Here is a 219,807-nt window from a genome sequence, read left to right on the forward strand (position 1 = left end):
CGCGCTCGTCCTCGGCGCAATAGACCTTGTGGTCCGGGCGGTTCGTGCTGCGCTGATCGATCCAGTCATTGGCGATGATCCCGGTGCGCGCCGGGCGGGCGCCGGTCAGGATCGTCGAATGGCCGGGGCAGGTCTCGGTCGCGGCGTGGCTTTGATAGCCCGAGGGAAACACCGCGCCCTGCATCATCCGCACGAACCCGCCGGTGAAGCGCGCGCGATATTCGGCGAACAGGTCGGCGGAGAATTGATCGACCGAGATCGCGACGATCAGCTTGGGGAGCGTCGCCGGATAGGTCGGCGGCACCGGCACGTCGGTCGGCGCCGGGGCGGGCGCGGCGCTCTGCGCCAGGGCGGGGGCGGCGGTGCCGAGCAGCAGCGCGGCGAGGGTCAGGAAACGCATCGGTGAACTCCGCGGACGGTGCATCCGTCTCCAAACTCCGCTACCGGGCGTACATGACACCGGCAAGAACGCTGTGGCGACTCATCGTCATCCTTTCAGCCTTCCTAGCGGCGCTGCCCGCCATGGCGCAGGTGCCGGGGCAGCGGCATGTCCAGATGCGGATCGTCGCCGAAAGCGACACGCCGGCGGTCGGATCGCGGGTCACGCTGGCGCTGGTGTCGGTCCCCGATGCGGGATGGCATGGATACTGGAAGAATCCGGGCGCGGTCGGAACCCAGCCGCGACTCGACTGGACGCTGCCGGCAGGCGCGCGGGTCGCCCCGCTGCGCTACCCCGTGCCCGAACGGCTGACCGTCGCCGGGATCATCAACTATGTCTATGAACGCCCCTGGACGATCCTGACCGACCTCGAGCTGCCCGCCGGGCTGGCGAAGGGGAGCATGGTGCCGGTGCGCCTCGCCATCGATTATCTGGTCTGCACCCGCGAAATCTGCGTGCCCGAAAAGGCCGAGCTGTCGACGATGCTAACCATCGGCGACGGGGCGGTCGGTGCCGAACGCCGTGCCGAGTTCGACGGATGGCGGCGTGCACTACCCCGGCCGCTGGGGTCGCCGGCGGTGTTCCAGGCAGGCGAACCGCTGCGGCTGCGCGTGCCGTTCCCGGCATCGCAGGCGATCGGCGACGCTTATTTCTTTCCCGAAACCGAAAATGCGATCGATTACGATGCGCCGCAGCTCATCCGGCGCGATGGCGACGCGCTGGTGATCGAAACGAAAGGGGCGGGCAAGCCGGCGGTGATCGAGGGCGTGCTGGCAACCGGCCCGGGGCAGGGTTTCGCCATTCGCGCGACCCCCGGCACGGTCGCAGCGGCGGCCGAACCGGCGCCGGTTCGCGCCGCGCTGACCGCCTTTGCCGGGGCGCTGCTGGGCGGGCTGCTGCTCAACATCATGCCGTGCGTCTTTCCGATCCTGAGCCTGAAGGCGCTGAGCCTCGCGCGGTCGGGCGAGTCGGCGGCGCATGCCCGGGCGGAGGGCGTGGCCTATACCGCCGGGGCGATCGTAACCTGCATGGCGCTGGGCGGCATCCTGCTGGCGATCCGCGCGGCGGGTGTCGCAGCGGGGTGGGCGTTCCAGCTGACCGATCCGCGCGTCGTATTGCTGCTGCTGGTCCTGACCGGCGGGATTGCGCTGAACCTGGCTGGGCTGTTCGAGCTGCCGACGCCGCAGGTCGGCAACCGCAGCGGGCGGGGCGGGGCGTTCGCTACCGGCGCACTGGCGGCGTTCGTCGCGACGCCGTGCACCGGGCCGTTCATGGGCGCGGCGCTAGGATCGGCGCTGGTCCTGCCACCGGTTGCGGCGATGGCGGTATTCGCCGGGCTGGGCCTCGGCCTCGCGCTGCCGTTCCTGTTGCTGGGGTTCGTGCCGGCGCTGCGCCGTCGCCTGCCCAAGCCCGGCGCGTGGATGGATGTGTTTCGTAAAGGCCTGTCGGTGCCGATGTTCCTGACCGCGCTGGCGCTGGCGTGGATCTTGGGGCGGCAGGCCGGGGTCGACGGCATGGCGCTGGGGCTGGGGGCGCTGCTGCTCGCCGGGCTGGGCCTGTGGTGGACCGGGCGGCGGCAGCTGCGCGGGCGCGAACGGGCATGGTGGCCGGGGATCGCCGCGCTGGTGCTGGCGGTGGCGAGCGCCGCGCTGGTGCAGCGCGCACCGCCCGCCGGGGCCGCGTCGACCGGCATCGCCGGGGCCGAGCCGTTCAGCGAGGCACGGCTGGCGGCGCTCCGGGCAGAGGGCAAGCCGGTCTTCGCGTACTTCACCGCCGACTGGTGCCTGACCTGCAAGGTCAACGAACGTGCCGCGATCGAGACGCAGGCGGTCGCCGATGCCTTTGCCAAGGGCGGGGTCAAGGTGCTGGTGGGCGACTGGACCGATGGCGACCCCGTGCTCGGCCGCTTCATCGAAGGGCATAACCGCGCCGGGGTGCCGCTCTATCTGTGGTATGCGCCGGGCCAGAACGACGCGCGCGTGCTGCCGCAGGTGCTGACGCCGGCAACCCTGACCGAATTGGTACGATAGCGCGCATACCCGCTTGCCAGCCCCGATTTCGCAGCGCAGCATACGGAGCATTATCCGTCAGGCGGCGTTGGGGATTGAATGGGGCAGGCGTTCGACGAAATTTGGGGACATGGCGGGCCGGATCAACCGCGTACCGACCTGGCGGCACTGGCACGATGGATGCGCGAGGTGCCACCCCATGAGCTGAAACGCCGCCTGCAATCCGCCGAAGCGACCTTTCGCCAGCTGGGCATCACCTTCGCCGTCTATGGCGACAGCGAGGCGGCGGAGCGGATCATCCCATTCGATATCGTGCCGCGCGTGTTCATGGCCGATGAATGGGCCCGTCTGTCGCAGGGGCTGATCCAGCGGACGCAGGCGATCAACGCCTTTCTCGACGACATCTATGGCGAGCGCCGCATCCTGAAGGCCGGGGTGCTGCCGCCCGACCTGATCTTCTGCAACAGCCAGTTCCGCCCGGAAATCGCCGGCATCCGCCCGCCGCACGGTGTCTGGGCGCATATCTGCGGCATCGATCTCGTCCGCACCGGCCCGGACGAATTTTACGTGCTGGAGGACAATGCCCGCACGCCGTCGGGTGTGTCGTACATGCTGGAAAATCGCGAAGCAATGATCCGGCTGTGCCCAGAACTGTTTCGCAAGTTCCGCGTGGCGGCGGTCGACAGCTATCCCGACAAGCTGCTGGAGACGATGCGATCGGTCGCCCCGCCGGGGGCGGGTGCACACCCGACCTGCGTCGTGCTGACGCCGGGGCATTTCAATTCCGCCTATTACGAGCACAGCTTCCTTGCCGATTCGATGGGCGTCGAACTGGTCGAGCCGGCCGACCTGCTGGTCGATGACGATGTGGTATGGATGCAGACCATTGCCGGGCGGGTGCGGGTCGATGTCATCTATCGCCGGATCGACGACGACTTCATCGATCCGGTCGTGTTCCGGCCCGAATCGCTGTTGGGTGTGCCGGGCCTGATCGGCGCGTATCGCGCGGGCAATGTCGCGTTGGTCAACGCGCCGGGCAACGGCATCGCCGACGACAAGGCGATCTACAGCTACATGCCCGAAATCGTGCGATTCTACGCCGAGAGCGAACCGCTGCTCCCCAATGTCGAGACGTGGCGCTGTCGCGAGCCCGAGGCGCTGAAATACGTCCTCGACCATCTGGACGAAGTGGTGGTGAAGCTGGTCGACGGATCGGGCGGCTATGGGATGCTGGTCGGCCCGACCGCTTCGAAGGCCGAGATCGAGGAATTCCGCCGCGCGCTGATCGCTGAGCCGCAGCGTTATATCGCGCAGCCGACGCTCGCGCTGTCGACCGTGCCGACGCTGACCGAGGCGGGTCTTGCCCCGCGCCATGTCGATTTCCGCCCGTTCGTGCTGACCGGTGCGGAAACGGTGCAGGTGGTGCCCGGCGGTCTGACCCGCGTCGCGCTGAAGGAAGGATCGCTGGTCGTCAATTCCAGCCAGGGCGGCGGGACGAAGGACAGTTTCGTGCTGCTCGACGACGGCCCGGTCCAGTCGCAATCGCTGGGCGGCATGAGCCAATCCCAGGGAGGGCGCTGACATGGCGATGCTGTCGCGCACCGCCGCTTCGCTCTATTGGCTGGGTCGCTATGTCGAACGTGCCGACTTCCTTGCGCGGCTGGTCGAGGCGACCGTCCGGCTGGACGCGCTGTCGTCGCGGCCGGCGGGCGACGCTGCCTGGGCCAGCGCGCTGGCGGTCAGCTATACCGAGGACAGCTTCGCCGCCACGGGCCAGAGCGTCTCGCAGGGGTCGGTCGCACGCTTCCTGACCTGCGACCGCAGCCATGCCGGGTCGATCCTGTGGTGTCTCGACGCTGCGCGCAACAATGCGAAGGCGGTGCGCACCGCACTGACCCGCGACGCCTGGACCGCCATCAACCGCGCATGGATCGTTTTCAACGCCCCGCGCGGCGAGGAGGGCGAGGATATCCTCAACCTTGTCGAAGCGATCAAGGCCGAGGCGCGCGGGTTCGAAGGCGCGGTGCAGCGCATGATGAAGAACGAGGCGACGTGGCTGATCCTGCTCGGCGCCGCGATCGAGCGGGCCGACAACACCGCGCGGCTGATCGACGTCAAATATCACCTGCTGCTACCCGAGGGCGAGCGGATCGGTGGCGCGATCGACCGCGACCAGTGGACGACGATCCTGCAGACCGTATCAGCGGTCACCGCCTATCGCTGGCTCTATAGCGAGGGATTGAAGCCCGCCAACGTCATCGAACTGCTGCTGTCACGCGGAGAGGTGCCGCGCAGCCTGGCGGCATGTGTCGATGAATCGGTCGAGATGCTGAACCTGCTGGGCAAGCGCACCGGTTTTCAGGGCGAGGCGGATCGCATGGCGCGTGCCCGGCTGGCGCGGATGCAGAAGACGCGCGCACACGAGGTGATCGTCAGCGGGCTGCACGAATATCTTACCGCCTTCATTCGGGAGAATGCGATGCTCGACGCCGCCATCGCCCGCCAGTTCCGCTTCATCTGATGCGGCTGTCGGTCCATCACGAAACGCGCTACCGCTTCACCAAGCCGCAGGCGCGCATTGTTCAGCTGTTGCGGCTGTTTCCCGGCGACACCAGCCACCAGACGGTGGTGAACTGGCGCATCGATGTCGATTGCGATGCGCGGTTGCGCGACGGGTATGACGGTTATGGCAACATCACCCGCATGCTCTATGCCGAGGGGCCGGTCGACGCGCTGGTGCTGACCGTTTCGGGTGAGGCGTTGCTGACCGAGGATGACGGCCCGATCGAGGGGACGGACGAGCCGTTCCCGCCCGAGCTGTTCCGCCGCGTGACGCCGCTGACCCGTGCCGATGCGGTGATCGAGGGGCTGGGGCAGGGCGATGATCTCGACGCCATGACCGCACTGGCCACCGCGATCCACGCGCGCTGGCCGCTTGACCGTCGGCCGACGCCGACGATCCGTCCGGCGATCGAGGCGGCGGGCGACCAGCGGCTGGGCCCGCGCGACCTGGCACAGATATTCCTAGCGGGGGCACGGGCACGTGGCGTGCCAGCGCGCTATGTATCGGGCTACAGCCTGTCCGGTGACGACGAACGCCGTACTGCCGCGCCCCATGCCTGGGTCGAGGCGCATGTCGCGGGCGGATGGTATGCATTCGATCCGGCGACCGGCGGGCGGTCGGGGCTGGACCATATCCGGGTCGCGGTCGCGCTGGACGCGGCGGGTGCGGCGCCGATCGCCGGGGTCCGGATGGGCGCGGGCGACGAGGAACTGGACGTCGATGTCCGGGTAGGCAGCGAGGTGGAATAATCCTCCCCGCTTGCGGGGAGGGGGACCAGCCGCAGGCTGGTGGAGGGGCCTGTCCTTCTCCGCGACCGCTGTGCTTGGGGCGGCCCCCTCCACCACCGCTTTGCGGCGGTCCCCCTCCCCGTGCCGGGGAGGAGCTTTACGCTTCCTGCCCGCGATAGTTCTTCAGCTCGTCGCCGACGATCTGCACGACGTGCAGCACGTTGGTCGACCCCGGCGTCCCGAACGGCACGCCGGCGCAGACGACCACACGGTCGCCGGCCGCGGCCATGTTGTGGCGCAGCACCATGCGCTTGGCCTTCGCCACCATCTCCTCGAACGATTCGACGTCGCGGGTGTGGACGGCATGGACGCCCCACAGCAGGCCCAGGCGACGCGCGGTGTCGATCTGCGGCGTCAGCACCATGATCGGCACCGGGGGCCGCTCGCGCGCGATGCGGCGGGCGGTCGATCCGGACTTGGTGAAGCACAGGATCGCCTTCGCATCGACCGTGGTGGCGATGTTCTTGGCGGCCTCGGCCAGCGCGTCGGCCGTGGTGGGGTCGGGACGCAGCACGGTGAAGTGCACGCGGTCGCCATGCGCCGGGTCGCGTTCGACGGCATGCGAGATGTCGTTCATCATCGTGACCGATTCGACCGGCCAGCTGCCCGCCGCGCTTTCCGCCGACAGCATGATCGCATCGGCCCCGTCATAGACGGCGGTCGCGACGTCCGACACTTCGGCGCGGGTCGGCGAGGGCGAGGTGATCATCGATTCGAGCATCTGCGTTGCGACGACCACCGGACGGCCGAGGCGACGGGCGGTTTCGACGATGCGCTTCTGCAGCGGCGGCACCGACTGCGGCGGCAGCTCGACGCCCAGGTCGCCGCGCGCGACCATCACGCCGTCGCACTGCTCGACGATTTCCTCCAGCCGGGCGACGGCCGACGGCTTCTCGATCTTGGCGAGCAGCGCCGCCCGGCCCTGGATCAGCTTGCGTGCCTCGGCCAGATCCTCGGGCCGCTGCACGAACGACAGCGCGATCCAGTCGACGCCCTGTTCGACCGCGAAGTGCAGATCCGAAATGTCCTTCGGCGTCAGCGCGGCCATCGGCAGCACGACGTCGGGAACGTTCAGCCCCTTCGAATTCGACAGCGCGCCGCCGACCACGACCTCGGTCACGATCCGGTCGTCGTCATGGTCGAGCACGCGCAGCACTAGCTTGCCGTCGTCGAGCAGCAGGCGGGCATCGCGGGCGATCGCCGCGAAAATCTCCGGGTGCGGCAGTTCGACGCGGGTCGTGTCGCCCGGCTCGTTCGACCGGTCGAGCGTGAAGCGCTGTCCGGCTTCGAGCATCACGCGCCCCTCGGCAAAGCGACCGACGCGCAGCTTCGGCCCCTGAAGATCAGCGAGGATCGTCGTCGGGCGGCCATACTGCTGTTCGAGCGCGCGAATCGCCTCGATCACCGCGACCTTGGATTGCTGGTCGCCATGGCTCATGTTGACGCGGAACGCATCGGCGCCCGCTTCGAACAGCTTCGCGATCATTTCGTACGTATTGCTCGCAGGGCCGAGCGTGGCGAGGACGCGAACCTTGCGCGAACGGGGGCTGATGGCCTTGGTCATGATAGTCTCCGGGCGTTGCGCGCCTGCCTCTAAGCCTTATTCGAAAACGATCAACCTTTAGGACCACGCCCATGACGACAATCGATTCGATCAGCGAAGCGGCACAGGCCGCCGCGTTCCGCCGGCTGCTCCGCCACCTGCAGCATCGCACCGATGCGCAGAATGTCGACCTGATGGGGCTGGCCGGCTTCTGCCGCAATTGCCTCGGCGACTGGCTGGGCGAGGCGGCGGGGCTGTCGAAGGAGGAAGGGCGCGAGGCGGTGTACGGCATGCCCTATGCGCAGTGGAAGGCGGAGCACCAGCTGCCCGCGGCTCCCGAACAGATTGCGCGGATGGAGGAGAGCGTCGCCCGCAACCGTGCTGATACCGCCGGGAACGGCGCCGCGACCGACCCCCGCTGATCGGTTGAGGCGCGCGCGCGGATCGGCTAGGCGCGCCGGTTCACGAATTCTTGACCATCGTTGAGGGACCCCCATGACCGACAATGTTTCGGCGGAACAGCTCCGCCTGCTCATCGAGCGTATCGAGCGCCTGGAAGAAGAGAAGAAGGGCATCAGCGACGACATCAAGGACGTCTATGCCGAAGCCAAGTCGACCGGGTTCGACGTGAAGACCATGCGCAAGATCATCAGCCTGCGCCGCATGGAAAAGCATCACCGCGACGAAGCCGACATGCTGCTCGAAACCTACAAGCAGGCGCTCGGCATCTAATCACCGGAGGTAAAGGGGGCAGGGACATGGCCAGCGTCTTCCACATCGCGACCCGTCTGCTGAAAGGGCATGGCGACCCGCAGGGCGAGGAGGAAGCCCATGTCCTGTCCGCGATCGAACGCGGCACCCCCGTCACCCGCGATGCCGCCGACGAATCGGACGCGCGGTCGACCTATGGCGACCGGCTGGCCGATCGGGTGGCGGCAGTCGGCGGGTCGTGGGGGTTCATCATCGCCTTCACGGCGGTATTGCTCGGCTGGATGCTGCTCAATTCCGACGTGCTGTCGCATTTCGGGCTGGCGTTCGATCCCTACCCCTACATCTTTCTCAACCTGATGCTGTCGACGCTGGCCGCGATCCAGGCGCCGGTCATCATGATGAGCCAGAACCGGCAGTCGGAAAAGGATCGGCTGGCCGCGCGGCTGGACTATGAAACCAATTTGCGCGCAGAGATCGACATCCTCGCGCTGCACGCCAAGCTGGACAGCGACGTGATCGACCGGCTGGCGTCGCTGGAGGCGAAGATCGACGCGCTGGCGCAACGTGCGCCGTCCGCTTAAGAGCGGGCAGTAACCTGAAGAGGCACCGATGGCAGGCCATAGCAAATTCAAGAACATCATGCACCGCAAGGGTGCGCAGGATAAGAAGCGGTCGGGCATGTTTTCGAAGCTCAGCCGCGAAATCACCGTCGCGGCAAAGATGGGCCTGCCCGACCCCGACATGAACCCGCGCCTGCGCGCGGCGATCAACGCCGCCAAGGCGCAGTCGATGCCCAAGGACAATATCCAGCGCGCGGTCGACAAGGCGTCGAAGGGCGACATGGAGAATTACGAGGAAATCCGCTACGAAGGCTTTGGGCCTGCGGGGGTTTCGCTCATCATCGAGGCGCTGTCCGACAATCGCAACCGCACCGCGACCAACGTGCGTACCGCCGTGTCGAAGAATGGCGGGAACCTCGGCACTGCCGGATCGGTCAGCCACGGGTTCGACCGCGTCGGCCTCATCAATTATCCCGCCAAGGCCGGTGACGCCGAAAAGGTGTTCGAGGCGGCGCTGGAAGCCGGCGCCGAGGACGTGACGTCGAGTGAGGACGGCCACGAAATCTGGACCGCGCAGGGCGATCTGCACGAAGTGGCCAAGGCGCTGGAGCCGGTGCTGGGCGAGGCCGAGGGTGCCAAGCTGGCGTGGCGGCCGCAGACGATGGTGTCGGTCGGCGAAGACGACGCCGCGACGCTGTTCAAGCTGCTCGACGCGCTGGACGACGACGACGACGTCCAGACCGTCTGGGGCAATTACGAAGTGTCCGACGAGGTGATGGAGAAACTGGGTTGACGATTTTGATCCTCCCCGCCTGCGGGGAGGGGGACCGCCGCGTAGCGGTGGTTGAGGGGGAGTGCCCCGCAGCGCAGCGCTTGCGGATGCCCCCCTCCACCAGCCTGCGGCTGGTCCCCCTCCCCGTGCGGGGGAGGAGCGTTTCGTGCTGATCCTCGGCCTCGATCCTGGCCTTGGCACAACCGGCTGGGGCATGATCCGGGCCGACGGCAACCGCCTCAGCCATGTCGCCAACGGCCAGATCCGCACCGACCCGTCGATGCAGCTCCCCCGCCGCCTCGCCCTGCTGTTCGGCGCGCTGGGCGAGGTGATCCGCACCGAACGCCCCGATGGCGCGGCGGTCGAGGAGGTGCTGGGCAACAGCAATGCGCAATCGACGCTGAAGCTGGGGCAGGCGCGCGGCGTCGTGCTGCTCTCCGCCTCGACCGCAGGGCTGGCGATCGGCGAATATCACCCGAGCATCGTCAAGAAGGCGGTGGTCGGCACCGGCGGCGCGGACAAGAAGCAGATTCAGGCGATGGTCGGCCATCTGCTGCCTGGTGTGAAGCTGTCCGGGCCGGACGCGGCCGACGCGCTGGCGGTTGCGATCACCCATGCACATCACCTTGCCAGCGCGCACGCGCGGGCACGGCGTTCGACGGGGATTGGAGCTTGACGCCTGCCCCGATCATCTCCCTGCGTGCGCGGGGATGCGGCCTATCGAGAGAAGTTGATCATGATCGCCCATCTTAAAGGCACGCTGTCCGTCTCCGGCATCGACCATGCGGTCATCGACGTGAACGGCGTCGGCTATCTGGTCGGCGCGTCGTCGCGCACCTTGCAGGCGCTGGGGCCGGTCGGCGGCAGCGTCACCATCCATACCGAGATGCTGGTCGCCGAGGATTTCATCCGCCTCGTCGGCTTCGCCAGTGCGGACGAGCGCGACTGGTTCCGCCTGCTGACCGGGGTGCAGGGGGTGGGCGCACGCGTTGCGCTCGGCATCCTGTCCACCCTGTCGCCCGAAGAAGTCCGCACCGCGATCGCGCGCGGGGACAAGGCGAGCATCGCCCGCGCGAACGGCGTCGGCCCGAAACTGGCGCAGCGCATCGCGATGGAATTGAAGGACAAGGTGGGCGGCATCGCCATCGGCCCTGGCGCGGTGGCACCGGCGGCGGGGGGCGATGGCGTGGAGGGCGATGCGGTATCGGCGCTCCTCAACCTCGGCTTCAAGCCGGCCGAAGCGGCGACGGCGGTCGGCAAGGCGGCGGAAGAACTGGGGGCGGGCGCCAGCCTCGACGCACTGGTCCGGCTGGCGCTGCGCAAGGCGTCGCGCTGACCGTGATCGCGTTGCTGCTGGCCGCCGCCATGCCGGGGCAGGCGGTGGCGCCACCGCCCCGCGACGACGAATGGCTGATCCTGCAGACCGCCGCCGATCCGCTGGCGCTGGTTGGCGTGGCGGCAGCCAGGCGGGCGCCGGGCGCACGGGTCATCGCGACCGAGGAATGCGATGGCATGCGTCCGGGGCTGTTCATCCTGGTCGTGAAGCCCGGCCGGGCACCTCGTTCTCCGGGGAGCTATGTCCGGCGCTGTATCGCGCAACCCTATAGCGCGACGGGGCGCGGCATCGCATCGGTCGACCCGAGCTTCGCGGCGATGCGGGCGCGGCCGGTCAATATCGATGGCGGCGATATCGTCAGCTTCATCCGTTCGAACCTGCTGGTCCGGCCCTATTTCCTCGATCTGCCGAACGATCCGCGCGAAGGGCTGCGCGTGGCGGTCGAGGATATGGCCGATGGTCGCCGTCGCCCGATCGAGCGCGACTGCACCGCCCCCGAAGTGACGCGCGGCGTCGATCATATCGCGATCGCCTGCGCCGTCGAGCAGATCGCCGGTCAACCGGTCTATCGCACCGTGATCTACCGCGCCCGCGACCTTTCGCGCGTCCGGGACATCCCGCGCTGTCGCGACCCGCAATTCTTTCAGGTCGACCTGCTGCGTTGCTGGACCCAGACGGTCTCACCGGCGGGTAAGGTGGTGCTGACACCGCGCTATGTCAGGTTTTGAGGGCGGATCGTGCGACGCACCTCGACCGCCCGCATGCGAACAGCTAGGGAACGCGGGTGACCGACGACCGTATGACCACCCCGCTTCGCCGCCCCGAGGATGTCGACGCCGCGCTGCGTCCCAAGGCGCTCGACGAATTTGTCGGGCAACAGGCGGCGCGTGAGAATTTGCGGGTGTTCATCGACGCCGCGCGGGGGCGGGGCGATGTGCTCGACCATGTGCTGTTTTTCGGACCTCCCGGCCTCGGCAAGACCACCTTGGCGCAGATCGTCGCGCGCGAGATGGGCGTGGGGTTCCGCGCCACCTCCGGCCCGGTCATTGCCAAGTCGGGCGACCTCGCCGCGCTGCTGACCAATCTGGAGGACGGCGACGTCCTGTTCATCGACGAAATCCATCGCCTGAATCCGGCGGTCGAGGAAGTGCTGTACCCGGCGATGGAGGACCGCGCGCTCGACCTGATGATCGGGGAGGGGCCGTCGGCGCGCAGCGTGCGGATCGACCTGCCGCGCTTCACGCTGGTCGGGGCGACCACGCGGCAAGGGTTGCTGACCACACCGCTTCGCGACCGGTTCGGCATTCCGATTCGCCTGCAATTCTACACGGTCGATGAACTTACCCGCGTCGTGACCCGCGCCGCCGGGTTGCTGGGCCTGGGCATCGCCACCGACGGCGCAACCGAAGTCGCCCGCCGTGCGCGTGGTACGCCGCGTATCGCCGGACGACTGCTGCGCCGCGTGCGCGACTTCGCGAACGTCGCGGGTGTGGAGATCGTCGATGCCCGCACCGCCGATGCCGCGCTCAGCCGGCTGGAGGTCGATGCCAAGGGGCTGGACGCGATGGATCGCCGCTATCTGACGATGATCGCCGACGTCTATCGCGGCGGCCCGGTGGGCGTAGAGACGCTGGCGGCCGGCCTCAGCGAACCGCGCGACACGATCGAGGAAGTGATCGAGCCGTATCTGATCCAGATCGGCATGATCGCCCGCACCGCGCGCGGCCGCTGTCTGAACGCCGGCGGGTGGAAGCATCTGGGGTTCGAACCGCCCGCGGGCGTGCAGGATGGGTTGTTCGATTGATGGAACGAAACGGCAAGCAGCGCGGCAATCTGCTGGCATCGGCGGCGATCGGCGCGCGACAGGCGGGGCGGGTGGCCGCGCCCGTCGCGCCACTGGTGATCGAGGCGGTGTTCGCCGCCGACGCCAGCTGCTCGGTCACCATCGGCAGCGCGACGTTCGTCTTGCCCGACGCCGCGCCGGCGTTCGTCGCGGCGCTCGGCACCTTGCCCGACCCCGGCCGGCCGCTGACGCTCGCCGTTCGGGGCGGGGCGGCGGCACGCCATGTCGGCGCGATCGTCCGCCTGATCGGATCGGCCGGGTTCGACAATGTGACCGTGCTGCGCAACGACGACGCGTAGCCATAACGCGGGGTTAAGCCGGTCACCCCTTTCCCCCGCCGCCGCCAATGGTTAAAGCCATGGCCATGACCGACCCCGACCAGCCGGCCGGCGGCCGCTTCGTCGGCGGCACGCATCGCTTTCCGTTGCGGATCTATTTCGAGGACACCGACCTGTCGGGTGTCGTCTACCACGCCAATTACCTGCGTTTTTTCGAACGCGCGCGTAGCGACATGCTGATGGTCGCCGGCATCGACCAGCGCGCCGCGCATGAAGCGGGCGAGGGGGCCTATGCCGTGCGGTCGATGCAGCTCGACTGGCGCGCGCCCGCCCGGCTGAATGATGCGCTGGTCGTGGTCAGCACCGTCGAGCGCGTCCGGGCGGCGGCGGTCGACATTCAGCAATCAGTCATCCGCGACGATCTTCTACTGGCGTCGGCACGGGTGGAGGTCGCGTTCGTGGCCCCCGGCGGGCGGCCGCGTCGCCAACCGGCGGCGTGGATCGAAACCTTCGCCGCGCTGGTCGCAACCGAAAAAGGGGCATGATGGACGTTTTCGTGAACACCGACGCCGCGACCATGTCGCCGGTCGCGCTCTTCCTTCAGGCCGACTGGGTGGTGAAGGCGGTGATGCTGGGCCTGCTGGCCGCCAGCGTCTGGACCTGGGCGATCATCGTCGGCTTCCTGGTGCGCGCCCGCAAGGTTCGCCGCGACATCGACCGGTTCGAGGTGGAGTTCGAACAGGCCGAAGATATCGACGCCTTCCATCGGTTGCAGGGATCGCGCGACACCGTCATCGCCCGTGTTTTCTCGTCGGGCGTGCGAGAATGGCGCCGGTCGACCGCGTCGAAGCAGATCGACCGCGACGGCACCCGCGAACGCCTCGCCACCGCGATGGCGTCGAGCGTCGCGGATGAGAGCGAGACGCTGGCCGACCGGCTGAACATCCTGGCGACCGTTGGGTCGGTCGCGCCGTTCGTCGGCCTGTTCGGCACGGTATGGGGCATCATGCGCTCGTTCACGTCGATCGCGTCGGAACAGAATACGTCGCTGGCCGTGGTTGCGCCGGGTATTGCCGAAGCACTGTTCGCGACCGCCATCGGCCTGTTCGCCGCGATCCCGGCGGTCATCGCCTATAACCGTTTCAGCCACCGCGTGAACCGGATCGAGGCGCGGCTGAACCGTTTCGCCGATGCGTTCCACGCCACGCTGTCGCGCCAGCTCGAAGGCGTCTGAGCCATGGGCATCAACCTGCCGTCGGCAAAGGGAAAAGGGCGCCGCGCGCCGATGGCGGAGATCAACGTCACGCCGCTGGTCGACGTGATGCTGGTGCTGCTCATCATCTTCATGGTGACCGCCCCGCTGATGACCGCCGGCGTGCCGGTGAACCTGCCCGACAGCCGTGCGAAGGCGGTCGAACAGACGCAGCAGCCGGTCACGCTGTCGATGGATGCCGAAGGGCGGACGTTCATCGACGACCTGGAAGTGTCGTCCGACAACCTGCCCGGCGAACTGGAAAAGATCGCGGCGGCGGGTGCCGGGGCGACCGAGCCACGGCAGGTGATGCTGCGCGCCGACCGCAGCCTCGATTACGGCCGGGTCAATGCCGTGCTGGGCGAACTGAACCGCGCCGGCCTCAATCGCGTGTCGCTGATCAGCGTGGCGCAGTAAGGCATGCAGAAGGCGGAGAAGATCGGGCTTGGCGTAGCGGTCGCGGGACATGTCGTCCTGTTCGGCCTGCTGTCGGTCGGGTTTCTCGCCACGCCGAACCCCAAGAAGCTGATCACCCAGCCGATGGATGTCAGCTTCGCCGAAGAGGTCGCAGCCGAACAGAGCGCGCCCGAACAGGCCGATGCACCGGCGATCAGCCAGGCCCCGGAAACCGGCACGCCCGAGGAAGCCGCGCCCAGCGAACCGGTGAGCGAGCCGGAGCCTGCGCCGGAACCCGCACCCGCGCCGCCGGCCCCCGCGCCCAAGCCGCAGCCGGCACCGCGACCGGAGCCAAAGCCTGCGCCGAAGCCCGCCCCGGCACCCAAGCCCGTGCCGAAACCGGTGCCCAAGCCTGCCCCGAAACCGGCGCCCGCACCCGAGCCCAAGCCCGCCCCGGCGCGGCAACCCGCACGACCCGCGCCTGCGCGGCCGACGGCGGTCGCCAAGGCACCGCCCAAGGCTGCTCCGGCCAAGCCCGCCGCCGCGCCTGCGAAACAGGCGGCGAAGCCTGCTGCGACACGCGGGCAGGGGGACAATGCCCAGGCGACGGCACAGCGTCCGCGGGGTGGTCGGCTGGGCAATGATTTCCTTAAGGGCATTGCCGACACGCCGGCACCGGGCAAGGCCCCGGCCCCACGCGGCACGGCGGTCAGCGCGCAGTCGGTCGCGGGCCTCGCCAGCGCGATCCAGCGGCAGGTGCAACCCTGTGCGAACAAGATTCCGGACCCCGGCCCCGGCGCCAACCAGATCCGCTCGCGTATCCGGTTGCAGATGCGTTCGGACGGGACCTTCGCCGCAAAGCCCGAACTGCGCGGCCAGACCGGAATCGACGACGAAAACCGTCGCTACGCGCAGCGCGTGTCCGAACTGGCTATCGCGGCGCTGACGCAGTGTGCGCCATACGAACTGCCCGCCGACCTGTATGAAGGCGGGTGGAAAGACATCATCATCAACTACAAGCTGCCCGGCTGACCGGAGGGATGTATGCGTAAACTGACGATGGCACTGGGCGCGGTACTCGCCAGCCTGCTCGCGGCCCCGGCGGCGTTCGCGCAGGTCGAGGTCGATATCGAAGGTGGCATTTCCGAACCGCTGCCGATCGCGGTGCCGGTGATGCCGACGCCGCAGGTCGCCTCGACGCCCGCCGGATCGACCGATGCGCTGGGGCGGCAGCTGGCGGAGATCGTCGCCACCGACCTGCGCAATTCGGGGCTGTTCAAGCCTGCCGGCCCCGATGGCCTGCCGCCGGTCGCGATGGCGCAGGTGCAGGCGCCCGACTATGCCGTGTGGAGCAACGCGCAGGCGCTGGTGCAGGGCTATGTCCGCGCCGAGGCGAACGGGACGCTGACCATCGGCTGCTATCTGTACGACACGTTCGGCCGTACCGAATTGACGCGGCAGGGATTCAACGTCGCCCCGGCCGAATGGCGTCGCGCTGCACATAAATGCGCCGATGCGGTCTATACCCGGCTGTCGGGCGAAAGCGCCTATTTCGACAGCCGCATCGTCTATGTCAGTGAGACCGGGCCGAAGGGCAACCGGATCAAGCGGCTGGCGATCATGGACCAGGACGGGGCCAACCACCGTTTCCTGACCAACGGCCAGTCGATCGTGCTGACCCCGCGTTTCGCGCCGAACCAGCAGTCGATCGTCTATATGAGCTATGCCAATGAACGGCCGGCGATCTACGTCCTTGACCTCGACAGCGGGCGGCAGCGGCTGCTGGTGCAGAATGCGTCGCTGACCTTCGCACCGCGCTTCTCGCCCGATGGCCGCTATGTGCTGTTTTCGATGGCGCAGGCGGGCAATACCGACATCTATCGCGTGCCGGCCAGCGGCGGCAGCCCGCAGCGGCTGACCAACGCGCCCGGCATCGACACCGGCGGCAGCTATTCGCCCGACGGGTCGAAGATCGTGTTCGAAAGCGACCGGTCAGGATCGCAGCAACTCTATGTGATGAACGCCGACGGGTCGAACCAGCAGCGGATCAGCTTTGGCGGCGGACGCTATGCGACCCCGGTATGGAGCCCGCGCGGCGACCTGATCGCCTTTACCCGGCAGGGTGGGGGCAGCTTCCGCATCGGCATCATGTCGCCCAGCGGCAGCGGTGAGAAGCTGTTGTCCGATGCATGGGGCGACGAAGGGCCCAGTTGGTCGCCCAACGGCCGCGTCCTGACCTTCTTCCGCAGTGCGCAGGGGTCGGGGAAGACGCAGATCTGGTCGGTCGACCTGACGGGTTCGAACATCCGGCGCATCCCGACTGCGCTCGACGGATCGGACCCGAGCTGGGGGCCTTTGCGCCCCTGACCTTTCACCAACGGGGGCCATTTCCGCTACAGGGGCATTGTAGCGGAAGGCACAACGACCAAGGGAGGTTTATCATGACCAAGATTTCCGCGACGCTGTTTGTCGCCATCGGCCTGCTGGCGACTGCCGGCTGTGCCAAGAAGCGTCCGGCGGTGTTGCCGCCGGCACCGGGCCAGACGGTCGACCCGAACGCCGGCACCGGTGGCACGGGCGGGACCGGCACGGGCACCAACGGCGTCGTGCCGGGTTCGCGCGCGGACTTCCAGCAGTCGGTTGCCAGCGACACGATCAACTTCGGTCTCGACCAATATGATATCGATGCCACCGCGCGGCAAATTCTCGACAGCCAGGCGCAGTGGCTGACGCGCTATCCCAATGTCCGCGTGACGATCGAGGGACATGCCGACGAACGCGGCACGCGCGAATACAACCTCGCGCTGGGCGATCGTCGCGCGAACGCAGCCAGCAGCTACCTGGCAACGCGCGGGATTTCGCCGTCGCGGATCACGACGATCAGCTATGGCAAGGAACGTCCGCTGGCGCTGGGCTCCGACGAAGCGGCCTGGGCACAGAACCGGCGCGCGGTGACCGTCGTTCTCCAGTAAGGTCGTGATGCCTGCCCGGTCGCCACCTGCGGCCGGGCGGGGATCAACTGGCCAGCCGCAGGGTGCCTCGCCCGGCGGACTTGGCGAAATACAGCGCTTCGTCGGCGCGGCTATAGACGCTGGAAATCGTGTCGCCCGGTCGAACGTCGGTCAGCCCGGCGGAAAAATCGATCCGGAATGCGGTGTCCTCCGAAAACATCGCCTGTTCGCCGACGCGCTCCCGCAGTCGCTGGACTGCCCGCTCGGCCTTGGTGATCCTGGTGTCGGGGAACAGGATCAGGAACTCCTCGCCGCCGATGCGGCCGAACCCGTCGCAGGTGCGCAGGTGCGCGCGGACGAGGCGGGCGAACTCCCGCAGCACGCGATCCCCACCGACATGGCCGAATCGGTCGTTGACCCGCTTGAAATGGTCCAGATCGACCAGCACCGCCACCGTGCTGTGCGGCGGTTCCGCATGGCGTCGCTCGATGCGGTCGCCCAGCAGCGCCATGATATGCCCGCGATTGGAAATGCCGGTCAGCGGATCGGTCGACGCCGTCTTGACCGCGATGTCGCGCTCCTGCCGCAACACGCGATCCGATTGCCGCATATGGGTGATGTCGAGCGCGATGAACAGGATATGCCCATCGGGCATCGTCTGTTCGACGATGTGCAGCCAGCTGCCGTCGTGCATGTCGGTTTCGATCGACAGCATCGGCACCTTGCCCCGCCGCGACAGGGACGAGGACAGCCACGCCTCGAAATCATCGTGCGATACGATCGGCCCGCGCCGATGGGCATGGTTGCGTCGCATCAGCTCGATCCAGTCGGGCGTCTCGTCGGGATCGAGGAAGAAGGCCCGGCGATAGGCCGGATTGGCAAAGAGGATGCGGCCCGCCGGATCGTACAGCGCAACCATTGCCGCAGCATGGTCGAACGTCTCGATCAGTTGGATATGGGCGGGCTGCATGGTGCTTTCGGCAAGGGACAGGAACGGCGCTTGGGGCCTACCGATCCGTTATGCCGTAATGCATGATATATTGATTAAAGGGGGCCGCGACCGCGACGGTCGCAGCCCCCTTTGCCGTAGCGGATCAGGCTTCGGCCGACGCCTTCGCCTTGCCGCCCTTGCGCGGCTTCTTGGGCGCGGCAGGCGTGATTTCGAAGGTCAGCGCGCCGTCCTTCAACGCGACATTGACCTCGCCGCCATGGACCAGCTTGCCGAACAACAGTTCCTCGGCAAGCGGCTGCTTGATCTTGTCCTGGATCAGGCGGCCCATCGGCCGTGCGCCATACAGCTTGTCATAGCCCTTTTCAGTGAGCCACGTCCGCGCCGGCTCGTCCAGCCGGATATGGACGCCGCGATCGGCCAGCTGCAGTTCGAGCTGGAGGATGAATTTGTCCACCACCCGCGCCACGACCTCGGTCGGCAGATAGCCGAACGGTACGATCGCATCGAGCCGGTTGCGGAATTCAGGCGTGAAGAGCTTGCGCACCGCTTCTTCCTGCACGTCCTCGCGGTCGATCTGGCCGAAACCGATCGATTCCTTGGCCATGTCCGACGCGCCCGCATTGGTCGTCATGATGAGGATGACGTTGCGGAAATCGACGGTCTTGCCGTGGTGGTCGGTCAGCTTGCCGTTGTCCATCACCTGCAACAGGATGTTGAACAGGTCGGGATGCGCCTTCTCGATCTCGTCGAGCAGCAGCACGCAGTGCGGCTGCTGGTCGATCGCATCGGTCAGCAACCCACCCTGATCATAGCCGACATAGCCGGGAGGGGCCCCGATCAGCCGGCTGACCGAATGGCGCTCCATATATTCGGACATGTCGAACCGCTGGAGCGGTATGCCCATGATTTCCGCCAGCTGGCGCGCAACCTCGGTCTTGCCGACACCGGTGGGGCCGGTGAAGAGGTAGTTGCCGATCGGCTTGTCAGGATCGCGCAGGCCCGCGCGGCTGAGCTTGATCGCCGAGGACAGCGCCTTGATGGCGTCGTCCTGCCCGAACACCACCCGCTTCAGGTCGAGTTCGAGATTGGCGAGCGCACGCGTATCGTCGGTCGAAACCGTCTTCGGCGGGATGCGCGCCATCGTCGCGATGACCTGTTCAATCTCCTTGGCGGTGATCGTCTTCTTGCGCTTCGGCGCAGGCACCAGCATCTGCATTGCGCCGACTTCGTCGATCACGTCGATCGCCTTGTCCGGCAGCTTGCGGTCATTGATGTAGCGCGCCGACAATTCCACCGCCGACTTGATCGAATCGGGGGTGTACTTGACCTTGTGATGCTCCTCGAACGCGGAGCGCAGGCCGGTGAGGATCTTGATCGTATCCTCGACCGAAGGCTCGTTCACGTCGATCTTTTGGAACCGGCGCAGCAGCGCGCGATCCTTTTCGAAGTGGTTGCGGAACTCCTTGTAGGTCGTCGAGCCGATGCAGCGAATCTGGCCGCCCGACAGCGCGGGCTTCAGCAGGTTCGACGCATCCATCGCCCCGCCGCTGGTCGCACCCGCGCCGATGACGGTGTGGATTTCGTCGATGAACAGCACCGCGTGCGGCAACTTTTCGAGCTCGGTTACGACCTGCTTCAGCCGTTCCTCGAAATCGCCGCGATAGCGGGTGCCGGCGAGCAGCGCGCCCATGTCGAGCGAATAGATGACCGCGGGCAGCAGCACTTCGGGCACGTCGCCCTCGACGATCTTGCGCGCCAGCCCTTCCGCGATCGCGGTCTTGCCGACGCCGGGATCACCGACATACAGCGGGTTGTTCTTCGAACGGCGGCACAGGATCTGCACCGTGCGGTCGACCTCGGCCGAACGCCCGATCAGGGGATCGACCTTTCCGGTCTTCGCCTTTTCGTTCAGGTCGACGCAGAATTGCTTCAGCGCGCTCTCGTTCTTGCCCTTGTCGGCCGTTTTCGGGGTTTCCTTTTCATCGGCCCCCTTGGGCGCCGGGGTTTCGGTCGCGGTCGATCCGCCCTTGCCGACGCCATGGCTGATGAAGCTGACGGCATCGAGGCGGCTCATGTCCTGCTGCTGCAGGAAATAGACGGCGTAGGTCTCGCGCTCGCTGAACATCGCGACCAGCACGTTGGCGCCGTTCACTTCGTCGCGGCCCGACGACTGCACGTGCAGGATCGCGCGCTGCACGACCCGCTGGAAGCTGCTGGTCGGCGACGGATCGGTCGCGGCGTCCAGCTTGAACGTGTCGAGTTCGGTGTCGAGATAATGGGCGACGGTCGCGCGCAGTTCGTCGAGGTCGACGCCGCAGCCGGTCATCACCTTTGCCGCGTCGACGTCATCGGTCAGCGCGAACAGCAGATGTTCGAGGGTCGCATATTCGTGCCGGCGCGAGGATGCGGCCTCGAGCGCCTTGTGCAGCGTGGATTCCAGTGCGGATGCGAAGGATGGCATTATTTCACTCCGGTCGGCCGGCGAAAACGCGCCGGCCCTGCGTCCCGATCGCTCGGGTCTCCACCAATGTCGGTATGCCGCCGCCCGGCATCAAGCGGGGCGGAACATCTCATGACCGGAACAGCGCGTCGGCGCTGGCGCGGTGGTTGTTCGCCCGGTCGATCCGCGCGCGGCACCGGGCGATCTCGCCCTCCAGCGCGGCGATACGCCTGGTCAGTTCATCGACCGACAGCGGGTCCAGATCCTCGGCGAGCAACATGGGCAACAGGTTGCCACGAAGATGGTTAACATTTTCGTCGGGTTCCATGGCCAGCAGCGTTGACCCTGCCGCTGGCGATGTCAATAACGCCGGACACAGGGGGAAGAGCTTATGGACGTACCAGCGGCGATGCGTGCGATCGATCCGACGGAGCCGGGTGGCCCGGAGGTGCTGGTCGTGGTCGAACGCCCGACTCCGCGCCCCGCGCAGGGCGAGGTGCTGATCCGTGTCGCGGCGGCAGGAGTAAATCGCCCGGACGTGCTACAGCGCACCGGCGGCTATGCTCCGCCGCCCGGCGCACCGAGCATTCCCGGCCTGGAAGTTGCCGGCCATGTCGTCGCGGTCGGCGACGACGCCGATAGCCACCTGATCGGCCAGCCGGTGTGTGCGCTGCTCGCGGGCGGTGGCTATGCCGACTATGTTGCGGTGTCGGCCGGACAATGCCTGCCGATCCCCGATGGCCTGTCGATGGTCGAGGCGGCGGCGCTGCCCGAAACGCTCTTCACCGTGTGGACCAACCTGTTCGAGCGCGGCTATGCGGCAGAGGGCGACAGCGTGCTGGTCCATGGCGGCACCAGCGGCATCGGCACGATGGCGATCCTCCTCGGCAAGCTCTTTGGCATCGAGGTCATTGTCACCGTTGGCAGCGATGCGAAGGCACAGGCCGCGCGCGATCTGGGCGCGGCGCATGCGATCAATTACCGGACCGAGGACTTCGTCCAGCGGGTGGCAGAGATCACCGGCGGCAAGGGCGTCAGCGTCGTGCTCGACATGGTGGGTGGCGACTATGTGCCACGCAACCTGAAATGCCTGGGCGAGGATGGTCGCCATGTCTCGATCGCGGTGCAGGGCGGGGCGTGCGCTACGGTGCCGCTGTGGGACATCATGCGCCGCCGCCTGACGCTGACCGGATCGACGCTGCGTCCGCGCGATGCGGCGTTCAAGGAAATGGTCGCCGACGAATTGTCGCGTACCGTCTGGCCACATGTCGCATCGGGCAAGCTGCGCCCGGTGATGGACCGGACCTTTCCACTGGAACAGGCCGCCGACGCGCATCGTCGGATGGAGGCCGGGGATCATGTCGGCAAGATCGTCCTGACCCTGGAATAAAGGGGATAAGAGGGCAGGCACCCCGGCGCTTGCCCTTTGCGGCGACCTGTCCTAAGCCCGTATCCAGTGTGGCCGCCCGGTTTGGGCGGCCCTTTCTATTTCGGAGACCCGTCGTGGCCCAGCCGCTGATGCCGCACGCGACCGCTTCCTGGCTGGTCGACAATACCGCCTTGTCCTTTCCGCAGATCGCCGACTTCTGTGGCCTGCACGTGCTAGAGGTGCAGGCGATCGCCGACGACACCGCCGCGACCAAGCTGACCGGCCGCGATCCGGTGCGCGCGCACGAACTGACGATGGAAGAGATCGAGAAGGGGCAGAAGAACCCCGACTACCGCCTGGTGATGATGAAGGGCCCGGAACAGGTCCGCCGGACCAAGGGGCCGCGCTACACCCCGGTCAGCAAGCGGCAGGACAAGCCGGACGGCATCGCCTGGATCATCCGCAACCACCCGGAAATCAGCGACGGCGCGATCGGCAAGTTGATCGGCACCACCCGCACGACCATCGCCGCGATCCGCGACCGCACGCACTGGAACATCGGCAACATCACGCCGAAGGACCCGGTGACGCTGGGCCTGTGTTCGCAGCGCGAGCTGGACGCGCTGGTCGGCAAGGCGGCGAAGGCCGCCGGCATCGAGGCGCCGGCCGACACCCGTCTGGAAGGCGACCGTGAGGCGCTGATCGAGCAGCTGCGCAACGAACGCACCCAGGCGGCGCGCGACGCCGAACTGGCCGAGCGCGGCGAGACCGCCGAACCGTTGAGCTTCTTCGACCCGTTCAAGCGCTGATCCACCCCACCCGGTGACGCATTGCCGGCCCGGCCATCCTCGGATGGTCGGGTCGTTTGCGTATCGGCGGCAATGGCTTAGGCTGCGCGTTCCCGAAGCGGAGTGCCAAGCCGATGTCCGAAGACCTGACCGCCCGCGCGATCGCGCTGTACGACGCCTTCACCCACGAACATCACGACCGCCGTACGTTCATGGCGCAGATGGTGGCGCTCGCCGGATCGGCCGCCGCTGCCGAAGTGCTGATCGCCGGCATCGCGGCATCCCCCGCCGCCGCGCAGCAGGTGGCGGCGAACGACCCGCGGCTCGACGTGGCAAAGGCGAGCGGCACCGAAGCCGGCCATCCCGCCAGCGCCTATTTCGCGGCACCCAAGGGCGGGCGCGCCTTGCCGCTGGTACTGGTCATCCACGAAAATCGCGGGCTGAACGCACATATCGAGGATGTCGCGCGGCGAATCGCCCTTGCCGGGTTCCGCGTGATCGCCCCCGACCTGCTCGCCCCCCAGGGCGGGACGCCGGCCGACGAGGACAAGGCGCGCGCGATGATCGGCACGATCGACTACGACGCCGCGCTGGCACAGGCGAAGGCTTATCTGGCCAAGGCACGCGGCGAGCGCAAAGGGCTGCGCACCGGCGTCGTCGGGTTCTGCTGGGGCGGGGCGTTCGTCAATCGGCTGGCGGTGGCCGACCCGCTGCTGACCGCCGGGGTCAGCTATTACGGCCCGGCACCCGATCCGACCGAGGCGGCCAAGGTCCGCGCTGCGCTGCTGCTGCAACTCGCGGGCAAGGACGCGCGGGTGAATGCGACCGCGCTGCCATGGGGCGAGGCGCTGCGCAAGGCGGGCAAGCGGGCGACCACCCATGTCTATCCGAACGTCGATCATGCCTTCAACAACGACACGTCGGCGGCGCGCTATGATGCGGCGGCAGCGAAGCTGGCATGGGACCGCACCATCGCGTTTCTGCGTCACGAACTTGACGCGAAATAGGAGGATGTTCCACCTTCGTTCCTAACGAATCGCAGGGGGAGAAACACGATGGCTGGACTGACGCTCTACACCAACCCGATGTCGCGCGGGCGGATCGCCCGATGGATGTTGGAGGAGGTCGGCGCGGACTATGCGGTCGAGGTGCTGGGCTATGGCGGCACGATGAAGGCCGACGCCTATCTCGCGATCAACCCGATGGGGAAGGTGCCGGCGATCGTCCATGATGGGCGGGTCGTGACCGAATGCGCCGCGATCTGCGCCTATCTGGCCGACGCCTTCCCCGATGCGGGACTGGCCCCGACGGATGCCGAGCGCGCGGATTACTACCGCTGGATGTTCTTTGCTGCCGGGCCGCTGGAGCAGGCGATCACCAACCGCTCGCTGGGCGTGGTGCCAAGCGACGATCAGCAGCGGATGGTCGGCTATGGCGATTACGATCGCGTGGTCACGGTGCTGGAGGCGGCGGTTGCGGCGCATCCCTATATCGCGGGCGATCGCTTCACGGCGGCCGACGTCTATGTCGGGTCGCACGTCATGTGGGGTACGCAGTTCGGGACGTTGCCCAAGCTGGACGCGTTCACGGCGTATCTTGGACGACTGCTCGAACGGCCGGCCTATGCCCGCGCCAGCGAACTGGACGACGCGGCGGTGGCAGAGATGCAGGCGGCGGGGTGAGGTAGCCGACCATTCCGTTCGTGCCGAGTGGTCGCTGAGCTTGTCGAAGCGGCTACTCAGGACGAACGGATGGGGCGAACCTCAACGCCGCACATTGATCAGCCAGACCTTCGGCTGACCGGTCGGCTGCGGTTTCCCGTCCAGACGCCGCGCGCGCAGGATGCGGACGGGATCGAGGATCATCTGGCCCTTCATCGCGTCCGATCCGCCGCCGGTCGGCTTGGCGAGGATGCGCTTGACCACGTCCATGCCGCCGACGACCCGCCCGAACGCGGCATAGCCGGCAAAGTCGCCCTTCGCATCCATGCTGGGCATCGCGCCGACCAGCAGGACGAAATTGCCGCCCGCCGAATTGGCCTCTGGCCGCCTGGCCATCGAGATCGCACCGTCGACATGTTTGACCCCGGTGCGGTCGGTGCGTTCATGGGGGAAGGGGGGCAGGATGCGGCGGGCATCGGTGCGGATGCCGCCCTGCACGAACCCCAGCTTCGGATCGGCCTTGCGCCGCGCCGACCGATAGAAATCGGTATCGTCGAACCGGCCATCATCGACATAGGCGAGGAAGTTCTTCGACGTCGCCGGCGCGCGCTTCACATCCAGCGCGACGATGATCGATCCGACGTTGGTGTCGATTTTCACCCGGACATAGCCGGGCGTGGCGCGGGTGGCGGATTGGGCGGACGCCGGCGCGGCAAAGGCCAGCAGGAACAGGGCAAGCAGGATACGCATCATCGCCCCCTAACGCCCGAAGCCGCCGGGCGGAAGCGCGTCAGTCCGCCTGCATCGCGGCATATTCGGCCAGCAGCGATCCGAACGCCTCAGCCGGCGGAAAGCCGGGATAGCGGTGCCGCGCCGGAGTCGTCGCCCATGGCAGCGCTTCGTCGGTGCAGGTGTCGATGAACGGCGCGAAGCCCTCCGGTCGGTCGAGTGCGCCGACGCGGACATTGGTGAAGCCGGGATCGGGTTCGATCCGGGTGAACAGCCAGCTTTTGCAATGGTCGCAATGATGATGCCGGACCTGTTCGCCGTGCAGTCCGCCGATCACGGTCGCGCCGGTGACGTGCAGCGCGGCGCCCGGCACCGCGACGCTCAACGAAAAGGCGCTGCCCGACATCTGCCGGCATCCGTGACAATGGCACGCCATGGTCATCATCGGCGCGGCATCGATCCGCAGCCGCACCCGCCCGCAACGGCAGCCGCCTTCTATCGGCAGGGCAGGGGGCATCGCATCACTCCGTTGGCGCGAAAGATCGTCGCGGTATAAACCGCGCAGAGAGGGCGACAACAGGGGTGGGCGAACGATGATGATGGCGCGGGCGATCCTGTGGCCGACCTTTGCACTGGTCGCGCTGATCTTCCTGGTCGGCATCACGCTGTTGCAGGCGCGGATCGGGCATATGCGGCGGCAGCGTCCGCGCGCGGCGGACCTGGCCGACGGCGATGCGACTCGCGCCTATTTCCGCCCGGTCGAACGGCCCGCCGCCAATCTGGCGAATCTGTTCGAGATGCCGGTGCTGTATTTTGCGCTGGTGCCGCTGCTGCTGGTCACCGGCCTCGCCACGCTGGCGCAGGTGGCGCTCGCCTGGGCCTATGTCGCCGTTCGTGCGGGGCACAGCATCGCGCACATCACCGGCCGGGTACGGCCGCGCTTCGTCCTGTTCCTCGTGTCGAACGGGGTGCTGGGCGCGATGTGGGTGGGATTTGCGATCGATATCGGCTTTTCGGCACGTTGACGCACCGGAACGGCGAGCGTTACGCGACGTTGGAGTCGCATCCTTTCGGAGATTTGCCATGGTCCGTTTCGCCGCCGCCTTGCCCGTCCTTGCCCTGCTGGGTGCCTGTGGTGGGCAGGAGATCGTGACGACCAACGACGCGAACGTCGTGTCGAACGACGCCTATGCCAACGCGGCCTTCCGCAACGATGGCGAGGTCGGCAACGAGATGATCGCGATCAACCCGATGGAGACCGAGGCTAATTCGGTGACGACCGCGGGCGATGCGATGATGGGCAATACGCCCGACGGGATGAACGCGACCATGGGCAACGCCGCCAACTGATCGCGCCTGCGTGGGCCTGCGGAGGTCCGCCGCGTGCCATTGACCGATCGGGGGCGCATCGGTATAGGCCGCGCGTCCCACTGGGTCGGCGTCCTAGCCGTCGTCGGCCTGCATGTGGGTTCAAAGAGCTGAACATTGCTGGAGACATCGGCCCCGAGGGTTTGCGCCCACGTGGCCTTTGCGCATTTCTGACAGGAACGGCTCCGGCAAAGTAACCGCAAGATAAGGTGAAGGGCTTCATGCCGACGATCAACCAGCTGGTCCGCAAGGGCCGCGAACCGCAGAAGGCCAAGTCGAAGGTCCCTGCGATGGACCAGAACCCGCAGAAGCGCGGTGTCTGCACCCGCGTCTACACGACGACTCCGAAGAAGCCGAACTCGGCACTGCGCAAGGTGGCCAAGGTTCGCCTGACCAACCAGCGCGAAGTCATCAGCTACATTCCGGGTGAAGGCCACAACCTTCAGGAGCACTCGGTCGTGCTGATCCGCGGCGGTCGTGTGCGCGATCTTCCCGGCGTTCGCTACCACGTCCTGCGCGGCGTGCTCGATACGCAGGGTGTCAAGGATCGCCGCCAGTCGCGTTCGAAGTACGGCGCCAAGCGTCCGAAGTGATCCTGTGCCGCGCTGATCGCCAGCGCGGCCTGAGGTCCATCTACCCCCAGTAAGCCCCCGACGGGTTCGGGAACCGGCTGAAGATTGAAGGAATATCTGATGGCTCGTCGTCGTCGTCCCGAAAAGCGGGAAATCCTGCCTGATCCCGTATACGGGGATGAGGTTCTGACCAAGTTCATGAATTCGGTGATGCTGGACGGCAAGAAGTCCGTCGCCGAAGGCATCGTGTATTCGGCATTCGAAACCGTCGAGAGCCGCGCGAAGCGCGACCCGCTGGGCGTGTTCCACGATGCGCTGAACAACGTGAAGCCGAACATCGAAGTGCGTTCGCGCCGCGTCGGTGGTGCGACGTACCAGGTTCCGGTCGAAGTCCGCTTCGAACGCGCCCAGGCACTCGCCATCCGTTGGCTGATCGCCTCGGCCCGCAACCGCAGCGAGAACACCATGTCGGCCCGCCTGTCGGGTGAGCTGATGGACGCTGCCAACAACCGCGGCAACGCCGTCAAGAAGCGCGAAGACACGCACCGCATGGCGGAAGCGAACCGCGCCTTCTCGCACTACCGCTGGTAAGCTCAGGCGGTGGCTTTTCACCGCTGAACTAACCGCCTATATCGTGGGGAGCGGGCGTCATGCCTCGCTCCCCACATTGCTAAGGAAGCACGATCATGGCCCGCAGCCATCCGCTCGAACGGTATCGTAACATCGGCATCATGGCGCACATCGACGCCGGCAAAACGACCACCACCGAGCGTATTCTTTACTACACCGGCAAGTCCTACAAGATCGGCGAAGTGCACGAAGGCACCGCCACCATGGACTGGATGGAGCAGGAGCAGGAACGCGGCATCACCATCACCTCGGCGGCAACCACCTGCAAGTGGCGCGCTGAAGAGGGCAAGGGTGAAGAGCACCTGATCAACATCATCGACACCCCCGGCCACGTCGACTTCACGATCGAAGTCGAACGTTCGCTGCGCGTGCTCGACGGTGCGGTCGCCTGTTTCGACGGCGTTGCCGGCGTGGAGCCGCAGTCGGAAACCGTGTGGCGTCAGGCCGACAAGTACGGCGTGCCGCGCATGTGCTTCGTCAACAAGCTCGACCGCACCGGCGCCGACTTCTATTTCTGCGTCGACTCGATCATCGAACGCCTCGGTGCGCGTCCGGCGGTCCTATATCTCCCGATCGGTATCGAAGGTGGCTTCAAGGGCCTGGTCGACCTGGTCGAGAACCGCGCGATCATCTGGCTCGAAGAGTCGCTGGGCGCGAAGTTCGAATATCAGGACATTCCGGAAGACATGAAGGAAAAGGCTGCGAAGTATCGCAGCGACCTGATCGAAATGGCCGTCGAGCAGGACGACGACCTGATGGAAGCCTATCTCGAAGGCAATGAACCGTCGGTCGCCGATCTGAAGAAGCTGATCCGCAAGGGCACGCTTGGCATGCAGTTCGTGCCGATCGTCTGCGGTTCGGCGTTCAAGAACAAGGGCGTGCAGCCGCTGCTCGACGCCGTGGTCGACTATCTGCCGTCGCCGCTGGACATTCCGGACGTGCAGGGCGTGAAGCTCGACGGCGAGACCCCGGATTCGCGTCCGGCCGCCGACGATGCGCCGATGTCGCTGCTGGCGTTCAAGATCATGAACGATCCGTTCGTCGGCTCGCTCACCTTCGCCCGCATCTATTCGGGTACGCTGACCAAGGGCGGCTACCTGAACTCGGTGAAGGACAAGAAGGAAAAGATCGGCCGTATGCTTCTCATGCACGCGAACTCGCGTGAGGACATCGACGAGGCGCGCGCCGGTGACATCGTCGCCATCGCGGGTCTGAAGGAAACGACGACCGGCGACACGCTGTGCGACGCTTCGAACCCGATCATCCTCGAGCGCATGGAGTTCCCGGAACCCGTCATCGAGCTGTCAGTGGAACCGAAGACCAAGGCCGACCAGGAAAAGATGGGCATCGCGCTCAACCGCCTGGCTGCCGAGGATCCCTCGTTCCGCGTGTCGACCGATCACGAATCGGGCCAGACGATCATCAAGGGCATGGGTGAACTTCACCTCGAAATCCTCGTCGATCGCATGAAGCGCGAGTTCAAGGTGGAAGCGAACGTCGGTGCGCCGCAGGTGGCGTATCGCGAATATCTCGCCAAGCCGGTCGAGCTGACCTACACCCACAAGAAGCAGTCGGGTGGTTCGGGCCAGTTCGGCGAAGTGAAGGTGAAGGTCATCCCGGGCGAGCGTGGCACCGGCTACCAGTTCTTCGACGAGATCAAGGGCGGCAACATCCCGCGCGAATATATCCCGTCGGTGGAAAAGGGCATGCGCGAGACGGCACAGACCGGTTCGCTGATCGGCTTCCCGATCATCGACTTCGAAGTGCACCTGATCGACGGCAAGTACCACGATGTCGACTCGTCGGCGCTGGCGTTCGAAATCTGCGCCCGTGGCGCGATGCGCGAAGCGGCCCAGAAGGCCGGCATCAAGCTGCTCGAGCCGATCATGAAGGTCGAGGTCGTGACCCCGGAAGACTATCTGGGCGATGTCATCGGCGACATGAACAGCCGTCGTGGCCAGATCCAGGGCACCGACAGCCGCGGCAACGCGCAGACCGTCGAAGCGATGGTCCCGCTGGCCAACATGTTCGGCTATGTGAACCAGCTCCGCTCGTTCACGCAGGGCCGCGCGCAATACTCGATGCAGTTCTCGCACTATGACGAAGTGCCGCAGAACGTTGCCGACGAAGTGAAGGCTAAGATGGCCTGAGGCGCACGGGGCTAAGCCAGCTTAGCCCCGAGACGCCGAAAGGCCGGCCGGCGGGGCGGTCGCACGACCGTCCCGTCCGACGACGAATTTACTTCGTCGTCCTGTCCCCGGTTCGGGGGCTGGCATTACGAAACAACACCCGCTAAAGGGCCGCGTTCGCGTGGCCCCGGCGGCACCGAATTCGAATCAGAAGGTAGGAAAATGGCTAAGGCAAAATTCGAGCGGAACAAGCCGCACCTCAACATCGGCACCATCGGTCACGTCGACCACGGCAAGACCTCGCTGACCGCCGCGATCACCAAGGTGCTGGCGGACACGATGGGCGGCGTCGCCGTCGACTTCGCCAACATCGACAAGGCTCCGGAAGAGCGCGAGCGCGGCATCACCATCTCGACCGCGCACGTCGAGTATGAGACCGCCGCCCGCCACTATGCGCACGTCGACTGCCCGGGTCACGCCGACTATGTGAAGAACATGATCACTGGCGCCGCGCAGATGGACGGCGCGATCCTGGTCGTGTCGGCCACCGACGGCCCGATGCCGCAGACCAAGGAGCACATCCTGCTCGCCAAGCAGGTCGGCGTTCCCACCATGGTCGTCTTCCTGAACAAGGTCGATCTGGTCGACGACGAGGAAATCCTCGAACTCGTCGAAATGGAAATCCGCGAAGAACTGTCGAAGCGTGAATTCGACGGCGACAACATTCCGATCATCCGCGGCTCGGCCACCTGCGCCCTGTCGGGTTCGGACCAGAAGCTGGGCCAGGAAGCCATCCTGGAACTGATGAAGGCCGTCGACGAGTCGATCCCGCAGCCGGAGCGTCCGCTGGACAAGCCGTTCATGATGCCGATCGAAGACGTGTTCTCGATCTCGGGTCGTGGTACGGTTGTGACCGGCCGCGTCGAAACCGGCATCGTGAAGGTCGGCGAAGAAGTCGAAATCGTCGGCATCCACGAGTCGGTCCGCAAGACCGTCGTGACCGGCGTCGAAATGTTCCGCAAGCTGCTCGACCAGGGCCAGGCCGGCGACAACATCGGCGCGTTGATCCGCGGCGTCGCCCGTGACGAAGTGGAGCGTGGTCAGGTTCTGGCGAAGCCGGGCTCGATCACCCCGCACACCGACTTCCAGTCGTCGGTGTACGTGCTGTCGAAGGACGAAGGTGGCCGTCACACGCCGTTCTTTGCCAACTATCGTCCGCAGTTCTACTTCCGCACCACGGACGTCACCGGCACGATCGAGCTGCCGGAAGGCACTGAAATGGTCATGCCGGGCGACGAAGTTGCCCTCGGCGTGAAGCTGATCGCACCGATCGCCATGGACGTCGGCCAGCGTTTCACCATCCGTGAAGGCGGTCGTACCGTCGGCGCAGGGGTTGTCAGCGGCATCGACAAGTAATATAGCGACTCGAACAGGTGGCGGTCCCCGGAGACGGGGGCCGCCATTTGCTATTTTATGAGGGCACCTCGCTTGTAGCTGGGGTTTCCACTAAGCCATTCGTTGTTAATCAAGAGCCGTTCCGACGGCCCGCTCTTTCGCATCGGTAGGACCATGGACAACAATATCCGCATTCGCCTGAAGGCGTTCGACCATCGCGTGCTCGACCAGGCGGCCGGCGACATCGCCGACACCGCGCGTCGCACCGGCGCCCTGATCCGTGGACCGATCCCGCTGCCCACGCACATCGACAAGTTCACGGTCAACCGCGGCCCGCACATCGACAAGAAGTCGCGCGAGCAGTTCGAGACCCGCACCTACAAGCGTCTGCTCGACATCGTGCAGCCGACCCCCCAGACCGTGGACGCGCTGATGAAGCTCGACCTCGCGGCAGGGGTGGACGTAGAGATCAAGCTGGCGTAATAGCCGCTTGCCGCGACGTAGGGTGATTCCGCCCTGCGTCGCGCTTTCGCTTCCCGTTGGGTCCCTTGGGGCCACACGGTAGAGGCCGGGAAAGCAACCAAAGGGATACCGAACGGCACAACGCTTCCGGGCAAGTGCTGTTGTCCGCGTCCCCGCTATCGTCGATGCAACCCTTCGGTGGGGAATATCGGCGATGTCTGGCCCTGGCGGGGGCGTGCAGATCGCAAGGGCTGGGGCTTCGGAGGCGGGTGACCGCGCACCGGAGCCTTTTTCGTTAGGCAAGCTCGTCGTCAAGACGAGCCTCTGTTGGAGGAGTTGGTCATGCGTACTGGTGTGATCGCGAAGAAAATGGGTATGACCCGGTTGTTCCAGGACGACGGGCGCCACGTGCCCGTCACCGTCCTGCAGCTGGAAGACGTGCAGGTCGTCGCCCGTCGTGAAATGGACCGTGACGGTTATGTCGCGGTGCAGCTCGGCGCCGGCGTTGCCAAGGCGAAGAATGTCGCCAAGCCGCAGCGCGGCCATTTCGGCAAGGCCGAAGTGACCCCGAAGGCGCGCGTGGTCGAGTTCCGCGTTGCGGACGATGCGCTGCTGGATGTCGGTGCCACCATCGGTGCCGACCACTATGTCGCCGGACAGCTGGTCGACGTTTCGGGCCGTACGCAGGGCAAGGGCTTTGCGGGCGCCATGAAGCGCTGGAACTTCGGCGGTCTGCGCGCCACGCACGGCGTGTCGGTGTCGCACCGTTCGCACGGTTCGACCGGTCAGCGTCAGGATCCGGGCAAGGTCTTCAAGAACAAGAAGATGGCCGGCCACATGGGCGACCGTAACCGCACGCAGCAGAACCTGCAGGTCGTGTCGACCGACGTCGAGCGTGGGCTGATCTTCATCAAGGGTTCGGTTCCCGGTCACAAGGGCAGCTGGCTGACGGTCAAGGACGCGGTGAAGGTCGCGCGCCATGCCGACGCGCCGTATCCCGCAGGGCTGAAGAGCGCCAACAGCAACGACGCGGCCGCACCGGCAGCGACCGACGGCCAGGAGGGCTGATCATGAAGGTCAAGGTACAGACCCTCGATGCCGTCGAAAGCGGCGATATCGAGCTGAACGACGAGGTGTTCGGCCTCGATCCGCGTGCGGACATCCTGCACCGGGTCGTGACCTGGCAGCTCGAGAAGCGTCGCGGCACCGCCCGCGGCACCCGCGAGCGCGCCGATGTCGCGCGTTCGGGCAAGAAGCTGGGTCGCCAGAAGGGCGGCGGTGTGGCTCGTCACGGCGATCGCCGCGCTCCGGTGTTCATCGGCGGTGGTAAGGCGCACGGCGCCCGCGTCCGCGACTTCAACCCGGGCCTGAACAAGAAGGTTCGCGCTCTGGGCCTGAAGATGGCGCTGTCGAGCCATGCCAAGGCGGGTTCGCTGGTGGTTCTGGACGGCCTGACCGTCGAGAACGGCAAGACCCAGGTCCTGCTCGGCAACCTCGCGAAGCTGGGCTTCGGCAAGACCTCGCTGGTCATCGACGGCGACGCGGTGGAAAACACCTTCGCGCTGGCAGCGCGCAACCTCCGTCAGGTCAATGTCCTGCCGGCCGGTGGCGCCAACGTCTATGACATCCTGAAGCACGACACGCTGGTCCTGACCCGCGCGGCGATCGAAAAGCTGGAGGCCCGCTTCAATGGCTAAGCAGCAGCAGTCGGCTATCGACATCCGTCACTACGACGTGGTGCTTAGCCCCCACATCACCGAAAAGGCGACGATGCTCTCCGAGCATAACGCCGTCGTCTTCAAGGTCGCGAACAAGGCGTCGAAGCCGGAGATCAAGGCAGCGGTCGAAGCGCTGTTCAACGTCACCGTCACCGGCGTCAACACGATCGTGACCAAGGGCAAGACCAAGAAGTGGAAGGGCGCGCCCTACACTCGCTCGGACTTCAAGAAGGCGATCGTGACGCTGGCCGAAGGCCAGTCGATCGACATTACCGAGGGGGCCAAGTAACATGGCACTCAAGCAATATAATCCGACCACGCCGTCGCAGCGTGGCCTGGTCCTGATAGACCGTTCGGCGCTGTACAAGGGCCGTCCGGTCAAGGCGCTGACCGAAGGCAAGACCAAGACCGGCGGTCGCAACAACAAGGGCCATGTGACCTCGCGCGGCATCGCCGGCGGTCACAAGCAGCGCTACCGCATCATCGACTTCAAGCGTCGCCTGTGGGACGTCGAAGGCACCGTGGACCGGATCGAATATGATCCCAACCGCACCGCCTTCATCGCGCTCATCAACTATGGTGCGGACGAAGCGGGCAAGGACCGCGTCGCTTACATCATCGCGCCGCAGCGTCTGAACGTCGGCGACAAGGTGATCGCGGGCAAGAAGACCGACGTGAAGCCGGGCAACGCGATGGAACTGGGCCAGGTGCCGGTCGGCACGATCGTCCACAACATCGAGATGAAGCCGGGCAAGGGCGGTCAGATCGCTCGTTCGGCCGGCACGTACGTGCAGGTCGTCGGCCGCGACAAGGGCATGGTCATCGTCCGCCTGAACTCGGGTGAGCAGCGCTACATCCACGCCGCCTGCATGGCGACGATCGGTGCGGTGTCGAACCCCGACAACCAGAACCAGAATCTGGGCAAGGCCGGTCGCAACCGCTGGAAGGGCATTCGCCCGCTGACGCGCGGCGTCGCCAAGAACCCGGTCGACCACCCGCACGGCGGTGGTGAAGGCCGGACCTCGGGCGGTCGTCACCCGGTCACCCCGTGGGGCAAGCCGACCAAGGGCGCGCGCACGCGGCACAACAAGGCGACGGACAAGATGATTATCCGTAGCCGTCACGCGAAGAAGAAGGGCTAAGCGATGGCTCGTTCCGTATGGAAGGGTCCGTTCGTGGACCTCAATCTGCTGAAGAAGGCAGAAGTGGCGCAGGACGCCGGCACCCGTGCCGGCCCGATCAAGACCTGGTCGCGCCGTTCGACCATTCTCCCGCAGTTCGTCGGCCTGACGTTCAACGTCTATAACGGCCGCAAGTTCGTGCCGGTTTCGGTCAACGAAGACATGGTGGGCATGAAGCTCGGCGAGTTCGCTCCGACGCGCTTCTTCCCCGGCCACGCCGCCGACAAGAAGGGCAAGCGCTGATGAGCAAGCAGGCAGCACCCCGTCGCGTTGGTGACAAGGAAGCCCTGGCAGTCGCGACTCAGGTCCGCGGCTCGGCCCAGAAGCTGAACCTCGTCGCCGCGCTCATCCGCAACCGCTCGGCGAGCGATGCGATGAACATCCTCGCCTTCTCGAAGAAGGCGATGGCGGTCGATGTCCGCAAGTGCCTCGCTTCGGCGATCGCGAATGCGGAAAACAACCACAACCTCGACGTCGACGCACTCGTCGTCAAGGAAGCCTCGGTCGGCAAGTCGATCACGATGAAGCGTTTCGCGACCCGTGGTCGCGGCAAGTCGACGCGCATCCTGAAGCCGTTCAGCCGCGTGCGCATCGTCGTGTCCGAGGTGGAGGAAGCGTAATGGGTCACAAGTCCAATCCCATCGGTCTGCGTCTGCAGATCAACCGCACCTGGGACAGCCGTTGGTATGCCGAAGGCGCCGACTATGGCCGTCTCCTGCTGGAGGATCTGAAGATCCGCCAGTACATCATGAAGACGCTGCCGCAGGCCGCGATCTCCAAGGTGGTCATCGAGCGTCCGGCCAAGCTGTGCCGCATCTCGATCTTCGCGGCCCGTCCGGGCGTGATCATCGGCAAGAAGGGCACCGACATCGAAAAGCTTCGCAAGAAGCTGGGTACGATGACGGGCTCGGACGTGTCGCTGAACATCGTCGAAATCCGCAAGCCGGAAATCGACGCGAAGCTCGTCGCGCAGGGCATTGCCGATCAGCTCGAGCGTCGTATCGCCTTCCGCCGCGCCATGAAGCGTGCGGTGCAGTCGGCGATGCGCCTGGGTGCCGATGGCATCCGCGTCGCTTGCGGCGGTCGTCTGGGCGGTGCGGAAATCGCCCGTTCGGAAGGCTATCGCGAAGGTCGCGTTCCGCTGCACACGCTGCGTGCCAACCTCGACTATGCCGAGGCCGAAGCACACACCGCGTACGGCGTCTGCGGCGTCAAGGTCTGGATCTTCAAGGGTGAGATCCTCGGCCATGACCCGATGGCGCAGGACCGGCTGATGATGGAGGCTCAGACCTCCGGCGTGCGCCCCGCGCGCGACGATCACCGCCGCTAAGGATAATTTGAGATGCTGCAACCAAAGCGCACCAAGTTCCGCAAGGCCTTCAAGGGCCGCATCCATGGCGATGCCAAGGGCGGTACGTCGCTGAACTTCGGGTCGTATGGCCTGAAGGCGATGGAGCCGGAGCGGATCACCGCCCGCCAGATCGAGGCGGCTCGCCGCGCGATCACGCGTCACATCAAGCGCCAGGGCCGCTTGTGGATCCGGATTTTCCCGGATCTGCCGGTGTCGTCGAAGCCTGCCGAAGTCCGCATGGGCTCGGGCAAGGGTTCGCCCGAATTCTGGGTCGCCCGCGTCAAGCCGGGTCGCATCCTGTTCGAACTGGACGGCGTGCCCGGTCCGCTCGCCGCGGAGGCGTTCGAACGCGCCGCGATGAAGCTGCCGATCGCGGTCAAGGTCGTTGCCCGTCTGGGCGACACCTCGCACCTGGAGGGTTGATTATGACGAAGGCAACCGATCTTCGCGGCAAGAACGACGACCAGCTGGTCGAGGAACTGACCAGCCTGAAGCGTGAGGCGTTCAACCTCCGTTTCCAGGCGGCGACCAGCCAGCTGGAAAAGCCGACCCGCGTGAAGGAAGTCCGTCGCGACATCGCGCGGATCAAGACGCTGCAGGGCGAGCGTTCGCGCTCGTCCGACAAGTAAGGACGAGAGACATGCCGAAGCGCGTGCTGACCGGGATGATCGTCTCGGACAAGACCGACAAGACGGTGGTGGTCAAGGTAGAGCGGAAGGTCAAGCACCCCCTCTACGGCAAGATCATCCGCCGTTCGAAGAAGTACCATGCCCATGACGAGGGCAATGAGTATCGCGAAGGCGAGACCGTGCGCATCGAAGAGACCGCGCCGATCTCGAAGCTGAAGACCTGGAAGGTGATCGAGCGGGTCAACACCCACGCGACGCCGGCAGAGGTCGCAGCCGAGGCGTAAGCCTTTGCAGGGGCGGGGGTGAAGACCTCCGCCCCACATGCAATTCCGGGGTTAGACCCGGATATGACGAACATTTGCGGAGAGGCGCTTGCCTTTTCGCCATGGGGCGGTTAATGGGCCGCTCCCCCCGGCGCGGTATGTCCGCAGCCGGGGGTTCATTTTTAGCAGGCGGGGTCCGGTCGGAATCGGCCCCATAGGGTAAGGAATCGCATCCATGATTCAGATGCAATCCAATCTCGACGTCGCTGACAACAGCGGCGCGAAGCGGGTGCAGTGCATCAAGGTGCTTGGCGGGTCCAAGCGCCGCGTGGCGGGCGTCGGCGACGTCATCGTCGTCAGCATCAAGGAAGCCGCCCCGCGCGGCCGCGTGAAGAAGGGTGACGTGCACCGCGCCGTCATCGTTCGCACCGCCAAGGACATCCGTCGTAGCGACGGTTCGGTGATCCGCTTCGACGGCAATGCCGCCGTGCTGGTCAACAAGAACGAGGAGCCGATCGGCACCCGTATCTTTGGCCCGGTGGTCCGCGAGCTGCGCTCGAAGGGCTTCATGAAGATCATCTCGCTCGCGCCTGAGGTGCTGTAATGGCTGCTGCCAAGATCAAGAAGGGCGACACCGTGATCGTCCTGTCGGGCAAGGACAAGGGCAAGACCGGCCAGGTCACCCAGTCGATGCCGAAGGACGGCAAGGTCGTCGTCGCCGGCGTGAACATCGCCGTGCGCCACAAGAAGCCGAACCAGGCCGACCCGCAGGGTGGTCTGGTGCGCTCGGAAGCGCCGATGCACGTCAGCAAGGTCGCGCACGTCGTCGACGGCAAGCCGACCCGGGTTCGTTTCGAACTCCGCGACGGCAAGAAGGTTCGGGTCGCCGTGAAGGGCGGGGAGGTCATCAATGGCTGATGCATATAAGCCGCGCATGAAGGCGATCTATGACGATCGCATCGTGAAGGCGATGACCGACAAGTTCGGTTACAAGAACGTGATGGAAATCCCGCGTCTCGACAAGATCGTCCTGAACATGGGCGTTGGCGAAGCGACGCAGGACAAGAAGAAGGTCGAGCAGGCCAGTTCTGAAATGGAGCTGATCGCCGGCCAGAAGCCTGTCGTCACGAAGGCGAAGAAGTCGATCGCGCAGTTCAAGCTGCGTGAAGGCATGGCGATTGGCTGCAAGGTCACGCTGCGCCGCGAGCGGATGTACGAATTCCTCGACCGCTTCATCACCATCGCGCTTCCCCGCGTCCGCGACTTTCGTGGCCTGAACCCGAAGTCGTTCGACGGCCGTGGCAACTATGCCTGCGGCATCAAGGAACAGATCGTGTTCCCCGAAATCAACTATGACCGCATCGACAAGGTGCGCGGCATGGATGTGATCGTGACCACCACCGCCAAGACCGACGAAGAGGCTCGCGAGCTTCTCCGTCTCTTCGGTTTCCCCTTCCCGCAGGAAGAGGGCGCCGAGGAACAGAAGGCGGCGTAATCCGGTCCGCCCCCGGCAACGGGGGCGGCCGTTCGCTTTAACGAAGAGAGCTTAAGTCCATGGCGAAACTGAGTTCCGTGAACAAGAACGAGCGCCGTCGCGCACTCGTCAAGAAGTTCGCGCCCAAATATGCGAAGCTGAAGGCGATCGCAGCCGATACGTCGCTCGACGAGACCGAGCGTCTGATCGCGCGGCTGAAGATGGCCGAGATTCCCCGCAACGGGAATCCGACCCGCATCCGCAACCGTTGCGAGCTGACGGGTCGTCCCCGCGGCTATTATCGCAAGTTCCGTCTCGCCCGCGTCATGCTGCGTGAACTGGCCAACAAGGGCCTGATCCCCGGCGTCACGAAGTCGAGCTGGTAAGGAACACAGCAATGGCATTGACCGATCCCCTGGGTGACATGCTCACCCGCATCCGCAACGGCCAGCGCGCGCGCAAGGACAGTGTCCTGACGCCTGCCAGCAAGTTGCGGGCCCGTGTCCTCGACGTGTTGCAGCGCGAGGGCTATATCCGTGGCTACAGCGAAGAGCAGATGGGCCCCGCGGCCGGCATCCGCATCGAGCTGAAGTATTTCGAAGGCCAGCCGGCGATCAAGCACGTCGCGCGCGTCTCGAAGCCCGGTCGCCGCGTCTATTCGGGTTCGCAGGAACTGCCGAAGGTGCGCAACGGCCTGGGCATCACCATCGTCTCGACGCCGCGTGGCGTTCTGTCCGACGCCGAAGCGCGCGAACAGAATGTCGGTGGCGAAGTCCTTGCGGAGGTCTTCTGATGAGCCGCATCGGTAAGAAGGCAGTCCCGGTTCCGGCCGGCGTGACCGCCAACATCGCTGGGCGCGAGCTGAGCGTTAAGGGCCCCAAGGGCACGCTGACGCTGCCGCTGGCGGACGACATCGCCTATGCCGTCGAAGGCGACACCATTTCGGTGCAGCCGGCGAACGATACCAAGCGCGCTCGCGCGTTCTGGGGCATGCAGCGCACCCTCGTGCAGAACCTGATCACCGGCGTGACCACCGGCTTCACCAAGAAGCTGCTGATCACCGGCGTCGGCTATCGCGCCGCAGCGCAGGGCAAGAACCTGAAGCTGCAGCTCGGCTACAGCCACGACGTCAACATCGACGTGCCGGAAGGCATCGAGATCAAGACGCCCGATCAGACCACGATCGAAATCAGCGGGATCGACAAGCAGAAGGTCGGTCAGATCGCTGCCGAGATCCGTCGTTGGCGTAAGCCCGAGCCGTACAAGGGCAAGGGCATCAAGTACGACGGCGAGTTCATCTTCCGCAAGGAAGGGAAGAAGAAGTAATGACCAAGGGTCTCTCCCTCTTCGAGAAGCGCCGTCGGCGCAATCGCACCGCGCTCAAGGCGCGTTCGGGCGGCCGTGCGCGGCTGTCGATCCATCGTTCGGGCAAGCACATCTATGCCCAGGTCATCGACGACGCAGCGGGTCGCACCGTTGCCTCGGCGTCGACGCTGGAAAAGGACGTGCGCGGCACCTCGGGCGCGAACATCGATGCGGCTACCGCAGTCGGTACCCGCGTTGCGGAAGCGGCGAAGGCCGCCGGCGTGACGCAGGTCGTGTTCGACCGTGGCGGCTTCCTGTTCCACGGCCGCGTCAAGGCGCTGGCCGAGGCCGCCCGCGAAGCCGGATTGGAGTTCTAAGACATGGCTGACGAAAACAATCAGGCCGAAACCCCCGCCGCCGACGTGTCGGCAGCGCCGGGTGGCGAGCAGCCGCAGGGCCGTGGTCCGCGTGGCGGCCGTGGTCGCGGCGGTCCGGGTGGTCCCGGCGGCGGTGGTCGTGGTGGCCGTGACGGCAACCGTGGCGGACGTCGCGACGACCGTCGTGGCGGCCAGGACGATGGTGGTGAGGAGCTGATCGAAAAGCTCGTCCACATCAACCGCGTCTCGAAGACCGTGAAGGGCGGCAAGCGCTTCGGTTTCGCAGCGCTCGTCGTCGTCGGCGACGGCAAGGGCCGCGTCGGTTTCGGGCATGGCAAGGCGCGCGAAGTGCCGGAAGCCATCTCGAAGGCGACGGCCGCTGCCAAGAAGGCGATGGTCCGCGTTCCGCTCAAGGACGGTCGCACGCTGCACCATGACGGCAACGGCCACTTCGGTGCCGGTCGTGTGACGGTACGGTCGGCTCCGGCCGGTACCGGCATCATCGCGGGTGGCCCGATGCGCGCCATCTTCGAATCGCTGGGCGTGGCCGACGTCGTGACCAAGTCGGTCGGCACGTCGAACCCGTACAACATGATCCGTGCGACCTTCGAGGCGCTGAACGACCAGTCGTCGCCGAAGTCGGTGGCGCAGCGTCGCGGCAAGAAGATCGCCGACCTGCTGGGTCGTGGTGGATCGCAGACCGCCGAGGCTGATGCCGCGGCGATCGTGGAGTAACGAGCGATGGCAACCGTGAAGATCACCCAGACCGGGTCGCCGATCCGCCGGACCAAGGATCAGCGCGCAACGCTGATCGGTCTCGGCCTCAACAAGATGCACAAGACCGTGGAACTGGCCGACACCCCCGAGGTGCGTGGCATGATCCGCAAGGTGCAGCACATGGTGTCGGTCGAAGGCTGAGGCCTTTTACCTTTACCGGTGACAAATGCGGGGAAGGGGGCTAAGCGGCCCCCTTCCTCATTTCTATCAGCGCGAACATAGCGAAAGCGAGTGCAACACATGAAACTCAACGAAATCCGCGACAACGCAGGCGCCCGCAAGAGCAAGATGCGCGTCGGACGCGGCATCGGCTCGGGCAAGGGCAAGACCGCCGGTCGTGGCCAGAAGGGCCAGAAGAGCCGTGAAGGCGTGTCGATCGCCGGCTTCGAAGGCGGTCAGATGCCGCTGCACATGCGGATCCCGAAGCGCGGCTTCAACAACATCTTCGCCAAGGACTACGCCGAAGTGAACCTCGGTGCGATCCAGAAGGCGGTCGACGCCGGCAAGATCGAAGCCGGTGCGGCGCTCGATCACGCCGCGCTGAAGGCGGCGAACCTGGCCCGTGGTGGCAAGGACGGCGTGCGTCTGCTCGGCAAGGGCGAACTGAACGTGAAGCTGGCCTTCACCGTCGCCGGCGCGTCGAAGTCGGCGATCGAAGCGGTCGAGAAGGCTGGCGGTTCGGTCAACGTGATCGAAGTCGTGCCTGCGCACGAAAAGGCCGCTGCCAAGAAGGGCAAGACGCTCGCTGCCAAGAAGGCTGCGCACGCGTAATCCCGCGGACTGCCGTTCTTCCTGAGTAGCCGCTGAGCGAAGTCGAAGCGGCGTATCGAGGGATCGCCCGTTGTGGCGTACCTCGATACGGGCCTTCGACTTCGCGCAGTCCCTACTCGGCAGGAACGGGCGGAGCGACAAGCTGTCGCTCCCCCTTAGACATCCCGGCTGCAACCCCTATATGGTCGCCCGGGGGGTGGGCTGATGGCCCGCCAGCATCATTCGGGACATATCCATGGCAGCCGCCTCAGACGGTCTTGCGACCAATCTCAATCTGTCGAAATTCGGTCAGGCGACCGAACTCAAGAAGCGCCTGTGGTTTACGCTCGGGGCACTGATCGTGTTCCGCATGCTGAGCTATGTGCCGCTGCCGGGCATCGACCCGACGCAGCTCGGCCTGCTCGCGAATCAGACGCAGGGCGGCGTTCTCGACTTCTTCAATACCTTTTCGGGCGGTGCGCTGACGCGCATGTCGGTCGTCGCGCTGGGCGTCATGCCCTACATCACCGCATCGATCGTCGTGCAGCTCGCCACTTCGCTCAGCCCGCAGCTCGCCGCCATCAAGAAGGAAGGCGAGTCGGGCCGCAAGAAGCTCAACCAGTATACCCGCTACGGCACGGTCCTGCTGACCGCGATCCAGGGCTATACCATCGCCGTCGGGCTGGAGGCGTTCGGCGCCTCGGCCGGCGCGCAGGCGGTGATCGAGCCGGGCATGACCTTCCGCGTCGCGGCGGTCATCTCGCTGATCGGCGGCACGATGTTCCTGATGTGGCTGGGTGAGCAGATCACGAGCCGCGGCATCGGCAACGGCATCTCGCTCATCATCATGGCCGGGATCGTCGCGCACCTGCCGACGACGCTGGTCCAGCTGTTCGAGGGCAGCCGTTCGGGCACGATGAACCCGATCACCCTGATCGGCATCATCGTCGCCGTCGCTGGCCTGGTCCTGTTCATCTGCTTCATGGAGCGCGCGCAGCGCCGCATCCTGATCCAGTATCCCAAGCGCCAGACGGCGCGCGGGGTGCAGGCGGATCGCAGCCACCTGCCGCTGAAGATCAACACCGCGGGCGTCATCCCGCCGATCTTCGCATCGTCGCTGCTGCTGATGCCGGTCACCATCACCCAGTTCGCCGGCAAGGCGACCGCCGGGGACAGCCGCTGGGGCGACTTCATCCTGTCGCTCAACCAGTATCTAGCGCACGGGCAGCCGCTGTACATGCTGCTGTACGGCGCGGGCATCGTCTTCTTCTCGTTCTTCTACACCGCGATCGTCTTCAATCCCGAAGAGACCGCCGACAACCTGAAGCGTTATGGCGGGTTTATCCCCGGCATCCGTCCGGGCAAGAATACCGAGAATTATTTCGACTATGTGCTGACCCGGATCACGGTCATCGGTGCAGCCTATCTGGTCATCATCTGCCTGCTGCCCGAATATCTGGTATCGGCACTGTCGATTCCCTTCTATCTCGGCGGCACCAGCCTGCTCATCGTGGTCAACGTCACGATGGACACGGTGACGCAGATCCAGTCGCACCTGCTGGCACACCAGTATGGCGACCTCATCAAGAAGGCCAAGCTGAAGGGCGGACGCCTGCGCGGCTGAGCGTAACAGGACTAAGGGGGCAGCTATGGACATCATCCTTCTCGGACCGCCGGGGGCGGGCAAGGGAACCCAGGCCGCGCGGCTCGAATCGGCGCGCGGCATGGTACAGCTGTCGACCGGCGACATGCTGCGTGCGGCGGTCAAGGCTGGCAGCCCGGTGGGCGTACAGGCCAAGGCCGTGATGGACGCCGGTGAGCTGGTGTCCGACGCGATCGTGTCGGCGCTGATCGGCGAGCGGCTCGACCAGCTGGGCGACCAGGGCGCGATCTTCGACGGCTATCCGCGCACGGCGGCACAGGCCGACGCGCTCGACCTGCTGCTCGAACATCGCGGGCGGCAACTGACCCATGTGATCGAGCTGGTGGTGGACGAAGATGCGCTGGTCGAGCGCATCGTCGGCCGCTTCACCTGCGCCAATTGCGGCGCTGGCTATCACGACACGTTCAAGCAACCCGCCGCCGCCGGCGTCTGCGATGCGTGCGGCGCGACCGAGTTCAAGCGTCGCCCTGACGATAACGAGGAAACCGTGCGCACGCGCATGGTGGAATATCGCGCGAAAACTGCGCCGATCCTGCCGCTCTACGAAGCGCGCGGCCTTGTGCACCGTGTTGACGGCATGGCCGACATGGATCAGGTGACCGCGCAGGTCGCGGCGATCCTCGACAAGTGACGAGAGGGCGGGCTTCGGTCCGCCCTTTTCCATTACCCTATGTGCGATCGTCGCTTCGGGCTTGCGCCGGGGTGACGACGAGGTTGCGGGAGAGGGCATCGCGCCCTTGCGCAGTGAGCGCCTGCCGCTCACGCCCCATCCCGAATTTGGTTCCGTCCACCGGTTGACAGGGTGGGAATCGATCCGTATCAGCGATTCACCCCGACATACCGGTTCCGGCGGCGCTTTCGCGCGTTCGCCGCGATCGTGCGTGACGGGTTGCAACGCTACGAGATGAGGGGCCGCTGCCATGCGGCGCCTCGTGGAGCTGGGAGAATTTAGTTCATGGCACGTATCGCGGGTGTTAATATCCCGACCAACAAGCGCGTCGTCATCGCGCTGCAGTACATCCACGGCATCGGCCCGGCAAAGGCCAAGCAGCTGACCGAGCAGCTGGGCATCGCCGCCGAGCGTCGCGTTCAGGACCTGAGCGACCAGGAAGTCCTGCAGATCCGCGAAGCGATCGACGCCAGCCACACCGTGGAAGGTGACCTGCGTCGCCAGACCGCGATGAACATCAAGCGTCTGATGGATCTCGCCTGCTATCGTGGCCTGCGTCACCGCAAGGGCCTGCCGGTTCGTGGCCAGCGCACGCACACCAATGCGCGCACCCGCAAGGGCAAGGCGAAGCCGATCGCGGGCAAGAAGAAGTAAAAATCAGTCCGCTGGACTGATTTCCCTTCTTCTCCGCCGGGGGCAGGTTCGAGGCTGATCGCCTCCCGGCCTCCGCATCACGCTATACAGGTCAGGATTTCCAACAATGGCACGTGAACCGCAGCGCCTTCGCCGTCGCGAGCGCAAGAACATCACCGCCGGCGTCGCGCATGTGAACGCCAGCTTCAACAACACCATGATCACCATCACCGATGCGCAGGGCAATGCGATCAGCTGGTCGTCGGCTGGCATGATGGGCTTCAAGGGCTCGCGCAAGTCGACCCCGTACGCCGCGCAGGTCGCTGCCGAGGACGCCGGCCGCAAGGCCGCCGACCACGGCGTGCGCACGCTCGAAGTCGAAGTGAAGGGTCCGGGTTCGGGCCGTGAATCGGCGCTGCGCGCGCTGCAGGCTGTCGGTTTCCAGATCACGTCGATCCGCGACGTGACCTCGATCCCGCACAACGGCGTGCGCCCGTCGAAGCGTCGCCGCGTCTGATCCGTGCCTGCCGCCCCGCCGGGTTCGTCCGGCGGGGCTGTTCTTTCATGGCGCGGACCCGTCCTTTCCGCGCCGCCAAGCTAGGGGAAGCCCGTGTCCGTCAACGCTAAGAACTGGCAGGAACTCAAGAAGCCGAGCGGCCTCGAGAAGAAGCCGGGCGGCGATCCCAAGCGCCGTTCGACCTTCGTGGCCGAGCCGCTGGAGCGTGGGTTCGGCCTGACGCTCGGCAACGCGCTGCGTCGCGTGCTGCTGTCGTCGCTGCAGGGCGCCGCCGTTACCTCGATCAAGATCGAGAACGTCCTTCACGAATTTTCCAGCCTTGCCGGCGTCCGTGAGGACGTAACCGACATGGTGCTGAACGTGAAGCAGATCGCGCTGAAGATGCAGGGCGAAGGCCCGAAGCGTCTGCAGCTGTCGGTTACCGGCCCGGCCGAAGTGAAGGCCGGCGACATTGCCGTCACCGGCGACATCGAAGTCATGAATCCGGAACTGGTGCTGTGCCATCTCGACGATGGTGCGACGCTGAACATGGAACTGACCGCGGACGTCGGTAAGGGCTATGTGCCTGCCGCCGGCAACCGTCCGGCCGATGCGCCGATCGGCCTGATCCCGGTCGACGCGCTGTATTCGCCGGTGCGCCAGGTCAGCTACAAGGTCGAGAACACCCGCGTCGGGCAGGAACTCGATTACGACAAGCTGACGCTGACCATCGAAACCGACGGCACCGTTACCCCTGAAGACGCACTGGCCTATGCCGGTCGCATCCTGCAGGACCAGCTGGCGCTGTTCGTCCACTTTGACGATTCGACGCTGCCCCGCGCTGCCGCCACCGGCACGCAGGTCGCAGCACCGCAGAGCGAAGGTCAGGGCGATACCGCGCAGATCAATCGTTACCTGCTCAAGAAGGTCGACGAGCTGGAACTGTCGGTCCGTTCGGCCAACTGCCTGAAGAACGACAACATCATCTATATCGGCGATCTGGTCCAGAAGACCGAAGCCGAGATGCTGCGCACCCCGAATTTCGGCCGCAAGTCGCTGAATGAAATCAAGGAAGTGCTGTCGTCGATGGGTCTTCGCCTCGGCATGGACATCCCCGGATGGCCGCCCGAGAACATCGAAGAGATGGCGAAGAAGCTCGAGCAGGAAATTATGGGATAATTTCGCACCGGGCCAAGCGAGCTTGGCCCGGAGACGAAATGATCCCGGCCGGCGGGCCGGCTTTCAGCCGACCCGACCGACGACGCGGGCTTCGCCCGTGTCGGGTTTGGCAAACCAACACGCGGCAAGTGTGAACTTAGTGAACTTTGCCGCGAACAGGCGCACCGGTGGCAGCCTCTAAACCGCCACCAGCTCTGGGGATTCCGTGACACGGCCCCTTAACGAACGAAGGAAATACCATGCGTCATCGCGTCGGCGGCCGTAAGCTGCAGCGTACCTCGGCACACCGCATTGCGCTGTTCCGCAACATGTCGGCCGCGCTCATCAAGCATGAGCAGATCACGACGACCGTCGCCAAGGCGAAGGAACTGCGTCCCTACATCGAAAAGCTCATCACGCTGGCGAAGAAGGGCGGCCTGTCGAACCGTCGTCTCGCGCACGCCCGTCTGCTCGACGACGTGCAGCTGGTGAAGCTGTTCGACGTGCTGGCGACCCGCTATGCCGATCGCAACGGCGGCTATACCCGCATCATCAAGGCCGGCATCCGCGCGTCGGACGCCTCGCCGATGGCGATCATCGAATTCGTCGACCGCGACGTGTCGGCGAAGGGCCAGGATTCGGGCCCGGTGATCAGCGAAGAGGATTTCGACGAAGCCGCCTGATCGGCGTTTCGCTCGAGAGACACAGGGAGGGGCGGTCGTACTTCGGTACGGCCGCCCTTTTCCGTTGGTGAAGGTTACAGTGTCTCCACGGGGTTGCGCGGGCGAGCGGCTCGCGTATCGTGCTGGTAACGCCGGATACCGTCCGGCAAGCCCCGTGGAGCAACAATGTACCGCCATGCCCTTGCCGCGACCCTGTGCCTGATGACCAGCACGACCGCCCTAGCCCAGACCATCGCCTATCCCCAGACCCGCACCGTCAATCAGGTTGACGAACAGTTCGGGGTGAAAGTCGCCGATCCGTATCGCTGGCTGGAGAACGACGTCCGCAACGATCCCGAAGTCGCCGCCTGGGTCGCATCGGAGAACAAGGTCACCGACGCCTATCTGGCGACGCTGCCCGGCCGCGACATCTTCAAGCGCCGACTGACCGCGCTGTTCGATTATGAGCGTGTCGGCGTGCCCAACCGCGAAGGTGGCCGCTATTTCTATAGCCGCAATTCGGGGCTGCAGAACCAGTCGGTGCTATACGTCCGCGACAGCCTGAACGGGCAAGGGCGGGTGCTGATCGACCCCAATGGCTGGTCGAAGGACGGCGCGACGGCGCTCGCGGAATGGGCCCCGTCGAAGGACGGCAAGCGGCTGCTCTATTCGATCCAGGACGGCGGCAGCGACTGGCGCAAGCTGCGCGTGCTCGACGTCGATAGCGGCAAGGTGCTCGACGACCAGATCGACTGGGTGAAATACGGCCTGTCGGCGTCGTGGGTGAAGGACGGTTCGGGCTTCTATTATGCGCGCTTCCCGACCCCGGAAAAGGGGCAGGAGTTCCAGAGCCAGAACCTGAACGCCAAGGTTTATTTCCACGAGCTCGGTACGCCACAGAGCGCCGACCGGCTGATCTACGAACGGCCGGACCAGCCGCGGTTCACCTTCTATCCGGGCATCACCGACGACGGGCGCTGGCTGGTCATTTCGACCAGTGGTCCGGGCGATCATACCGAGATCGCGGTGCTCGACCTGACCAAGCCGAACGACAAGCCCCGGACGATCGTCAACACCGACAATGTCGACTGGAACACGGTGGGGTCGAAGGACAACACGCTGTACCTGACCACCACGCAGGGCGCACCACGCTTGCGCATCGTGACGCTCGACATGGCCGCCGCCAATCCGCAGCCAAAGGAACTGGTGGCGGAGTACAAGGCGGTGCTGAACGGTGCGTCGCTGGTCGGCGGCCGGATCATGGCCGCGTACCTCGTCGATGCGAAGACCGAGGTGAAGCGCTTCACCCTCGACGGCAAGCCCGATGGCGCGATCGAGCTGCCGGGCATCGGCACGGTCGGCGGGGTCGGTGGGGAGCTGGACAATAATGAAGGCTTCTTCTCCTTCTCCAGCTTTGCCACACCGACCACCATCTACCGCTACGACGTCGCCACGCGGCAGGTAACGTCGTGGGCCAGCCCCAAGGTCGCGTTCGACCCGGCGCAATATGATGTCCGCCAGCGTTTCTACACGTCGAAGGACGGGACGAAGGTCCCGATGTTCATCGTCAAGCGCAAGGACGTGACCAAGCCCGCGCCGACGCTTCTATATGCCTATGGCGGCTTCAACGTCCCGATCCTGCCCGGCTTCTCGCCCGGCCGCATCGCATGGCTCGAACAGGGCGGCGTGCTGGCAGTCGCGAATATCCGCGGCGGGAGCGAATATGGCAAGGAATGGCATGACGGCGGCAAGCTGCTGAACAAGCAGAACGTCTTCGACGACTTCATTGCCGCGGGCGAGGACCTGATCGCGCAAGGGGTGACCGGCAAGGGCCAGCTGGCGATCCAGGGCGGGTCGAACGGCGGCCTGCTGGTCGGTGCGGTCGTCAACCAGCGGCCCGACCTGTTCGCCGCTGCGTTGCCGGCGGTGGGTGTGATGGACATGCTGCGCTTCGACCGGTTCACCGCCGGGCGCTACTGGGTCGATGATTACGGGGTGCCGGCGAAGGAAGCGGACTTCCGCAACTTGTTGACCTATTCGCCCTATCACAATGTGAAGGCCGGGGTGACCTATCCGGCGATCCTGGCGACCACCGCCGACACCGACGACCGCGTCGTGCCGGGGCATACGTTCAAGTATACCGCGATGCTCCAGTCGAAGGACATCGGGCCGAAGCCGCATCTGGTCCGTATTGAAACGCGTGCCGGGCACGGTTCGGGCAAGCCAACCGACAAGGTGATCGAGGAAACCGCTGACCTGTGGGCGTTCATCGCCAAATGGACCGGGCTGGCGGTGAAGCCAATCAACTGACAAATGACGCCGCGCGGGGCTGGCACCCGCGCGGCGCTCTGCTATCGGGGGGCATGAACGAGACCCCCGATTCCATCCTGATCGTCGACTTTGGCAGCCAGGTGACGCAGCTGATCGCGCGTCGCGTGCGCGAGGCCGGAGTCTATTCCGAAATCGCCCCGTTCCAGAAGGCCCAAGAGGCGTTCGAGCGGATGCGTCCCAAGGGCGTGATCCTGTCGGGCGGCCCCGCGTCGGTGTGCGACGAGGGGTCCCCCCGCGCACCGCAGGCCATCTTTGATTCCGGCGTCCCCGTGTTCGGCATCTGCTACGGCCAGCAGGTGATGACCGCGCAGCTGGGCGGCAAGGTCGACAAGGGCAATTCGGGCGAGTTCGGCGAGGCCTATATCGAGGTCGGCGACGATTGCGCGATGTTCGACGGGCTGTGGGAAAAGACCGAGCGGCACCAGGTGTGGATGAGCCATGGCGACAAGGTGACCGCGCTCGCCCCCGGTTTCCGCGCGGTCGCGACCAGCCCCGGCGCCCCCTATGCCATCGTCGCTGATGACGAGCGCCGCTATTATGGCGCGCAGTTCCATCCGGAGGTCGTGCATACTCCTGACGGCGGCAAGCTGATCGCAAACTTCGCACGCCATGTCTGCGGCCTGGCCGGCGACTGGACGATGGCTGAGTTCCGCGATGCCAAGATCGCCGAGATTCGTGCACAGGTGGGTGACGGCAAGGTCATTTGCGGCCTGTCGGGCGGGGTCGATTCGTCGGTCGCCGCGCTGCTGATCCACGAAGCGATCGGTGACCAGCTAACCTGCGTGTTCGTCGATGGCGGCATCCTGCGCGCGGGCGAAGCCGAACAGGTCGTCAGCCTGTTCCGCGGCCATTACAATATCCCGCTGGTCCATGTCGACGCGCAGGACCTGTTCATGGACGGGCTGGCCGGGGTCACCGATCCCGAAGCCAAGCGCAAGTTCATCGGCAAGACCTTCATCGACGTGTTCGAGGCGGAAGCGAAGAAGATCGGCGGCGCGCAGTTCCTGGCGCAGGGCACGCTGTATCCGGACGTGATCGAAAGCGTCAGCTTCACCGGCGGCCCGTCGGTGACGATCAAGAGCCACCACAATGTCGGCGGCCTGCCGGAGCGCATGAACATGGCGCTGGTCGAGCCGCTGCGCGAACTGTTTAAGGACGAGGTGCGCGCGCTGGGTCGCGAACTGGGTCTGCCGGACGTGTTCGTCGGCCGCCATCCGTTCCCCGGACCTGGCCTTGCCATCCGCATTCCGGGCGAAGTGACCCGCGAACGCTGCGACATCCTGCGCAAGGCGGACGCGATCTATCTCGAGGAAATTCGCAACGCCGGTCTGTACGACACGATCTGGCAGGCATTCGCGGTGCTGTTGCCGGTACGCAGCGTCGGGGTGATGGGCGACGGGCGGACCTACGACAATGTGCTGGCACTGCGGGCGGTCACGTCAACCGACGGCATGACCGCACAGGCGTTCCAGTTCCCCGGCGACTTCCTGCCGCGCGTGGCGACCCGGATCATCAACGAGGTGAAGGGCATCAACCGCGTCACCTATGATTACACGAGCAAGCCGCCGGGCACGATCGAGTGGGAATGAAGCGGGGACGATCGTCCCCGCTTCATTCGCCCCGCGCAGGCGGGGTGGTGATCGAACCACCACATGATCCGTCACCCCGGACTTGATCCGGGGTGACGTGGGGGGGGCGGGGGCAGCCCTATCGCGGCAACCGGATCGTTGCGTTCAGCCCGCCGCCGTCGCGGTTTACCAGCGTGATCTCACCGCCTGCATCGCGCACGATTGCGCGGGCGAGCGCCAGGCCCAGTCCGATCCCACCGGTGCCCCGGTTGCGCGAGGTTTCCAGCCGGGTAAACGGATCGAACACCGCCTCCACCCGATCAACGGGAATGCCCGGCCCATGGTCGGCGACGACGATCGCCACCGACCGGGCAGTCGTCTCCACCCGCACCTCGGCCGCACCGGCATATTTGATCGCGTTTTCGATCAGGTTGCGCACAGCGCGCCGCATCAGATTGGGGCGCAGGTGCAGCGGCACGCGCGCCGCCTCGACGAAATCGACATCATGGCCAAGGTCGCGAAAGTCGTCGACCACCGCGTCGACCAGCGCCGCCACATCGACGTCGGTTGCCGCCTCGCTCGGTCGACCGAGCCGCGCCAGCGACAGGATATCGTCCAGCGTCGCGTTCATCTCGTCGATCGTCTCGACCATTCGCGCGCGGTCGGTATCGTCCTCGACCGATTCGACACGGACGCGCAGCGCGGCGAGCGGGGTGCGCAGGTCATGGCCGATCGCGCCCAGCATCCGGTCCTTTTCATCGACCATCGCATTCACCCGCTGGCCGAGGTCGGTGAAGGCGGAGATCAGCAGCCGCACGTCCTGCGGCCCCGACGGTTCGATCGCGGGCAGGGGCCGGGCGGGATGAAAGGCGCGCGCCGCCCCGGCGAGCAGGCGCAGCGGCTTGGCGATGCGGCGTCCGATCCACAGCACCGGCAGCAGCACGATGACATAGAGGATGAAGGTCTGCGCCAGCAGCTGCCACAGCAGCCCGCGCTCGGCCATCGGCCAAGGGGTGTGCGATACCAGCCAGCCTTGCCCAGGCAGTTCGACCGACGCGTCGAGCACCGCGCCCATCCGCCGCAGTCGTTCCGCCCGGCGGCCGTTGATGCCGCGCGCGGCAATCTCATCCTCGTCGATCGGGCGGATATGCGCGGCGATGGTGCCGACGCGAATACCCGCTTCGGCAAAGCCCGACCGGATCGCCTCCTCGACATCGCGTTCGGGATTGCCGCGCAGTACCGGTGCGCGATCGGTAACGAGGCGCACTCCGCGCATCCGGTCACGGGGCGTCGCGACCGGCTGTCCGGGGCGCGGGGCGATGCGGCGTTCGGCGGCGTCGATCAGGCGGGTGACGGCGGGCAGGGTGATTTCGGCGAAGCGGAATGCCCGTCGCTCCCGCAGCAGCAACCCGAAGTTCAGCGCCTGCGCAACGAACAGCGCGACCGCGACCAGCAGCGCGATCTGCCCCGGCAGGCTGGTCGGCCACAACCGCTTCACAGGCGCGTCACCTCGGTCGCCAGCGTATAGCCGCCGCCCCAGACGGTCTTGATGATCTCCGGATTGCGGACGTCGTTCTCGATCTTCTTGCGCAAGCGGCTGACCTGATTGTCGATCGCGCGGTCAAACGCCGCCGCTTCGCGCCCCTGGGTCAGGTCGAGCAGCTGGTCGCGGGTCAGCACCTGGCGCGGGCGGGTGACCAGCGCGTGGAGCAAATTATATTCGCCGGTCGACAGCGGGACCGATACGCCTTCGCGGTCGACCAGCGCGCGCTCGCCGGTCTTCAGCACCCATCCGGCAAAGGCGAACGATCCGGCCTCCGGCGCGTGTTGCCGCACCGAACCGCCCGCCGTCCGCCGCAGTACCACCTTGACCCGCGCCGCCAGTTCGCGCGGGGAGAAAGGCTTCACGACATAATCGTCGGCGCCCATTTCCAGCCCGACGATGCGGTCGGTCTCCTCGGTACGCGCGGTCAGCAGGATGACCGGCGTCTCGCTCGTCTCGCGGATATGACGGCACAGCGACAGCCCGTCCTCGCCCGGCATCATGATGTCGAGGATCGCGAGATCGATCGCATAGGCGTTCAACCGCGCGCGCGCACCCTCCGCATCGCCCGCCTGGGTGACGCGAAAGCCCTGTTTGGTCAGGTATTGGGCAAGCGGTTCGCGGATCGATCGTTCGTCGTCGACCAGCAGCAAATGGGGAATATCGGCCATGTCGGACATGCTACGCGGCCCCTCCAGACAAGGAAATACCGGGCGACGTGGTGGTAACGTCGCCCGGCAAAGGATTATTCGGCCGGTTCGCCGCCGCGCCGCGCCATGCGCTGGTCACGCCACTGCTTGCGTTCGGCGGCATCGACCCGGCCGTCATGATTTGCGTCCTGCCGATCGAACATGCGGGTGGCGACCGCGCGAAACTCTTCGCGGGTGACCACGCCGTCCTTGTCGGCATCGGCGCGCTCCAGCATCCGTCCGCCGCCATGATGGCCGCGCCCCGGCATCGGCGTCTGGCCATCGGCGGTGCCGCGCGGCCGTTCGGGCTGGGCGGCGCGTTCTGCGGCGCTGATCCTGCCGTCGCGATCGGTGTCGAGCGCGTCGAAGCGGCGGTCGGCACGCGCCAGCGCCTCTTCACGGGTCAGTACGCCATCGGCCATCGGCCGGGGCGGCTGCGGCGCGGTCTGCGCGGTGACGATGGTGGGGAGGGCAATACCGGCGAGCGACGCGGCGACGATCAACGAACGCATGGGGCAACCTTTCGACAAAGGGGGCGCACCCCCGGTGGAGAATGCGCCCCTTGTCGTCGCCAATTGTCGCCAGCCTTTGTCGGCGATCCACTGCTTTGTCGCAGTGTGTCGCAACCGTCAGTTCTTGGCCGGCGTCCCGAACAGGTTCTGGCGCTGTTCGTCGGTCATCGGTTTGCTGCCGTCGTTCACCGCCTTGCCCTTCGCATAGGCGGTGACGGTTGCCGGGCGGGCGGCGATGGCGTCGAACCAGCGCTTGAGGTTGGGGAAGTCTTCCAGCTTCTGCCCTTGCGCTTCGTGCGGCACGATCCACGGATAGGCCGCCATGTCGGCGATCGAATAGTCGCCGGCGATGAAGTCGCGGTCGGCGAGGCGCTTGTCGAGCACACCGTACAGCCGCGCGGTCTCGCGGACGTACCGCTCCTGCGCGTACGGGATTTTCTCGGGGGCATAGATGTTGAAGTGATGGTTCTGCCCGGCCATCGGGCCAAGGCCGCCCATCTGCCACATCAGCCACTGGATCGCGTCATAGCGGCCCACGGCGTCGGCGGGCAGGAACCGCCCGGTCTTTTCGGCCAGATACACCAGGATCGCGCCCGATTCGAAGATCGACAGCGGCGCGCCGCCGCCCAGCGGTTCGTGATCGACGATCGCCGGCATCCGGTTGTTTGGGGCGATGGCGAGGAATTCGGGGCGGAACTGTTCGCCCTTGCCGATATCCACCGGGTGGATGGTGTAGGGCAGGCCCGCTTCTTCGAGGAACAGCGTGATCTTGTGGCCATTGGGCGTGGGCCAGTAATGCAGGTCGATCATGGAATCGCTCCGATGCTTCAGGACCTGCGCCACATGGGGAGCGCCTGCCCGCCGGCCAAGGCGTCAGCGGGCGAACAGGGCCAGCGGCACCGCATCGGCCATGGCGCGATACCCGTCCATCGACGGATGGAGATGGTCGCCGGAGTCATAGGCGGGCAGCAGCTGGTCGGGCCGGGCAGGGTCGCGCACTACTGCATCGAAATCGATCACCGCGTCGAAATGGCCGGGGGTGCGGATCCACGCGTTGATCGCTTGTCGCGCGGCTTCGGCGGCGGCATCGGGGTGGTAATAATCGTTGCCGGCGAAGGGGGTGATCGTGCCGCCGATCACGGTCAGCTGCAACGCCCGCGCGCGTGCGACGATCTGGCGGTATCCCGCGATCATCTGCTGCACCTGCGCCTGGCGCTCCGCGACGCTGGCCACTCGTTCGCGGCCCAGCCGGCCGAGATCGTTGACCCCTTCGAACAGGATGACATAGCGCGCGCCCGGCTGGCTCGCGACGTCGCTGTCGAAGCGGGCGAGTGCGTTGGGGCCGCTGCATTCCGCCAGCAGGCAGTTGCCGCCGATGCCGTGGTTTAGCACCGCGACCTCTTTCGTGCGCGGCGTGGCGGACAGGCGGCGGGCGAGGCCATCGGTCCAGCGCAGGTTACGCCCCTCGGTTACACCATAGCCATCGGTGATCGAATCGCCGAGCGCGACGATGGCGCGGGCGGCAGGCGGGGCAGCAACCTCGACCGCCGCGATCTGGAACCAGCGTTCGACCGGGGCCGCATCCGCCAGCGCGGCGTCCGCCAGTCGGTCGCCCGCCACGATCCAGCTGCGGGTGCGCGCGCCGGGGTGGCCGGTCTGCTGTGCCGGCGGGTTGGCGAAGCGGGTGGTGATTGCCAGATCGGACAGGGGTTCGGCAACAAATTGCACCGGATCGGACCAGAAATCCGCGCCGGCCGGGACGTCCACGTCGGCGCGGCCGCCAAAGGTCAGGGGCCGGTCGCTCGCCGGCAGGATCGCGGGCGCGGCGGGACCGGCGGCGAGCGCGATGTGGGCACCGGCGATACGCAGTGGCGTTGTGCCGAACCGGTTAGTGAAGCGCACCCTGAGCGCGCTGCCGCCCAGCGTCAGTCGGACGATCTGGCGCACCGTGGCGACCCCGCCCCCCGTGACCGGCAGGGATTGCGCGGTGGTCGTGGGGATGGGGGAGGTCGTCCAGCTTGCGACCCAGCGTGGGGGCTGGGCCACCGGCCTGGCCGATACGGCAGGCGCGGCGACGACGAGCGACAATAGGGCTGCCGCGATCCCAAGTCCGTGCAAGCTACTTCCCCCCAACATCACGAACAGGCTATCGCGCATGTGATAGGGTCACAAGTGTATAACATTGTTTTTCTTGGCGGTTCCAACTGTATCACCCGAAACCGATCCGCTACTGATCCATTTCAATACCTAATATGGGGCATCGGTGTGTGTAGCCGATCATTAGGAATCAGGACGACAAGCGGGCAACAGGGAGAACCACTATGCCAGGTCAGGGTGGCGACGTGATCATGCGGAATGAATCCGACCAGCCGACCGTGTCGTCGGCGGACTTCGCGCGACGGTTCGGTCAGCTACGCCAGATGCAGGACGACGAGGCGATCTTCGTCACGCATCACGGTCGTGCCACCCATGTCCTGACGACGGTGCGCCACTATACCGCGCTGAAGGATGGCAGCGCCGAAGGTCGCAACGATCCGGTCGCGGCCCCGCCCAGCCTGCAGGACTTTGCCAACTGCCTGACCATCGGCGTGGTCATGATCGATTACGACATGCGCGTGCTTGCCGCCAATCATGTCGCCCATGCGCAGCTCGACCGGCAGGAGGGCGAGCTGGTCGGGCAGCGCATCTTTGAAACGATCCCGGCATTGCGGGGGTCGCTGGTCGAAACCTATGCCCGGCGCGCCGTTGCCAGCCGGGAACCCAGTTCGGCGGAAATTCCGTCGCTGTTCCGCCGCGACAACTGGATCCGGGTCGATATCCACCCCTTTGTCAGCCACATCACGATCCTGGTCCACGATATCACCGAGGACATGAAACGGCATCGACTGGCCGATGCGCGCCAGTCGCTGCGCGAGGCGATCGCGGTGCATGACGGGATCGGCTATGTCTGCCTGAACACGCGCGGGCATATCGAACGGGTGGAGCCGACCTTTTGCGAGATGGTCCGCCTGTCCGACGAACGGCTGCACCATGTCGCGATGGCCGATCTGGTGCCGGTCGCGCACCGCGTGGCGTTTCGCGAGGCGTTGGACCAGGTGCTGAGCGGCGAGGGTGCGCGCACGATCGACAGCGCGCTGTTGTCGAACGACGGCGCGGCGGTGTCGGTGCGGGTCACGATCGCCGAACTGCGCGGCATTTACGGCAATGAAGGCGCGATCGTCCTGCTGACCCGGCGGTAGCGGGCGATCCGTGCGGTGGTCAGCCGACCAGGACCGGCGTGCCGCACCGCACGCCGTCGACCCGCACGTCCGCCTGCCCGACATGCACCCCGGCCAGCGCACTCACCTGTCCCACCACCAGGTCCAGCGCCGGCGCGACTGCACTCAGCGTATTGCCAAGCGTGCTGGTGAGCAGCCCGCCCGACAGCCCGATGCCGAGCACATTGGCGCGAATGTCGACGTTGCGCAGCAGGCTGCTGGCGACGCCAGCAGCGATGTCGTTGGTCGACACCGACTTCATGACATTGCCGTTGATCTCCGCTGCCGAGAAACCGACGCGTTGCGCCTGTACGCCGCCCAGCTGCACATCGGCCTGACCGGTCAGCGACGCCAGCGGCAGGGTGACGAGGCGGGCAGGGCGCAGCGTCATCGGTTGCTGGAAATAGGGGAGCGCGGCGGGATCGAGGTCGGCGATCGCCGCGCGTCCGACCGATGGCGTGACATCCAGCGCGACGGTGGCGTTGGCGGGCCCGCCGCGACAGCCGATCTGCGCCAGCCGCGCCTCCGCAGAGGCCAGTTCGACATAGATCGGTACGCGCACCGAACCGAGGCTCAGCGGCGCATTGAGCAGCTGGATATCGATCCATAGCCGCGTTTGCGCGCTGCGCACGACGGTCTGCCCCGCTTCGCCGACCGACAGCCACGGGCTGCTGGCCGGGCGCTCGCCGATCTGCAGCCACAATCGCGTCTGGCCGATGCCGGGAATCCCCAGGTCGACATTGCTTTGTACCTGTCGCGTGCCGCTGGAAATCTGCAGGGCCTCGCGCAGGAACGCATAGGCATCGGTATTTAACGGGCGCAGCGGATCGGCGACGGCGCGACTGCCGAGCGGGCCGAGGTCGATGATCGTGTCCAGCCGCACGTTGCGGTTGGGCAGTTTCGCCGCGACCGATCGCAGGATCTGGGCCGCGGCGCTGCTGGTGGTCGACCCCGCCATCGCCGTCACCAGTTGCGGCAGGGCGATATCGGTTGCCAGCACCTCGTCGAAACTCGCCACCTGTATCCCGGCGCTGGTCCGCAGCAGCTCGGCGGTCTTGAGCAGGTCGACCTGTGCCGATACCAGCGCGTTGTAATCCATCACCGACAGCGACAATTCGCTGCCCGCCAGCTGCGACAGCAGCGCGCCGGGCAACCCGCCCTGCACTGATGCCAGCCGGGTACCGATCGAAAATCCCGCAAGGTCGATCCGCGCCGCCGTGGCGCGGGCGCCGATCGTCACCGCGCGATTGCCGAACACCTGCGCAAAGACCGGCTGGACCCGGCTTTCCAGCGAAACCTGCGCCGCATTGCCCGGCGCACCGTTGGCGAGGAACCGCGCGTCGACCGCCAGTCGCGGATCGCGGGTGAAGCGACCGGGCGTCATCGTCACCAGTCGCGTCGCATTGTCCGGCGACAGCGCCACCGCCGCCTGCGCCCGCGCGGCCGCATTGTCGAGGTCGGCCGCCGCCGCCAGCGCCGCGGCATCGGCCGCCCCCTGCAACCGTCGTTTTTCCAGAAAGAGCGTGGCGGTATCGATCCCCAGTACCGCCGTGCCCGCCAGCATCGTCAGCCCGCCGGCCAGGATCATCGCGACATTGCCGTCGCGCGCCCGCGCCAGCCGCCGGATCATGTGCCCCCGCATCGCGTCAGAACCCCGCCAGCACGACGCTGGCCTGTCGCCGGATCGTCGTCGTCGCGGCGGGCACGATCGGCAGTTTCAGCAACGGATTGGCCGATCCGTCATAGGCGACCTTGACCGTCAGTTGCCGCCCGTCGTCATCGACCTTCAGCGTGATTTCCTCGCCGCGGATGCCATAGCTGCGCGACAGGGTCTGCAACGCCGCCTGGGTGGCGAGCGAGGCGCGTTCGGATGCGGTGATGCCGGCCAGCGCGGCACGAGCCCCTTCGTTAGCGCTTTCCTGCACGACATGCGCCATCGCCAGCCAGCTGCCGCCGCTGACGATACCGAACAGGAAGATGGTGAGGATCGGCAGCGCCAGCGCCAGTTCGATCACCGCCGTGCCGCGCCGATCCCGCATCAGATGCCGCCACCACCGCCCGATACGCAATTTGCGCAACGCTTGTCCGGGAGCGGCGCTGCGCACGACGCGGCGATGCGGCGGCGTCCTTACGATGGCGGCGTCCCTGGTACCCGATACGCTGGCGAAGGTGGTGGGGATCATACTGCGCTCCTTCCAACGCGAGGATAGCGCGACGCGGATGACCCGTCGGTTGCGGATAAATAATTGCAATATATCGCATTTTACGGGATAAAAACGGCGAACCGACGACAGTATACGATTGTGTAGGGCGGCTGGTGTTCGCCCTGTCGATGCGGCCCGTCATGGTGACGCGGCATCATGGCGCGCGGCGGGGGCAGGCGTCTTGCCGAGGTTCGCGCGAGGCGTTACCCGCTGTCACCATCGGCCCGCGACAGGCGGGTCGTCCCAGATGTGAACGGGTATCGATACGTGACTGCTGCCAATCGAGCGACGGAATCCAGGCTGTGGTGGCTGGGGGACCGGATGGCGGTGCTGGTCCTCGGCCTGATCGCCGGGTTCATCGTCGGATTGTCCTTTGCCGGCGGCGGGCGGATCGCGTTGCCCGAAGCGCCGACGCCGGGCGCCGCACCCGCAGTGCCGGGGACGCCCGGTACCGCCCCGACCGGCAGCGACACGGCATTGCCGACGCCCGCTGCACCGACGCCTGCTGCACCGACAGTCGCCGCGCGGACGGTCGACGGGCCGATCGACCCGCAGGTCATCGCCCGCATGAAGCGCGACGGCGTGCTGCGGGTGGGCGTGTTCGGCGACAGCTTCGGCAACGGCATCTGGGACGCGCTGTATCGCCAATTGCCCCAGGATGACGGGTTCGAGGTGCTGAAGTTCGCCAAGGAGGCGACCGGCTTTACCCGCTACCGCGTCCTCGACCTCGAACAGCGCGCTCGCGAACAGCTGAAGGCACAGCCGATCGACGCGGCGGTCATCAGCTTCGGTGCGAACGACGCGCAGGCGGTGTTCGCCGACGGCCATCTCCATCCGTTGATGAGCGACGGCTGGAAACAGGTGATCGGCGACCGGATCGACGCCTTCGTCGCGACGATCCGGTCGACGGGGGCGATCGTCTACTGGGTCGGCCTGCCGGTGATGCGCGATCCCAAGATGGATGCCGAGATGCAGGCGATGGATGCCTTCTATGCCGATCATATGCGTCGGCTGGGCGTGCCGTTCCTCGATTCCCGTCCGCTGACGCTGGATGCCGAGGGCAAGTACAACGCCTATCTGCCCGACCTGAAGACCGGCAAGCCGATGCTGATGCGCACCGGCGACGGGCTGCACATGATCGGCGTCGGCTATCAGCGGCTGACCAACAGCGTCGCCACCGACCTGCGCCGCTATGCCGAACGTGCCCGGCGCGAGGCGGGGCGCCCGCTGCCGACGCCGGCCCCGACTCCTGCCGGGGCCGCACGCTGATGTCCGCGCTGTTCGCCCTCGCGCTGGCACAGGCCGCGACCGCCCAGTCGTGCATCGGCGGGCTGTGCGATGCCGAACGGCTGCGCCCGTTTCTGGAAAAGCTGTCGACCGCGCGCGGCGCGCCCGAGCCTGTCCGCATCTTGCAGATCGGCGACAGCCATACCGCCGGCGACCAGATCACTGGGAGCTGGCGCACCGCGTTGCAGGCACGCTATGGCCGCGCCGGACGCGGCGCGCTGCCGCCGGGGCGGCCCTATGCCGGCTATCTGACCCGCGACATCACCGCCGGCCAGTCGATGGGGTGGAGCGTCAACGGCATTTTCGGTGCGGCCTATTCGTCCAGCAGCAATATCCGGCTGGGGCTGAGCGGCTACAGCCTGACCAGCGAACAGCCGGGCGCGACCCTGACGCTCAGCGCCGATAGCGGGCGGACCTTCGACCGGTTGACCGTCTGCGCGCTGAGCGGGCCGGGGCAGGGCAGCCTGCAGCTGAGTTTGGGTGCGGCGGTGGTTTCGTGGTCGCTGGCCGGGGCGGAAGCCGGCAGCCGGTGCCGCACGCTGGACGGGAATGGCGAGGCGACGATCGCGTCGGCGACGGTGATCGGCGGCCCGGTCACGATCACGTCGTGGAGCACCGAACGCCAGTCGGGCGGTGGGGTGATCCTGTCCAACCTGGGCACGGTCGGCGCGCAGTTCATGCATTTCGGCCGTACCGACGACCGCGTGGTCGCGACGGAACTGGCGGCGTATCGCCCCGACCTGATCGTCGTCGCCTATGGCACGAACGAAGCGTTCCGGCCGGGCTTTTCGGCGAGCGTCTACGAAGCGTCGCTGCGATCCGACCTGACGCGGCTGCGCCGCCTGGCGCCCGGCGTGCCGATGCTGCTGGTCGTCGCGCCCGACTCTGCGACCAAGCTGCCGGCGCTGCAAACCGGCGAAAGCGGCACCAGCAGCCCGTGCGCCGGTAGCGGCGAATGGCGGCCCACCGCCGCGCTGTCATCGGTGCAGGCGATCCAGCGGCGACAGGCCAAGGCGTTCGGCATCGCCTATTGGGACTGGGGTCAGCGCATGGGTGGCCGCTGCGTCGCCGATGGCTGGACACAGGGGACCAGCCCGCTGATGCGCGGCGATCACGTCCATTTCACCAGCCGCGGCGGCGCGGAGATCGCGCGGTTGCTGCAGGCCGATCTGGACGCGGCGATGACCCGGATCGTCGGCACGGCCCCATCGGTCGATCCGGCCACTGCCTATCCGACGACGGCGCGCTAAATGCTGTTCCCTACGCTCAGCTTCGGGCTGTTCTTCCTTGTCGTCTATGGCCTCGTCTGGTCGCTCGGGGCGTCGAACGAGTGGCGCAAGATCGCGCTGCTGCTCGCCAGCTGGTTCTTCTATGGCGCGTGGGACGCGCGGTTCGTCGCGCTGCTGTTCGTTTCCGCCTTCGTCAACTGGGCGCTGGCACAGGGGATCGTGCGCAGCGACAACGACCGCACCGGCCGCGCGCTGGTGACGGTCGGCGTCGTTGCCAATCTGGGGGTGCTCGGCTATTTCAAATATGCGGGCTTCTTCCTCGAACAGTTGACCGCCTTGCTGACCCCGCTTGGCTTCGGGCGCGACCTGCCGCTGTTGCAGGTGGTGCTGCCGGTCGGCGTGTCGTTCTTCACATTCCAGGCGATCTCCTATCTGGTCGACGTGCATCGGCGGCGGATTCCGGCGGCGAACCTGCTCGACCTGACGCTGCTGATGTCGTTCTTCCCGCATCTGGTCGCAGGACCCATCGTGCGCGGCGCGGACCTGTTGCCGCAGTTCCGCCGCGTGCCGACGATCGATCGCGGGACGGTCGCCGCCGCGCTCCTGCTGATCCTGTGGGGGCTGTTCAAGAAGGCGGTGATCGCGTCGCAGCTGGCCGGGGCGCTGGTCGATCCGGCGTTCTTCGATCCGGCGAGCCGTTCGAGCTTCGACCTGCTGATCGGCGCGTACGGTTATGCGGTGCAGATCTACTGCGATTTCTCCGCCTATTCCGACATGGCGATCGGGCTGGCGGCGCTGCTCGGCTACACCTTCCCGCGCAATTTCGACCAGCCGTACCGCGCCGCCTCGCTCCAGGATTTCTGGCGGCGCTGGCATATCAGCCTGTCGAGCTGGCTGCGCGACTATCTCTATATTCCGCTGGGCGGCAGTCGGAAGGGGCCGGTGCGCACCTACATCAACCTGTTCCTGACGATGTTGCTGGGCGGGTTGTGGCATGGTGCCAGCTGGGCGTTCGTGATCTGGGGTGCGCTGCACGGCGGGTGGCTCGCGATCGAGCGGTTCTGGGCGCGGCACCGTCCCGCCGGCCTGCCGATGGCACCGCGCTGGGCCGGTGTCCTGCTGACCTTCCACATCGTCGTGCTCGGCTGGATCTTCTTTCGCGCGCAGGGCGAGGGGGAGGCGTTCGCCTATCTGGGGCAGATGTTCGCCGGGGACTGGCGCAACACGCTGGTCACGCCGCTGTCGCTGGTGCTGGTCGTCATCGGCCTTGCCATCCACGCGATGCCGGCGGGCATCCTCCAGCGGCTGGCGGCGCGGGTGCGCCATCATGCCGCGCCGATCATCGGCCTGTCGCTGGGCGTGCTGATCCTGATCGTCGACGCGATGCGGCCCGAGGGGGTCGCGCCGTTCATCTATTACCAGTTCTGATGGGAGGCCCCGCGTGACCACTGGCGCCGAACAGGGCGAAATCGTCGAGGTCGGATCGCCGGTGCAGGTCGCATCCGATCCGATCGACGGCGTGCGGCCATGGGCATGGATGACGACGATCATCGCCACCGCGACGCTGTTCCTGGGCCTGTTCAACGCCCATGCGATTGCGGCGTGGTTCGACGAACTGCCGCCGTCGCCCTACACCGAGCCGTTGCGCGCGCCGATCGCGGCATGGGCGGCAACGACCGCCCGGCTGGGGCTGGATACGCCGCGTGCCGCTGTCCGCAGCCGCTGGGAAAAGGCCCAGGCGGCGCGGTTCGGGAGCGAGCAGCCGGGCGAGGACGGCGCGCAATAGACCGGGTGCCCCAGGCGGGGTGTTCTCGACTGCCGCTTCTCGACAAGCTCGAAGCCGCTCGAACCGAACGGAAAGGCACAAGCCAGAAACGGCAACGCCCGCGCGAGCATGGCTCAGCGCGGGCGTTGCGGGGTTCCTGCCGGGGCAGGAGCGGTTCTCAGCGGTAGAAAGTGTGGTCGGCGATCTGCGCGACGCGGGTGCGCTTCGGGAACGATGCGCCGGCCGAGTGGAAGAACAGCGCGCCCGGAGCAACGTCTTCGTCCTTGCCGGCCAGCGTGCGCTTGGCGATGTCGACGGCGGTGTTCCAGCGGCCATTGTTGCGCGGGGGATCATAGGCATCGACGTTGAAGAACTGGCCACGCTGCTTGACGACGCCGCAGGCACTGCTGGCGAAGCGGCCGCTCTTCATGCGGGCGCGGATGACCTGGGCGACGGCCTGCTGGCCCTTGTGCGGCTGGTTGCCGGCTTCGTGCACCACGACCTTGGCGACGCATTCGACTTCGGACTTGTCGAGATTGGCGACGTCCGCATCGGCGGTTTCGGTCGGGGCTGCCTCGACAGCAGCGGTTTCGGCGGGGAGCGGCTGCACCACCGGGGTCGGCGATGCGAAGGTAACGGGAGCGGGGGCGATCGGTGCCGGTTGCTGTACGACCGGGAGTTCGGGATCCGTGTTCATCGCGACATGTGCGCTCGCTACGCCACTTGCCGCCGTCAGGCTCCACAACACCAATACGGACCAACGCTTATTCATTCCAACGCATCTTTTGTGCGCAAGGGTGCCCGCCATCGGCCGCAGAAACGCGGACAAAAGGAAGCGGCCGTCGGGAACCCCCACGTCTCACCGTCCAACTTCCGCTTCTTGGTAGAGGGCGGATCGCCGGACCGGCTGAAAACTGGACGTCCCTTCGCGCCGGCGCGGCAAACTGTCAACGCGACCGCCGTTCATCGGCGACGAACCGTTGGTTCCATCCGATCAATCCACGGCCGAAACGACAAATCAAGCGACCGTAAACGCGCAGAAACCATGTTCCTGTCGCGGCATTGTCGCGAATCGTCTTTAGAATCGGCCGGTCGCTGCCCGTTCAGACTATTGCGGCTGTTCGGCGCGTTCTTCCGAAAAACTGTCGAGCAACCATCGGCGAAATTCGACCATTGCCCGCCCCGGCGGCCGGGATTTCAGCCGCGTCAGCCAATAGCCGTCGGTCGCCGTCTGCGTGGCGAAGGGCTGTACGATCCGTCCGCTGTCCAGTTCGCGGCGAAACATTGCCGGCGGGGCGAGTGCGACCCCTTCGCCCAGCATCGCCGCCTGCACCATCACCAGCGATGAATCGAACAACGGCCCGTGCAGCGCGCCGACCTCCAGCCCGGCCGCCGCGAACCATGCCGGCCAGTCCTGCGCGCGATAGGAGCGTAGCAGCGTGGTGCGCAGCAGGTCGGCCGGGTGGCGCAGGCTCTGCGCGACGGCGGGCGAACAGAGCGGCGTCAGCGGCGCGGGGCAGACCGCATCCGCCGCCACGCCGTGCCACGCGCCGTCGCCGAAGCGGATTGCCCCGTCCAGCCCCTCGGCGACCAGATCGACCTGGTTGTTGTTGGTCAGCAGGCGCAGGTCGATCCCCGGACAGGCGGCGCGAAACGCCGGCAGCCGTTCGAGCAGCGCACCGACCGCAAAGGTGCCGACCGCGCTGACCGTCAGCACCTCGCGCACGATGCCGCTGTCGAACCGGTCGAACAGCCGGTCGATCGCCCCGAACGATTCGACTAGCGTCGGCGCCAGCGCCATGCCTTCGTCGGTCAGCAGCAACCCGCGATTGGACCGGCGGAACAGCGTGACGCCGAGGCGCGACTCCAGCGCCTTGATCTGGTGACTGACCGCCGCCTGCGTCACGCACAGTTCGTCGGCGGCGCGGGTGAAGGACAGGTGGCGTGCCGATGCCTCGAACGCGCGCAGGGCATTGAGGGGGACCGGTGCGCGCGCCATCGAGACTGAGATTTCCTAAGGATCGAACCGAGATATGATCCTTTGTCCCCCAGCCCTATTTCGGTCAATTGCCCTGCCGATAGTAATCGCGCGAGGGGATGGCCGGCATGGGATATCGCACATTTTTCCGGGGATGGCTGACGCTGGGTGCGGTGCTGGCAAGCGGGACGGCGTTGGCGGCCGATCCACCCGAATGGACGACGCCGACCGAACCGTTCCGCATTGCCGACAATCTCTATTATGTCGGGACAAAGGGGCTGGCAGCCTATCTGATCGTGTCGCGCGACGGGGCGATCCTGATCGATGGGCCGATGGATCGCAATGTCGCGTCGATCGAACGCAATATCCGGCGGGTCGGCGTGCCGCTCGACCGGGTGCGTGTGATCGTCAGCAACCATGCCCATGACGATCATGTCGGCGGCATCGCCCGGATCAAGCGCGACACCGGCGCGCGTTTCCTCGCCAGCGCGGGGGATCGATGGGCGCTGGAGCACGGGACCAGCCGGGGCGATACCAACTATGGCGTGCGCGGCTATCCGGCGGTCAAGGTCGATGGCGTGATCCGCGATGGGGAGGTCGTCCGGCTGGGCGATATCGCACTGACCGCGCATCTGACGCCCGGCCATACGCCCGGCTGCACCAGCTGGTCGATGGTCGCGCGCGATGCGGGCAAGCTGCGCCGGGTGTTCTTTCCGTGCAGCATCACCGTGGCGGGCAACCGGCTGGTCGGCAATCGCGGTTATCCGGGGATCGTCGCCGATTTCCGCCGAACCTTCGCCAAGCTGGCGACGATGCGCGCCGATATCGTGCTGCCGGGCCATCCGGAGGCGGCCGACGTGATCGAACGCGGTGCGCGCCGCCGGGCGGGGCAGGCGGACGCGTTTGTCGATCCCCGGCTGCTCCCCCGGATGGTCGCGGAAAAACGGGCAGCGTTCGAGGCGGAACTGCGCGCCGCGCAGCGCGGCACGCGTTAGAATCAGGCGTCGGGCGGCCCGTCACCCGGCGAATGCAGCATGTCGCCATAGATGCCGGTATCCGAACCGGGAATGGCGATCACGTCCAGCCATCGGCGGTAAAAGGCTTCCGGCCCGACGCCGCCGATGATCGCATAGCCATATTCCATGGCGCGCATGTCGTTCAGCGTCGCGAACAGCAACCCTTCGCCCACGCCCAGCCCGCGTGCGGCGGGATAGACGCCGGTCGGGCCGAAAAAGCCGCGCATGCTGCAATCGTAGCAGGCAAAGCCGAGGATCGCCGTCTCCTGCACCGCGATCCACAAGGTCGTGACCGGACGGGTAAAGGCGCGGGCGGCCTCGCTCTCCCACGCATCGCCGAACCGTGCCTTGACCCATGACAGGACGAGGTGCCGTTCGGCCGCCATCGCCCGCCGGATCGCAATGCCGCGGTCGGCCAGTGCCGGGCGAGGGGCGATGGCGGGCAGGTCGTACAGGCGGACGAGCAGGTCGGTCATGACGGCACCTTCCATGCTGCCGGCGCGACAGGCAAGGGTCGGGGCGATCGCAAAGCCGGTATCCGCTGCGAACCGATCGCGATAGGGTGGGGGCCATGATGCCGCGCCCACCCGTTTCCGTTCGCCTTCGCCTGACGCGATGGGGCTGGGTCGTGCTCGGCTGGTCGTTCGTGCTGCTCGGCTTTATCGGCGCGCTGTTGCCGGTGATGCCGACGACGATCTTCCTGATCCTGGCGGCGGGCTGCTTCGCACGCGGATCGCCCCGGCTGGAGCGCTGGCTGCTCGATCATCCGCGGTTCGGGCCGACGCTGACGGCGTGGCGGCGCGATCGCGCGATCGGGCGGCGGGCAAAGGCGATGGCATGCGGCGGGATCGCGACCGGCTATGCGCTGTTCCTGTTCGGTGCGCGGCCGGGCGTCGCGCTGGCGCTGGCGGTCGCGGCGTTGATGGCCGGTTGTGCCGCTTATATCGTGACCCGGCCCGCCCCGACCGGCTGAGCGATTTCGGTCACGAGCAACGGCGCGGTGAGGGTGGTCAGGCTGATTTCCAGCTCGGCATTGCGGAACGGCTTCGTCAGGCGCGGAATGTCGGCGTCTACCCCGTCTTCGTCGGCATAGCCCGACACGATCAGCACCGGCAGCGCCGGATGGCTGAGGCGCAGCCGACGGGCGAGGTCGGCACCGCTCATGCCGGGCATCAGGTGGTCGGTAATCAGCACGTCGGGCGCCAGCCCCTCGTCGATCAGCCGCAGCGCCTCCTCGGCCGATGCCGCCTCCACCACATGGTAGCTGAGGTCGGCCAGCATGTGCGCGGTGCTCATCCGCACTAGATCCTCGTCATCGATCAGCAGCGCGGTGCCGAGCCGGGCGGGGAAGGGGTGGCTGTCGGCCAGGCGTTCCTCGTCGCATGGCGCGATCGTGCTGACCGGCAGCCATAGGCAGATCGTGGTGCCGATGCCGGGGGTGCTGTCGATGGTCAGCCCGCCACCCAGCTGCGCGGTCAGGCCATGGACCATCGACAGGCCCAGGCCGGTGCCCTTGCCCACGCCCTTGGTCGAAAAAAACGGTTCGATCGCGCGGCGCAGCGTGTCCTGATCCATGCCGCAGCCGGTGTCGCCGACGCGCAGCCGGATATAATGGCCGCGCGCCAAGCCGGCGATCTCACCCGAACGCACATTCTGCCGGGCGGCGGCGATGGTCAGCGTGCCACCGTCGGGCATCGCGTCGCGGGCATTCACCGCCAGGTTCAGCAGCGCCATTTCCAGCTGGTTCAGATCGGCATGCGCCGGGGGCAGGTCGTCCAGCGCGACGCGGACGGCGATGGTCGGGCCGAGGGTGGATGCGATCAGCCCGGTCATGCTGTCGATGACCTTCGCCACGTCGACGCCGGTCGGCTGCAGCGGTTGGCGCCGGGCAAAGGCCAGCAGCCGCTGCACCAGCATCTTGGCGCGTTCGGCGGATTGTAGCGCCCCTTCGATCAGGCGGCGTTCGCGATCGGTGCCGACGCCCTTGCGCACCAGCATGTCGAGCGAGCCGATGATCGGGGTCAGCAGATTGTTGAAATCATGCGCGACGCCGCCGGTCAGGCTGCCCATCGCCTCCATCTTCTGACTCTGGCGGAGAGCATCGCGGGCGATCTCCAGATCGGCCTCGCGCTCCTTCGCTTCGGTCAGGTCGCGGCCGACCGCGACGAAGTTCAATCCGTCGGCTTCGGGAGCGACGGTCCATTCGATATGCTTCCACCCGCCGGTGCGCGTCGCGATCCGGTTTTCGAACCGGGTCGGGCGACGGGTCGCAGCCATCTGTGCGATCGCGGCCGAGGTGTGCGGTTCGTCGTCGGGATGCATGAAATTGACATAGCCGCGCGAGAGCAGTTCCCCCTCGCTCCAGCCCAACACCCGCGTCCATGCCGGGCTGGCCGCCGAGATCATTCCGTCATAGCCGGCGCGGGCCAGCATATCCTGCGACAGGTTCCACAGCCGGTCGCGCTCGGCCGACCGGATCGCGACCTGTTCCTCCAGCGTATCGTTAAGCTGGCGCAGTTCCTCTTCGGCGCGGGCGCGTTCGACGGCAGTCTTGACCCGTTCCCCGACCTCCTGGACCAGGCTTTGCTCGGCGGCGGTCCAGGCGCGGGGCGTGGCGGACTGCACTGCCAGCACGCCGACCCATTCGGTTTCGTCGAACAATAGCACGTCGATGAACGCCCCGACCCGGCGCTGGGCGAGGCCGGCGCGCGTCGTGTCGCTCAGCGGGCTGGCCGGTACATCGGGCATGACGATTGGTGCGCCCGAGCGATAGGCGTCGAGCAACCCCGGCCCGAACTGTGCCAGCGAATGCGCGCCGGTGAGTGAATGCACGCCATCGCAATAATCATGGTCGACCCGCATCCGCAGGTCGCTGCTGATCTCGGCATAGAATGCGCGGTTGACGTTCAGCCACTGGCCCAGCCGATCGGCGGCCAGCTGCATGATTTCGCTGCGCGTGCCGAGCGGGCGCAGTGCGTCGGCCAGCGACAGCAGGAACTGCGTCCGGCGGGCATGGGCGACGCGATCGGTCGTTTCTGCCAGGATGCAGATGACGCCCGCCGGTTCGCCGTCTTCGTCGAGGACCGGCGAATAGTCGAGGTCCATCCACGCCCGCTCCGGACAGCCGTTGCGGTACAGCGTCACTTCCTGATCCTGGTAGCGCAGCGTGCCGCCCGCCAGTCCGACCCGCATCACATGGTCGTTGAAATCGGCGGCCTCCGGCCACCCTTCGCGGACGTTCGATCCCAGCAGCTGCGGATGCCGCCCGCGGGCAAAGGCCGAATAGGCATCGTTGTAGAGCATCACCCCGTCGACGCCCCACAGCATCACCATCGGCACCGGCGAGCGCAGCATCAGCGCGGTGGCGGTCTTCAGGCTTTGCGGCCAGCCGGTGATCGGACCCAGCGGCGTCGCGGCCCAGTCGAGCGCCGCGATCAGCGCCGCACATTCCCCGCCGCCTGCCAGAAAGGCGAAATGGCGCGGATGCGGCGTGGTTTCGACGATGCGTAGGTCCGGCATGGGAAGGGAAATATCCTGCAATAACGCCGACCCGGAAAGACCGGCCGCGCCGGAATTGCCATAGACGTTGGGTGGCATGATAACGCAAACGTCCTTTTGAGCAAACTGCCAAGAATAGATAACGCGGGAAGACCGCTTGCGGGCGCGCGTATCTTTTCGGGACCGATCGTTCCTGCGCGCCTGCGGCTTTTGGGGAACAGTTTTGCCGGTCGCCCGGCGACTGCTTCGCGATCTGTCCTGCTGAGGTACAACGGCAGTCTTGCACGGCGGATGCGGGTCCCAACTTATCGGGGCGGGCGGCTTGTGATTCTGCCGATTTTGCGCGTAATCGGGTCGTTGATTTAGAGATCGGAATTTGCGTGCCGTCGGACCTGCCCAAAGCGATTGTCGAATATTTTGAGCAGTCGCGTGTCGCGCTTGCCCTGGCAGCGGCAGAGGGCGACAACCATCTGGTGTTGGTGAACCCGCCGTTCAGCCGCCTGACCGGGTTCGAGCCCGAGGATGTCGTCGGCCGGAATTGCCGGATGTTGCAACGCGATGCGGTCAATGCCGAACCGCGCGCGCGGCTGCGCGAGTTCTTGTCCCGGCCGAACCAGCCCAATGTGCGCACGCCGATCGTGAATTTCCGCAAGGACGGCAGCCCGTTCGTCAACCTGCTCTACATGTCGCGGCTGAACTCGATCGATGGGCGGACCCGCTATATCTTCGCATCGCAGTTCGACGTCAGCCGGTCGCAGCCCGAAATGCTGGCCGATTATAACGCACAGCTTGCCGCCACGCTCGGCCGGCTGGTCCCCATCGCCGACGATGCGGGGATCGTGGTCGAGGGCACCTTGATGACCATTGCCAACAGCGCGGCGATCGTGGCGCAGGCAAAGATGATGCTCGCCGATCTCGAGGGCACCCCCGATGCATGATGTCGTCTCGACCAAGGCGGAGGCCATGCCGGCGTCGCCCGCCAGCGTTCCGGTGGTCGGCATCGGGGCGTCGGCCGGGGGGCTGGAGGCGCTGCGCGAAATGCTTGCGCCCGCCAAGCGGCCGACCGGCCTAGCCTTCGTCGTGGTCCAGCATCTCGACCCGAACCACGAAAGCATGCTGGCGCAGCTGCTCGACCGCAATACTACGCTCGCCGTGCTGCAAAGCTCGGGTGGCGAGCGGATCGAGGCCGATACCGTCTATATCATCCCGCCCGGTCGCGGCCTTGCCATTCGCGACGGCGTGCTGGAGCTGACCGATTTTCAGCAGCCGCGCGGGCTCCGCCGGCCGATCGACGATTTTTTCCTGTCGCTGGCTGGCGACCAGCAGGCGAATGCCGCCTGCGTCATCCTGTCGGGGACCGGCGCCGACGGCACCACCGGCCTGCGCGCGATCAAGGAAAATGGCGGCGTCTGCGTCGTGCAGCAGCCCGAAAGCGCGCGCTATGACGGCATGCCGCTGTCGGCGGTCGGCACCGGCATGATCGATTTCGTGAAGCCGCCGGGCGAAATCCTCCATTGCCTTCAGGCCTTCTTTGGCCGGCGCGGTTCCGACCCGATCGAGCCGGAGGCGAATGTCGTCGCCGATCATGTCGATGAAATGTGCCGCGTGCTGCGCACCGCCATCGGCCATGATTTTTCGGGCTACAAGCGCTCGACATTGGTCCGCCGGGTCGAACGGCGGATGCATGTGCTGGGCATCGATACCGGGCGTGCCTATCTGGCGCGCATCCGCAGCGACGCGGGCGAGTGCGAGGCGCTGTTCCGCGACCTGCTCATCAACGTCACGCGCTTCTTCCGCGATGCCGATGCGTTCGAAGCACTGCGGACGCGGGTGGTCGAGCCGTTGATGGCGGATCGCCCGGCGGACGAGGATATCCGCGTATGGGTGCCCGGCTGTTCGAGCGGGGAGGAAGCCTATACCATCGCGATGCTGTTCGCCGAGGCGGCGCGCAAATCGGGGTCACCGCTGGCGGTGCAGATTTTCGCAACCGATATCGACGAACAGATGCTGGGGATCGCGCGCGAGGGCAGTTATCCCGCCGCGGCGATGGCCGACGTGCCGGCGCACTTACGCGAACGCTATACCGTGCCCCATGCCGAGCGGTTCACCATCGCCGCCCCAATCCGCGACATGATCCGCTTTTCCAGCCACAGCCTGGTCAAGGACCCGCCCTTTTCGCGGCTCGACCTGGTATCGTGCCGCAACCTGCTGATCTATTTCGACGACCGGTTGCAGCAGGCGGTGTTGCCGCTGTTCCATTACGCGCTGCGCCCCGGCGGTTTCCTGTTCCTCGGCACATCGGAAAGCGTCGGGCGGTTCGAGCATCTGTTCCTGTCCGTCGACCAGCAGGCCCGCCTGTTCGAACGCGGCCCCGGCGCACCCAGCTATCCGATCGACCTGCCCGGCAGTCAGCGTCAGCCGCTGGCCCGGCGCGAGCGGGATGCGCGCGGCGACACGGCGGCGCTGGGCAGCGAGGCGCTGGCGACCCGGCGCGTCGTCGAACGCTATGCCCCGCCCAGCCTGATCGTCGACCAGGATGGCGGTATCATCTCCGCTTATGGCAAGCTCAGCCGCTATTTCGAATTTCCGGTGACGCGTACCGGCGGCAGCAGCGCGGTGAACCTCGCCCGGCCGGGTCTGCGCAACGTCGTCGGGCCGTTGCTGCGACAGGCGCGCGACGAGCGCCGCCGGGTGATCGCGCGTGATGTCGCGGTCGAAACCGACTACGGCACCCAGCCGGTCGAGGTGATCTGCGACCCGCTGGGCGACGGCACCTTGCTGTTCGTGTTCCGCGATACCGGCCCGTTCGTGCCATCCGATCCCGGCGAACTGCAGGACCTCGAACCCAGCGACGACCATCTGGAATCGCTGGAGGACGAGCTGCGCCTGACCCGCCACCGGCTGCGCTCGGCGATCGAGGAGCTGGAGACGGCGAATGAGGAGCTGAAGAGCTCCAACGAAGAAATGATGTCGATGAACGAGGAGCTTCAATCGACCAACGAGGAACTGTCGACGGTCAATGACGAGCTGAAGAGCAAGGTCGACCAGCTGACCGTCGCCAATTCCGACCTGCGCAATTTCTATGAATCGACCGAACTGGCGGTCGTGGTGCTCGATGCCGACCTGAAGGTGCGCAGCTACACCGACGCCGCGACCCGCATCTTTCCACTGAAGGCCACCGATCGCGGTCGCCCGCTGACCGATGTCGCCAACCGGCTGGAGGACGCGGCGCATCTGGCGGATGCACGCGCCGTCGCGGGCGGGGCATCGCCGGTGCAGCGCCGGGTGCGGACCAGCGATGGCGAGCATGTCTTTTCGCTCCGGGTACTGCCCTATCGCACCCAGACCGGCGAGGTCGACGGCGCGACGCTGGTGCTGACCGAGATTACCGACGCGCTGGCGCTGGAGCGGCAACTGGCGGCGGAGCGCGAACGGCTCGACCTGGCGATCAAGGCGGCGGGAATCGGGGTCTGGGAATATTGCCCGGAAAATGGCGAGCTGGTGCTCGACCCGGCCGAACGGCAGCTGTTCGAGGTGGCGTCGGACGCGACGCCCCGGATCGAGGACCTGCTCGGCCGGATCGACGCCGACGATCTGCCAAAGGTCGAGGCGGCGCTGCGTCGCGTGATCGAACGCAGCGGCGATTATGAGTCGACGTTCCGCGTGTGCCGCAGCGACGGGCAGACGCGCTGGGTAAAGGGCTTTGGCCGGGTCGTCGGGGGCAGCGCGCCGCAGCGCCTGGTCGGCGTGTCGATCGACGTGACGCCCGAATATGCACTGGCCGAAACGCGCGAGTTGATGCTGCGCGAGATGAACCACCGGGTGAAGAACCTGTTCGCGGTGATCGCCGGGATGATTACCATGGCGGCGCGGTCGCACGACGACCTGCGCACCTTTGCCGACGATATCCGCCGCCGGATCGCCGCGCTCGGATCGGCGCATTCGCTGGCGTCGCCCGCCGGACAGCCCCATGCGGTCGGGCTGGACGATATCGTCGCCACCACGCTGGCTCCCTATCGCGACCACGCACGGATCGAAATCGATGGTCCGGTCGTTGCACTGGACAGAAGCTGTCTGTCGCCTTTGGCGCTCATTCTCCACGAATGGGCAACCAATTCGATCAAATATGGTGCGCTGGGCAGCGATGGGGAACGGGGCCTGCGGGTATGCTGGCAGGTCGGGGAAGACGGGATCGTGCTGACATGGACCGAGGATGCGAAGGATACGGGCGATCTGTTGCTGGGCAAGCGTGGGTTCGGATCGGTGCTGGTCGAAACCAGCGTTCGGCAGTTGCGCGGGACGATGACCGCCGGAATGGCGGACGGGCAGTTGCGGATGGAAGTGCGGCTTCCGGCTGGCGTGTTGCTGCGTGACTGATCCCGTATTGCTCGTCGAGGACGAGCTGTTCATCGCGCTGGACGTGCAGGCCACCATCGAGGCGGCGGGCTTCGCGGTCGAGGGACCGTGCATGACGCTGGTCGAGGCGCAGGAGGCGGTCGAGCGTCACAACGCGGCCTTTGCCGCCGCCGTGCTGGACGTGCGGTTGGCCGATGGGACGGTGTTCCCGGCGGCCGACCGGCTGCACGCTGCCGGGGTCCCGCTGATCTTTCATTCGGGGCACGCCGACGATGCCGACCTGCGGCAACGCTATCCCCGCGCGATGGTGTGTCCCAAGCCGAGCGCTCCCGAAGCGCTGTCGGAGGCGATCCGCCGCTGCGCAGCGCTGAACGGCGGGTAAGCGGCGGGTTAACCCTCCGCGCGCACCAGCTTGATATCGCGGTCGGCGGCACAGCCATGCACATCCTCGCGGCGTAGCGCGGTCGCCATCAGCTCGGGAAATTGGTCGGGGGTGCAGGCGAAGACGGGGATGCCCAGCGCCGCCACCTGCGCGGCGAGGTGTGGGTCATAGGACGGGCGACCGGTGTCGGTCAGTGCCAGTAGCACGATGACATTGACTCCCGACACCGCCAGCCGCGCCAGCCGGTCGACCAGCGCCCGCGCATCGCCGCCTTCGTACAGGTCGGTGATGAGTATCAGATGCGCCTTGCCCGGCCGCTCGATCCGATCCTCGCAATAGGCGACGGCCTGATCGATATCGGTGCCGCCGCCCAGCTGGATACCGAACAGCACCTCGACCGGATCGGTGAGTTCTTCGGTCAGGTCAACGATCGCGGTGTCGAAACAGACCAGCTTGGTCGCGACGACCGGCAGCGAGGCCATGACCGCGGCGAAGATCGAGGCATAGACCACCGAACTGGCCATCGATCCCGACTGGTCGACGCACAGGATCACCTCGTCCAGATCGACGATCCGCCGTTGCTGGCGCAGGAAGCCGATCAGGCGTTCGGGGACGATGGTGCGGTGCGCGTGCTGGTAGTGGGCGAGGTTCGCGCGGATCGTGCGCGGCCAGTCGATATCGGCGAAACGCGGGCGATGGGTCCGCCGCGCGCGGTCGAGCGCGCCCCGGATCGCGTCCGCCGTGCGAGCCTCCAGCCGTGCCATCAGCTCGGCGACAACCCTGGTGATGACGGCGCGCGCGGTGTCCTTCGTCTTTTCGGGCATGACCCCGCGCAGCGCGACCAGATCGGCGACGAGGTTCACGTCCGCCTCGACGGTGGCGAGGAATTCGGGCTCCAGCAGCATCTGGCGCAGGCCCTTGCGCTCGAACGCGTCCTTCTGAACCACCTGCACGACGCTGGCGGGGAAGAAGTCGCGGATGTCGCCCAGCCATTTGGCGACGCGCGGCGCGGATTGGCCGAGCCCGCCGCGACCCTTCTTCTCCGGCTCGCCCTCGCCGTAGAGCGCGGACAGCGCCTTGCTCATGCGGCGGTCGCTGTCGGAGAGCGGGGCCGTGCCTTCGCCATCGTCCACGCCCAGCGCGAGCGTCCAGCGGCGTTCGCGTTCGTCGTCGCTCATCGCGTGCCTCCCGTCATCAGCGCTAGGACGCGCGCTTCATGCGCCGGCCAGTATGTCTCTGCGCCCGCCAGCACGGTGTACCCCCGCGCGCCCGTGTCGGATCGGTCGAGCGCGGCGTCCATCAACCGCCGCCGTTCGCTGCGGTCGAGCGCGGAAAAGACGCGCCGGAACAAGGGCAGGCTGGCGATGAAGGTCTCCTCGTCCAGCGTCGTCAGCCATGCATCGACTGCCTGCCGCAGCGTCGCGTCGTGGATTAGCCGATCGCCCGCGCCCTCCAGAAACCCCTCGAAGAAACCCGCGGCTTCTGCGACCGGCGTGCCCGGCGACAGCATCCGGGCCAGCAGCGTGGCGGCGGCGTCGGCGGCTAGCTTTTCCGCCTCGTACAGCAATCGCGCGGCGGTGCCCGCGATCAGCCGCGTCGCCTGATCGTCGTCGAACAGCCGGGCCAGCGCGTCGTGCCATGTCGCGATAACCTCTGCATCGAGCTGCGCCAGCTGGATCGCACGCTCCGCTGCCAGGATCGCGGCGCGTAAGGCCCCCGCCGCCTCGGCATCCAGATTGCGCGCGGCATAGGGAAAGGTCAGCGCCGCCTGCACCACGATGCGCGGCATCAGGTCGCCGAGCGGCCGCGCCGTGCCGCTGCGTGCCTCGCCATAGCGCAGGATATCGGCCATCGGCGGCAGCGCGGCGAGCAGCGATTGCGCGTCGCTGGTCAGTGCTGCGCGCCGCTCCAGCAGCGCGATGCCGGTCGTGATCGCGGCGGGCAGATCGGCGATCATGGCGCTGCGCACCCGCGTCGCCAGTTCACCAAGATCGGGCTCCGCCGCCATCGCTTCGGCCAGCTTTCCGGCGGCGGCGTCGGCGGTGGTCGAGCCGTGGACGAGGTTCTCGACCAGCCGCACCGCGAATTCCGGGTTCCAGGCGAGAATCCAGTTTTCGCGGAAGGTGCCGCGAGTGCGCCCGGCGTCGGTCAGCTCGCCCCACGGCACGTCGAGCACGTGCAGCCGGTGGAGCAGCGTGGAGCGCGCCAGCCCACTGTCACTGCGCAGGTCGACCGTGAGGGGGCGCTCCAGCGCCTCGGGTTTTAGCCGCGTCGCCTTTTGCTGGCGCTGCAAATCCTCCAGCAGCGGGGCGAGCGGCGTGTCGGCGGGGATGACGCCGACTGCCGATCCGACCAGCAGCTCGGCGGCGATATCGTCCCAGCGCGCAGGTTCGCCATGGCACAGGCAGGCGATGGCGGCCTCGCGCAATTCCTCGAACCCCGGGTGCGGGCGGTCGCGCAGGGCGGCGAGCGCATGGCCCAGCCGCTGCGCCTCGATCACCGAGGCGGTGGAGACCATATGGCCACGATCGCGCATCACCCGCGCGATCCGGGCGAGCCAGATGGCGTCGCGGTCACTGCCATGGCGTGTGTCCCACAGATGCGCGCACCAGCCGGGCGCGACCACGCCGGCGCCATACCCACTCGCGCGGGCGAGGCGGGGGGCAGTCCAGGGTGCCCAGGTCGCCTTGATCTTCGCCTTTGGCCGCCCTTTCAGCAGGGCGCGATCGGCGGCCAGACTGCTCTTCGCAGCCAAGGCGGGGACATGCCACGCGCCGCAGACCACCGCGACCGGCCCGTCGCTGTCCTTGGCCGCGCGGGCGATCTCGATCCGCATATGCGCCTCCCGCGCCGCCTCGCGCGCGGACAAGGGGCCGGCTTCGCTGCGCAGCGCGGTCATCGCCTCGGCGACGGCGGCGAACACGGAGGTGGAGGCGGGGTTCTCCTCGATGACGTCGGCCCACCAGCTTTCGCCATCGGCATAGCCCGCCGCCGTGGCGAGAATGCCGACGGGATCATAGGCGATCGGGTCCTCGTCGCGGCCAGCCTGTTCGTCCTCGCCCAGCCGGTCGCTGGCGGGCAGGTCGATGAAGCGCAGCGTCGCCCCGTGCGCCACCGCCCAGCGGGTGGCCTGGTATTCGGGGGAATAGTCGGCGAAGGGAAAGAAGGTGGCGCGGGCGGGATCGTCCTCGGCATAGGTCAGCAGCGCGACCGGCGTTGCCATCGCCGGGTCGGCGAGCATCGGCAGCAGGTGCGACGCATCCGCCGGCCCCTCGATCAGCACCGTGTGGGGCCGCAGCGCATCCAGCGCATCGACCAGCCGCCGCGCCGAGCCGGGGCCGTGATGGCGGATGCCGAAGAGCGAGACCGCTGCCGCCACCGGGTCAGATCAGTTCGCTCAGCGCGGCATAATAGCCTTCATAGCCGCGCCTTTTCTTCAGCACCATCTCCAGATATTCGCCCAGCACCGCCTTGTCCTGCACCGGGTCCTTCACCACCGCGCCGATCATGTTGGCGGCGAGCATCGCGGGGGTCAGGTGCCCGTCGTTGAAGAAGGTCGCCTGGCTGATCCCGCCGACCATCACGCCGATCGCCTCGGCGGTGGAGAGGCCACCCGAGGGGGACTTCAGCGCGACCTTGCCATCCTCGGTCGCGCCGGAGCGCAGTTCGCGGAAGATCGCGACGACGCGCGCGATTTCGTCGGCGACGTTTCTGGGCGCGGGCAGGTCGAGGCTGTGCGCCATTTCGCCGACGCGCCTGACGATGATCGCCACTTCCTCGTCGGCGCTGTCGGGCAGGGGGAGCATGACGACGTTGAAGCGCCGCTTCAGCGCGGAGCTCAGTTCGTTCACGCCCTTGTCGCGGTTGTTGGCGGTGGCGATGACGTTGAAGCCGCGCTGCGCATAGATCGCATCGTTCAGTTCAGGAATCGGCATCATCTTTTCGGACAGGACGGTAATCAGCGTGTCCTGCACGTCCGACCCCATCCGGGTCAGTTCCTCCAGACGGCACAATTTGCCCGTCTCCATCGCGCGCAGCAGCGGGGTGGGGACCAGCGCCGCGCGGCTCGGCCCGTGCGCCAGCAGCTGCGCATAGTTCCAGCCATAACGGACCTGGTTTTCGTCGGTGCCCGCCGTGCACTGGATGACCATCGTCGAATCGCCGGTGATCGCGGCGGCGAGGTGTTCGGACACCCACGACTTGGCGGTGCCCGGCACGCCCAGCAACAACAGTGCGCGATCGGTGGCGAGTGTCGCCACCGCCGTTTCGATCAGGCGGCGGTCGCCGACATATTTGGGGCTGATCGCACTGCCGCCGGGCGCGGTGCCGCCCATTAGATAGGTGACGACGCGTTTGGGCGACAACGCCCAGCCGGGCGGGCGGCGGTCGGTATCGTCGACCGCCAGTACGGCCAGCTCGGCGGCATAGGTCGCTTCGGCGGGGAGGCGCAGCGTCTCGCTCATTCGGTCGGTCTCCTGTGGTCGAGCGCGGCGTTCAGCCGCAGCATGTCGAGGCGCGGGTCGGACGCGATCATCCCGACCGCCACCAGCCGGTCGAGCGCCTGCGCCGCCGCCGGGCGCGAGGCGACGAGGCCCAGCGCCAGCAACTCACCGGCGTGATCGCCCGGCCCGGCATCGCCCGCCGCCAGCGCATTTAGCAGCGCGATACCGGCGGGCATGTGGATCGCATCGTCGATCGCGCCGTCACCGCCCGCGATGGCCCGCACCATATCGAAGGTGGCGCCGTTGGCGCGGATCAGCCGTTCGGCCGCCTGCTGCCGCTGCGCCGGGGTGAGGCGCGGCAGCAGCATCCCCAGCACGTCGCGGTCGATCGTCTTGGCCAGCGTCAGCGTGTCGGCGGCGGCGGCAACGACCGGCGCGGTGCCGGAGCGCGCCAGCATCTGCGTAAAGCCCCGGTCGAGCAACGCGTCGCTACCCCATGGCCAGATCGCGACTAGATCGATCGCCGCCAGCTTCAGCGCGCGGGCGAAGCCATCGACCGGCACGGCACCGAACAGGTCGGTGCGGCGGTTGCGATAGACGATGTTCTCCGGCGGCAGCGGTTCGAGGATGCGGGTGCGGCGCAACAGCCCCCTGGTCTGGACGGCGAAGAACGCCGCCAGCGTCGCCGCGTCTTCCTCCTCCCGATCGGACGTTCTGCCGTCCAGCCCCTCGATATACGCCGTGGCGAGCGCCCGCACGCGCGGCGCGCGGTCGGCCGATGCGAGCAGGTCGAGGAGGGGGCGATCCGCGTCGGACAGGCCCGGCACCAGCGTCTGGAGCAGGCGCATCCGATGATCGGCGGGTTCGCCCGCGATTCTCTGGAGCAGTAACGCGCTGGCGGCGGCGGGATCATGCCCGCGCAGGTCGATCAGCGCGGCCAGACGCGCGGCGGGACCGAAGTCGTCCCAGGTTTCGTCCGTCAGTTCCGCCGCGTCGGTCGAAGTCGCCGCCATGGCCGCCCAATCCTGCCACGGCGCATAGACCGGCGGCACGTCGTCGTCGGCGCGCGGCATCCAGTCGCCGGGATGCAGCGTCCAGCCGCGCCGGTCGAGGAAATCGAGCAGGTGGCGGCGCGTATCCGGCGCGCGCACCGACCGGAGCAGGCGGCGCGCGCTGGGGCGGAACAGCTCGGGCAGCGGCGGACGGGCCAGCACCGGGATATCGCCCGCCGGCTGCACCGCCCCCGCCGGCTCGGCGATCACCTGCGTGCCCACAAACTGGCCGGACAGTGCGAGCAGCCGCAGCTCGGCCTCTTCGGGAGCATCGCCCAGCGTATCGCGCCAAGCGGGCGGGGCATGGCGCACCGCGCTGCCGCCCATCGTCCAGCGGGTCAGCACGGGGGTGAGGTTGTGCAGGATCGCGTCAGCCATGGCCGATCCGTCCCCATGCGCTCTGCGCCGCCAAAATCTCCAGCCGATGCGCCGACCAGAGCGCGGCGGTGCAGGTCAGGTCGGTGCCGGTCATAAGCCCCGTGGCTTCGCCCGCCAGCGGCAGGGGCGTCGTGCCGCCGTGCGGTTGCCACCACGGCGCGCCCGCTTGGTCGATGCCGACGCGGCCGGGCGGCAGCAGCACCGGGCGTTCGGCCGCCCATGGTTCGGCGAGGAAGGGCGTGGTCAGCAGCTCCGCCAGCGGTGCGGCGGGGCGGGGCCAATCGTGCGGCGGGCCGTCGATCGCGCCGGCCTCTCGCCGGACCAGCAGTGCGCGCAGCGGCGCGCGCGCGGGGTAGAAGAGGATGTCGCCGACGAATTGCTCGCCGGGCACGAACGCCGATCCGCGCCGCCCGGTGCTGGCGGGAAAGAAATCGAGCAACATGGCAAAGCGCGGGCCGTCGCCCAGGTTGAGCAGCCATGTCGTCTGCGCGATCAGCCCGTCGCGGCGGGTCCGCACCTGTTCGGCCAGCACGTCCCACGTCGCGGTGATGCGCAGCGCCGCCGGATCGTCGAGCAATGCCTCGCGCCGTTCGGCGGCGGCGACCGCGCGGCGCAATTCGGCATCGCGGGGGGCGGCGCGAAACGCGCGGGCCAGCATCACCAGCCGCGCCAGCTCGACGGTCGCTCCGCGTACCCGGTCGCCGGGGGGCAGCGCCCATATCCGCGCGGGCAGTTCGTCGACATGCCCCGCCAGTGCCGCCGCCTTGCCATCGACCAGCCGCGCGCCGATCCGGCGACAGCGCGCGGTCGCATCGTCGATGAACCCGGCAAGGCCCAGCCGGAGCTGATCGCCGATCCATTGCTCCAGCGCCTCCAGCGCGCCGAGGATCGCACGGTCGGTGTCGTCGGCGCGCCTGGCGTTGGCGGCTTCGCGCCTGCCGGCGGCCGTGGGGTCTTCGGCAGGCTCCGGCTCCCGCGCGGCCCCCAGATCCTTTGCCGACGGGCCGGGCACGCCGCTCGCTACCGGGGCGGGCTGTGGCGCACCGCTGGCCGGTCGCCTGCGCCCGAGCCATTCGACCACCCAGTCGGGGGTGTCGGCGGCGGGGAAGGGCAGGATGGCCTCTGCGTGCATCCACAGCAGGGCGAGGGCATGCTTGCAAGGGAATTTGCGCGACGGGCAGGTGCATTTGCTCCCCAGGTCGCGCAGGTCGGCGGTCACGCGGTACGGGTGTGCGCCCGATCCGGCACACTCACCCCAGATCAGCGCGGCGTCGTGGCTGGACCCCAGTCCCGACCATTTGCCCGGCTTCGCCAGCCCCGCCGCCGCCTTGAGCGAGGCCTGATCGGTGGCGAGCTGTTCCACCGCCGTCACATCGATCGCCACGCAATCCCCGACCCGTTGCTTCGGCGGCGATGATACGGCGTGCCGCCGAAAGCTCAATGCGCTTCGGATCGTCGGCGTATCATGGTCGACAGGGGCATGGCGTCGGGCGCCGTTCCGGTGGTAGCGTCCGGTCCACAGAAGACGGCGCTGCGCCGCGTTCGGGGAGAAGATGCTTGACCCACGACCATGGCTGCGCATGCCATTCGCGCCGCGACGTCCTGATGACCGGCGCGCTGACAGCGGGGCTGGCGCTACCGTTTCCGGCATCGGCGCATGCGGCGCAACCGGCGGTGGCGGGGCAGCCGGTGGCGAGGCTGCAGCCGTTCGACATGGCCGATGTGACGCTGGGCGAAGGGCCGTTCCTCCACGCCCAGCGCAAGACCGAGGCGTATCTCCTGTCGCTGCAACCCGATCGGATGCTGCACAATTTCCGGGTCAATGCCGGGCTGCCCCCCAAGGCGCCGGTCTATGGCGGTTGGGAATCGGAAGCGGCGTGGGACGAGATCAACTGCCATGGCCATACGCTCGGCCATTATCTGTCCGCCTGCGCGCTGGCCGGTCGCGCGACCGGTGATGCCCGCTACCGCACGCGCATCCAATATATCGCCGCCGAGCTTGCCGCGTGTCAGGCGGCGGCGGGCAGCGGGCTGGTCTGCGCATTTCCCAAGGGGGCGGCGTTGATCGCGACGCATCTGCGCGGCGATCCGATTACCGGCGTGCCGTGGTACACGCTGCACAAGGTCTATGCCGGCCTGCGCGATGCGGTGGTGCTGGCCGACAGCGCCGCCGCGCGCGCGGTGTTGTTGCGGTTGGCCGATTGGGGCGTCGCGGCCTGTCGTCCGCTGTCGGATACCGCGTTCGAAGCGATGCTGGCGACCGAACATGGCGGCATGAACGAGGTCTATGCCGATCTGTACGGCATGACCGGCAACGACGAGTATCGCACGCTGGCCCAGCGATTTTCGCACAAGGCGGTGTTGGTGCCGCTGTCGCAGGCGCGCGACCATCTTGACGGACTGCACGCCAATACGCAGGTGCCCAAGATCGTCGGGTTCCAGCGGGTGTACGAAGCGACCGGCGACGCAGCCTATCGCGACGCGGCGGCGTTCTTCTGGCGGACGGTGGTGGAAACGCGCTCGTTCGCGACCGGTGGGCATGGCGATGGCGAGCATTTCTTTGCAGTCGCCGACACGCCCGCGCATGTGTTCAGCGCGAAGGGATCGGAGACCTGCGGCCAGCACAACATGCTGAAGCTCACCCGCGCGCTGTTCCTGCACGATCCGCGCGTCGACTATGCCGATTATTACGAACGCACGCTGTATAACGGCATCCTCGCATCGCAGGACCCTGACAGCGGCATGGCGACTTATTTCCAGGGTGCGCGGCCGGGATATATGAAGCTGTACCACACGCCGGAGGACAGCTTCTGGTGCTGCACCGGGACCGGCATGGAGAACCATGTCAAGTATCGCGACTCGATCTATTTCCACGATGCGTCGGCGCTGTACGTGAACCTGTTCGTGCCGTCGGCGGTGCGCTGGCGGGCGAAGGATGCCGTGCTGACGCAGGTGACGCGCTTTCCCGAACAGGGCACGACCACCCTCCAGTGGCGATCGAAGCGGCCGACATCGGCGACGCTCAAGCTGCGGCATCCTGGGTGGAGCCGGAGCGCGACGGTGCTGGTCAACGGGGCGGAGGTCGCGCGCTCGGACCTGCCGGGCCGGTATCTCGATCTGACGCGGGTGTGGCGCGATGGCGATCGGGTCGAGCTGCGGATGGAGATGACGGTCGCGGCGGTGCCGTTGCCGGCGTCGTCGACCATCGTCGCCTTCACCTATGGGCCGCTGGTGCTGGCCGGTGCGCTGGGACGCGAGGGGCTGGCCCCTGGTGCCGATATCATCGTCAGCGAACGGCGCTATGGCGCGTATAACGACACGCCCTTCACCGCGCCCCGTCTGCGCGGCGATCCGGAGGCGCTGGCGCGCAGTGTCCGCGCGACCGGCCGGCCGCTCGAATTCACGATCGCATCGGCGCAGGGCGCACCGATCCGCCTGATCCCCTATCACCGGATCGCGCATGAGCGGTACGCGACCTACTGGGACGTCGCGCCGGCGGCCCCTGCCTGATCCGACCATCGACCGCGCGAATTGCATTCCCGTGATAGCGATAACACGCTAGGCTCACGCCCTAAGCCGCTGATTAGGCGGCATATGGGGAGGGAATGGATATGCGCGGCACGGTGATGCTGACGGTCTTCGCGCTGCTGGCGGGCGATGCGATGGCGCAGGAGTCGAACGAGCAGGCGCGGGCGATCGCCGGGGCGCCCGTCACGGCGCGACAGCGGCTGGAGCTGGTCGACATTCCCAAACCGGTGGGCAAGGCGGTGGCGCTGTTCGACGGGCGCAGCCTCGATGGCTGGAGCGCGTGGCTGGGCTATGCCGACCCCGCCATGACCTATCGCGCCGATCCGGCGGTCAGGCCGATCGGGACGGGGCGTCCCACCACCGGCGATTTCGCGGTGCGCGTCGTCGATGGCGCACCGGCCCTGTGGGTGAAGGGGCAGACCTGGGGCAGCCTGGTCCACCGGGCGGACCTGCGCGACTATCACCTGCGGCTGCAGTTCAAATGGGGCGCCAGGACCTGGGCACCGCGCGAGACGCTGCCGCGCAACAACGGCCTGCTCTATCACACCCACGGCGTTCCGGGGGAGGTGTTCGGGACCTGGCGCCCCTCGGTCGAATTCGAGATCATGGGCGGATCGACCGGCATGATCGTGGCGGTCGGGGGCAAGGTTCGCGGACATACCGACGTCGCCTTCGACCCGTCGATAATCGCGCCGCATCTCCGGTACCGGCTGGGCGGACGGGAGGTCGACCTCGTGAACGGAACGCCGACCTGGAACGTCGAGGTGGCGAGCGATGCCGAACGTCCGGTCGGGCAGTGGAACACGCTCGACCTGTACGTCGTCGGCGACCGTGCGGTGCATGTCGTCAACGGCGTTCCCGTGGCCGATGTACGCGACCTGGCGACGATCGACGCCGACGGCGTGCGCCGCCCGCTGACGCACGGTCAGATCCAGCTGCAGTCCGAGGGGGCGGAGACATGGTTCCGCCAGATCACCGTGGAGCCGATCCGCACGCTGCCCCGCATTGTCACGGCAGGAACGAAGTAGCGCGACGGACGGCACGTTCCCCGCCAGCCGTCTGGACGAACCGGAGGGCGTTGAACCGATCGGGTTCCTAAAGGAGGCTCAGGTTGAAACACAGGGCGCTCGCGCCCAGTGCCGCAGCATCGCCATTGACCCGGGATGCGACCAGGGTGGGGAAGGCTCGATCGCGTCCGCGCACCGGTACGCTGTAGTAGGTCAGTCGCGCCGCCAACCTTTCCCCCAGTGCCGCGGGGAGACGTCCGCCGATCACGATCGCGTCGGGATCGGCGACTGCACCGATAGCGGATATGATCGCTTCGGTCGCAGCAACGGAGCGATCCAGCCATCGCTCGATCGCAGCGGCATTCAGATCCATCTCGTCGAGCATCTCGGCAAGGATGTCATAGGTCAGGCCGTCGTCGGCAAGCATCGATCGCAGGGAGGTCAGTGTCGGCCTGTCAGGTCGCATCGCGGGCGGCAGGAGGCCGGTGAACTCGCCCGCGTTGCCGCGAGCGCCGCGCACGAGCCGTCCGTTCTGAACGAGACCGCCCCCAAGGCCGGCATCGACGTAGAGATAGGCGAAGTCGGAATAGTCCGTGCCATGGCCATAGAGATACTCGCCCAGCGCGGCGGCGTTGCCGTCGTTGTCCAGAATGATCTCCAGCCCGAGCGAGCGTTCGAGGTCGTGCTTCAGGTCGGCAACGGCCCAATCCTCCATCCCGAGGGGAGCATTGATCCGTTCCGGATCGCGGATGAAGAAGCCGGGCAGCGCAAGGCCCAGGCCGCAGATGCGATCGGGGGGCACGTCGCCCGCTTCGACAAGCCGATCGATCAACGAGGCGATCGATTCCACCACATCCGTCCGGGAGGCCCCCACCGTCGGTGCGGCCAGCGACGCGACGACGCTTCCCGACAAATGGACCAGATCGACGGTCATCATGTCCGCGCGAACCGCGACCCCGAATGCATAGGCTGCATGTGGCGCGAGCGATAACGGAAGACTGGGCTGGCCCGTCCTGCTCATCATCACCTTGTCTTCTGCGATCAGAAGACCGTCGCGCATCATCTGATCGACGAGGCGGCTGACCGTCGGGAGCGCGAGGCCGGAGCGACGCGCCAGTTCGGCCCGAGAGACAGGCGCATCCCGGCGGACCGTGCCGAGTAGTTCCCGTTCATTGGCGCTGAGGGGCCGGAACCTGTTATGGTGCCAGACCGCGTGTCCGAAACGCGGCTCCGACGAACGACCCTGGTCGGTCAATGCTTTCTCCGAACTGCGGTCATCCCCTGCTGGACGTCCTTATGTTCAAGTCCGGAACAGCTGTCCACGCCGGATGACCAACAGGCCGGTCACGACGATCACGCCGATGACCGTCGCCACCACCATCAGCGACGACACCATTTGACCATCGGTGCGATCGATCCGGGTGTCGAGGGCTGCACCGACCAAGAGGACCGCTATTCCCTGGGCGGTCTTGGCGAACGCGGTAAATCGGCCCAGCACGGCAAGGGCGTTTCCTTCGGATGCTCGGCCTGCGATGCCCGACCATAATGTGAAGAGAACTCCGCCGGAGCCGATGCCGTACAGCAGCGCGATGACGAGCGCGCCTGGCAAGGAGGTCCGGTCGAGCAGGATCAAGGCCGAGCTTCCGGCGAGCATGACCGCCATCGAGATGCCGAGCAGTGTAGATGCCGTCAGGCGCGAGCTGGCCTTCAGCCACCCGGGCTGCGACGCCGCGCCACCGACCGCAACCAATCCCATGAAGGCGGTCGCCGACAGACGGCCGCCCATTCCGTATGATGCCAGATAGGGTTCGAGCTGACCGAAGACCGTCGTTGCCAGCGTCATCACGCCCATCATCGCGGTCAAGGTCCAGACCCCTTCGAGGGGCCTGCGATCGCGGACCGGCGAACCGGCGCGCTGAGGACGGGCGCCGACGGAGCGCGTGAGGAACGAAGCCCCGGCGATCATCAGGACAGAGAGCGCGATCACCAAAGACAGGAACAAGGAGGCGCTTTCGGCCGGTGCCTGTCGCGCCATGATCGGAACGAAGGCGAAGGCGAGCAGAACGCGCGCGGCTCCACCCGCGACGTTTCGTGACATCGTCAGTCGACGGCGTTCAAGATCATCCACTGCCGCGAGCGAGAGCAACGCATTCTGCGGCACGTCGACGAACGCGTAGGTGGCCCGAAAGCCGAGCAACGTCAGTACGGCGCCGGCCAGTCGAAACGGCAGGGGTAGAAAGGCGATAGAGGCGAACAGCATGAGCGCACCGGCGCTGGCGACGGCGCCCACGAGCTGAAGCCGGATTGGATCGCGACCTGCCATGCTCGTGCTCAGCAGTCGAACGAGGGCGAGGTCCGCCACGGCCGCGAACAGGAGGGAACCGCCAACGACCATTCCGGTGTGGAGTGGAGGCAGGCCGCACACCTCTGTCATGAAGAATGCGAAGTAGAGATCGCTCACGGTCCAGAACAGCGTCTTGCCGCCGTGCGCGAAGCCGTAGGACCAGACGGGTGTTCCCTTAGCTGAAATCGTGCCGGACGAAGCGACGGGACTGGCACGGCATTTCTGCAAGATCACACCCCTATCGGGCGGGGGCGAGTTCTCGACGGGCCGCCTCTACATCAGCTCTGAACCGTGCCGAACCGTGCAGTACCGCCACGATCGCTGCCGCCGCCTGTCGTCCGGCTTCCACCGCGCTTACGCTGTGCGCTCCGCAGATGACACGGCTGTTACCATATTCGTAGCCACGCTGCAGGATGGCAGCGGCACGATCCGGACGCAGCTCGGCAAGAACCAGCGCTACCGTGGTTCCCCAGCTGGTATGTCCCGAGGGATAGTCGAAGCTATGCGACAGCTGGACCTTGTCTTCGCATACCGGCCCGTCATCCCGCAGGAACGGACGTTTCCGGGCATAGACGGGTTTCACCGCGTTCACCGCCGCGGCGACGTCCGGACGCATCGCGATGAGCAGCCGGGTCAGGGCAGGGTACCGTTGCATCGTCAGCGGCATGCCGACCGCTTCGGAATAGTCGCTCAACATCGCGGCCGTACCTTCATCGACGTCCCCCGTCGCCATTTGCCAGCGGGCGCTGTCGACCGCAGGGCGTCCCGCCCGAAACGTGGCGCGATCGCGATCCTCGAGGGGCGAACCCGGAGCGGGCGGCGGCGGCAGGAACCGAAGAAGATCGATGCCTGGCCCCGCCAGATATCGGTCGGGTGCCGAAGCCGGTGCGGCACCGATCATGGTGACCGCGCAGATAATCGGTGCCGTTCTGCGGATGATGGCCCTCATGACAGATAGAACTCCCGCTTGAACGCGAACATGTCCTTCAGAATGCAATATTCGGGATTGCCGAGTTCGATGATTGGCGATCGCCGTGCGATCATCGCCTTCCAGCCTGCAAGCGATTGCCGCCAGGCGCGTTCCTCGTCCGGCGTGAGCGCGGCGAACTGATATCCCAGCGTGATGTGGAACCGGTAGCGATCATGATCCGGTTCCCGGATGCCGGTCACCTCGGCCAATCGGTCGCGCAACCGTCGGAGGCGGGTCTCCATGCCCTGGTCTGCCGGTAGCAGCCGGACGGTCAGGGGGGTCTCGTTCGCCGGCGGTTCGTCCATATTGACGCGCATCCGGTACGGAGCGGCGTCCTCCCCGAGGCGAAACGTCCGCAATCGCTCGCCCAGTATCCGGTCGCATTCCGCGATCGGCGTGTCGAGCGGCATGCCCGCCGGCCAGTACGGATAGCGTCGGGCCTTGTCGTTCGCACCGCCGAAGATCGTCATATGGTAGCTGGACGGGGGCAGCGCGGTCATCTTGCGCGCCCAGGGTTCACCGGGCAGCGCCCGGTACACGTCGAGCAGCGCGTCGAAGGCCTGTGACCCGTTTCCCTGCTGGGGGACGTGGCAGATGATCGTATTGCCCTCGAACGGCAGCACGCTGCCATCGGCCGCAAATTTGCGGCCGACATCCGGCGGCCGGCGATCGGACGCTGCTGCGCGCGATGCCACCAGTCCCGCGAACGCCAATCCGGTTCCCTTCAACATCGTTCTCCGCGTCGTCATAGCTTCACCTTCGCGCCAACAAGGACCTGCCGCGGCAGCTTCCACGTCGATTGGAGCAGTTCCTGATCGCGACCGTACCGCTGCTCGATCCCCTGCTTCGTAAGGTTCAACGCGTCGAAGCTGACGGTCACGTTCGGGGTGACGTCGTAGGAAAGCTGCAGGTCCACGTTGTCGGTCGGCTGCTGGAAGCGGTTGGCGTAGAAGCCGGTGGGCGTGAAGTTGGGAAAGCGATCGTCCCACAACTGGCTCAGATGGTTCCAGGCCAGGCGACCATGGACCTGCGCCTTGTCGTACGACAGGGCCGCGTTGAAGATTCGCGCAGGCTGGTTGGGCAGGTTATTGAAAACCCGCACGGACTGGTCGGACAGCGTGATCGGGAAATAGGCCCGTCCGAATGACGCGTTCGCACTCACGCCGAAGCCGTCCAGTGGCGCTGGCAGGAAGGTGAGATCGTAGGACGCCCCGAGTTCGACGCCGTAAGCCCGCACCGTGCGGTCGGTGTTGCGCGCCTGAGTCACCAGAACGGGCACGGATACGTTGGGCAGCGTCTCCAGCGTGCCGAAGGTGAAGATGTCGTCCTTGATCCATTTGTAATACGCAGCGATCGAGATGATCCCGCGTCCGCCGTCGATGTACCAGTCGTGGCCGATGTCCAGGTTGGTCGCCCGTCGCGGCTTCAGATCGGGATTGCCCGTCGTGAGCGACGGGGGATTGCTGATCGTGTTCAGCACCCCGCCACGCAGCGACGATGCACCGAAGCTTGGACGGCTGACCGTCATGCTGGCGCCGGCACGCAGCTTGCTGTTGTCGCTGGTGCTGATGACGGCCGATATCGACGGCAGGACGTTCGTGTAACTGTTGTCTGCGGAAACCGGGGAGTAGATCCCGTTCGTCGCCTGCGTGCTGCTCGAGCCGGCTTTGGTGTGTTCGACGCGCAATCCGCCTGCGACGAAGATGGCGTCGCTACGGAACTGCGCTTGCAGAAACCCGGCGGCAACGTCTTCGCGCGTCGCGTAGGTGCCACCGGCCTGTGCCGCCACATCGATCGTTGCCGTGGCAGCGGCGCGTGCCGTTCCGAAAAGGCTGTCGACTTTGGAGGGGGCGATGGTCGGGATCGCAGTGTCGCAGAGGAAGCCGCACAGCGTGCCGCTTGCTGCATCGGCCAGCGTGTAGCGCAGACCGGTATAGTTCGTCCGGGCAAGGCTCACGTCCTGCCGAATGACGGTGAAGCGAGCGCCCGCGATCGCGCCGAACCCGCGGTCGTCCGTGCGGGCGTTGTAGCCAAGGTTCGCCTGCAGGTCGTAGCGGTCCTCGCCCAGCCGGTATCGTTCCTCGCGGTGGAGCGTGGCGGGATACAGGGCCTGGTTGGCTGCGGCGGTTGCGTTGACCGGGGTGAACCGCGGAACGTCGGCGCTGGTGTCATAGGTGTATTGGAGACGGGTCTGCGCAAACGCGTCGACGGTCTGTGGGTTCTCGACCCGGCTACGCGACCAGCTTGCCCCCACGTCCGTACGCCAGCGATCGCTCAGCTCGGCATCGGCGCGGCCGTACACGCCGGTCACGTTTCGCTGCCAGCGGTACCGGCCCAGCTGCGCGGTCTGCGTGACGTTCGACAGGGTCCCGCTCGTGGCCGTCTGGTTGGACACGGTGGCCGAGGATTGCACGGCCGCGTTCAGGTCGTTGCGGAACGATCGTTCGCTCTGGTCGAAATGATAGGCGCTGATAAAGGCCGACAGGCCGTCAGCGGGCTTCCAGTCGAAACGGCCTTGGAAGCCGAGCCGTTCGCGTTCGTTCTGGTAATTATAGTAGAGCCGCTGCGAAGGGACCGCAAAGCCCGTTCCACCATAGGGCGTCGTCAGTACGCCAGCCGCCGTGTACCAGTTGCGGGTGCCGCCCGTTTCGACCTGCGGCACGTTGATCTGCCGCTTCCAGTAGGTGGCGGACAGGTAGAGGCCGAACTGACGATCCGCGCCGAACCGGGTGGCGCCGGCAGCTTCGGCCTGGCCGCCGAAATGATTGCCACCGTTCTTCTTGTCATCGAGCGCCGCGCCACCCTTGACCGACGCGGTGAGCGTGGTGTCGCGGAAATCGAAGGCGCTGGCGGTCGCGAAGTTTGTGAGGCCGCCGATGAAATTGGCATCGTTGGATGGCAGGGCCGATTTGATGACGTCGATGTGGGAAGCGAGGTTCGACGGGAGCACCTCCATCGAAATCTGCCGCCCGCCGGCGCTGCTCTGCCCCAGGTTTATGTCTGTCGACGCGAGGCTGAAGCCATCGATCAGCAGGTCGTTATAGGTCTGGTTGAACCCGCGGACGATCACGAACCGTGGTTCGCCCTGGTACAGGAGCGTGTTGACGCCGGTGACCCGCTTCAACGCGTCTCCGGCGTTGAAGTCAGGAAGCTGACCGATTTCGCTTGCCGACACGGTGTCGATGATCTGTTCGGATGCCCGCTTGATGCGAACAGCCTTCTGGTTCGATGCGCGCACGCCCGTGACGACGATGTCGCCAGCGTCCGGTGCCGTGGCAGGCTCCTGTGCCTGTGATTTCTGTGCCCATGCAGCCTGCACGTTCGTCATCATGAGCAGCGTCGAACCAAGCAACAGCGCCCGGCGATAGGTCCGAATCATCATCCCCTCCTTATGTTTGGGAGAGACTAACTTATGGTACGTTACTATTTCAATAGTATGACATGGACTTTTTGATCGAGGCAGAGGCGCGAGCAGAATTTTCTTGGGAGCGGCTACGTGTCATTCGCCGTGCGGGCTGCTGCACGCTCGCGATCCGCTATCCCGAAAACCGATTTCGCTTCATTCCGTCCGCCCCGTCGGATTCCTACAGACGCAAGCCTCCGTCGATCGCGACGACTGCGCCGTTCATGTACGCGCCTGCTTCCGAACATAGTAGCGAAACAATGCCGACGCAGTCCTCCGGCGTCCCGATGCGGCCCGCCGGTATGCGTTCGAGGACCGCCTGCTCATATGCGGGGTCTTCCAGCCGTTGCCGGTTGCGGTCCGTCAGAATGGCGCCCGGCCGTACGACGTTCAGGGTCACGCTGGGGGCCGCGTCGTGGCGCGCGAGGTTCAGGATGACGCTCGTCAGTCCCGCCTTGGTCGCGTTGTAGAACAGATGGCTGGCGTTGGGCCTCTCCTCCTGAACCGATCCCATGGCGACGACACGACCCCAACCTCGTTCGCGCATGTTCGGCAGACACGCGCGCAGCATGTCCAAGCTGGCCGTCATATTTACCGCGAACTGTTTCAGGATGGCCGCCTCCGACAGATTCTCAAGCCGCTCAGGCAGTTCGAGCGATGCATTGAGGACGAGGATGTCGATCGGGCCCAGTCCGACGGTTACCTGCCGCACCAGCTCCGTACCCGCATTGGCACGCGAGAGATCGGTGTCACAGGCGATGACGGGCCAGCCTTGCTCCGTCCACGCCTGCATCACGGAAGCGCGCCGGACCGCATCGACTCCATGGCAGACGAGCGACGCCCCCCGCCGCCCGAGTTCCTCGGCGACGGCGCGACCGATGCCCGCGGTGGACCCGGTCACAAGGGCTACGCGCCCTTTGAGATCCTGTTCGGTCATTTGCCATCTCCGGCGTTACGGGCATGCAGAAGCATTGTCGCGAACATGACGAGGCCGCTGACCGCCGCCACGATGGCGAGCAGGGTCATGCCGGCGGCGACGCCGTGATCCTGCTTCAATGCGCCCATCGCAGTGGGGGCTATGGCGGCCACCACGTAGGCGAATGCCACGATCCAACTGGTTACCGTCGCGCGCTGTCGATCAGGCACATGATCGAAAATCGCCGCGTACAGGTTGGCATCATAGACGCCCCGGATGAGCCCGAAGATTCCCAAAGACAGGTAGACGACACTTTCGCTTCCACCATGCCCGGACAGCCAGATCCACGGTGCGGCGAGCATCAATGCGAGTCCCATCAGCATGAGCCGGCCCTTGGGACGTCGGGTAAGCCAGCGGTCGCTCGCCCAACCCGCCGCGAGCAGTCCCCCATATCCCAGCAGGTGATGGAGAAACACCGCCTCGAACCCGGCTTTCGCCAATGACAGCCCGAACCGTTCGGTCAGGATCGTCGGCATCCAGGTGAGGTATCCAACCAGAACAAACACCAGGCCGCTGAACCCTATTGCCTGCACCAGTAGCGCCGGCGTCGACAGGACCAGCCGAAGCCCGGCGAGCGAGCTCGCGAGTGCGCTTTCGCCTTCGGCCGGGTGAGGCCGTTCCCTGAGTGCAGGGGTGCCGAGACGCCGTACCCGCAGCGCGATGACGCCGGCCCATGCCAAGCCGATGACACCGAACGTGACGAAGCTCATGCGCCAGCCATACTTGTCGGCAATCCATCCCGCGAAGAGGCTGCCCAGCACCACGCCCGTGTAGTTCGCGGTCTGGTGGAGCGCGAGTGCCCTGGTTCTCGTCTGCGTGTGATGCTGAGCGATCAGGGTGTTTGCTGCCGGCGCGTATAGCGCTTCCCCCATCCCGGTCGCGATGCCGCGAAAGACCAGAAGCGAAAGCAGTCCGACGGCTTGACCGGTGAGCAGCGTACCCAGGCTGAATACGAGAAGGCTGGCGATCACGACCCGTTCGCGTCGTCCGCGGTCGCCCAGTACCCCGGCGACGGGTACCGCCAAGCCGAAGACTACCGAGAAGGTCGTCGCGATCAGTCCCATCTGCAGGTCGCTGAGCCCGAACTCGGACCTGATCAGGGACAGCGTGACGCCGAAGATCTGACGATCGCCCTGATTCAGGAAGAAGGCTACCCATAGCAGGGCAACGACCTCCCACCCTCGGATGGAGGACGCCTTGGTCTGCTGATCGTGATGCATCATAGCGTGACTCCAAGCAGGACACCCGTTGCGGTTCCGGTCACGATGAGCGGCCAGTAGCCAAGCGGATCGGTCGCGATGCCGGCGGGATGGCGATCGGGCAGGGCGATGTCGTTGATCGTTCGCGCAGCCGGATCGTAGAGCCTGATCAGTCCCGATCCGTACACGCAGGTCGCCACGGTTCCGTCGGGGAGTAGGGCGACACCATCTGCTCCGATCGGACCAGGCGTTTCGAACAGGGGCTCCAGCCTTATCGGGGAGGTGCCGTTCCTTTCCCCGACAAGGACCCGACAGCCATATGTCTCGGCGACGTAGATATTGCGACCATCGGGCGACAGGCAGATGCCGTTCGGGAACAACAGCCCGTCCGCGATCTTGACCGCCGCACCGGCGGAGTCCAGCCGGCAGACATAGCCGGTTGGGTCTTGTCGGGATTGGCCGGGGCAGGTGAAGAAGACGTCGCCTTCGAGGCCGAATGCAAGATCGTTCGGCGCCGCAAGCGCTTCGCCATCGATGCGGTCGAGGATCGTGCTGATCTCACCGCTTGCCGGGGTCAGTCGCCGGACGGCATTCGTGACCTGGTCACAGAACCAGACGGTGCCATCCGGGGCGTGCGCCAGTCCGTTGGGTGATCCTCCCGTCGCGTAGCGGGTTATCACCAGATCGCGACCGATCCGGAGGATCGCACCTGCCCGCAGCTCGCTGATCCAGACGGCGCCATCCGACGCGACCGCCGGCCCCTCTGGAAAGGAGAGGCCCCCGACGAGCGTATCGATCATCGTCATTTGAGATGCAGCGTCACCAGGACGAGGCAGCTATCCCCGGCCGCCACTTCGCTGACCACTCGCAGCCAGTTGCCGAAATGCCGCACCCGCATGGCGGTGGTCGCGTCGGTATCTGCCGGTAGGTGGCCCGTCGTTCCTTCCGGTAGCCAGTGCATGCCGTCCGGCGAAATCTCGACATGCACTTCCGGAAGAGAAGAGGGCGTGTTCTGGTGTGACCGGGCGTCCAGTCGTCGAAGGAAGAAGATCGCTTCCGTCGCCCAACCGCATTCGACGGGCTCGGTAGCACAGACCCCTTCCCAGCGTTCGTTTCGAGCGACGACGATCGTCGAAGTTTCGCGCAGCATGGTCAGAAGTCCCCCGACAGGCAGACGGAATCGAGATACAGGAACGCGCGCTTGTCGCTCGCCGTCTCGACGAACATGGCGACGTTCAGCATGCACCAGAGGTTCTTCATCGCCGGCATGCGGATGGGCTCGAAACCGTCGAGGTCGAAGACCCGGTCATTGCACTGCAGGCGGAGGGCCGTCATGCTTTCGAGATCGAAGTCGAACCTGACGTAGTGCCAGTTAACCTTGGTCGCGATCTCGTTGTAGCACAGCCGTTGATCGGCTCCGGGGATGTCACGCCATCCCTCGTCCCCCAAATGGAAGTGGCTGACCGTTTCGCTCTTGTCCCCGATTTCGTGTATCGTCGGCGAACCCGGCTTGAATTGCCACTGGCCGACCAGTTCGCCGTCGCGGGCGTTGAGATACCGGATGTGCGGCATGACCCGCTCGGCATCGGACCCCGAACGGTCGCTTGACTGGAGGTCCAGGAGGAAGCCCACGGACTTCACGTCCTTGTCCGAGAGCGCCAGCTCGCTGGCTTCCGGTTTGAACGTCATGTAAAATTCGAGGCGAACGGGCCCGGGGCGCCGGAAGGTCAGGCGCTTGATCGCTACGGCCTGCGAGTCCCGGCGGGCACGGGTGGGCACCTTCAATGCATAGGTGCCGTCCATCGAGCCGTGGGTGCCACCATCCCAGTGGCTGATGCTGGACAGCATCGGTCCGTTGAGCTCCCGGTACCCCGGCAATATCGTATCGAGCGAGCCCTCGTAGTTTCCGACCAGTTGGCTCCAGCCGCAATGTCCGCGATCGAAATCGTCCAGCGCGATGATCCGGGGCAGCGGATCGAAGCGGCTGAGACGCGGGTCGGCCAACGTCATGCCGAGCCGCACGGCGGCGGCGAGTTCGTCGGTGTTCGGCATCAGGCGACATCCTCGTTGAGGGACAGGCGTGCGGCACGGTTCCCGAGAGCGGCCGAGAGGCGGAGGGCGGCATCGGCGATGAGCGAGCGCACGTCATCGAGGCTCGCGAGGCTGCCGCGCTGCGGAAGGTAGGGCGAGGTGAGTACCGCTGCGATCTGATCGTTACGATCGAGGATCGGAAAGCTGAGATTGACGATGCCGGCGATCCGCAAGCTCGCCCGTTCTTCGTAACCCCGCGAGGCAATCTCGGCGATCTTGGTCTCGACGGTGGCCATGGCGGCGTCGTCGACCAGGCGGGACAACTGCGTCATGAACGTCCGTCGGGCGGCTTCGCTCAGCATCGCGCAGAGAAGCAGTCCCGAACTGGTTTCCCAGGCCGGGAACTGAGCGCCGAGGCGGACGGAGTACCGGATCGGCAGCGGCGAATCGATCTGCGCCACGATCGTGACGTTCGTCCGGCTGAGAACGCCCAGGTGGCAGCTTTGCCCGGCGGCCGATGCGAACTGTTCCATGAAGGGCACCGCGAGCGCGACGAGCGAACGCAGCGGTGGGTGTTCATGAGACAGATGAAACAGCTGCATGGAGAGCGAATAGACGTCCCCCGGACTCCGCTCGATATAACCCCGGCCTTCCAGAAACTGGATCAAGCGGTACAGTTCGCCGGTCGACCGACCGAGCGACGCCGAGATCGCGGTCAGGTTCAGGCCGGCGGGCGCTGAAGCCAGCAGTTCGAGGATGTCCAACCCCTTCTGCAACGCTGGCACATTGTACCGCGCGATCGCTGCGACACCGTCATCATCGGCACTCATTGTTTCTCACCCAAGAAAATCATTCTCAATTGATGGACGTACCTCAAGCTTTACGTCATTGAAAACCCCCGGAATGAAAAATATTTGGCGGGAAGATCGAATCGCCTTGCCAGATTTCGAGAAACGTTTTTACAAGCGAGAAATAAGATTGAAGAGGTTGGGAGGGATTCATGAAGAAGCGAGCAATCTGGTATACCGGTGCGGCTCTTGGCCACTTGGCGCTCGCGCCGCTCAGTGCGGCGCAGACCGGGCCGGAGCAGCCGGCTGCGTCCGATGTGCAGGAGGTTCCGGCCGCGCCGGACACCGCTCAGGCCGCGGAGTCCGACATCGTCGTGACCGGTATCCGGAGCTCGATCGCCAAGTCGCTCGACCGCAAGCGGACGGCGGGAACGATCATCGAGTCCATCAACGCCGAGGATATCGGCAGGCTGCCCGATCAGAACGTTGCGGAGGCCATTGGCCGCGTGAACGGCGTCAACATCGCCCGCAAAGACGGCGAAGGCAGCAGTTTCACGGTTCGAGGGCTGTCCCTCAACCGCGTCGAGATCAACGGGCGTTCCTTCGTCGGGCCTACGCAGGACGCTACGCCGGCGCTTGAAACCGTCAATCCGGAGATCTTCTCCGGGATCGACGTCGCGAAGTCGCCGTCGGCCGATCAGGTCGAAGGTGCGATTGGTGCGACCATCAACCTGCGCACCAGGCGTCCCCTCGATTCGCGCCGCAACGTGTATTCGGCCCGATTGCAGGGGGTCTATGCGGACAAGGCCGAGAAGGCGGGGCTTCGGTCGTCGGGGCTGGCGTCGGTCCAGAACGGTGATGGCACCTTCGGCGTGCTCGCCGGTGTCGCCTACTCACGCCTGTTCTCGCAGAGCGAGGGGCTCACCACCAACGGCTGGGTCCGCACCAATGCGATCGATGGGAACGGTGATGGGGTTGCCGACCGGAACCTCTACCGGCCGAACCGGATCACGTCTCAGATCGAGCGCCGCAAGGATGACCGCGTCACGTTGAACGGCTCGGTCCAGTGGAAGCCGGATGACGAGAACGAGTTCGTGCTGGATGCGACCTGGTCCCGCTTTTCCCGGAAGCGCGACCTGAACTACTATCAGCTGCTCCTGAACAACAACGCAGTTCGTGGTTCCACCACGGTCGCTTCCGACGGTACAATCACCGGCGCAACGCTGACCGGCATAACTCCCCGTCCACTCGCCTACGATGCGCCGTCGCTGCTCAAGTCGTTCAATGTCGGCGCTACTGCCAAGCATGAGTCCGGGCCGCTCAAGCTGACGGCGGATGCGTCGTACAGCACCGGTAGCGGCACGGAGAACCAGGCGGGACTGTCCACCGGTGCACCCTTCACGTACGTGATCGTGCCCAAAGCCGGCAACACGACCGACATCAGCTACGACTTTGCGGCTGGCCGCAATTTTCCGAACTACTCGCTCAGGACCAACTTCAACCAGGACGATCCGAGCAGCTACCAGCTGTTCTCGGTCTTCGATGGCGAGGCCCGGTCCAACAACCGGGGATATGATGGACGCCTGGATGCCGTGTACGATCTCGGCGACGGTGCCCTTAAAAGCCTGCAGGCAGGTCTGCGCTACGACGACATCACCCTGCGGTCGACCGATCCGCAATCGACACCCGCCGCCGCGGCGCTGCTGGCGTTCGCGGACAGGAACAGGGACGGCATCATCACCTTGGATGAACTGCCTTCCGTCAGTTATCGCAATCAGTTCAGCGGCGGCTTCCTGCCCGAAGCGCGAGGGAACTTCCCGCGAGACTTCCTGACGGGTGACGTGCTGTCGGTGGCTCAGGCGCGTGCGGACGTCGGTCTGGGGCTGCCGGCACGTCAACCCGCGTCGGAACGCGGCGTCGTGCAGCGCTTGCTCGCCGGCTATGTCAGGATGAACTTCGAAGGCGATGTCGGTGTGCCGTTCCAGGGCAATGTCGGTGTCCGATACGTCAACACGCGGCGTACGGCATCGGGCAACGTCGTGGCCACGAGCGCGACCGGAAGCTCGATAACCCCGATCGAAGTGACGCGGACCTTCGGCAACTGGCTGCCGAGCGGAAACCTGTCACTCGATCTCACGGACAAGCTCATTCTGCGCCTTGCGTCCTCGAAGGCGATCGCACGACCGGCGCTTCGTGATGTGGCGCCCGGTATCACCGTCGCACTGACCAACTTTACGGCCGCGTCCGGTAACGCCGCGCTCGATCCGATCCAGGCCGATCAGGCGGATATTTCCCTCGAATGGTATTTCGGCCAGGCAAGCCTGTTGAACGTCGCATTGTTCAAGAAGAACCTTCGTACGTTCATCGTTCCCACGACCATATCGACGACGATCGACGGCTATCCGCCGAGCGCGGTCAATCCATCGGGCCTGTTCCAGCTGAGCCGACCCGACAACGGGACTGGCGGTCGGGTGCAGGGCGTCGAGGTGGGTTACCAGCATGCGCTCAGGTTCCTGCCGGCGCCGTTCGACGGGTTGGGCATCAACGCGAACTACACCTATGCCGACAGCCGTACGCCGATCGCGGACCCGCTTGGGGGCGGTACGCTGCCGCTCGTCAACCTGTCCAAGCACACGGCCAATCTGGTCGGATATTTCGAGAACAGTCTGTTTCAGGTGCGTGCCGCATATTCGTATCGCAGCCGCTTCCTGGTTTCCGTCGATAGCGCCGCACTGGGGGGAGCGCGCTACCAGAACGGATATGGTCAGCTCGACCTTTCGGCTGTCATTAATCTCGACAGCCGGTTCCGACTGACGTTCGACGCGACCAACCTGACCAAGCAGTTCGAGCGGCAATATAGCGGTGTCGATACCCGCACCTTCCTGACCGCGGTTCACGACACGCGCTACTTCGCTGGCATCATCGCTTCGTTCTGAGAGCGTGGGTCTCCAGCGATCCGCCGCTTCCAAACGGCGGATCGCAGCATGCCGCCACGGGCTCGGAAGGGGCGGATCATATGCAGCCGGGACATCGAGGTTCAGGGAACTCCGCCGCCGGCTCGACAACCCGAAACCCGTCTGCTCATCGAAAACGGAACTCCAAGACATGATCGATACGACGACGCGCATGATCCAGGCGTTACGCTGGTTCGGACCAAACGACGCGGTCTCGTTGGCGAGCATTCGGCAGGCCGGCGCAGAAGAGGTCGTAACGGCGCTGCACGAAGTGCCCAATGGCGCGGTCTGGTCCGTCGACGCGATTAAAGCCCACAAGGACAGGATTGCGGCGGCAGGCCTGGGATGGTCGGTGGTCGAGAGCCTGCCGGTACACGAAGGGATCAAGACGAGATCGTCCGACTGGCCACGCCTGATCGAGAATTACGTAGCGAGCATTTCCAATCTCGCGGCATGCGGCATCAAGGTCGTGACGTACAACTTCATGCCGTTGCTGGATTGGACCCGGACGGACCTCGCGTGGCGACTGCCGGACGGGGCCAGGGCGCTGAGATTCGAATGGGATGCCCTCGCAGCCTACGACCTGTTCATCCTCGAACGACCGAACGCCCATGGCGATTATGATGACGCTACGCGCGATCGGGCGACGATACGCTTCTCGAGCATGACGGATGAGGAGCGTTCGACCCTCGAGCGCACCATTCTGGCGGGACTACCGGGAGCCGAGGAGCACTACACCTCCAGTCGATTCCTCAAGGCGTTGGCGACGTACGACGGCATCGACGCCGATGCGCTGCGAGCGAACCATCACGCATTCATGGAAGCGGTTGCTCCCATTGCCGCGTCCTGCGGGATTCGGATGGTCGTGCACCCCGACGATCCGCCCTTCTCCCTGTTCGGGTTGCCGAGAGTGGTGAGCAGCGCGAGCGATCTTGCCAGTCTGTTCGAAGCCGTGCCGGAGCCGGCGAACGGACTGTGCTTCTGCGCCGGATCGTTGGGCGCGCGAGCCGACAACGACCTCGTGGCAATGTTACGCGGGTTCGGTTCCAGGATCGGGTTCCTTCATCTTCGTTCGGTGCAGAGAGAGGAGGGCGGGGCGTTCCACGAGGCGGAGCATCTCAAGGGAGACGCAGACATGCCGTCCCTGATGCTGGAAATCGTCGCGCTTTCCCGTCGCGAAGGGCGACGCATCCCGATGCGTCCGGATCACGGCCACCAGATGCTGGACGATCTCACGCGGACTAGCGCCCCAGGGTATTCGCTCCTGGGCCGGATGCGCGGGCTTGCGGAACTTCGCGGCCTGGAGACCGGCGTCGCACGGGCGCTCCCGAACGACTTGTCGTCACGATGAGCGGCGGAAGCCTGCTCGCTTTCGGCGATGTGATGCTGCGTCTGTCACCGCCACGCGGAGAACTCCTGCTCCAGTCACCGATGCTGAACGTCTGCATCGCAGGCGCCGAGGCGAACGTGGCGGGCCAGTTGGCCGCCCTGGGCCATTCCGCCGCGATCGCGACGAGGCTTCCGGACGACGATCTGGGGCGGGCGGCGTACTCCGCGTTGCGTGGCCGCGGCATCGACGTGAGCCGGGTCGTGTTCGGCGGAAAACGGATCGGACTATATTATGCGACGCTGGGCGCGTCGGTTCGAGGGACCGAGGTTCTTTATGATCGCGAGAACTCAGCCTTCGCAACGGCGGGTCCGGAATCCTGGGATTGGGAACATCTACTCGAAGGGGTCGACCGTCTCCACCTGTCGGGAATAACCCCTGCGCTGGGCCCCCTTTCCGCAGAAGCGACAGTGGCGGCCTCCAAAGCCGCCGCGGACCGGGGAATCGCCGTGTCGTTCGATGGGAATTGGCGCGGTAGTCTTTGGAGCCGCTGGGACGGCGATGCCCGGAGCATCCTCGATCGCATCGTCTGCAACGTCGATCTATTGTTCGGAGATCACCGGGACATCGGACTGCTCCTCAACGGGGGCGGCCCGCCCAGCGCTTCGAGCGACGACTTCGAAGCGGCCGCAGCTGCTGCATTCGACGCGTATCCCAATTTGAAGATGCTCGCGGCCACTTCTCGTCGGGTGTTCAGTGCGGACCATCATTCGCTTTGCGCAAATCTGTGCACTCGGCGGGAAGCCGTCCGAACCGAATATGTCGACGTTCCTGGCATCGTGGACAGGATTGGAACGGGTGACGCCTTCGTCGCCGGAATCATCAGCGGTATCTTGTCGGGCTTCTCTGCTCGGGACATCGCTGAGACTGGCCTGGCGCTCGGCGTACTGGCGCATTCGGTAGCGGGCGATGGTTCACAATTTCATCCCGGACAAGTCCAAAGCTTCCGCGACGGAAAGCGTGACGTCCAGCGATGAAGAGGTTTGGCTGATGCACGGGGAAGGTCGGCGATGCAGTCGGTCGATGTTTCCTTCGATTCTCGAGGGCTTGATTGGCCCGGAATTGAGTAGGGGGGGATTATGAGTGAAGGTACCGGCAATGGTATGCGGAACGTTTCCGAGAACGTCGTGCAATACATGATTAAAAGCGCTGGGGCTATTTCCAACGGAGCGTCCCATGCCCAATTTGGAATCAGCTACAATACTTGGCGTAAAATCCAAGAAGGGCAAATGATTCGAACATCTGTCGCAGATAGGCTTGAGCAGCGGATTCTCACCAGGCTCATGGCTCATTGATTGATCCAGAAGATGATGGATGCTGCGAGAGCGACGGCAGCCATAAAGGCGCGAGCGGATGAAGCGGATGCAGATCGTCTTCGCCGAACCGTAAGCCGCTAGCGCAGGCTGTTGCGGATCACGAAAATGATCCGCCGATCATCCACGCGCGGCACGCCGTACGACAACGGAAAATGCGGCTTGATCCGCTGCATCTGCTTGTCCGGCAGCCAGAACAGGTCACCCATCGGGCGCTCCTCCACCGCCAATGAATCAAGCCCGCCCCGGCCACGCAAGCTATCTGATAGGTGCTGAACCCAGATCGCGGAGCAGAAGTTCGGAGGCGCGGACCAGCTCTTATAGCCGGGGCATTCCCATCGTCGGATCAACGGCTCGACGTCCGGTGCATTTGCGCCATAACATCGCGGCAATGGCGCACCCGGAGGGATTCGAACCCCCGACCAAGGAGGTAGAAGCTCCTTGCTCTATCCAGCTGAGCTACGGGTGCCCGCCGCTTCGTTAGCGTGCATTGCGGCGAAGCGGAACCGCTATCATAACGCATCCATGCACGAACCGTCCGATCGTCCCCTCGACCGTATCGATGCCGGCGCCGTTCCGGCGCGCGGGTTTCGCCATTTCGATCTGGTGATGGCGGCGTTCGTCACCATCCTGCTGCTGTCGAACATCATCGGCGCAGGCAAGGTCGCGGCGCTGGACATTGCCGGCACGCCGTTCGTGTTCGGCGCGGGCATCCTGTTCTTTCCGGTGTCCTATGTCCTGGGCGATGTGCTGACCGAGGTGTACGGCTATGACCGGGCGCGGCGTTGCATCTGGGTCGGGTTCGCGGCGCTGCTGTTCATGGCGTTCATGGCGTGGGTGGTCGTCGCGATGCCGCCGGCCGCCGGCTGGACGGGCCAGGGCGCCTATGAAGCGGTGTTCGGACAGGTGCCGCGCATCGTCTTCGCCTCGATCGCCGCCTTCTGGGCCGGGGAGTTCGTCAACGCCTATGTCCTCGCCCGGATGAAGGTGTGGACCGAGGGGCGCGCACTGTGGACGCGGACGATCGGGTCGACGGTGGTGGGGCAGGCGGTCGACAGCGCGATCTTCTACCCGCTCGCTTTCCTCTACGTCTGGCCACCCGGGCAGGTAGTGACGGTGATGGTCACCAACTGGGCGATGAAGGTCGCGTGGGAAGTCGTGCTGACGCCGGTCACCTATGCCGTGGTCGGCTGGCTGAAGCGGCGCGAGGGCGTCGAGGTGTTCGACACCGCGACCGACTTTTCCCCCTTTGCGGGAGAGCGCCGGTCGCGGTGAGCGAGGTCAGGCGCCGACCTTTGCCAGCAACCCTTCGAACAGGGCGCGGCCGTCGCGGCCGCCATGGGCCGCTTCGATGCGGCGTTCGGGGTGGGGCATCATGCCGAGCACGTTGCCGGCATCGTTGACGAGACCGGCGATGTCGCGCGCCGACCCGTTGACCGGTTCGGCATAGCGGAACGCGACCTGGCCCTCGCCCTCGATCCGGTCGAGCGTCGCGTCATCGGCAGTGTAGTTTCCGTCGTGATGCGCCACCGGCACCTTGATCGTGTCGCCCGCGCGATAGCCGCTGGTAAAGGCCGAGCGGGTGCCGCCGACGGTCAGCGCGACGTCGCGGCACACGAACGACAGCCCGCGATTGCGCATCAGCGCGCCGGGCAATAGCCCGGCTTCGGTCAGAATCTGGAACCCGTTGCAAATGCCGAGCACCGGCAGGCCCCGGCCCGCCGCCTCAACCACCGCGCGCATCACGGGCGAACGGGCGGCGATCGCGCCGGAGCGCAGATAGTCGCCATAGGAAAAGCCACCGGGAACCGCGACCAGCCCGATATCGTCCGGCAGGTCGGTGTCACGGTGCCACACCATCGTCGGCGCGGTGCCGGTGACGGCTTCGAGTGCGACGGCGATGTCGCGGTCGCAGTTCGACCCCGGAAAGACGATGACCGCCGTCTTCATGCCCGTTCGACCCGGTAGTTTTCGATGACGGTGTTGGCCAGCAGCTTGCGGCACATCGCGTCGATCGTTTCGTCATCGGTGTCGTCGGCGACGTCCAGCTCGATCAGCTTGCCGACGCGCGCTTCGCCCACGCCCGCAAAGCCGAGCGAGGCGAGCGCATGTTCGATCGCCTTGCCCTGCGGATCGAGTACGCCGTTCTTGAGCGTCACGACGATGCGGAGTTTCATGGATTGCCCTCGACTGCACAGAATATTTGCGCGCGCTATGGCCCCGCCGGCGCTCGCGCACAAGAGCATAGGGCTGTGCCTGCCGGATTCCCTTGAGCGGGGCGTATTGTGCCCCTATCACACCGGCCATGGATGCACCCCCCGCGCTTGGCGCCCTCGATCGTCGGTTCGTCAATGTCCTGCGCTGGCGCGGGGCGGTGCTGGCGCTGGCCGTGCTGGCGGTCGCGGGGATCGGCGAACTGATCCTCGCCGATCAGGGATTGCTGAACGGGCTGGCCGGCGTGCCAGCCCTTGCGATCGGGGCGTGGCTGACCTTCGTCGCGCCGGGCCGCAAGTTCGGCCATTGGGGCTTCGCGCTCGACGATCGCGAGCTGCAGGTCGCCCATGGCTGGCTGATGCGGGTGCATACCATCGTGCCGATCGGCCGGGTCCAGCATATCGACGTGTCGCAGGGCCCGATCGAGCGGGCGTGCGGCGTCGCGACGGTCGTGCTGCACACCGCCGGTACCGACCATAGCCGCGTCGCGGTGCCCGGCCTGTCGCGCGATGCCGCCGAGGGGGTCCGCGACCGTATCCGCTCCGCGATCGGGGCATCGCCATGGTAGGCGCGCCCGATGCGGCACGGCGGCTGCATCCCGGCACCATCGCGCTGCGCATCGTGGTGAAGGCGCCGCAGAATGTCGCGGGGTTGGTCGCATTGTCGGCGGCGGCATCGCGCGGCGGGCTGTGGGTGATGGCCGGGGTCGCCGCGCTGGTGCTGGTCGGGGCCGGGGTGGTGACGTGGCTGCGCTGGCGGTCGTTCACCTATCGCATCGCCGATGGCGAACTGGTGATCGCCGACGGCATCCTGCACCGCAATCGCCGGTCGATCCCGTTCGAACGCATCCAGGACGTGTCGATCGACCAGAAGCTGCTGGCGCGCATCTTCGGGCTGGCGCGCGTGCGGATCGAAACCGGCGGCGGCGAGGCGGACGAGGCGTCGCTGGACAGCGTATCGCTGGCCGAGGCCGCGCGGCTGCGCGCGGTGCTGCGCGGACGGGACGCATCGACCGCGACCATCGCCGCCCCGCCGCCGATCCGCGACGTGCTTTTTGCGATGGACCCGCGGCGGCTGCTGACGATGGGCCTGTTCGGCTTTTCGCTGGTGTGGGTCGGCGTGTTGTTCGCGGCGATCAACCAGCTGGGCGACCTGATGGGGCTCGACGGCAGGGGCTGGTGGAGCTGGGTCGGGATCGCCGGGCGGGAGGCGTGGGCGCTCGCCACGCCGCTGTTCGTGCTGCTGGCCGTCGTCGGCGCGCTGGTGATCGGCGCGATCAGCGGGGTCGCACGCACCTTCTTCATCGACTATGGGTTCCGGCTGGAGCGCGAGGGCGAGCGCCTGCGCCGCGTCCGGGGCCTGACCACCCGCACCGAGGTCGTCGTCAGCCTGCGCCGGATACAATTGGCGCTGATCGAACGCGGCATGGTCAGCGGGCGCTTCGGCTGGTCGGGGCTGCGGTTGCAGACGCTGGGCGGCAGCGACGATGCCGGTGGGCGGCAACAGGTCGCGCCTTTTGCGCGGGATGAAGAGGTGACGCGGGTGCTGGCGGCGGCGGGCTATCCGGCGTTCGATCCGCTACCGCTGCGGCCGGTGGCGTTCGGCCATGTCGTGCGTGCCGCGCTGCTGCGGGGCGGAGTGCCGCTGGTCGGGGTCGCCATCGCCACCTGGTTCGTTCCGCTGATGGGAGTTGCGCTGCTGCTGGTGCCGGTTCCGGTGGTGATCGCGCTGCTGGCGCGGCGGCGGCACCGCTATGCCATCCTCGGCGATACGTTGCAGGTGATGCGCGGCGTGCTGGCGAAACAGGCGTGGATCGTGCCGCTGCGGAGTATCCAGAGCGTGTCGGTCACCCGCTCGCCGCTGCAACGGCTATTGGGCATCGCGACGGTACGGGTCGATACCGCCGGGGCCAAGGGCATGGGCCGGCCCGACATCACCGACCTGGCGGTCGAGGATGCCTATCCGCTGGCCCGCGCGTTACTGCACGGGCGGTGAGGGCGTTGGCGCCGGTGCTTCGCCGCGGCGTACTCCGCTGAGCACCGCCGGGCCGGCGGGTTCGGTGCGCGGCGGTCCCGGCGGGGGCGGGACGATGGCGCGCCGCATGCATTCGGCCGGCGCGCGCGGCACCTGCTGGCAATTCCACAACAGCCGTTCGAGCGGCTGGGCCCGGTCGCGCAGATAGCTGAACGACATCGCCGCGATCGCCGCCGGTTCGCTCGCCGCCGCTGCCTTTGCGGGAAGCGCCGCGCGATCGCGCCAGCCGAGGAATTTGCACCGCACCCGGTCGCCACAGGCGGCACTGGCGAGCGCAGGCCACTGGTCGGGCGGCCCGGCAGTATCGAGCGCGACGAGGAACGTGTCCGGATCGTCGCTGCTGGGGTGCGGTCCCGCACCGGCTGCGAACCGCCCGGTCAGCAATCCCGCTTCCTGTTCGATGGCCAGCACTTCGGGCAGCTTGTGCGCCGGCGCATAGGGCGCGAGTTGCAGGATGCGCGGTTCCTCGCCCGCCGCGCGCTGGCGGAACGCGCCGGGCGTGCCCCACCATCCGGCCCAGCGGAAGAACAGGTGGGTGTCGACCCGGGCGATCTTCGACAGGCTCGACTGCCAATAGGGCACCACCCAGTCGGTATGATAATGGGTGGCATAGCCTACGGCCGCGAAGACGCTGCCCGACAGCGCCGCGCCCGCGACCCGGCGCGCGCGTTCCCAGAAAATGTCGGGATATCGGCGGGCGAGTGCGCCGTCGCAGGTGAAGGTGAACTGGCAACCCGTGCGGCGTTCCGATCCCTGGAACACCACGCCGCACACGCTGGCGGGAAAGGCGGGATGGCGGACGCGGTTCAGCACGACCTGCGCCACCGCGCGCTGGCCGATGCTGTCATCACCCGCCTCATACAGCACGGCGGCGGCGAGGCAGTCGGTGGCGCGGGCGAGATTCTCGGCGTCTCCGGCAAAGCGGAACGGACGGGCGGCAGGGTTGGGGCCATCGAAGAACGGCACCGTCGCGTTGAACGCGCGCGCTTCGTCGGGCGGCAGGTTGCGGAACTCGGCGGGTTCGACCGGGGGCGGGGGGATCGCCGGCCCGGCGGTGGGACCAGCGGCGCCGCGCTGCCCGGCGACGACGCGCGACGCGACGCGGATCGGCGGCGCACGCTCGACGATCACCGCCGGGACCACGGCGGCGGCGATCGAGAGCGCGACCAGCACGCCGTCGATCGCGGTCGAACCGCTGCGGATGCCGCGCGGTGCCGACGATGTTTGCAGACGCTGATCCACTAACTTCTATCCGTTCGGTTCGAGCAGTTTCGAGCTTGTCGAGAAACGTCCGTCGAGAACGGGGCGCGGAAGGCGCCTTCTCGACTGCGGATCTCGACACGCTCGATCCTCCGCTCGAAGCGAACGGAGTTTGGAAATGGAAGCGCGCCTAGCCGCTTACTGCTCGGGCAGGAAGTCCGGCACCGACAGATAGCGCTCGCCCGTGTCGTAATTGAAGCCCAGCACGCGCACCCCTTCGGGCAGGTCGGGCAGCTTCTGCAGGATCGCCGCAAGCGTTGCGCCCGACGAGATGCCGACCAGCATCCCTTCCTCACGCGCCGACCGCCGTGCCATGTCCTTGGCGACGCCTGCATCGACCTTGATTACGCCATCGATCGCGCCGGTGTGCAGGTTGGCGGGAACGAAGCCGGCACCGATGCCCTGGATCGGGTGGGGCCCCGGCTGTCCGCCCGAAATGACCGGCGACAGTTCGGGTTCGACCGCGAACACCTTCAACTCCGGCCATTCCTTCTTCAGCGCCTCGGCGACGCCGGTGATGTGGCCGCCGGTGCCAACGCCGGTGATGATGACGTCTACGGGCGTGTCGGCGAAGTCGCGCAGGATTTCCTGCGCGGTCGTCCGCACATGGACGTCGACATTCGCCGGATTTTCGAACTGCTGCGGAATCCACGCATCGGGCACCTTGGCCGCCAGTTCCTGCGCCCGCTCGATCGCGCCCTTCATCCCCTTTTCACGCGGCGTCAGGTCGAACGTCGCGCCATAGGCCAGCATCAGGCGACGCCGCTCGATGCTCATGCTCTCGGGCATGACCAGGATCAGCCGGTATCCCTTGACCGCCGCGACCATCGCCAGCCCGACGCCGGTATTGCCGCTGGTCGGTTCGATGATCGTGCCGCCGGGCTTCAGGTCGCCCGACGCCTCGGCTGCCTCGATCATGGCCAGCGCGATGCGGTCCTTGATCGACCCGCCGGGGTTCGACCGCTCGGACTTGATCCACACCTCGGCATCGCCGAACAGCCGGCGGACGCGGACGTGCGGCGTGTTGCCGATCGTTTGCAGGATGGTATCGGCCTTCATGGCTGGGTCTCCTTCGGGGTGACTTCTAGGTCTTCAGGGGGCGTGAAGCTGCGCGCGGCGCGCAATTCGGGGAACAGGCGCGACCACAGCATCGTGACGCCGATCGCCAGCACCCCGCCACCGGCGACGGCGACGACCGGGCCGACCAGCGCGGCGAGGAAACCGGAGCGCGCTTCGCCCAGCTCGTTCGATCCCGACACGAACAGCGTCGACACCGCGCCGACCCGCCCGCGCATCGCATCGGGGGTGTGCAGCTGGATCAGCGATTGCCGGACATAGACCGACACCATGTCGGTCGCGCCGACGACGAACAGCGAGATGAGCGCCAGGATCGCGGCCGGCGCGAAGTCGCTGCCGATCGCCGATGGCCCGAACACCGGGATCAACAGCGGTGCCGACAGCCCGAACAGCGCGGTCGCCGCGCCGAAGCCCATCACCGACAGCAGCATCTTCGCGCCGACATCCTTCGACAGCGGCTTGAACGCGAACACGGCGGCGACCGTCACCGCGCCCAGCGCCGGGGCCGCGCGCAGATGGCCCAGGCCGTCCGCGCCGATCTGCAGAATGTCACGGGCATAGATGGGCAGCATCGCCGTCGCCCCGCCCAGCAGCACCGCGAACAGGTCGAGCGAGATCGCCCCGAATACCAGCCGGTTGCGCCGGACATAGGACAGGCCGTCGAGCATCTGCCGCCACGGGTTCATGTTGCCGGTGATCGCCGCGCGCGGGATCGGCGGGATCAGGAGCAGCATGACGAGGCCGAACAGGAACAGCCCCGCCGACACCGCATAGGGCAGGTAATGGCCGAACGCATAGAGATAGCCGCCCATTGCCGGCCCCAGCACCGATCCGCCCTGCCACGCGATCGAACTCATCGCGATCGCGGTCGGCAGTACGGCCGGCGGCACGAGGTTGGGGGCGAGCGCCTGCAACGCCGGCCCGGCAAAGGCGCGCGCGACGCCCAGCATCGCGGCGACGAAGAACAGCCAGGGCAGGGTGATCTGGCCGCTATAGGTCAGCCACGCGAGCAGCAGCGCGCACCCGCCCTCCAGCGCGACCGATCCGCGCGCGATCCAGCGCCGGTCCACCCGGTCGGCGACCCAGCCCGCGACCAGCGACAACACCAGCAACGGCAGGAACTGCGCAACGCCGATCAGCCCCAGCTGAAACGCCGATTGCTTGATGGTCATCGTCTCGCGCGCAATGTCATACACCTGCCACCCGATGACCACGACCATCGCGATCTGCGCCAGCGTGTTCGACAGGCGCGCGAGGAAATAGGCGCGGAACGGCGCGATCGATAATGGGTGGGGGGTGACGGCCATGGGCTGGGGTTTAGGTCCGGGGAGGGGCCGGGGCAATGCAGATCGGCTTGGGGGGTGTTCGGCGGTGGCTTGTCCAACAGCCATCGTCATTCCGGCGAAGGCCGGAATCCATGGATACGATCGGCATCGCTTCTATCGCGACGGCCCGTATCCATGGATCCCGGCTTCCGCCGGGATGACGGATGTTTTTACCGCGAAAGAAACGTCAGCAAATCCTCGGTCAACCGGTCGCTTTCCGTCGCGAACAGCCCGTGCGGCGCGCCGTCATATTCGACCAGCGTGGCATTCGGCAGCGCCTTGGCCAGTGCACGGCCGGTGGCGTCGATCGGCACCGTCTGGTCCGACGTCCCGTGGATGATGAGCGTCGGCACGGTGATCGAGGGCAGGTCGGGCCGGAAATCGGTCGTCCCGAACGATTCCGCGCAGGCCAACGTGGGCTTCAGTCCGGCCAGCATCGCCGTATTCCACGACAGGTCGAGAACTTCCTCGCTCACCGGGCTGGTGATGAAGCCGACGCCATAGAATTGGTCGAAGAAACTGCGGAAGAACTTCGGCCGATCCGCCTTGATATTGTCGGCAATCTCTTGAAGCTGGTCGGCGGCCACGCCATCGGGATTGTCGTCGGTCTGAAGCATGTACGGCACGACCGAACCGATGAAGCCCGCGCGGGTCACCCCCTTGCCACCATGCCGCGACATGTACCGCGCGACCTCGCCGCCGCCCATCGAGAAACCGACCAGCGCGATATCGTCGGTGACGCCGGTTTCCTTCAGCACATCGGCCAGATCGTCCGAAAGGGTGTCATAGTCATAGCCAGACCAGGGCTGGTCCGACCGGCCGAACCCGCGCCGGTCATAGGCGATGACCCGGTACCCGGCATCGGCCAGCGCCATTGCCTGCGGGTCCCAGCTGTCGGCCGACAGCGGCCAGCCATGGATCAGCACCACCGGGCGGCCTTGGCCCCAATCCTTCACAAACAGGTTGGTGCCGTCACGGGTCTTTACATAGGGCATGGCGCGGTCCTCGTCTGGAATTGCTGATCCGTGAACGAGTGAGCCGTGGTGCGGTTGCCTGTGCGATACGGGCGTTACCGTACGGTCAGCGTGGAACGATGCCCAGCAGCGGGCGGACGACGCCGCGTTCGGCATCGCGCAGGATTGCCGAATAGCGTTCCGCCATCTGGGCATGGACCCGACGCACTTCGGGCAGGCTCGCCTCATCCGCGCGGTGGCGCGATTCGGCCAGACGGCGGCGATAATAGGTAATGTTGTCAATCGGCATGGTGCCCTCCTCGTACTTCGTACTTGGCGGACCATGCATATGCCGTTGTTTTCGATCCGTCGCTGATCCACATCAAGCATCGGTTCAGAAACGACCGGCCGTTACCCGGGCGTGACGAAACTGTCGATGACCCGTTTCTGTCCGGCGGTCTCGAACAACACTTCCAGCTTGTTGCCTTCGATTGTCTCGATCGTGCCGTAACCGAATTTCTGGTGGAATACGCGCTGTCCGGTGGACAGGTCGCCGCGGCCTTTATTGCCGAGGCTGATCGCACTCGCCCGCGCCTCGACCACCCGCGATGGGGTGGGGGTGAAGCCCGACCCCTGCGATGCCGCGCGTTGCCAGCCCGGCCCACGCCCGGTGCCGCGCGCGACATCGGCGAACGGATCGGCCCGCTCGCTCCAGTTCGCGCGCCACAGGCTCTCGCCGCCCGACATGGTGGTCTCGGTCTCGATATGCTCGGGTGGCAGTTCGCCGACGAAGCGCGACGGCAGTGACGAATTCCACTGGCCATAGATACGGCGATTGGCCGCGTGAAAGATCACTGCCAGCCGCCGCGCGCGGGTGATCGCGACATAGGCGAGGCGGCGTTCCTCCTCCAGCGACGCGGTGCCGCCCTCGTCCAGCGAGCGTTGCGACGGGAACAGCCCTTCTTCCCATCCGACGCAGAACACCGTGTCGAACTCCAGCCCCTTGGCGGCGTGGATGGTCATGATCGTGACCTTCGGCTCCTCGGCCGACGCCTCGTTATCCATTACCAGGCTGACGTGCTCGAGGAACGCGCCGAGCGACTCATATTCCTCCATCGCGCGGACGAGTTCGGTCAGGTTTTCCAGCCGCCCGGCGGCCTCGGCGGTCTTTTCCGCCTGATACATCGCGGTATAGCCGCTTTCGTCCAGCAACTGCCGCGCCAGTTCGGCATGCGGCAGGCCCTGCGCCATGTCGCGCCAGCGCGCGAAATCGCCGACCAGCCGCCCGAGCGACTTGCGCGCCGCGCCGGTCAGTTCGTCGGTGTCGAGGATGCGCGCGGCGGCGGTCATCAGCGAAGAGCCGGTCGCGCGGGCGAAGCGGTGGATGGTCTGCACCGCCTTGTCGCCCAACCCGCGCTTGGGCACGTTGACGATCCGTTCGAACGCCAGGTCGTCGGCCGGCTGGTTGACGACGCGCAGATAGGCCAGCGCATCGCGGATTTCGGCGCGTTCGTAGAAGCGGAAGCCGCCGACGATCCGGTACGGCATGCCGATGCCGATAAAGCGTTCTTCGAATTCGCGTGTCTGGTGCTGCGCGCGCACGAGAATGGCGAAATTGTCGAGATTCTTGCCGTCGCGCTGCCCGCGTTCGACCATCTCGCCGACGCGGCGCGCTTCCTCCGGGCCGTCCCACACGCCGATGACGCGGACTTTTTCGCCGACGTCGGTTTCGGTCCACAACGTCTTGCCCAGCCGCCCGCCATTATGCGCGATGACGCCCGACGCCGCGCCCAGGATATGCGGCGTCGAGCGGTAATTCTGTTCCAGCTTGACGATCTTCGCGCCCGGAAAGTCGCGTTCGAAGCGCAGGATGTTTTCGACCTGCGCGCCGCGCCACGAATAGATAGACTGGTCGTCGTCGCCGACGCAGCACAGGTTGCGCCGCTCCTGCGCCAGCAACCGCAGCCACAGATACTGGACGCTGTTCGTATCCTGATATTCGTCGACCATGATATAGCGAAAACGCTGCTGATATTGCTGCAGCACCTCGCGGTGGGTACGCAGGATCGTCAGGACGTGCAGCAACAGGTCGCCGAAGTCGCAGGCGTTCACCGCCTGCAACCGGTCCTGATATTGCTGGTACAATTCACCGCCGCGGCCATTGGCGAAGCGTTCGCTTTCCCCGGCATCGACATCCGCCGGGGTCATCCCCTTGTTTTTCCACCCGTCGATCAGGCCAGCCAAGCTGCGTGCCGGCCAGCGCTTTTCATCCAGATTGGCGGCAACGATCAGCTGCTTGAGCAGCCGCAACTGGTCGTCGGTGTCGAGGATGGTGAAGTTCGACTGCAACCCGACCAGCTCGGCATGTCGCCTGAGCATCTTGGCGCCGATCGCGTGGAACGTGCCAAGCCACGGCATCCCCTCGACCAGATCGCCGACCAGCCGCCCGACCCGCTCGCGCATCTCCTTCGCCGCCTTGTTGGTGAAGGTCACCGACAGGATTTCGGATGGATAGGCCTTTCGCGTGTAGAGCAGGTGCGCCAGCCGCGCAGTCAAGGCCGCCGTCTTGCCGGTCCCGGCACCCGCCAGCACCAGTACCGGCCCATCGGTGGTCAGTACCGCATCACGCTGCGGTTCGTTCAGGCCGCGCAGATACGGGGCGTCGACGGAGTTCGGGGCAGGGGGAGTCAGGGCGGCCATCGTCGAACAGGTAGGGAACGAACGGTAAAGCGACAAGCAAGGAAATCGTTTCTCAACCGTCATCATATTGCCATCGCCCCTTCGTTGCGGTGCAACATGGCGGCGCTATCGGGCGGGTGCCGGTGGATGGCGGCGTCAAGCCCGACGACCGCTGCCGCGACGGGCACGCTTTCGCAGGAGCCAACCCCATGACGATCCGTTTCCTCGCCCTCGCGGCGACCGCCGCCGCTTGCCTGTCGTCCGCCGCCCATGCCGAACTGCGTGAGCCGGTGACGGCACGCGTGTCGGTCGCCGGGCTCGACCTCGCCTCTTCGGAAGGACGCCGCCTGCTCGACGCCCGCATCGACGCCGCCGCGCAGCGCGGGTGCCAGTCGCAGCTGACCGGCCTGCGCCGGGTGACCGACGAACGCCGTTGCCGCGAGGAAATGCACCGCGACGCGCAGGTGCGCATCGCGCAGCTGACCCCGGTGGAGGTCGCCAGCGCGAAGTAAGTTCATCCCGCCAGGGTACGTCACTCCGGATGAAGTCCGGGGTGACGACATTCGCGGCCGAGATGCGATAATTACGTGCCAATGCGCTTGCGCGAACGCTTCTTGCCTTAAGGTGGCAACTTGCTACGCGGGCGCATGACCCAACCGCATCCCATGCGCGTCCATCGCCGCATCCTGATCGCCAGCCTGATCGGCACTTCGGTCGAATTCTACGACTTCTATATCTATGCCACCGCCGCGACGTTGGTATTCGGGCCGCTGTTCTTTCCATCCGACAGCGCGTCGGCACAGCTGATGGCGAGCTATCTGTCGATCGGCCTGGCCTTCATCGCCCGGCCGCTGGGTGCGGTGGTGTTCGGGCATTTCGGCGACCGGCTGGGGCGCAAATCGACGCTCGTCGCGTCGCTGATGCTGATGGGCGGATCGACGCTGCTGATCGCGTTCCTGCCGACCTATGCCCAGGTCGGCTGGGTCGCGCCGCTGCTGCTGTGCACGCTGCGGTTCGCGCAGGGGCTGGGGCTGGGCGGCGAATGGGGCGGCGCGGCGCTGCTGGCGGTGGAAAATGCCCCGCCGGGCTGGCGCGGGCGGTTCGGCATGGTGCCGCAACTGGGCGCGCCGGTCGGGTTCATTGCCGCCAACGGGCTGTTCCTGCTGCTCGGCCTCACGCTGTCGGAGGCGGATTTTGCCGCGTGGGGCTGGCGCCTGCCCTTCCTGTTCAGCGCGGCGCTGGTCGCGCTGGGGCTGTGGGTGCGGGTGAAGCTGCACGAAACGCCCGCCTTTGCCCGCGCATTGGCGCAGGAAGCGCCCGCCGCCGTGCCGATCGCCGAACTGGCCGGCGCCCATCTGCGCGCGACATTGGCCGGGACGTTCGGCGTCGTCGCCTGTTTTGCGCTCTACTATATCGCGACCACCTTCGTGCTCGGCTACGGCACCACCACGCTCGGCTATAGCCGCAGCGCGTTTCTCCAGACACAGCTGGTGGCGATCCTGTTCATGGCCGCCGGCATTGCGCTGGCCGGATGGCTGTCGGATCGCGCGACCCCGGCAAGGGTGCTGGCGGGCGGCTGTGTCGGCGTCGTGCTGGCGGGGGTGCTGCTGGCGCCGATGGTCGGCGGCGGATCGCTGTTCGTGATCGGCGCGTGGCTGTCGTTCGCGCTGTTGATGATGGGCTTCGTCTATGGGCCGCTCGGCGCGTGGCTGCCCGCGCTGTTCCCGGCGCGGGTGCGCTATACCGGCGCGTCGATGGGCTTCAACGTCGGCGGCGTCATCGGCGGCGGGCTGACCCCCAGCATCGCGCAGGCGCTGTCGGTGTCGCACGGGCTGGGCGCGGTCGGCGTGGTGCTGGGCGCGGCGGGGATCGCCAGCATCCTCGGCCTGTTGCTGGTCCCGCGCACCCGCTAAATCTAAGCGGTACGCAGCGCCTGTGCGTCGATGACCGCGTCCGGCACCGGGCAGATGCGGTTGCGGCCCGCGCGCTTGGCGTCATAGACCCAGCGATCGGCACGATCGATCAGGCTGTTCAGCGTATCGCCCGGCTCCAGCAGCGCCAGCCCGGCGCTGACCGTGATCGGGGGCAGGTGACCGCCGATCGCCGGGATGCCCGCGCGCACCGCCTGCGCCGCCAGCCATGCGCCGCGCAGGGTCGTGCGGTCGAGTATCGCGACGAATTCCTCACCCCCCAGCCGCGCGACCACCGCCGATGACGGCAGCCGCCCGGTCAACAGGCGCGCAAATGCCTGCAGCACCGCATCGCCGGTCGCATGGCCATAGCCGTCATTGACCCGCTTGAAATGGTCGATGTCGAACAGGATCACGGCCAGCGGCTCGCCCGTCTCGCGCGCGGCATCGACCAGCGGGGCCGCCCGCCGCTCGAACCCCCGCCGGTTTGCGACTGCGGTCAACGGATCGGTTTCCGATTCGGATATCGTCCGCCCCATCGCCGCCTGCACGACCAGCAACAGCGCCAGCAATCCGGCCGTAACCATCAGCACGCCGCCGGTCGCCTGCGAAAACAGCGCATAGCTGCTGCCGGCATAGGCCTTGGCCGTCGAACCGGAACCGAAGGTCGCGGCGAAAAACGGTTTGACCAGGAAATGCGCCGTGGTCGTCGCCGACACGATCCCCAGCGCCAGCCACAACGGTCCCCGCTTGCGCCGTACCGCATCGACCGCGATCACGGTCGACAGCCCGGCTCCGACCAGGAACGGTGCCTGATAGGCGATTTCGTACCACAGCGCGTTGCGCGGCCCGTTCCAGATCAGCGCGCGATCGACCGCGCCGAACGCCACCAGCGCGAGCAACGGCCCGACCGGGATCTTCCGCCCGGCCAGCCCGGCCATCCCCGCCTGCAACAACGTGATGCTGAGCAGGAACGACCCATAGCTCAGGATCAGGAACGCCGTGAGATGATCGGTCAGCCGCACGCCCAGTTCGCTGAGCGGGGTCAGCCCGCCGACGAGATAGGCGAGGATGAACCACGATACGTGACGCTGTTCGGGATAGGATACCCGGACGATCGCAAACGCCGTGGCGAACAGCCCGGCGATGCAGGCGTTGACGATCAGGGCATATACCGCGCTGTCCATTCCCGATCCCGCCAAATTGCCGATTCGGGATCGTTATCACCATTTTTCGGGGAAAATATGAACAGCGCGGATTTTTTGCCGGGTCAGAGGAGGCGGAGCAGGGTCAGGCGCGCCTTGCCATAGCTACGCTCGGCATCGACGCTGAATTGCGGCAGGTCGAGCACCTCGCTCTTGGCGGTTTCGATGCTGACCCACGTCGCGGGCCCGATCCAGCCCAGCCGCGCCAGCTTGTCCGCCGCCACCGCGCCGGCACCGCTGCCATAGGGCGGGTCCATCATCACGATGTCGAGCGGACGCGGCGCGGGGCCGAGCGCCAGCACCGACGTCGCGCGGACATCAGCCCCGCCGACCTCCAGCTTCGCCAGATTGGCGCGCAGTGCGTCGAGTGCGGCCTTGTCCTGTTCGACGAACAGGCAGGTGGACGCCCCGCGCGACAGCGCCTCGATCCCCAGCGCACCCGATCCGGCGAACAGGTCGGCGACCGCCAGTTCGTCGAAGCTGCCGACCCGGCTGGCCAGCATCGAAAACAGCGCCTCGCGCGTGCGGTCGGCGGTGGGACGGGTCGCATCACCTTTCGGCGCTACGATCGGCCGGCCGCGCCATTGGCCCGAAATCACCCGCATCAGCGCTTGCCCCCGCCCGGCTTGCCGCCGCCGGGGCGGCCGCCCTTCGGCTTGCCCTTGGTGACGCGCGGCGCGGGACCGGCCTTGGCCCAGCCGCTCGGCTTGCGCTTGGGCCGGTCGATGAAGCTTGCCCGATCGGCATCGGCCGCTTCCGCCTGCGTCATCCGCTTGTCGACCGGCCCGCGCGGCGCGCGTGCATCGTCGGTACTCGCCGGACTGGACCGGACGGGATTGGACCGAAAGCTGTTGGACCGGGCCGGGCGGTCGTCGCCCGGCACCTGTTCGCGGGGTTTGCGCGATACCCGCGCCACCCCGTCATAGCCCGGCCGCTCGGCATGGGCCGCCGCGCGCCGGGCACGGGGATTGTCGGTGGGTCGATCGCCATAGGCACGTCGATCGCCCAGCCCCGGCTGCCGCCGCTCGGCCGGCGTCTGTCCCGCCTGCGCCAGCGGGTCGAAGCCCTCACGCGGTTCGACCGGCCGTTCGGTCGCATGGGTGCGCGGACCCGCGCGCCGCGCATCGCCCTGCGGCCGCGCACCGAAGCCCGAGCGTTCATCACCCTGCGGGCGTGCGCCGAAACCGGAGCGTTCGCCACCCTGCGGTCGCGCGCCGAAGCCCGAGCGCTCACCACCCTGCGGTCGCGCGCCGAAGCCGGAGCGCTCGCCACCCTGCGGTCGCGCGCCAAAGCTGCGCCGCTCGCCGCCGTCCTGCGCGTCGCGGTCGGGGCGACGCCCGCTGAACCCCGAACGCTGCCCGTCGCGTTCGGTGCGCGGGCGGCGTTCGTCGCCGAAGCGCGCGCCGGTCGCCACCGGTTCGGGACGCGGCAGCGGCGTCGCGCGCTTCCAGCTTTTCAGCGCGGCGGGATCGGCCCCCTCGGGTGCCGGCTTGCTGGTCGGCTTGTTGGCCAGCGTCTTGCGGAACGCGACCAGCTCGTGCTGGCGGATTTCGTCGACCTCGCCTTCGGCCAGGTCGAGCAGGTTGAACGGGCCATAGCGCGTGCGGATCAGGCGCGACACCTTCAGCCCCAGATGTTCGAGCACGCGGCGAACCTCGCGGTTCTTGCCCTCGGTCAGCGTCATCTCGATCCAGGTGTTGGTCCCGGTGCGCCGTTCGAGGTTCGCGTTGATCGGGCCATAGCGTACGCCCTCGATCTCGATGCCGAGCATCAGGTCCTCGAGCTGCTGCTGGCTGATCTCGCCATAGGCGCGCGCGCGATAGGTTCGCTCGACGCCGGTCGCGGGCAGCTCCAGACGGCGCTTGAACTCGCCGTCGGTGGTCATCAGCAACAACCCCTCGGTGTTGAGATCGAGCCGCCCGACCGGGATCAGCCGCGGCAGGCCGTCGGGCAACCGGTCATAGATCGTCGGCCGCCCTGCGCCGTCGCGCTCGGCGGTCAGCGTGCCGGCAGGCTTGTGGAACCGGAACAGCCGGGTGGGTTCGGGTGCCGCTACGGCCGAGCCGTCGACCGTAACGCCCTTCAGGTTGGGCAGGATCGTCGCGGGCGTTTCGATGACCACGCCGTTCAGCGCGACGCGCCCGGCGGTGATCATGCGTTCGACATCGCGGCGCGACGCCACGCCGGCACGCGCCATCAGCTTGGCGATGCGCTGGCCTTCGCGGGGGGATTCGGTCGGGGATTCAGGGGGCGTAACGATGATGTGCGTATCCGTTTGCGGCGATGTGACGAAAGTTTCAGCCGAAGCGGTTCCTTCGTCGCCTTCGCGAGTTTGAGGCTTCGTATAAGCTGGTTGCATCCCGGTGGAAAGCGAGTGGGGCTATGTTGTTCGGGCGCAAGAAGCGGCACATCAACCGGATCCTGGTGGTCGAGGACGAGCCGCTGGTCGCGTTCGACACCGAACATTTCCTGGGCGCGTCGGGATTCGAGATCTGCGCGACCGTCGATACCGTCGCCGCCGCCTGCGCGTCGATCGCGGCGGGGGACAAGCTCGACCTCGTGCTGGTCGACATCAACCTGTCCGACGGCAGCGGGCTGGACGTCGCGCGCTGTGCACACGAACACGGCGTGCCGGTGCTGCTGGTGACCGGCAGTTGTCCGCAGGGGGCACAGGATTTCGCAGCCGGCTGCCTCGCCAAACCCTATCCGCAAAAGGACCTGCTGAGCGCGATCGACGCGATCGATGCGGTGGTCGCCGGTGCCAAGCTGCCCCGCCGCCTGCCCAGCGGTTTCAACCTGTTCCGCGCGGTGGCGTAACCACCGCGTGACGGTCGAACAGCGCCGCTAGTGCCTGTCCGGCGTAGCCGCGCGCCCACCTTGCCGCCATCGCCAACCCCTTCTACGGTCGCGCCCCTTCCTGGAGGACTTGCATGACCGAAGCCGCGCCCAAGGGGCTGGCGCTGATCCGTATGGGGCTGAACAACCGCAAGACCGGGGCGATGTTCGCCTTTGGCCTGGCGGCGGGGCTGCCCTTCACGCTGCTGCTCGGCACGCTGAACGCGTGGCTGGGCGAGGCGAAGATCAACCTTGCCACCATCGGTCTGCTGTCGTGGATCGGGCTGGTCTATGCGTTCAAGTTCCTGTGGTCGCCGCTCGTCGACCGTCTGCGCCTGCCGCTGCTCGAACGCTTCGGGCGACGGCGGTCGTGGCTGCTGCTGTGTCAGGGGGCGCTGGCCGCCACCTTCCTGCTGCTCGCGATCAGCGACCCGGCGGTTGCGATCGGCTGGTTCGCGCTGGTCGCGGTGATCGGTGCGTTTGCTGCCGCCACGCAGGACGTGGTGATCGATGCGTGGCGGATCGACGTCGCCGATGAACGCGCGACGCTCGGCATCCTGTCCTCCATCTATCAGCTGGGATACCGCCTCGCGACGCTGATCGGCGGCGCGCTCGCACTGGTGCTCGCCGCCCGGATCGGGTGGCAGACGGTCTATGCGGTCATGGGCGTGCTGATGGCGCTGCTGCTGCTGGTCACCTTGCTCGCCCCCGATACCCCGCGCCCGGCGATCGAGGACGACCGCGTGGCGGTCGCCGGACCCAGTGCGAAGGACAAGCGTACCGGCCTCATCATCGTCGGGCTGTGCTGGGGCTGGGCGATCCTGACCATCGCCGCGTTCATGGCGCGGGTGCTGGGGACCCCGGCGGGCGAGACACCGCCCAGCGTCGGCGATTTCACCCGGCTGACGGGCCCGTGGATCGTGATCGCGACCGTGGTCGTCCCTGCGCTGGTCGCCGCATGGCTCAACCGCCGTGCGCTCAACGCGCAATATTTCGGCTGGGGCGAAGGCACTGCCGCGCCCGCGACCGGCTTCGTCGAACATGGCTATCGCGCGCTGATCCTGCCGATGGCCGAACTGGTCGGGCGGCTGGGTTTCGGCGTGGTGATCGTGCTGGGCCTGATCCTAAGCTACCGGTTGTGCGATTCGATCTGGGGGCCGTTCGCCTATCCCTTCTATCTGGAGGAACTGAAGTACACGAACGACGAGGTGGCGTTCGCGTCCAAGATCTTCGGCGTCGGCATGACCATCATCGGCGTCTCGCTGGGGGGCGTGTCTTTCGCGCTGCTGGGGCGGATGCCGACCCTGCTGATCGGTGCGATCGTCGCGGCGGCCAGCAACCTGCTCTACGCCGACCTTGCCGCTGGCGCGCCGGTGATCGATGCGGTGGCGGGCGCGCTCGGCCTGCACGGCTTCGGCGTCGAACCGCGCATGGTGCGGCTGATGGTCGCGATCTCGGGCGAGAATATCGCGGGCGGTCTGGCCGGCGCGGCGTTCGTCGCCTACCTCTCCTCGATCGCCAGCAAGGAATATAGCGCGGTCCAATATGCGCTGCTGTCCTCGCTGACGCTACTGGTCGGCTCGCTCGGCCGCGCCGGGCTGGGCGAGGCGGTCGAGCAGATGGGTTATGCGCCCGTGTTCCGCTTCACCGCCGCGCTGGGGCTGGTCGCGGTGGTGTTCGTGCTGCTCGAATGGGTGCGCTGGCGGCGTGAACTGGCGCGGGCGGGCGCCTAAACCGGCACCTCGTTATTGGCCGCCAGCACCGTCCCCGCAAGATACAGCGACCCGGCGATCAGCACCGCCTCCGGCTCCGATCGGGCCAGCAGGTCCAGCGCCGCCGCCGGATCGGTCGCCACATCGGCGCTCAAGCCCAGCGCCTTCGCCTGCCGCGCCAGATCGGCTGGCGCATGATGGGCGTGGCCCGGCACCGGCACCGCGACGACATGGTCGATCACCTCGGCCAGATGCGCCAGCACCGCGCCCGCGTCCTTGTTGGCGAGCATCCCCAGCACCAGCGCCGATCGCTCGCCCCGGCTGATCGCCGGCCACACCCGCGCCACCTCGACCGCCGCCGATTCGTTATGCGCGCCGTCCAGCCACACGCCGTGGCGCGGATCGACCCGCCCGGTCAGCGGTCCCTGCGCCGTCAGCCGCTGCATCCGCGCCGGCCAGCGCGCCGCCCGTGCACCCGCGACGATCGCGGCATCGGGTACGTCGACCGCCGACTGATGCCGCAGCATCGCCGCCGCCAACGCCAGATTTTCGCGCTGGTGCAGCCCGGCCAGCGCCGGTTCGGGCAGGTCGATGGTGCCCCGCGCATCGCGATAGCGCCCGTCGATGGCGTCCCACGCGGCACCCCTTGCCAGCAACACCCCGCCCGCCGCCGCCACCGTCTCCGCCACCCGCGCGGCAAGGTCGTGCGGGTAGGCGAGGGTGACGATCGGCACGTCCGGCTTGGCGATCCCGGCCTTCTCCCCCGCGATCCCGACCAGCGACGATCCCAGAAACGCCTCGTGATCGATGCCCAGCGCCGCGATCCCGCACACGGCAGGTGCGGGCAGGACGTTGGTCGCGTCCAGCCGCCCGCCCAGACCCACCTCGATCACGCACGCATCCGCCGGCGTCCGCGCGAACGCCAGGAACGCGGCGGCGGTGGTGATCTCGAAAAAGCTGGCGCCGATCCCCTCGGCAACGTCCAGCACCTCCGCCAGCAGTGCAGCCAGCGCCGCATCGTCGATCAGCGTGCCGGCCAACCGGATACGTTCGTTGAACCGCACCAGATGCGGGCTGGCATAGACATGGACGCGGTGGCCCGCCGCCTCGATCGCCGCACGCAGATAGGCGCAGGTCGACCCCTTGCCGTTGGTGCCTGCGACATGGAACACCGGCGGCAGCCGCAGATGCGGATCGCCCAGCCGCGCCAACAGCTGCGTGATCCGCTCGAGGCCGAGAATGTCGGCTCCGGGGGAAAGCGTCACCAATCGGTCGAGCTGCGCCTGCACGGCAGGATCGGCGGAAATCGCAAAATCGGGCAACCCAAATCCTCCCCGGCACGGGGAGGGGGACCATGCGCAGCATGGTGGAGGGGGGTGGCCGCCTCCACGACGGTTGCGTCTGGAGGCGATCCCCCTCCACCAGCCTGCGGCTGGTCCCCCTCCCCGCGAGCGGGGAGGAATTAACCGCTCAAGCCGCTTCCTTGCGCCCCAGAAACTCGATCAACTGCGCCAGTTCGCCCGGCAGGTCGCGCCGATGCGTCACGCGGTCGATCAGGCCGTGGTCGCGATAATATTCCGACGTCTGGAAATCATCGGGCAGCTTCTCGCGGATCGTGCTCTCGATCACGCGCCGCCCGGTGAACGCCAGCGTCGCCTTCGGCTCTGCGATCTGCACGTCGCCCAGCATCGCATAGGCCGCCATCACCCCGCCCGAGGTCGGATCGGTCAGCACGACCAGATAGGGCAGGCCGGCATCGTGCAGCATCTCGATCGCGACGGTCGTGCGCGGCATCTGCATCAGGCTCAAAATGCCCTCCTGCATCCGGGCACCACCGCTGGCGGTGAACACGATGTACGGCACGCCGCGTGCGATCGCCGCCTCGACCCCGGCGATGAACGCCTCGCCCACGAACTGGCCCATCGACCCGCCCATGAACGCGAAATTCTGCACGCCGATGACGCAACCGTGCCCGTCGATCATGCCATAGGCGTTCTGATACGCGTCCTGCTCACCCGTGTCGGTGCGCGCGGTCTTCAGCCGGTCGACATAGCGCTTGCTGTCGCGGAACTTCAGCGGGTCTTCGGCGACCTTCGGGTTCGGCAGGATCTGGACGCTGCCGTCATCGAACAGCTGCTGGAACCGCTCCTTCGGCCCGATGCGCCCGTGATGGTCGCATTTCGGGCAGACGTGCAGATTTTCTTCCCATTCCTTGGTGAAGATCATCTGCCCGCATCCCTTGCACTTGTGCCAGAGATGGTCGGGCGTTTCCTTGCGCGCGACGAAGGGGAGGGCGTTGCGGACGCGGTTGAGCCAGCTCATGCGGGTTCCTTGCTCGCCTGTGCGACGGCAGTGACGAGGGTTTCGATATAGCTACGGACAGGTTCGGCGGCGTTGGCGCCGTGCTCGGCAACGATCTCGACGATCGCCGATCCGACGACCACGCCGTCCGCCACGCGGGCGATATTGGCGGCCTGTTCGGGCGTGCGCACGCCGAATCCAACCGCGATCGGCAGGGTGGTCGCGGCCTTCAGCCGGGCGACGGCCTCGTCGATCGACGCCTGCACCGCCTGCTGCTTGCCGGTGATCCCGGCGACCGAGACATAATAGAGGAAGCCGCCGGCTCCCTCCAGCACCGCCGGCAGCCGCGCGGCGTCGGTGGTCGGCGTGGCCAGCCGGATCGGCGCAATGCCATGCGCGCGCAACTGCACGCCCAGGCTGTCGTCCTCCTCGGGCGGAATGTCGACGCAGATCACGCCGTCGACGCCCGCCGCGACGCAGCCTTGCGCGAACCACTCCGCCCCGCGCCGGACCATCGGATTGGCATAGCCCATCAGCACCAGCGGTACGTCGGGGTGCCGCTCCCGAAAACCGGTCGCGATGCGCAGCACGTCGGCGGTGCGTGTGCCGGCGTCGAGGCTGCGGATATTGGCCGACTGGATCGCCGGGCCATCAGCCATCGGATCGGTGAACGGCATCCCAAGCTCGATCACGTCCGCCCCGCCCGCGACCAGCGCGTCGAGGATGGCCGGCGTGGCGTCGGGCGTCGGATCGCCAGCGGTGACGAAACAGACGAGCGCAGGGCGGCCCTTGCTGAATGCGGCAGCGAGACGAGTCAAAGCCCTCTCCCCTTCAGGGGAGAGGGTTGGGAGAGGGGGTTGTTCACGACATCTTCCAACAAGCGCAACACGCCTTCCAAATTATGCATCACGTCAGCGTTAATGAACCGCACTACCTGATAGCCCTGCTCGGTCAAATAGGCGGTGCGTTCGGCATCGTAATCGGCCGTATCGCCGTGCAGATGGCCATCGACCTCGACCACGAGCTTCGGTGCGTTCGAGGCAAAGTCCGCGATAAACGGCCCGATAACCTTCTGCCGCCGGAACTTGACGCCGGCAAACCGCTCGGCCCGAAGCGCGAACCACAACCGCTGTTCCGCCGGAGTGGGCGCCTTGCGCGCCGCCTTCGCTCGCTCGATCAACAAAGCGTCGCGCACTGCCCCTCTCCCAACCCTCTCCCCTGAAGGGGAGAGGGCTTTTTATATCTCAACCCCCAGCGCGCTGGCCACGGTGAAGATATCCTTGTCCCCGCGCCCACACAGGTTCGCCAGGATGATCTGATCGTCGCGCATGGTCTTGGCCCGCCGCGCCACCGCGGCGATCGCATGCGCCGGCTCCAGCGCGGGGATGATGCCCTCGGTCCGGCACAGCAGCTGGAACGCATCCAGCGCTTCCTTGTCGGTCGCGCTGTCATATTCGACGCGACCGATATCGCGCAGCCACGCATGTTCCGGCCCGATGCCGGGATAGTCGAGCCCGGCCGAAATCGAATGCCCCTCGGCAATCTGCCCGTCCTCGTCCTGCAGCAGGTACGTCTTGTTACCGTGCAGGATGCCGGGGAACCCACCCGCCAGCGACGCGGCATGGTCCTTGTCCAGCCCGTGGCCCGCCGCCTCGACGCCCAGCATCGCCACGTCGGCATCGTCGAGGAACGGGTGGAACAGCCCGATCGCGTTCGATCCGCCACCGATCGCCGCGACCAGCAGGTCGGGCAGGCGGCCGGTGCGCTCCATCATCTGCGCGCGCGCCTCGCGGCCGATGATGCTCTGAAAATCGCGTACCAGCTCCGGATAGGGATGCGGGCCGGCGGCGGTACCGATGATATAGAAGGTGTCGTGGACGTTCGCGACCCAGTCGCGCAGGCCCTCGTTCATCGCATCCGACAGCGTCGCCGCGCCCGAGGTGACCGGCCGCACTTCGGCCCCCAGCAGCTTCATGCGGAACACATTGGGCTGCTGCCGCTCGATATCGCGCGCACCCATGTAGATGACGCAGGGCAGGCCGAAACGTGCGCAGACGGCCGCCGTCGCCACGCCATGCTGGCCCGCGCCCGTCTCGGCGATGATCCGCGTCTTGCCCATGCGGATCGCCAGCAGGATCTGGCCGATGCAATTGTTGATCTTGTGCGCGCCGGTATGGTTCAGCTCGTCGCGCTTGAACCACACCTGCGCCCCCATGCCCGGCTCGGCCCCGCCACGCAGCGTCTCGCTCAGCCGTTCGGCGTGATAGAGCGGGCTGGGCCGACCGACATAATGGGTCATCAGGTCGTCGAACTGCGCCGCAAAGGCCGGGTCGGCCTTCGCCGCCTTGTATTCGCGGTCGAGGTCGAGGATCAGCGGCATCAGCGTTTCCGCGACATAGCGGCCGCCGAAATCACCGAAATGCCCGCGGTCGTCGGGCTGGGCGCGATAGCTGTTGGGGGCGTTCATGGCGACGCTCGTTACGCCGCACGCGCGCCCATGTCTATCGATCAGGCACCCCGCACGCTTGCACAAAAGGCCAGGATGCGCACCGGGTCCTTGGCGCCCGGCGCACTTTCCACGCCCGACGATACATCGACCAGCGGCGCGCGGGTCACGCGGATCGCCTCGGCGACGTTCCCTGCATCCAGCCCGCCCGACAGCGCCCAGGGGAGCGGATGGCGGAAGCCGTCGAGCAGCCCCCAGTCGAAGCGCAACCCCATGCCGCCGGGCAGCGCCGCACCCGGCGGCGTCTTGGCATCGTACAGCACCCGATCCGCGGCCCCGGCCAGCGCCCGCGCACCGTCGAGATCGGCCCGCGTCTTGACCGCCACCGCGCCCCACGTCTCGCGACCGGTTCGCGCGCGGATCGCCGCGATGCGATCCGGCGCGGTCTTGTGCAACTGCACCACGTCCAGCCGCGCCGCCGCCATCGCCGCATCGAGCAGCGCATCGTCGGGATCGACGAACACCCCGACCTTCGCCACCCGCCCCGGCACGCCCTGCGCCAGACCGCTGGCAACGTCGAACCCGACATTGCGCGGGGAGGGGGCGAAGAACACCAACCCGACATGACTCGCTCCCGCGCCCAGCGCGGCGGACAGGGTTTCGGGCGTCGACAGGCCGCAAATCTTGATGAGGGTCATGGGCGGCGGGCTTAGTGGGTTGCGGGCGGAAAGAGAACCATCGGTTGTCTGACACTCACACCCACCCAAGTCGTCACCCCGGACTTGATCCGGGGTCCCGCTTCTTTTTCCCAGCCGCAGTGAAGAAGCGGGACCCCGGGTCAAGCCCGGGGTGACGAAAGGGACAGCTGGTGCGCGCGCCTCAACTCCGCCGGATCAACGCCCGCGCCAGCCGCCGGTCCTCCAGCGAATAATACAGCCAGATCGCCCCCTCCACGACCACGACCGACGCCGCGAACGCAATGTCCGTCGCGCTGCGGTCATCGACCGGCGGCGGCGTCACCAGCGGCTGGATACCGCGCGCCACGACGCGAGAGTATTCGGCATCGAACGCCACCCACCCGACCCGCCAGCGCGCATCACGGGTCGCGCCGTTATAGAACATCACCGGCCGCGCCGGATCGTCGGTCAACAGCGGCCCGGTCGACAGATGCCAGTCGTCCCAGCTGTTCTCGCGCGGGGTGAACGGCGTCGGCTGCTCCTCCCACGGCCCGGCCACGTCCGGCCCGACCGCCAGCCCGATGCGCGACGCTTCGTCGGCGGCATATTCGTAGAATAACCGCCAGCCGCCATCGGCGGTGCGATCGACCGTCGCCTCCTTGGTATTGCCCTCCGACTTGGACGACGCCAGCGCGACCCCGCTCTTGGTCAGCGCATCGAGTGACGGCCCGCTCGCATAGGACAGTTCGCCATGCGAATGATCCGCCAGCACGCCCGAATAATAGACGACATAGCCCGCATCGGTGCGCACCACCGTCGGGTCCTCGACGCCGCCCGCGTCATGGTCGTCCGGCCCCGGCACGATCGATGGCCGGTCCAGCATCCGGAAATGCCGCCCGTCGTCGCTCCACCCAGCCCAGATCACGCCGGTATCGATCAGTTCCTGCCCCGGCGGCACCACCGCGCGCACCATCATCGCATAGCGCCCGTCGCCCTCGCGCCAGACGAACGGACTCATCAAGTCGCGCGCCATCAGCTCGGGCGGCCCCTCGATCGTGACGTCCTCGATTCGCTTCACGTTGAAATCGAGCGCTACCGGGCTGTCGGCGACGGCATCCTTGCGATGCGGATCGGCGACGGAGGAGGGGGTGGCGATCACGCGCCCAGCGCCTGCATCAGCGATAGCCCGCCATCGATCACGATCCGCGCGCCGGTGATATAGCGCGCCTTGTCCGACGCCAGGAACACCGCCAGATCGGCGACCTCCTCGGCCCGGCCCGCGCGGCCCAGCGGAATATTGCGCTCCAGCGTGGCGCGATAGGTTGCGTCCGCACTCGCCTTCGCATTCATCGGCGTCAGGATCATGCCCGGTTCGATCGCATTCACCCGGATGCGGCGCGGTGCTTCCTCGATCGCCAGCGTCTCGACCAGGTTCGACAGCCCGCCCTTGGCCGCGCAATAATCCGCACCGCCTGCGCGCACCGCATAGGCATGGATCGACGAGATGTGCAGGATCGCCGCATCGCCCGGCTCGGTGCCCCGCCCGGTCAGGAACCGCCGCGAGGTGAGGAACGCACCGGTCAGGTCGGTGTCGATCAATCGCCGCCACTGGTCGAGCGTCATGTCTCGCACCGTCACGCCCGACATGTTCAGCCCGGCCGAATTGACCAGCACGCCCGCCGGACCCCATGCCCGTTCGACCGCCGCAAAGGCAGCGTCGACCGATGCTTCGTCAGCGACGTCGGCCTGCACCGTCATCGCCTCCCCCCCGGCCGCGCGCACCGCATCGGCGCTAACCCCGGCCGCGGTCGCATCCGAATAATAGCCGATCGCCACGCGGTCGCCCAAGGCGCCGAACGCGGCCGCACAGGCCGCACCGATGCCCGATTCGCCGCCGGTCACGAAGATGGTTCGCCGGTCCATGGTTCCTCCGCAGATATCCCTGCCCGCAACGCCAGCCACGCGGATAGGTTCAGGGGCGCAACGGCTTTCCTACAAACGGACGATCTGCCAGCGTGGCCGCGATGGTCGCGCCTGCTTGGGCGGCAGGCGCTTTGACACGGTGAAGACGGCGGCACGAGGTGTGTGCGAAACCGTGGCGAGTGTGAACTTTGTGAACTTTGCGCGCGAAAACGGCGGATTTACGCAGGGTCGATCAACCCCAACTCCCACGTCACCCCGGACTTGATCCGGGGTCCCGCTTCTTCTTCTGTGATCGGCGGGCAGCGGGCTGACAGAGCAAGACGATTTCAGCCCCACCCGTTCGTCCTGAGTAGCCGCTAAGCTTGTCGAAGGGGCGTATCGAAGGGCCATCTGGCGTATGCTGCGATACGGGTGTTCGATAAGCGCAGCCCTTACTCACCACCAACGGGCGAGGCCTGTGACGCCCCACCAAAGGCCCCGCCGCGGGCAAAGCCCGCGTCGTCGGACGGCGCTGTTCGCGCCGCCGGCCGGACGCGCCTCGTGCGGCTCGGTCGAGCGTCGCTCGACCTTGCCCGGCGGGTCCTACAACGTCCCCTCAATCGCCCGAGCCGCCTGATCTGGGTCTGCCGCCTGCGTAATCGGCCGCCCGATCACCAGCACCGACGCCCCCGCATCCAGCGCGGCACGCGGGGTCACGACCCGCTTCTGGTCGCCGACCGGGCCGTCCGCCGGGCGGACGCCGGGCACCACGAAGAACCCCTGCGGCCACGCCTTCTTCGCCGCCGCCACCTCGGCCCCCGAACACACCACGCCGTCGATCCCGGCGCTCTTCGCCAATTCGGTCAGCCGCACGACCTGCTCATGCGGGTCGGGGGCAAGGCCGATCGACGACAGGTCATGCGCGTCGAGGCTGGTCAGCATCGTGACCGCGACGACCTTCGTCCCGACCGGCGCGGCGGCCTTCGCATCCTCCAGCATCGCCCGCCCGCCGGCGGCATGGACCGTCAGGATCGCCGGGTTCATCGGCCCCAGCGCCTGGATCGCCTTGGCGACCGTGTTGGGAATGTCGTGGAACTTCAGGTCGAGGAAGATCGGCAGGCCGAGGTCCGCCATGGTCCGCACCCCCGCACGGCCATTGGCCATGAAGAATTCGAGGCCCAGTTTAAGCCCGCCGACATGGCCGCGCACCTGCTGCGCCAGCGCCTTGGCGCGGTCGAGGTCGGGGGTGTCGATCGCGACATAGATGGGCGAACGGCTCACAATGCGCCTCCCGGTGCGATGGACGAAGGAACGGGGGCGGCGATGGCTCCCGGTGCGACCTGCGACGGGATCGGCGCGGGATCGGCCGGGACCGACACCGGCTCGGCCCGGTGCAGCGCCGCCAGCGTCCGGTCGGTCGCCACGATCCGCTGCCGCAGCCGCCACCGCGTCAGGTGCAGCGCGACGAAGGTCGGCAGGAACCCGGCAAGGAACGTGACGAGCAGCAGCAGCGGCAGGTTCACATCGGCATAGAGCGACCCCCACAGCTTCAGCGGGACCATCGTCATGTTGTTCAGCGCAAAGGCGACGATCACCCCGACCAGCAAGGCCCAGAAGAGGGTTTTCAGGAATTGCATGCGGTGTGCGCCTTCGTCGTTATGCTCGCTTGGGGCCTATCCTTACGCCGGTCGGTCAGGAATTTCCAATAGCGGCAGGGCAGGCTTGTCGGACACCACCGCCAGCCTCAACCGTCACCCCGGACGTGATCCGGGGTCCCGCTTCTTCTGTGTGGGCTTTACCCGTCGCCGCTAACCGATCTCCGCGCGCAATTCGTCGAACAGCGGCTGGATCGTCGTCAGCCGCGGCTCCTCTTCATCGAGGATAGCCAGGAACGCGGCGCGCTTGTGCCGGGTGATCCAGCCCGGCGGCAGGCGGACGTCACCCGGCAGCGTCGACAGCGCGATGTCGATCATCCGCTCCGCCCCGTGCAGGCGGCCCCACAGATAGTCGTTCTCGCGGTACGACCGGCTGAAGAACGCCCCGAAATTGTTAAAGCGGATGCCCTTCAGCGTCGCCTCGGCCCCGCCCGCGCGGATCGAGGGGGCGTCGTCGGGGGCGATCCGGTCGACCCGTACCGGATCGAATTCGTCCAGCCCCTCGCCGCCCAGCAGCGGCAGCGTCGCGATGTCGAAGAACGGAAAGCCCAGATAGGCGAGCAGCACCGGCCGGCGGATCTCGCGCGGGGCGGCGGACAGCGCCGCCGACAAATGCTCCTCGGCACGCGCGTCGAGCGTCGCCAGGTCCATCGCCGCCGCCATCGCCGCCAGCAGCTCGGCCGGATCGGCACGCTTGTCGGCGGCCTGTCGCCGGACGGCGGCGAAATGATCGGCATGCTCGCACGCCAGATAAGGGGTCAGGCTGGCAAAGATCGCCTCGCGCACCGGGGCCAGCGCCGCCGCATCCTGTTCCGGCTCCATTGCCGAAACCGTCCGCACCAGCAGCCGCAGCCGCCGGATGCGAAACGCCAGGTCGTGCGCGCGCAGGAAATCGATCGACGCCGTTGCCGCACCGTCGCCGTCGAACTGGTCGGCGCCGCGCTCCACGACGATCCGGTGGAACGCCGCGCGCAGCCGCCGCCGGCGATCGGACGAGGGGTCGTCAGCCAGCGTCGCGATACGATCGGCCAACCGGTCGAGCACTTGGTCGATCTTCAGCAGGCCATAGGCGGCATGGCCATATCCGGCACGCTTGGCCGCCTGCACCTGCGCCCGCTGTCGCCAGCCGGCCAGCCGCGAAGGGGTCGGCCAATCGAGGAACAGCGTATAGCCGAACAGCTGCTCGACCTCCGCCTCGACCCCGGCGCGCAGCTTCTCGACGATCGCCAGCATCCGCTCGATCCGTTCCGACCGACGCTGGATCGCGTCCAGATTGTCGCGGATCGGCTGCTTGCGCGGCAGTTCGGACAGCGCGCCCAGAATCGTCTGGAAGAAGGTCGGCGGCCCCTTGGTCTCCGGGCCGATCCCGAACTTGTGGTTGGGCGCGGGGTCCAGATAGACGAAGCGCCGGTCGATCTGCCGCCGTGCCGGGCGTTCGCGCAGCGCATCGATCGCCGGGCGGAACGGGGCGTTCGCCAGCACCGATCCGTCGATCAGCGCCGCCTGCTCGACCATCCCCACCGCCGCCTGTCGCGGCAGCACCCGGCGCAGGAACGCCTCGCGCCCCGGCCAGTCGGTGCCCCGGTCCTTGAGCGCCGCATCCAGCTCCCCGACCCGGAACGGCGGAAACGCACCCGGGAAACTCGACGTCGCCCGCGCCGCGAACACCAATTCGGCGGGATCGGCGAGCGGCCCGTCGCCATGGTCGGAAAAGCCGATGACGATGCGATGCTCGGTCTCCACCACCTCCTTGGGCGAATTGAGCCGCAGCAGTTCGGGGTGCCCCGCAAAGTCGGTGACGGTGACGAACAGGTCGAGCGGCTGGCCCGGCGGCAACAGCCGTGGCCCGACCGGCCCCGCCGCCATCGCCGCGAACGCATTCAGCAGCATGTCGACCATCGCCCGCCCGCCGAACGGCGGTTCGAACCACCGCGCGCGCACGAACCGGTCGAGCTTGGCGCGCAGTTCGTCGCGCGCGGCGACGTCGACGCTCGACACGTCCTCGCCCTCGCGGCCCAGCGCCATCCAAGCGATCGGCCGTGCCCAGGGGCGCGACAGCGCGCTGGCCGGAGCCTGTGCCGGATCGATCAGCGCCTCGATGTCCGCGCCCTCCAGCCACAGCTCGGTCAGCGGGTCGAGCGACTGGCCGGTCGCGACCGCATGCGCCAGGAACACGCCGTTGATCCCGCCCGCACTCGCCCCGGCGACGATATCGACCAGCACCCGCAGCCGGATACCGCTCAGAGCCGCCAGCTCGTGCAGCATCGCCTGATACACCCCGGCACTGCCGCCCAGCGCATCGCCATCGTCCTGCATCGCGCGGCTGGCGCGGGCGATGTGCCACACCTCCTTGACCACCCCGTGCATGTAGACCGCAAGGCTGATCCCGCCGTAGCAGACCAGCGCCAGTCGCAATTCGCGGTCGTGGAGCGGGGGCGGCGTATCGCTCATGCCGCGTCGAGCGTCGCCCAGATCGGCAGATGGTCCGACGCCTTGCGCGCGGCGGCGCTGTGATGGGTACCCGAATCGACGACGCGCAGTCCGCTCGACACCATGATCCGGTCGAGCCGCCCGACCGGGTGCCGCGCATGGAAGCTGGGGCCGGTCTCGGCGAAACGATGGTTCCGCCCGAAATCGCGCAGGCACCCCGATTGCGGCGTCCATTCGTTCAGGTCGCCCATCAAAACGCTCGGCAGCGGCGGCTGGCACCCATCGACGTCGTGCAGGATCGCATGCGCCTGCTTGCGCCGCCACAACCCGGACAGGTCGAGATGCATGCCCACGACCCGAACCGTCATGCCGTTCAGCGTCACATCGGCCCGCACCGCGCCGCGCGGTTCCAGCGCCGGGATCTCGATCCGCCGGGGCGCGCTGATCGTCGCGTCCTTGCGCACCAGCAGGGCATTGCCGTGCCAGCCCATTGACTGCGCGCGGATGGCGATCGGCACCGGCTTCCACGGGCTGTGGTCGTCCAGCATGTTGAGCGGGATCACCCCGGCGCGCTCGCCCAGCCGGCGGTCGCATTCCTGCAGCGCGATGATGTCGGCATCGACCTCGCGCAGCACCTCCAGCGTGCGTTCGGGCATGCGGCGGCGATCGGTCCCGATCGCTTTGCGCATATTGTAGCTGGCTACCTTTATCATCGTTCACCGCACAACGTCAGGGTGACCGATTTCGTTTCGCCTGCGTCCCCGAAAGGCCGTCAAAAGATCAGGACGCCTCGACCGCCTCGGGCTGGACGATGACGGTGTGCGGCGCGACATCCTTCAACAACCACACATTGCCGCCGATCACCGCGCGGTCGCCGATCTTCACCCGGCCGAGGATCGTCGCCCCGGCATAGATCACCACGTCGTCGCCGACGATCGGGTGGCGGGGAATCCGCTCGGCAAAGGGGCCGCTGTCGCCGCGCGGCTGCGACCGGTGCGGGGTGCGTGCGCCCAGCGTGACGTGCTGGTACAGCCGCACCCGCGCGCCGATGACCGCCGTCTCGCCGATCACGACGCCGGTGCCATGGTCGATGAAGAAGCCCGGCCCGATCGTGGCACCGGGATGAATGTCGATGCCGGTGCGTTCGTTGGCGATTTCCGACACGATCCGCGCGACGATCGGCGCGCCCAGCGAATCCAGCTCATGCGCCAGCCGGTGGTGCAGGATCGCGGTCGCGCCGGGATGGCAGATCAGGATTTCATCGACGCTGCGCGCGGCCGGATCGCCGCGAAAGATCGCCGCCACATCGGTATCGAGCAATGCCCGCACCCGCGACAGCGTACCGGCGAACAACCGCAGGATCTCCGCCGGACGGTCGGCAGCGGCCTCGATCCCGGCGGCATCGCGCCAATAGGCGAATTCGGCAACGATCGCGGCATCGAGCAGCGCGAACGCCTCGGTCAGCCGTTCGGCGACGAAACGATCCTCCGCCGCCGGATCGCCGACGAACCCGCCGATCCGCGCCGGGAACAGCGCCGCCGCCAACAGCTCGACCGCGCGCGCCAATGGCGCCCGGCGCGGAAAGTCGCCCGGCTGGCGTCGGCTGGGCTGCGCCTGTCGCCATGCCATGCGCGCACTCGACAGGGCACGGGTCGCATGGTCGATCGCGCGGCGTCGGTCGTCATCGGGCAGGGTCATCGGACAGGCTCGCGGAATAAAAAGGGCCGGGCGGCATGCACCGTCCGGCCCGAGTTGCGCTTAGGGAGCTAACCAAAGCGATGCGGAAGGCCGCGCGCGGGGCGCGGCGAAACTCAAAGGCCCGCGGCGTTCGCCACCGGATCGGTCGCATTGGGCGTCGCGTCGTTCAGCACCACATTGTCGCCGGGCAGGGCGACGTCGTTGCCAAGCGCGGTGTCATTGGCCAGCGGTTCGTCGAGCGAGGTCAGGTTCGTCTCGACCGTGCTGTTGTCGATCGCGGCATTCTCGACGGCGCTATTGCCCGAACATGCCGCCAGACCCAGCAGCGCAACAGCCGCGAGCGGTGCGATAAATGGCTTCAAACCCGATCTCCCCGTTTCAAAATCGCCGATCGCGGCGATGTCGATGCCCGCTGTAGGCATCGGGGCGGGGCGGGGAATAATCCCATTACTTTAGTGGGGTATTGCTCCGCTATCAACGGACGGCAATGGGCCATGCGTAAACGGTGCGTCGGCACGCAGCGGGATCATGGCGATGGCGGAAAGTGGCGGGGTGGTGGAGCTGAGGGGAATCGAACCCCTGACCTCTGCAGTGCGATTGCAGCGCTCTCCCATCTGAGCTACAGCCCCGCCCCGTGCCCGGACTTTACCGGGGCCGATCCCTTAGCGGCCCCAAAATGCGGATGCAACGGGTCTCGCGCATTTCCGGATCAAAATCATGGCGTCGCAACCGGTCGCTGCGGCAGGCCCCTTCGTCGTGCGCGTACCGGATGTGCCGGAACCATCCGCCGGGTCGGTGCTTCTTGGGATACGACATGGCAGCAGCCAACTTGCTGCCGCGCCGCGATAACATGAACCATCTGCAGGAGATTTTCATGGCCTATGATCGCAATTCGCGCGACGACGACTGGTCGCGCAACAACCGCAACGACGATAGCCGCTGGCGGGACCGGGACGATCGTGGCCAGGGTGGTTACGGCAGCCAGAGCTACGGCAGCGGATCGCAGCAGCGCGACGAACAGGGCAATCGCGACTATTATGGCGGCCGCTCGTCCTATGGGTCTAGCTATGGCACCGATCGCGACCGGGGGTATGGCAGCGATCGTGACCGGAGCTATGGCAGCCGCGACTTCGATCATGCCGATCGCGGATCGCGCAGCTATGGCTCGCAGGGCAGCAGCTACGGCACGCAGGGTGACCGGTATCGCGGTGGTTATTCGACCGACGGCAACCGTTTCGGCGATCAGGGCGAACGCAGCGCGCGTTATGGCAATGACCGCCTCCGCGGTGACCGCGATCGTCAGCGCGACAATCTCGACTATGATGTCGCCGATCGCGGTTTCCTCGCCCGTGCCGGCGACGAAGTCCGGTCGTGGTTCGGTGATGAGGACGCAGAGCGTCGCCGCGAGCGCGATCAACGCTATGACGAGCAGATGGCGCGTTATGACGACCGTCACAGCGACCACGCCTATCGGTCGTGGCGCGATACGCAGGTTAGCGCGTTCGACCGCGACTATGACGAATATCGCCAGGAAAACTCGCAGCGTTTCCAGAGCGAATTCAGCGCGTTCCGCACCGAACGCCAGACGCAGCGCGACAGCCTGAACCAGGTGACCGAGCATATGGAAGTCGTCGGTTCGGACGACGAACATGTAGGCACGGTGGACAAGGTGCGCGGCGACCGCATCATCCTGACGAAGACCGACAAGGACGCCGGTGGCCATCACCATTCGATCCCGTCGCGCTGGGTATCGTCGGTCGACGGCAAGGTGAAGCTGCGCAAAACCGCCAGCGAAGCCAAGCAGGCATGGCGCGACGAGGAACAGCAGCAGGCGATGTTCGGCAATCAGTCGCAGCAGCGCTATGGCAGCGACCGCTTCGGTAGCCAGACCGGCAACGAAGACCGTACGCACGAAGCCAACCGCTACGGCGCGTCGACCACGACCGGCCAGGCGCTGGGCGCAGGCACCTCGACCACGGCCGGGACCGGCGTATCGGGTACCACGACTGGAACCAGCACGTCGGGTACCACGACCGGCACCGGGCTGTCGGGTTCGACCACCGATAGCGACACGAACCTCAATCGCAGCTTCCCCGGCACCTACTGACCGGTTCGCAGCGATGACATTGGAGGGGCTCGGGAAACCGGGCCCCTTTGCTTTTGGGCGGTCGCTGCTTAAGTTGCGCTACGAAACTGATATGGAGCAGTGAACATGGCGAAGGCGTGGTATCTGGTACGGCGTCCACAGGGTATGCCGGTGATGGAGGATTTCGCGTTCCGCGAACTGCCACAGCGCGAACTGGCCGAGGGCGAGGTCCGCATCGCCAATCGTTGGCTGTCGGTCGACCCCTATATGCGCGGCCGGATGAACGACGTGAAAAGCTATGTGCCGCCGTTCCAGCTGGATGCCCCGATGGACGGCGGCGCGGTGGGCGAGGTGATCGAGAGCCGCGCGGCCGACGTGCCGGTCGGAACCCGCGTGCAGCACATGGCCGGGTGGCGTGACGAGGCGATCGTGCCGGCGAAGGGCGTGCAGAAGCTGCCCGATATCGACCTGCCCGAACAGGCGTTTCTCGGCGCGCTGGGCCTGACCGGCATGACCGCATGGTTCGGCCTGCTGACGGTTGCCGAGGCCAAGCCCGGTGACACGGTGTTCGTCTCGGCGGCGGCGGGTGCGGTCGGATCGGTCGTGGTGCAGATCGCCAAGGCGAAGGGCATGACCGTCATCGGCTCGGCCGGCGGCGCGGAAAAGGTCGAATGGGTCCGCTCGCTCGGCGCCGATCACGTGATCGATTACAAGGGCGACGTGCCGCTGGTGAAGGCGCTGGGTGCCGCCGCACCGAACGGCATCGACGTCTATTTCGACAATGTCGGCGGCGACCATCTCGACGCGGCGCTGGCCCATGCGAACCAGAATGCGCGCTTTGCGATCTGCGGCATGATCGATGGCTATAACGCGTCGCAGCCGACTGCCTTGCGCTACCTGATGCGCGTCATCGCCGCGCGCATCCGTATCCAGGGCTTCATCGTCAGCGACTATCTCGGCCAGATCGGCGACTTCCAGCAGGGCATGGGCGAAATCGTCGCCAGCGGCAATTTCCAGCGCGAGGAAACGGTCGTGGAAGGGCTGGAGCAGATGCCCGATGCGTTCCTCGGCCTGTTCAGCGGCCAGAACAAGGGCAAGATGCTGGTAAAGCTGTAACCAAGATCCTCCCCGCTATGCGGGGAGGGGGACCGTCCGAAGGACGGTGGAGGGGGGTGTCGGCATACGGAACCGCGGCGTCAGCGGACCGCCCCCTCCACCAGCTTCGCTGGTTCCCTTCCCCGTGCCGGGGAGGACAGGGGCTCAGCGCAATTTCGCGATCTTCAGCCCGTCTTCCTTCGCACGATCCTTGATCGATTCCTCGCTCCGCGTCAGCGCCTTCGCCAGTGCCTTCAGCGCCATGCCTTTCCCGGCCAGCTGGTGCAGCTTCTGGATTTCATCGGGGCGCCAGGGCTGGCGGTGACGTTCGAATTTTTCGGCCATGGGCGTCTCCTATCGTTGGCGGGCCAGCCGCACCAGCGCGGCGTCGAGCGCTTGCAGGAAGCGCGAGCGGTCGGTCTTGCCGAACGGTGCCGGCCCGCCCAGCTGATCGCCGCCCGCGCGCAGGTCGGCCATGATCGCCCGCGTCGCGATCGCGCTGCCGATCGATGCGCCGGTAAACGGCTTGCCATTGGGTGCCAGCACGGTCGCCCCGGCCTTCAGGCACCGATCCGCCAGCAGGATATCGGCGGTGATGACCACACAGTCGGCATCCGCCGCTTCCGCGATCCAGTCGTCCGCCGCGTCGAACCCGTCCGACACCACCACCCGCTCGACCCACGGCAGCACCGGCAGGCGGAAATGGCTGTTGCTGACGATCGATACCTTGGCGCCATGCCGTTCGGCGACGCGGTACACCTCGTCCTTCACCGGGCAGGCATCGGCATCGACCAGGATACGGGTCATGGCTCGATCGGGCCGGTCTCGATCACTTCGAGCGCGTCGCTGCACCCGCCGAAATCGGCCGTTTCGCCCGCCATCAGCCCGGTCATCGCCAACGCGAGCGGCGCGGTGAAGGGGATGCGCCCCGCCGCCGGATCGGCCTCGTCGCTGCCGACCAGTTCGATCGTCTTGCGCTGCCCGTTCAGCGTATAGGTGACGCGCGATCCGAACGCGACCTCGTCGGTCGGGACCGGGGCGATCTGCGCCGTCGAATGCCGCGTCCGCCAATAGCGCAGGTCGCGCTTGATCGCGGTAATGCGCTCGGCATCGCCATCCGCCGCGTCCAGCTCACCCTCCAGCCGCGCGACCTGCGCCGCCATCGCCGCCAGCCCGCGCCGGGTCACCAGGTTCGGGCCGGGCGGCAGGGGCAGTTCGAACCGCGGCTCCTTATGTTCGTCGTCATCCTCTCTACGAAACGCAACACTCATCAAATCGTCCCTGAAAACGTATCACACCGGGCGGGATCGCCCGTTTCATAGCCGCGCTTGAGCCAATAGGCGCGCTGGGCCGACGTGCCATGGGTAAAGCTCTCGGGCGAGGCGCGATTGCCCTGCAACCGGTCGTCGCCGATCGCCTCGGCAGCGCGCAGCCCTTCCTCGATATCGCCCGGCTCCATCCGACCGCTGCGCTTCGCCCACACGCCGGCATAGCAGTCCGCCTGCAGCTCCAGCCGTACCGACTGGGCATTCCCTTGCTCCGTCGGCAGCGTCTGCTGCGCGCGGCTGACCGCTTCGGCCTGTCCGGTCAGGTTCTGGATATGATGGCCGACCTCGTGTGCGACGACATAGGCCTGTGCGAAGTCGCCGCCCGCACCGTATTTCTGCGACAATTCGCGGAAGAAGCCGGTGTCGAGATAGACGCCGCGATCGGGCGGGCAATAGAACGGCCCCATCGCCGACTGCGCCGCGCCGCAACCCGACTGCGCACCCTGCTCATAGAAGCGCAGGCGCGGCGGCGTGTAGCGCGCGCCCTGATCGGCATAGATCTGGCCCCAGACCTGCTCGGTCGATTTCAGCACGCGGCAGGCGAACAGTTCCTCGGCGGTGTCGCACGGCACGTCCTGCGCCGAACCCTGCTGCGTGCTCGGTGCCTGCGATCCGCCGCCGACCAGGCCTCCGCCGCCCGAAAACATCAGGAACGCGACACCGATGATCGCGATGATGCCGATCGTGCCACAACCAAGGCCGCGCCCGAGCAGCAGCGGCAGGAACCCCAGCAGGTTCAGCCCGCCGCCCCCGCCACCGCCGCGGCCAAGGTCGTCGACATTACTGGATGGATCGAGATCGTCGAGGCGCATGGGCGGCGGTCCAATCGTTGAAGCTGCGTACTGAAATGCGCGAAACGGTCACGATGTTGCAACCTGCCGCGATGAAATCGGTTGAAGGGGCGTTGAACCCGGTTCGTATAATGCGCAAAGTATCGTCGATGGCCGAAGCTGATCCCCGTTTGCGTCGACAATCTCCCGCCGGACTGCCCTTGCCCGACTGCGTTGCGCTGGTGCTGCAGGGCGGCGGGGCGTTGGGCAGTTACCAGGCGGGCGTGATCGAACGTCTGGGAGAGTCGCAGATCGAGATCGACTGGGTCGCCGGCATCTCGATCGGTGCGATCAACGCCGCGATCGTGGCCGGCAACCCGCCCGAACGCCGGATCGAACGGCTGCGGCAATTCTGGCAGACGGCGGCGGGCGTGCTGCCGTGGTTCCCGATCCTGCCCAATGACCGGGTGCGCGAATGGGTGCATGAATGGTCGGCCGGCGTCGTGCTGGCGACCGGCGTGCCCGGCTTCTTTCGCCCGCGTGGGGTTCCCCCGCAATTCGCCGCGCCGGGGACGCCGGGCGCGCTCAGCTATTACGACACGGCACCTTTACGCGAAACGCTCGACACGCTGGTCGACTGGAATCTGGTGAACGACGGCCCGGTGCGGCTGTCGGTCGGGGCGGTCGATATCGAAAGCGGCAATTTCGTCTATTTCGACAGCGCGCGCGAACGGATCGACGCGCGCCACGTCATGGCGTCGGGCGCGCTGCCGCCGGGACTGGCTCCGGTCGAGATCGACGGGCGCTGGTATTGGGACGGCGGCCTGGTCAGCAATACGCCGCTGACCCATATCCTCGACCATCAGCGCGATCCGATGCTGGTGTTCCAGGTCGACCTGTTCTCCGCCGAGGCGGACCTCCCGCGCACCATCGGCGACGTCGTGGCGCGCGAAAAGGAAATCCGCTTTTCCAGCCGCACGCGACAGGTGACCGCCGAACGGCTGCGGTTGCGGCAGGAACGCGAACTGATCCGCCGGCTGACGGCCAAGCTGCCCGCCGACCTGCGCGACGATGCCGATGTGCGCGCGCTGGAGGCGATGGCCGACGAGCATCCCTTGAGCCTCGTCCACCTGATCTACCGCGCGAACCGCTGGGAAGGCGGTGCGCGCGATTTCGAATTTTCGGCACGCGCGCTGGAGGAGCATTGGGCCGCCGGCCGCGCCGCCATCGCCGAGACGATGGCCAACGCCCGCGTCGTCGCCGAAAACATCCTCGACGGGCGCACCGCCGCGTTCGACCTGACCCACCATCTTCACCAACGCCAAGGATAAGCGATGTTCCTCAAAGGCAAGACTGCGATCGTCACCGGCTCCACGTCCGGCATCGGCCTCGCCTATGCAAAGGCGTTGGCGGCCGAAGGGGCGACCGTCGTCATCAACGGCTTCGGCGATGCAGACGCGATCGAGAAGGAACGCGCCGCACTGGCGGAGACCAGCGGCGCCGAAGCGCGCTACGACGCCGCCGACATGACCAAGCCCGACCAGATCGCGGCAATGGTCGACAAGGCGGCGGCCGAATTCGGGTCGGTCGACATCATCGTCAACAATGCCGGTATCCAGCATGTGGCGAAGATCGAGGAGTTTCCGATCGACAAATGGGACGCGATCCTGGCGATCAACCTGTCGTCCGCCTTCCACATGATCCGCGCCGCCGTGCCGCACATGAAGAAGGTGGGCTGGGGCCGGATCATCAACACCGCATCGGCGCACAGCCTGGTCGCCAGCCCCAACAAGTCGGCCTATGTCACCGCCAAGCACGGGCTTGCCGGCCTGACCAAGACGGTCGCGCTGGAAGTCGCGACCTGCGGCATCACCGCCAACTGCATCTCGCCCGGTTATGTGTGGACGCCGCTGGTCGAACAGCAGATTCCCGACACGATGGCGTCGCGCGGGCTGACGCGCGAGCAGGTGATGAACGACGTGCTGCTGGCGGCACAGCCGACCAAGGAATTCGTCACCGCCGAACAGGTCGCCAGCCTCGCGCTGTACCTGTGCCGCGACGAGGCGAAGGCGATCACGGGTGCGAACCTGTCGATCGATGGCGGCTGGACTGCGGCGTGATCGCGGCATGATCCGCCTGTTGTCGCTGGCGACGGTATTCGCCGGTTGCGCGCTTGCGGCCTGTGGCGGGGCGCGGGTGGCGTCGTCTGCTTCGGCCACGGCGGCACCGCCGGCACAGGGGCCGGACGACTGGCGGCGGGTCGCGACGTCGGCCGACCGCGACCGGTTGCGGCGCTGGCGCGATGCGTGGATGGCGGCACTGCCGCGCGCCCGCGCCGCCGACCCGGCGGCGATCGCGGCGCAGGGCGCGCTGTTCGCGCCGGATGCGGCACTGGCCGGGCCGATGGCGCCGGCCGGCCGCTATCGCTGTCGGGTTTTCAAGCTGGGTGGCCTTGGCAGCGCGATGCGCGACTTCACCGCCTATCCCGCGTTCGACTGCCGGATCAGCGACGAAGGGCAGGTCCGCAGCTTCTACAAGGAAAGCGGATCGCAGCGGCCGGTGGGACTGCTGTTCGCCGATGGCGACCGCACCGTGTTTCTCGGCACGCTGCTGCTCGGCGATGAGCGGGCGGCCCTGCAATATGGCCAGGACCGCGACCGCGACATGGCGGGCGTATTGGAGCGGATCGGCGAGCGGCGCTGGCGGCTCGTCCTGCCCTATCCCCGGTTCGAATCCATGCTGGACGTGATCGAGCTGGTGCCGGCGGAGTAAGCGCTGACCCCACACACCATCGTCACCCCGGACTTGATCCGGGGTCCCGCTTCTTCCTCTGCCATCGGGCGAAAAGCGGGACCCCGGGTCAAGCCCGGGGTGACGGTAAAAGTAACCTCGCGGACCCTATGCCAGCGTCCGCCGCACCGTCTCGTAGCAATCGTCGATATGCGAATTGCCGACCAGCTTCATCGCGCCGAAGCTGATCCCGGCCGCCGCGATCTGTCCCGCAAAGGGTACGAAGCGCAGCAGCGACTTGCTGGCGTACCGCGCGCCGACCTTGCGGATCAGCATCGTGATGATCCGCCGGGTGATCGACCGGCCGATGACGCCGTTCCCCAGATTGGCGGCGATCAGCAGCACCTGCTTGGCGCGGTCGGGCTCCAACGCCTCGACCTGCTTTTCATCCAGCCCGAACCGGTTGCTGATTTCGGGCAGCAGCTTGGTCAGGATATTGGCGTCGACGATCAGGTCGGCACCGGGGACGGGCACCGCCGACGCCCCCGCCGACACCAGCGCGCGCTTGGTCACCAGCTTGCGCGCTTCGTCGCGCACGCGGTCGAGTTCGGTCAGCGAAGTGATCTTCATGGAAAGCCCCGTGTCGTTTCGTTGCCGCATCAACGCCGATCTTGCCAAGCGGCTCCCGATGGTTACGCTCGTTACGAATTAGCCCCGAAAATCGGATAGTTGCATGATCCTGCGCATCGGCACCCTGCTCGCCACCACCTTGTTCGTTCCCGCGGCGCATGCCGCGTCGATGCCGCAGGCGCCCGCCGCCACGCGCGACGCAACGCCGCTGACCGCAAAATGGCCGGGGCCGTATCAGGGGGTGCCGCCGTGGGACAAGGTGACGCCGGCGATGTTCCCGGTCGCCTTCCCCGTGGCGATGGCGGAGATGCGCCGCGACATTCATGCGATCCGCGACGACAAACGACCGGCGACGTTCAAGACCGTCATCGAACCGCTGCAACTGGCCGGCGACATGATGGACCGGGTGGGGTCGATGTGGGGCGTCTACACCAGCAACCTAGCGACGAAAGAGGTGCAGGCGATCGACCGCGAATGGTCGCCGAAACTGTCGGCGTTCAACGACGAGCTGTTCCTCGATCCCAAATTGTTCGCGCGGGTAAAGGCGGCGTACGACACCCGCGCCACGCAAAAGCTGAACCCGCAGCAATTGCGCCTGCTGGAGCGGACCTATCGCAGCTTCGTCCGTCGCGGCAGCCTGCTGACCGATGCGCAGCGCCAGCAGGTGACGGGCCTGAACCAGCAATTGTCGGTCGCCTATAACGACTTCAGCCAGAAGGTGCTGGCCGATGAGGAGACGTGGATTGTCGTCGATGATGCGAAGCAGCTTGCCGGCCTGCCCGACAGCTTCGTCGCCTCGCTGAAGGCGGCGGCGGATGAGCGCGGCCTGGCCGGCAAATGGGCGATCGTGAACACGCGTTCGTCGGTCGCGCCGGTGCTGACCTATGCCACCGACCGGGCCTTGCGCGAAAAGGTGTGGCGCGCGTTCGTCATGCGCGGCGACAATGGCAACGCCAACGATACGAAGGCGACGATCGCCACCATCCTGAAACTGCGACAGGAGCGGGCGAAGCTGCTCGGCTTCCGCAATCACGCCTATCTGCGGATGGACGACACGATGGCCGAGACGCCGGCCAATGCGAAGGCGCTGATGATGCGCGTCTGGCCCGCTGCGGTAGCGCGGGTGCGCGAGGAAGTAGCCGACATGCAGGCGCTGGCCGCGAAGGACGGCACCAACATCACCATCGCGCCTTGGGACTATCGCTTCTATGCCGAGAAGGTCCGCAAGGCGAAATACGACCTCGATGAGAGCGAGGTGAAGCCGTATCTTCAGCTCGACAACATCCTCGCCGGGGCGTTCTACGCGGCGGCGCGGCTCTATGATCTGAAGTTCACCGAGAATACCGGGCAGATTCCGGTTTTCGAAAAGAATGTCCGCACCTTCGTCGTCACCGACGCGCGGACGGGCCGGAATGTCGGCGTGTTCTATTTCGACGGCTTCGCGCGCAGCGGCAAGCGGTCGGGGGCGTGGGCGACGCGCTATCGCGGGCAGCAGAAGCTGGGCGGCGAGACGAACGTGCTGGCGTCGAACAACAACAATTTCGTGAAGGGCGCGGCCGGGCAGCCGACGCTCATCAGCCTCGACGATGCGTCGACGCTGTTCCACGAATTCGGCCACGCGATCCATTCGCTGTTGCAGGACGTGACCTATCCCGGGCTGGCCGGCACGCCGCGCGACTTCGTGGAATATCCGAGCCAGGTGAACGAGAACTGGCTGCTGACCCGCGACGTGCTGGATCGCTATGCCAAGCATTACCAGACCGGACAGCCGATGCCGCAGGCACTGGTCGACAAGATCGAGAAGTCGTCGACCTTCAACCAGGGCTTCGATACCGTCGAATATCTGTCCTCCGCGATCGTCGACATGGAGCTGCACGACCGGGAGACGCCGGTGACCGATGTCGCGGCGTTCGAACGCGACACGCTGGCGAAGCTCGGCATGCCGAAGGAGATCGTGATGCGGCACCGCCTGCCGCAGTTCAATCACCTGTTCTCCTCGGACGCTTATTCGGCCGGTTATTACTCGTACCTCTGGTCGGAAACGATGGACGCCGACACCTGGGCCGCGTTCACGGCCACGGGCAATGTGTGGGACAAGGCGACGGCGGACCGGTTCCGCAAGACGTTGCTGTCGACCGGCAACGAGACCGATCGCAAGGAAGCCTATCGCGCGTTCCGGGACCGCGACCCGGATGTCACGGCGTTGTTCAAGCGGCGCGGTTTTCCGACGAACTGACCGGTTTCCCCCGGTCAATGCCGGGGGAAACCCCGTAACAATTGCTCCCAGCCTCTCGCCAAGCGTGTTGAAATTATATAACAAGCGTTTGTAACGAGTCTGCGTGCCCGTCTGGGTTAGCGCAGCGGACATGGAGAGTGCATGACCGGCGATAGCCGCACGAATCTGCCGCGCCTGGCGCTGCACGTGCCCGAACCCAAATTCCGTCCCGGCGACGCGGTGGATTTCGCCGACGTCGCCGTGCCGCCGGCCGGCGCGCAGACCCGGCCCGATACCGCCGCCGCGCCCGACAGTTTTCACGACCTCAGCTACACGCTGGTCCGCGTGCTGGACGAACAGGGGCAGGCGGTCGGCCCGTGGAACCCGCGGCTCGACCCCGACATGCTGCGGCGGATGCTGTTGAAGATGGCGACGGTGCGCGCGTTCGACGAACGCATGTTCCGCGCCCAGCGGCAGGGCAAGACCAGCTTCTACATGAAATGCACCGGCGAAGAGGCGATCGCGGTTGCCGGAACCATGGCACTCGACCGCGACGACATGACCTTCCCCAGCTATCGTCAGCAGGGCATCCTGATCACGCGCGACTATCCGCTGATCGAAATGATGAACCAGATATATTCGAACACGGCCGACAAGTTGCAGGGCAAGCAGCTGCCGATCATGTATTCGTCGAAGGACTTCGGCTTCTTCTCGATCTCCGGCAATCTGACGACGCAATATCCGCAGGCGGTGGGCTGGGCGATGGCGTCGGCGTCGAAGGGCGATACCCGGATCGCGGCGACATGGTGCGGGGAGGGGAGCACCGCGGAGGGCGACTTCCACTCGGCGCTGACCTTCGCCACCGTCTACCGCGCGCCGGTGATCTTCAACGTCGTCAACAACCAGTGGGCGATCAGCAGCTTTTCCGGTTTCGCGGGGGCGGAGGCGACGACCTTTGCCGCACGCGCCATCGGCTATGGCATCGCCGGTTTGCGCGTCGACGGCAACGACGCGCTGGCGGTCTATGCCGCGACCGCCTGGGCCGCCGAGCGCGCGCGGACCAATCAGGGGCCGACCCTGATCGAGCATTTCACCTATCGCGCCGAAGGCCATTCGACGTCGGACGATCCGTCGCAATATCGTTCGGCCGGTGAGCCGACGGCGTGGCCGCTGGGCGACCCGATCGCGCGGTTGAAGGCGCATCTTGTCAACATCGGCGCGTGGGACGACGAACGTCACGCGGCGATGGACCGCGAGGTCGCCGAACAGGTCCGCACCGCGCAGAAGGCGGCGGAGGCCAACGGCATCCTCGGCCACGGCCTGCACCAGCCACTCGATACGCTGTTCGACGGCGTGTTCGAGGACATGCCGTGGCACCTTCGCGAACAACAGGCGCAGATGATGGCCGAGGAGGAAGCCTCCGGCCGACCCTGGGCACGCAAGGAGGGCCACTGACATGGCGCGGATGAACATGATCCAGGCGATCAATTCCGCGATGGACGTCGTAATGGACCGCGACCCGAGCGTGATCGTGATGGGCGAGGATGTCGGCTATTTCGGCGGCGTGTTCCGCGCGACCGCCGGCCTCCAGTCGAAATACGGCAAGACCCGCGTGTTCGACACGCCGATCACCGAATGCGGCATCATCGGCGTCGCGGTCGGCATGGGCGCCTACGGCCTGCGCCCCGTGCCCGAAATCCAGTTCGCCGATTATATCTACCCCGCGCTCGACCAGCTGGTCAGCGAGGCGGCGCGGCTGCGCTATCGCTCGGCCGGCGACTTCACCGCGCCGATCACGGTACGCTCGCCCTTCGGCGGCGGCATCTTCGGTGGGCAGACCCACAGCCAGTCGCCCGAGGGGATCTTCACCCATGTCAGCGGCATCAAGACGGTGATCCCGTCGACGCCCTATGACGCCAAGGGCCTGCTGATCGCCGCGATCGAGGACAACGACCCGGTTCTCTTCTTCGAACCCAAGCGCATCTACAACGGCCCGTTCGACGGCAATTGGGACAAGCCGGCGCAGAACTGGTCGAAACATGCGGGTGGCGAAGTGCCCGAGGGCTATTACCGGATCGAACTGGGCAAGGCGAAGGTCGTGCGCGAGGGCAGCGACCTGACCATCCTTGCCTATGGCACGATGGTCCATGTCGTGCAGGCGACCGTGGAGGCCGCCGGGATCGACGCCGAAATCCTCGACCTGCGCACGCTGGTCCCGCTCGACATCGAGGCGATCGAGGCGTCGGTGAAGAAGACCGGTCGCTGCATGATCGTGCACGAGGCGACCCGGACGGGTGGCTTCGGTGCCGAGCTGTCGGCGCTGGTGCAGGAACGCTGCTTCCACCATCTCGAAGCGCCGATCGAGCGCGTGACCGGCTTCGACACGCCGTATCCGCACAGCCTCGAATGGGCGTATTTCCCGGGGCCGGTCCGTATCGGACAGGCGCTCAAGAAGATCATGCAGGACTAACCGCCATGGCACGTTTCTCTTTCCGCCTGCCCGATATCGGCGAAGGCATTTCCGAAGCCGAGATCGTCGCCTGGCACGTCGCCATCGGCGACCGCGTCGAGGAAGACGGCCGTCTGGCCGACATGATGACCGACAAGGCAACGGTCGAAATGGAAAGCCCGGTTGCGGGCACCGTGGTCGAACTGGCGGGCGAACCGGGCGACCAGATCGCGATCGGGTCGACGCTGGTGGTGATCGAAACGGCTGAGGAGGTCGTGCAGCCGGCCGAGCCGGAGCGGGTAGAGGCGGAAAATCCGGGCGTCGAGGAAGCAGTAAATCCTCCCCGGGACGGGGAGGGGGACCAGCCTCAGGCTGGTGGAGGGGGCGTGCAGCCGGACGCAACGCCCGCAGCTGTCCCGCAGGAGGCCACCCCCCTCCACCATCCGGATGCGCCGGACGGTCCCCCTCCCCGCGAGCGGGGAGGAGTTCTGGCTTCCCCCGCCGTTCGCGCCCGCGCGGCCGACCTCGGCATCGACCTGTCCGCCGTCCACCACGACGGCCCGCATATCCGCCACGCCGATCTCGACGCGTACCTTCGCTACGGCAGCGGACAGGGTTATCGTGCCCCGAACGCCTCGCGTGCCCGCCCGGACGAAACCGTGAAGGTCATCGGCATGCGCCGTCGCATCGCCGAGAACATGGCAGCGGCCAAGCGCCACGTCCCGCACTTCACCTATGTCGAGGAAATCGACGTGACCGCGCTGGAGGCGATGCGTGCCGACCTGAACGCCGCGCGGGGCAATCGGCCGAAGCTGACCATGCTTCCGCTGCTGATCGTCGCCATCTGTCGCACGCTGCCCGATTTTCCAATGCTGAACGCGCGCTATGACGATGAGGCGGGTGTCGTGACCCGTTTCGGCAGCGTCCATCTGGGCATGGCGGCGCAGACCGATGCGGGCCTGATGGTGCCGGTCATCCGCGACGCGCAGGACATGAACCCGTGGCAGCTGGCGACCGAGATCGTCCGGCTGGCCGAAGCGGCGCGTACCGGCAAGGCGAAGTCGGAAGAGCTGTCGGGTGGCACGATCACCGTCACCTCGCTCGGGCCGCTGGGCGGGATCGCCACCACGCCGGTCATCAACCGTCCCGAGGTCGCGATCATCGGCCCGAACCGCATCGTCGAGCGCCCGGTATTCCGCGCGCGGGCCGGCGGTGGCGAGGAGATCGTGAAGGCCAAGCTGATGAACCTGTCGATCAGCTGTGACCACCGCGTCGTCGACGGCCATGACGCCGCCAGCTATGTCCAGGCGTTGAAGCGGCTGATCGAAACGCCGGTGCTGTTGTTCGCCGACTGACCCGTTGGTCAGCGCGCGTACAGCCTCCCGGCGGCAGGAATGCCGGATGGGAGGCTGTACGATGACGCGAATGATCTTATTGGGGCTGGCACTGGCGGCGTCTGCGGCATCGGCGCAGGCACCGCGGACATCGGCGAACTATGATTTCGTCTATACCTATCCGTCCCAGGCCGCTCGCATCGCGCCGCTAAAGGCGTGGCTCGACGCGGACAAGGCCAAGCTGCGCGCAAAGGTCGCGGGCGAGGCGGCGGCGTTCCGGCGTGAGACGCAGCGCGACGGATCGCCCTTCCGCAAATATGATGCGTCGAAGGAATGGCAAGTCGTCGCGGACACGCCGCGTTTCCTGAGCCTGTCGGTGGCTACCTATGACTATTCGGGCGGGGCGCATGGCTATGGCGCATCCGGCGGGCTGTTGTGGGACAAGCGGGCGGCAAAGCGGATCGAGCCGAAGGCGGTGTTCGTGTCTGTTGCCGGGCTGGACGCGGCGCTACGCAAACCCTGGTGCGACTGGCTGAAGCGCGAGCGGGTAAACCGGTTGGGCTCCGCGTCCGGCACCGACGATATCTTCGGTCAGTGTCCACGGGTGAAAGAACTGGCCGTGCTGCTGGGATCATCGAGCGGCAAGGGGTTCGATCGGATCGGCCTGATCGCCGATCAATATGTCGCCGGCTCCTATGCCGAGGGGCCGTATGAAGTGACCTTGCCCGTGACACCGGCGGTGCTGCGCGCGGTGAAGCCGGAATATCGCGCGGCATTCGTGGTCCGGTAGGTCCTCCCCGGCACGGGGAGGGGGACCAGCGTAGCTGGTGGAGGGGGGTAGCCGCGCAACGCAACCGTGCCGTATGTGGACAACCCCCTCCACCACCGCTTCGCGGCGGTCCCCCTCCCCGCGGAGCGGGGAGGATTTTATGTGATCGCTTCGCTGAACATCAATGCCCGCACGAATCGCACCGGTGGCGATCCGTGGCTGATTGCCGCGTCGTTGTAGCGCATCAGGTCGAACTTGCCGCCCGCCCGGCGCTGCGCCTCGCGGCGCATGTCCATATGTTCGCTATAGCCGACGAAATAGCTGAGCAGCTGCGTCGATCCCAGTCGGGCGCGGGTCCATTTGCCGGCCGCCTCGCGCTCCTGCTGGAACGCGCCTTCCATCATCAGCTTCATCGCCTGCGCTTCGGTCAGCCCTTCGGTATGGATGCCGATGTCGAGCAGGGTGTTGGTGATCGACCGCATCCGCATCTTCAGCACGGTCAGCTTGAACAGGGGATCGCCGTCCAGATAATCGGCATCGGCCATCATACCTTCGGCATAGACCGCCCAGCCTTCGACGAACGGCCCCGACGACAGCACCGCGCGCAGAACCGACTTGTTTTCGTTGCTGTGCGCGATCTGGAGGTAATGGCCCGGCATCGCTTCGTGGATCGACAGGTCGTGGATCATGAAGTCGTTATATTCGCGCAGGAACGAGGTCGCCTGCGCCTCGGTCCAGTCCGCCGGGATCGGCGACACGGCATAAAAGGTGCCGAGATTCTTTTCGAGCGGCCCCGGACTGTCGCAATAGGCGACCGACACGCCCTGCTGGAACTTGGGCATCTCGATGATCTGGACCGGCGTGGTCGGCACGCGCACCAGCTTCTTTTCGCGGACGAAGGCAGTGGCGGTTTCCAGCGTCGAGCGGGCCTTGGCCATCACCTGCGATCGGGTAGGGCGGCGGGCGTAGCTCATCTCCAGCGCGGCCTCGATCGCCTTTTGCTGCTGGGCGGACGTTGGTTTCGCCGGGGTCGGCGGCGCCTTGGGCCGGCCGCGCAGCACGAGGCGGGCAAGGCCGTACATCTCCGCCCGCGTGTCGGCGGCGGCCTTTACCGCGCGCGCCTTGATCTCGGTGCGTGACAGGGGGGAGAGCAGGGCGAACTTCACCTTCTGGTCGTACAGTTCGGGGCTGAGGCGGAAATCGCCCTTGGCCGCCGGGACCAGCACGGTGTCGAGCCAGCGCTGCTGCTCGGCGGTCGCGGTCTTCAACGTGGCGACGGCGCGATCGAACCGCGCGCGATCGGCACGGCCGAGCGTTGCGCGGTGCGGGGCCAGCATCGTGTCGACGATCTGCAGCACGCCCGCATTCTGCTTGGCAACAGTGGTCGCATAGATTGCGGGCACGCGTTCGGGCACGATGCTCTCGCGCATCTGCGCAAACATCGCGGGCACCTGTTCCATCCGCTTCGTCGCCGAGCGCAGCCGCTGTGGCCACGGGGCGAAGTCGCGGGCGGCCAGCGCGTACAGCCCGCCGGAGATGGTGCCCGCCGCCCCCTGCGGGTCCCAGGCGAAGGGCTGCAGCACCTCCAGCGTCCACAACTGATACCGCAGGTCGTTGTCGAGCAGCGCGGCATCGACCTGATCGTCGCGCGACAGCGATGCGCGCGGGATCGCCTCCAGCTCGCTTAGCGTCGTGCGCAGGAACGCCGCATCGCGTTCGCGCCCGGCGGCGGACAGGTCCTCGACCTGATCGTCATAGCTATGGTTGCCAAGTGCCGTGGCATAGCCCGGATGCAGCCGCGCCATGCCGTCGAGATAGCGTTTCGACAACCGCGCGAAATCACCTGCCGGGCCGCTTTGCGCCAGTGCCGAGAAACTGCCGGCGAGCGGCGCGAGCGCCATCAGCGCGACGAAATGGCGACGATACATTCGAAATTCCCCCAAGGTCCGTGGCACAGGCTATCGCGGTCGTGGCGCGGTACAAGCGGATTCAATCGGCCCCGCGCAGTTCGAACGCGCGCGCGAACACCGCCGCGAACATCTCGGGCGTCAGTCGCCCGGTATTCTGGTTGTAACGCGAGCAGTGGAAGCTATCGATCAGCACGATCCCGCTCGGCATCCGATGTTCCGCCAGATGCGCGAACCGGGCCTTGGGCAGGCGCCCACCCAGCGCCTTCACCGCCGACTGGTGCGCGATCGCACCCAGCGCGACGACGACGCGTAGCGACGGCATCGCCGACAGGTCGGCGTCGAGGAACGGACGGCAGGTGCGGATTTCCTCGGGCATCGGCTTGTTTTCGGGCGGCAGGCAGCGGACGGCGTTGATGACCGCGATCCCCCTGGGCACCGGCGCATCGTCGACCTTGCCGGTATAGATTCCTTCGGCAAGGCCCGCTTCGATCAGCGTGTTCCAGAATAACGGCCCCGATCGGTCGCCGGTAAAGGGGCGGCCGGTGCGATTGGCCCCCTGTAGGCCTGGCGCCAGGCCGATGATCGCCAGCCATGGATCGGCATCGGCCAGCGGGGCGACCGGGGCATTCCACCAGCTGGGATGCTCGATGCGCAGGCTCTCGCGCAGTTCGACGAGGCGCGGGCAAAGCGTGCAGTCGGGGGAGGGATTGGCGGCGGTGTCGGTGGGGGTAGCGATTTCCATCCGCAGCCGATAGGCGCAGCCGATGGCGACCTCAACCTATGCGATTGCGATCGGATCGAACCGTTGGGGCCGGCATGGCAATCCGACCGCCGAAGTGCGCGCCGCCATCGCCGCGCTGCACGGCGTGCGCGCCGTCGCGCCGATCATGGCCAGCGCGCCGCTGGGGCCGTCGCTCAGGCGCTATGCGAACACCGTGCTGTTGTTGGATACGTCGCTGTCGCCGCCCGATATGCTCGCGCAGTTGAAGGCCATCGAGCGCAACTTCGGCCGACGGCGGGGGCGACGCTGGGGATCGCGGGTGATCGATCTCGACATCATCCTGTGGTCGGGGGGCAGCTGGCAGGGCCCAGGTCTGTGTGTGCCGCATGTTGCGTTTCGCGAGCGGATGTTCGTGTTACGCCCGCTGCGCCATGTCGCGCCCGACTGGCGCGATCCGGTGTCAGGGCGAACGATCCGCCAGTTGCACCAACTGGTTGACCGCGCCCGTCCGCGGGATTAGGGGCGGGGGCTTCGTGGGCCCGTAGCTCAGTTGGTAGAGCAACGGACTTTTAATCTGTAGGTCTCGGGTTCGAATCCCGACGGGCTCACCACCTCCGCACCGCCGGGATTCCCTAGCGTTCGCCGTTACTTGGCGTCGCAGTCGCCGATGCGCTTCGCCTCGACATGGACCTTTTGCGACATCGCCGTCTTGCCGGTCATTTCCATCTGCTGATCGGTCGTGAAGCTGGTCGGGGTGAAGGTGCCGGTGGTCTTGCCCTTCATCTGCATTTCGCCGGGCAGCTTGCAGCTGACGTCGCTCTCGATCTTGCCGCCGGCGAAGCTGTTGCTGGTGACGGTGCAGTCCGCGCCGGACTGCTTCAGCATTTCTTCAGGCCCCTTGGCCGCCTGTTCGGGCGTGATGCAGACGCTGGCGGTCTGTGCCGGCGGGTTGGCGGGCATTCCGGCGGGCATGTTCGCCATCTTCAGGTCGCTGACCTGCGTGCGGACCTCCCACTTGCCGGCTTCCAGCTTCGGCGTCTCCGCGCCTGATCCGGTTTCGGAGGACACGACTTCACCGGTCGCGGAATTGCTGGTCAGGGTGGTCGAGCCGGTCTTCTGGTCGCCGCACGCCGACAGCGCCAGTGCGCCCAGCGCCACCAGAGGGATCAGTTTCTTCACGCATCGCACTCCTGCTATGGTTTTCGGGCGACACTTTATCGCGCTCCCGCGTTGCGACAGGCATGAGCGACACCCTTCGTCCTGAACCCCGCCCGTCCCGTCGCGTTCCGTGGAGCATCATCGGCATCGCCGCCGCCGGCTTCGTCCTGCTGGCGCTGTTCCTCCTCGCCGACCGGGTGGTGGAGGGGGGCAGTTTCGCGTTCGACCGGCGGCTGTTGCTGGCGCTGCGCGGGACCGATGGCGCACCGGTCGCGTCCGAGAAGTTCACGTCGATGGTTCGCGACATCACGGCGCTCGGCAGTACGACCGTTCTGACCATCCTCGTCGTCTTCGTCGCGTTGCTGCTGGCCAGTGCCGGGCGGTGGCGGACGGGTGTGTTGATCGCGGCTGCGTGCGCCAGCGGCAGTTGGGCCAATGTCCTGTTCAAGCATGCCATCGCCCGCACGCGCCCCGACCTGGTCCCGCACCTGATGGCGGAGACATCGAACAGTTTCCCGAGCGGTCATGCCGCCAATTCGGCGATCGTCTATCTGACGCTGGCGACGCTCGCCTGGCCGCTGCTGCGCCAGCCGGCGGCGCGCGGCTTTGCCATGGGCGCGGCGGTGCTGCTGGTCGTCGCGATCGGGGTCAGCCGGGTCTATCTGGGCGTACACTGGCCGAGCGACGTGCTGGCGGGATGGCTGTTCGGCGCGCTGTGGGCGATCGGATGGTGGCGGATCGAATTGCGTGTGCTCGCGCGGTCGGTAACGACGGAAACCTTTGCGAGCGGCCGCAGGGCGAGGTAGCGTTAGCGCAAACAACGACATGTGGAGGGATGGATGACGGCGAAATTCGCGTTGGCGATGGCAGCGTTGCTGGTGGGTGCAGGCAGCGCGCAGGCGCAGATCGCGCCGGTCGGCGGCGCGCCGAGCAGCTCGCCCAATTCCGAGGACACGACGCACAGTGTCAACAACGACCGCGACCAGCAATTCGCGCTCGACAAGATTCGCGACGAAGCCGGCACGACGGTCGATGCCCGCGCGTCGCGCCGCAGCTCCAGGACCATCGTCGCGGCGACCGCCGCCGACCTGACCGTGGGTGCATCGGTGTTCGACAAGACCGGCGTGGCGCTGGGTACGATCGAGGCGGTGAAGCCCGAGGGCGTGCAGCTGCTGGCGGGCAGTTCGCGGGCGATGGTGCCGGCGGAGGTGTTTGGTAAGGTGCGCGGGAAGCTGGTGCTGAATGTCACCAAGGCCGAATTTACGCAGCAGACCGGGGCCGGTGCCCGCTGACGGCGTTAGGGTGACGCCAGCGAGGGTCGGAATCTGGTGATGCAGGCACGGGCCGGTTCCGTCGGTCAGGGGAGGGTGGTGAGTGCTCTAAGCTCCTAGGAAGCGCCGTGTACCCCCGCGCAGGCGGGGGGGCAGAGTAACGGCAGGACAGCGTTCGTGGCCCTGGATCCCCGCCTGCGCGGGGATACGGTCTTGCGTCCTTTAGATCGGTTGCTCGACGATATCGTATTGGGCCACGCGGGCGCGGAGATACCCGCACCGGGAAGCGCGTCCTACCCGCCCAGCTGGGCCAGCAATGCCTGTGCCGCGAGCGTTTCCGCTTCCTGCTTCGACGTGCCTGTCGCTTCGGCGGGGGCGAGCTTGCCGATGGTCACGCGCACGGTGAAGCGCGGGGCGTGGCCGGGGCCGCTCTTGTCGACGATCGCATATTCGGGCGGGCGGCGGTTGTTGGCGGCGGCCCATTCCTGCAGCGCGGATTTGGGATGGCGCGGCACGCGAAGCTGCGCGTCGATCCGCGACCCCCACAGGTCGCGCACCAGCGTGCGCGCGGCGTCATGGCCGTGATCGAGATAGAAGGCACCGATCAGCGCCTCCATCACGTCCCCCAGCACATTGTCGCTGTTGCCCGCACCGTCGTCGCGCGCCTGCTTGCCGAGCTTGAGGTGGGGTACCACGCCGATGCCGCGCGCGATCTCCGCACACACCGCGCCGGTCACCAGCGCGTTGAACCGTTTCGACAGCGCCCCTTCGCTTTCGGAAGGGAAGCGATCGTAGAGCCATTCGGCGACGGCGAGGCCCAGCACGCGGTCGCCGAGGAATTCGAGCCGCTCGTAGGTCGCGCGGGCGGTGCTGCCATGGGTCAGCGCGCGGGCGTAGTCGTCGATCCGGGTGGGGGCGCGGCCCAGTGCCTGCGCGACCCAGCCATGCAGGGTGTCGCTCAGAAGCCTTCCCCGACCCGGTGCCACCGCGCGGCCGAGACCCAGGTCCACGGCAGCAGCCACTGTGCCGAGCCATCGGTCGAGAAGAAATTCACGACGGCCTTGCCCTCGATATTCTCCAGCGGAACGATGCCGATGCCGCCGCCTTCGCGGGCCGGGAAGCGGCTGTCGGCGCTGTCGTCGCGATTGTCGCCCATCAGGAACGCGTGGCCGGCGGGCACGGTGAACACGCCGGTATCGTCGGCTTCGGTCGTGCCGAGGTCTAGGACGTTGTAGCTCTTGCCGTTCGGCAGCGTCTCGCGGAACTGCGGATAGGCGCAGACCGGCTGGTTCGCGACGACCTTCTGGAAGCTGTAGTCGCAGTCGGTGTTGGGCGACACCGGCGCGATCCAGTCGGCGACGCGCTGCTTCGGGATCGCCTTGCCGTTCAGGAACAGCTGTCCGCCGCGCATCTGTACCGTATCGCCGGGGATGCCGATGACGCGCTTGATATAGTCTTGGCGTGCGGCCGGCGGCGCCTTGAACACCACCACGTCACCGCGCGCGGGCGTGCGCGGCAGGATGCGGCCGGGGATCAGCGGGATGCCCCATGGCAGCGAATAGCGCGAATAGCCGTAGTTCCATTTGGTGATGAACAGATAGTCGCCGATCATCAGCCGCGGCTGCATCGACCCCGAGGGGATTGAGAAGGGCGAGAACAGGAATGACCGGATGATGAACACCACGATGGCGAGCTTCAGCAGGAAGACCATCAGGTCGGCCCCCTCCGAACGCTTCGGCTTGGAGGCGGGCGCGGGCGGAGTCGGCGTGGGGGTTGCCGGTACGGGGTCGAGAGCCATGAGGTGAGCCATGCGTGCGCCGGGGCGAGGCGTCAAGCGCGTTGGACGCGATCTTGGCTGGACCTCCCCCCGGTCCGCGCTCTAGGGCGGCTGCATCCTAACCGACGACAGCACGAGGGACGATATGGCGATGCAGGACTGGTCCGCGATCGAGGGGCTTGGCAGCTCGAAGCTCACCGAATTGTTCGCGAACGATCCCGACCGGCTGAGCAAGCTGACCGTCGATGTCGCGGGGGTGCATTTCGATTTCGCCAAGACGCATCTCGACGATGCCGCGATCGCGGCGTTCACCGGCCTTGCCAGCACGATGGAACTGGCCGCCAAGCGCGATGCGCTGTTTTCAGGCGCGGTGGTCAATGTGACCGAAGGCCGCGCCGCGACCCACACGGCGGAACGCGGCGAGGGCAATCCGGACGACGTGGCGCAGGCGCGCGCGTTCCAGTCGCGGATGCGGCAGGTGATCGACGCGATCGAGGCGGATGCGTTCGGCCCCGTCCGCCACATCCTGCACGTCGGCATCGGTGGGTCGGCGCTCGGCCCCGACCTGATCTTCGACGCGCTGGGCCGTGACGAGGACAAGTACGACGTCGCGATCGTGTCGAACGTCGACGGCGTGGCGATGGAAGAGGCGTTGAAGGGCTTCGATCCGGCCGCCACGCTGCTGGTCGTCGCGTCCAAGACCTTCACCACGACCGAGACGATGCTGAACGCCGAATCGGCGATGGCGTGGATGCGCGAGGGCGGGGTCGACGATCCGTTCGGCCGGGTGATCGCGCTGACCGCGTCGCCCGACAAGGCGGTGGAATGGGGCGTCGACGAAACCCGCGTGCTGCCGTTCGCCGAGTCGGTCGGCGGGCGCTACTCACTGTGGTCGACGCTCGGGTTCCCGTTCGCGCTGGCGCTGGGCTTTGCGGCCTATGAGGAGTTGCTGGAGGGTGCGGCCGAGATGGACCGCCACTTCCGCCTGACCGAGCCGGCGAAGAATGCGCCGGTGCTGGCTGCCTTTGCCGATCTGTATTATTCGCAGGTCCGTGGCCTCGAGACACGGGCGACCTTTGCCTATGACGAGCGGCTGCGGTTGCTGCCGTCCTATCTCCAGCAGCTGGAGATGGAATCGAACGGCAAGTCGGTTACGGCGGCGGGCGAGCCGCTGGGGCGCAATTCGGCGGCGATCACCTGGGGCGGGGTCGGCACTGATGCGCAGCACGCGGTGTTCCAGTTGCTGCACCAGGGCACGCGGATCGTGCCGCTGGAATTCGTCGCGGTCGTCGAGGCTGGTGATACGCTCGACCCGGCGCATCACCGGCAGCTGCTGCTCAACGCCTTTGCACAGGGTGCGGCGCTGATGGCGGGGAAGGCGAATGCCGATCCGGCGCGGGCCTATGCCGGCGACCGGCCGTCGTCGACGATCCTGTTGCAGGACCTCGACCCGCGCACGCTGGGCGCGCTGATCGCCTTCTATGAGGCGCGCGTGTTCGTGAACGCGGCGCTGCTCGGCATCAATCCGTTCGATCAGTTCGGCGTCGAACTGGGCAAGGAAATGGCGAAGGCAGCCGATGCGGGCGGTCAGACGTTCGATGCGTCGACCAACGACCTTCTGGCACGGGCAGGACTTGCATGAGCGATTACGATTACGACCTCTTCGTCATCGGTGCGGGATCGGGCGGCACCCGCGCCGCCCGCGTTTCGGCGGCGCATGGTGCGAAGGTGGCGGTGGCGGAGGAATATCGCGTCGGCGGGACCTGCGTCATTCGCGGCTGCGTGCCCAAGAAGCTGCTGGTGTACGGCGCGCACTTTGCCGAGGATTTGCGCGATGCGAAGGCGTTCGGCTGGGACGTGCCGCCGCAATGCGACTTCAGCTGGCCGCGGCTGCGCGACAATGTGCTGTCCGAGGTCGACCGGATCAACGGCGCCTATACGGCCACGCTGGAGAATCACGGCGTCGACATCATCCACGAGCGCGCGGTCGTAACCGGCCCGCATTCGGTGAAGCTGGCGAGCGGACGCGAGGTGACGGCCGAACGTATCCTGATCGCGGTCGGCGCACGGCCGGCGGTGCCGTCATGCCCCGGTGCGGAACATGGCATTACCTCGAACGAGGCGTTCCATCTGGACGCGATCCCGAAGCGCATCCTGATCGCGGGCGCGGGCTATATCGCCAATGAATTCGCGGGCGTGTTCCACCAGTTCGGCGCGCACGTCATCCTCATCAACCGCAGCGACGTGATCCTGCGCGGGTATGACGAGTCGATCCGCGATCGGCTGCTGCAGATTTCGATGACGAAGGGCATCGAGTTCCGCTTCCACGCCGAGTTCGAGGGGATCGAGAAGGGCGACGATGGCTGCCTGACCGTCAAGATGTCGGGGCATGAACCGGTGACGGTCGACATGGTGATGTTCGCGACCGGCCGCGTGCCCAATACCGACGGGCTGGGGCTGGAAAGCGCCGGCGTCACGCTGGACGACAAGGGCGCGGTGCAGGTCGACGACAAGGCGCAGTCGTCGTGCCCGTCGATCTATGCGGTGGGCGACGTAACTAACCGCGTGCAGCTGACCCCGGTCGCGATCCGTGAAGGCCAGGCGTTCGCCGACCGCACCTATGGCGGCAAGGACGTGACGCTCGATTACGAGAACATTCCCTCTGCGGTGTTCAGCCATCCGCCGATGGCGGGCGTCGGCATGACCGAGGGCGAGGCGAAGTCGAAGCTGGGATCGGTCAAGGTCTACCTGTCCGATTTCCGCCCGATGAAGAATGTGCTGGCCGGCCGCAATGAACGCGCGCTCTACAAGATGATCTGCGAGGAGACGACCGGGCGGATCGTCGGCCTGCACATGATCGGGCCCGACGCGCCGGAAATCCTGCAGGCGGCGGCGATCGCGGTGAAGGCCGGCCTGACGAAGGACGCGTTCGACCAGACGGTCGCGCTGCATCCGACGATGGCCGAAGAGCTGGTGTTGATGCGGTAGTTTTCGATCCTCCCCGGCACGGGGAGGGGGACCATGCGCAGCATGGTGGAGGGGGATCGCGGCGCAACGCTACGGTTCCGTATGCGGACAACCCCCTCCACCACCGTTCCGGTGCCGGGGCGGATCTAGGCGTCGCGCAAGATCACATCCGCCTCGCTCGTCGCCGATCCGCCGACCCTTTCGCCGATCGTCGCGGTCACCGCTACGTTCATCGTCACGTTGCCCAGCGTGCGGACGATATCCGGCAGCGTCTCGACCGCGACCAGCAGCGCCAGTGGTTCGACCGGCACACCCATCGCCACCGCGATCGGGGCGATCGAGGAGACGAAGCTGATCTGTCCAGGCAGGCTGGCCGCGCCCATCGTCGTGATCGCGCCGGCCGCGATCCCCGCCGCGATCTGTCCGGCACCCAGCGGCACGCCGAAGACATGGGCGACATACAGCGCGACGCCCAGATTCATCGCCGGCCCCGTCGCGCGGAACAGCGCCACCGCCATCGGCAGCACCACGCCCGACGTCGCCACCGGCACCCCGACATCGCCCGCGCCCTTCAGCATCGCCGGCAGCGAGGCGAGCGAGCTCTGCGTCGAGATCGCCACTGCCTGCGCCGGGGCGGTTGCCTTCAGAAAACGGCCGATCGGCACGCGTCCACCGAAGCGCGCGAGTGGATAGGCGAGCAGCCAGATGCCGAGGCCCACGCTCATCAGCACGAGCACATAATGGATCAGCGCGCCGAACGCCGCCGTGCCCGCCCGCGCGCCGACGACATAGCCGAGCGCAAACACGCCGATCGGACCCAGCCACAGCACCCAGTTGATGACGATCAGCATCGTGTCGGCGATCGCCTGGAACAACCGCACCAGCACGCTGCGATTGTCCTGCGGCAACCGGGTCAGCGCAAAGCCGAAGACGAGGGTAAACAGGATCAACGGCAGGAACTGGTCATTCGCCGCCGCCGATACCGGATTGGTCGGCACGATCGCGACGAGGAAGTCGGTGAACGGTGGGACCTTTGCCGCCGGGGCGGCAGTGCCGAAGGTCGAGCGCAGCGCTTCGGCGGCAGTGGTTCCCAAGGGAAACAGGTCGAGCAGAGTCAGCGTGAACAGGGCCCCCAGCGCCGAAGACGTCCACAGGATCACGATAAACAGGAGCAGCGATCGGGTGGCGATCCGCCCGGCGCGCGCGGCCTCCGCCGTCTGGGCGATACCGGTGATGAGCAAAGCGACGACCAGCGGCACGATCGTCATGCGCAGCGCGTTCAGCCACGCGGTGCCGATCGGTTCGGCGATGGCGATGCCCGACACGGCCGTATCGGGCGACTGTCCCGCCAGCACCACCCCCAGCGCAAGCCCCGCACCCAATCCCGCCAAAATTCGTGTCGCCTGCGACATGCTCGCCCTTTTAATAAAGTGGCGGTAATACCCCGCCCAACCGAACGCTCAACCTGAAGGCGTATGTAACGATGGCAAGGAAATATTTCGGCACCGACGGGATTCGTGGCCTGACCAATACCAAGCCGATGACCGCCGAGATGGCGATGCGGATCGGCATGGCCGCGGGCGCGCACTTCCGCCGGGGCGATCACCGCCACCGCGTGGTGATCGGCAAGGACACGCGCCTGTCGGGTTATATGCTCGAAAATGCGATGGTCGCGGGCTTCACGTCGGTGGGCATGGACGTGGTGCTGGTCGGGCCGCTGCCGACGCCGGCGGTCGCGATGCTGACCCATTCAATGCGCGCCGACATGGGCGTAATGATCTCCGCCAGCCACAACCCGTATCATGACAATGGCATCAAGCTGTTCGGGCCGGACGGGTACAAGCTGTCCGATGCCGACGAACTGGCGATCGAGGAACTGATCGACAGCGAGATCGAACTGTCGGCGCCGGGCGACATCGGCCGCGCCAACCGGATCGAGGATGCGCGCGGACGCTATATCCACTTCGCCAAGTCGACCTTCCCCGAAAACCTACGGCTCGACGGCATGAAGCTGGTCGTCGATTGCGCGAACGGCGCGGCGTACAACGTCGCCCCGTCGGCGCTGTGGGAGCTGGGCGCGGAGGTCATCGCGATCGGCGTGACGCCCAATGGCAAGAACATCAACGACCGCGTCGGGTCGACCGCGCCGCAGACGCTGTCGGAAACCGTCGTCGCATCGGGCGCGCAGGTCGGGATCGCGCTGGACGGCGATGCCGACCGGCTGATCGTGGTCGATGAGGCGGGCAAGGTGATCGACGGCGATCAGTTGATGGCGACGATCGCCGCCAGCTGGGCACGCGCCGGGCGGCTGAAGGGCGGGGGGCTCGTCGCCACCGTTATGTCGAACCTGGGGCTGGAACGGCATCTGGCGGCGCAGGGGCTGGGCCTCGTCCGCACCGCCGTGGGCGACCGCCATGTCCTCGAAAAGATGCGCAGCGCCGGGTATAATGTCGGCGGCGAACAGTCGGGGCATATCATCCTGTCCGACTATGCGACGACCGGCGACGGCCTGGTCGCGGCGTTGCAGGTGCTGGCCGAGATCAAGCGCGCCGGGGCGCCGGCGAGCGAGGTGTTGCACCGCTTCGACCCGCTGCCGCAGTTGCTGAAGAATGTGCGCTTCGCCGGGGGCAAGCCGCTCGACGATCCGCGGGTCAAGGACGTCGTGGCCGGCGTCGAGGCGGAACTGGCCGGGCGCGGGCGGCTGGTGCTGCGCGCATCGGGGACCGAGCCGGTGATCCGCGTGATGGCCGAGGGCGAGGATGCCGGTCATGTCGAACAGGTCGTCGATCGCATCTGTGATGCGGTGCGGCAGGCGGCGGCCTGATGCTGGCGATGAAGGCTGCGTGCGAGCGGTGTGACGCACCGCTGCCGGCGGCGGCGCATGGCGCGTTCATCTGTTCGCTGGAGGATACGTTCTGCGCCGATTGTGCGGACGAGCTGGACGAGGTCTGCCCGAAGTGTCTGGGCGAGCTGGTGGATCGCCCGACCCGCCGCAAATAGATCCTCCCCGGCACGGGGAGGGGGACCAGCCGCAGGCTGGCGGAGGATGGGTGTCCCCATACGGAACGGTTGCATTGCGCGGCGAACCCCCTCCACCATCCGCTGCGCGGACGGTCCCCCTCCCCACCATGTGGGGAGGAGCTTGTAGCGTCCGCATCGCGCGGCTAACCCCACCCCATGACCATATCCCGTATCCTGATCGTCGCCGGTTCCGATTCCGGCGGGGGCGCCGGTATCCAGGCAGATATCAAGACCGCGACGATGCTGGGCGCGCATGCGATGACCGCGATCACGGCGGTCACTGCGCAGAACACGCTGGGCGTCGATGCCGTCCACCCGATCCCGACCGACATGGTGATGGCGCAGATCGACGCGGTGGTGCGCGATATCGGCGTCGATGCGGTGAAGATCGGGATGATCGGATCGGCACGTACCGCGCACGCGTTGGCCGACCGGTTGCGCGACCTGCCCGGCATACCGGTGGTGTTCGATCCGGTGATGATTTCGACCAGCGGCGCGCGGCTGGCGGATGAAGCCACGGTCGCGGCGTTCGAGCGGTTGATGGCGGTGGCCACGGTGGCGACGCCGAACCTGCCCGAACTGGCGGCGCTGGGCGGGGTCGGCCCGATCCTCGAGCGCGGTTGCGCCGTGCTGGAAAAGGGTGGCCATGGCACGGGCGAGGTGTTGGTCGACCGGCTGCATCAGCGCGGGCCCGGTGCTGCGCCGCTGATCGAATGGTCCAGCCCCCGCATCGACGGTATGGCGACGCATGGCACCGGCTGCACCCTGTCAACCGCGATCGCGTGCGAACTGGCCAAGGAATGGACGCTGGTCGAGGCGATCGGCCGGGCGCGCAGCTTCGTGCGGATCGCGATGCTGGATGCCGAGGAACTGGGCCGCGGCGCGGGGCCGATGGCGCAGCAGGGGGTGCGGCTGGACCTCAACCAGTCGCGCTGGTCGCCGATGCTGAACCAGGTGACGGTGCCGGCCAGCGACGTGCCGGCGAGCGAGCATTTCTACCGCCTGCTCGGCCTCAAGACGATCGTGCGCTCCAGCCGCCGCTATGCCCGGTTCGAGAGCGAGGGCGGGGCGACCTTCTCGATCGAGATGACCGAGGAGCGCAAGGTCCCGGCGGTCTATTTCGAGGTCGGCGACCTGAACGTGGTGGTCCATTATCTGAAAGGGCAGGGGCTGTCGTTCGCGCAGGAGCCGATCGATCGCCCCTGGGGCTGGCGCGAGGCGCGGCTGTTCGATCCCGCGGGCAACGAAGTGTGTCTGTACCAGGCGGGCGAGATGCGGCGCTTCCCACCGTGGCGCATCGCCGATGCCTGATTTCAGCCACGAGGCCCGCTATGCCGGGCCGGTGGCGGGAGTGGACGAGGTTGGGCGCGGGCCGCTGGCCGGGCCGGTGGTCGCCGCCGCCGTCATCCTCGATCGCGACTGCGTGCCCGAGGGGCTGAACGACTCCAAGCAGCTGAGCGCGAAGCGCCGCGCCGTGCTGCACGCGCGGTTGCTGGAATGCGCCACGGTCGGGGTCGGCATCGCCAGCGTCGAGGAGATCGACCGGCTGAACATCCTGTGGGCGACGATGCTGGCGATGGAGCGTGCGGTCGACGCGCTGGGGATCGCACCGGCCAAGGTGCTGGTCGATGGCAATCGTTGCCCGAACTGGGGATATTCGGGCGTCGCGGTGGTCGGCGGCGACGCGATCAGCCTGTCGATCGCCGCTGCGTCGATCGTCGCCAAGGAAACGCGCGATGCGATGATGATCGCGGCGGATCGGGAGTATCCGGGGTACGGCTGGGCATCGAACAAGGGCTATGGCGCGAAGGTGCATCTGGAGGGCCTGAGGACGTTGGGGGTGACCCCGCTGCACCGGCGGAGCTTCGCACCGGTCGCGCAAGCACTGCTTCTCTGAATTCCTTTCCGTGTCTGGCAGGAATTGCGACGAACCGAGTGTTACCAGATATGGAGTCTGTAGCGGCCCGGTACGCTCAATATCTGCGATGCGGCGACTCGATTCGTCGCCGCAACGAATCTGGCCCATCCAAAGAGTCAAGCATTTCCGCTTGACCGCGACTCGTGGATTCCGCGAGATGGCGGCAATGCAAGGGGAATGACGACGATGGTGGCAGTGAAAACCCGGCGGAAGAAGGCGACGACGACCAAGACGGTCGCGCTGCCGCTCGACCGGATTCTGATGGACGACTGCATCGAAGCGATGCGGTCGCTGCCGGCCAAGTCGATCGACTGCATCTTCGCCGATCCGCCCTATAATCTGCAGCTGGGCGGCGACCTGTTGCGGCCCGATGGCAGCCAGGTCGATGCGGTTAACGACGATTGGGACAAGTTCGACAGCTTTGCCGCGTATGACCGATTCACCAAGGCATGGTTGAAGGAAGCGCGCCGCATCCTGAAGCCCGACGGCACGATCTGGGTCATCGGCAGCTACCATAATATCTACCGCGTCGGGTCGATCGTGCAGGATCAGGGCTTCTGGATCCTGAACGACATCGTGTGGCGGAAATCGAACCCGATGCCCAATTTCAAGGGCACACGCTTCACCAACGCGCATGAGACGATGATCTGGGCGTCGATGGGCGAAAAGGCGCGCTACACCTTCAACTATCGCCAGATGAAGACGCTGAACGACGAACTGCAGATGCGGTCGGACTGGGAATTCCCGATCTGTGGCGGGCAGGAACGGCTGCGCAAGGACGGGACAAAGGTCCACCCGACGCAGAAGCCCGAGGCGCTGCTGTACCGCGTGCTGCTGGCATCGACCAAGCCCGGTGACGTGGTGCTCGACCCGTTCTTCGGCACCGGCACGACCGGCGCGGTCGCCAAGCGGCTGGGGCGGCATTTCATCGGGATCGAGCGCGACGCGACCTATGTCGAGGCGGCGACCGCCCGGATCGAAGCGGCGCTGCCGCTGGATGAATCGGCGATCCGGGCGATGCGCGCGCCCTCCAAGCCGCCGCGCGTGGCGTTCGGCGTGCTGGTCGAAAACGGCCTGTTGCCGCCGGGTTCGGTGGTGATGGACAGCAAGCGCCGCTTCCGCGCGACCGTGCTGGCCGACGGGTCGCTACTGTCCGATTGCGGTGCGGCGGGGTCGATCCACAAGCTGGGGTCGACGTTGCAGAATGCGCCGTCGTGCAATGGCTGGACCTTCTGGCATACCGAAGGCGCCAAGGGGCTGGTGCAGATCGATGCGCTGCGCCAGCAATGGCTGCTCGCGACGCAGCCCTGATGTATCTGCGCCCGGTTCGTTTCGTCGATACGCCGGTCGGGCTGCCCGATGGTGCGGCGGCGCGGCTGGCGGGCGGGATGCTGTGGTTCGCCGCCTATGAGGTGCGCGATCGCGCCGGGCTGCGGCTTACGGTGCCGGTCGAGGCGTTCGATGCATGGACCGCGACGCTTGCCCCGGAACAGGCCGAGCGGGCGTGGTTATCGCACCGGCGGATTACGGCCGCCCGTCCGCCGCTGACGCTGGGCGAGCGGGTGCTGCGGTTCGATCAGCCGCAGGTGATGGGGATACTCAACGTCACGCCCGACAGTTTTTCGGATGGTGGCGCGCATGTCGGCGATCCGGCGGGTGCTGCCGCGGCGGGTGTCGCGATGGCGGCGGCGGGGGCGGCGCTGATCGACCTGGGTGGGGAGTCCACCAAGCCGGGTGCCGCGACCGTATGGGAAGGCGACGAGATCGCCCGTGTTGTGCCGGTCGCCGAACGGCTGGCGGCGGCGGGGGTCGCGGTGTCGGTCGATACGCGCAAGGCGGCGGTGATGGACGCGGCGCTCACGGCGGGCGCGCAGATCGTCAACGATGTCGCGGCGCTGGCCTATGATCCGCGCGCGCTGGATGTAGTCGTCAGGAGCGGCTGCCCGGTGGTGCTGATGCATTCGCCCGTACCGGCGCAGGGGCCGCATGGCGGTGACGGCTATGGCGACCCGCTGCTCGACGTGTTCGACTGGCTGGAGGCGCGGGTCGAGGCGGTGGTTGCAGGCGGTGTGGATCGGGCGAAGATCATCGTCGATCCGGGCATTGGTTTTGGCAAGGCGCTGTCGGACAATCTGGCGCTGGTGAACGGGCTGGCCTTGTTTCACGGGCTGGGGTGCCCGGTGCTGCTGGGCGCCAGTCGCAAGCGGATCATCGGCGCGCTGTCGAACGAGGCACCGGCGGATCAGCGGCTGGGCGGGTCGGTCGCGCTGGCGATGGCAGGCGTTGAGCGGGGCGCGCAGATCGTGCGGGTGCATGACGTGGCGGAGACGGTGCAGGCGATCCGGGTATGGCGCGGCTTGCGCGATGCGGCGTTGGTGGCGCGCTGACGGCCGCCACGATCGTCAGTCGCCAAGCCGGTAGATCAACCCACGCCCCCTCCGCTATAGCGCGGCCCATGGTTCGCGTATTCCTGTTCCTCGCCGCGCTGTCGGCGCTGTTTACCGCTCCGGCGAATGCCCAGCAGAACGGGTTCGACCTCGACGGGCCGGAGGTGGCGGTCAGCGTGAAGCGGGGCGATGTCGAACTCCCGGTCGCTGCGGTGCCGGCGTTGCGCGGGGGCGACACGCTGACGGCGCGTGCGCTGCTGCCGGCGGATCAGTCGGCGCGGTACCTGCTGATCGTCGCGTTCCTGCGCGGGGCGACCAATCCGCCGCCCAAGAACTGGTTCTTTTCGGTCGAAACGTGGAAGCCCAAAAAGGACGTGCTGACCGTCACCGTGCCGCAGGGTGCCGAACAGGCGATCCTGTTCCTCGCCCCCGAAGCCGGCGGCGGCTTTTCGGCGGTGCGCGGTGGGGTGCGGGGGCGGCCCGGTGTGTTCGTGCGGGCGGCGCAGGATTTGTACCAGGCATCGCTCGACCGGCAGCGGCTGGACGCGTTCGTCGGCGCGGTCGGGCGGATCGGCGATGCCGCGCCCGAACGGCTGGCCACCGCCGCGCCGGTGCTGGCCGAGGCGCTTCGGATCAAGCTGAATGCCGATTGCCTGCTGAAGCAGCGCGCGTTGCAGGCCGTGTGCCTGACGCAGCAGCGCGACGCGCTGGTGCTGCAAGCGCAGCGCGGGGCGACGCTGACCGAAACGGTGACCGGGGCGCCGGTCGATATCGCGTACCGGGTGGCGGCGACGCGTGAGGGCGGGGCGGGCTATTACAGCCCCTATATCGGGCTGGCGCGCGATCTGGCCCGGTTGTTCGGCGCGTTTCGCAGCGCGCAATATCAGTATCTGCCGGCGCTCGCGCTGGGGCAGGGCACGGCGATCCACCTGCAACTCAACAGCGCTCCGTCTTTCCAGAATCCGCGATCGGTGCTGGTCGCGCCCCTGCCGCCGATCGGCGATGCGCCGCCGCCGCTGTGGCGGTCGGGCGCGCCGGGGGCGCTGTGCCTTGCCAAGCCCGACCTCGTGCTGCCGCTCGACGATGCGGCGCTGCTGTTTGCGACCGATTATGCCCGTGACCTGACGCTGAAGGTGACGGCGGCGGATGGGAAGGTGTCGCTGCTGAAGCTCACGCCCGATGCCGAACGCGGCGGGCTGGTGCTGGGCGGCGGTGCGGGTGTTGCCGGGCCGATCACCGACGCGGTGGTGCAGGGCAGTTGGGGGTTCGACCGGTTCAGCGGGCCGCGCGTTCCGGCACAGATCGATGGCCCCGGCGCGTGGACGCCGCAGCCCGATGCGAACGTCATTGTCGGGCGCGATCATCCACTGGTGCTGCGCGGCGGGGCGTCGGCCTGCGTGTCCGGGCTGACGCTGCGCGACGCCGCTGGGCTCAGCCGGTCGATCGGGTGGAAGGCGGCGGGTGCGGATGGGATCGAGGCGATGCTGCCGCTCGGCAAGACGCGACCGGGACCGTTGACGCTGACCGTGGTGCGGCATGGCGCGGTGGCGCCGGACCAGATCGCGCTGAACGGGCGTGCGGAGCCGAGCCGGCTGGACCGCTTCACCGTCCATCGCGGCGACAAGGACGGCGTGCTGGAGGGCGCGCGGCTGGATCAGGTCGCTGCCCTGACGCTGGGCAGCACGCGCTTTGCGGCGGGGGCGCTGACGCGGGTGGGCGAGGGGGACCGGCTGACGCTGATCGCCGACGCGCCGCTTGGCGAGAGCGGCGATACGACCGCCAGCGTGCAGCTGCGCGACGGGCGTAGTGCCAGTGTCGCAGCGACGGTCGCACCGGCGCGGGCGGCGATGCAGCTGCTCGAACGGCGGGTGGCCTATGATCCGCCGGCGGGTGCGCGGCCGATCGAGCTGCCCGCCGGGCTGGTGCCGACGACGGGCGCGCTGACCTTTTCCGCGCGGGTCACGGGCGGGCTGGCCGGGGCGGAGGACGGGATCGAGATCGCGGCAGGCGACGTGACCCGGCGGCTGACGATCGCGTCGGGCGCGGTACAGCGGGTCGGCGACGACGTGGTGGTGGCGACGATCGCGCCGCAGGCCACCTTCGGTCCCGCCGTATCGGGCGAGTTGCGCATCCGGGCGTGGCGTGGCGGCGCGGCGGGCGACTGGCAGAAGCTGGCGACGCTGGTGCGGTTGCCGGTGCTGACCGGGATCGAGTGCCGCGACGCGTGCACGGTCACCGGCCGCGACCTGTTTTTGATAGCAGCGATCGGCACGGCACCCGATATGGCCGCAGCGGTCACCTTGCCCGGCGGGTTCGTCGGCACGTCGGTATCGGTCCCGCGCGGCGGCGACGGGACATTGTACCTGAGGATGCACGATGCCGGCGATGCGGTGCTGCGGGCGAAGTGATCGACGCGCGAAGTTTCCGGCCAACGGGCCGCTACTGCGCCGGCCGCACCGCATAGCGCAGATGCACGGCACCCGCGGCAAGGCGCTCGCAGTCGATCAGCGATAGCGTGACCTTGCCCCGCAACCCGTCTGGCGTGGCGACGATCCGTTCGGCCCCCGCGGCGCCGTCAAGCGTCGGGGTCAGCACGATGCTGAATTCATCGACCAGCCCGGCGGCGAGGAAGGTGCCGTTGATCCCGCTGCCCCCTTCAAGGAGCAGGGTTTCGATGCCGAGGTCGTGGCGCAGCGTCGCAAGCGCGACGGGCAGGTCGATCTCGTCACTGTCGGACACGATGTAGGAGACGCCGTTCGCCGCCAGTTCGGCGAGATGCGCGTCGCCGACGCTGCTCCCCAACAGGACGACGAAATGATCGCCGCCGACATCGCCCTTGGCAAAGCGCAGCTTGCCCGCGCGATCGAGGGTGATGGCATAGGGCGCGGCGTCGCGCCGCTGGAACAGGTGCGGGCGCGGCGGGGTGTCGGTGCCGGTCGCGGGTGTCGGATCGGCCTTTGCCATTTCGGCCATCGTCACCCGTCCGACGATCCAGCCATCGGCATGCAGGCGGTCGTGGAGGTCCTCATAGATGCCAGTCCAGTCCTTTACCGTTCCGTCCGGGCTGTCGGTGTAGCGGCTGGGGTGCAGGCCGCCATCGATCGAGGAGGTCATGCGGCAGAGGATACGGGGGCGGTCGGACATGGCGGGTGGCTCGCATTCGGGATCGGGCGTGCTTCAACGCCGCCCGACCCCGCCGGGTCCACCGGTCAGCGCGTCGGCTGGCTCATCGAATAGGGCGCGGCGTTGGGGCCGGTGGCCCAGCCCTTGTTCGGGGTCGGCCCCATGACGAAGCGGAGGGTACCGCCGGCCATGATCTCGTCCTGCGAAATCCAGGTGCGATCGAGCGTGCGGCCGTTCAGCGTCGCCGACTGGATATAGAGGTTGGTCGCGCTGTTGCCCGGTGACTCGACCACGAAGCGCTTGCCGTTTTCCAGCGCCAGTTCGCTGCGGCGGAACAGCGGCGACCCGATGACATACTGGTTCGCACCAGGGGTGACCGGATAGAAGCCCAGCGCGCTGAACACATACCATGCCGAGGTCTGGCCGTTATCCTCGTCACCCGGATAGCCGTCGGGCTGTGCGGCATAGAGGCGGCGCATCACGTTGCGGACATGCCACTGCGTCTTCCATGGCGCGCCGGCATAGTCGTAGAGGTAGATCAGGTGCTGGATCGGCTGGTTGCCATGGGCGTAATTGCCCATGTTCACGATCTGCATCTCGCGGATTTCGTGGATGACCTGCCCGTAATAGCTTTCGTCGAACTTCGGCGGGCTGTCGAACACCTGATCAATCTTCGCGACGAACGCGCGGTCGCCGCCCATCAGGTCGATCAGGCCGCGCACGTCCTGAAACACCGACCAGCTATAGTGCATCGAATTGCCTTCGGTGAAGGCGTCACCCCATTTCAGCGGGTTGAACGGCGTCTGGAAGCTGCCGTCCTGGTTACGCCCGCGCATCCAGCCGACCGTCGGATCGAACAGCTTGCGATAATTCTGCGCGCGAGCGCGGAACATCGCGGCGTCGTCCTTCTTGCCCAGTGCTTCGGCCAGGCGCGCGATGGTAAAGTCGGCATAAGCATATTCGAGGCTGCGGGCGGCGTTTTCCTTGATACCGACGTCATAGGGGACGTAGCCGAGGCGGTTGTAATATTCGACACCCTCGCGCCCGACCGCGCTGATCGTCTTGCCGTCCGCCGATTTCGGGCGGCCGACGCTGGTGGTCGCGTTCTTCAGAATCGCTGCGTACAGCGTTTCGATGTCGTAGCCGCGAATGCCCTTCAGATAGGCATCGGCGATGTTCACCGCCGAGTTCGACCCGATCATCACGTCGCGGTGGCCCGGGCTGGCCCATTCGGGCAGCCAGCCGGATTCGCGATAGGTGTTGGCGAGGCCCTCCATGATCTCGCCATCGAGCTTGCGCTCCATGATCGTGAACAACGGGAACACGGCGCGGAACGTGTCCCAGAAGCCGTTGTCGGTGAACATCGGGCCGGGCAACACCTGCCCGTTATAGGGACTATAGTGGACCATTTTGCCCGTACGGTCATATTCGTGGAAGCGGCGGGGGAAGAGTTGCGTGCGGTAGAGCGCGGAATAGAAGGTGCGCACATTGTCGAGGTCGGGATCGTCGACCTTGTACCGGCCCATCAGCGCGGACCATGCGGTGCGGGCCTTGGCCCTGGTCGTGTCGAATCTGTCGCGGCCCAGCTCACGGGTCAGGTTCAGCTGTGCCTGTTCGGCGCTGATGAACGAGGAGGCGACGCGGACATTCACCTGTTCGCCCTTGCGCGTATTGAACCCGACGAGTGCGCCGACGCGCTTGCCCTCGGTCTTGGTCACGCCGCTCTGGCGCTTGAAACCGTCGCCGACCGTGTCGGCGACGATAAAGTCGTGGTCGAATTCCAGCACGAACCAGTTGCGGAAATTGGCGGGCACGCCGCCGCTATTGTTGCTGGCATAGCCGATGATGCGGCGCTGTTTCGGCAGGATGGTAACTGCCGATCCCTTGTCGAACGCATCGAGCAGGATCCAGCTCTGGTCGCTGTCGGGGAAGGTGAAGCGGAACTGCGCGGCGCGTTCGGTCGGGGCGATTTCGACGGTGGTGTCGTAGTCGGCGAGGTAGGCGCTGTAATAATAGGGGCGGGCAACCTCCGCCTTGTGCGAGAACCATGACGCGCGGTCGGCCTCGGCCAATTTCGGCGTGCCGGTCATCGCCATCAGCGAGAACGCGCCGTAGTCGTTCATCCACGGGCTGGGCTGATGGGTCTGCTTGAACCCCCACAGCTTGGTGTCGCGATAGCGGTACGCCCAGCCGTCGCCGGCCTTGTTGGTGGTCGGCGTCCAGAAGTTCATGCCCCATGGCAGCGCGATCGCCGGATAGGTGTTGCCGTAGGACAGCGCATAGGTCGAATCGGTGCCCATCAGCGGGTTGACCAGATCGACCGGGTCGGGACGCGGTTCCTGCGCGATGCCGGGGGTGAGCGGCGCGAGGATCAGCGCCAGCGCGGTGGCGGTTGCGGTCAGGCGGGGCAGGGCCATGCGGCGGTCCTTATCTCAACGGGTCGGCAGGTGGTGGCGGGCGCGGTCCCAGAAGGTCGCGTCGAAGGTGCGGGCGGCGCCGATGATCGCGGCGTCCTCGGTATCGGCATGGACCGCGATGTGCGTAGCGGGCAGGTGCTGGCGAAGCGCCGGGCCGAACAGGTCGAACGCGCCGCAGATGCGCCCGCCGAGCATGACGGTGCCGGCGTCGAAGCGATCGACCCATGGCGACAGGATCGTGCCGAGGTTGCTGCCATAGTCGGCAAAGATCGCGGCGGCCTGGGCATCGCCGGCGCGGGCGGCGTCGGCGGCGGCGATTACCGTGGGGATACCGTCCAGCCGTTCGCGAATGCGCGCGGTCAGCCAGCGGGCGGAGACATGATCGTCGGCGATGCCGTCGTGGAAGGGCAGGTGCCACAGCGATCCGTACGGCGGCACGTCATCGCCAGCGATCGCCGGAATCCCTTCGCGCAGGAACGCCGACCCCAGTCCGGTGCCGAGCGTCACGCCGACGACATTGCCCCGTGCTGGAGCCGCGCCGACCGCAAAGGCGGTGGCATCGTTAAGGAAGCGGATCGGGCGGGGATGGCGCAGCGCTTCGCCCAGTGCCTGTGCGACGTCGACGCCGTACAGCGCGGCGAACTTCGCGTTCCCTCTGAAATAACCGACGCCGGCGGCGTAATCGAACGGGCCGGGCATGGCGATGCCGATACCCTGCACCCGATCCGGGCCGATGCGGTCGGTCACGTAATCGATCGCGCCGGCCCACGAAGCGATCAACGTGGCGCGATCGTCGTCGGGCGCGCAGGCGACGTGGTGATAGCTGCCCGAAACCAGCATGCCCGATGCTTCCGGCGCAATGGCTGCCGCCGCGACGTGATGCCCGCCAATGTCGACCCCGACGATCATGGGCATCCGATCTCCCTGTCCGACGCGACGGGTTCGTCATCGCCTGTGCGGGTCGTGTAATCCATTACATCGGCCAAAACCAAGCTTAATTTGCGGGCGTGCTGCTTTGGCGGACGATCAGTTCGTGGGGCAGGATGTGGACGGTATCGTCGGCGGCCTTGCCCTCGATCCGGTCGATCAGGATTTCGCACGCCTTGGCGCCCATCGCCTCGGCCGGCTGGGCGATGGTGGTGAGCGACGGAGTGGAGTGCGCCGCGAAGCTGATATCGTCGAACCCGGTGATCGCAAGGTCGTGCGGGACCCGCAGGCCCCGCGCCGTGGCGGACTGGATCGCGCCGATCGCCATTTCGTCGTTCATGCTGAAGATCGCGGTCGGCCGGTCGCGCAGGCTGAGGAACTCGTTCGCCGCCGCCGCGCCCGACCCCATCGACCAGTCGCCGAAACGGACCAGCGCGGGATCGAAGGCGATGCCGGCCGCGTCCAGCGCGGCGCGATAGCCCTTCATCCGGTCGACGGCGTGCGGATTTGCCGCCGGGCCGCTGATCGTGGCGATGCGGCGGTGGCCGGCGGCGATCAGGTGCTCGGCCATTTCGCGCGCCGCGCCGGCATTGTCGATGCGGACCGAGGGCGCCTGCGTCAGTTCGCAGCCACAGGCATGGACGATCGGATAGGTCGCCGCACGTTGGCGGGCGTTGAAGCCGTAGTCGGGCGATAGCTGGATCACGCCATCGGCGAGGCGGGTTTCGACCAGCTGCTCGTAATGCGCCTCTCGGTCGCGGGAGTCGCGGGTGTCGCCCAGGAACACCGAATAGCCGCGCCGCCACGCGATCGATTCGATGCCGGCGGTGACGTTGGCGAAGAACGGGTTGGCGATGCCCGGCACCAGCACCAGCACCGAAAACGACCGGTCGGAGCGCAGGTTGCGCGCCAGCAGGTTCGGTCGGTAGTCGACCGCCTCCACCGCCGCCATGACGCGGGCGCGGGTCGCCTCGGTCACCTTTTCCGGGGTGCGCAGCGCGCGCGATACGGTGGCGGTCGACAGGCCCGCCGCCTTGGCGACATCGATGATACTGCTCATGGCCCGTGCTCCCCGTTCCTGGTTCTGCCAAGCGTCGTCCCCAAGTCAAGCGGGCGGGCAGGGTTCGCGGCTACACCAGGTCGGATATGTAATCCATTACATTATTCGCTTGCGAGGCTTGGCGATGCTGCATAGGCTGGCTGGCAAAGAAGCGGTCCCGGTGCGGGCGCGGTAGTGGGGAGGGGCGGCGTGGCGCCGATCGACGGGCTGATCGTGCTCGCATATCTGGTGGCGACGCTGGCGATCGCGCTAAAGGTGCGGGCGCGGGCCGCCGAGAGCATCGACAGCTATTATCTCGGTAACAAGAAGATGCCGTGGTACCTGCTGTGCCTGTCCGACGCATCCGGCATGTTCGACATTTCGGGCACGATGTGGCTGTCGACGCTGCTATTCCTGTATGGGATGAAGAGCATCTGGCTGCCGTGGTTGTGGCCGGTGTTCAACCAGGTGTTCCTGATGGCCTACCTCGCCATCTGGCTACGGCGGTCGAACGTGCGGTCGGGGGCGGAATGGATCCTGTTCCGGTTCGGCGACAATCGCGGCAGCCGGCTGTCGCATCTGTCGGTCGTGCTGTTCTCGGTTATCTGTGTCGTCGGGTTCCTTGTCTATGCGTTTGTCGGCATCGGCAAGTTCATGGAATTGTTCCTGCCGTGGGAGGCGATCGGCCCGGCGCTGGGGTTGAGCCTGTCGCCGGCACAGGTGCCGGTCGCCTATGCGGTGTTCTTCACCACGCTGGTCACGGTCTATGTCGTGCTGGGCGGGTTGCCCGGCATCGTGTGGACCGACGTGCTGCAGTTCGCGATCATGACGCTGGCGGCGTTCTTCGTCGCGGGCATGGCGATGACGATGGTCACGCCCGAACAGATCGCGGCGGCGACGCCCAAAGGGTGGATGAGTCCGGGCTTCGGCTGGCATCTGGGGCTGGACTGGCGGGCGATCCGGCCGGAGGCGGCGGCGAAGATTGCGGGCGATGGCTATGAACTGTTCACCGCGCTGATGATGATGATGCTGTTTTCGGGCATCCTGAAGAGCGCGGCGGGGCCGGCGCCGAGCTATGACATGCAGCGGGTGCTGGCGACGCGATCCCCGCGCGATGCGGCGAAGGTCACCGGGTTCGTGTCGGTGGTGCTGATGCCGATCCGGTACCTGATGATCGCGGGCTTCACCGTGCTGGCTTTGGTGTTCGTCGACCGGCTCGACCTGGCGTCGGGGGGCAAGGTCGATTTCGAGAATTTGCTGCCCGCCGCGATCCAGGCGTTCATGCCGGCCGGCGTGCGCGGGGTCATCGTCACCGGGTTGCTCGCCGCATTCATGGCGACCTTTGCCTCCAGCCTGAATGCCGCGCCGCTCTACATCGTCAACGACGTGTACCGGCGGTACGTGAACCCGGATGCGTCGCAGCGGCTGCTGGTGCGGCTGAGCTATGCGGTGTCGGTCGCGGTCGTGCTGCTGGCGATGGGGATCGGGCTGTTCGTCGCGTCGATCAACGATGCGCTGCAATGGATCGTGTCGGGGCTGTGGGGCGGGTACACCGTGTCGAACGTCATCAAATGGTATTGGTGGCGCTTCAACGGCGAGGGTTATTTCGCCGGGATGGTCGCCGGGATCGCCTGTTCGCTGAGCTTTCCGTTCGTGTTCGCGCCCGTCCTGCCGCAGGCAGGGGCGATCCTGCCGCTGTACCTCTTTCCGCTCATCATACTGGTGTCGGGGGCGGTGGCGATCGGGGCCAGTTTGCTGACGAAGCCGACCGATCCGGCGGTGCTGCTCGGCTTCTATCGGCAGGTGCGGCCGTGGGGCTTCTGGGGTCCGGTGCAGGTATTGTTGCAGGCGGAAAACCCGGCCGCGCAGCCCAATCGCGATCTGCCGCGCAATGCGTTCAATATCGTCGTTGGCACGCTGATGCAGACCGCGCTGGTCGCGACGCCGGTATTCCTGGTGGTCAAGAATTTTGCCGCCATGGCCGCGTGCCTGGCCGTGGTGCTGATGTGTGGAGGGATTTTGTGGCGGACCTGGTATCGGCGGCTGGCCGACTGGCCCGAGGACATGGCCGACGGGCCGGCGGGGTGGCGCGCGTGAGGGTGCTGGCGGGCGCGATGCTGCTGGCGCTGGCTTTTCCCGCCATGGGGCCGGCCGTGGCGCAGGAGGCGGACGATCCGGTGCAATGGGTCGATCCGATGATCGGCACTGATGGCGACGGCCATGTCTTTCCGGGCGCGACGCTGCCGTTCGGGATGGTGCAGTTGAGCCCGTCGAACAGCCGCGACGGATGGAAATGGACGTCGGGCTATCATTACAGCGACACCGTGATCGACGGGTTCGCGCATACCCATATCAGTGGCGCGGGGCTGGGGGCGCTGGGCGACATATTGCTGATGCCGACGCGGGTGGCGGGGACGGCGATGGGTGCGCTAGACACGCCCGGCAGCGGCTATCGCTCGCGCTTCTCGCACGATCGGGAGAAGGCGGCGGCGGGCTATTACCGCGTCCACCTCAATGATGCCGATGTCGATGTCGAACTGACGACGACGCTGCGCACCGGCTTCCACCGCTATCGCTTCAACGGGCCGGAGGATCGTTATGTGGTGATCGATCCGATCCATGCGGTCGGCGACGATCATGCACTGGAAAGCGGGATCGAGGTCGTGTCCGACCGCGAGATTCGCGGGTGGCGGCGGACGATCGGGTCGTCGGCGGGCGCGCGCACCGTCTATTTCGTGGCGCGCTTCTCGCAGCCTTTCGATGCAAGCCAGTTGACCGAAGCCGACCGGCCGGTCGCCGGGGCAGCGGGCAAGGGCGCGGCGCGGCGGGCCTATGTCCGGTTTGCGAAGGATGTGGGGCAGGTCGAGGTCGCGGTGGCGATCTCGCACGCTTCGGCGCAAGGGGCGCTGGCCAATTTTCGGGCGGAGGCCGAGGGGCAAAGCTTCGACGCGGTACGCCGCGCGGCGCAGGCGACGTGGGCAAAGCGGCTGTCGGCGATCCGGATCGACGAGGCGGATGCGAAGAAGAAGCGCATCTTCTACACTGCCAGCTATCACGCGGCGATCGCCCCCAATCTGGTGTCCGACGTGACCGGCGACTATCGGGTGGAGGGCAGGGTGCTGCGCTCGGCCATCCCGCAGCTCAGCAATTTTTCGAACTGGGACACGTATCGCGCGGTCCATCCGCTGCTGGCCATCGTCGATCCGCGACAGGCCGGCGGCATCGTCGCCAGCATGGTGTCGCGCCACCGTGATGCCGCCCTGATCCTGCCCAGCTGGGAAGCGGTCGGACATGATAACCGGGTGATGATCGGCTATCCGATCGTGTCGATCATTGCCGATGCGGTCCTCAAGGGGCTGCCGGGCGTCGATCCCGCCAGCGCCTATGCCGCGATCCGGGCGAGCGCGTTCGACCGGACCAAGCACAGCAACGTCTATGACCTGAACGGCATGGATGGCTATCTGCGCTATGGCTTTGTGCCGGCGGACGTCGCCAGTTCGGTGTCGAAGACGACCGAGCAGAATTACGAGGACTGGACGATCGGGCAGGTCGCGGCGAAGCTGGGCCGGGCCGACGATGCCACATTGTTTGCGCAGCGTGCGACCGGGTGGCGGCAATTGTACGACCCGGCCTCCGGCTGGCTGTTGCCGCGGCTGGCCGACGGGCGGCTTGCACCAATGCGGCGGGACGATTGGGGGGACCTCAACCGCCATTACGTGTCGGGCAATATCTGGGCCTATTCCGCCTACACCCCGCACGACATGGCGGCGGCGATCCGGCTGCATGGCGGGCGGGCGGCGTATGGCGACTGGCTCGACCGTATTTTCCGCGACGCGACGCCGATCGGGGGCGAGCAGCATGTCGACCTGTCGGGCTTTGTCGGGCGCTATGGCCATGGCGACGAGCCGGGGCATCAGATGCCGTACCTCTTCAACCTCGCCGGACAGCCGGGGCGCACGCAATATTATGTGAACCGCGTCGTGCGCGAAATGTATTCGGATCGGCCGGGCGGGTTGGTCAACAATGACGATCTGGGCCAGATGTCGGCATGGTATGTGTTCAGCACGCTGGGCTTCTACCCCGTCGCGCCGGGCGACCTGACCTATCAGATCGGTGCGCCCTATCACCGCCGCGCGACGCTGACCCTGCCCGGTGGGCGGAGGTTTGCGGTCGAGGCGGACGGGCTGTCGGCGCGCAATATCTATGTCCAGTCGGCGACGCTGAACGGACAGCCGCTGACTGTCAGCTATCTGACACACCGGCAGTTGCTGGCGGGCGGTACGCTGCGCTTCGTGATGGGGGCGCAGCCGTCGCGCTGGGGCAGTCGGCCGGAGGATAGCAGCCTTGGCGCGTTCGACGATCGGGCACAGGTGGCGGTGGTGCAGCGTGCCCCCTGGGCGCCCTATGATCCGGTCGACGATCCGCGCTTTGCCGTGACGCGCGACGTTACATTGCAGGCGGCGGGGGGTACGATCCGCTATAGCCGCGACGGGGGCGAGCCGACGTTGCGCTCGACCCGTTATGGCGCGCCGGTGCGGATCGATCGCGATACCGTGATCCGTGCCGCCGCGTTCGATGCGAAGCTGGGGCGCAGCACGACGCTGGAGCGGCACTATGTTCGCAGCCTGCTGAAAGGACTGGCCCCCGGTTTCCCGCGCATCGCGGTGGCGGAGGACGGGATCGGCTATGGCGCGAAGGACGGCGCGATGCTGATCGACGGCGTGATCGGCGGGCAGGCCTATGGCGACAAGCGCTGGACCGGGCGGGTCGGTGACATCACCGCGACGATCGACCTCGGCAGCTCGAGACCGGCGCGGACGCTGACCATCGGCTATCTCGATGATGCGATGAACGGCATCCTGCCGCCGCGCCGGTTCGAGGTGCTGGCCGGCGACGATCCCGCCCGCCTGACCCCGATCGCCACGCGTGATATCGGCCCGTGGCAGGGCGTTACCCAGCGGGTCGAGCGGATCGCTATCCCGCTGCCCGGTCGCCCGTACCGCCATTACCGCGTCCGCGCGGTCGCGTGGGGCGACATGCCCGCCTCCCTCAAGCCGCCGGGCAAGCCGGCCTGGCTGTTCCTCGACGAGATCAACCTGCAATGATGCCTGCCACGACCCGCCGCGCGATCGACAGCGGCTGGACCTTTCGCCAGTCGGGGGCGGAACGCTGGCTGCCGGCGCAGGTGCCGGGGTCGAACTTCACCGACTTGTGGCGCGCCGGGGTGGTCGAGGACCCGTATCATCGCGACGCCGAACCGCGCCTGCAATGGATCGAGCGCTCAGACTGGGAGTATCGCTGCACCTTCGACGTGACGGCGGAGGAACTGGCGGGCGACAGCGTGGCGCTGGTGTTCGACGGCCTCGATACGCTGTGCGACGTGTCGCTGAACGGCGCGGCGCTGTTGTCGAGCGACAATATGTTCCGGTCGCATCGGGTCGAGGTGAAGGATCGGCTGCGTGTCGGTGCAAACGAACTGGTGCTGCTGTTCCGATCGCCGGTGTTTTATGGTGAGGCGCGCCAGGCGGCGGACGGCTTCACCTATCCGGCGGAGAACGACAAAACCGACGTCCATGCCAGCGTCTATGTGCGCAAGGCGCCCTATCATTTCGGCTGGGACTGGGGGCCGAAATATGTGCCCTCCGGCGTGTGGCGGCCGGTGTGGCTGGATGTGGTGCGGCGCGGGCGGATCGTCGACGTGCAGTACCGGATCGAGGCATTGAGCGAGGCGCAGGCCGTCGTCGCGTTCGACGTCGCGGTCGAAGGCGCGGGCGAGGTCGAGATCGCTTGCGACGTCGAGGGCATCGCGCCGGTACGCGGCACGACGGCGCGGGTGGTGATCGACAACCCGCGCCGGTGGTGGCCGAACGGGCTGGGCGAGGCGTTCCTGTATCGCTTCACCGCGACGCTCCATGACGATGCCGGGGTGATCGACCGGGCGAGCACCCGCGTGGGCCTACGTACCATCCACGTGCGCAACGAGCCGGATGCGATCGGCGAGTGTTTCGAGATCGAGGTGAACGGCCGCCGCACCTTCATGAAGGGCGCGAACTATATCCCGTTGGACAGCTTCCTCGAACGGGTGACGCCGGAGCGCTACCGCCAGTTGTTCCGCGATGCGGTCGACGCGAACATGAACATGCTGCGGGTATGGGGCGGCGGGACGTATGAAAGCGACCTGTTCCACGACCTGGCCGACGAACATGGCATCCTGATCTGGCAGGATTTCATGTTCAGCTGCACACTGTATCCGTCCGACCCTGCCTTCCTCGCGAATGTCGCGGAGGAAGCGCGGCAGCAGATCCGGCGGTTGCGGCGGCATCCTTCGCTGGCGCTGTGGTGCGGCAATAATGAGGTGTCGCTGGGCATCGCGCATTGGGATTGGCCGACGACGTTCGGCTATCCACCGGAATTGTTCGAGCGGCTGGTCACGGCCAATCGCGACCTGTTCGAGCGGCTGCTGCCCGAGCTGGTCGCCGAGCAGGACCCGGAGCGGTTCTATCTGCCGTCGTCGCCGATCGGCTTCTGGAACGACCCCGCCGACGATTGCCGCGGCGACAATCATTATTGGGGCGTGTGGCATGGCGAGGAGCCGCTGAGCGCCTATGCCGAGCGGGTGCCGCGCTTCATGAGCGAATACGGGTTCCAGTCCTACCCCGACATCGCTTCGGTCGAGCACTTCACCGACCCCGAAGATCGCGTGGTGGGGTCTGCGGTATTGGCGCTGCACCAGAAGCACCCACGCGGCGACGCGATCATCGGGCGGTTTCTGCGTCACCATTACGGCGAACCGCGCGATTTCGCGGCCTTTTGTACGCTCAGCCAGCTGACCCAGGCCGATGGCTTACGCATCGCGTTCGAGGCGCATCGCCGGGCGATGCCGCGCTGCATGGGTTCGCTCTACTGGCAGTTCAACGATTGTTTCCCGGCAATCTCGTGGTCGAGCATCGACTATTACGGCCGGTGGAAGGCGCTGCAGTATCAGGCGGCCCGGTCGTTTGCCCCGCTGATCCTGTCGGCCGAGCCGGTGGACGACGGCTATGCGATCCATGTCGTGTCGGACCTGATCGATCCGATCGAGGCGGAGCTGGTGGCCGAACGGATCGGGTTCGACGGCACGCTGCACTGGCGGCTGGCGGAGCCGATGACGGTAGCTGCGAACACCGCCGCCATCGTCGCGCACGTGCCGGCGGCGGCAGGCGATGTGCTGGTCAGCCGGATCGTCGCGGCTTCGGGCGAACTGGCCCGCGACGTGCGGATGGTGCGCGATGCGACCGCCTGTCGCCTGCCCGATCCGGGGCTGTCGGTGCGGATCGCGGACGGTGCCGTCATGGTGCGCGCGGAGCAGTTTGCGCGGGCGGTGAAGATCGTGGTCGATGCAGGTAATCTGACCGACAATTATTTCGACCTGTTGCCGGGCGAGGAACGGCGGGTGACGTTGCGTGCGGGACGGTTGGCCGACGATGCCGCTGTCGCAGCATCCAGCTTGGTCGATTGGATCGCATGAGGGGAGCGGTTGCCGCTGCCGCGCTAATCGCGGCTGCCCCGGCGGCGGGGCAGGGGGCACCATTGTCGCTGACCATCGACGAACTGCGGCGCTGGACCCCGGACGGGGCGACCGCCGATCCGGGCAATGTCGCGCGGGTACCGGTCGCGCGGCGTTTCGTCGCCCGGCCGCTGCGGCGGGGCGCGGCGATCGATCCGCAGGTCCGCGTGCTCTATGCCCCGGACGGGATGAACGACCTGGGCGGTGAGCGCGGGCGGCAGACACGGTTCAACGGCTATGTCGTCACCCATTGGCCGCAGATCGACACGCTGGCGTGGTTCGCGGGCACGGCGGATCGCGGCATCAACCTGCCGTCTCGCGGCTGGGTGGAGGCGGCGCATCGCAACGGCGTCGAGGTCATCGGCACGGTGTTTTTCGCGCCCGTCGCGTGGGGTGGATCGGCCGAAACCGTCGCGTCCTTCCTGCGCCGCGATGCGCAGGGGCATTTCCCGGCGGCACGGCAGCTGGTGCGGATCGCGCGCCATTATGGCTTCGACGGCTGGTTCGTGAATGCCGAGACTGCGGGCGCAGACGGCGCAGCGATGATCGATTTCATGGCCGAACTCCGCGCGGTCGCACCAGCCGGCATGACGATCCACTGGTACGACGCGCTGCTGCCCGATGGGCGGGTGCGGTGGCAGAACGCGCTGACCCCGGCCAATGCCCGGTTTTTGCAGGACGGGACGCGGCGCACGGCGGACGCGATGTTCCTCAACTACGACTGGACGCGGGCGGGACTGGCCACGGGGGCGGCGCTGGCGGAGCGGATGGGGCGTAGCCGCTACGACGTGTTCATCGGTGCCGACCTGTGGCCGGCACGCGATGCCCAGCCGGCGTTTCGCAACAGCGGCTGGCTGGACGCGCTACGCGAACGACCCGGCGGGCGGGCCTATGGCTCGATCGCGCTGTTCGCGCCGCATTTCAGCTATAGCTGGCCGGGCGATGCCCGCACGCCGCGCTTCAGCGATTTCGCGCAGGACCCCCGCGATGTGGCGCGCTTCGAGGATGCCGAGCGCCGGTTGTTCGCGGGTGACGGGCGCGATCTGGGCAGGGTCGGCGGCACAGGCTGGCCGGGCGTGGCCTCGCTTGCGCCGACCAAAGGGCTGGTGCCGGCCTTGCCCTTCACCACCAGCTTCAACACCGGCCATGGTCGGGTCGAGGCGCGGGGCGGCAGTATCGTTGGCGGCCCGTGGCATGACATGGCGCGACAGGATGCGCTGCCGACGTGGCAGTTCGCGACGCTGGGCGCGCGACTGGTCACGGTCGGTTATGATTACGACGCGCCGTTTCAGGGCGGGTCGTCGCTGCGGATCGCGCCACAGGCGGCGGGCGGGCGGGTGACGGTGCCGCTCTACACGCTGCGGCTGGGGCAGGCGGTCACGGTGACGGCAGTGACGCGGGGCGGGGCGGGCTATGCCGTGCGCGTCGGGCGATCCAGCCGCCCCGTTGTCGCCAGTGCCGGATGGCGACAGACCCGCTGGTGCGTGCGACCGGGCGCGGGGGAGGTGCGCGTGTCGGTCATCGTCCGTCGCGCCGCCCGCCACGCCCTGCACTTGGGTCAGCTGTCGGTCGAGGCCTGCTGCCGGGATTAGAAAGACTCTTGACATATTCACCGTGCGTTGTGCATGTAATCGATTACATTATCAAGGGCAGCTCGAGTCGGCATGAGACCGGACGACTGCGCAGCAGCGAGGCGGGCGGTTCGGGCCGCCGCTGAAAAAGGGGAGGACGGGATGAAGAATTTTCGGATGGGCGAGCACGTGCGGGCGGGGCTGATGACCGGTGTCGCGGTCGCCGGCATGATCGGCTTTGCCACGGCGGCGCAGGCGCAGGCGACGGTCGGGGCCGATCCGGTCGCGACCGATACGCCGGCGACGAATGCCGATGAAGGGCAGGGCGACGGTGAAATCCTCGTCACCGGCTATCGATCGTCGATCGACCGCAACCTGCGCGACAAGCGCAATTCGGCCGCCGTCGTCGAGGTCATCACCGCCGAGGACATCAGCAAATTCCCCGACCGCAACGTCGCCGACGCGCTGCAGCGCGTGCCGGGCGTGGTCATCACCCGTGATGGCGGCGAAGGGCGCACGGTCAGCGTGCGCGGCCTGCAACCCGACCTGACGCTGACGCTGCTCAACGGCAATTACATCGCGTCGTCGGAGACGAACAGCGAGGCGACCCGCTCGTTCAACTTCCTGCTGATGCCGTCGAACCTGCTGGGCAAGGCCGAGCTGTTCAAGTCGTCCGAAGCACGCATCGACGAAGGCGGCATCGGCGGCACGGTGATCCTGCACACCCGCCGTCCGCTCGACCTGCCAGCATGGTCGGGCTTCGTGACGGCCGAGGGCACCTATGCCGACACGACGAAGGGCGTCGATCCGCAGCTGTCGGGTCAGCTGTCGTGGAAGAACAAGGACGAGACGTTCGGCGTGCTGGTCAGCGCGACGTGGCAGAAGCGCCAGACGCGCACGATGAGCGCCACGACCGAGGACTGGCTGTGGTACGATCAGAACCCGGCGCGCAGCGGCGTCGACGTCAACGGCACGCCGTTCTCGCCACAGCCCAGCGAATGGTGGGGCCAGTCGGGCTTCAACGATCAGAATGGCCGGCTATATTCGGGCTTCTTCATGCCGACCGCCGTCAATTTCGGCATCCGCGACGAAAATCGCGAACGGCTGGGCGTCCAGGCGACGGCGCAGTGGCGGCCGACCGATGGGCTGACGCTGACCGCCAATTATTTCCGGTTCAACCTGACCGGCGATTACGTCAACAATTCGCTGAAGATTCCGGAATGGAACATCGCCCGCTTCAACGGGGACGGCAACTGGGCGGGCGGTCGCCTGCTCGACAAGCTGACCTTCGACCCCAGCGGGACGATCGTCACCGGCGCGCAGTTCAGCCTGGTCAACGGCAAGCAATATTATTGCAGCGAGGCACAGGCAGCGGCCGGCGGCCAGCGTCCCGGCGGCTGGGGGCCGGACGATTGCACCGTCCCCACCCCACAGCTGACCGGTGGCTACAGCCGCGAGGAAGCGCTGTCGCAGACCGCCGATTTCGAGGCGGAATATAAGAGCGACAATTTCGTCGGTGCCATCAAGCTCGGCCGCACCTGGTCCGAAGGCGGGCCGTCGATCAACTTCCGCATGTCGGCCAAGCCGCGCGTGGCGGTGAACGGTGCCTATCAGCCCGGCAACCGCTTCAGCGCGTGGGACCTGACCGGCACCCCGACCATGACCTTTTCGCCCGACCTGCAGGATCGCATCCTGGGCGGCCTCGCCGAGATCGATGTCGGGTCGACGGATTCGTCGTGGATCAACACCCGCATCTCGCAATATTATGGTCAGGCCGATGGTACGTGGCTGGTGTCGAACGGGGCGTTCGATTCATTGCAGTTCGGTGTGAAATATCGCGACGGCACGGTGCATCGCAACACCGGCAACACCATCTGGAACTGTCCGGGCACGACCACCCGCTATCAACAGTGCGATACGACGGCCAGCACCGCGCGGCCCGAATTCTTCCTGTCGAACCCGATCACCAACATCCCCGGCGGGTTCGCGGCGAACGTGTTCCCCGGCATCAACTTCACCAATTATCTCAGCTATCTCGACGACCGCTATGGCGGGTCGGTGCGGTTCGAGGAGCCGGACTTCATCTACAATGTGGGTGAAAAGATCTGGTCGGGGTACCTGCAGGCGAACATCAAGAGCGATCGCCTGCGCGGCAATTGGGGCGTGCGGGTCGTTCATACGAACCAGCGCGCGGAATCGACCGATGCGGTCGAACGCTTCCTCGATTATTTCGCCGATGGTCCCGATGGCCGTCCGCTCGCCTGTACGCCGGGTGCGGCCAACCAGATCTGCGAGAGCGGGTTCGTGCGGGCCGAGGTGCGGCAGAAGACGTTCGAGCTGAACACGCTGGAAAAGACCTATACCGACGTTTTGCCCAGCCTGAACCTCGCGTTCGACGCCACGTCGAACCTCGTCGTGCGCGGTGCGGTGGCGAAGGTCATCGCGCGGCCGGCGTTCACCAACCTCGCCTTTCCCGGCGCGCTGAACTTCGTGTCGGAGGAATATAGCAGCGACCGCGTGGCCGGTGGCGGCACCAGCCAGCCCGGCTGGACCGGCAGCGGTTCGAACAAGGACCTGGAAGCGTTCCAGGCATGGCAATACGACATCGGCCTCGAATGGTATTACCATCGCGGATCGGTGATCGGCGTCGGCCTGTTCCGCAAGGACGTGAAGAACTTCGTCGTGCCGGTGTCGCAGGATCAGGCGGTGACGATCGGCGGAGAGACGGTCAACGTCCGCAACTTCTCGACCCAGGCCAATGGGCAGGACGGCGTGTCGCAGGGTATCGAATTCTACGCCCAGCATACGTTCGATTTCGGGGTGGGGTATCAGGCCAACCTGACCTTCAACGACACGAACCTTGCCGCCGTCGTGCTGAACGGTCGGGAGATCGCCAAGTCGCCGCTGGTCGGCAGTGCCGAGAACCAGGCGAACTTCACGCTGTTCTATGAAAACGACAAGTTCCTGGCGCGCGCATCGTACAACCGCCGGGGCGAGGTGGTGAACGGGACGCACAACCAGCTGACGATCTACACCGAACCCTATGAGCAGGTGGACCTGAACGTCGCGTACAACCTGACGCCGCAGCTGGTGCTGACGGCTTCGGTGCTGAACCTGACCAAATCGGAGCTGCGCCAGCATCTGGGCGACGATACGAAGGCCCGTTTCTGGACCAACGGTTATTCCGGCCGCATCCTGTTCGCCGGGGCAACCTTCAAGTTCTGACGGCACGGTACCGGTTCGACGCAGCGCACGGGCTGTGTCGGACCGGTCGCGCTGATACGACCGGCGGCATGCAAAGGGAGCAACGCCGAATGACCGACAACCGCATCCGGACCATCGTCGTGCTGGGCGGCGGCAGCGCCGGCTGGATGGCGGCGGCGGCGCTTGCCACCTATCTGGGGCGCGGCGTGTCGGTGCGGCTGGTCGAATCCGAAGAGGTCGGCATCGTCGGCGTGGGGGAATCGAGTGTCCCCCATATGAAGACGTTCAACAGCGAGACGCTGGGCATCGACGAACGTACATTCGTGACGCGCACCAATGCCACGTTCAAGCTTGGCATCCGCTTCACCGACTGGGGGCGGATCGGCGACAGCTACATCCACGGCTTCGGTACGATCGGACAGGGGCTGGGGCCGCTGCCGTTCCACCAGCTCTGGCTGCGGCGGTTCCTGGCCGGCAAGGCCGCGCCGCTTGGCGACTATTCGCTCCAGACCGTGGCTGCGCCCGCCGGTCGGTTCCAGTGGAACGGCCCGCCGGGTTCGCTGCTGTCGGACATTGCCTATGCCTATCACCTCGACGCCGTGCTCTACGCCCGGTTCCTGCGCGAGCTGGCCGAACGACGCGGGGTCGAGCGGATCGAAGGGAAGGTCGTCGACGTCGAGCAACAGGGTGAGAACGGCCATGTCGCCGCGATCACGCTGGCCGATGGCCGGCGGGTCGAGGGCGAGTTCTTCATCGATTGCTCCGGCTTTCGCGGGGTGTTGATCGAGCAGACGCTGAAGACCGGCTATCTCGACTGGCGACACTGGCTGCCGTGCGACCGGGCGTTCGCGGTCCCGTCGGAGACGGTCGGGCCGCCCATGCCCTATACCGAAGCGGCGGCGCGCTCGTCCGGATGGCAATGGCGCATTCCGTTGCAGCACCGGGTCGGCAACGGCCATGTCTATTCGAGCGCGTATGAAAGCGACGAGCAGGCGATGGCGACGCTGCTCGATACGCTGCAGGGACAGGCGCTCGACGTACCGCGCCAGTTGCGGTTTACGGCGGGGCGGCGGGTGAAGGCCTGGAGCGGCAATGTCGTGGCGCTGGGCCTTGCCGCCGGGTTCCTCGAACCGCTGGAATCGACCGGCATCTATCTGGCGCAGGCAGGTATCCGGCGATTGCTGGGCCTGTTTCCCGGGCGCGACTTCGACCCGGCGCTGGCCGATCGGTTCAACCGGGAAACTGCGCTCGAATATGAGCGTACCCGCGACTTCCTGGTACTGCATTACAAGGCAACGACGCGCGACGACACGCCGTTCTGGCGCTATTGCCGGACGATGGACGTGCCCGATCCGCTGCGCGAGGCGATCGAGCTGTTCCGCGCCGATGGCCGCTATTTCCGCAATGGCGAGGATTTCTTCGCATTGCCCAGCTGGGTGCAGGTGATGATCGGACAGGGGATCGTGCCCGCCGATTACCACCCGATCGTCGATGCCATGCCCGAGGGGCATCTCGACCAGTATCTGGCGCGGGTACGGGGCGACATCGCCGGCGCGGTCGCCGCCATGCCGCCGCACCACCAGTTCATCGACCACCATTGCAAGGCGACGGTTGCCTGACCGCCCGCCCACCCTGTTTACCAACGGAGACTGCCCGATGCCGACCGACCGCCGCACGTTGATGACGCAGGGCGCGCTGCTGGGCGCGGGGCTGGCGACCGGGGGTTTCGCGACGGCGCAGGGCAAGCCGGCCTTTGCGAGCAAGCGCCCGGCACCCGCCGACCGCCGGTTCGTGAGCAAGTCGGTCGAGCAGGAGATCGCGCGGGTCAGCGGGATGATCGCCGATCCCGAACTGGCGTGGCTGTTCGCCAACGCCTATCCCAACACGCTCGACACCACGGTGCGGATGGGGATGGTCGGGGGCAAGCCCGACAGCTTCGTCATCACCGGCGACATCCCCTGCCTGTGGCTGCGCGATTCGGCGGCGCAGGTGAAGTCGTACCTGCATCTGGCGCCGAGGGACGCGAAGCTGCGCGAGCTGTTCCGCGGGCTGATCGCGCGTCACGCCCGCTCGGTCCTGATCGACCCCTATGCCAATGCCTTCATGGAAGACCCGACCGCCAAGACCTCGCTCGAATGGGCCAAGGTCGACGAAACCGAGATGAAGCCGGGGGTGGCGGAGCGGAAGTGGGAGATCGATTCGCTCTGCTATTCGATGCGGCTGAGCCATGGATACTGGTCCACCACCCGCGACGCCGCGCCGTTCGACGCGACCTGGGCGGAGGCGATGCGCGCGATCGTGCGCACCTTCCGCGAACAGCAGCGCAGGCAGGGCCCCGGACCCTACAAGTTCCAGCGCGCGAGCCGTCAGCCGACCGAGACGCTGCTCGCCGGCTATGGCGCGCCGACGCGCAAGGTGGGCATGATCCATTCGGGCTTCCGCCCGTCAGACGATGCCTGCCAGTATCCGCTGTTCGTGCCGGCCAACATGTTCGCGGTGACGACGCTGCGCGAAATGGCGCAGGTCGCCAACGAGGCGCGCAAGGACGCCGCGCTCGCCAACGATGCGACCGCGCTGGCGAACGAGGTCGCCGCCGCCGTGGCGCAGCATGGCACGATGCGGCTGCCCGACGGGCGCGACGTGTGGGCCTATGAGGTCGATGGCTTTGGCAATGCGATCTTCATGGACGATGCGAACGTGCCCTCGCTCTCCAGCCTCGCGTGGCTCGGCTGCGTCGCCCCGACCGACGCGCGGTGGCAGCGGACGGCGGCGGCGGCATGGAGCGAGGCGAACCCGTGGTTCTTCAAGGGGCGCGCGGGCGAGGGGATTGGCGGGCCGCACCAGGGCATGGACTATATCTGGCCGATGTCGCTGATCGTGCGCGGGCTGACCGCCACCGACGATGCGACGGGCGAGGGGATTGGCGGGCCGCACCAGGGCATGGACTATATCTGGCCGATGTCGCTGATCGTGCGCGGGCTGACCGCCACCGACGATGCGACGATCCTCAAATGCCTCGCGACGCTGAAGCGCACCCATGCCGGCACCGGCTTCATCCACGAGGCGTTCGAAAAGGACGATGCGGCCAAGTTCACCCGCGACTGGTTCGCCTGGGCCAATGGCCTGTTCGGCGAGTTCATCCTCCACCTCGCCGCCACCCGGCCGCAGCTGCTCAGGGCACCGCTCGACCGCATCGCCGTTTGACATAGGGGGCTTGTCCGGGCGGCGGAAAGGAATATGTACCAGCCGTTATGGAAAAGACCGTCACGGCCGCCGCCAAGGGCCGCCCCAGAGAATTCTGCACCGACCGGGCGCTGGCAGCGGCGCTCGGCGTCTTCTGGTCCAAGGGCTATGACGGCGCGTCGATGGCCGAGCTGACCGACGCGATGGGGATTACCAAGCCCAGCCTGTACGCCGCGTTCGGCAACAAGGAGGCGCTGTTCCACAAGGCGCTCGACCTCTATGAAGCCGAGAAGCTGGAATATATGCGCAAGGCATTGCAGCAGCCGACCGCGCGCGGCGTCGCCGAAACCATCCTGCGCGGCGCGATCGAGGCGCAGACCAGCAGTTGCGATCCCAAGGGGTGCCTGGGCGTCATCAGCATGAATGCGTGCGGGGCCGAGGCGGGGTCGATCAAGGCCGATATCCTGCAGCGGCGCGCGTCGTCGCAGGCCGCACTGGTCGAACGGTTTGAACAGGCCAAGCGCGACGGCGACCTGCCCGACCATGTCGATATCGCCGGCCTGACCGGATATCTTTTCGCGATCCTGCAGGGGATGGCGGTGCAGGCCGGATCGGGCGCGACCCGTGCCGATCTGGAGCGCGTGGCCGCGACCAGCCTGATGATGTGGCCGGGGCGATAGTATATTCTACCGACCGGTATAAAAGTCATTGACGGCTCGTTTCGCTGTTAATATACCGGTCAGTATAGAAGGGGTGGCCGACGTGACCGCCTCCGGCTTTCGCAAGGATGCCGCTATGCCCGAACCTGCTTTCCGCGCGTCGTCCCGGTAATTCGGCGGCACGCGCCACCCATTTTTCATCGTCGACAGACCTGCCCCCGCCCGGTGACCGTGCCGTGGGGAGCGACGGTCTGCGTCCAGCTATTCGGCGTCACCCGCAAGGGGCCTTGGCGGCGGCACGACGTTGCCTGCCGGGCGAGGGATGCTGCCGCAAACGGGAGGAACTTCATGGCCTATCTTCATTTCTCCAGCGATCCGATCCTGTCGCCCTTCATCGGTGCCGATGTCATGGCGCCCGATGCCAGCCCCAAGAAAGCCGCCGCGACCGGGCTGACCGCGCTCGAATGGTCGGTCGTCGCGCTGGCGCAAGGCGATCGGATGGCGTCGCTGCGCGAACCGTCGCCCCTGTCGATCGCGCTGGGCCGGGTGTTCGGGCGGGGCGGTCGGTCGCCGACGCTGGCCGATCCCCGGCTGGAGGCGCTGCGACGCATGGCGGTGCTGAGCTGGCATCGCGGCTTTGCGGTGCCGACCCACGAACTGACCGCGTTCCTGCGCGCCGGCTTCACCACCGAACAATATGAAACGATGGTGGCAAGCATCGGCGCCGCGGTGTCGGACGCACGGACCCGGCGGCACGGCGATCACTGATCGCGGCTGGAGCGGTTTCCGCCCATCTTGCACCACCGTCATCGCCCTGCGGGCGACCGCTGACGCGGCGGAGGTCATCCAATATGGTCGGAAACCGCTCTATCTGGCGAACAGCAACGTCACGCGCAGCCCCGGCCGGTTGTCGGCGACCGCGATCGACAGACCCAGCCGCTGGGCTGCGGAACGGACGATCGCGAAGCCCAGCCCGCTGCCCTCGCTCCCCTGGCTGCTCGACAGGCGGGTGAAGCGGTTGCCCAGCCGCTCCAGATCGGCGGCGGGCAGGCCGGGTCCGTCATCGGCGACGGTGACCGCAACCCCCTGTGGCGTCGTCGCCAGTGCGATCACCACCCGGCCGCCGCGCCGGTTATAGCGGATCGCGTTGTCGAGCAGGTTCGACAGGATTTCGAACAACAGGGTGCGGTGGCTCTGGACGCTCGGCGCGTCGTCGGCGTCGAGGTCGACCTCGACCCCCGCCTCGATCGCCTGCGCGATGCGGCGGTTGAGGACGGCGATGGCCAGCTCGCGCAGGTCGACCGGTTCGAACGGCGGGGCGGTCCCGGCTTCTTCCGCGCGGGCGAGGGCCAGCAGCTGCTTGACCAGATGTTCCAGCCGGTCGGCGGCGTCGGCGATTTCGCCCAGTGCCGCCGGGTCGCCGCGCCGGGCCAGCGTCACCTGTAACTTCAATACCGCCAGCGGGGTCCGCATCTGGTGCGAGGCATCGGCGGTGAAGCGGCGCATGCCCGCGGTCGCGCTGTCCAGTCGGGCGAGGAGGTGGTCGAACGCCTGCGCCAATGGTCGCAGTTCGACCGGCAACGGCCCGGTGGCGAGCGGCGACAGGTCGGGCGTCGCGCGGGTATCGCGTGCCGCGACCACGCCGCGCAGGCGGGACAGGGGGCGCAGACTCCATCCGAGTGCCGGACGGATCAGCAGCATCGCGACGCCGATCAGCGCGAGTTCGCCGACGATCAGCGCCAGCAACAGCCGGCGTTGCAGCGCGTGGCGGCCGTCCAGCGTCTCGGCCACCTGCACGATCACCGGCTGGCCGATACGCGGTAGCGAGCGGCGGACCTCGGCGATGCGGATCGGCTGGTCGCGGTAGCTGGCGTCGCGAAAGCGGGGCATGTCGAGTGCCAGGTCGGCGATGCGCGGCGCGGACAGGTCGGCATAGCCGGTCAGCAGCCGGTCCCCGACCGCGATGCGGTAATATACATTGTCGCGCTCGCTATTCTCCAGCATCCCGAATGCGGCGGCGGGCAGGTCCATGGTGACCTCGCCCGCCTCCACCTGCACCGTCTCGGCGATGGCGCCCAGCGCGCCGCCCAGCACGCGGTCGTTGGTGCGCCGCACGACATCGGCGATCAGCGCCGCGCCCGCGACCCCCAGCAGGACGGCGATGGCGAGCATCGGCGCCAGCATCGCGGCCAGCAGCCGGGTGCGCAGCGCCGGGGCGCGGCCGGGATCAGCCGGCATCGAGCAGATAGCCGACGCCGCGCACCGTGCGGATCGCCGGCCCGTCGGGGGCGAGCTTGCCGCGCAGCCGGGTGATGTTCACCTCGATCGCGTTGGGGCCGACCGGATCGTCATAGCCGAACACTTCGGATTGCAGCGTTTCGCGCGGCACGATCTGTCCGGCGCGGGTGGCGAGCGCGTCCAGCACCGCCCATTCGCGCCGTCTGAGGTCCAGCATCCGTCCGCCGACCTGCGCTTGTCCGGTCGAGCGGTTGAGGGAGAGGGTGCCGATGACCAGTTCGGGCACTGGATCGCCGCCGCGCCGCCGGCCGAGTGCGCGGATGCGCGCCTCCAGCTCCTCGGGCGCGAAAGGTTTGCGCAGGTAATCGTCGGCACCGAGGTCCAGCCCGCGCACCCGGTCGTCCAGCGCGTCGCGTGCGGTCAGCATCAGCACCGGCACCTTGTCGCCCCGCCGTCGCAACGCCTGCAACACCGCGAACCCGTCCATGTCGGGCAGGCCGACGTCGAGCACGACCAGCGCATAGGGTTCGGTCGCCAGCACCATCAGCGCATCCTCGCCGCCGCCCACATGGTCGACCGCATGGCCCGCGCCGCGCAGCAGCGCGACGATGCTGCGCGCCAGCGGCGCGTCATCCTCGACGATCAGGATTCGCATCGGGACGCCGTGCGGTGAAAGGCGGGTGACAGGTTCGGTTCGTACGACATGCTGCAAGCTTACCCGAACCCAGATGCGGGAAGCGAGAGGACCTGGATGAAAGCTCTTACGATCCTGTTGGCGATCCTGTTCGGATATGCGGTGCCGGCCACGGCGCAGCGGCCGGCGGGCTATCCGCGATCCTATGACGCACTGGTCGATGCCGCGCGGGCGGAACGCGGCGTGCGCGTCTATGGCAATGCCGATGCCGCGGCGATGGCGCCGCTGATCGCGCTGTTTCAGCGCACCTATCCCGGTGTCCGCGTCCGCTACGAAGACCTCGAGTCGCGCGAAATCTATCGCCGGGTCGTCATGGAAGCGCGCAGCGGCCGGCCGGGCGCCGATCTGGTCTGGTCGTCGGGCATGGATTTGCAGGCGAAGCTCATCAACGATGGCTATGCCCAGGCGTATCAAAGCCCCGAAAAACCGGCGCTGCCGTCGAACGCGGTGTGGAAGAACATGGGGTATGGCGTCACCGCCGAGCCGGTCGCGTTCGTCTATAATCGCCGGCTGATCCCCGCCGGGCGCGTGCCGCGCACGCACGAGGCGTTCGAGGCGCTGCTGCGCGCGGGGCGCGTGCCGCTGACCGGCAAGGTCGCGACCTATGATCCGGCGCGATCCAATGTCGGCTATCTGTATCTGACCGAGGATTATGCGATCACCCGCGATACCCGGTCGCTGGTGCAGGCGATGGCGGCGATGCGGCCGTGGTTGTCGGCGACGACCGAGCCGATGCTGGCGGCGGTGGCCGACGGGCGGATCGCCATCGCGTATAATGTCGTCGGCCCCTATGCGCTGGCCGCGGCGAAGCGCGATCCCCGGATGGGGGTGGTGTTCCCGCGCGACTATACCCTGATCGCCTCGCGCGTCGCGTTCATCGCCCGCGATGCGCAGCGGCCGGCGGCGGCCAAGCTGTTCCTCGATTTCCTGCTGTCGCGCGACGGGCAGACGCTGCTGGCGAAGCAATGGCTGCTGCCGGTGCGCAGCGATATCCGCGCGCCGCGCCTGTCCACCGAACAGCAGCGCCCGATCCGGGTCGGCCCCGGCCTGCTCGTCAATCTCGATACGATCAAGCGTCGGCGATTCCTCGCCGAATGGCGCGCGATCCTGACCCAAGGAACCAAGTGATGACGTTGTTTCGTAGCGGTTGCGCGATCGCGGCGCTGATCTGTGCCACCCCGGCATTGGCGCAGACGCCGAGCCAGGAAGAACTGGCCGCGCTGGTGAAGGCGCAGGCCGCGGAGATCGCGGCGCTGCGCACCCGGCTCGACCGGCTGGAGGGCGCGCAGGTCGCCGCTGCCCAGCCGGCACCGGCCCCGGCGACCGCACCGGTTGCGGTGGCACAGGCCCCGGTCCCGGTTCCGTCGCAGACCGGCCGCAATGTCACCAGCCCGTTCGCGCCGCAGCTGGTGCCGCCCGGCCCGGCCGAGCGCGACGTGGCGCAGGCGCGACAGGCCAATGCGGCGGGCGTCACCACCGAATGGGGCGCGGGGCTGCCGGTGTTCCACTCGGCGGACGGCATCTACACGTTCAAGCCGCGCGGGCGCATCCTGACCGATGTCAGCTCGACCTTCGGATCGGACTATACCGGCCGCAACATCACCACGACGGGGATGCGTGCGCTGCGCCTCGGCCTCGAAGGCGGGGTGGGGACGCATTTCTTCTACCAGTTCGAAACCGATTTTTCGGAGAACGAGGTCGACATCGTCACCGCGTTCATCGGCTGGCGCAACCGGATCGCACCCGGCCTCGATTACGATGTGCGCGCCGGCCACCTGTTCAACGATCGCGGGTTCGAAGGGTCGACGGGTTCGGACTCGACGCCGTTCATGGAACGCACCGTCGTGTCGACCGCGATCATCCCGCAGCGCGGCTTCTACGGCGTCGGCATCATGCCGCGCCTGTTCTGGAAGACGGGTCACGCGTCGCTGACCGTCACCGGCGACCGGATCGACGGCAACCAGTCGGGCAATGACAGCCGCACCGCGCTCGCCCGCGTCCACTGGAACCCGATCAAGACCGGCAACAGCGTCCTGCACCTGGGCGCATGGGGCTTTGACGAGGGGCTGGCGGCGGGTGCCACGACGCTCACCCGCAACACGGTGATCGGCGGGCGCTTCAACGGGGCGCTGCGCGTGTCGTCGGGGACGCTGACCGGCGGCACCGGCACCACCGGATACGGCCTCGAACTCGGCGGCTATGTCGGCCCGGTGTGGCTGATGGGCGAGGCAGGGCAGCGGCATGCGCGCCTCGACGCCGGCCGCCCCGATTTCGTCAGCAAGGCGTGGAGCCTGTCGGGGGGCTGGTTCATCACCGGCGACCTGCCGCCCTATAACCCGCGCTTGGGCAGTTTTGGCCAGCCCAAGGTGCTGCGCCCGATCTTCGAAGGCGGACCCGGCGCGATCGAGCTGACCGCACGCTACGAAAATCTCGACTACACCGACCTGCTGACCGGCGGGCAGGGGTGGGCGGCGACGATCGGCGCCAACTGGTATCTCAACAGCTTCACCCGCTTCCAGGCCAATCTGGTGCACTGGAACACCGACAATCGCGCCGGTGCCTATGTCGGGCCCGATGACGGCCAGACCGTCATGACCCGTATCGCCGTCACCTTCTGATCCTTCAGGGAGCATTACGCCCATGAACCTCGCGCTGCTCGGCTTCCTGATGGTGGCCACCTTCATGACGCTCATCATGACCAAGCGGATGACCCCGCTGGTCGCGCTGATTACCGTCCCCACCGCCTTTGCCCTGTTCGCCGGTTTCGCCGGTGGTTTGGGCGACATGATGATCGACGGGATCAAGAACCTTGCGCCGACCGGCGTGATGCTGCTGTTCGCGATCCTGTTCTTTTCGATCATGACCGATACCGGTCTGTTCGACCCGCTGGTCAACCGGCTGTTGAAGGTCGTGCATGGCGACCCGCTGCTGATCCTGGTCGGTACGGTCGTGCTGTGCGCGATCGTCAGTTTGGATGGCGATGGGTCGACGACCTACATCATCACCATCGCCGCGCTGCTGCCGCTCTACAAACGCTATGACATGAACCGGCTGTACCTGTGCTGCCTGCTGATGAGCACCAGCGGGGTCATGAACCTGACGCCGTGGGGCGGGCCGACCGCGCGGGCCGCCAGCGCGCTGAAGCTCGATCCGGCCACGCTGTTCCTGCCGCTGATTCCCGGCATGATCGCCGGTCTCGCCTTCCTGATCGGCCTTGCCATCTGGTTCGGGCGCAAGGAACGCCGCCGCATCGGGCACGTCAAGGCTAACGAGCCGACTGCCTTCACCGGCATGGCCGTGTCGCAGTTTCCCGAAGCCCGCCGCTATCACCTGCGCTGGTTCAACGGCGCGCTGACCGTCGCGCTGATCGCCGGGCTGGTGCTGGGCGTGCTGCCGCTGTCGGTGCTGATGATGCTGGCGTTCGCGATCGCGATGATCGTCAACTATCCGCAGGTCGCCGAACAGAAGGAGCGGATCGCCGCGCATGCCGGCAACGTCCTGTCGGTCGTGTCGCTGATCTTTGCCGCCGGCATCTTCACCGGCATCCTGTCGGGCACCGGCATGGTCGAGGCGATGAGCAAGGAAGTCGTCGGCTTCATCCCGCCCGCTCTCGGGCCGTACATGGCGCCGATCACCGCGCTGCTAAGCCTGCCGTTCACCTTCTTCATCTCGAACGACGCCTTCTATTTCGGGATGCTCCCGATCCTTGCCGAAGCCGGTTCGCACTACGGCGTCGAGCCGATCGCGATTGCCCGCGCGTCGCTGATGGGGCAGCCGGTCCACTTGCTCAGCCCGCTGGTGCCGTCGACCTATCTGCTCGTCAGCCTCGCCGGTATCGACCTCGCCGATCATCAGCGTTTCACGCTGATCCCGGCGACGGTGGTCTGCGTGGTGATGACGGTCGTCGGTATGGTCGTGCTCGCCTTTCCGTTCGTCAGCTGACGCCATGTCCGACCTCTGGAACCAGATCGTCAGCGATTTCGCCAATATCGGCAGTCCGTCCGCCCTTGCGGCATTCGGACAGGTCGTGCTGATCGACGTGATGCTGGCCGCCGACAATGCGATCGTCGTCGGGGCACTGGCCGCCGGGTTGCCGGCGGACATGCGGCGCAAGGTGATCTTGATCGGCGTCGGCGCGGCGCTGCTGCTGCGCGTCGCCTTTGCGCTGCTGGTCACGCAGCTGTTGCAGGTGACCGGCCTGGTCTTTGCCGGCGGGCTGCTGCTGGTATGGGTCGCGTGGAAGATGTGGCGCGAGTTGCGTGCGGGCGGGGGTGAGGATGCGGTGGTGCAGGCCGCGCCGCGCAGCTTCGCCAGTGCCGCCTGGGCCGTTGCCATCGCCGATGTGTCGATGAGCCTCGACAATGTGCTGGCGGTGGCGGGCGCGGCGCGGGACCATCCCGGCATCCTCGCGGTCGGGCTGATCCTGTCGGTCGCGCTGATGGGGATCGCCGCCAACGTGCTGGCGCGCGTGATCGAACGCTATCGCTGGGTCGCCTATGTCGGCCTTGCCGTCATCCTCTATGTCGCGTGCCGGATGATCGTCGAGGGGCTGACCGACCCGGCGCGCGGGCTGCTGACGTTATTCGCCTGACCTTGCAGGAGCTTCCATGATCCATCCTTCGATACCGCTCGTCCTGCTGCCCGCCATGGGCTGTGACGGTCAGCTCTGGGCACGGCAGGTCGTCGACCTGGGCGATGTGACGCATCCCGAACTCGGCGATCTTTCCGTCGACGACAGCCTGTCGGCGATGGCGGCGCGGGTGCTGGCCCATGCCCCGCCGCGCTTCGCGGTCGCAGGCGTCAGCCTGGGCGGCTATGTCGCGCTGGAGATGATCCGCCAGGCGCCCGAGCGGGTGCAGCGGGTCGCGCTGTTCGGGACGCGCGCCTCGATGGAAATGCGGGCGCGGACGGTCGGCGAACAGGGGCTGCTTGCCACGGCACCCCATGCCGACCCGATGCTGACGCCGATCATCAGCGGCCCCGTGCAGGCGATGGCCGAGCGGGTGGGGGCGGAGGTGTTCGAACGGCAGCAGCGCGCGCTGCTTGCCCGGCCCGACCTCGACGCCGCCATTGCCGCGGTGCGGGTGCCGACGCTGGTCGCGGTCGGGGACCGTGACCGTATCTGCCGGGTCGCGGATGCGCAGGCGCTGGCCGATCGCATTTTCGGTGCGCGCTTCCACGTCATCCGCAATTGCGGGCATCTGTCGCCGATGGAGCGGTCGGGCGAGGTCACGATGCTGCTGCGCGACTGGCTGGGCGAGGGCTGAGCGCAAAGGATCGACGCGGCCGATAAAGCCCGTACAAGGGCTGTCCCCGATCGCTGCCCGAGAAGTCGATGTCCGATACCCTGAAGGTACTGCTGCAACATGTCCTGCCCAAGCAGCGGCTGACCGTCCTTGCCGGGCGCATCGCCGGTGCGCGGGGCGGGGCGATGACTACGCGGCTGATCCGCTGGTTCGTCGGCAAATATGGTGTCGACATGGGGGAGGCGGCGAACCCGGACATCGCCAGCTATGCGACGTTCAACGACTTCTTCACCCGCCCGCTGAAACCCGGTGCCCGCCCGATCGCGGCGGCGGATTTCGTCTGCCCGGTCGACGGGGCGATCAGCCAGCTGGGGCCGATCGACGATCATCACATGGTGCAGGCGAAAGGGCATCGCTTCACCACCACCGATCTGGTCGGCGGCGATGCGGAACTGGCCGGGCGGTTCCAGCATGGCAGCTTCGCCAACCTGTACCTGTCGCCAAAGGATTATCACCGGCTGCACATGCCCTGCGACGGGCGGCTGCGGCGGATGATCCATGTGCCGGGTGCGCTGTTCTCGGTAAACCCGGTCACCGCGCGCGGCGTGCCGAACCTGTTCGCCCGCAACGAGAGGGTGGTGTGCGTGTTCGAGTCCGCCGAACATGGCCTGTTCGTCATGGTGCTGGTCGGCGCGACGATCGTCGGCAGCATCGCGACCCCGTGGCACGGCGTCGTCAATGCCAAGCGTACGGGCAAGCTGTCCGACTGGCGCTATACCGACCGCGATATCACGCTGGCGAAGGGCGAGGAGATGGGGCGCTTCCTGCTCGGGTCGACCGTCGTGATGCTGTTCGAAAGCGACCGGATCGCGTTTGCGCCCGACTGGGTACCCGAGCGGACCGTGCGGCTGGGCGAGCCGATGGGCGATCGTCCACGCTGAGGGTGGCCGGGACAGCGCCAGGCCTTCACTGAACCGATATGTTCCGACCGATCGCGGTCCGTCGGGGTGCGTCCGTAGCCTGACAACGCAATCAACGTGTCCATCCTGCATCACCCCATGAGAATGTTCACATAAAGCATTACGGCCAGCTTGACTTGGCTGGGTGCCTATTCAAGTGAACGTTCCCAATAAGCGCACAAATTGGAATGCGCGGGCTTTTAGGGGAGGAATGACATGCGTGGCACCGCCACTCGCACCGTTTCGCGTTGGATGATCGGCGCATCTGCCGGCGCACTGGTCGCCGTATCGGCGCCCGCCTTCGCACAGGATGCCACCGCAGTGCCGGTCGCGGCGGACGCGCAGGACACGCCCGCCCAAGCCGAAGGCGACGAGATCCTCGTCACCGGCATCCGCGCCAGCCTTCGCGACGCGCTGAACATCAAGCGCAATGCGCAGGGCGTGGTCGACGCGATCAGCGCCGAGGATATCGGCAAGTTCCCCGACACCAACCTCGCCGAATCGCTCCAGCGCATCACCGGCGTGTCGATCGACCGCGCCAATGGCGAAGGCTCGACCGTCACCGTGCGCGGCTTCGGTCCCGAATATAACCTGGTCGTGCTGAACGGCCGCCAGCTGCCGACCTCGACGCTGGGCGACGGCGCCAGCGCGCCGGCGTCGCGTTCGTACGACTTCGCCAACATCGCATCCGAAGGGATCGCCGGGGTCGAGGTCTACAAGACTGGCCGCGCCGCCGTGCCGTCGGGCGGCATCGGCTCGACGATCAACATCAAGACGCCGCGCCCGCTCGACCGTCCCGGCATCCGCGGATCGGTCGCGGCCAAGGGCATGGTCGACACGTCGCAGAACGGCAAGGATCAGATCACGCCGGAACTGTCGGGCGTGTTCAGCAGCACCTTCGGCAGCGAGGACCAGTTCGGCTTCCTGGTGTCGGGCAGCTATCAGAAGCGCAACGCCAGCGTGAATACCGGGTCGGTCGGCTTCGGCAATGCGTTCCTCGGCACCGAAAACGACTGGGGAACGCTGGGTGCCGAAGGGCCGAACGTCATCAACCGTCCGGGTCCGACCGACGTGTACGAAGTGCCGCAGAGTGCGGCCTACAACCTGACCGACATCCGCCGCGAGCGGATCAACGGGCAGGTCGTGCTGCAGTACCGTCCGGTCGAATCGCTGACCGCCACGGTCGACTTCACCTATTCGCGCAACAAGGTGGAGGCGCGCGACAGCAGCGTCGGCATCTGGTTCAACTTCGGCGACACGACCAGCGAGTGGACCGATGGCCCCGCCGCCGGCCCGGTGTTCTACACCGAGCGCTTCGGGCCGGGTAAGGACCTGTCGTACAGCGGCTCGCTGACCGCCAATGTCAGCGAGAACAAGTCGCTGGGCGGCAACCTGAAATGGGAGGCGCCGGGCGGCGTCACCGTGACGCTCGACGCGCATCATTCGACCGCGGAATCGAAGCCGACGAACAAGTTCGGCTCCAGCACCTCGGTCGGCTCGGCGATCTTCGGCGTCGCGTCGCAGACGGTGGACTTCACCAAGGACCTGCCGGTCATCTCCTACGTGATGCGTCCGGGGATCGATGCGCTGAATCCGGCGAACATCAACGCGACTGGCAATTCGTTCCGCAACGCGTATTTCCGCGACGAGATCAATCAGGTGCAGCTGAGCGGTCATTACGACCATGACGGCGACTTCCTCGATTCGATCGATTTCGGCTTCTCGTACGTCAACAACAAGGTCCGCTCGGCCTACGGCTTCGTGCAGAACGATACCTGGGGCGGCGTCGGCACGCCGGCGGACCTGCCCGACGACCTGTTCACCCGCGTCTCGCTGCCCGACAAGTTCCGGGGCGTCGACGGGGCGAAGGACGGGATCATCCCGGCCTATTACAAATTCGATTTCGAACGGATGGTCGGCCTGCTCGACCAGAAGTTCGGCATCTGCGGGGGCGATGGCAACTGCCTCGCCCCGTTCGAGGCCGATCGCCGCATTACCGAAAAGACGATTTCGCCGTTCATCCAGGTCAACAACGCGTTCGACCTGCTCGGCCGTCGTGCGCACCTGATCGCAGGCGTGCGCTATGACCAGACGACGGTCAGCTCGGCCTCGCTGACCCCGATCCCGGTCGGCACGGCATGGGTCGCGCAGGGCGAGTTCAACATCGTCTATTCAAACCAGAGCAACTTCCTGACCAACAAGGGCAGCTACGACAACTGGTTGCCGGCGGTCGATTTCGACATCGAGGTGCTGAACAACGTCAAGCTCCGCGGATCGTACAGCCACACCATCACCCGCGCGGACTATAGCAGCCTGCAGGGTGGCCTTACGCTCAACCGCCAGTTCGGCATCGCCGGCGGCGGCGGGTTGCAGGGTAATCCGAACCTAGTGCCGTTCCTGTCGAAGAACATCGATGTGTCGGCCGAGTGGTATTACGCCCCGACCAGCTATGTCTCGGCCGGCTATTTCCGCAAGAAGGTGAGCAACTTCATCAACTCGCAGGAAGTGCAGCGTTCGGCGTTCGACCTGCGCGATCCGGCCGATGGCCCGCGTTTCCGTGCGGCGCAGGCGGCACTGGGCGGTACCACCGATACGGGCCGCATCCGCGACTATATCCTGCGCAACTTCACGCAGGGCGTGGAGGTTGCGCGCAATGCGGCGGGGCAGCCGATCCTTGACGTGAACGGCTATTATACCGGGCGCATCCTAGGGCTGGCCGAAGACGGGCTGGTCGACTTCCGCGTCGGCACGCCGTTCAATTCGGACCAGACGGCGACGCTGGACGGGTTCGAATTCGCGATCCAGCACAGCTTCTGGGACACCGGCTTCGGCACGATCCTGAACTATACGATCGTTCGCGGCGACGCGAAGTTCAACAACGCGCTCGACCCCAATGTCGGCCAGTTCGCGCTGGCTGGTCTCAGCGACAGTGCGAACGCGGTACTGTTCTACGACAAGGCCGGGTTGCAGGGGCGTGTCGCGTATAACTGGCGCGACAAGTTCTACGCCGGGGGCAACCCCAACCCGCTGTACGTCGAAGCGTATGGCCAGATCGATGCGAGCGTCAGCTACGAGTTCCGCAAGGGGCTGACCCTGTTCGCCGAAGCGATCAACCTGACCGGCGAAGGGCGTCGCGGGCATCGCCGCAACGAAAACTTCGTGACGTTCGCGCAGCCGGGCTTCGCGCGCTATACCGGCGGCGTGCGCTTCAGCTTCTGACGCCACGAAGCGTTACCGGGCGGCCGTGTGCCGCCCGGTAACCGGAGACGGGACCAGTATAGCGTGACGCAGCGGGTAAGACGGATCGTGGTCGTCGGCGGGGGCACCGCCGGGTGGCTGGCGGCATGCCGCATCGCGGCGGCGGCCGACCGGCAGGCCGATGCGCCACTGTCGGTCACGCTGGTCGAATCCCCCGACGTCGCCACGATCGGCGTGGGCGAGGGGACGTGGCCGACGATGCGCGGCACGCTGGCGCGGATCGGCATCGACGAAGCGACCTTCCTGCGCGCCGCCGGTGCGTCGTTCAAACAGGGGTCGCGCTTTGACGGGTGGCGCACCGGCGCGCCCGATGACTTTTATTACCACCCCTTTACCGCCCCTGCCGATTTGCCCGCCGCCGACCTGCTGCGGGGATGGAGCGAGGGGCGTTTCGCTGAAGCGGTCTGTGCCCAGCCGCTGGTCTGTGCTGACGACCTCGCCCCGCGCCAGCCGGCGATGCCGCCCTATGCCGGGGCGCTCAACTATGGCTATCACCTCGACGCGGGCAAGTTCGCGGCGCTGTTGCGCGATACCGCCTGCAACCGGCTGGGCGTGACCCATGTCCGCGATCATGTGACGGCGGTCGAGGCGGGCGAGGGTGGCGATATCGCCGCCGTCGTCACGCGGCAATCGGGGCGGATTGCGGGCGACCTGTTCCTCGACTGCACCGGCCATGCCGCGCTGCTGATCGGTGGCCATTACGGGATCGGGACGATCGATCGCACGCCGATCCTGTTCAACGACCGCGCGTTGGCGGTGCAGGTGCCGGTCGCGCCCGACAGCCCGATCGCATCGCAGACCAACGCCACCGCGCACGACGCCGGCTGGCTCTGGGACATCGGCCTGCCCAGCCGGCGCGGGGTCGGTTGCGTTTATGCGTCCGATCACCTCAGCGACGATGCGGCGGCGGCGACCCTGCGTGGCTATTTGTCGCGCACCGCGCCGGGCGTCGATCCCGACCACCTGTCGTTTCGCCAGCTGCGCTTCCGCTCGGCGCATCGCGAGCGGTTCTGGCAGGGGAATTGCGTGGCGATCGGCTTGTCGGCCGGTTTCCTCGAACCGCTTGAAGCGTCGGCGATCGTGTTGATCGAGCTGTCGATCGATGCGCTGCTCGACCGCTTCCCGGCGGAGCGGGGGGCAATGGCGCAGCATGCGGGGCGGTTCAATGCGCTGTTCCGCTATCGCTGGGACCGGATCGTCGATTTCCTGAAGCTGCATTATGTGCTGAGCGAGCGCGACACGCCGTACTGGCGGGCGCACCGCGACCCGGCGAGCTGGACCGGCTCGTTGCAGGACCAGCTGGACCTGTGGCGGACCCAACCGCCGTCGCCCGCCGACTTCGCCCATGCGGACGAGGTGTTTCCGGCGGCCAGCCACCAATATGTGCTGTACGGCATGGGGTTCGCTCCGCCGCCCGCCGGTCCGCTGCGTGCCGCGCCAGGTGCCGAAGCTGCGCTGCATCAGGTGCGGCAACGCGCCCGGACGCTCGCCGCCAGCCTGCCGACCAACCGCGCCTATCTGCGCGCGCTCACCCCTCCTGCCGGGATTGCCCATGTCTGACCATCAACTGCTGAACGTCGCCGCACATCGCGAGCTGAGGGTTCGCCGCGAACGCTCGGTCGCACTGGGCGACGGGGTGATGACCGCGCTGATCGTGCCCGACGAGTTCCGGCAGGTGCAGGGCAGCTACCCGATTCTGTTCCGCCAGAACCGCGAACGCGACGGCTTCGTGGCGCTGGCGCTGTTCGGGTTCGACGCGGGCGAAAACCTGTTCCTCGCCGATGGCCGTTGGGACGCACCCTATCTGCCGCTGTCGATCGATATCCAGCCATTCCTGATCGGCGGCGCGCCGGGTGCCGACACGACGCCCAAGGCGGTGATCGACATGGCCAGCCCGCGCATCGCCACCGACGATGGCGTGCGGATCTTCGACCGGGAGGGGCGGCCGTCGCCCTATCTGGACGTGATCCTCGAACGGCTGGGGGCGCTGGACGCGGGCTATCGCGGGTCGGCGGCGTTCATGGACGCGCTCGACCGCTACGGCCTGCTCGAACCCTTCACGCTGGAGGTGACGCTGGACAATGGGGCAACCAACCGGCTGGTCGGGTTCCATACGATTGCCGAGGAGCGGATCGCCGAGCTGGACGCCGCGACGCTGGGGCGGCTGAACGCCGACGGGCATCTGCTGCCGATCTATATGGCGATCGCGTCGCTGGCGAACCTGCCCGCGCTGATCGCGCGCAAGAACCGGCATGGCTGACCTGCCCCCCATCGCCGAGGTCGAGGCGGCCGATGCCGCCACGCTCGACCGGTTGCTGCGCGAGGCGACTGCGCCGTTCGTGGTGCGCGGGCTGGTGTCCGACTGGCCGCTTGTCCAGGCGGCGCGGGCATCGTCGCAGGCGGCGCGCGATTACCTGGTGCAGCATCACCGTGACATCCCCTTCACCGTGTCGGTCGGCCAGCCCGGCAGTGGCGGGCGGCTGTTCTACGACGATGCGATGGCGATGAACTTTGCCACCGTCCGCGCGAAACTGCCCGATATTTTGGGGGAAATGGCGCGGGTGGAACAGGCCGACGATCCCCGGCCGATCTACCTCGCCTCGATCGACATGCGTGGGTTCTTCGACGGGCTGGACGAGGCGAACCGCGTCGACCTTGGCAGCCGCGAGCCGCTGGCCAGCATCTGGATCGGCACGCGCACCCGTATCGCCGCGCATAACGACCTGCCCGCGAACCTCGCCTGCGTGGCGGCGGGGCGGCGGCGGTTTACGTTGTTCCCGCCCGATCAGTTCGCCAACCTGCATCTGGGGCCGCTCGACAATACGCCAGCGGGACGGGCGGTGTCGATGGTCGATTTCAGCGCGCCGGACCTTGCGCGCCATCCGCGCTTTGCCGAGGCATTGGCCCATGCGCAGGTTGCTGAACTTGGCCCTGGTGACGCGATCCACATACCCTCCCTATGGTGGCATCACGTCGAGGGGCTGGAGGCGTTCAACATCCTGGTCAACTATTGGTGGCGCGATCAGCCGCGCTGGCTGGGCCAGCCGCAGGACGCGTTGCATCATGCGATCCTTGCCATTCGTGACCTGCCCGATGACCAGAAGGCGCATTGGCGCGCGGTGTTCGACCATTATGTCTTTACCAACGACGACGCGGTGACCGCGCATATTCCGGAGGGTGGGCGCGGCGTGCTCGATCCGCTGACCGCCGAGAGCGCCGGGCGGCTGCGCAACTTCCTGCTGCGGCAGTTGGCGAAATGAGCGTCACCCGCGTCGTCGTCGCCGGCGGCGGCACCGCCGGCTGGATGGCCGCCGCCGCCATCGCCCGGACGATGGGCCATATGGTCGAGGTGACGTTGGTCGAATCCGAAGCGATCGGCACGGTCGGGGTGGGGGAATCGACCATCCCGCCGCTGGTCACCTACAACCGGCTGCTCGGCATCAACGAGGCCGAGTTCATGGCCGCCACCGCCGCGACCTTCAAGCTCGGCATCCTGTTCGATGGCTGGCACACCCCCGACAGCCGCTATTTCCATTCGTTCGGCACGACCGGGCGCGATCACTGGGCGGCGGGGTTTCAGCATTACTGGCTGAACGGGCGCACGCGCGGGCATGAGCAGCCCTATGACGACTATTGCACCGAACTGGTCGCGGCGTTGCAGGGCAGGTTCGCGCATCTGCCGAACGATGCGACCAACTATGCCTATCAGCTCGATTCGGGTCGCTATGCCCAGTTCCTGCGGACCATGGCGGAGCGCGACGGCACGCAGCGGATCGAGGGACGCATCGCCCGTGTCGAGCTGGATGCCGAGACCGGCGACATCGCCGCGCTGCTGCTGGACGGGGATCGCCGGGTGGAGGGTGACCTGTTCCTCGATTGCACCGGCTTTCGCGCGCTGCTGATCGAGGGGGCGTTGCACGCCGGCTATGACGATTGGACCCACTGGCTGCCGTGCGACGCGGCGATCGCGGTGCAGACCGAAAGCGTCGGGCCGCCGCTGCCCTATACTCGCGCGATGGCGCATGATGCCGGGTGGCAATGGCGCATCCCGCTCCAGCACCGGGTCGGCAACGGCATCGTCTATTGCAGCCGCTATCTGGAGCGCGACGCCGCGCTCGACCGGCTGCTCGGCAATGTCGAGGGGGGCGTCAGGACCGAACCCAATTTCCTGCGCTTCACGACGGGGGCAAGGCGGCGGCAATGGCATCGCAACTGCGTCGCCATCGGCCTGTCGGGCGGGTTCATGGAGCCGCTGGAATCGACCAGTATCCACCTGATCCAGCGCGCCGTGCTCCGCCTGATCCGGCTGTTCCCGCAAGGGGGCGTGAAGCCCGCCGACGTGGCCGAGTTCAACGACCAGCAATTGCAGGATATGGAGCAGATCCGCGACTTCCTGATTTTGCACTACAAGGTCACCGACCGTCGCGATTCCTCGTTCTGGCGGCAATGTGCCGCGATGGACGTGCCGGAGAGCCTGCAACAGAAAATCGACTTGTTCCGCCAGAGCGGACGGGTATTCCGCCGCAACGAGGAATTGTTCGGCGAGAATAGCTGGGTGCAGGTGATGATGGGGCAGGGGATCGTACCGGAGGGGCATCACCCGATCGCGGGGAAGCTCAGCGACGGTGAACTCGACCGGTTGCTGTCGATGATCCGGCGGCAGGTCGCCGATACCGTCGCGACGATGCCGCCGCATGGCGATTATGTCGCGCGCTACTGCCCGGCGGATCGCCCCTGATGCCGCGTCGGCGTCAGGCGGTGACGATCAAGCATGTCGCGGCCGATGCGGGCGTGTCGTTGCAGACGGTTAGCCGGGTCATCAACAACGAACCTAATGTCCGGCCGGAAATGGCGGAGCGGGTGCGCGGGTCGATCAGTCGGCTGGGTTATGTCCCACTGATCGCGGCGCAGCGCATGGGCGGGTCGAAATCGCGCCTGATCCTGGCGCTCAACGACCGCGATCGCACCATCGCCGGCTGGCAGAGCCGCGAGGGCACCGACTGGGTGGATCAGATGCTGCTGGGGGGCATGCTGACCTGCGGCCGCCATGGCTATCGCCTGATCCTCGAACTGGTCGACACGCATAGCGACCATATTGAACGCGAATTGCTGGGCGCGATCGGTGCGCTCCGGCCCGATGGCGTGATCCTGACCCCGCCGCATTCGCAGGACCCGGTGATCCTCGACCTGCTGGAGCGGCAGGGGATCAGCATCGCGCGGATCGGGTCGCTGACGCCGGGGCCGGGGTTCTCGCTGGTCATGGGCGATGAGGATGCCGCGCGGATGGCGACCGCGCATCTGATCGCGCTGGGCCATCGCCGTATCGGCTTCATCGCCGGGGCGAGCGATTATGAACTGAGCGGCTGGCGCGTCACCGGCTGGCGCGGGGCGATGGCGGAGGCGGGCCTTGCCGACGACCTGCTGGCACCGGGCAATTTCGACTATGCGTCGGGCCGGGATGCCGCCGACACCCTGCTGGCGGCCGGCGATCCGCCGAGCGCGATCATCGCCAGTAGCGACCAGATGGCGATCGCCACGCTCGACCGCGCGCGCGAACTGGGGCTGGCGGTGCCGGACGACCTGTCGATCGTCAGCTTCGACGACACGCCGATCGTTCGTTTCGCGACGCCGCCGATCACCGCGGTGACCCAGCCGATCGCCGCCGTCGCCGCGCTGGCGGTCGAACGGATCATCGCCGAACAGGCGCAGGGCGAGCATCCCGTCGCGCCGCAGTCGGTCGCTGCCGAGCTAACGATCCGCGCCTCCACCGCCCCGCCGCCGCATTCCCGGCATCGCTGACATCGCCGACGCGCGATCTTGGGGGTTACAGGGCGGGGGGCGGCTGCTATCGGTACGGACGATGCGCGCGCTGATGCCTTTCCTCGCCTGTCTGATGCTGGTCCTCGCCGGCTGGTCGGCGATGGCGCACGCGGCCGAGCCGACCGGTGGCCGTGCCGCCGGTATCGAACTGTCGCTGCATCAGCCGGGCGATGGCGACGAAGTACCGGGCGATGGCGACAACGCGCTGCCGCATCATCACAATGGCTGCCACGCCCACGACCTTGGCACCCCCGCCATGGCCGTCGCCGTGCAGGCGCACGCCCCCGACCTGTCCACCGGCCATCGCTGGGATGCGACCCGGCTGGCAGGATTGCACGACAGCGTATTGCCGCGACCGCCACGCGCCTGACCTGTTTCGCCGCCGGCTGATGCCGGTTCGCTGAACCCAGTCAGGAAGTTTCGGAATGAAAGATTTGCTTGCGGCCATGCTGGTCGCGGCGTCCTGTGCCGGTGTGGCGCAGGCGCAGACCGGCGCGCCACCCGCGCCGGCCGGCGGGATGCTGACCCTCGAACAGGCGGTGGCGGCGGCCGGCGGGGCCGCGCCGGCGCTGCAGGCGGCCGATGCGGCGGTCGAAGCCGCCCGCGCCGGACGGGAGGTCGCCGGGCTGCGTCCCAATCCGGTCGTGCAGGGACAGGTGGAGAATATCGCCGGGTCCGGCGCGTTTCGCGGATTGCGCAGCGCGGAGACGACGGTCGGCGTGATGGTCCCGATCGAGCTGGGCGGCAAGCGCAGCGCACGGGTCGCCGTCGCGACGGCGCAATTGTCGCGCGCCGAACTGCAAGCGGCGATCGCGGCCGCCGACGTCCGGGCGCAGGTGAGCGAACTGTATGTCGAGGCGGTCGCTGCCGACCGGCGGCTGGCGACGGCGCGCGACCAGCTGGGCATCGCCGAAGCCGCGCTGCGTGCTGCGTCGATCCGGGTACAGGCCGGGCGCGCATCGCCACTCGAACAGCAGCGGGCCGATGTCGCGCGGATCACGGCCGCGGCGCAGGTCGAACGAACCGCCCGGCTGGCCGACACGGTGCGCGGCAATCTCGCGCGGCGGATTGGGCGGGCGATCGACATTGCCCTTGACCCGGCCCTGCTCGACCGCGTGCCGGCACCGGCAGCCGGGCCGGTGGTGCCGGTCCAGGCAAACGGCACGCTCGCGCTTGCCGCCGCCGATGCCGACCTGGCCGTCGCCGACGCGGGCGTCCGGCTGGCGCGCGCGAACCGCGTGCCGGACCTCGACATGGGCCCGGCGGTTCGGCGGCTGGAGGCGACGAACGACATGGCCGCCGTCTTCAGCCTGTCGGTGCCGATCCCGGTGTTCAACACCGGGCGCGCGGCGATCGGACAGGCCGCGGCCGAGCGGACCCGCGCCGAAGCGGTGCGCCGGATGACCGCGCTCGACGTCGAACAGGCGATCGCCGATGCGCGGGCGGAGGTGGCGAATGCCGCGACGCTGGCACGTGCGGCATCGGGACCGGCGCTGTCCGCCGCGCAGGAAGCGGCGCGGATCGCCCGCATCGGGTACCGCGAGGGGAAGTTCGGCCAGCTCGACCTGCTCGATGCCGAGCGGACGCTGGCCGATACGCGGCTGGCGGCGATCGATGCGCTCGCCAGCTATCATATTGCACGCGCACGGCTGGAGCGGCTGACCGCCCCCGTGCCCATCACCGGGACCAATTTCTGATGCGCTCCTTCTCTCTTGCGGGCGCCGTGGCGCTCGCGGCCATGCTGACCGGTTGCGGCGACAGCGGCGAACCGGCTGCCCAACCCCCGGCCAACGACCAGCATGCCGAAGCCGGCCATGCCGACGACGGTGCCGTCACGCTGTCGGCGGATCAGATCGCAGCGGCGGGCATCCAGATCGGTCGCCCGATCGTCGGCGGTGCCGCAACGGTCGACCTGCCCGCCACGATCGAGGGCGATCCACAGGCGACGCAGGTCGTCTCCGCCGCGATTTCGGGCCGGATCGTCGCGCTCAACCGCAACCTCGGCGAAGCGGTCGCGCGGGGCCAGACGCTGGCCATCCTCGAAAGCCGGGAGGCCGCGCAGCTGAAGGGCGATGTCGCAGCCGCCAGGGCGCGGTTGCAACTGGCCCAGGCGACGCTCGCGCGCGAACAGCGGCTGTTCGCCCAGCGCGTTTCGCCCGAACAGGACCTGATCGCCGCGCGCACCGCCGCGACCGAAGCCCGCATCGCACTGACGCAGGCGCAAAGCCAGGTGTCGGCGGCGGGCGGCGGCGGCGGTGCGCTGAACCGCCTTGCCATCGTCGCGCCGCTGTCGGGACGGGTCATCGCGCGGCCGGTGACGCTGGGCCAGACGGTCGCGGCGGATACGGAGCTGTACCGGGTGGCCGATCTGGGGCGGGTGTCGTTGTCGCTGAACCTGCGCCCCGAGGATGCGGGGCGGGTGCGGCCGGGCAATGTCGTGGCGGTCACCGCCGCCGGCCGGCGTTCGACGGCACGGATCGGCTTCGTCTCGCCCGCGCTCGACCCGCAGACCCGGCTGGTCCCCGTCATCGCCACGCTCGACAATCGGGCGGGCACGTGGCGCGTCGGCGAAGCGGTGATGGCGGCGGTCCAGCTGTCGGGCGGCGATGGCGACGGCAAGGTGCGCGTGCCGACCACGGCGGTCCAGACCATCGACGGGCGCGACATCGTGTTCGTGCGGACGGCGGGCGGGTTCCGCGCGACGCCGGTGACGCTCGGCGATGCGGCGGGCGACACCATCGTCCTCAAATCCGGCCTGACCGGCACCGAACGCATCGCCACCACCGGCAGCTTCACCCTGAAGGCGGAGCTCGGCAAGGGCGAAGCGGAGCATGAGGACTGAGCCATGATCGCACCCATCGTCACCTGGGCGGTCGAGAAGCGCTGGCTCGTCCTGCTCCTCACCGCCATCGCCGCCGTCATCGGTGCCTGGTCGCTCTATCGCCTGCCGATCGACGCCGTTCCCGACATCACCAATAACCAGGTGCAGATCAACGTCCGCGCGCCCGCGCTGTCGCCCGAACTGGTCGAAAAGCAGGTCAGCTTCCCGATCGAAACCGCGCTCGCCGGAATACCCGGCCTCGACCATACCCGTTCGCTCAGCCGCAACGGCTTTGCGCAGGTGACGGCGGTCTTTTCCGATGCGACTGACATCTATTTCGCGCGGGCGCAGGTCGGTGAACGATTGCAGGGCGTGGCGGAGGCGCTGCCCGGCGGGGTCACGCCGGAAATGGGGCCGATCTCGACCGGCCTGGGCGAGGTGTACATGTACACCGTCCGCCTGCAGCACCGCGCCGACGACCGTCACCGTCCAGGCGAGCCGGGGCAGCAGCCCGATGGCAGCTACATCACCCCCGAAGGCGAACGGCTGACCAGCGAGGAGGACAAGGCGACCTATCTGCGCACCGCGCAGGACTGGATCGTCACCCCGCTGCTCAAGACCGTGCCGGGCGTCGCCGGGATCGATTCGATCGGTGGCTATACCAAGCAATATCTGGTGGTGCCCGACGTGCAGCGGCTGGCGGCGCTGGGCCTCACGCTCAACGACCTTGCGACTGCGCTCGAACGCAGCAACTCCAGCGTCGGCGGCGGCTTCGTCAGCCGTAACGGCGAGGGGCTGGCCGTGCGGTCGGACGCGCTGATCCGCAACGCCAGCGAACTGGCGCAGAGCGTGGTGGCGACGCGCGAAGGCGTGCCGATCACGCTGGATCAGGTCGCGACCGTGCGCGCGGGGCAGGCGGTGCGCATGGGATCGGCGTCGGAAAACGGGACCGAGGTCGTGGTCGGCACCGCCGTCATGCGGATCGGCGAAAACAGCCGCACGGTCGCGACCGCCGTCGCCGACCGGTTGCAGGCGATCAACGCATCACTGCCGCCCGACGTGGTGGTGCAGCCGGTGCTCGACCGCACCGCGCTGGTCAACGCGACCATCGCGACGGTCGCCCGTAATTTGAGCGAGGGCGCGCTGCTGGTCGTCGTCGTGCTGTTCCTGCTGCTCGGCAATTTCCGGGCGGCGCTGATCGCGGCGCTGGTCATCCCGGTCACCATGATGCTGACCGGCTTTGGCATGTTGCGCCTCGGCGTGTCGGCCAACCTGATGAGCCTGGGCGCGCTGGATTTCGGGCTGATCGTCGACGGGGCGGTCATCATCGTCGAGAACGCGCTGCGCCGGCTGGCCGAGCGGCAGCATCAAGCGGGGCGGCTGCTGTCCGTGCCCGAGCGGATGGAGACGGTCGCGGCGGCAGCGCGGGAGATGATCCGCCCGTCGGTCTATGGACAGGCGATCATCGTCCTCGTCTATATCCCGCTGCTCACGCTGACCGGGGTCGAGGGCAAGACGTTCGTGCCGATGGCGCTGACCGTCATCATCGCGCTCGCTTTCGCCTTCGTCCTGTCGATCACCTTCGTTCCCGCGATGATCGCGTGCCTGCTGACGAAGCGGGTAGAGGAACAGGATGGCCGGATCGTTGCTTGGCTGAAGCGGCGCTACGAACCTGGCCTCGCGCGGGCGATGCGCCGCCCGACGATCACCATCGGCGCAGGCGTCGCCAGCCTGCTGGTCGGCGCACTGGCATTCTCGACGCTGGGACAGGTGTTCCTGCCGCAGCTCGACGAAGGCGACCTGCTGATCCAGGCGCTGCGCATCCCCGCGACGTCGGTGCAGCAGAGCCAGGCGATGCAGGTGCCGATCGAGCGGCTGATGGCGAAGCAGCCCGAGGTGCGCTTCGTCTTTTCCAAGACCGGCACCGCCGAACTGGCGTCCGATCCGATGCCGCCCAATGCCACCGACATGTTCGTCATCCTGAAGCCGCGCGACCAGTGGCCCGACCCCGGTCTGACGAAGGACGCGCTGGTCGAACGGCTGGAGACGCAGCTCGCCCATATCCCCGGCAACGCCTATGAAATCACGCAGCCGATCCAGATGCGCTTCAACGAACTGATCGCGGGCGTGCGCGGCGATATCGCGGTCAAGGTGTTCGGCGACGATTTCGCCACCATGAACCGCACCGCCGACCAGATCGCCGGGGTGCTGCGCCGGACGGCGGGCGCGGTCGACGTGAAGGTCGAACAGACCGCTGGCCTGCCGATGCTGGATATCCGGGTGAACCGCGATGCGATGGCGCGGCTGGGCGTCACCGCGCAGGATGTGCAGGACACGGTGACCGCCACGATCGGCGGGCGTACGGCCGGCATGATCTTCGAAGGCGACCGGCGCTTCCCGGTCGTCATCCGCCTGTCCGACACCGACCGCGCCGATCTGAACCGGCTGGCGCAGGTGCAGGTAGCGGTGGCGGGCGGGGCGTTCGTGCCGCTGGCCAGCGTCGCGACCTTGCGCATCGTCGATGGCCCCAACCAGATCAGCCGCGAAAACGGCAAGCGGCGCGTCGTCGTGCAGGCCAATGTGCGCGGGCGCGATGTCGGATCGGTCGTGGCGGATGCGCAGGCGACGATCGCGAACGAGGTCCGCCTGCCGGCCGGCAGCTATCTGCAGTGGGGCGGCCAGTTCGAAAACCTCGCCTCCGCCAGCGAACGGTTGAAGCTCGTCGTGCCGGCCTGCTTCGTCCTCATCCTGCTGCTGCTCTATGGTGCACTCGGCAACCTGCGCGATGCGGCGATCGTGTTTACCGGCGTGCCGTTCGCGCTGGTCGGCGGCATCCTGCTGCTGTTCGCGCGGGGGATGGACTTCTCGATATCGGCGGCGGTCGGGTTCGTCGCGCTGTCGGGGATCGCGGTGCTCAACGGCCTGGTGATGCTCAGCTCGATCCAGGACCTGCTGCGCACCGGCATGTCGCGGGCCGATGCCGCGCGGATCGGCGCGATGCAGCGGTTGCGGCCGGTCGCGATGACCGCGCTGGTCGCCAGCCTGGGGTTCGTGCCGATGGCGCTCGGCCACGGCGCGGGGGCGGAGGTGCAGAAGCCGCTGGCCACCGTCGTTATCGGTGGCCTCGTCTCGGCAACGCTCCTTACCCTGTTCGTACTACCGACGCTCTACGCCCGCTTTGGCCGGACAAGGGCGCAGGACGAGGGGGAGGGTGCCGGGGCGGCGGTCGTGGCGTGATCCCCCACGAAGGGGGCGCTTCGCAGCGGCGCGCAGGTTGCGCGGATCGTTAGCGGGAACGCTCGCGTTATCCTTGCCACCAATCGGGCCGGCACGTCATCCCCGACGCGCCGGCCAAGCCCCGTGAGGAGACGCCATGACGGACCTGAACGCACGCCTGGCCGCGCAGCGCGCCGCGTTCGCGGTCGAACCGTGGCCGGTCCTCGCGGAACGGCGGTCGCGGCTCGACCGGCTCGATGCGCTGACCCGCGAGCATGAGGATGCGATCGTCGCGGCGATCGACCAGGATTTCGGCGGTCGTTCGGCGCATGAAACCCGCCTGGCCGAACTGTTCGTGGTGTCCGGCGCGATCCGTCATGCCCGGTCGTACCTCAAACGCTGGACCCGGACACGCGCCGTCCCGACCGCGCTGCAATTCCGCCCGGCCTATAACCGGCTGATGCCGCAGCCGCTGGGCGTGGTCGGCATCGTCTCACCGTGGAATTATCCGTTCCAGCTTGCGCTCGGCCCCTGCGTCGCCGCGCTGGCGGCGGGCAACCGGGTGATGCTGAAGCCGTCCGAACTGACCCCGCATTTCTCCGCGCTGCTCGAACGGCTGGTCGCGCGCTATTTCGATGCCACCGAGGTAGACGTGGTGACGGGCGGGGCGGAGGTCGGACGCGCGTTCCCCGCGCTGCCGTTCGATCACCTGTTCTTCACCGGCTCCACCACCATCGGGCGCGAGGTGGCGAAGGCCGCTGCCGCCAATCTGACGCCGGTCACGCTCGAACTGGGCGGCAAGTCGCCCGCGATCATCGACGATAGCGCCGACATTGCGCAGGCGGCGGGGCGGATCGCGTTCGCCAAGCTGCTGAACGCCGGGCAGACCTGTGTCGCGCCCGATTATCTGCTGGTGCCACGCGGGCGGGGGCGGGAAGTCGCGAACGCGATCGTCGCGGCGGTGCGGCGGCTTTATCCCGCCATGCCGGAAACGCCCGACTATAGCGCGATCATCTCCCCCCGGCACCGCGGTCGCCTTGCCGCGATGGTCGAGGATGCGCGTGCCCATGGCGCGGAGGTCGTGACCATCGGCGAAGGGGCGGAGGCAGGGGCGAAGTTCCCACCGACCCTGCTGCTGGGCGCGACGCGCGCCATGCAGGCGATGCAGGAAGAGATTTTCGGTCCCGTCCTGCCGATCGTCGAATATGACGGCATCGATGCCGCCATCGCCCATGTCACGGCAGGGGATCGTCCGCTGGCGCTCTACTGGTTCGGCAGCGACGCCGCGCGGCGCGACCGCATCCTGCGCGAAACCCATGCCGGCGGCGTCACGATCAACGATTGCCTGTGGCATCTGGTGCAGGAGGAACAGCCCTTTGGCGGGGTCGGCGCCAGCGGGATCGGCGCCTATCACGGCGAATGGGGGTTCCGCACCTTCAGCCATCTGAAGCCGGTCTTCCATCAATCGCGCATCGCCGGCACCGCGCTGTTCCGGCCGCCCTATGGCACGGGGTTCGAACGGCTGCTGGGACTGCTGCGTCGCATGTGACGCCTTGCTTATATATTAGAACATTCTACATAAGGCACACCTTGAGGAGTGTGCATCATGCTCAGGCCGCTGATCGACATGGCGACGTTCGAGAAAAAGGCCGGCGCGGTCGCCGATACGCTGAAGGCGATCGGCAACGGCCGGCGGCTGATGCTGTTGTGCAAGCTGGTCGAACATGGCGAGCTGACGGTCGGTGACCTCGCTCGCGATGTCGGCCTGTCGCAATCCGCCTGCTCGCAACATCTCGCCCGGATGCGGGACGAGGGCCTCATCGTCTTTCGGCGAGAGAGCCAGACGCTGTGGTACCGGATCGCCGATCCGCGCGTCGAGACGCTGCTCGCCACCCTCTACCAGCTTTATTGCAAGGATTGATGCCCGTGACCGCGACGCCGCTCTCCCCCGCCGATGCCCGCCTCGCGATTGATCGCGGTGCCCGCCTGATAGACATTCGCGGTACCGACGAACATGCCCGCGAGCGTATTCCCGGTGCGATCAGCCTGCCGCTCTATCGCATCGCTGACCTGCCGCGCGACGGTCTACCGGTCGTCTTTCACTGCCGCACGGGGATGCGCACGAGCGCCCATGCCGCGCAATTGGTCAGCGCGGCGAGCGGCGCCCCGGCGTTCCTGCTCGACGGCGGCATCAATGGCTGGCGGCGTGCCGGGCTGCCGACCATCGCCGACCGTTCGCAGCCGCTGGAGATCATGCGGCAGGTGCAGATCACCGCCGGTGCGCTGGTGCTGTCGGGCGTCCTTCTCGGCCTGTTCGTCGCGCCCGGTTTCTTCGCGCTGTCGGCGTTCGTCGGGTCTGGGCTGATGTTCGCTGGCGTAACGGGCTGGTGCGGCATGGCCCGGCTGTTGCAGGTCATGCCGTGGAACCGGCGCGCGGTGGCCGCATCGACAGCGCCACGATCCGGCTTCGATCTTCGTTAGAACCGCCGCTTGTCGTCGCGGATTGCGATGGCGCTCCTGGCTGGCCTGTTCGCGCCGAACCTGTATGTCATCAACCAAGTCGCTGACAGGAGTTGATGAATGGATCTGGTGTCCCGGCGGACGATGCTCGCTGCCCCGTGCCTCGGGACGCTCGCCATCGCCGCGGCGGCAGGGGCGAAGACCGCGACGACGCCCGGCACCTTTGCCGACCTGCCGGCCTGGATGGACCTCGCGTCCGTTCCGGGCGTGAGCTGGGCCATGCTGGACGGCGCTGGCGCGATCGCCTCCGGTGCGGTGGGTTATGCAAAGGCGGGGTCGGCGCGGGCAACACCCGATACCCTGTTCGAAGCGGCATCGCTGTCCAAGGTCGTTCTGGCAGTCGCGATCCTCGACATGGTGGGGGAGGGGCTGATCGACCTCGATCGACCCGTCGCGGAGCATGTCGCGTTCACCACCGATGCCGCGACGCGGGCGATAACGCCGCGCCACCTGCTCTCCCATGCCAGCGGCCTGCCCAACTGGCGCGACGAAGCGGGCGAGCCGTTGATCAGCGCGTTCGCGCCCGGAACACGGTTCCGCTATTCCGGAGAGGGTTTCGTGCTGCTCGGCCGGTTGGTCGAGGCCGTGTCGGGCCAGACCGCCGCGCAGCAGGTCGAGGCGCGCGTCCTGCGACCCGCGGGCATGGCCCGGAGCACCTATGGCTGGGCACGGGGTGCCACGCCGCCGGTTGCCTGGGCGCATGACGGCGGTGGCGGTGTCCTCACCGACCAGGGGCCTGCGGCCTATGCGATACGGCGCGATGCCGGCCCGGCAAAGCCGGTCGACCATTGGACGCTGGCTGAGCGGGAGAAGGCGGCCGCCGCGCTCGGCAAGCCGGCGATGCCCGTGTTCATGACGCCCAACTTGGCCGCCGGGCTGTGGACCACCGCCGGCGACTATGCGCGGTTCCTGGCGTTCGCGAAGCGCTATCCGGCGCTGTCGACCAAGGCCGTTCGCGTGCAGGGACCGCTCGACTGGGGCCTGGGCTGGGGATTGGAAAGCGGCGGCGGGCGGCGTTTCGCCTGGCACTGGGGCGCGAACGACGGGGTGGCGAACCTGTTCGTCAAGGACTTGGCATCGGGTGTGGCGGTCGTGATCCTCACCAACGGCGATGCCGGGCGCCGGGTGTATGAGCGTGCCGCGCGCGCCGTTTTCGCACGCGAATTCGATGCCTTCAGCTGGCTGAAATGACCGCCGCCGATCGCACAGATATCCGACCCGAGGGAATGCCGTGATGACCCGCCCCGACCGCTACTCCCTGCCGATGCGTCTGCTCCACTGGACGCGTGCCGCCCTGATCCTGGGGCTGATCGCGCTGGGCTGGACGATGACGTCGCTGTCCGACGACGTGGCTGCCAAGTTCACCTGGCTGTATCCCGTGCACAAGGAATTCGGTGTCCTCGCCTTCCTGATCGGCGGCATTGCGCTGATCGTGCGCCGTCGATCGACCGTACCGCCGCATCCGGCCGGGCTGGCGCGGTGGGAAAATCGCCTGTCCGGCATCGTCCAATATGCGATGCTGACGCTGGTCATCGTCGTGCCGCTGATGGGCTATGCCATGTCCAGCTCGTTCACGCAGAGCGACGGCGTCCCGTTCTTCGGCCTCGAACTGCCCGAACTGCTGCCCAAGAACGATCACGCCTTCGCGCTGTTCGCACAGGCGCACGCGGTGCTGGCCTATACGCTGCTGGCACTGGTGACGCTGCACGTCGCGGGCGTCGTCAAACACCGCTTTCTCGATCACGGCCGTGACACGGATGTGCTGCCGCGGATGCTCTGACGACGCAGGCGGCTGTCGATACCGAACCGGCAGCCGAAGAAACCGCTATACGGGCGCACGGCGGTATCGTCCGACCGCCACGCCTCGATGATCCGTCCCAACGAGTAAGTCGTCGTCCAGGCACGCGTCGCGCCAGCCGCTGCTAGACGATTTTACAAGGTGTTGATCGCCGCCATCTACCGTCAAACTCCGCGACATGTCGCTGGAGTGGTGATGACGTGCTCCCCATTTTCAGGCCGTTGATAAGTTAGCTTCGGTGTCCTCATGCCCGTGGCTGGGGCGGTTCGTGAACTCGGCGGGCGCCATG

208 protein-coding genes, 3 tRNA genes and 1 pseudogene (1 of these 212 cut by a window edge) are annotated in these 219,807 nt (G+C 67.0%); 133 read left to right on the plus strand and 79 right to left on the minus strand.

The annotated features are described in order from the left end of the window. A protein-coding gene (locus ASE67_RS14960; protein WP_055763206.1) for an alkaline phosphatase family protein crosses the window boundary here: on the minus strand, positions 1 to 400 show its start. The gene continues 1,271 nt to the left of window position 1, outside the view; only the first 400 of its 1,671 coding nucleotides appear in the window; the start codon lies at positions 398 to 400; its stop codon lies beyond the left edge, outside the window. A gap of 53 nt (positions 401 to 453) precedes the next feature. Here ASE67_RS14960 and ASE67_RS14965 point away from each other — a divergent pair, with 53 nt between their 5' ends. From ASE67_RS14965 to ASE67_RS14980, 4 genes are all read left to right on the plus strand, one after another. After that, positions 454 to 2,469 (plus strand): protein-disulfide reductase DsbD family protein, encoded by a 2,016-nt coding sequence (locus ASE67_RS14965; protein WP_055763209.1) that lies wholly within the window; start codon positions 454 to 456, stop codon positions 2,467 to 2,469. A gap of 78 nt (positions 2,470 to 2,547) precedes the next feature. Continuing rightward, positions 2,548 to 4,029: a circularly permuted type 2 ATP-grasp protein gene (locus ASE67_RS14970; protein WP_055763211.1), complete on the plus strand. Its 1,482-nt coding sequence runs from the start codon at positions 2,548 to 2,550 to the stop codon at positions 4,027 to 4,029. Positions 4,030 to 4,036: 7 nt separating this feature from the next. Beyond that, a complete protein-coding gene (locus ASE67_RS14975) occupies positions 4,037 to 4,969 on the plus strand; it encodes an alpha-E domain-containing protein (RefSeq protein ID WP_200909323.1) in 933 nt (310 codons plus the stop codon). Further along, positions 4,969 to 5,760, plus strand: coding sequence for a transglutaminase family protein (locus ASE67_RS14980; RefSeq protein WP_055763217.1), 792 nt, complete (start codon positions 4,969 to 4,971; stop codon positions 5,758 to 5,760). Before ASE67_RS14975 ends, ASE67_RS14980 begins: the two co-directional genes overlap by 1 nt. A gap of 136 nt (positions 5,761 to 5,896) precedes the next feature. Here ASE67_RS14980 and pyk read toward each other — a convergent pair whose 3' ends face one another. Then, positions 5,897 to 7,363 carry a pyruvate kinase gene (pyk, locus tag ASE67_RS14985; protein ID WP_055763220.1) on the minus strand — a complete coding sequence of 489 codons (1,467 nt, stop codon included), beginning with the start codon at positions 7,361 to 7,363 and terminating at the stop codon, positions 5,897 to 5,899. Positions 7,364 to 7,434: 71 nt separating this feature from the next. Between pyk and ASE67_RS14990 the strand changes: the two genes are divergently transcribed. The 15 genes from ASE67_RS14990 (at position 7,435) to pal (ending at position 17,462) form a co-directional block, all read left to right on the plus strand. Beyond that, positions 7,435 to 7,764, plus strand: a complete 330-nt coding sequence (locus ASE67_RS14990; protein ID WP_055763222.1) for a DUF1244 domain-containing protein — start codon at positions 7,435 to 7,437, stop codon at positions 7,762 to 7,764. 73 nt (positions 7,765 to 7,837) lie between these two features. Further along, entirely contained in the window at positions 7,838 to 8,074 is a 237-nt protein-coding gene (locus ASE67_RS14995; RefSeq protein WP_055763225.1) for a DUF2312 domain-containing protein, read from the plus strand. Positions 8,075 to 8,100: 26 nt separating this feature from the next. Then, complete coding sequence (locus ASE67_RS15000; protein WP_055763228.1) at positions 8,101 to 8,634, plus strand: DUF1003 domain-containing protein; 534 nt, start codon at positions 8,101 to 8,103, stop codon at positions 8,632 to 8,634. A 28-nt stretch (positions 8,635 to 8,662) separates the two neighbouring features. Continuing rightward, positions 8,663 to 9,406 (plus strand): YebC/PmpR family DNA-binding transcriptional regulator, encoded by a 744-nt coding sequence (locus ASE67_RS15005; RefSeq protein WP_055763231.1) that lies wholly within the window; start codon positions 8,663 to 8,665, stop codon positions 9,404 to 9,406. A gap of 145 nt (positions 9,407 to 9,551) precedes the next feature. Beyond that, on the plus strand, positions 9,552 to 10,061 hold the full coding sequence (ruvC, locus tag ASE67_RS15010; RefSeq protein ID WP_055763234.1) for a crossover junction endodeoxyribonuclease RuvC: 510 nt from the start codon (positions 9,552 to 9,554) through the stop codon (positions 10,059 to 10,061). 60 nt (positions 10,062 to 10,121) lie between these two features. Beyond that, positions 10,122 to 10,721 carry a Holliday junction branch migration protein RuvA gene (gene ruvA / locus ASE67_RS15015; RefSeq protein ID WP_055763649.1) on the plus strand — a complete coding sequence of 200 codons (600 nt, stop codon included), beginning with the start codon at positions 10,122 to 10,124 and terminating at the stop codon, positions 10,719 to 10,721. A 2-nt stretch (positions 10,722 to 10,723) separates the two neighbouring features. Beyond that, on the plus strand, positions 10,724 to 11,449 hold the full coding sequence (locus tag ASE67_RS15020) for a hypothetical protein (RefSeq protein WP_055763237.1): 726 nt from the start codon (positions 10,724 to 10,726) through the stop codon (positions 11,447 to 11,449). Between the two features lie 56 nt (positions 11,450 to 11,505). Then, a complete protein-coding gene (gene ruvB / locus ASE67_RS15025; protein WP_055763240.1) occupies positions 11,506 to 12,525 on the plus strand; it encodes a Holliday junction branch migration DNA helicase RuvB in 1,020 nt (339 codons plus the stop codon). Beyond that, positions 12,525 to 12,863 carry a hypothetical protein gene (locus ASE67_RS15030; protein WP_055763243.1) on the plus strand — a complete coding sequence of 113 codons (339 nt, stop codon included), beginning with the start codon at positions 12,525 to 12,527 and terminating at the stop codon, positions 12,861 to 12,863. The genes ruvB and ASE67_RS15030 overlap by 1 nt, the downstream gene beginning before the upstream one ends. A gap of 59 nt (positions 12,864 to 12,922) precedes the next feature. Further along, positions 12,923 to 13,387, plus strand: coding sequence for a YbgC/FadM family acyl-CoA thioesterase (locus ASE67_RS15035; protein ID WP_055763246.1), 465 nt, complete (start codon positions 12,923 to 12,925; stop codon positions 13,385 to 13,387). Continuing rightward, positions 13,387 to 14,076: a protein TolQ gene (tolQ, locus tag ASE67_RS15040; protein WP_443024642.1), complete on the plus strand. Its 690-nt coding sequence runs from the start codon at positions 13,387 to 13,389 to the stop codon at positions 14,074 to 14,076. The genes ASE67_RS15035 and tolQ overlap by 1 nt, the downstream gene beginning before the upstream one ends. Before the next feature lie 3 nt (positions 14,077 to 14,079). Then, positions 14,080 to 14,511: an ExbD/TolR family protein gene (locus tag ASE67_RS15045; protein ID WP_055763252.1), complete on the plus strand. Its 432-nt coding sequence runs from the start codon at positions 14,080 to 14,082 to the stop codon at positions 14,509 to 14,511. Between the two features lie 3 nt (positions 14,512 to 14,514). Next, on the plus strand, positions 14,515 to 15,522 hold the full coding sequence (locus ASE67_RS15050) for a hypothetical protein (protein WP_055763254.1): 1,008 nt from the start codon (positions 14,515 to 14,517) through the stop codon (positions 15,520 to 15,522). A gap of 27 nt (positions 15,523 to 15,549) precedes the next feature. Beyond that, positions 15,550 to 16,857, plus strand: coding sequence for a Tol-Pal system beta propeller repeat protein TolB (tolB, locus tag ASE67_RS15055; protein ID WP_443025603.1), 1,308 nt, complete (start codon positions 15,550 to 15,552; stop codon positions 16,855 to 16,857). A 74-nt stretch (positions 16,858 to 16,931) separates the two neighbouring features. Next, positions 16,932 to 17,462, plus strand: coding sequence for a peptidoglycan-associated lipoprotein Pal (gene pal, locus ASE67_RS15060; protein ID WP_055763260.1), 531 nt, complete (start codon positions 16,932 to 16,934; stop codon positions 17,460 to 17,462). A gap of 43 nt (positions 17,463 to 17,505) precedes the next feature. Here the strand turns inward: pal and ASE67_RS15065 are convergent, their stop codons facing one another. The 3 genes from ASE67_RS15065 to ASE67_RS15075 all read right to left on the minus strand — a co-directional run bounded on the left by ASE67_RS15065 (position 17,506) and on the right by ASE67_RS15075 (position 21,161). Then, complete coding sequence (locus tag ASE67_RS15065; protein ID WP_200922241.1) at positions 17,506 to 18,411, minus strand: sensor domain-containing diguanylate cyclase; 906 nt, start codon at positions 18,409 to 18,411, stop codon at positions 17,506 to 17,508. 124 nt (positions 18,412 to 18,535) lie between these two features. Next, the gene (clpA, locus tag ASE67_RS15070) at positions 18,536 to 20,854 is read right to left on the minus strand and encodes an ATP-dependent Clp protease ATP-binding subunit ClpA (protein WP_055763263.1); all 2,319 of its coding nucleotides are present in this window, start codon (positions 20,852 to 20,854) and stop codon (positions 18,536 to 18,538) included. 109 nt (positions 20,855 to 20,963) lie between these two features. Next, positions 20,964 to 21,161, minus strand: coding sequence for a DUF1192 domain-containing protein (locus tag ASE67_RS15075; protein ID WP_055763265.1), 198 nt, complete (start codon positions 21,159 to 21,161; stop codon positions 20,964 to 20,966). Positions 21,162 to 21,224: 63 nt separating this feature from the next. Between ASE67_RS15075 and ASE67_RS15080 the strand changes: the two genes are divergently transcribed. The 4 genes from ASE67_RS15080 (at position 21,225) to ASE67_RS15095 (ending at position 24,672) form a co-directional block, all read left to right on the plus strand. Next, the gene (locus tag ASE67_RS15080) at positions 21,225 to 22,223 is read left to right on the plus strand and encodes an NAD(P)H-quinone oxidoreductase (protein WP_235511934.1); all 999 of its coding nucleotides are present in this window, start codon (positions 21,225 to 21,227) and stop codon (positions 22,221 to 22,223) included. A gap of 128 nt (positions 22,224 to 22,351) precedes the next feature. Further along, on the plus strand, positions 22,352 to 23,011 hold the full coding sequence (locus ASE67_RS15085) for a DUF1013 domain-containing protein (protein WP_200922244.1): 660 nt from the start codon (positions 22,352 to 22,354) through the stop codon (positions 23,009 to 23,011). 113 nt (positions 23,012 to 23,124) lie between these two features. Beyond that, a complete protein-coding gene (locus tag ASE67_RS15090) occupies positions 23,125 to 23,997 on the plus strand; it encodes a dienelactone hydrolase family protein (protein WP_055763271.1) in 873 nt (290 codons plus the stop codon). A 48-nt stretch (positions 23,998 to 24,045) separates the two neighbouring features. After that, positions 24,046 to 24,672: a glutathione S-transferase family protein gene (locus ASE67_RS15095; protein ID WP_055763274.1), complete on the plus strand. Its 627-nt coding sequence runs from the start codon at positions 24,046 to 24,048 to the stop codon at positions 24,670 to 24,672. 81 nt (positions 24,673 to 24,753) lie between these two features. On the opposite strand, the gene ASE67_RS15100 is transcribed toward ASE67_RS15095, so the two are convergent. Together ASE67_RS15100 and ASE67_RS15105 are read right to left on the minus strand one after the other, a co-directional pair. Next, positions 24,754 to 25,404: a peptidylprolyl isomerase gene (locus ASE67_RS15100; RefSeq protein WP_443025597.1), complete on the minus strand. Its 651-nt coding sequence runs from the start codon at positions 25,402 to 25,404 to the stop codon at positions 24,754 to 24,756. 37 nt (positions 25,405 to 25,441) lie between these two features. Next, entirely contained in the window at positions 25,442 to 25,897 is a 456-nt protein-coding gene (locus ASE67_RS15105) for a GFA family protein (RefSeq protein ID WP_055763276.1), read from the minus strand. A gap of 76 nt (positions 25,898 to 25,973) precedes the next feature. Here ASE67_RS15105 and ASE67_RS15110 point away from each other — a divergent pair, with 76 nt between their 5' ends. The 35 genes from ASE67_RS15110 (at position 25,974) to guaA (ending at position 50,963) form a co-directional block, all read left to right on the plus strand. Beyond that, positions 25,974 to 26,405 (plus strand): MAPEG family protein, encoded by a 432-nt coding sequence (locus ASE67_RS15110; RefSeq protein WP_162236351.1) that lies wholly within the window; start codon positions 25,974 to 25,976, stop codon positions 26,403 to 26,405. A gap of 58 nt (positions 26,406 to 26,463) precedes the next feature. Further along, positions 26,464 to 26,730 carry a hypothetical protein gene (locus ASE67_RS15115; protein WP_055763281.1) on the plus strand — a complete coding sequence of 89 codons (267 nt, stop codon included), beginning with the start codon at positions 26,464 to 26,466 and terminating at the stop codon, positions 26,728 to 26,730. A gap of 239 nt (positions 26,731 to 26,969) precedes the next feature. After that, positions 26,970 to 27,341: a 30S ribosomal protein S12 gene (rpsL, locus tag ASE67_RS15120; protein WP_055757399.1), complete on the plus strand. Its 372-nt coding sequence runs from the start codon at positions 26,970 to 26,972 to the stop codon at positions 27,339 to 27,341. A gap of 99 nt (positions 27,342 to 27,440) precedes the next feature. Further along, complete coding sequence (gene rpsG, locus ASE67_RS15125; protein WP_055763657.1) at positions 27,441 to 27,911, plus strand: 30S ribosomal protein S7; 471 nt, start codon at positions 27,441 to 27,443, stop codon at positions 27,909 to 27,911. A gap of 95 nt (positions 27,912 to 28,006) precedes the next feature. After that, positions 28,007 to 30,100 (plus strand): elongation factor G, encoded by a 2,094-nt coding sequence (fusA, locus tag ASE67_RS15130; RefSeq protein ID WP_055763285.1) that lies wholly within the window; start codon positions 28,007 to 28,009, stop codon positions 30,098 to 30,100. Positions 30,101 to 30,301: 201 nt separating this feature from the next. Then, complete coding sequence (tuf, locus tag ASE67_RS15135; protein ID WP_055763289.1) at positions 30,302 to 31,495, plus strand: elongation factor Tu; 1,194 nt, start codon at positions 30,302 to 30,304, stop codon at positions 31,493 to 31,495. Between the two features lie 153 nt (positions 31,496 to 31,648). Then, positions 31,649 to 31,957, plus strand: coding sequence for a 30S ribosomal protein S10 (gene rpsJ, locus ASE67_RS15140; RefSeq protein WP_033921125.1), 309 nt, complete (start codon positions 31,649 to 31,651; stop codon positions 31,955 to 31,957). Positions 31,958 to 32,278: 321 nt separating this feature from the next. After that, positions 32,279 to 33,004: a 50S ribosomal protein L3 gene (gene rplC, locus ASE67_RS15145; protein WP_055763659.1), complete on the plus strand. Its 726-nt coding sequence runs from the start codon at positions 32,279 to 32,281 to the stop codon at positions 33,002 to 33,004. A gap of 2 nt (positions 33,005 to 33,006) precedes the next feature. Next, positions 33,007 to 33,633 (plus strand): 50S ribosomal protein L4, encoded by a 627-nt coding sequence (rplD, locus tag ASE67_RS15150; protein WP_055763293.1) that lies wholly within the window; start codon positions 33,007 to 33,009, stop codon positions 33,631 to 33,633. After that, positions 33,626 to 33,943 (plus strand): 50S ribosomal protein L23, encoded by a 318-nt coding sequence (locus ASE67_RS15155; protein WP_055763296.1) that lies wholly within the window; start codon positions 33,626 to 33,628, stop codon positions 33,941 to 33,943. The genes rplD and ASE67_RS15155 overlap by 8 nt, the downstream gene beginning before the upstream one ends. Before the next feature lies 1 nt (position 33,944). Next, the gene (gene rplB / locus ASE67_RS15160) at positions 33,945 to 34,796 is read left to right on the plus strand and encodes a 50S ribosomal protein L2 (protein WP_055763299.1); all 852 of its coding nucleotides are present in this window, start codon (positions 33,945 to 33,947) and stop codon (positions 34,794 to 34,796) included. Positions 34,797 to 34,799: 3 nt separating this feature from the next. Next, positions 34,800 to 35,078, plus strand: coding sequence for a 30S ribosomal protein S19 (gene rpsS, locus ASE67_RS15165; protein WP_055763302.1), 279 nt, complete (start codon positions 34,800 to 34,802; stop codon positions 35,076 to 35,078). Continuing rightward, positions 35,078 to 35,455 carry a 50S ribosomal protein L22 gene (gene rplV, locus ASE67_RS15170; RefSeq protein WP_055763305.1) on the plus strand — a complete coding sequence of 126 codons (378 nt, stop codon included), beginning with the start codon at positions 35,078 to 35,080 and terminating at the stop codon, positions 35,453 to 35,455. Before rpsS ends, rplV begins: the two co-directional genes overlap by 1 nt. After that, complete coding sequence (rpsC, locus tag ASE67_RS15175; protein ID WP_055763307.1) at positions 35,455 to 36,165, plus strand: 30S ribosomal protein S3; 711 nt, start codon at positions 35,455 to 35,457, stop codon at positions 36,163 to 36,165. The genes rplV and rpsC overlap by 1 nt, the downstream gene beginning before the upstream one ends. Positions 36,166 to 36,177: 12 nt before the next feature. After that, positions 36,178 to 36,609: a 50S ribosomal protein L16 gene (gene rplP, locus ASE67_RS15180; protein WP_055756910.1), complete on the plus strand. Its 432-nt coding sequence runs from the start codon at positions 36,178 to 36,180 to the stop codon at positions 36,607 to 36,609. Positions 36,610 to 36,611: 2 nt separating this feature from the next. Next, positions 36,612 to 36,815, plus strand: coding sequence for a 50S ribosomal protein L29 (rpmC, locus tag ASE67_RS15185; RefSeq protein WP_055763310.1), 204 nt, complete (start codon positions 36,612 to 36,614; stop codon positions 36,813 to 36,815). Between the two features lie 11 nt (positions 36,816 to 36,826). Then, on the plus strand, positions 36,827 to 37,099 hold the full coding sequence (rpsQ, locus tag ASE67_RS15190; RefSeq protein ID WP_055763313.1) for a 30S ribosomal protein S17: 273 nt from the start codon (positions 36,827 to 36,829) through the stop codon (positions 37,097 to 37,099). 214 nt (positions 37,100 to 37,313) lie between these two features. Further along, positions 37,314 to 37,682 carry a 50S ribosomal protein L14 gene (rplN, locus tag ASE67_RS15195; protein ID WP_055763315.1) on the plus strand — a complete coding sequence of 123 codons (369 nt, stop codon included), beginning with the start codon at positions 37,314 to 37,316 and terminating at the stop codon, positions 37,680 to 37,682. Further along, complete coding sequence (gene rplX, locus ASE67_RS15200) at positions 37,682 to 37,996, plus strand: 50S ribosomal protein L24 (protein ID WP_055763318.1); 315 nt, start codon at positions 37,682 to 37,684, stop codon at positions 37,994 to 37,996. Before rplN ends, rplX begins: the two co-directional genes overlap by 1 nt. After that, positions 37,989 to 38,573 (plus strand): 50S ribosomal protein L5, encoded by a 585-nt coding sequence (gene rplE, locus ASE67_RS15205; protein ID WP_055763321.1) that lies wholly within the window; start codon positions 37,989 to 37,991, stop codon positions 38,571 to 38,573. The genes rplX and rplE overlap by 8 nt, the downstream gene beginning before the upstream one ends. Positions 38,574 to 38,632: 59 nt before the next feature. Further along, positions 38,633 to 38,938 carry a 30S ribosomal protein S14 gene (rpsN, locus tag ASE67_RS15210; RefSeq protein WP_055763324.1) on the plus strand — a complete coding sequence of 102 codons (306 nt, stop codon included), beginning with the start codon at positions 38,633 to 38,635 and terminating at the stop codon, positions 38,936 to 38,938. An 11-nt stretch (positions 38,939 to 38,949) separates the two neighbouring features. Further along, positions 38,950 to 39,345 (plus strand): 30S ribosomal protein S8, encoded by a 396-nt coding sequence (gene rpsH, locus ASE67_RS15215; RefSeq protein WP_033921102.1) that lies wholly within the window; start codon positions 38,950 to 38,952, stop codon positions 39,343 to 39,345. Beyond that, the gene (gene rplF / locus ASE67_RS15220) at positions 39,345 to 39,878 is read left to right on the plus strand and encodes a 50S ribosomal protein L6 (protein ID WP_055763327.1); all 534 of its coding nucleotides are present in this window, start codon (positions 39,345 to 39,347) and stop codon (positions 39,876 to 39,878) included. The genes rpsH and rplF overlap by 1 nt, the downstream gene beginning before the upstream one ends. Then, positions 39,878 to 40,234 carry a 50S ribosomal protein L18 gene (gene rplR / locus ASE67_RS15225; protein WP_055763330.1) on the plus strand — a complete coding sequence of 119 codons (357 nt, stop codon included), beginning with the start codon at positions 39,878 to 39,880 and terminating at the stop codon, positions 40,232 to 40,234. Before rplF ends, rplR begins: the two co-directional genes overlap by 1 nt. 3 nt (positions 40,235 to 40,237) lie before the next feature. Further along, complete coding sequence (gene rpsE, locus ASE67_RS15230; protein WP_055763332.1) at positions 40,238 to 40,969, plus strand: 30S ribosomal protein S5; 732 nt, start codon at positions 40,238 to 40,240, stop codon at positions 40,967 to 40,969. 6 nt (positions 40,970 to 40,975) lie between these two features. Continuing rightward, positions 40,976 to 41,152 carry a 50S ribosomal protein L30 gene (gene rpmD / locus ASE67_RS15235; protein WP_055763335.1) on the plus strand — a complete coding sequence of 59 codons (177 nt, stop codon included), beginning with the start codon at positions 40,976 to 40,978 and terminating at the stop codon, positions 41,150 to 41,152. A 99-nt stretch (positions 41,153 to 41,251) separates the two neighbouring features. Continuing rightward, positions 41,252 to 41,782: a 50S ribosomal protein L15 gene (gene rplO, locus ASE67_RS15240; RefSeq protein WP_055763337.1), complete on the plus strand. Its 531-nt coding sequence runs from the start codon at positions 41,252 to 41,254 to the stop codon at positions 41,780 to 41,782. Positions 41,783 to 42,017: 235 nt separating this feature from the next. Further along, the gene (gene secY / locus ASE67_RS15245; protein ID WP_055763340.1) at positions 42,018 to 43,385 is read left to right on the plus strand and encodes a preprotein translocase subunit SecY; all 1,368 of its coding nucleotides are present in this window, start codon (positions 42,018 to 42,020) and stop codon (positions 43,383 to 43,385) included. A gap of 25 nt (positions 43,386 to 43,410) precedes the next feature. Further along, entirely contained in the window at positions 43,411 to 44,055 is a 645-nt protein-coding gene (locus tag ASE67_RS15250; protein ID WP_055763343.1) for an adenylate kinase, read from the plus strand. Between the two features lie 324 nt (positions 44,056 to 44,379). After that, positions 44,380 to 44,748, plus strand: coding sequence for a 30S ribosomal protein S13 (rpsM, locus tag ASE67_RS15255; protein ID WP_055763345.1), 369 nt, complete (start codon positions 44,380 to 44,382; stop codon positions 44,746 to 44,748). A gap of 106 nt (positions 44,749 to 44,854) precedes the next feature. Continuing rightward, complete coding sequence (gene rpsK, locus ASE67_RS15260; protein WP_055763349.1) at positions 44,855 to 45,244, plus strand: 30S ribosomal protein S11; 390 nt, start codon at positions 44,855 to 44,857, stop codon at positions 45,242 to 45,244. A gap of 93 nt (positions 45,245 to 45,337) precedes the next feature. Continuing rightward, positions 45,338 to 46,402 (plus strand): DNA-directed RNA polymerase subunit alpha, encoded by a 1,065-nt coding sequence (locus ASE67_RS15265; protein WP_055763352.1) that lies wholly within the window; start codon positions 45,338 to 45,340, stop codon positions 46,400 to 46,402. 239 nt (positions 46,403 to 46,641) lie between these two features. Then, positions 46,642 to 47,064, plus strand: a complete 423-nt coding sequence (gene rplQ / locus ASE67_RS15270; protein ID WP_055763356.1) for a 50S ribosomal protein L17 — start codon at positions 46,642 to 46,644, stop codon at positions 47,062 to 47,064. 165 nt (positions 47,065 to 47,229) lie between these two features. Further along, complete coding sequence (locus ASE67_RS15275) at positions 47,230 to 49,353, plus strand: prolyl oligopeptidase family serine peptidase (protein WP_055763359.1); 2,124 nt, start codon at positions 47,230 to 47,232, stop codon at positions 49,351 to 49,353. Positions 49,354 to 49,406: 53 nt separating this feature from the next. Then, a complete protein-coding gene (gene guaA, locus ASE67_RS15280; RefSeq protein WP_055763361.1) occupies positions 49,407 to 50,963 on the plus strand; it encodes a glutamine-hydrolyzing GMP synthase in 1,557 nt (518 codons plus the stop codon). A gap of 118 nt (positions 50,964 to 51,081) precedes the next feature. Here guaA and ASE67_RS15285 read toward each other — a convergent pair whose 3' ends face one another. The 5 genes from ASE67_RS15285 to ASE67_RS15305 form a co-directional block, all read right to left on the minus strand. Then, positions 51,082 to 52,440, minus strand: coding sequence for a sensor histidine kinase (locus ASE67_RS15285; protein WP_055763364.1), 1,359 nt, complete (start codon positions 52,438 to 52,440; stop codon positions 51,082 to 51,084). Next, on the minus strand, positions 52,437 to 53,156 hold the full coding sequence (locus tag ASE67_RS15290) for a response regulator (RefSeq protein ID WP_055763368.1): 720 nt from the start codon (positions 53,154 to 53,156) through the stop codon (positions 52,437 to 52,439). The genes ASE67_RS15285 and ASE67_RS15290 overlap by 4 nt, the downstream gene beginning before the upstream one ends. A gap of 74 nt (positions 53,157 to 53,230) precedes the next feature. After that, a complete protein-coding gene (locus ASE67_RS15295; protein ID WP_055763371.1) occupies positions 53,231 to 53,686 on the minus strand; it encodes an EF-hand domain-containing protein in 456 nt (151 codons plus the stop codon). 117 nt (positions 53,687 to 53,803) lie between these two features. Then, entirely contained in the window at positions 53,804 to 54,496 is a 693-nt protein-coding gene (locus tag ASE67_RS15300; protein WP_055763373.1) for a glutathione binding-like protein, read from the minus strand. A gap of 63 nt (positions 54,497 to 54,559) precedes the next feature. Beyond that, positions 54,560 to 55,822 (minus strand): SGNH/GDSL hydrolase family protein, encoded by a 1,263-nt coding sequence (locus ASE67_RS15305; RefSeq protein WP_055763661.1) that lies wholly within the window; start codon positions 55,820 to 55,822, stop codon positions 54,560 to 54,562. 212 nt (positions 55,823 to 56,034) lie between these two features. On the opposite strand from ASE67_RS15305, the gene ASE67_RS15310 reads away from it, so the two are divergent. Then, positions 56,035 to 56,925 carry a PAS domain-containing protein gene (locus ASE67_RS15310; RefSeq protein WP_162236352.1) on the plus strand — a complete coding sequence of 297 codons (891 nt, stop codon included), beginning with the start codon at positions 56,035 to 56,037 and terminating at the stop codon, positions 56,923 to 56,925. Between the two features lie 19 nt (positions 56,926 to 56,944). On the opposite strand, the gene ASE67_RS15315 is transcribed toward ASE67_RS15310, so the two are convergent. Both ASE67_RS15315 and ASE67_RS15320 read right to left on the minus strand, forming a co-directional pair. After that, on the minus strand, positions 56,945 to 58,573 hold the full coding sequence (locus ASE67_RS15315; protein ID WP_055763377.1) for a pilus assembly protein TadG-related protein: 1,629 nt from the start codon (positions 58,571 to 58,573) through the stop codon (positions 56,945 to 56,947). A gap of 16 nt (positions 58,574 to 58,589) precedes the next feature. Continuing rightward, on the minus strand, positions 58,590 to 59,126 hold the full coding sequence (locus tag ASE67_RS15320; RefSeq protein WP_082457176.1) for a TadE/TadG family type IV pilus assembly protein: 537 nt from the start codon (positions 59,124 to 59,126) through the stop codon (positions 58,590 to 58,592). Between the two features lie 342 nt (positions 59,127 to 59,468). On the opposite strand from ASE67_RS15320, the gene ASE67_RS15325 reads away from it, so the two are divergent. Genes ASE67_RS15325 through ASE67_RS15340 form a run of 4 tightly spaced genes read left to right on the plus strand, consistent with a single transcriptional unit; the run spans position 59,469 to position 63,449 of the window. Then, positions 59,469 to 60,416: an SGNH/GDSL hydrolase family protein gene (locus tag ASE67_RS15325; RefSeq protein WP_055763382.1), complete on the plus strand. Its 948-nt coding sequence runs from the start codon at positions 59,469 to 59,471 to the stop codon at positions 60,414 to 60,416. Next, the gene (locus ASE67_RS15330) at positions 60,416 to 61,684 is read left to right on the plus strand and encodes a GDSL-type esterase/lipase family protein (RefSeq protein WP_055763384.1); all 1,269 of its coding nucleotides are present in this window, start codon (positions 60,416 to 60,418) and stop codon (positions 61,682 to 61,684) included. Before ASE67_RS15325 ends, ASE67_RS15330 begins: the two co-directional genes overlap by 1 nt. Beyond that, positions 61,685 to 63,091: an MBOAT family O-acyltransferase gene (locus ASE67_RS15335; RefSeq protein ID WP_055763387.1), complete on the plus strand. Its 1,407-nt coding sequence runs from the start codon at positions 61,685 to 61,687 to the stop codon at positions 63,089 to 63,091. A gap of 13 nt (positions 63,092 to 63,104) precedes the next feature. After that, on the plus strand, positions 63,105 to 63,449 hold the full coding sequence (locus ASE67_RS15340; protein ID WP_055763389.1) for a hypothetical protein: 345 nt from the start codon (positions 63,105 to 63,107) through the stop codon (positions 63,447 to 63,449). Between the two features lie 157 nt (positions 63,450 to 63,606). On the opposite strand, the gene ASE67_RS15345 is transcribed toward ASE67_RS15340, so the two are convergent. Beyond that, positions 63,607 to 64,125: a cell wall hydrolase gene (locus ASE67_RS15345; RefSeq protein ID WP_055763390.1), complete on the minus strand. Its 519-nt coding sequence runs from the start codon at positions 64,123 to 64,125 to the stop codon at positions 63,607 to 63,609. A 411-nt stretch (positions 64,126 to 64,536) separates the two neighbouring features. Next, on the minus strand, positions 64,537 to 65,427 hold the full coding sequence (locus tag ASE67_RS15350; protein WP_055763392.1) for a LysR family transcriptional regulator: 891 nt from the start codon (positions 65,425 to 65,427) through the stop codon (positions 64,537 to 64,539). A 107-nt stretch (positions 65,428 to 65,534) separates the two neighbouring features. Here ASE67_RS15350 and bla point away from each other — a divergent pair, with 107 nt between their 5' ends. Continuing rightward, positions 65,535 to 66,401, plus strand: a complete 867-nt coding sequence (bla, locus tag ASE67_RS15355; RefSeq protein WP_055763663.1) for a subclass B3 metallo-beta-lactamase — start codon at positions 65,535 to 65,537, stop codon at positions 66,399 to 66,401. 2 nt (positions 66,402 to 66,403) lie between these two features. On the opposite strand, the gene ASE67_RS15360 is transcribed toward bla, so the two are convergent. After that, positions 66,404 to 66,898, minus strand: coding sequence for a GNAT family N-acetyltransferase (locus tag ASE67_RS15360; protein ID WP_055763665.1), 495 nt, complete (start codon positions 66,896 to 66,898; stop codon positions 66,404 to 66,406). A 95-nt stretch (positions 66,899 to 66,993) separates the two neighbouring features. On the opposite strand from ASE67_RS15360, the gene ASE67_RS15365 reads away from it, so the two are divergent. Beyond that, positions 66,994 to 67,395: a YbaN family protein gene (locus ASE67_RS15365; RefSeq protein WP_082457179.1), complete on the plus strand. Its 402-nt coding sequence runs from the start codon at positions 66,994 to 66,996 to the stop codon at positions 67,393 to 67,395. On the opposite strand, the gene ASE67_RS15370 is transcribed toward ASE67_RS15365, so the two are convergent. Further along, a complete protein-coding gene (locus ASE67_RS15370; RefSeq protein ID WP_055763394.1) occupies positions 67,362 to 69,941 on the minus strand; it encodes an ATP-binding protein in 2,580 nt (859 codons plus the stop codon). The genes ASE67_RS15365 and ASE67_RS15370 overlap by 34 nt on opposite strands. Positions 69,942 to 70,300: 359 nt before the next feature. On the opposite strand from ASE67_RS15370, the gene ASE67_RS15375 reads away from it, so the two are divergent. Genes ASE67_RS15375 through ASE67_RS15385 form a run of 3 tightly spaced genes read left to right on the plus strand, consistent with a single transcriptional unit; the run spans position 70,301 to position 74,658 of the window. Next, a complete protein-coding gene (locus ASE67_RS15375; RefSeq protein ID WP_055763396.1) occupies positions 70,301 to 70,858 on the plus strand; it encodes a PAS domain-containing protein in 558 nt (185 codons plus the stop codon). Continuing rightward, on the plus strand, positions 70,851 to 74,297 hold the full coding sequence (locus ASE67_RS15380) for a CheR family methyltransferase (protein ID WP_055763398.1): 3,447 nt from the start codon (positions 70,851 to 70,853) through the stop codon (positions 74,295 to 74,297). The genes ASE67_RS15375 and ASE67_RS15380 overlap by 8 nt, the downstream gene beginning before the upstream one ends. Beyond that, positions 74,290 to 74,658 carry a response regulator gene (locus ASE67_RS15385; protein WP_055763400.1) on the plus strand — a complete coding sequence of 123 codons (369 nt, stop codon included), beginning with the start codon at positions 74,290 to 74,292 and terminating at the stop codon, positions 74,656 to 74,658. The genes ASE67_RS15380 and ASE67_RS15385 overlap by 8 nt, the downstream gene beginning before the upstream one ends. A gap of 8 nt (positions 74,659 to 74,666) precedes the next feature. Here the strand turns inward: ASE67_RS15385 and ASE67_RS15390 are convergent, their stop codons facing one another. From ASE67_RS15390 to ASE67_RS15410, 5 genes are read right to left on the minus strand one after another with little or no spacing between them, the layout of a single operon-like run. Then, positions 74,667 to 75,836 carry a VWA domain-containing protein gene (locus ASE67_RS15390; RefSeq protein WP_055763401.1) on the minus strand — a complete coding sequence of 390 codons (1,170 nt, stop codon included), beginning with the start codon at positions 75,834 to 75,836 and terminating at the stop codon, positions 74,667 to 74,669. Then, entirely contained in the window at positions 75,833 to 78,037 is a 2,205-nt protein-coding gene (locus tag ASE67_RS15395; protein WP_055763403.1) for a DUF5682 family protein, read from the minus strand. The genes ASE67_RS15390 and ASE67_RS15395 overlap by 4 nt, the downstream gene beginning before the upstream one ends. Positions 78,038 to 78,041: 4 nt before the next feature. Further along, positions 78,042 to 79,121, minus strand: coding sequence for an AAA family ATPase (locus tag ASE67_RS15400; protein ID WP_055763405.1), 1,080 nt, complete (start codon positions 79,119 to 79,121; stop codon positions 78,042 to 78,044). Continuing rightward, positions 79,118 to 80,530, minus strand: a complete 1,413-nt coding sequence (locus ASE67_RS15405; protein WP_055763407.1) for a DUF5691 domain-containing protein — start codon at positions 80,528 to 80,530, stop codon at positions 79,118 to 79,120. Before ASE67_RS15405 ends, ASE67_RS15400 begins: the two co-directional genes overlap by 4 nt. Beyond that, entirely contained in the window at positions 80,523 to 81,914 is a 1,392-nt protein-coding gene (locus ASE67_RS15410; RefSeq protein WP_055763409.1) for an SWIM zinc finger family protein, read from the minus strand. The genes ASE67_RS15405 and ASE67_RS15410 overlap by 8 nt, the downstream gene beginning before the upstream one ends. A gap of 221 nt (positions 81,915 to 82,135) precedes the next feature. Here ASE67_RS15410 and ASE67_RS15415 point away from each other — a divergent pair, with 221 nt between their 5' ends. Both ASE67_RS15415 and ASE67_RS15420 read left to right on the plus strand, forming a co-directional pair. After that, the gene (locus ASE67_RS15415; RefSeq protein WP_055763411.1) at positions 82,136 to 84,040 is read left to right on the plus strand and encodes a beta-L-arabinofuranosidase domain-containing protein; all 1,905 of its coding nucleotides are present in this window, start codon (positions 82,136 to 82,138) and stop codon (positions 84,038 to 84,040) included. A gap of 101 nt (positions 84,041 to 84,141) precedes the next feature. Continuing rightward, positions 84,142 to 85,086: a 3-keto-disaccharide hydrolase gene (locus ASE67_RS15420; protein WP_235511935.1), complete on the plus strand. Its 945-nt coding sequence runs from the start codon at positions 84,142 to 84,144 to the stop codon at positions 85,084 to 85,086. Positions 85,087 to 85,153: 67 nt separating this feature from the next. Here ASE67_RS15420 and ASE67_RS15425 read toward each other — a convergent pair whose 3' ends face one another. The 11 genes from ASE67_RS15425 to ASE67_RS15475 all read right to left on the minus strand — a co-directional run bounded on the left by ASE67_RS15425 (position 85,154) and on the right by ASE67_RS15475 (position 96,818). After that, the gene (locus ASE67_RS15425; protein ID WP_082457181.1) at positions 85,154 to 86,320 is read right to left on the minus strand and encodes an ROK family transcriptional regulator; all 1,167 of its coding nucleotides are present in this window, start codon (positions 86,318 to 86,320) and stop codon (positions 85,154 to 85,156) included. A 45-nt stretch (positions 86,321 to 86,365) separates the two neighbouring features. After that, the gene (locus ASE67_RS15430; RefSeq protein WP_055763415.1) at positions 86,366 to 87,643 is read right to left on the minus strand and encodes an MFS transporter; all 1,278 of its coding nucleotides are present in this window, start codon (positions 87,641 to 87,643) and stop codon (positions 86,366 to 86,368) included. Positions 87,644 to 87,647: 4 nt separating this feature from the next. After that, positions 87,648 to 88,358, minus strand: a complete 711-nt coding sequence (locus tag ASE67_RS18800; protein ID WP_082457182.1) for an acid phosphatase — start codon at positions 88,356 to 88,358, stop codon at positions 87,648 to 87,650. Continuing rightward, the gene (locus ASE67_RS15440; RefSeq protein ID WP_200922242.1) at positions 88,355 to 89,092 is read right to left on the minus strand and encodes a DUF1868 domain-containing protein; all 738 of its coding nucleotides are present in this window, start codon (positions 89,090 to 89,092) and stop codon (positions 88,355 to 88,357) included. The genes ASE67_RS18800 and ASE67_RS15440 overlap by 4 nt, the downstream gene beginning before the upstream one ends. Before the next feature lie 32 nt (positions 89,093 to 89,124). After that, positions 89,125 to 91,758: a TonB-dependent receptor gene (locus ASE67_RS15445; RefSeq protein WP_162236353.1), complete on the minus strand. Its 2,634-nt coding sequence runs from the start codon at positions 91,756 to 91,758 to the stop codon at positions 89,125 to 89,127. Positions 91,759 to 91,963: 205 nt separating this feature from the next. After that, a complete protein-coding gene (locus ASE67_RS15450; protein ID WP_055763423.1) occupies positions 91,964 to 92,719 on the minus strand; it encodes an SDR family NAD(P)-dependent oxidoreductase in 756 nt (251 codons plus the stop codon). Then, on the minus strand, positions 92,716 to 93,981 hold the full coding sequence (locus ASE67_RS15455; protein WP_055763425.1) for an MFS transporter: 1,266 nt from the start codon (positions 93,979 to 93,981) through the stop codon (positions 92,716 to 92,718). The genes ASE67_RS15450 and ASE67_RS15455 overlap by 4 nt, the downstream gene beginning before the upstream one ends. After that, complete coding sequence (locus tag ASE67_RS15460; protein WP_162236354.1) at positions 93,978 to 94,757, minus strand: SMP-30/gluconolactonase/LRE family protein; 780 nt, start codon at positions 94,755 to 94,757, stop codon at positions 93,978 to 93,980. Before ASE67_RS15460 ends, ASE67_RS15455 begins: the two co-directional genes overlap by 4 nt. Positions 94,758 to 94,759: 2 nt before the next feature. After that, positions 94,760 to 95,107, minus strand: a complete 348-nt coding sequence (locus tag ASE67_RS15465; protein WP_055763430.1) for a hypothetical protein — start codon at positions 95,105 to 95,107, stop codon at positions 94,760 to 94,762. A 2-nt stretch (positions 95,108 to 95,109) separates the two neighbouring features. After that, the gene (locus tag ASE67_RS15470) at positions 95,110 to 96,009 is read right to left on the minus strand and encodes a DUF6772 family protein (RefSeq protein ID WP_200909312.1); all 900 of its coding nucleotides are present in this window, start codon (positions 96,007 to 96,009) and stop codon (positions 95,110 to 95,112) included. Next, positions 96,009 to 96,818 (minus strand): IclR family transcriptional regulator, encoded by an 810-nt coding sequence (locus tag ASE67_RS15475; RefSeq protein WP_055763432.1) that lies wholly within the window; start codon positions 96,816 to 96,818, stop codon positions 96,009 to 96,011. Before ASE67_RS15475 ends, ASE67_RS15470 begins: the two co-directional genes overlap by 1 nt. A gap of 170 nt (positions 96,819 to 96,988) precedes the next feature. Here ASE67_RS15475 and ASE67_RS15480 point away from each other — a divergent pair, with 170 nt between their 5' ends. The 3 genes from ASE67_RS15480 to ASE67_RS15490 all read left to right on the plus strand — a co-directional run bounded on the left by ASE67_RS15480 (position 96,989) and on the right by ASE67_RS15490 (position 102,094). After that, entirely contained in the window at positions 96,989 to 99,712 is a 2,724-nt protein-coding gene (locus tag ASE67_RS15480) for a TonB-dependent receptor (RefSeq protein WP_082457183.1), read from the plus strand. A 169-nt stretch (positions 99,713 to 99,881) separates the two neighbouring features. After that, complete coding sequence (gene uxuA, locus ASE67_RS15485) at positions 99,882 to 101,081, plus strand: mannonate dehydratase (protein ID WP_235511936.1); 1,200 nt, start codon at positions 99,882 to 99,884, stop codon at positions 101,079 to 101,081. Beyond that, positions 101,078 to 102,094, plus strand: a complete 1,017-nt coding sequence (locus tag ASE67_RS15490; RefSeq protein ID WP_055763436.1) for a sugar kinase — start codon at positions 101,078 to 101,080, stop codon at positions 102,092 to 102,094. The genes uxuA and ASE67_RS15490 overlap by 4 nt, the downstream gene beginning before the upstream one ends. Before the next feature lie 419 nt (positions 102,095 to 102,513). Here ASE67_RS15490 and ASE67_RS18650 read toward each other — a convergent pair. Together ASE67_RS18650 and ASE67_RS15495 are read right to left on the minus strand one after the other, a co-directional pair. After that, positions 102,514 to 102,639 (minus strand): annotated as a pseudogene (locus ASE67_RS18650) (IS5/IS1182 family transposase); the annotation flags it as partial. Between the two features lie 183 nt (positions 102,640 to 102,822). Next, positions 102,823 to 102,899, minus strand: a tRNA-Arg gene (locus tag ASE67_RS15495). Between the two features lie 56 nt (positions 102,900 to 102,955). Between ASE67_RS15495 and ASE67_RS15500 the strand changes: the two genes are divergently transcribed. Next, a complete protein-coding gene (locus ASE67_RS15500; protein ID WP_055763438.1) occupies positions 102,956 to 103,705 on the plus strand; it encodes a queuosine precursor transporter in 750 nt (249 codons plus the stop codon). Positions 103,706 to 103,711: 6 nt separating this feature from the next. Here ASE67_RS15500 and purQ read toward each other — a convergent pair whose 3' ends face one another. Continuing rightward, positions 103,712 to 104,380: a phosphoribosylformylglycinamidine synthase subunit PurQ gene (gene purQ / locus ASE67_RS15505; protein WP_055763440.1), complete on the minus strand. Its 669-nt coding sequence runs from the start codon at positions 104,378 to 104,380 to the stop codon at positions 103,712 to 103,714. Then, a complete protein-coding gene (gene purS, locus ASE67_RS15510; RefSeq protein WP_055763443.1) occupies positions 104,377 to 104,607 on the minus strand; it encodes a phosphoribosylformylglycinamidine synthase subunit PurS in 231 nt (76 codons plus the stop codon). Before purS ends, purQ begins: the two co-directional genes overlap by 4 nt. A gap of 128 nt (positions 104,608 to 104,735) precedes the next feature. Between purS and ASE67_RS15515 the strand changes: the two genes are divergently transcribed. Both ASE67_RS15515 and ASE67_RS15520 read left to right on the plus strand, forming a co-directional pair. After that, a complete protein-coding gene (locus tag ASE67_RS15515) occupies positions 104,736 to 105,212 on the plus strand; it encodes a PH domain-containing protein (protein WP_055763444.1) in 477 nt (158 codons plus the stop codon). Next, a complete protein-coding gene (locus ASE67_RS15520) occupies positions 105,206 to 106,639 on the plus strand; it encodes a PH domain-containing protein (RefSeq protein WP_055763446.1) in 1,434 nt (477 codons plus the stop codon). Before ASE67_RS15515 ends, ASE67_RS15520 begins: the two co-directional genes overlap by 7 nt. On the opposite strand, the gene ASE67_RS15525 is transcribed toward ASE67_RS15520, so the two are convergent. From ASE67_RS15525 to ASE67_RS15550, 6 genes are all read right to left on the minus strand, one after another. Further along, positions 106,622 to 107,920: a cell wall hydrolase gene (locus ASE67_RS15525; RefSeq protein ID WP_156348643.1), complete on the minus strand. Its 1,299-nt coding sequence runs from the start codon at positions 107,918 to 107,920 to the stop codon at positions 106,622 to 106,624. The two genes, ASE67_RS15520 and ASE67_RS15525, sit on opposite strands and share 18 nt — an antisense overlap. Before the next feature lie 156 nt (positions 107,921 to 108,076). Beyond that, complete coding sequence (gene cysK, locus ASE67_RS15530; protein WP_055763448.1) at positions 108,077 to 108,997, minus strand: cysteine synthase A; 921 nt, start codon at positions 108,995 to 108,997, stop codon at positions 108,077 to 108,079. Next, complete coding sequence (locus ASE67_RS15535; protein WP_055763450.1) at positions 108,994 to 110,322, minus strand: MFS transporter; 1,329 nt, start codon at positions 110,320 to 110,322, stop codon at positions 108,994 to 108,996. The genes cysK and ASE67_RS15535 overlap by 4 nt, the downstream gene beginning before the upstream one ends. 188 nt (positions 110,323 to 110,510) lie before the next feature. Beyond that, the gene (locus ASE67_RS15540) at positions 110,511 to 111,335 is read right to left on the minus strand and encodes an alpha/beta fold hydrolase (protein WP_055763451.1); all 825 of its coding nucleotides are present in this window, start codon (positions 111,333 to 111,335) and stop codon (positions 110,511 to 110,513) included. Between the two features lie 85 nt (positions 111,336 to 111,420). Beyond that, positions 111,421 to 111,603 (minus strand): hypothetical protein, encoded by a 183-nt coding sequence (locus tag ASE67_RS15545; protein WP_055763453.1) that lies wholly within the window; start codon positions 111,601 to 111,603, stop codon positions 111,421 to 111,423. A 101-nt stretch (positions 111,604 to 111,704) separates the two neighbouring features. Beyond that, on the minus strand, positions 111,705 to 113,993 hold the full coding sequence (locus ASE67_RS15550; RefSeq protein ID WP_055763455.1) for an ATP-dependent helicase: 2,289 nt from the start codon (positions 113,991 to 113,993) through the stop codon (positions 111,705 to 111,707). A 188-nt stretch (positions 113,994 to 114,181) separates the two neighbouring features. Here ASE67_RS15550 and ASE67_RS15555 point away from each other — a divergent pair, with 188 nt between their 5' ends. Together ASE67_RS15555 and ASE67_RS15560 are read left to right on the plus strand one after the other, a co-directional pair. Next, positions 114,182 to 114,484 (plus strand): UrcA family protein, encoded by a 303-nt coding sequence (locus ASE67_RS15555; RefSeq protein WP_156347649.1) that lies wholly within the window; start codon positions 114,182 to 114,184, stop codon positions 114,482 to 114,484. Positions 114,485 to 114,637: 153 nt separating this feature from the next. Beyond that, entirely contained in the window at positions 114,638 to 115,885 is a 1,248-nt protein-coding gene (locus ASE67_RS15560) for an MFS transporter (RefSeq protein WP_082457184.1), read from the plus strand. Between the two features lie 2 nt (positions 115,886 to 115,887). Here the strand turns inward: ASE67_RS15560 and ASE67_RS15565 are convergent, their stop codons facing one another. The 3 genes from ASE67_RS15565 to ASE67_RS18280 form a co-directional block, all read right to left on the minus strand. After that, a complete protein-coding gene (locus ASE67_RS15565) occupies positions 115,888 to 117,069 on the minus strand; it encodes a GGDEF domain-containing protein (RefSeq protein WP_055763461.1) in 1,182 nt (393 codons plus the stop codon). 83 nt (positions 117,070 to 117,152) lie between these two features. Further along, the gene (gene rsmD / locus ASE67_RS15570; protein ID WP_055763463.1) at positions 117,153 to 117,692 is read right to left on the minus strand and encodes a 16S rRNA (guanine(966)-N(2))-methyltransferase RsmD; all 540 of its coding nucleotides are present in this window, start codon (positions 117,690 to 117,692) and stop codon (positions 117,153 to 117,155) included. After that, positions 117,692 to 119,284 (minus strand): pseudouridine synthase, encoded by a 1,593-nt coding sequence (locus ASE67_RS18280; RefSeq protein WP_235511937.1) that lies wholly within the window; start codon positions 119,282 to 119,284, stop codon positions 117,692 to 117,694. The genes rsmD and ASE67_RS18280 overlap by 1 nt, the downstream gene beginning before the upstream one ends. 185 nt (positions 119,285 to 119,469) lie before the next feature. On the opposite strand from ASE67_RS18280, the gene ASE67_RS15580 reads away from it, so the two are divergent. Together ASE67_RS15580 and ASE67_RS15585 are read left to right on the plus strand one after the other, a co-directional pair. Next, the gene (locus tag ASE67_RS15580; RefSeq protein WP_055763465.1) at positions 119,470 to 119,904 is read left to right on the plus strand and encodes a response regulator; all 435 of its coding nucleotides are present in this window, start codon (positions 119,470 to 119,472) and stop codon (positions 119,902 to 119,904) included. 113 nt (positions 119,905 to 120,017) lie between these two features. Next, positions 120,018 to 121,655, plus strand: a complete 1,638-nt coding sequence (locus ASE67_RS15585; protein ID WP_055763467.1) for an AmpG family muropeptide MFS transporter — start codon at positions 120,018 to 120,020, stop codon at positions 121,653 to 121,655. Here ASE67_RS15585 and ASE67_RS15590 read toward each other — a convergent pair. The 15 genes from ASE67_RS15590 to ASE67_RS15660 form a co-directional block, all read right to left on the minus strand. After that, positions 121,652 to 122,956, minus strand: coding sequence for a bifunctional folylpolyglutamate synthase/dihydrofolate synthase (locus tag ASE67_RS15590; RefSeq protein WP_055763470.1), 1,305 nt, complete (start codon positions 122,954 to 122,956; stop codon positions 121,652 to 121,654). The two genes, ASE67_RS15585 and ASE67_RS15590, sit on opposite strands and share 4 nt — an antisense overlap. 148 nt (positions 122,957 to 123,104) lie before the next feature. Further along, complete coding sequence (accD, locus tag ASE67_RS15595) at positions 123,105 to 123,956, minus strand: acetyl-CoA carboxylase, carboxyltransferase subunit beta (RefSeq protein ID WP_055763472.1); 852 nt, start codon at positions 123,954 to 123,956, stop codon at positions 123,105 to 123,107. Next, positions 123,953 to 124,753 carry a tryptophan synthase subunit alpha gene (gene trpA, locus ASE67_RS15600; RefSeq protein WP_055763474.1) on the minus strand — a complete coding sequence of 267 codons (801 nt, stop codon included), beginning with the start codon at positions 124,751 to 124,753 and terminating at the stop codon, positions 123,953 to 123,955. The genes accD and trpA overlap by 4 nt, the downstream gene beginning before the upstream one ends. Then, complete coding sequence (locus tag ASE67_RS15605) at positions 124,750 to 125,130, minus strand: endonuclease domain-containing protein (RefSeq protein WP_235511938.1); 381 nt, start codon at positions 125,128 to 125,130, stop codon at positions 124,750 to 124,752. Before ASE67_RS15605 ends, trpA begins: the two co-directional genes overlap by 4 nt. 42 nt (positions 125,131 to 125,172) lie before the next feature. Beyond that, positions 125,173 to 126,402, minus strand: coding sequence for a tryptophan synthase subunit beta (gene trpB / locus ASE67_RS15610; protein WP_055763475.1), 1,230 nt, complete (start codon positions 126,400 to 126,402; stop codon positions 125,173 to 125,175). Positions 126,403 to 126,443: 41 nt separating this feature from the next. Beyond that, complete coding sequence (locus tag ASE67_RS15615; RefSeq protein ID WP_055763478.1) at positions 126,444 to 127,079, minus strand: phosphoribosylanthranilate isomerase; 636 nt, start codon at positions 127,077 to 127,079, stop codon at positions 126,444 to 126,446. Positions 127,080 to 127,260: 181 nt separating this feature from the next. Next, positions 127,261 to 128,217, minus strand: coding sequence for a glycosidase (locus ASE67_RS15620; RefSeq protein WP_235511939.1), 957 nt, complete (start codon positions 128,215 to 128,217; stop codon positions 127,261 to 127,263). Further along, positions 128,214 to 128,981 carry an SDR family NAD(P)-dependent oxidoreductase gene (locus ASE67_RS15625; RefSeq protein ID WP_055763480.1) on the minus strand — a complete coding sequence of 256 codons (768 nt, stop codon included), beginning with the start codon at positions 128,979 to 128,981 and terminating at the stop codon, positions 128,214 to 128,216. The genes ASE67_RS15620 and ASE67_RS15625 overlap by 4 nt, the downstream gene beginning before the upstream one ends. A 582-nt stretch (positions 128,982 to 129,563) precedes the next feature. Next, positions 129,564 to 130,241, minus strand: a complete 678-nt coding sequence (pyrF, locus tag ASE67_RS15630) for an orotidine-5'-phosphate decarboxylase (RefSeq protein ID WP_055763482.1) — start codon at positions 130,239 to 130,241, stop codon at positions 129,564 to 129,566. After that, positions 130,238 to 130,597: a lipopolysaccharide assembly protein LapA domain-containing protein gene (locus ASE67_RS15635; RefSeq protein ID WP_055763484.1), complete on the minus strand. Its 360-nt coding sequence runs from the start codon at positions 130,595 to 130,597 to the stop codon at positions 130,238 to 130,240. The genes pyrF and ASE67_RS15635 overlap by 4 nt, the downstream gene beginning before the upstream one ends. 171 nt (positions 130,598 to 130,768) lie before the next feature. Then, positions 130,769 to 133,066 (minus strand): patatin-like protein, encoded by a 2,298-nt coding sequence (locus ASE67_RS15640; RefSeq protein WP_055763486.1) that lies wholly within the window; start codon positions 133,064 to 133,066, stop codon positions 130,769 to 130,771. Continuing rightward, entirely contained in the window at positions 133,063 to 133,758 is a 696-nt protein-coding gene (locus ASE67_RS15645; protein ID WP_055763488.1) for an endonuclease/exonuclease/phosphatase family protein, read from the minus strand. The genes ASE67_RS15640 and ASE67_RS15645 overlap by 4 nt, the downstream gene beginning before the upstream one ends. A gap of 67 nt (positions 133,759 to 133,825) precedes the next feature. Beyond that, a complete protein-coding gene (gene epsC / locus ASE67_RS15650) occupies positions 133,826 to 134,743 on the minus strand; it encodes a serine O-acetyltransferase EpsC (protein ID WP_055763490.1) in 918 nt (305 codons plus the stop codon). A gap of 113 nt (positions 134,744 to 134,856) precedes the next feature. Further along, complete coding sequence (locus ASE67_RS15655; RefSeq protein ID WP_156348645.1) at positions 134,857 to 135,105, minus strand: hypothetical protein; 249 nt, start codon at positions 135,103 to 135,105, stop codon at positions 134,857 to 134,859. Between the two features lie 191 nt (positions 135,106 to 135,296). Further along, positions 135,297 to 135,372, minus strand: a tRNA-Ala gene (locus ASE67_RS15660). Between the two features lie 185 nt (positions 135,373 to 135,557). Here ASE67_RS15660 and ASE67_RS15665 point away from each other — a divergent pair. Both ASE67_RS15665 and ASE67_RS15670 read left to right on the plus strand, forming a co-directional pair. After that, the gene (locus ASE67_RS15665; protein WP_055763495.1) at positions 135,558 to 136,850 is read left to right on the plus strand and encodes a DUF2171 domain-containing protein; all 1,293 of its coding nucleotides are present in this window, start codon (positions 135,558 to 135,560) and stop codon (positions 136,848 to 136,850) included. A gap of 105 nt (positions 136,851 to 136,955) precedes the next feature. After that, positions 136,956 to 137,945: an NADP-dependent oxidoreductase gene (locus tag ASE67_RS15670; RefSeq protein ID WP_082457185.1), complete on the plus strand. Its 990-nt coding sequence runs from the start codon at positions 136,956 to 136,958 to the stop codon at positions 137,943 to 137,945. Positions 137,946 to 138,089: 144 nt separating this feature from the next. Here ASE67_RS15670 and ASE67_RS15675 read toward each other — a convergent pair whose 3' ends face one another. Genes ASE67_RS15675 through ypfJ form a run of 4 tightly spaced genes read right to left on the minus strand, consistent with a single transcriptional unit; the run spans position 138,090 to position 140,064 of the window. Continuing rightward, entirely contained in the window at positions 138,090 to 138,269 is a 180-nt protein-coding gene (locus tag ASE67_RS15675; RefSeq protein ID WP_055763497.1) for a hypothetical protein, read from the minus strand. 9 nt (positions 138,270 to 138,278) lie between these two features. Beyond that, a complete protein-coding gene (locus ASE67_RS15680) occupies positions 138,279 to 138,731 on the minus strand; it encodes a YaiI/YqxD family protein (protein WP_055763500.1) in 453 nt (150 codons plus the stop codon). Further along, positions 138,728 to 139,195, minus strand: a complete 468-nt coding sequence (locus ASE67_RS15685; protein ID WP_055763502.1) for a GreA/GreB family elongation factor — start codon at positions 139,193 to 139,195, stop codon at positions 138,728 to 138,730. Before ASE67_RS15685 ends, ASE67_RS15680 begins: the two co-directional genes overlap by 4 nt. Next, positions 139,195 to 140,064, minus strand: a complete 870-nt coding sequence (gene ypfJ / locus ASE67_RS15690; RefSeq protein ID WP_055763504.1) for a KPN_02809 family neutral zinc metallopeptidase — start codon at positions 140,062 to 140,064, stop codon at positions 139,195 to 139,197. The genes ASE67_RS15685 and ypfJ overlap by 1 nt, the downstream gene beginning before the upstream one ends. A 128-nt stretch (positions 140,065 to 140,192) precedes the next feature. Between ypfJ and ASE67_RS15695 the strand changes: the two genes are divergently transcribed. From ASE67_RS15695 to ASE67_RS15705, 3 genes are read left to right on the plus strand one after another with little or no spacing between them, the layout of a single operon-like run. Further along, positions 140,193 to 141,353, plus strand: coding sequence for a patatin-like phospholipase family protein (locus ASE67_RS15695; RefSeq protein WP_082457199.1), 1,161 nt, complete (start codon positions 140,193 to 140,195; stop codon positions 141,351 to 141,353). A gap of 3 nt (positions 141,354 to 141,356) precedes the next feature. Beyond that, on the plus strand, positions 141,357 to 142,142 hold the full coding sequence (locus tag ASE67_RS15700) for a 3-hydroxybutyrate dehydrogenase (RefSeq protein WP_055763506.1): 786 nt from the start codon (positions 141,357 to 141,359) through the stop codon (positions 142,140 to 142,142). After that, a complete protein-coding gene (locus ASE67_RS15705) occupies positions 142,120 to 142,794 on the plus strand; it encodes a DUF4893 domain-containing protein (RefSeq protein ID WP_235511940.1) in 675 nt (224 codons plus the stop codon). Before ASE67_RS15700 ends, ASE67_RS15705 begins: the two co-directional genes overlap by 23 nt. A 126-nt stretch (positions 142,795 to 142,920) precedes the next feature. Here the strand turns inward: ASE67_RS15705 and ASE67_RS15710 are convergent, their stop codons facing one another. Then, positions 142,921 to 143,382, minus strand: coding sequence for a hypothetical protein (locus ASE67_RS15710; RefSeq protein WP_055763508.1), 462 nt, complete (start codon positions 143,380 to 143,382; stop codon positions 142,921 to 142,923). A gap of 103 nt (positions 143,383 to 143,485) precedes the next feature. Here ASE67_RS15710 and ASE67_RS15715 point away from each other — a divergent pair, with 103 nt between their 5' ends. From ASE67_RS15715 to ASE67_RS15735, 5 genes are all read left to right on the plus strand, one after another. Continuing rightward, complete coding sequence (locus ASE67_RS15715) at positions 143,486 to 145,618, plus strand: M3 family metallopeptidase (RefSeq protein ID WP_055763510.1); 2,133 nt, start codon at positions 143,486 to 143,488, stop codon at positions 145,616 to 145,618. A gap of 141 nt (positions 145,619 to 145,759) precedes the next feature. After that, complete coding sequence (locus tag ASE67_RS15720) at positions 145,760 to 147,052, plus strand: 3-methyl-2-oxobutanoate dehydrogenase (2-methylpropanoyl-transferring) subunit alpha (RefSeq protein ID WP_055763512.1); 1,293 nt, start codon at positions 145,760 to 145,762, stop codon at positions 147,050 to 147,052. A gap of 10 nt (positions 147,053 to 147,062) precedes the next feature. Next, a complete protein-coding gene (locus ASE67_RS15725) occupies positions 147,063 to 148,067 on the plus strand; it encodes an alpha-ketoacid dehydrogenase subunit beta (protein ID WP_055763687.1) in 1,005 nt (334 codons plus the stop codon). A 5-nt stretch (positions 148,068 to 148,072) separates the two neighbouring features. Then, positions 148,073 to 149,401 carry a dihydrolipoamide acetyltransferase family protein gene (locus tag ASE67_RS15730; RefSeq protein ID WP_055763514.1) on the plus strand — a complete coding sequence of 443 codons (1,329 nt, stop codon included), beginning with the start codon at positions 148,073 to 148,075 and terminating at the stop codon, positions 149,399 to 149,401. 61 nt (positions 149,402 to 149,462) lie between these two features. Further along, positions 149,463 to 150,170 (plus strand): DUF4163 domain-containing protein, encoded by a 708-nt coding sequence (locus ASE67_RS15735; RefSeq protein ID WP_055763516.1) that lies wholly within the window; start codon positions 149,463 to 149,465, stop codon positions 150,168 to 150,170. Positions 150,171 to 150,307: 137 nt separating this feature from the next. On the opposite strand, the gene ASE67_RS15740 is transcribed toward ASE67_RS15735, so the two are convergent. Both ASE67_RS15740 and ASE67_RS15745 read right to left on the minus strand, forming a co-directional pair. Beyond that, a complete protein-coding gene (locus ASE67_RS15740; RefSeq protein WP_055763518.1) occupies positions 150,308 to 152,077 on the minus strand; it encodes a DUF885 domain-containing protein in 1,770 nt (589 codons plus the stop codon). Between the two features lie 61 nt (positions 152,078 to 152,138). After that, positions 152,139 to 152,801, minus strand: a complete 663-nt coding sequence (locus ASE67_RS15745) for a uracil-DNA glycosylase (RefSeq protein WP_055763520.1) — start codon at positions 152,799 to 152,801, stop codon at positions 152,139 to 152,141. A 22-nt stretch (positions 152,802 to 152,823) separates the two neighbouring features. On the opposite strand from ASE67_RS15745, the gene folK reads away from it, so the two are divergent. Both folK and ASE67_RS15755 read left to right on the plus strand, forming a co-directional pair. Continuing rightward, positions 152,824 to 153,300 carry a 2-amino-4-hydroxy-6-hydroxymethyldihydropteridine diphosphokinase gene (gene folK / locus ASE67_RS15750; RefSeq protein WP_055763522.1) on the plus strand — a complete coding sequence of 159 codons (477 nt, stop codon included), beginning with the start codon at positions 152,824 to 152,826 and terminating at the stop codon, positions 153,298 to 153,300. Positions 153,301 to 153,315: 15 nt separating this feature from the next. Then, positions 153,316 to 153,391: transfer RNA gene (locus tag ASE67_RS15755), tRNA-Lys, on the plus strand. Positions 153,392 to 153,425: 34 nt separating this feature from the next. Here ASE67_RS15755 and ASE67_RS15760 read toward each other — a convergent pair. Next, entirely contained in the window at positions 153,426 to 153,959 is a 534-nt protein-coding gene (locus tag ASE67_RS15760; RefSeq protein WP_055763524.1) for a DUF3617 domain-containing protein, read from the minus strand. Positions 153,960 to 154,021: 62 nt separating this feature from the next. On the opposite strand from ASE67_RS15760, the gene ASE67_RS15765 reads away from it, so the two are divergent. Together ASE67_RS15765 and ASE67_RS15770 are read left to right on the plus strand one after the other, a co-directional pair. Then, positions 154,022 to 154,744 carry a phosphatase PAP2 family protein gene (locus ASE67_RS15765; protein WP_055763527.1) on the plus strand — a complete coding sequence of 241 codons (723 nt, stop codon included), beginning with the start codon at positions 154,022 to 154,024 and terminating at the stop codon, positions 154,742 to 154,744. A 33-nt stretch (positions 154,745 to 154,777) separates the two neighbouring features. Next, positions 154,778 to 155,230, plus strand: coding sequence for a hypothetical protein (locus tag ASE67_RS15770; protein WP_055763529.1), 453 nt, complete (start codon positions 154,778 to 154,780; stop codon positions 155,228 to 155,230). Between the two features lie 272 nt (positions 155,231 to 155,502). Here the strand turns inward: ASE67_RS15770 and rnc are convergent, their stop codons facing one another. After that, positions 155,503 to 156,171, minus strand: coding sequence for a ribonuclease III (gene rnc, locus ASE67_RS15775; RefSeq protein WP_055763689.1), 669 nt, complete (start codon positions 156,169 to 156,171; stop codon positions 155,503 to 155,505). After that, the gene (gene lepB / locus ASE67_RS15780) at positions 156,168 to 157,007 is read right to left on the minus strand and encodes a signal peptidase I (RefSeq protein WP_156348646.1); all 840 of its coding nucleotides are present in this window, start codon (positions 157,005 to 157,007) and stop codon (positions 156,168 to 156,170) included. Before lepB ends, rnc begins: the two co-directional genes overlap by 4 nt. 130 nt (positions 157,008 to 157,137) lie before the next feature. Here lepB and pgi point away from each other — a divergent pair, with 130 nt between their 5' ends. Beyond that, positions 157,138 to 158,628 (plus strand): glucose-6-phosphate isomerase, encoded by a 1,491-nt coding sequence (pgi, locus tag ASE67_RS15785; RefSeq protein WP_055763533.1) that lies wholly within the window; start codon positions 157,138 to 157,140, stop codon positions 158,626 to 158,628. Then, positions 158,625 to 159,974, plus strand: a complete 1,350-nt coding sequence (gene gorA, locus ASE67_RS15790) for a glutathione-disulfide reductase (protein ID WP_055763536.1) — start codon at positions 158,625 to 158,627, stop codon at positions 159,972 to 159,974. The genes pgi and gorA overlap by 4 nt, the downstream gene beginning before the upstream one ends. Before the next feature lie 125 nt (positions 159,975 to 160,099). Here the strand turns inward: gorA and ASE67_RS15795 are convergent, their stop codons facing one another. After that, a complete protein-coding gene (locus tag ASE67_RS15795; protein ID WP_055763537.1) occupies positions 160,100 to 161,365 on the minus strand; it encodes a dicarboxylate/amino acid:cation symporter in 1,266 nt (421 codons plus the stop codon). Positions 161,366 to 161,436: 71 nt separating this feature from the next. Between ASE67_RS15795 and glmM the strand changes: the two genes are divergently transcribed. The 7 genes from glmM (at position 161,437) to ASE67_RS15825 (ending at position 169,687) form a co-directional block, all read left to right on the plus strand. Beyond that, complete coding sequence (glmM, locus tag ASE67_RS15800) at positions 161,437 to 162,777, plus strand: phosphoglucosamine mutase (protein ID WP_055763539.1); 1,341 nt, start codon at positions 161,437 to 161,439, stop codon at positions 162,775 to 162,777. After that, on the plus strand, positions 162,777 to 162,953 hold the full coding sequence (locus tag ASE67_RS17850; RefSeq protein ID WP_082457187.1) for a DUF1272 domain-containing protein: 177 nt from the start codon (positions 162,777 to 162,779) through the stop codon (positions 162,951 to 162,953). Before glmM ends, ASE67_RS17850 begins: the two co-directional genes overlap by 1 nt. Positions 162,954 to 163,130: 177 nt before the next feature. Further along, positions 163,131 to 164,285, plus strand: a complete 1,155-nt coding sequence (gene thiD / locus ASE67_RS15805; protein ID WP_055763542.1) for a bifunctional hydroxymethylpyrimidine kinase/phosphomethylpyrimidine kinase — start codon at positions 163,131 to 163,133, stop codon at positions 164,283 to 164,285. After that, a complete protein-coding gene (locus ASE67_RS15810; protein ID WP_055763544.1) occupies positions 164,278 to 164,871 on the plus strand; it encodes a ribonuclease HII in 594 nt (197 codons plus the stop codon). Before thiD ends, ASE67_RS15810 begins: the two co-directional genes overlap by 8 nt. Before the next feature lie 198 nt (positions 164,872 to 165,069). After that, positions 165,070 to 166,203, plus strand: coding sequence for a site-specific DNA-methyltransferase (locus ASE67_RS15815; protein WP_156347654.1), 1,134 nt, complete (start codon positions 165,070 to 165,072; stop codon positions 166,201 to 166,203). Continuing rightward, entirely contained in the window at positions 166,203 to 167,279 is a 1,077-nt protein-coding gene (folP, locus tag ASE67_RS15820; RefSeq protein WP_055763546.1) for a dihydropteroate synthase, read from the plus strand. Before ASE67_RS15815 ends, folP begins: the two co-directional genes overlap by 1 nt. A gap of 68 nt (positions 167,280 to 167,347) precedes the next feature. Then, positions 167,348 to 169,687 (plus strand): hypothetical protein, encoded by a 2,340-nt coding sequence (locus ASE67_RS15825; protein ID WP_055763548.1) that lies wholly within the window; start codon positions 167,348 to 167,350, stop codon positions 169,685 to 169,687. Positions 169,688 to 169,718: 31 nt separating this feature from the next. On the opposite strand, the gene ASE67_RS15830 is transcribed toward ASE67_RS15825, so the two are convergent. The 4 genes from ASE67_RS15830 to ASE67_RS15845 all read right to left on the minus strand — a co-directional run bounded on the left by ASE67_RS15830 (position 169,719) and on the right by ASE67_RS15845 (position 174,806). Further along, entirely contained in the window at positions 169,719 to 170,423 is a 705-nt protein-coding gene (locus ASE67_RS15830; RefSeq protein ID WP_055763550.1) for a dihydrofolate reductase family protein, read from the minus strand. 65 nt (positions 170,424 to 170,488) lie between these two features. Further along, positions 170,489 to 172,819 (minus strand): GH92 family glycosyl hydrolase, encoded by a 2,331-nt coding sequence (locus ASE67_RS15835; RefSeq protein WP_055763552.1) that lies wholly within the window; start codon positions 172,817 to 172,819, stop codon positions 170,489 to 170,491. A 15-nt stretch (positions 172,820 to 172,834) separates the two neighbouring features. Next, the gene (locus ASE67_RS15840; RefSeq protein WP_055763555.1) at positions 172,835 to 173,734 is read right to left on the minus strand and encodes an ROK family protein; all 900 of its coding nucleotides are present in this window, start codon (positions 173,732 to 173,734) and stop codon (positions 172,835 to 172,837) included. A gap of 79 nt (positions 173,735 to 173,813) precedes the next feature. Continuing rightward, positions 173,814 to 174,806: a LacI family DNA-binding transcriptional regulator gene (locus ASE67_RS15845; RefSeq protein ID WP_055763557.1), complete on the minus strand. Its 993-nt coding sequence runs from the start codon at positions 174,804 to 174,806 to the stop codon at positions 173,814 to 173,816. A 189-nt stretch (positions 174,807 to 174,995) separates the two neighbouring features. Between ASE67_RS15845 and ASE67_RS15850 the strand changes: the two genes are divergently transcribed. From ASE67_RS15850 to ASE67_RS15890, 9 genes are all read left to right on the plus strand, one after another. Further along, the gene (locus ASE67_RS15850) at positions 174,996 to 176,882 is read left to right on the plus strand and encodes a sodium:solute symporter family protein (RefSeq protein WP_055763559.1); all 1,887 of its coding nucleotides are present in this window, start codon (positions 174,996 to 174,998) and stop codon (positions 176,880 to 176,882) included. Then, positions 176,879 to 179,890 carry a GH92 family glycosyl hydrolase gene (locus ASE67_RS15855; RefSeq protein ID WP_156348647.1) on the plus strand — a complete coding sequence of 1,004 codons (3,012 nt, stop codon included), beginning with the start codon at positions 176,879 to 176,881 and terminating at the stop codon, positions 179,888 to 179,890. Before ASE67_RS15850 ends, ASE67_RS15855 begins: the two co-directional genes overlap by 4 nt. Next, positions 179,887 to 182,292, plus strand: coding sequence for a glycoside hydrolase family 2 protein (locus ASE67_RS15860; protein WP_055763562.1), 2,406 nt, complete (start codon positions 179,887 to 179,889; stop codon positions 182,290 to 182,292). Before ASE67_RS15855 ends, ASE67_RS15860 begins: the two co-directional genes overlap by 4 nt. Beyond that, a complete protein-coding gene (locus tag ASE67_RS15865) occupies positions 182,289 to 183,923 on the plus strand; it encodes an endo-beta-N-acetylglucosaminidase (protein WP_082457189.1) in 1,635 nt (544 codons plus the stop codon). Before ASE67_RS15860 ends, ASE67_RS15865 begins: the two co-directional genes overlap by 4 nt. Before the next feature lie 141 nt (positions 183,924 to 184,064). Then, entirely contained in the window at positions 184,065 to 187,127 is a 3,063-nt protein-coding gene (locus tag ASE67_RS15870; RefSeq protein WP_055763566.1) for a TonB-dependent receptor, read from the plus strand. Positions 187,128 to 187,216: 89 nt separating this feature from the next. After that, the gene (locus ASE67_RS15875; RefSeq protein WP_055763568.1) at positions 187,217 to 188,725 is read left to right on the plus strand and encodes a tryptophan halogenase family protein; all 1,509 of its coding nucleotides are present in this window, start codon (positions 187,217 to 187,219) and stop codon (positions 188,723 to 188,725) included. 37 nt (positions 188,726 to 188,762) lie between these two features. Continuing rightward, positions 188,763 to 190,310, plus strand: a complete 1,548-nt coding sequence (locus ASE67_RS15880; RefSeq protein ID WP_055763570.1) for a glycoside hydrolase family 125 protein — start codon at positions 188,763 to 188,765, stop codon at positions 190,308 to 190,310. A 47-nt stretch (positions 190,311 to 190,357) separates the two neighbouring features. After that, on the plus strand, positions 190,358 to 190,969 hold the full coding sequence (locus tag ASE67_RS15885) for a TetR/AcrR family transcriptional regulator (protein WP_055763572.1): 612 nt from the start codon (positions 190,358 to 190,360) through the stop codon (positions 190,967 to 190,969). 327 nt (positions 190,970 to 191,296) lie between these two features. Continuing rightward, positions 191,297 to 191,716 (plus strand): hypothetical protein, encoded by a 420-nt coding sequence (locus ASE67_RS15890; protein WP_055763573.1) that lies wholly within the window; start codon positions 191,297 to 191,299, stop codon positions 191,714 to 191,716. A 99-nt stretch (positions 191,717 to 191,815) separates the two neighbouring features. Here the strand turns inward: ASE67_RS15890 and ASE67_RS15895 are convergent, their stop codons facing one another. Then, positions 191,816 to 193,186, minus strand: coding sequence for a sensor histidine kinase (locus tag ASE67_RS15895; RefSeq protein WP_055763575.1), 1,371 nt, complete (start codon positions 193,184 to 193,186; stop codon positions 191,816 to 191,818). After that, a complete protein-coding gene (locus ASE67_RS15900; protein WP_055763578.1) occupies positions 193,176 to 193,841 on the minus strand; it encodes a response regulator in 666 nt (221 codons plus the stop codon). Before ASE67_RS15900 ends, ASE67_RS15895 begins: the two co-directional genes overlap by 11 nt. A gap of 96 nt (positions 193,842 to 193,937) precedes the next feature. Here ASE67_RS15900 and ASE67_RS15905 point away from each other — a divergent pair, with 96 nt between their 5' ends. The 21 genes from ASE67_RS15905 to ASE67_RS16010 all read left to right on the plus strand — a co-directional run bounded on the left by ASE67_RS15905 (position 193,938) and on the right by ASE67_RS16010 (position 219,500). Further along, the gene (locus ASE67_RS15905; RefSeq protein WP_055763580.1) at positions 193,938 to 195,008 is read left to right on the plus strand and encodes an ABC transporter substrate-binding protein; all 1,071 of its coding nucleotides are present in this window, start codon (positions 193,938 to 193,940) and stop codon (positions 195,006 to 195,008) included. After that, positions 195,008 to 196,498 carry an OprO/OprP family phosphate-selective porin gene (locus ASE67_RS15910; RefSeq protein WP_055763582.1) on the plus strand — a complete coding sequence of 497 codons (1,491 nt, stop codon included), beginning with the start codon at positions 195,008 to 195,010 and terminating at the stop codon, positions 196,496 to 196,498. Before ASE67_RS15905 ends, ASE67_RS15910 begins: the two co-directional genes overlap by 1 nt. Before the next feature lie 22 nt (positions 196,499 to 196,520). Then, a complete protein-coding gene (locus tag ASE67_RS15915; protein WP_055763584.1) occupies positions 196,521 to 197,822 on the plus strand; it encodes a CitMHS family transporter in 1,302 nt (433 codons plus the stop codon). Between the two features lie 4 nt (positions 197,823 to 197,826). After that, entirely contained in the window at positions 197,827 to 198,471 is a 645-nt protein-coding gene (locus ASE67_RS15920) for a YjbE family putative metal transport protein (RefSeq protein ID WP_055763587.1), read from the plus strand. A 16-nt stretch (positions 198,472 to 198,487) separates the two neighbouring features. Further along, positions 198,488 to 199,147, plus strand: a complete 660-nt coding sequence (locus ASE67_RS15925; protein WP_055763590.1) for an alpha/beta fold hydrolase — start codon at positions 198,488 to 198,490, stop codon at positions 199,145 to 199,147. 68 nt (positions 199,148 to 199,215) lie between these two features. Further along, positions 199,216 to 200,067: an archaetidylserine decarboxylase gene (gene asd / locus ASE67_RS15930; RefSeq protein ID WP_055763592.1), complete on the plus strand. Its 852-nt coding sequence runs from the start codon at positions 199,216 to 199,218 to the stop codon at positions 200,065 to 200,067. Between the two features lie 234 nt (positions 200,068 to 200,301). Continuing rightward, positions 200,302 to 203,304 (plus strand): TonB-dependent receptor, encoded by a 3,003-nt coding sequence (locus ASE67_RS15935; RefSeq protein ID WP_055763594.1) that lies wholly within the window; start codon positions 200,302 to 200,304, stop codon positions 203,302 to 203,304. Between the two features lie 63 nt (positions 203,305 to 203,367). Then, entirely contained in the window at positions 203,368 to 204,903 is a 1,536-nt protein-coding gene (locus tag ASE67_RS15940) for a tryptophan halogenase family protein (RefSeq protein WP_055763596.1), read from the plus strand. Further along, the gene (locus tag ASE67_RS15945; RefSeq protein WP_055763597.1) at positions 204,896 to 205,603 is read left to right on the plus strand and encodes a SapC family protein; all 708 of its coding nucleotides are present in this window, start codon (positions 204,896 to 204,898) and stop codon (positions 205,601 to 205,603) included. Before ASE67_RS15940 ends, ASE67_RS15945 begins: the two co-directional genes overlap by 8 nt. After that, positions 205,596 to 206,603 carry a cupin-like domain-containing protein gene (locus tag ASE67_RS15950; RefSeq protein ID WP_055763600.1) on the plus strand — a complete coding sequence of 336 codons (1,008 nt, stop codon included), beginning with the start codon at positions 205,596 to 205,598 and terminating at the stop codon, positions 206,601 to 206,603. Before ASE67_RS15945 ends, ASE67_RS15950 begins: the two co-directional genes overlap by 8 nt. Then, a complete protein-coding gene (locus tag ASE67_RS15955) occupies positions 206,600 to 208,081 on the plus strand; it encodes a tryptophan halogenase family protein (protein ID WP_055763602.1) in 1,482 nt (493 codons plus the stop codon). The genes ASE67_RS15950 and ASE67_RS15955 overlap by 4 nt, the downstream gene beginning before the upstream one ends. Next, positions 208,081 to 209,142, plus strand: coding sequence for a LacI family DNA-binding transcriptional regulator (locus ASE67_RS15960; RefSeq protein WP_055763604.1), 1,062 nt, complete (start codon positions 208,081 to 208,083; stop codon positions 209,140 to 209,142). The genes ASE67_RS15955 and ASE67_RS15960 overlap by 1 nt, the downstream gene beginning before the upstream one ends. Before the next feature lie 61 nt (positions 209,143 to 209,203). Beyond that, entirely contained in the window at positions 209,204 to 209,533 is a 330-nt protein-coding gene (locus tag ASE67_RS15965; RefSeq protein ID WP_055763606.1) for a hypothetical protein, read from the plus strand. Between the two features lie 55 nt (positions 209,534 to 209,588). Then, on the plus strand, positions 209,589 to 210,860 hold the full coding sequence (locus ASE67_RS15970) for a TolC family protein (protein WP_055763608.1): 1,272 nt from the start codon (positions 209,589 to 209,591) through the stop codon (positions 210,858 to 210,860). Beyond that, entirely contained in the window at positions 210,860 to 212,005 is a 1,146-nt protein-coding gene (locus ASE67_RS15975) for an efflux RND transporter periplasmic adaptor subunit (RefSeq protein ID WP_055763611.1), read from the plus strand. Before ASE67_RS15970 ends, ASE67_RS15975 begins: the two co-directional genes overlap by 1 nt. Before the next feature lie 3 nt (positions 212,006 to 212,008). Beyond that, complete coding sequence (locus ASE67_RS15980) at positions 212,009 to 215,221, plus strand: efflux RND transporter permease subunit (RefSeq protein ID WP_055763613.1); 3,213 nt, start codon at positions 212,009 to 212,011, stop codon at positions 215,219 to 215,221. Between the two features lie 136 nt (positions 215,222 to 215,357). Beyond that, positions 215,358 to 216,749, plus strand: a complete 1,392-nt coding sequence (locus ASE67_RS15985) for a coniferyl aldehyde dehydrogenase (protein ID WP_055763615.1) — start codon at positions 215,358 to 215,360, stop codon at positions 216,747 to 216,749. Positions 216,750 to 216,806: 57 nt separating this feature from the next. Further along, complete coding sequence (locus tag ASE67_RS15990) at positions 216,807 to 217,121, plus strand: ArsR/SmtB family transcription factor (RefSeq protein ID WP_055763617.1); 315 nt, start codon at positions 216,807 to 216,809, stop codon at positions 217,119 to 217,121. 5 nt (positions 217,122 to 217,126) lie between these two features. Further along, complete coding sequence (locus ASE67_RS15995; RefSeq protein ID WP_055763694.1) at positions 217,127 to 217,681, plus strand: rhodanese family protein; 555 nt, start codon at positions 217,127 to 217,129, stop codon at positions 217,679 to 217,681. A 99-nt stretch (positions 217,682 to 217,780) separates the two neighbouring features. Beyond that, positions 217,781 to 218,911 (plus strand): serine hydrolase domain-containing protein, encoded by a 1,131-nt coding sequence (locus ASE67_RS17855; protein WP_082457191.1) that lies wholly within the window; start codon positions 217,781 to 217,783, stop codon positions 218,909 to 218,911. Between the two features lie 43 nt (positions 218,912 to 218,954). Beyond that, positions 218,955 to 219,500, plus strand: coding sequence for a cytochrome b (locus tag ASE67_RS16010; protein WP_055763619.1), 546 nt, complete (start codon positions 218,955 to 218,957; stop codon positions 219,498 to 219,500). The last annotated feature ends 307 nt before the right edge of the window (positions 219,501 to 219,807 follow it).

The organism is Sphingomonas sp. Leaf23 (assembly GCF_001421585.1).
In the GTDB taxonomy this organism is placed as follows: Bacteria; Pseudomonadota; Alphaproteobacteria; order Sphingomonadales; family Sphingomonadaceae; genus Sphingomonas.

Coding starts and splice junctions, on each gene's coding strand:
- ASE67_RS14965 (WP_055763209.1), top strand. CDS start 454: ATGACACCGGCAAGAACGCTGTGGCGACTCATCGTCATCCTTTCAGCC.
- ASE67_RS14970 (WP_055763211.1), top strand. CDS start 2,548: ATGGGGCAGGCGTTCGACGAAATTTGGGGACATGGCGGGCCGGATCAA.
- ASE67_RS14975 (WP_200909323.1), top strand. CDS start 4,037: ATGCTGTCGCGCACCGCCGCTTCGCTCTATTGGCTGGGTCGCTATGTC.
- ASE67_RS14980 (WP_055763217.1), top strand. CDS start 4,969: ATGCGGCTGTCGGTCCATCACGAAACGCGCTACCGCTTCACCAAGCCG.
- pyk (WP_055763220.1), bottom strand. CDS start 7,363: ATGACCAAGGCCATCAGCCCCCGTTCGCGCAAGGTTCGCGTCCTCGCC.
- ASE67_RS14990 (WP_055763222.1), top strand. CDS start 7,435: ATGACGACAATCGATTCGATCAGCGAAGCGGCACAGGCCGCCGCGTTC.
- ASE67_RS14995 (WP_055763225.1), top strand. CDS start 7,838: ATGACCGACAATGTTTCGGCGGAACAGCTCCGCCTGCTCATCGAGCGT.
- ASE67_RS15000 (WP_055763228.1), top strand. CDS start 8,101: ATGGCCAGCGTCTTCCACATCGCGACCCGTCTGCTGAAAGGGCATGGC.
- ASE67_RS15005 (WP_055763231.1), top strand. CDS start 8,663: ATGGCAGGCCATAGCAAATTCAAGAACATCATGCACCGCAAGGGTGCG.
- ruvA (WP_055763649.1), top strand. CDS start 10,122: ATGATCGCCCATCTTAAAGGCACGCTGTCCGTCTCCGGCATCGACCAT.
- ASE67_RS15030 (WP_055763243.1), top strand. CDS start 12,525: ATGGAACGAAACGGCAAGCAGCGCGGCAATCTGCTGGCATCGGCGGCG.
- ASE67_RS15035 (WP_055763246.1), top strand. CDS start 12,923: ATGGCCATGACCGACCCCGACCAGCCGGCCGGCGGCCGCTTCGTCGGC.
- tolQ (WP_443024642.1), top strand. CDS start 13,387: ATGGACGTTTTCGTGAACACCGACGCCGCGACCATGTCGCCGGTCGCG.
- ASE67_RS15045 (WP_055763252.1), top strand. CDS start 14,080: ATGGGCATCAACCTGCCGTCGGCAAAGGGAAAAGGGCGCCGCGCGCCG.
- ASE67_RS15050 (WP_055763254.1), top strand. CDS start 14,515: ATGCAGAAGGCGGAGAAGATCGGGCTTGGCGTAGCGGTCGCGGGACAT.
- tolB (WP_443025603.1), top strand. CDS start 15,550: ATGGCACTGGGCGCGGTACTCGCCAGCCTGCTCGCGGCCCCGGCGGCG.
- pal (WP_055763260.1), top strand. CDS start 16,932: ATGACCAAGATTTCCGCGACGCTGTTTGTCGCCATCGGCCTGCTGGCG.
- ASE67_RS15065 (WP_200922241.1), bottom strand. CDS start 18,411: ATGCAGCCCGCCCATATCCAACTGATCGAGACGTTCGACCATGCTGCG.
- clpA (WP_055763263.1), bottom strand. CDS start 20,854: ATGCCATCCTTCGCATCCGCACTGGAATCCACGCTGCACAAGGCGCTC.
- ASE67_RS15075 (WP_055763265.1), bottom strand. CDS start 21,161: ATGGAACCCGACGAAAATGTTAACCATCTTCGTGGCAACCTGTTGCCC.
- ASE67_RS15080 (WP_235511934.1), top strand. CDS start 21,225: ATGGACGTACCAGCGGCGATGCGTGCGATCGATCCGACGGAGCCGGGT.
- ASE67_RS15085 (WP_200922244.1), top strand. CDS start 22,352: ATGCCGCACGCGACCGCTTCCTGGCTGGTCGACAATACCGCCTTGTCC.
- ASE67_RS15090 (WP_055763271.1), top strand. CDS start 23,125: ATGTCCGAAGACCTGACCGCCCGCGCGATCGCGCTGTACGACGCCTTC.
- ASE67_RS15095 (WP_055763274.1), top strand. CDS start 24,046: ATGGCTGGACTGACGCTCTACACCAACCCGATGTCGCGCGGGCGGATC.
- ASE67_RS15100 (WP_443025597.1), bottom strand. CDS start 25,404: ATGATGCGTATCCTGCTTGCCCTGTTCCTGCTGGCCTTTGCCGCGCCG.
- ASE67_RS15105 (WP_055763276.1), bottom strand. CDS start 25,897: ATGCCCCCTGCCCTGCCGATAGAAGGCGGCTGCCGTTGCGGGCGGGTG.
- ASE67_RS15110 (WP_162236351.1), top strand. CDS start 25,974: ATGATGATGGCGCGGGCGATCCTGTGGCCGACCTTTGCACTGGTCGCG.
- ASE67_RS15115 (WP_055763281.1), top strand. CDS start 26,464: ATGGTCCGTTTCGCCGCCGCCTTGCCCGTCCTTGCCCTGCTGGGTGCC.
- rpsL (WP_055757399.1), top strand. CDS start 26,970: ATGCCGACGATCAACCAGCTGGTCCGCAAGGGCCGCGAACCGCAGAAG.
- rpsG (WP_055763657.1), top strand. CDS start 27,441: ATGGCTCGTCGTCGTCGTCCCGAAAAGCGGGAAATCCTGCCTGATCCC.
- fusA (WP_055763285.1), top strand. CDS start 28,007: ATGGCCCGCAGCCATCCGCTCGAACGGTATCGTAACATCGGCATCATG.
- tuf (WP_055763289.1), top strand. CDS start 30,302: ATGGCTAAGGCAAAATTCGAGCGGAACAAGCCGCACCTCAACATCGGC.
- rpsJ (WP_033921125.1), top strand. CDS start 31,649: ATGGACAACAATATCCGCATTCGCCTGAAGGCGTTCGACCATCGCGTG.
- rplC (WP_055763659.1), top strand. CDS start 32,279: ATGCGTACTGGTGTGATCGCGAAGAAAATGGGTATGACCCGGTTGTTC.
- rplD (WP_055763293.1), top strand. CDS start 33,007: ATGAAGGTCAAGGTACAGACCCTCGATGCCGTCGAAAGCGGCGATATC.
- ASE67_RS15155 (WP_055763296.1), top strand. CDS start 33,626: ATGGCTAAGCAGCAGCAGTCGGCTATCGACATCCGTCACTACGACGTG.
- rplB (WP_055763299.1), top strand. CDS start 33,945: ATGGCACTCAAGCAATATAATCCGACCACGCCGTCGCAGCGTGGCCTG.
- rpsS (WP_055763302.1), top strand. CDS start 34,800: ATGGCTCGTTCCGTATGGAAGGGTCCGTTCGTGGACCTCAATCTGCTG.
- rplV (WP_055763305.1), top strand. CDS start 35,078: ATGAGCAAGCAGGCAGCACCCCGTCGCGTTGGTGACAAGGAAGCCCTG.
- rpsC (WP_055763307.1), top strand. CDS start 35,455: ATGGGTCACAAGTCCAATCCCATCGGTCTGCGTCTGCAGATCAACCGC.
- rplP (WP_055756910.1), top strand. CDS start 36,178: ATGCTGCAACCAAAGCGCACCAAGTTCCGCAAGGCCTTCAAGGGCCGC.
- rpmC (WP_055763310.1), top strand. CDS start 36,612: ATGACGAAGGCAACCGATCTTCGCGGCAAGAACGACGACCAGCTGGTC.
- rpsQ (WP_055763313.1), top strand. CDS start 36,827: ATGCCGAAGCGCGTGCTGACCGGGATGATCGTCTCGGACAAGACCGAC.
- rplN (WP_055763315.1), top strand. CDS start 37,314: ATGATTCAGATGCAATCCAATCTCGACGTCGCTGACAACAGCGGCGCG.
- rplX (WP_055763318.1), top strand. CDS start 37,682: ATGGCTGCTGCCAAGATCAAGAAGGGCGACACCGTGATCGTCCTGTCG.
- rplE (WP_055763321.1), top strand. CDS start 37,989: ATGGCTGATGCATATAAGCCGCGCATGAAGGCGATCTATGACGATCGC.
- rpsN (WP_055763324.1), top strand. CDS start 38,633: ATGGCGAAACTGAGTTCCGTGAACAAGAACGAGCGCCGTCGCGCACTC.
- rpsH (WP_033921102.1), top strand. CDS start 38,950: ATGGCATTGACCGATCCCCTGGGTGACATGCTCACCCGCATCCGCAAC.
- rplF (WP_055763327.1), top strand. CDS start 39,345: ATGAGCCGCATCGGTAAGAAGGCAGTCCCGGTTCCGGCCGGCGTGACC.
- rplR (WP_055763330.1), top strand. CDS start 39,878: ATGACCAAGGGTCTCTCCCTCTTCGAGAAGCGCCGTCGGCGCAATCGC.
- rpsE (WP_055763332.1), top strand. CDS start 40,238: ATGGCTGACGAAAACAATCAGGCCGAAACCCCCGCCGCCGACGTGTCG.
- rpmD (WP_055763335.1), top strand. CDS start 40,976: ATGGCAACCGTGAAGATCACCCAGACCGGGTCGCCGATCCGCCGGACC.
- rplO (WP_055763337.1), top strand. CDS start 41,252: ATGAAACTCAACGAAATCCGCGACAACGCAGGCGCCCGCAAGAGCAAG.
- secY (WP_055763340.1), top strand. CDS start 42,018: ATGGCAGCCGCCTCAGACGGTCTTGCGACCAATCTCAATCTGTCGAAA.
- ASE67_RS15250 (WP_055763343.1), top strand. CDS start 43,411: ATGGACATCATCCTTCTCGGACCGCCGGGGGCGGGCAAGGGAACCCAG.
- rpsM (WP_055763345.1), top strand. CDS start 44,380: ATGGCACGTATCGCGGGTGTTAATATCCCGACCAACAAGCGCGTCGTC.
- rpsK (WP_055763349.1), top strand. CDS start 44,855: ATGGCACGTGAACCGCAGCGCCTTCGCCGTCGCGAGCGCAAGAACATC.
- rplQ (WP_055763356.1), top strand. CDS start 46,642: ATGCGTCATCGCGTCGGCGGCCGTAAGCTGCAGCGTACCTCGGCACAC.
- ASE67_RS15275 (WP_055763359.1), top strand. CDS start 47,230: ATGTACCGCCATGCCCTTGCCGCGACCCTGTGCCTGATGACCAGCACG.
- guaA (WP_055763361.1), top strand. CDS start 49,407: ATGAACGAGACCCCCGATTCCATCCTGATCGTCGACTTTGGCAGCCAG.
- ASE67_RS15290 (WP_055763368.1), bottom strand. CDS start 53,156: ATGGCCGATATTCCCCATTTGCTGCTGGTCGACGACGAACGATCGATC.
- ASE67_RS15295 (WP_055763371.1), bottom strand. CDS start 53,686: ATGCGTTCGTTGATCGTCGCCGCGTCGCTCGCCGGTATTGCCCTCCCC.
- ASE67_RS15300 (WP_055763373.1), bottom strand. CDS start 54,496: ATGATCGACCTGCATTACTGGCCCACGCCCAATGGCCACAAGATCACG.
- ASE67_RS15305 (WP_055763661.1), bottom strand. CDS start 55,822: ATGTTGGGGGGAAGTAGCTTGCACGGACTTGGGATCGCGGCAGCCCTA.
- ASE67_RS15310 (WP_162236352.1), top strand. CDS start 56,035: ATGCGGAATGAATCCGACCAGCCGACCGTGTCGTCGGCGGACTTCGCG.
- ASE67_RS15315 (WP_055763377.1), bottom strand. CDS start 58,573: ATGATCCGGCGGCTGGCGCGGGCGCGCGACGGCAATGTCGCGATGATC.
- ASE67_RS15320 (WP_082457176.1), bottom strand. CDS start 59,126: ATGATCCCCACCACCTTCGCCAGCGTATCGGGTACCAGGGACGCCGCC.
- ASE67_RS15325 (WP_055763382.1), top strand. CDS start 59,469: ATGGCGGTGCTGGTCCTCGGCCTGATCGCCGGGTTCATCGTCGGATTG.
- ASE67_RS15330 (WP_055763384.1), top strand. CDS start 60,416: ATGTCCGCGCTGTTCGCCCTCGCGCTGGCACAGGCCGCGACCGCCCAG.
- ASE67_RS15335 (WP_055763387.1), top strand. CDS start 61,685: ATGCTGTTCCCTACGCTCAGCTTCGGGCTGTTCTTCCTTGTCGTCTAT.
- ASE67_RS15345 (WP_055763390.1), bottom strand. CDS start 64,125: ATGAACACGGATCCCGAACTCCCGGTCGTACAGCAACCGGCACCGATC.
- ASE67_RS15350 (WP_055763392.1), bottom strand. CDS start 65,427: ATGGCGCGCGCACCGGTCCCCCTCAATGCCCTGCGCGCGTTCGAGGCA.
- bla (WP_055763663.1), top strand. CDS start 65,535: ATGGGATATCGCACATTTTTCCGGGGATGGCTGACGCTGGGTGCGGTG.
- ASE67_RS15360 (WP_055763665.1), bottom strand. CDS start 66,898: ATGACCGACCTGCTCGTCCGCCTGTACGACCTGCCCGCCATCGCCCCT.
- ASE67_RS15365 (WP_082457179.1), top strand. CDS start 66,994: ATGATGCCGCGCCCACCCGTTTCCGTTCGCCTTCGCCTGACGCGATGG.
- ASE67_RS15370 (WP_055763394.1), bottom strand. CDS start 69,941: ATGCCGGACCTACGCATCGTCGAAACCACGCCGCATCCGCGCCATTTC.
- ASE67_RS15380 (WP_055763398.1), top strand. CDS start 70,851: ATGCATGATGTCGTCTCGACCAAGGCGGAGGCCATGCCGGCGTCGCCC.
- ASE67_RS15390 (WP_055763401.1), bottom strand. CDS start 75,836: ATGAGCGACGACGAACGCGAACGCCGCTGGACGCTCGCGCTGGGCGTG.
- ASE67_RS15400 (WP_055763405.1), bottom strand. CDS start 79,121: ATGAGCGAGACGCTGCGCCTCCCCGCCGAAGCGACCTATGCCGCCGAG.
- ASE67_RS15405 (WP_055763407.1), bottom strand. CDS start 80,530: ATGGCTGACGCGATCCTGCACAACCTCACCCCCGTGCTGACCCGCTGG.
- ASE67_RS15415 (WP_055763411.1), top strand. CDS start 82,136: ATGACCGGCGCGCTGACAGCGGGGCTGGCGCTACCGTTTCCGGCATCG.
- ASE67_RS15420 (WP_235511935.1), top strand. CDS start 84,142: ATGCGCGGCACGGTGATGCTGACGGTCTTCGCGCTGCTGGCGGGCGAT.
- ASE67_RS18800 (WP_082457182.1), bottom strand. CDS start 88,358: ATGAGGGCCATCATCCGCAGAACGGCACCGATTATCTGCGCGGTCACC.
- ASE67_RS15445 (WP_162236353.1), bottom strand. CDS start 91,758: ATGATTCGGACCTATCGCCGGGCGCTGTTGCTTGGTTCGACGCTGCTC.
- ASE67_RS15450 (WP_055763423.1), bottom strand. CDS start 92,719: ATGACCGAACAGGATCTCAAAGGGCGCGTAGCCCTTGTGACCGGGTCC.
- ASE67_RS15455 (WP_055763425.1), bottom strand. CDS start 93,981: ATGATGCATCACGATCAGCAGACCAAGGCGTCCTCCATCCGAGGGTGG.
- ASE67_RS15460 (WP_162236354.1), bottom strand. CDS start 94,757: ATGATCGATACGCTCGTCGGGGGCCTCTCCTTTCCAGAGGGGCCGGCG.
- ASE67_RS15465 (WP_055763430.1), bottom strand. CDS start 95,107: ATGCTGCGCGAAACTTCGACGATCGTCGTCGCTCGAAACGAACGCTGG.
- ASE67_RS15470 (WP_200909312.1), bottom strand. CDS start 96,009: ATGCCGAACACCGACGAACTCGCCGCCGCCGTGCGGCTCGGCATGACG.
- ASE67_RS15475 (WP_055763432.1), bottom strand. CDS start 96,818: ATGAGTGCCGATGATGACGGTGTCGCAGCGATCGCGCGGTACAATGTG.
- ASE67_RS15480 (WP_082457183.1), top strand. CDS start 96,989: ATGAAGAAGCGAGCAATCTGGTATACCGGTGCGGCTCTTGGCCACTTG.
- uxuA (WP_235511936.1), top strand. CDS start 99,882: ATGATCGATACGACGACGCGCATGATCCAGGCGTTACGCTGGTTCGGA.
- ASE67_RS15490 (WP_055763436.1), top strand. CDS start 101,078: ATGAGCGGCGGAAGCCTGCTCGCTTTCGGCGATGTGATGCTGCGTCTG.
- ASE67_RS15500 (WP_055763438.1), top strand. CDS start 102,956: ATGCACGAACCGTCCGATCGTCCCCTCGACCGTATCGATGCCGGCGCC.
- purQ (WP_055763440.1), bottom strand. CDS start 104,380: ATGAAGACGGCGGTCATCGTCTTTCCGGGGTCGAACTGCGACCGCGAC.
- purS (WP_055763443.1), bottom strand. CDS start 104,607: ATGAAACTCCGCATCGTCGTGACGCTCAAGAACGGCGTACTCGATCCG.
- ASE67_RS15515 (WP_055763444.1), top strand. CDS start 104,736: ATGGATGCACCCCCCGCGCTTGGCGCCCTCGATCGTCGGTTCGTCAAT.
- ASE67_RS15520 (WP_055763446.1), top strand. CDS start 105,206: ATGGTAGGCGCGCCCGATGCGGCACGGCGGCTGCATCCCGGCACCATC.
- cysK (WP_055763448.1), bottom strand. CDS start 108,997: ATGAAGGCCGATACCATCCTGCAAACGATCGGCAACACGCCGCACGTC.
- ASE67_RS15535 (WP_055763450.1), bottom strand. CDS start 110,322: ATGGCCGTCACCCCCCACCCATTATCGATCGCGCCGTTCCGCGCCTAT.
- ASE67_RS15540 (WP_055763451.1), bottom strand. CDS start 111,335: ATGCCCTATGTAAAGACCCGTGACGGCACCAACCTGTTTGTGAAGGAT.
- ASE67_RS15545 (WP_055763453.1), bottom strand. CDS start 111,603: ATGCCGATTGACAACATTACCTATTATCGCCGCCGTCTGGCCGAATCG.
- ASE67_RS15550 (WP_055763455.1), bottom strand. CDS start 113,993: ATGGCCGCCCTGACTCCCCCTGCCCCGAACTCCGTCGACGCCCCGTAT.
- ASE67_RS15555 (WP_156347649.1), top strand. CDS start 114,182: ATGACGATCCGTTTCCTCGCCCTCGCGGCGACCGCCGCCGCTTGCCTG.
- ASE67_RS15560 (WP_082457184.1), top strand. CDS start 114,638: ATGCGCGTCCATCGCCGCATCCTGATCGCCAGCCTGATCGGCACTTCG.
- ASE67_RS15565 (WP_055763461.1), bottom strand. CDS start 117,069: ATGGACAGCGCGGTATATGCCCTGATCGTCAACGCCTGCATCGCCGGG.
- rsmD (WP_055763463.1), bottom strand. CDS start 117,692: ATGCGGGTGATTTCGGGCCAATGGCGCGGCCGGCCGATCGTAGCGCCG.
- ASE67_RS18280 (WP_235511937.1), bottom strand. CDS start 119,284: ATGGCGCGTGCCGGCGTGGCGTCGCGCCGCGATGTCGAACGCATGATC.
- ASE67_RS15580 (WP_055763465.1), top strand. CDS start 119,470: ATGTTGTTCGGGCGCAAGAAGCGGCACATCAACCGGATCCTGGTGGTC.
- ASE67_RS15585 (WP_055763467.1), top strand. CDS start 120,018: ATGACCGAAGCCGCGCCCAAGGGGCTGGCGCTGATCCGTATGGGGCTG.
- accD (WP_055763472.1), bottom strand. CDS start 123,956: ATGAGCTGGCTCAACCGCGTCCGCAACGCCCTCCCCTTCGTCGCGCGC.
- trpB (WP_055763475.1), bottom strand. CDS start 126,402: ATGAACGCCCCCAACAGCTATCGCGCCCAGCCCGACGACCGCGGGCAT.
- ASE67_RS15615 (WP_055763478.1), bottom strand. CDS start 127,079: ATGACCCTCATCAAGATTTGCGGCCTGTCGACGCCCGAAACCCTGTCC.
- ASE67_RS15625 (WP_055763480.1), bottom strand. CDS start 128,981: ATGGACCGGCGAACCATCTTCGTGACCGGCGGCGAATCGGGCATCGGT.
- ASE67_RS15635 (WP_055763484.1), bottom strand. CDS start 130,597: ATGCAATTCCTGAAAACCCTCTTCTGGGCCTTGCTGGTCGGGGTGATC.
- ASE67_RS15640 (WP_055763486.1), bottom strand. CDS start 133,066: ATGAGCGATACGCCGCCCCCGCTCCACGACCGCGAATTGCGACTGGCG.
- ASE67_RS15645 (WP_055763488.1), bottom strand. CDS start 133,758: ATGATAAAGGTAGCCAGCTACAATATGCGCAAAGCGATCGGGACCGAT.
- epsC (WP_055763490.1), bottom strand. CDS start 134,743: ATGACCCTGCCCGATGACGACCGACGCCGCGCGATCGACCATGCGACC.
- ASE67_RS15665 (WP_055763495.1), top strand. CDS start 135,558: ATGGCAGCAGCCAACTTGCTGCCGCGCCGCGATAACATGAACCATCTG.
- ASE67_RS15670 (WP_082457185.1), top strand. CDS start 136,956: ATGGCGAAGGCGTGGTATCTGGTACGGCGTCCACAGGGTATGCCGGTG.
- ASE67_RS15675 (WP_055763497.1), bottom strand. CDS start 138,269: ATGGCCGAAAAATTCGAACGTCACCGCCAGCCCTGGCGCCCCGATGAA.
- ASE67_RS15680 (WP_055763500.1), bottom strand. CDS start 138,731: ATGACCCGTATCCTGGTCGATGCCGATGCCTGCCCGGTGAAGGACGAG.
- ASE67_RS15685 (WP_055763502.1), bottom strand. CDS start 139,195: ATGAGTGTTGCGTTTCGTAGAGAGGATGACGACGAACATAAGGAGCCG.
- ypfJ (WP_055763504.1), bottom strand. CDS start 140,064: ATGCGCCTCGACGATCTCGATCCATCCAGTAATGTCGACGACCTTGGC.
- ASE67_RS15695 (WP_082457199.1), top strand. CDS start 140,193: ATGGCCGAAGCTGATCCCCGTTTGCGTCGACAATCTCCCGCCGGACTG.
- ASE67_RS15700 (WP_055763506.1), top strand. CDS start 141,357: ATGTTCCTCAAAGGCAAGACTGCGATCGTCACCGGCTCCACGTCCGGC.
- ASE67_RS15705 (WP_235511940.1), top strand. CDS start 142,120: ATGGCGGCTGGACTGCGGCGTGATCGCGGCATGATCCGCCTGTTGTCG.
- ASE67_RS15710 (WP_055763508.1), bottom strand. CDS start 143,382: ATGAAGATCACTTCGCTGACCGAACTCGACCGCGTGCGCGACGAAGCG.
- ASE67_RS15715 (WP_055763510.1), top strand. CDS start 143,486: ATGATCCTGCGCATCGGCACCCTGCTCGCCACCACCTTGTTCGTTCCC.
- ASE67_RS15720 (WP_055763512.1), top strand. CDS start 145,760: ATGACCGGCGATAGCCGCACGAATCTGCCGCGCCTGGCGCTGCACGTG.
- ASE67_RS15725 (WP_055763687.1), top strand. CDS start 147,063: ATGAACATGATCCAGGCGATCAATTCCGCGATGGACGTCGTAATGGAC.
- ASE67_RS15730 (WP_055763514.1), top strand. CDS start 148,073: ATGGCACGTTTCTCTTTCCGCCTGCCCGATATCGGCGAAGGCATTTCC.
- ASE67_RS15735 (WP_055763516.1), top strand. CDS start 149,463: ATGACGCGAATGATCTTATTGGGGCTGGCACTGGCGGCGTCTGCGGCA.
- ASE67_RS15740 (WP_055763518.1), bottom strand. CDS start 152,077: ATGTATCGTCGCCATTTCGTCGCGCTGATGGCGCTCGCGCCGCTCGCC.
- ASE67_RS15745 (WP_055763520.1), bottom strand. CDS start 152,801: ATGGAAATCGCTACCCCCACCGACACCGCCGCCAATCCCTCCCCCGAC.
- folK (WP_055763522.1), top strand. CDS start 152,824: ATGGCGACCTCAACCTATGCGATTGCGATCGGATCGAACCGTTGGGGC.
- ASE67_RS15765 (WP_055763527.1), top strand. CDS start 154,022: ATGAGCGACACCCTTCGTCCTGAACCCCGCCCGTCCCGTCGCGTTCCG.
- ASE67_RS15770 (WP_055763529.1), top strand. CDS start 154,778: ATGACGGCGAAATTCGCGTTGGCGATGGCAGCGTTGCTGGTGGGTGCA.
- lepB (WP_156348646.1), bottom strand. CDS start 157,007: ATGGCTCTCGACCCCGTACCGGCAACCCCCACGCCGACTCCGCCCGCG.
- pgi (WP_055763533.1), top strand. CDS start 157,138: ATGCAGGACTGGTCCGCGATCGAGGGGCTTGGCAGCTCGAAGCTCACC.
- gorA (WP_055763536.1), top strand. CDS start 158,625: ATGAGCGATTACGATTACGACCTCTTCGTCATCGGTGCGGGATCGGGC.
- ASE67_RS15795 (WP_055763537.1), bottom strand. CDS start 161,365: ATGTCGCAGGCGACACGAATTTTGGCGGGATTGGGTGCGGGGCTTGCG.
- glmM (WP_055763539.1), top strand. CDS start 161,437: ATGGCAAGGAAATATTTCGGCACCGACGGGATTCGTGGCCTGACCAAT.
- ASE67_RS17850 (WP_082457187.1), top strand. CDS start 162,777: ATGCTGGCGATGAAGGCTGCGTGCGAGCGGTGTGACGCACCGCTGCCG.
- thiD (WP_055763542.1), top strand. CDS start 163,131: ATGACCATATCCCGTATCCTGATCGTCGCCGGTTCCGATTCCGGCGGG.
- ASE67_RS15810 (WP_055763544.1), top strand. CDS start 164,278: ATGCCTGATTTCAGCCACGAGGCCCGCTATGCCGGGCCGGTGGCGGGA.
- ASE67_RS15815 (WP_156347654.1), top strand. CDS start 165,070: ATGACGACGATGGTGGCAGTGAAAACCCGGCGGAAGAAGGCGACGACG.
- folP (WP_055763546.1), top strand. CDS start 166,203: ATGTATCTGCGCCCGGTTCGTTTCGTCGATACGCCGGTCGGGCTGCCC.
- ASE67_RS15825 (WP_055763548.1), top strand. CDS start 167,348: ATGGTTCGCGTATTCCTGTTCCTCGCCGCGCTGTCGGCGCTGTTTACC.
- ASE67_RS15830 (WP_055763550.1), bottom strand. CDS start 170,423: ATGTCCGACCGCCCCCGTATCCTCTGCCGCATGACCTCCTCGATCGAT.
- ASE67_RS15835 (WP_055763552.1), bottom strand. CDS start 172,819: ATGGCCCTGCCCCGCCTGACCGCAACCGCCACCGCGCTGGCGCTGATC.
- ASE67_RS15840 (WP_055763555.1), bottom strand. CDS start 173,734: ATGCCCATGATCGTCGGGGTCGACATTGGCGGGCATCACGTCGCGGCG.
- ASE67_RS15845 (WP_055763557.1), bottom strand. CDS start 174,806: ATGAGCAGTATCATCGATGTCGCCAAGGCGGCGGGCCTGTCGACCGCC.
- ASE67_RS15860 (WP_055763562.1), top strand. CDS start 179,887: ATGATGCCTGCCACGACCCGCCGCGCGATCGACAGCGGCTGGACCTTT.
- ASE67_RS15865 (WP_082457189.1), top strand. CDS start 182,289: ATGAGGGGAGCGGTTGCCGCTGCCGCGCTAATCGCGGCTGCCCCGGCG.
- ASE67_RS15870 (WP_055763566.1), top strand. CDS start 184,065: ATGAAGAATTTTCGGATGGGCGAGCACGTGCGGGCGGGGCTGATGACC.
- ASE67_RS15875 (WP_055763568.1), top strand. CDS start 187,217: ATGACCGACAACCGCATCCGGACCATCGTCGTGCTGGGCGGCGGCAGC.
- ASE67_RS15880 (WP_055763570.1), top strand. CDS start 188,763: ATGCCGACCGACCGCCGCACGTTGATGACGCAGGGCGCGCTGCTGGGC.
- ASE67_RS15885 (WP_055763572.1), top strand. CDS start 190,358: ATGGAAAAGACCGTCACGGCCGCCGCCAAGGGCCGCCCCAGAGAATTC.
- ASE67_RS15890 (WP_055763573.1), top strand. CDS start 191,297: ATGGCCTATCTTCATTTCTCCAGCGATCCGATCCTGTCGCCCTTCATC.
- ASE67_RS15895 (WP_055763575.1), bottom strand. CDS start 193,186: ATGCCGGCTGATCCCGGCCGCGCCCCGGCGCTGCGCACCCGGCTGCTG.
- ASE67_RS15900 (WP_055763578.1), bottom strand. CDS start 193,841: ATGCGAATCCTGATCGTCGAGGATGACGCGCCGCTGGCGCGCAGCATC.
- ASE67_RS15905 (WP_055763580.1), top strand. CDS start 193,938: ATGAAAGCTCTTACGATCCTGTTGGCGATCCTGTTCGGATATGCGGTG.
- ASE67_RS15910 (WP_055763582.1), top strand. CDS start 195,008: ATGACGTTGTTTCGTAGCGGTTGCGCGATCGCGGCGCTGATCTGTGCC.
- ASE67_RS15915 (WP_055763584.1), top strand. CDS start 196,521: ATGAACCTCGCGCTGCTCGGCTTCCTGATGGTGGCCACCTTCATGACG.
- ASE67_RS15920 (WP_055763587.1), top strand. CDS start 197,827: ATGTCCGACCTCTGGAACCAGATCGTCAGCGATTTCGCCAATATCGGC.
- ASE67_RS15925 (WP_055763590.1), top strand. CDS start 198,488: ATGATCCATCCTTCGATACCGCTCGTCCTGCTGCCCGCCATGGGCTGT.
- asd (WP_055763592.1), top strand. CDS start 199,216: ATGTCCGATACCCTGAAGGTACTGCTGCAACATGTCCTGCCCAAGCAG.
- ASE67_RS15935 (WP_055763594.1), top strand. CDS start 200,302: ATGCGTGGCACCGCCACTCGCACCGTTTCGCGTTGGATGATCGGCGCA.
- ASE67_RS15945 (WP_055763597.1), top strand. CDS start 204,896: ATGTCTGACCATCAACTGCTGAACGTCGCCGCACATCGCGAGCTGAGG.
- ASE67_RS15950 (WP_055763600.1), top strand. CDS start 205,596: ATGGCTGACCTGCCCCCCATCGCCGAGGTCGAGGCGGCCGATGCCGCC.
- ASE67_RS15955 (WP_055763602.1), top strand. CDS start 206,600: ATGAGCGTCACCCGCGTCGTCGTCGCCGGCGGCGGCACCGCCGGCTGG.
- ASE67_RS15960 (WP_055763604.1), top strand. CDS start 208,081: ATGCCGCGTCGGCGTCAGGCGGTGACGATCAAGCATGTCGCGGCCGAT.
- ASE67_RS15965 (WP_055763606.1), top strand. CDS start 209,204: ATGCGCGCGCTGATGCCTTTCCTCGCCTGTCTGATGCTGGTCCTCGCC.
- ASE67_RS15970 (WP_055763608.1), top strand. CDS start 209,589: ATGAAAGATTTGCTTGCGGCCATGCTGGTCGCGGCGTCCTGTGCCGGT.
- ASE67_RS15975 (WP_055763611.1), top strand. CDS start 210,860: ATGCGCTCCTTCTCTCTTGCGGGCGCCGTGGCGCTCGCGGCCATGCTG.
- ASE67_RS15980 (WP_055763613.1), top strand. CDS start 212,009: ATGATCGCACCCATCGTCACCTGGGCGGTCGAGAAGCGCTGGCTCGTC.
- ASE67_RS15985 (WP_055763615.1), top strand. CDS start 215,358: ATGACGGACCTGAACGCACGCCTGGCCGCGCAGCGCGCCGCGTTCGCG.
- ASE67_RS15990 (WP_055763617.1), top strand. CDS start 216,807: ATGCTCAGGCCGCTGATCGACATGGCGACGTTCGAGAAAAAGGCCGGC.
- ASE67_RS17855 (WP_082457191.1), top strand. CDS start 217,781: ATGGATCTGGTGTCCCGGCGGACGATGCTCGCTGCCCCGTGCCTCGGG.
- ASE67_RS16010 (WP_055763619.1), top strand. CDS start 218,955: ATGACCCGCCCCGACCGCTACTCCCTGCCGATGCGTCTGCTCCACTGG.